We start from the raw sequence: 206414 nt of genomic DNA, 5'->3' as shown, positions 1-206414 counted from the left end.
CGGCGCGTGCCGCGGATACCCGCGCCGCCGGCTTCGAGACGGCGGCGCAGGAGGCCGACGCCCGTGCCGATGAGGCGCGGAGGCGCGCCGCCGGCACCGGCGCCGACGCCCGCGCCGCCGACGCCCTGCGCGACTTCGACGCCGACATCGAGCGCTGGCGCAACGACGGCCGGCTGGCGCGGGCGCTGGACCTCGCCGGCATGGCCGGGTTGCGCGTGCCGTCCTCGGCCGTGATCGACGCGCTGCCCGGCGCCGCGCGCGACCGGCTCGGTGCGGTGCTGGCCGCCTCCGGCGACCCCGCCGACGTCGCCGACGCGCTCGCGGTGTTCGCCGCGGGCCGGGACGATGCCGCCGGGCGCGGTCCGCTGGCCGATGTGCCGGCCGCGCAGGGGCGCCCCGCTATCGCCGCCGACGACGTCCGGGACCGGCTGGACCGGTGGCGCGACAACGGCGACCTCGTCACCGCGCTGCGCGTGCTCCACGACAACGGTCTTCCGGCGGCGGGCCGTGATTGGGTCCGTGTCCTGCCCGACGCGGGCCGCGAACAGCTCCTGGACCGGCTGCTGCCGCCGGACGGCTCGGATCCGGTGGACATCTTCACCGGCCTGGCCGATCTCGACGGCCTCAACGACCTGCCGTGGCCGGTGCTGGAACAGGCCGCCCTGGACCTTGTCAGTGCGAGGTATGACCAGCTCGTCCACAAACAGCCGCTGCGCAACCTCACGGTGGCCGTCCTCGGGCACCCCGAGCTCCGGCTGACCCAGGGCCAGGTGATGACCCAGTTGGCCGACTGGGCCTCCCAGGGTGTCCTGGACGACGCGCTGGGCCTGCTGCGCCGGTTGCACGTGCCCCTGCTCAGTCCCACCCTCACCCAGGCCGCGCCGACGACCACGCCGCCCCAGCCGCAGGCGCCAACGGGCGGGCCCGCGAGTTCGACGGCGGGGCAGGGCGGCCCGGCGGGGTTCACGCCCGTCCAGGGCGCGGTCGACGGGGGCGACGGGCGGCGGAACCCGGCGACGGCTTCCGCCGGTCTTGCTGCGGACGGTGACGGATCCGCACGCCAGGGCGCCGTCCTGCCGGCCGCAGAGTCCACCCCGCCGCGGGCTCCGGACTCCACCGATGCCACCCCTGTGTTCGGGCCGCCCGTCAACCACCGGCCGGGCGATCCCGCGCCGCGTGTCACGGGTCTGCCGGATTCGGGCAGGTGGGGGGACCAGTCGCCGGTGGAGTTCCGCGACGTCTCCACCCACTTCGCGAGCGCCCTCAAGCCGCCGGCGGACGCGCCGCCGCTGAGTGTCGAGGTGGACACCGACAACGGTCCGATGCGTGCCGAGGTGGTGATCGGCAACCTGTTCTTCGAGTCCGCCACGATCGAGATCGACCCTGCGGGCGATGACGGCCCATCCGAGGTCCGTACCGTCACGGTGCGGCTGGCCGTGACCGCCGGGGACGGCGCGGATCAGCAGGCCGTCGACGCGGCGACCCGTGCGCTCAGAGGGCATGTCGAAGGGCTGTTCAACGACGCCTACGTGCTGCCGCGCAGCGGGCAGCAGTTGCACGTGGAGGTCGCCGAGGCGACGCCGGATGAGGACGATCCCGACCGCGTGCACGCCACCGTGACCTGGCATCCGGTGGCTGCCGCGGCCGATGGCTCGCCGGCCCCCGCCCCTGCACCCGGGGCTGATGGCCGGGGTGTGGGTGAGGTGCTGCGGCGGCTGGGGATGCTGGACGGGGATCCGGAGCGGGGTGTGGCCGAGCCGTATGTGGCGCGGCGGACGCTGGACCGGATCGAGACCATGGTGGAGCCGCGTCCGGGCCGGCGGTTCTCCGATCCCGAGGGCGACGCGCCCGCGCAGGTGCGCACGGGCCTGGCCGACCCCTCGGCGATGGACCCGCAGGTGTGGGCGGACGCCCGCGATGCCGCGCAGGTCCACCGGGTCGGCGGGCCGCACGTGAACGCCGCCTACTCCGAGATCGCCCGGCACGCCCGTGCGGCACGCCCGCTGGACCTCGCCCCCGACGGCGCCCCCCGCGGCCTCGACGACCAAGGCAACCCTGTCGATGTCGACGCCGGCGGCACCCCGGTCGACCCGGCGCAGGTGGCGCAGAACCCCGACCCCCGGCCCGGCGACCCGGAGCGGTTCGTCAAGGCCGACATGGGACCCCGATGGGGGGTCGAGCGCAGGTTCGAGTGGCGGCGCATCGAGATCCCGGCCGAGCACCGCACGGACGGGGGACCCACCCACATCCGGGAGATCACCTACCGTCCGCGCGTCCACCGCGACCCCAACGTGACACAGGCGGACTACGACGCCTATCTCCGGCGGTTCGCCAACGACCTGGACGCTTTGTGGAACAACAAGTTCCGGATCCGCGGCGACGGCAGCGTCGTGCGGCCCGAGGACGGCGCGGTGGTGCACCGGATGGGCACGGGCCTGCGCGAGACGCTGTTCGGTGCGGGCAGCCGCCCCGATGCCGGGGACTTGGAGGGCAACGCGATCACGGTGCCCGGCGCCGACCTCCTGCCCGGGGCCGGCGACCAGTTCCACGTCCGCCTCGAATTCGCCGATGACGCCACGCCCGCCGTCGACGTGCACGGACAGCCCACCCTGCACGCCTTCGATCCCGCCAAGCCGGCGTGGAACCAGACACCGAGCACGATGAACTGGTACACGTGGTTCCCGCCGAAGGTGGCCGCGCATGAGGCCGGGCACGTGTGGGGACTGCTCGACGAGTACGCGGCGCCGGGGGCGGTCTTCCGGTGGGGCCCCGACGCCGATGCCGTGCGCACGGGCGACGGCCTCATGGGCAACGCCTGGACCGACCTGACCACGTTCCCGGTATCCCAGATCCGCGAGCCGGTGATCCGGTCGCTCTACCTCGACACCATCTCCGCTCTCGGCGACCACGGTTCGTCCCTCCACACGCCGCCGCCCCGGGCCGGCGAGCTGCCCGATGCGGCCAAGACCGCGGTCGCCCAGGTCGTGGAGCCCGGCCTGGCCGCCGACGACCCGGCCCGGTTCCGGGTGTTCGACCGCTTCGCCCTGGCCACGGACCGGCTGCTGGGGGGCTGGGACGGTGCGCGGGCCGCCGACCAGCTCGTCTCGCCCGGCGACGCCGCGGTGCTGGGCGCCGTGCGTGAACACCTCTCCGTGGCCGCTGATGCGCGTGGCGCCGCCCGCCGTGAGCACGAGCGCGCGGACGCGGCCCGCGCGCAGGGCGACGACGCCACGGCGCGTGCGGCCGAGGCCCGCGCCGCCGGTTTCGAGACGGCGGCGACGGCGGCCGACGCCCGTGCCGATGAGGCGCGTGGGCGTGCCGCCGACACCGGAGCCGAGGCGCGCGCCGCCGACGCCCTCCGCGACTTCGACGCCGACATCGCGCGCTGGCGCGACGACGGCCGGCTGGCGCGGGCGCTGGACCTCGCCGACCGCAGCGGGTTCCGCGTTCCCTCCTCGGCCGTCGTCGACGCGCTGCCCGGCGCCGCGCGCGACCGGCTCGGTGCGGTGCTGGCCGCCTCCGGCGATCCCGCCGACGTCGCCGACGCGCTCGCGGTGTTCGCCGCGGGCCGGGACCTGTTCACCGGGCGCGGCCCGCTGGCCGATGTGCCGGCCGCGCAGGGGCGCCCCGCCATCGGCGCCGACGACGTCCGCACCCGGCTCGACCAGTGGCGCAACAACGGCGACCTCGTCACCGCACTGCGCGTGCTCCACGACAACGGTGTGCCGGTCGCGGGCCGGGAATGGGCCAGTGCCCTGCCCGACGCGCGCTGGGAACAGCTCGTCGACCGGCTGCTGCCGCCGGACGGCTCGGATCCGGAGGACATCTTCACCGGCCTCGCCGACCTCGACGGCCTCAACGACCTGCCGTGGCCGGTGCTGGAACAGGCCGGTCTGGACATCCTCGGCGCGAGGTACGACGAGATCGTCCACAACGAGCCGCCGCGGGACATCACGGTGACCGCCCCCGGACACGCGGAGCTCCGGCTGACCCAGGCCCAGGTGACGGCCCAGCTGGCCGACTGGGCTTCCCAGGGCGTGCTGGACGACGCGCTGCGGCTCATGCGCCAGTCGCACGTCCCCCTGCTCAGGCCCTCCCTCACCCAGGCCGTGCCGCCTCAGCCGCAGGCGGCGACGGGCGGGCCCGCGACCCCGACCGCGGGGCAGGGCGGCCCGGCGGGGTTCATGCCCGCCCAGGGCCCGGCCGACGGCGGTGACCAGCAGCAGCACCCGGCCACGGCGCCCGCCGATCCCGCCGAGCGGGACGCCGGCGGCGGCGCGCAGCGCCCGTTCGCCCCGATGCCCCCCGCGCCGCGTGTGGCGGATCTGCCGGGCGATGACGCGTGGGGGGTGGAGTCGGAGCCGGAGGTCCGTAAGTTCTCGAGCCTGTTCGCGGACACCCTGAAGCTTCCGGAGGGTGCGCCGCCGCTGGCGGTCGAGGTCGATACGCCCGGTGGCCGGATGCGCGCCGAGGTGGAGATCGACAACCGGTTCTTCGAGTCGGTCACGATGGAGATCGACCGCGATGGCGCCGGGGACGGGGGGCCGTCCTCGGTGCGCAATGTGAAGCTGCGGTTCGCGTTCGAGGCCGGGCCCGGTGTCGACACGCGCAGCGTGGTCGCGGCGTCGGCGGCGTTGCGGGACCACGTCCAGGAGGTGTTCAACGACGCCTATGTGCTGCCGCGCAGCGGACAGCAGTTGAACGTGGAGGTCGTGCGGGCGCTGCCGTCCGATCCGCCTGAGCGGGTGCACGCCACGGTGACCTGGCACCCGGTCGCGCCCTCCACCGACGGTTCACCCTCGACCGACCCCGACGGTCAGGGGACGGGCGAGGTGCTGCGCCGGCTGGGGATGCTGGACGGCGACCCCGCGCGGGGTGTGGCCGAGCCCTATGTGGCGCGGCAAACGCTGGAGCGGATCGAGACCATGTCCGAGCCGCGGCCGTCGCGCCGCTGGTCGGACCCCGAGGCGGACAGGCCCGCGGCGGAGTTCGAGCACAAGGGGTTGGTCGACCCGAACAGGATGTACCCCCCCGCGTGGGAGGCCGCGCGTGCGCGTGCGCAGGTCCACCAGGTGGGCGGGCCGCATGTGGACGCCGACGTTTTCGATGTCAGGACGGATGCCCGTGCGGCGCGGCCGCTGGACCTCGACGGCGACGGAAACCCGGTCGGCCGCGATACCGATGGCAACGCCGTCGACCTGGATGCCAACGGTCAGCCGGTCGATCCCTCGGCGGTCGTGGACAACCCCGATCCCCGGCCCGGCGATCCGAAGCGGTTCATCAAGGCGGATATGGCCCCCAAGAGCACCGCCGATCGGAGGTTCGAGCACCGGCGGATCGAGATCCCCGAGGAGTACCGCAAGAAGGACGGCCCGACCCATATCCGGGAGGTCACCTTCCGCCCGCGGCTCCGCCGCGACACGAGCATGACGGTGGGCCAGTACAACGAGTATCGCCGGGAGTACGCGGAGAGCCTCGCCAAGACATGGAACACGGGGTTCCGGCTCCGGGGTGAGGGCGAGTGGGTCCAGGGCGAGGACGGCAGGTGGGTGTCGAGGCCCGGTCGACCGGGGACCGGCGACCAGTTCCACGTCCGTCTCGAGTTCGCCGACGCCACCACGCCCGCCGACCAGGTGCACGCGGACATCACCCTGTTCTCTCGGCCCGCCTCCGGCCCGGAGAAGGAATGGGGGATGTCCCAGCACCGCTGGAACGCGGTGTTCCCGGTGGAAGCGGCGGTCCATGAGACCGGGCACTACTTCGGGCTGCTCGATACGTACTTCCAGCCGGGGACGGTCTTCCGAGGCCGCAGAGACGCCGACGCCGTGCGCCCCGGCGACGGCTACATGGGGAACAACTGGCTGAAACAGGTCGGAAGCGAGATCGAGAGAATCCGCACCCCAGAGGTGCTGATCGGCTATCTCGACTCCATCTCCTCGGTCATGGACCACGGGTCGTCGGCGCACCCGCCGTCGGCGCGCGCGGTCGATCTGCCCTCTGCCGTCAAGGCGAGGATCGTCAAGACGCTCGAACCCGCGGCCGGCGAGCGGGAACACGAGGTCTTCGAGCACTTCGCCCTTGCGTCCGACCAGTTCTTGCGGGGCTGGGATGTCGATCGGGTCGTGAGGCAGCTCGTCGCCTTCGATGACCTCAAGGCGGATCAGGACGCCTCCCGTGCTGTCGCACATGACGCGATCGCCGGTGCCGCGTCGTCGCGTGCTGACGAGGCGCGTGAGGCGTTCCGTGACGATGTCGGGCGGTGGCAGGAGGACGGCCGGCTGGCGCGGGCGCTGGACGTCGCCGGCCGAAACGGGCTGGGCGTGCCCTCCTCGGCCGTGATCGCCGCGCTTCCCGATTCCGTGCGGACCAGGCTCGGCGCTGTGCTGGCCGGTTCCACCGACCCGGTGGCGGTCGCCGATACGCTCGCTGTCCTGGCCGCGGGCCGGGATCACACCGCCGGGCGTGGGCCGGTCGCCGATATCCCCGCTGCACAGGGGCGCTCCGCCATCTCCGCCGACGACGTCGGGGTCCGCCTGGAACAGTGGCGCGGCAACGGCGAGCTGGTCGCAGGGCTTCGTGTACTCCATGACAATGGGCTGGCGGTGACGGGCGGCGAGTGGTTCGGTGCTCTGTCCGACGCGAGTCGCGCACGGCTTCTCGACGGCCTTCTGCCTTCGGGGCGGCCGCGGCCGGGCTCGGTACTCGAGAATCTGGGCCCTCTGCCGCGGCCGGTGCTGGAACGTGTCGCGCTCGACGTCCTCGGTGCCAAGTACGACACGCTCGTCCACCGCAAGATGCCATGGGACAGCACGGTGAGCGTCGCGGGGCCTCCAGAGGTCCGGCTGGCCTGGGGCCAGGTGATCGCCCAGTTGCAGGGATGGCAGCGCCAGGGCGTCCTGGACGGTGCGCTGAACCTCCTGAGCGAGTCGGGCATACCGCTGTCCAAGCCCGTCGTCAGTGGCAGCACACCTGTCCCGGCCGGGTCGTCCGGGCAGCAGCCCGCGGCCCAGGGCCGGGACGGGGCTGTCACTCCGGTCACGGCGGGTCAGGACGGTTCCGCGGGCCTGCTGCTGGACCAGGGGACGCAGGGCGATGGGCGGCAGGATCCCGCCACGGCGCTCGCGGAGATCGCACCGCCTCCCGCCCCCGGGACGGGGCTCTCGGCGACCGCCGGCCCTTCCACAGGGGCGGGGGGTGCCGGCGGCGGGGCGCGCCGGCCGCGGTTCCTTCTGCGGGATCCGGCGCCGGTCCGCAACGACCTGCCGGATCTCGACCTGGAGAAGGGGACGGACCGGTCGGGGTGGGTGCTATCGCAGCCCTTCGTCGAGCAGCCCGGCGGGGCGCATTCTCCCCTGAGCATCGAGATGAACTCCCCCCGCGGCCGGATGCGCGCGCAGGTGGAGATCACCACCCCATTCTTCGCGTCCTCCGTGGTCGAGATCCCCGGTGAGAACGGCGCGGACAGCCGCTATGTCCGCCAGGTCGTGGTGCGGTTGCGCGTGCGCACCGCGGACGAGATCCCCGCCGCCGACGCCGACTCCAGAAGCGCCGTGGCGGCGGCCACCGCGGCGTTGCAGCGGCGCATGGAGGCGGAGTTCAACGCCCGTTACGTCCTGCCGCACAGCGGTGACCAGCTGCATGTGTCCGTGGTCCCGGCGACACCCGGCCAGCCGTTCCACGCCACCGTCACCTGGTCCCCGGTGCCGCCCGCGGCCGATGGGTCGCCGGCCCCCGCGCTGGGGCCGGACGCGGACGGCCGGGGGGCCGGCGACCTCTTGCAGCGATTGGGGCTGCTCGACAGTGACCCGGCGCAGGGCCGGGACGAGCCGTTCGTGGCGCGCCAGACGCTGGAGCGCATCGAGAACGCCGCACCGGTCCGGGAGGGCCTGCCCGACTTCAACGAGACCAGGGAGAGGAAGAGGAAGAGGGGTGACGCCGAGCCGGAGGTGGTGTACCGCGCGTTCTCCCGCGACCTCGCCGACACCCTCAAGCTTCCGGCTGATGCTCCGCCGCTGAGCATCGAGATGGACACCGCCCGCGGTCCGATGCGCGCACAGGTGGACTTCGACGCCAGGTTCTTCGTGTCCTCCTCGGTCGAGGTCGTCCGCGACGGCGGGCACGACGGGGACGGCCCGGCGTCCTTCCGCCACGTCCGGCTGCGGGTGCGCGCCCGCGCGGGCGACGGCATGGACGAGCGGACCGCGCTCCAGGCCAACGTGGGGGTGAAGCGCTACGTCGAGGCGCTGTTCAACCGCAAATACGTGCTTCCGCACAGCGGTGAGCAGCTGCACGTGTCGGTGGTGGTGCTGAATGACGACCGGCCGCACGACAACGTCCACGCCACCCTCACCTGGACCCCGGTGCCGTCGGCGGGGGCCGGGTCGCAGGCCCCCGCCCCCGCCGGGCGCCCCGGCGATATCCAGGGGATCGGCGAGGTGCTGCGCCGGCTGGGGGTGCTGGACGGCGACCCGGCGCGGGGTGAGGACCACGCGTATGTGGCGCGGCGGACGCTGGAGCGGATCGAGACCATGGCGCGGCCGCGGCCGCCGCGGCGGTGGGCCGACCCCCAGGGCGAGGTCCCGCTCTCGGACTATGAGCACAAGGTGGCGGGCAACCCGTCGAAGTGGCGGGGCAAGGGCAAGGACGAGTGGGAGGCCGCGCGGGCGGCCGCGCAGGTCCACCAGGTGGGCGCGCATACGGACGCCAGCAGGGCCGAGATCAAGAAGGACGCGCGTGCGGCCCGGCCACTGGGCCAGGACGACTTCGACGCCCAGGGCGACCTCAAGGACCCGGCGTCGGTGGTGCTAGCGCAGGGTGCGACCTCGGGCATGCCGCAGTTCATCCGAGCGGACATGGACTCCAAGTGGGTCGGTCCGCGCAGGTTCGAGCACCGGCGGATCCCGATCCCCGACACCTATCGCAAGAAGGCCGGGAAGGACGGCCCGACCCATATCCGGGAGATCACCTTCCGCGTGCGGCCCATCCGCCACCAGGGCATGACGGAACAGCGGTTCGACGCCTATCTGAAGGACGTCGGCAAGAAGCTGGACGCCATGTGGAACGGCCGGTTCCGGCTGCGCGGGGACGGGACCGTCGTGAACGACAACGGTGCGGTGGTGCACCGGCTCGACACGAAGCTGTCCGAGACGCTGTTCGGCCAGGACAGCATTTCCGACCCGAAGGACCTGCACGGCAACCCGGTCACGGTGCCCGGCGCCGATCCGCGGCCCGGGGCCGGCGACCAGCTGCACATCCGCCTCGAATTCGCCGACGACTCCACGCCCGACGCCGACGTGCACGCCGCCCCCACCGTGCGCCACTACCACCCCTCGACCCGGCGCCAGGACATCCCGGGCATGAACATGCTGTCCTGGCACGACGCGTACCCGGTGGAAGCGGCGGTCCATGAGATCGACCACTGGCTCGGTCTGGCCGACGAGTACTGGGACGCGACGTCCGTCTTCCGCGGACGCCAGGACGGCGATGCCGTGCGCCTCGACGGCGGCCACATGACCAACTCCTGGTCGGAGTACTCCAAGGGGCGGTTCCGCACGACCCAGGAACCCTTCGTGCGGACCGCCTACGCCGACACCATCGCCTCGGTCATGGAGTACGGCACGTCGGACCACCCGGCACCGCCACGGGCCGGCGGCCTGAACGACCAGGCCAAGACCATCATCGCCCGGGTACTCGATCCCGGCATCGCCGCGACCGACGCGCGGCGGTTCGAGGTGTTCGACCGCTTCGCCCTGGCCACCGACCGGTTCGTCCGCGACTGGGACGGTGACAGGGTCGCGGACGCCCTCCTCTCTCCCGCGGATGCCACCGCGCGTGCCGCCGTCCGCGAACACCTCGGCGTCGCCGCCGACGCGCGTGCCGCCGCGCGGCGCGAGCAGGCGCGTGCCGCGCAGACCCGTGCCGCCGGTGATGAGGCCGCGGCCCGCGCCGCGGAGGCGGCTGCCGCGGAGTTGGAGAAGGCGGCGCGTGCCGCCGATGCGCGTGTGGCCGATGCCCGCAAGCACGCCGCCGACTCCGGCGCCGATACCCGCGCGGCCGATGCCCTGCGCGCCTTCGACGCCGATGTCGACGGCTGGCGGGGCGACGGCCGGCTGGCGCGGGCGATGGACCTGGCCGGCCGGCTCGGGGCGACCGTGCCCGCCGGGGTCGTGATCAAGACGCTTCCCCCGCACGCGTTGGGGGGACTCGCCCACGGGCTGTCCGGTACGAACGATCCCGTGGACGGCTCCGTCGCGCTCACCGTCTTCGCCGCGGGCCTCGACCGTGCGGCCGGGCGCGGCCCGATCGCCGACACCCCCGCCGGCAATGGGCGTCCCGCGATCACCGCGCGCGACGCCGAGACCAGGCTGGAGCAATGGCGCACCAGGAATCTCCTGGTCGAAGGGCTCCGCGTCCTCCACGACTCCGGTGTGCGCGTGGAGGGCTCCGAATGGATCGGCGCCCTGCCCGATGCCGGCCGCGCAGCGGTCGTGGCCGCTCTGATGCCCTCGGGCGGCCCGCAGCCGAATTCGGTGCTGGGCCGACTGGGAGCCCTGCAGTGGCCCGTGCTGCAACAGGCCGCCCTGGACATCCTCGGTGCGAGATACGACCAGCTCGTCCACAACCAGCCCCAGCGGGGGCTCACGGTGTCCGTGCCGGGGCATCCGGAGGTGCGGCTGACCGAGAACCAGGTGACGACCCAGTGGAACGAATGGCTCGCCGAGGGTGTCCTGCGCCCCGCGATGCAGCGGTTGGTCCAGCTGCGTGTGCCCGTGCGCAGGCCCGGCCCCCCCGGTGGCGCCGCCCCCGCGCCGGCGGGGCCGTCCCAGCAGCAACCGGCTCCCCAGGGAACGGGGGCGCCCGCTCCCCTCTCAGCTGACCCCCAGAGCCGTTTCGCGGAGTTCGACCCCGTACGGGACGCGGCCGGCAGGGCGGACGCCCCGCGGAACCCGGCGACGGGCACGGCCGCGCCGTATGTGAGCCACCGGCCGGGCGATCCCGCGCCCCGTGCGGAGGGGCTCCCCGATCGTGACAGGTGGGGGGCGGAGTCGGCTCCGCAGCGGCGGCTGTTCTCGCGCAACTACATAGAGACCCTCGACCCGCCGGAGGACGACGGGGACTTCGACTCGTCGGCGGATGAGATGAGCGTCGACTCGTCGGAGGCCGATGACACGCCGCCGCTGACGGTCGAGGTCGACACGCCGAACGGGCGGATGCGCGCCGAGGTGTCGATCGACAACCGGTTCTTCGAGTCCTCCACGATCGAGGTCGGCCCCGACGGCGCCGAGGACGGCGGGCCCTCCGGTGTCCGCAATGTGACGCTGCGGTTCCGCCACTTCGCCGGGAACGGTGTGGACCCCGAGGTCAGGAGCGCGGCCACCGAGGGGCTCAAGCGGCGCATCGAGTCGGTGTTCAACGACGCCTACGTGCTGCCGCGCAGTGGGCGGCAGTTGAACGTGAACGTCGTCGAAGCGGGGTACATGGCCCCGCAGGACACCGTCCACGCCACCATCACCTGGCATCCGGTGGAGCAGGGGGCCGATGGGCCGCCCGGAACCGGCGGCGACGGCCGGGGCGCGGGCGAGGTGCTGCGGCGGCTCGGCATGCTGGACGGCGATCCGGCGCGGGGTGTCGCCGAGCCGTATGTGGCGCGGCGCACCCTGGACCGGATCGAGACCATGGTGGAGCCGCGCCCGGTGCGGCGGCGGCCGGACCCGGTCGGCGACGCACCGGCGCAGGTGCACGGGGGGCTGGCGCATCCGTCAGTGTGGGCGGCGGCGCGGGAGGACGCCCAGGTCCACCAGGTGGGCGGGCCGCATTTCGAGGCGGATTTCTACGACGTCGTGACGGGCGCCCCCGTGACCTACCACCTGGCACGGGGCCTCCACGTCGACGTCGACGACCACCTCCGCAACGAGCGCAGGTTCGAGTGGCGGCGGATCCCGATCCCCGAAGAGCACCGCACCCCGGGCGGCCCCACCCACGTCATGGAGATCACCTTCCGTCCGCGGCTGACTCCATATCCGGGCATGACGGACGCGCGATTCGCCCGGTACCGCCAGGAGTACGCCGACGCGCTGGATTCGATGCTCAACCGCGGCTTCCGGCTGCGCGGCGACGGCAGTCTCGTGCGTCCGCAGGACGGTGCGGTGGTGCACCGGATGGGTACGCGGCTGTTCGAGACGCTGTTCGGTGAAGGGAGCATCCCGGAGCAGCGCGATCCGGACCTCAGGGGCAACGGGGCGGCGGTGCCCGGCTTCGACCCGCTGCCGGGGACCGGCGACCAGTTCCACGTCCGCCTGGAGTTCGCCGACGACGACACGCCCGCTGACCAGGTGCACGCCGAGGTCCAGGTGCTCGCCGCCGACCCGTCCCTGCCCTACACCGACGAGCGGATGAGCACCGGGGTCTGGTACGACGGGGTCTACCCGGTGAAGTCGCGCGTGCACGAGACCCTGCACTTCCTCGGCATGGTCGACGAGTACACCGAGGGCGACTCGTTCTTCCGCTGGGGGGACGACGCCGACGCCATCCGCCCCGGGCCCGGCCTCATGGGGCACAACTGGACGGCCGAGGACGCCAACGGGTGGCTGGTCGAGGCCGCCGACCCGTGGATCCGGCAGAGCTACCTCGACACCGCCGCCTCGGTCGCCCGCGACGGCTCCTCGGCCCAGACGCCGCCGGTGCGGTTGGCCGACCTCTCCGACGACGACAGGTCGCATATCGTCGCGTTCCTGGAGCCCGGCATGATGGCCACCGACGCGCGGAGTCAGGAGGTGTTCGACCACTTCGCGCTCGCCGTCGACGAGCATGTGCGCGGCTGGAGCCCCGAGCAGGCCGAGCGGCACGCCGCCGATCCCGTCGCCTACAGCGAGGACCGCGCCAAGTGGCAGGACGAAGGCCGGCTCGCGCCGATGATGGTCTACGCCACCGAAGCGGATGTCGACATCCCCTTCCGGGCCGTCGTCGACGCGTTGCCGGACGCCGAGCGCGTCCGGCTCGGCCGCGGCCTGGCCGGATCCGACCACCCGGTGGCGCGCGCCGAAGCCCTGGCCGTGTTCGCCGCGGGGCACGACCACGCCGCCGGCCGCGGCCCGTTCACCGACATCCCCGCCACGGGCGACCACCCGGCCATCAGCGCCCGCGACGCCTGGGCGCGGCTGGAGGGGTGGCGCCGCGACGGGCGGCTGCTCGGCGCGTATCAGCTGCTCCAGGGCGATTCGATCGAGGTCAGGGGCGAGGACTGGACGCGGTCGCTGCCCGACCTGGCGCGGCACCAGGTCCTCGCCCTCCTGCCCCGTGGAGCCGGCCTGGGCGCGCTGCCGCCGCCGGTGGCCGAACGCGCCGTGCCGGCCATCCTCGGTTCGGCCTACGACCAGGTCGCCCTCGGCGCGTCCGCGGACGACATCACGGTCACCACCCCCGGCCACCCCCCGGCCCACTTCACCGCCCAGCAGGTCTACGACCAGCTCATGGCCTGGAACCACCAGGGCGGCCTCGCCGACGCGCTGCGTGCCCTCCAGTGGTCGGGTGTGCCCATCACCGACGCCCAGATCGGCGCCATCGCGCCGCCGGCCGCCGCGCAGCCCGGCGGACCGGCCGCCTTCACCCCCTACCAGCCCGGGCCGCCCGGTCCGGGAAGGCCCTTCGGCCCGGGGATGACGGGGCGGGGCGGCCCCGCGGAGCCGACGCCCGCCCGTGACGCGGGTACCGGGGATGCCGGACGCCGGGCTCCCGGCATGCGTCCGGCCGACCCTGCCGCGCCTCCCGCCGCCGGGCCGACGAGCGACACCGCGGCAGAGCCGACCGACGCCGTGCGGACGCCGGAAGCGGAGGCGCCGGAGCGCGCCGCCGAGGACCCGCGGGCTCCTGTTCAGCCGGCACACGACGCCCGGCGGCAGACGGCACCCCAGCCCCCGTCCGCCCCGAGCGCGCAGACGCCCCCGGCCGAGCCCGCGCCCGCCCTGTCGGATCGGGCCGACGCCCGGGTCGATCCGCAGGGGAGGAGCGGGACCGCGCCGACGCCCTCCAGCGCGTCGGAGCGGACGGCACCGCCCGCCACCGAACCGCCGCCGTCCCTGGCGCAGTCGTGGGGGGACGTGCTCAACCCTTCGCCCCGCGCGGACGACGGTACGCGGGGAGACGGTGACACCCTTCGTCCGGCGACCCCGTCCGAGGACGGTGCGGACACCGGTGTGACGGGGCCCGACCCGGCGCAGGCCGGCACCACGACCACTGATGACGCGCGGTCGCCCGTCGTCGACCCCGACGAGGGCCGGACGACCGTCGATCCCGAGCGCGAACGCGAACTCGCCCGCGCCCGCAAGGGCAAGCAGCCCGACCGGGCGGGGGCCGAGCGCGCCGAGGCCGAGGCTTTGGCGGCGGAGGCGGAGGAGACCCGGCTGCGGGCCGAGACGGAGCGCGAGCTCGCCACTGAGGCCGAGATCCTGGCCGCGGAGGCCGCCGTGGGCGATGTGCCGACGACCTCCTCGCGCGTGGAGGCCATGGCGACCGAGGCCGCGATCCGCCAGGTCGACGCGGCGGAGGCCGACCGGCTGGCCGACCTCATGAGCGACCGGGCCGCCGATGCCCGGCGGCGCGCCGAGGCCGCGGAGCACGACGCCGTCCGCGAGCAGGACGCCCGCGAGCAGGACGCACCGGCCGCCGAGCACGGCGCCGATACGGAGTCCGGCGCCCCCCTGCGCTCCCCGGTGGCGCCCGAGCCGCCCGCGGGCGCCGAACCGCCGGTGGACTCCGCTGCGCCGCCGGTGGTGCGGCCGCGGTCCGAGGCGCCCGAGCGGGACACCGAACGGACCGCGCCGTCGAAGGATCCCGCCGTCACCCCGCGGAAGGGCGACAAGGCGGGCGTGCGCCGAAATGACACGTCCGTGCGCACCGACGCCCCCGAGGCCGCCGTCCCCGTGCCCGGGGACCGGCCGCCGGAGCGGCGGGACGGTGCCTCCGAGCGGAGCAGTGTCGACGTCGCCGCGCGGGTGCGGGACCTGGAGGGCCGGAAGGCCACCCCACCGCCCCCCGCCCGCGATGACGCGACGGCCCCGCCTCAGGGCGGGGACACCACGTCTCCCCGGCGCCCGGGAGACGGAGACGGCCGTGTCGCCGCGCGGGTGCGGTGGATCGAGGGGCTGAGCGACGCCTCGCGCTCCGGGAACGGCGGCGGTGACCGGCGGCCCGCGGGAACGGGGCGGGGTACGGGCGGCCGCTCCGTGCCCGACCCGCAGACCACCCGGGGCGGCGGCCGGAGGCTGAACTACCTGCTGAGGAGCGGGCAGATCGACGCCCCGCTCATCGGCCCCGCCGCGGACCGGCTCATCTCCCGGATCCGGTCCGAGATCAGCGGGACGCGCGGCGACCTCAGCGGCCGGCTCACCGCGGGCGAGCTCAACGCGATCGAGCGGCAGGTGCGCGCCGACACCGCGCGCGATGCCCGGCCCTACTTCGCCCCCGGCGGCCACACCTTCACCATCAAGGGCCGGGGCGGAGAACGGACGGTCACCCTCAAGCTGTCGCCCGAGGGCGATTCCTGGCACCCCGCCTCGACGTCCGGCTCCGCACCCGCGACGACCGGTCCCGACAGCGCCCCCAGCGTCAAGACCAAGAGCACGGCGGAGCACAAGACCAAGGATTCGCGAAAGGGGCAGGCGACCTCGACGGCCGCCGTCGGCGGGGCGTTCAATGTCACCGCCTACGGGCTGGTCCCGGCCGATGCGCCCGTCGCCGGTCCCGTCTTCACCTTCTCCTTCAGCGGGACCCACAACCAGCGCTCCACCAGCTATTCCGTCAGTGACACCGTCTCCAGCAAGAGCGAAGTGACGCTGAAGGGAACGCCCGAGGAGTTCATGAGCGCCCTGCGGGTGGAGCTGACCGTCGATCCGCCGCCCGCAGGACGCCAGGGGCCGGCGGACCGCGTCCGGGACGGTGACCGCACGTCCGATGTCGAGCTGACCGAGAACGCGGTGGTCGTGTCCGTGGTCGAGCCGAACGGGCTGAGCATGTCGGTCCCCGGCGGCCTCAAGAACCGCGGCACCGCCGCCGACCCGGCCAAGGACGCCCCCGCGCGCATCGTCCTGCCCGACCCCTTCGACAGCGGGCCGCGCACGCCGGGCACCCAGGACACGCAGGGGACCCGGGTGGGCAGCGGGCACCCGCTGGCGGTCGACCCCATCGACGGCCTGACGCGGCAGATCCGCCAGCAGCTCGGCATCGACCGCGACCACGCCACCAGCGCCGACCTGGACGACGTCACGACCCCCGATGCCCTCCGGGAGATCCTGCCGTCGCTGGACCGCGGGCCGGCTCCGGTGGCCGTGGTCACCGATGCGGAGGGCAAGACCCGCGTCCTCACGATGTGGTCGGCCCCCCGGGAGCTGACCCGGATCGAGGACGCACCGGACAAGGCGTCCTTCAGCCGCAGTGGAAAGGGCGACAAGGAAGCGGGCCTGGCGGCGAAGCGCTCGACCAACCTGAAGATCGGCGTCGGACTGGGCGCGATGGTGACCCTGCTCAAGGGCGTCCTCCGCTTCAACATGCCCCACGCCGAGGTATCGGACAAGCTCGACGCCGCGTCGAGCCGGGCGATCAATACGGGGGGCGGCCGGACGGCCAAGGCGCACTCGGACAAGGTCGAGACCTACGAGGTCGACCGGGTGTTCTACGCGACGCTCTCGGGCGACCGCACGCTGATGCGGTCGTCGGGGAGGTCCATCGAGCAGATCGCGGTGTCCGACGCCCGGCGCATGGCCGGCCTCGACGAGCCCACCCCTCAGGCCGCCGCACGGCGCACGCCCCGCTTCGACCACCTGACCGTGGACCGCCCCGCCCACTGGGGCGCCACCACCCCCCGCGAGGTGCTCCACCGGGACGGCAGCCGCTACCGGACCGCGCCCGCTCCGGCGCCGGTCACCGGTGGCCCCGCGCAGCGGCCCCGCACCGTGTACGAGGAGTACGCGCGGGCGGTGCTGACCGGGATCGCCGACCAGCACCCGGGCCTGGTGGTGCCCGACCTCGACACCATGGCCAAGGCGACCTATGCCCGCCGCCCCAGCGCCGGGCCCGACGACCGCCGCACCCCGCGCGAGCGCTGGCTCCTGCGCCGCGACTACGAGCAGGCCGTCGCCAACACCATCGAGATCCTGAAAGCGATCACCGGCCTGGAACAGCACCTGGAGAAGCGCCTGGACGAGTGGACGGGGCCGGGCGTCGACGTGCATCTGATCGAGACCACGAGCATCGACCCCACTCTCGCCAGCCGGGGCGGCTTCTTCCGCCCGCCGTTCGTGACGGTGCGGCTGCACGCCGATGCCACCGGGCGCACCTTCGGGGGCACCTCGACGGTGGGCACCGGGTCCGGGGTGTCGGGGTCGGCCGGGCACACCGATGGGCGCGACCGCACGAAGACCTGGACCGAGCAGTTCGTCATCGGAACGCAGGGCCGGGACCCCGCGGCCGATGCGACGGGCCTGCGCAAGAACATCGGGATGTTCAACGCGGTGGCCGAGGCGTCCCAGCCGCGCGGGCGCTCCCAGGAGCACGGGGTCAAGGGGTCGACCGAGACCTCGGTCACCACCGAGGGTGACACCGACGTGTGGCGCTGGGACCTGAACCTCACCGCCAAGATCGCCAAGTTCCGCAAGGCCGACGACCTGACGGTGATCGACGACGGCGGTACCACCGCCGCTGCCGGGCCGGACGGGAGCACCTACGACGGGTACGCCGTCACCATCCAGGGCCCCCACGCGCGGCTCGAGGTGGAGTCCGCGGCCGGGAAGGACGTGGATCCCGCGGACGCCCGTGACACCCCCATCACGGGCACCGACCGGGCCACTACAGCGGGCGGGACCACCGGCCGGACCGCGGAGGGGACACGGGCCCCCGCAACGGAGAACACGCCGGCCCCCGCAACCCGGACGCGCCGGGCCTCGGCGCCCGCCGCCTCCACCGGGGAGACCACCGATCCCGCTCCGGAGACCGCCTCCGGTGGGGACACCGCCGCCGCGCCCGCGGGGCCGCGCCGGCTGTCGGCCGCCGACGCCCGCGCGCTCGTGCTGGGGACCGGGCGGGCTCCGGCGCCCCATCCGCTGGACGGGGTGCCCACCGCGCCCGAAAGGGTGACCGCACCGGACCTGTACCGGCTGGGCAACCGGCTGCTCACCGACACCACCCCGGGGTTCCAGGACTTCCTGCGGCGGTCCCGGGGGGCGCACGACTACCTGCGCCAGCTGCTGCTGTCGCCCACGCTCAGCGGCAACGTGCCCCAGCTGCTGTCGCGGTTCGGGCTGCGCAGCGGCCGGATGCAGGTGGACACCTCGTGGCGCTGGCGCGGGCTGCCGACCCTGGTCACCCGCGCCGTCCGGGGCGCCTTCCGGCTGCACGACCCGATGCCCACCACCACGGTGGAGATCTCCAGCAGCGGCGAGCTGAGCATCGGCGCCACCAGCACCCACGGCGGACACACCCGCTCACTGGCCTTCTCCGCCCGGTTCCGGCACAACCCCAACGACGAGGCACCCCCGGGGGCCGAGCAGCCCCCGGTGGGCACCGCGAAGCGCGCCAACCCCATGCCCGGCGTATCGTGGACGCCGTATTCGCGCTCGACCACCAAGAGCACATCCGACTCGGTCACCGTGTCGCGGACGACCACCGTGGGCCCGCAGGGCGGCTCCTTCCCCTACACCGCCGACCTGTCCTTCGACCAGGCGGCCGAGGCCAAGAAGGACTGGAAGCTGGGCGTGACCGTGCCGCGGCGCTCCTCCACGGCCACCCACCACGGCGTGCACACCGAGGCCCCCGGCGGCGAGTTCGGCTACATCGCCGAAGCCGAGGCCTATGCGGCCGGCCTGGTCGACGACGCGGTCGGGACCGACACCGACGGCAACCCCGTCCCCACCCGGCTGCTGGGCCACGACGCGCTCCAGCCCGACTGGCAGCCGCGCTCCGGGTTCTCCGGGCTGGGCCACCGCCGTGAGGGCCCCGACCCCGGGCCCGTCGTCGACGCACTCATGCGGCGGTTGGCCGATGAGGGGCTGGAGCTGACGGGGACGAGCCGTGAAGGGCTGTTCCAGCGCGTCGGAGAGCACCTCTCCCGAGGGCTGGACGATGCCACCGCCCGGGCGGTGCCCATCGACGTCAAGGTCCGCTCCGCGCACACCGTCCACGCGTCGAGGTCCGGGAAGATCACGGTCGACGTCATCCGGCAGCGCAGCGAGGTGGACCGGGTCGGGGCCAAGGCCGACTTCACCGATTCGCGCTCCCGCACCACCGATGTCACCGAATCGGCGGGCAGGAAGAAGGAGACCACCGTCGGCGGCGAGTTCACGGTGATCGGCGCGCTGCCGCACGACGGCGACGCGCGCCCGGCGTCGGAAGCTCCCAACAGCCGGCCGGTGTCCCTCCCCGCCGGAGGCGACGTCTCGCGCACGGGCGGGGTCTCGACCACCCAGAACACGGGGGACTCGATCACCGAGTCGGCCGACACCACGATCACCGGCCCCTACGCCGTCATGGGCACCGACGCGGCGCTGCGCCTGTATCTGGAGGTCGAGGGGCGCGATGACGCCATCATCGCCGAGGCCCCCGCGGGGCGGATGAGTGAGCTCTACCCCGCCCCCTACCTCGTGAGGGAGAACGGCTCCGGTGCGCGGGCGCCCAAGGCGGGCGAGCCGCGGGTGCTGCCCTCGCCGAACCAGCGGCTCGACCCGGCGGCCCAGGACTGGACGGCCAAGACGCGCCGACGCGCCACCGAATCGGCGCCGATGCCGTGGCTGGAGGCGCTCGCGGTCGCGGGCGACGGGGCCGCGGTCACCGCGGCGGGCTACATCGCGGCGGCCCGGGCGTCGGGGTGGCAGCCCCCGCAGGGCGCGTCAGTCCCCGAACTGGTCCGGGGGGCGCGCGAGTACCTGGTGGACACGATGGGGCCCCGGGCGGAGAACATCCCGGCCGCCCTGACCGGTCTGGCGCTGACGGCGAACTTCACGCCCGCGTCCAAGAGCGGGACGGGCCTGCCGAACCTGTACCGGGACCGGGTGATCACCTTCGCCGACCTCAAGTGGCGCCTGCACGCGGTCCCCCGTACCCGGGGGGCGCGGCTGATCGACGTGTCGGTCGACTCCGGCCACGGCGGCTCCCGGCAGGGCGGCCACAAGGACGAGACGGCGGTGGAGCACTCCGCCAGCACCTCCGGCGGCGTGACCGGGCGTGTGATCGGGTCCGCCCCCAACCAGAACTGGCCGGTTGGCTCGGCGAACGACGGGCAGTCCACGTCCGTCTCGTCCACCGCCGCGACCGCGAAGAGCACCCGCACGGACCACCCCAACCGCCCGCCCACGTCGAGCAGGCGCGCCTACCTGGTCGCGATCCCCACGACGTGGCTGGTCGCCGCGGAATCTCCCGTGGCCCAGATCCGCTACATGGGGTTCTCGGCCGACCAGCTCGGCATGGCCGAGGTCGACGCCGAGGTCGTCACCTGGCTCGACCACGACCAGGCGCGTCAGCTGGGGCTCGTGGACGGCGTCGAGACGAACAAGGAGCTGTGGGACGCCCTGTACACGGCCCAGGAGAAGTTCGGCGAGACGGAGAAGACCTACTTCGACGCCCGCCAGAAGCTCCCGGAGCTCGTGCGAAGCGTCGAGGAAGCGCACCAGAGCGGCGACCCGAAGCGCCTGAGCGACGCGCGGACGGCCTACAGCACCCAGCGCAAGAAGGCGGACGGCCTGCACGCCGAGTTCCGCCAGGGCTTCGAGGTCTGGAACGCGGCCCGCAACACCGCCCGGGAATCGCTGGAGCTGTCGGCGCGGGAACGGGCGCTGCGCGATGCCCGCCTGAGCCGGGACGTGGGGCGGACCCAGGACGCGCGGGCGGCCTACGATGCCCAGCGCGCGGTGGTGGACCGCCTGCGCACCGAGTCCAAGCGGGCCTACGACGACTGGGACAAGGTCCGGACCAAGCCCGAACCGGCCAAGGAGTCCACCGAGTCCACGACCCGGGCCACCGATTCCCCGGAGTCCGCTCCTCCCGCTCCCGTGCACCCGCACCCGGCGCCTCCGGCCGCCGACTCCATGATGTCGGGGGCGCTGCCGGACGCCTCCGCGCTCGGGAACGACGGCGGTCCGACATCCGAACAGGCCGAAGCGGAGGCACGGCTGCGGTCTCCCGAACCGCCGTCGCTCGACGCGCGCGGGCGGGTGCGCATGGGATTCGCCGACTGGGACACCGACTCCGGGGACGAGGACTCCGGGGTCTTCCGCCGCCCTGACGAGTCGGGTCCGCGGGACGGCATGGCGTCGTTCCCCCGGCCGTGGGCGCGCGATCCCTGGCAGACCGAGACGCGAAGGGAGTACCCGTCCTTCGATTCACCGCCGACGAGCCCGGGCGGCCGGATCCACGCCGAGGCCTTCGGGGAGGACGTCGATTCCGCGGACGACCTCTACCTCCCTCCGGTGGAACTCCGCCGGGCCGGCCCGTACACCGCGCCGACGGGGAACGAGGCCGCGTCCCCGAACGGGGGCGGTGACGACGGGCCGCCGCCGGCGTCCGCGGAGCGGCCTTCCGCCGAAACGAAGCAGCGCCCCGCACCGGTGCCCGGCGAGGACGACGCGAAAAACGGGATCGAGCGCGAGCCGGAGCTCCCGCTGCCGTCCGCGCAGCCGTCACGACGGCCACCGTCCGTCCCGGAGCCGGAGCCGGAGCCGGAGCCGGCGTCGGAGCGGTCAGCGGAGCCGTCCGCCCGGCAGGATCCCTCGGCGCCCGTCGCTCAGGAGCCCGCGCAGCGGCCCTCGACCACGGTCCCGCTGCGGACGGAGCCGACGACGGGGCAGGCCGAGTCCTCGGCGCGATCGCCTCTGGCACCGCAGCCGGAACGCGGATCCAGCTACACCGAAGTGTTCGGCAGCGTGCTGAACCCCGCGGGCGCCACGCCGCGCGGCCCGGTCGCCGAGCCGGAGGCCCCGGCCGAGACGACCCGTGCCGCCACCGCGCCCGCGGAGGGCGCCGCCCCCGCCGTGCCCCCGGCGCACCAGGCCGCGCCGCCCGCCGACGACCCGCAGGAGGGCCGCGACCCCGACGACACCGAGGACTCCGACGACAGCGATAGCGACAACGACCCCGACGACGGCGACGACGTCCACGGCCGCTTCGGCCGCCGCGGCGACGACGATGACGACGATGACGACGCCCCGGCACCCGGGACGGGCGGCCAGGCGCCCGCGTCCTCCGGTTCCACGGAGACCTCGCGCTTCGGTGGCGGGCGGACCGATGGCGGGGGCGGTGGCCGGTCCGCCGGCCCGGCGGGTACCACCCGCGGCCCGGACGGGGTGAACGATCGGGAGCGCACCGCACCGGACGACGATGCGGACGGCGGCGACCTGTACGCCTCCTCCCCGGAGCCGTCGCCGGGACCGGCCACGCCCGTCGACCCGAGCGATCCGTGGGGCGGCAACCCCCCGGTCACACCCAACTTCAGCGCTCTGGCCGACCCGAAGTCGGCCAAGGAGCAGCCCCGCACCATCGAGGACGTCGTCGCCGACCTCACCTACCGCTACGGGATCGAGGACATCGGGCACCACACCGCCCAAGACGCGGAGACCCAGGTCTTCATGGCCGGCCACCGCCGGCGCCACCGGTCGTCCCGCCACGGCCAGGACCACGACCCCGGCCCCTCCGACCCGTACGCGTACCAGTACGACGATGCCGGCGACCCCGTCGACGACGCGTACTCCCAGGCCCAGTACCCCGAAACCCAGGACACGCAGTCCCCGTGGGCCCAGACCCAGTATTCCCAGGTCCAGTACAGCCGTTATCCCGCCCAGGACTCCGGCCCCGTGTACCCCGACACCACCGCCCACGGTTCCGCGGAAACGTCGCCGCAGGGGCAGCAGACCCCGCAGGACCCCGACCAGGCTCAGGGCGGGAGCCAGGACGATCAGATCGAGGTGCTGAGGGGGTGGAACAGGACCTTCGCCGGCATTGAGGACCTCGTCGCCGCCACCGGATCCGAGGTGGTGGGTCGGCAGGCGTTCACCGCGGGCGGCTCCGACGGCAGTACCGAGCTCATGCGCTTCGATAACGGCACGCAAGCGGTCTACAAGGACACCGAAGAGGCGACACGCGCCCGCGACCGCGCCGATGCCGAGCAGCTCGCCTCCCTGGTGGGCCGGGCCATCGGTGCCAACGTCCCCGGCGTCCTGCGCGTCGGTGAGTTCGAGATGTTCATACACTTCATGAACGGGGTGTCCGGGACCACCCATATCGACAACCCGCGGCCGCCCCTGACCAATACGCACGACGGGCACGTCCTGGGCCTGCTCGACCTGCTCATCGCCAACGGCGACCGCAACCCGGGCAACTGGCTGGACCAGGGCAACGGACACGTCGCGGGAATCGACCACGGCAAGGCCTGGTTCAAATACGAGTACACGCCGGAGGACCCCACCGACCTGGACGGGCTGGCCTACACCCACGGCATGCGGCCCTTCTACGACTTCGACGCCAACGAATGGATCGCCAACCCGCTGACCCGTGCCGACATCCGGCTGCTGCGGACCCGGCTCGCCGCGCTTCACAACGAGTTCGTCCGCCTCGACCGCGCCGAGTGGTTCGACGAGATGATGGCGCGCTTCGACATGCTGGCCCGCAACGCGCGGGGGACCACCAACCTGCTGGCCGGAGGCCGACGATGACCCGTGTGCTCTACGTCCAGGACCGCCGCACACAGCGGACACGGCCGTTCCTGACGCTGCACGACGACGGCACGCTCACCGGCCACGACCCCCAGACGGCCGACGCGATCCCCCGCCTCGGCGCCAAGCGAGGCTGGTCCAATGAGGAGATCTTCGACGACTGCGCGGCGCAGTCCAACGCCTACGTCCGCTACTTCGAGGAGCCGGAATGACCACCGCCGGCCGGCGGAGGCACGGTCGCCGTCCCGTCACCGACGGGCCGATCAAGGGGGATCCCGAGTACGGCCCGACGGCCGCTGCACCGTCCGCTCCAGCCCCGATCCCCTGTGCCGTCCGGTCCGTGTCCGAGGGGCGGATCGCGATGCCCGAGCCGAGTCCCGGCCGGTTCCGCGGCACCGCCGCGTGCCACACGCGGCCGGGCCGCCCCTCCTCCTCGCTTCCCTCCGTGCCCGTGTCCGGGCGCGGAGGGTCCCCCGGGCACTCGCCCCTGCTTTCCGTAACCCCCCTAGGGAAGACCGAAAGGACCACTGACCTATGACCGAGCAAGCTGCAGGGAGGGACGGGTCGCCGCCGGTGCGTGCGCACGGCGACGACGCCGATCCCTCCACCGCGCAGGGTGCTGCGGGAATCGCTGATACCGCTGGGCAGGCGCCCGGCGGCTCCGGTCCCGCGGCCGGTCAGGCCGCGGCGGCGGACAACGGAACGCCCAAGCCCGACGCCGTCGTCCCCGCCGACGGCCCGGCCCCCGGTGCCCCCGCAAGCGGAACCGACCTCGGGGCGGCCCCTCCCGCCCCCGATGCCGCCGGTGAACGCTCCCCTTCCCCCCTTGTCGACGGTGCGCTGGGCCGTTCGGATGCCGCGCTCGGATCGCCGGCCGCCGCACCGGCACGGGAACCGTCCCCGGAACCGTCCGCTGCCTACAGCGACCCGATCTCCCAGCCGATCCCCGTCGTCCCGGCGAGCCTCCGCCCGGAGCCGCAGCAGGACCCGGCCGCCGAGCGGCCCGGCGCCGCCTCCTCCCCGGAGGGCGCGGCCGCCCCGGCCGCGGCGCAGGCCGACACTCCGGCGGTGCCGGGGGCGGCCACCGAGGCCGCCCCGGCCGAATCCGGGGCGGAGACGACCGCCGCCGCGCGTGAGGCGGCGGCGGAGAGCACGGTGGCGGCGGCCGGCGCCGCCGCGGTCGAGCCCGCTGCGCAGGACCGCCTGGGCCGGCCCGGGCGCCCCGCCCTCGCGTTCGCGGCGATCGCGGGCGTGGTGCTGATGGCCACCCCCTTCGCCGTCAGCGAGACCTCCCAGCGGCTGGCCTCCACGCCGATCGACCCGGTCGACCAGGAGGGACTGCTGGGCTTCCTGACACAGCCGGGTGCCGACGCCAGCGGCGCGGCCACCGTGAGCGGGGAGCGCCCGCCCTCGGGTGCGGCGGCCTCGGGGCCGAGCGTCATGGAGAACGAGCCCGCGCCCGAGAGCGGCTATGTGCCCGAGGTGCTGCCCGAGGACCCGCCCGCGCAGGGCGGCGCGGGCGATCCGGGAGACCCGGGGCCGGGCGGTCCGTCCGGATCCGGATCGGGCGGTTCCTCCGGTGAGGGATCGGACGGTTCGCGCGGCGGTGAGGACTCCGGCTCGTCCGCGGCGTCGGATTCGTCCGGGGACGGACTCTTCTCGGGGTTCGGCCTCTTCGGCGGTGGGGGAGAGGACGAGGAGGAGGACGAACCGGCCGGCGGCAACGGCCGGGGCGACGGCACCCGCGACTCTGATTCCGGTAGCGGCTCCGGCTCCGGTGCGCGGTCCGACGACTCCGGGGAATCCCAGGAGTCCGCGGACGGTGAGGATTCCGCGGCGGGCGGTCTGTTCGACCGCAACACCAACGGGGCCGTGCCGATGGTCGACTCCGACTCGGAGGAGACGGCCGAGGAAGGCGGAGGGAGCGGGGACGACACCCCTGCTTCCCAGGGCGGCGCCCCCGAACGAGAGGAGCCTGCCGAGGAGGACGCCGCCGAGCCGCTGGTCGAGCAGCAGCGGGCGGACGTGGGTGAGCCCCTGAACGCGGATCGGGGAGTCCCGATGGCCGAAGCGGTCCCCCCGTCCGCCCCTGAAGAGCAGCGGCCCCAGGAGGACCGGCCGGTCCAGGAGCCGAATGCTCCGCGGATCACGGAGGGGATCGACGGCGACCCGAGAGACTCCGAGCAGGAGCAGCGGCCCCAGGAGCCTGCCGAGGACCGGCAGCCCCAGCGGGAGACCCCCCAGGAACCGCAGCAGCCGCCTGAGCCCCAGCAGCCGCCGGCGGAGGAGCCCCCGCCCCCGCCTCCGCCGGAGTTCCGTTATGCGGCGGTCGCGGGTGTGGGGTGCGGCCCGGACGAGCGCATCGCCTACGGCACCGCCGGGGAGTTCTGGTCCGGGGACGGCACCGACAGCTGGGCCTTCGGGTTCGACGGCGGGTACACCGATGAGAACTGCGACGGCCGGTGGCACGCCATCCCCGTCTCGGGCGATCCGAACGTGCGGACCAACCAGTACGCGTTCTGGACGTTCAACATCGGTTTCACCGGTGCGAAGTGCGACATCTACGTGCACATCCCCGACGCGGAGAGCCCGCGGTGGGTGGGCGGCGCCCCGGCGCAGTACCGGGTCCACCCCTCCGCCGACCCGGCGACCAGCGAGCCGTTCGCCTCGTTCACCGTCGACCAGGTCGGGAACAAGGGCGGGTGGGTGCACGTTGGCTCCTACACCCCGCCGGGTGACACCATCAGTGTGAAGCTCCAGAACAATGGAGCCGATCAGGTGGAGGGCCGGGACACCAACGCCCATGTGGTGTCGTCGGCGGTCCGCACCCGCTGCAATTGACGCATTATGGGGGCGGAGCTCCGGCGACCGGCCGGGGCTCTGCCCCTCCCCCCATCGAAAACGGTGCCGCGCCTCCCGGCCGCAGCCGTTGAAAGGACCCGGCGATGTCCCGACAGCTCCTCAAGGTCGATCCGGACGGCAGGGACGCGCACCCGACCATCCGCGCGGCGCTGGCCGCGGCCCGCAGCGGCGCGCTCATCTCCATCGCGCCCGGGCGCTATGAGGAGAGCCTGATGGTCACCAAGGTCGTCACCCTCGCCGCGCAGAACGGGCGCGGCAGCGTGGAGGTCATCGCCGACTCCGGCACCGCCGTGGCCTGCGTCGCCGAGGCGGTCAAGATCACCGGCCTCGTCATCCGGGGCCGCGACGGCGACCGGCCCGCCGTCGACATCCCCATGGGACAGCTGGAACTCGCCGACTGCGAGGTGGACGGCTCCGCCTGGGCCGCTGTGGTGGTGCGCGACGACGGCGCCTTGGCCATGCGCGACTGCCGGGTCACCAGTAGCGGGGGCGCCGGCGTGGTCATCACCACCGAGCAGCCCACCATCATCGAAGACACCATCATCGAGAACGTCGAGAGCACCGGCGTGGTCATCGGCGGCAAGGGCCGCCCCACCGTGCGGGCCTGCACGATCCGCGACGCGCGCGGCAACGGCGTCTACGCCAACGACCGCGCGGCCGGCTCCATCGCCGACTGCGAGATCACCGGCGTCACCAAGCCCGCCATCGCCCTGGACGACGACGCCGCCACGACGATCAGCCGGGTGCACGTGCACGACGTCGCCCAGGACGCGCTGCTGGTGTCCAGCAGCGGCCGCGCCCGCGTCGAGGACTGCACGTTCGAGGACATCGGCGGACGCGGCATCGCCGTGCACAGCGACGCCGACCCGCAGATCACGGGGGTCACCATCGTCCGCCCCGCCACCTCGGGCGTGCACGCCTGGGGCAAGGCGCGCGGCATGCTGACCGGCTGCACGGTGCGCGACGCGGGCGAGGACGCGGTGCGCATCGAGGACCGCTCCTCGACGGCGTTCGTGGAGCTGACCGTGCAGGGCGGCGGCGGCGTCCGGGTGAGCGGCGGCAGCACCGCCGAGTTCGACCGCGGCCTCGTAGCCGAGACCACCGGTTCGGCCTTCACCATCGAGGCGGCGGCCCCGTTCCTGCGCGGCGTGGCGATCAGCGAGGTCCGCGGGCACGGCGTGCACTTCGCCGACCAGGGCCAGGGCCGGGTTGAGGACGTCAGCGTCGAGCGCGTCGGCCGCAGCGGAATCCAGGCCGGTGCCGGCTCGCGCCCGCTGCTGAGCAACGTGCGGGTACGCGCGGCCCGCGACAACGGCGTCACGATCGCCGGGGACGCGGTGGTCGACATGCGCGACTGCGACGTGTCCGAGTGCGGCGGCGACGGGATCTCGGTGCAGCCCGGCGGGGAGGTCAGCATGCTGCGCTCACGCATGCACGGGGGCCGCCGCAACGGAGCGATGGTGGCCGCCGGCGCCCGCGCCGACCTGCGTCATTGCGAGGTCTTCGGCAACATCGGCGACGGCGTGCTCGTGCACAGCGCCGAGGACGTCACGCTGGACACCTGCTCGGTGCACGACAACCAGCGGGCGGGACTGCGCCAGACGGTGCGCAGCGACCGCGTGCGCGCCGAAGGGCTGGTCAGCCTCGACAACGGCAGCCCCGACGCCTACGGCGAGTCCGCCGGCGCCCTCGCCCCGCCGCCCCTGACGGCAGAGAACACCGAACCGCCCGCTCCCGGCGACGACGGCGACCTGCTGGAGGTGGACGGGCCGCTCGCCGAACTGGAGGCGCTGGTCGGCCTGGAGAACGTCAAGCACGAGGTCACCACCCTCATCAACCGCAACCAGATGGCGCAGCGGCGGGCGGAGATGGGCCTGCCCACCCCGACCATGAGCCGCCATCTCGTCTTCGGCGGCCCGCCGGGCACCGGCAAGACCACCGTGGCGCGCCTCTACGGCCGCATCCTCGCCGACCTCGACGTGCTGCGCTACGGCCACGTCGTGGAGGTCGCCCGTGCCGACCTGGTGTCGCAGTACGTGGGCGGCACCGCGATCAAGACCACCGAGGTGTTCGACAAGGCGCGCGGCGGTGTGCTGTTCATCGACGAGGCCTACACGCTCGCCGCCCAGCAGGAGGGCGGCGGCGGTGGGGGCGGCGCGGACTTCGGCCGGGAGGCGATCGACACCCTGGTCAAGCTGATGGAGGACCACCGCGACGACGTCGTGGTGATCGCGGCCGGCTATACCGACGACATGGCGCGGTTCCTGGCCGCCAACCCCGGTATGGCGTCGCGGTTCAGCCGCACCGTCGAGTTCCCCAACTACACGACCGACAACCTGGTCAGCATCGTTCAGCGGATGTGCGCGGACTCCCACTACGAGCTCCCGGCCGACACCGAGGCGGCGCTGCGCGGGTACTTCGACCGGATGCCCAAGGGCGCCACGTTCGGCAACGGGCGCACGGCGCGCAAGACCTTCGAGGAGATGATCGACCGGCAGGCGTTCCGGCTCGGCTCGACGGTTCCCGCCGACCCCGGGGAGCTGTCGCGGCTGCTGCCCGAGGACCTCGGCGTGCAGGCGGGCGGGGAGGGCGCCGCCGACGGCGGCGACCGGCTCGAGCGCCTCCGCCGGGAGCTGACCGAGATGGTGGGGCTGTCGCAGGTCAAGTCCACGGTCACCGACCTGGTCAACCTGATCGCGACCGGCCGCCAGCGCCGCCAGATGGGCCTGCCGGTGCCCAGCATGAGCCACCACCTGGTCTTCGCCGGCCCGCCCGGAACGGGCAAGACCACGGTCGCCCGGGTCTACGGCGAGCTGCTGAACGCCCTCGGCGTGCTGCCCAGCCCGCAGATCGTGGAGGCCGCCCGCGCCGACCTGGTGGGCCGCTACATCGGCCACACCGCCCAGCTCACCACGGAGGTCTTCGAACGGGCGCGGGGCGGCGTGCTGTTCATCGACGAGGCCTACACCCTGACCCCCCAGGGCGGTACCGGCGGGGACTTCGGCCAGGAAGCGGTGGACACCCTGGTCAAGCTGATGGAGGACCACCGCGACGAGGTGGTGGTGATCGTCGCCGGCTACACCGCGGAGATGAACCGCTTCCTGGCGTCCAACCCCGGTCTGGCCTCGCGCTTCAGCCACCGGGTGGAGTTCGCGGACTACTCCGACGAGGAACTCGTCACCATCATCCGGCGCATGGCCGAGTCCAACGGCTACACCTGCGCGCCGGAGACCGTGGAGCGGCTGCACGAGCACTTCGCCGCGGTACCGCGGACGGCGTCGTTCGGCAACGCGCGCTACGCCCGCCAGACCCTGGAGCGGATGATGACCCGCCAGGCGGGCCGGCTCGTGCACGTGGCCAACGCCACCCGCGAGGACCTCACCGCCCTGGGCCCCGAGGACGTGCCGGCGCCGCAGGGGGCGTGACACGGGCCGCGGTACGGCGGGCGGCGGCCGCCGCGGAACAGGGCGGCGGCCGCCCGCCGGTCTGTGCGCGGACGGACCCCGCCGCCCGGCGGCCGGGGCGGCGGTTCACGCGGGGTTGGGCAGCGGGAGCAGGTCCTCGCGCGCGATCGGGGTGCCGTTGTGGCGGACGGTCACCTCGCTCTCGGTGATCTCGTAGACGTACTCGTCGTTGGACGCCTCGTAGCCGTCGGCGGTCTGCTCGGCCGGGACCATCACACCGGGGTCCTCGCGGTCGGTGAACTCGCCGAAGTAGTACAGCACCCCCGATTCCGTCTCGCAGATGGTGATCTGCTTGTCGGCGGTCTGGAACGCCTCGACCAGGGACGCGTCGGTTTCCGGGAGGCGCTCCGCCAGCCGCTGCGGGCAGGATCCGTCGGGCAGGCCGGGCAGGCCCCCGGCGCTTCCGGGCGGGAGCACGCTGTTGGCGGGCGGCGGGGTGTCGTCCTGCACCGCCGCCACGCAGCTGTAGAGCAGGAACGAGCCGAGCAGGAACAGCGCCGCCGCCAGGACGGCGGGCTTCGCGCGCTTGAGGGCCTCCTGCGGGTCGCCGCGCGACCCCGCCCGGGGCGCCGCCGGGCGCACGACGGTGGCGGGATCGGAGCCCCGCGCCCGGGTGAAGCTCGGCGGGCGCCATGGCGGCGGGGTGAGGATCGGTGCCGTGACGGGTCCGGTGTCCGCCGACGCACCGGGGCCACGAGGGGGCCGCGGGGTGCGGCGCGCGCCCGGCCCGCCCTCAGCGGCAGTTCCGGCGGCGGGACGGCGGGTGCCGACGGGCGCGCCGGCCCGGCGGCGGTCGGTGCCGGGCCGGTCGTCCTCGGGCGCCCACGGAGCACCGGCCTTCGCGTCCTCCTGGTCGCCCCAGGGGTCGGAGTCGGACCAGAAGTCGCCCGCGGTGTCCCCGCCGTCCGCGGGGGCACGGTCCCGGGACGCGCGGTCGGCCGCCGCGGCCCGGCCGGCGAAGGGCTCCGCCGGGGGGCGGTCGTCCATCGCGGAGGCCCAGGCTCCGGCGGGCATCCAGGGCTCGGCCGGTGTCAGCGGCTCCCGGGCCGAGCGGGGGCCGGGAGGGATCCAGCCGCCGGTGGCGGAGGGATCGTCCGCTGCCCGGTCCCAGGAGAACGCGCGGTCGTCCTCCGCCGCCCGGCCGCCTGATGCCGCGGGCCGGGGCCGGGAGGGGGTCCGGGATCCGGCTGCGGCGGGGGGCTCCGGTACGTCCCAGCCCGGCGGGTCCGGCGGATCCGGGGGGTCCAGCAGCAGGTCGCCCGTTGTGGTGCGGGGGTCGGCGGCGGGGGCGTCGGGCCGCCTGCGCGGCGGGGGCTCCCCGCCCGCGGCGTCGCATGTGGGGCAGATGAGGACGTCCCCCGAGCCGCTGTCGGAGTCGCACAGCAGGCAGCGCCAGATCGTCGGCATCCCGCCGCTGGACGTGAGGGGGTCGCCCGCCGGCGCCGGGGGCTCCTCGGGCGGGCGCGCCGCTGCGCCGGGGGCGCTCGCGAAGGGCCCCGGCGGCTCAGGGGCCGGCGGGGCGGGCTCGCCGTCGGTGTCGGCGGCCCGAGTGCTCCGCTCGGGCATCCCGCAGACCATGCAGTTCGCCATGCCGACGTTGTTGTAGGTGTCGCAGGAGGAGCACCACCATGTGCGGTCCGGCACGCGCTTCCTCTTCTCAGCGGTCATCGCGGAGACCGTTCGTGAAACCGGTTCCGTGCCACATCATCCCGTAACGCTGCCATATCCGGACTCCGAGTGGTAATCCAATCGATGAACCATTCATTGGTGCAATCCATAATGGATCGACCGAACGGGAGATTTCGCAGGTAGCGCGTGTTCCTCGGGTCATGGGATTTTTCCGGCGTCCCGCCCCGTGGGAAAGACCATACCGGCGGCTCCGGGGCGCCGCGGCTCCCGCAACGGGAGCGCGACGGCCGCCTGGGGCGCGGGATCGTGCGCGGCACACCGCCTCGCGGTGCGCGTCCGGACGCATGGCCGGATCCCGTTCGGCCCAGGTCCAGGGCCGGAGGGCCCCTTCGCCCCGGAAGAGGTCCCGGCCTTTCGCCCGTTTTCCGGTCGGAATTCGCGTGCCGCGGCGGATGGGCGTGTTCGCTCCGTTCCGCCTTTCCGGCACCGTTCCTCAAGATCAATTACGGCATTCCCCCCGCGTACCGCGTGTGCGCGCCGCCGGGGGGCGGTGGCTTCGGAGCGCGCGGTGAACCGATCGCGGCGCGCGCACGTGTCAGGGGTGACCGCGCATCCGCCGGACCGCACCCTCGGGCCGGCCGGAACCGCGCGCGGACAGGCGATGGCCGCCCGGGGGGAGCCCGGAGACGGCCGCGGAAGGGGAGCGGGATGCCCGAGATCGAGACCGCGGACGCACCGTCCGCACCGCCGGGACGCGGAGCCGCGGCGACCCGCAGGGCCGTCGTCGCCGGGACCTGCGCAGCGGGGCTGACGGCGCTGGCCGGCTGCGCGGGCGGCGTCCGCGGCCCCCGGGAGGGCGGCGCGGACCTGATCGCCGCGGCCGAGGTCCCGCTCGGCGGCGGCACCGTCTTCGACGAGCAGGGCGTGGTCGTGTGCCAGCCGACCGAGGGCGACTTCCGGGGGTACTCGGCGACCTGCACCCACGAGGGGTGCCCGGTGGACGCGGTCATCGACGGCTACATCTTCTGCCCCTGCCACGGCAGCCGGTTCCGGATCGAGGACGGCGAGGTCATCGGAGGCCCCGCTCAGCGGGCGCTGCCGGCGGTCGGCCTCGTCGTCGAGAACGGCCGGGTCCGGCTGGCCTGAACCGCGTCCGCCGCGCACGCGTGCCCGCCCCGCCACGGGGGACGGTGCGGCGCTCGGGGACGGCGGCCGGGGGGCGCGGTCCCCAGCCGCGCCACCGGTCCGCGCCGCGCCGGCCGCCCGGCGCGGCGCGGACCGCTCGGGTCACTGCTTGGTGGTGTGCTCGGGCCGCACGTGGACCACGATGCGCCGCTCGCCGGGCGCCGCCCACGGGTAGGTGTCCTGGCCGAGGTACTTCCGGGCCATCGCGTCGATGAAGGAGTTGTCGGCGTCATCGGCGAACCGCTCCACCCTGCCGCGGACCTCGACGTAGCGGTAGGGGTCGTCGGGGTCCTGCACCGATACCGCCACCCGGTCGTCCCGCTGGAGGTTGCGGTACTTCTGCCGCGTCGTGGTCTGGCTGAACTTCAAGGTCTCGCCGTCCCAGTCGATCCAGACGGGGTTCACCTGGGGCTCGCCGCGGGGGCCGAGCGTGGCCACGCTGGCGAAGGCGCGTTTGGCGAGGATGTCCTCGCGGTCCTCCGGGATGATCGGCATGCTGCTCCTTCGAACGATCGGCCGGGTGGGAGCCGCTACCGATCGGCGCGCCGTTCAAACGCCGGGGCGCCCGGGAGCACGGACCGCACGCCCTCTTCGCGGACGCGGGGCCGGCCCCGGCGCCGCCGGGGGGAGGGGCGGCGGGGAAGACCGCCCCTCCCCCCGGGCGCGGGGCGGTCCGGGGCACGGGGTCAGGAGACCGCGTCGGGCCCGGTGCCGGGGTCGCCGTCGAGCAGGGCCGCCAGCCGCGGCGGCAGCTCCTCCAGCGCGTAGGGCAGGCTGAGCACGGAGCCGAACGACAGCGCGCCGTTGAGGTCGCTCATCTCGGGCATGGCCAGGACCCGGCCCTCGCGCGCGACGTCGAGCCGGGTGAACACGGTCTCGTCGAGGACGCTGTCGTCCTCGGCGCCGTACAGTCCCACCAGGAGCGCGTCGGCCTCCAGCACCTCGATCCGTTCGAGGCTCACCTGCTGGGGCGCCCGGTTCTCGTCGGTGAACAGGCCGGCCGCCGCCTCGGGCAGGGTCAGGCCGAGCTGGACGAGGAAGTCCGGGGCCGGTCCCTCGGCGTAGGCGAACGCGTCGCCGTCGATGGAGGTGGCCAGCAGGCCGGTGGCCTCGGCGAACTCCGGGTGGTCGGCGCGGACCCGCTCGAACCGCTCCTCGATGTCGGCCACCAGCGCCTCGGCGTCGTCCTCGCGGTCCAGCGCGGTGCCGACGATCCGGGTGATCTCCTGCCATGTGGCGCCGTAGTCGGCGACGCCGGCCGGCTGGGCGACGGTCGGGGCGATCTCGGAGAGCAGTGTGTACTCCTGCTCGGTCAGGCCGGAGTTCACGCCGAGGATGAGGTCGGCTCCCAGGGTGCCGATCTGCTCGAAGTTGAGTTCGTCGACCGGCAGCACCTCGGGCAGCGCGCCGTCGCCGAGGGCGTCACGCGCCCAGGGCCACAGTGCGCCGTCGTGGCCTCCGAACCATTCGCGGACGCCGACCGGGGCCACGCCCAGGGCGAGGACGTAGTCCTGCTCGGTCAGGCCGACCGTGACCACGCGTGAGGGGCGGCCGGAGATCTCCGTGGTGCCGTACTTGTGCTCGATCGAGCGGGACGGGCCGTCTCCGGTGCTCTCCCCGGCCTGCGGGCCGCAGCCGGACGCGGCGAGCGCCGCGAGCCCGCCCGCGCCGAGCAGCACGCTGCGGCGGGAGACGCGGTGGGCCCCGAGGGGGCGGTCGGCGCGGTGGGGGCGCCGCGCTCCGATACGGCGCGGACGCGCTGTGGTGCTGCTCAACGGGTGTTCTCCTGTCATCTGCCTGAGCCGGGCCGCCGGAGGTTCCGCGTGCGGGGGGCGGACGCGCCTTCGGGCCGTCGCGCGGGGGCGGCCGGCCGCCGGACCGGGGGCGGTAGCGCCCGGCCGCGGCGATCGGGCTTAGGTTAGCCTAGGCTCATATCGCCTGACCAGGCGGGGGCCGGTCCGCGTGCGCGCCGTCCTCCCGCATCCGGGTCGGGAACGCTCGCGGTCCGGCCCGCCGCGGGGTCCGGTACCTCCCGTTTCGCCCAATGTCGCCTGGGTAGCCGTCGTCTCCGACGGCCCGGCGTCACGGGCACACCCACCGGCCCTCCGGTACGGCCGCGGCGGTGCTCCGCTCCTTTCGCCGGGTCCGCACCCGAAAGGAGCCACCGATGACGCACGACCCCGGGGCCGGCGGGTACGACCCGCGGTCCTTCGACGAGTTCCTGGCACGCTTCTTCGGGCCGGGGGGAGCGCGCCGCAACGCCCAGCGCGTCGACCTGTCGCGGCTCATGGACGGGGAGGCGCGCGAAGTCGTCTCCGAGGCGCTGTCACGGGCCACCGAGGCCGACCACACCGACCTCGACGCCGCCCACCTGCTGTGGGCCGTCCTGCGCTACGCGCCCGCCCGGGAACTGGTGGTCCGCGCCGGCGCCGACCCCGGCGACCTCGAACGCGAGGCGTCCAGCGAGGCCGAGCACGCGCCCGGCGCGGGCCCCGGCGTGCCGATGCTGACCCCCGCCGCCAAGCGCGCCCTGCTCGACGCCCACCAGATCGCCCGCGCCCTGGGCCGCCCCTACATCGCGCCCGAGCACCTGCTCTTCGCCCTCGCGCTCAACGCGGAATCGCCCACCGGCCGGATGCTCGGCGACTCCGGCGTCACCCCCGACTCCCTCCAGGGGGCCGCCCGCTCCGCCCGCCGCGGCAACGGCGGGGCGCCCGCCGCGCCGGGCGCCGAAGCCCCCAGCCAGACCCCCAACCTCGACGAGCACGGCACCGACATGACCGCCCTGGCGGCCGAGGGGCGGCTCGACCCGGTGGTCGGCCGCGACGAGGAGGTCGAGCAGACCATCGAGGTCCTGGCACGCCGCCGGAAGAACAACCCCGTCCTCATCGGCGACCCCGGGGTCGGCAAGACCGCGATCGTCGAGGGGATCGCCCAGCGGATCGCCGACGACGAGGTCCCCGAGACGCTGAGCGGCCGCCGGCTGATCCAGCTCGACCTCGCCGGGGTGGTGGCCGGCACCCGCTACCGCGGCGACTTCGAGGAGCGGGTGAAGAAGCTGATCGAGGAGATCCGCGCCAACGCCGACCGGATGCTGATCTTCATCGACGAACTCCACCTGGTGGTCGGCGCCGGCGGCGCCGAGGGCGCCATGAGCGCGGGCAACATCCTCAAGCCCGCCCTGGCGCGGGGCGAGCTGCACGTCATCGGCGCCACCACCCTCGACGAGTACCGGCAGAACATCGAGAAGGACGCCGCACTCGAACGGCGCTTCCAGCCGGTCATCATCTCCGAGCCCGGCATCGACGACACCATCGAGATCCTGCGCGGGCTGAGCGACCGCTACGAGGCCCACCACCAGGTCCGCTTCAGCGACGAAGGGCTCGTGGCCGCCGCCGAGCTGTCGGACCGCTACATCACCGACCGGTTCCTGCCCGACAAGGCCATCGACCTCGTCGACCAGGCCGGGGCGCGGGTGCGGCTGCGCACCAAGACGCCCAGCGTCGACCTGCGCGAACTGGAGCAGCGCCTGCGCGACCTGGAGGCCGGCAAGGACGAGGCCGTCCGCAATGAGGACTTCGAGCGCGCCACCGAGGCGCGCGACGAGATCCAGCGGGTCAAGGAGGCCATCGCCAAGGCCCGCAGCTCCGAGCCCGCCCAGGTGCCCGAGGTCGGGGTGCAGGACGTCGCCGAGGTCGTCTCCCGCGCGACCGGCATCCCCGTCGCCCGGCTCACCGAGGAGGAGCGGGAACGCCTCACCGAGCTGGAGGAGCGGCTGCACACCCGCGTCATCGGCCAGCACGAGGCGGTGACGGCGGTCGCCGAGGCGATCCGCCGCTCGCGCGCCGGGCTGGCCCCGCCGGACCGCCCCATCGGCAGCTTCCTGTTCCTCGGCCCCACCGGTGTCGGCAAGACCGAACTGGCCCGCGCGCTGGCCGAGGCGCTGTTCGGCTCCCAGGACAGCATGCTCCGGTTCGACATGAGCGAGTTCCAGGAGCGCCACACCGTCAGCCGCCTGGTGGGCGCCCCGCCCGGCTACGTCGGCTACGAGGAGGCGGGCCGGCTGACCGAGGCCGTGCGCCGCCAGCCCTACTGCGTCATCCTGCTCGACGAGATCGAGAAGGCGCACCCCGACATCTTCAACCTGCTGCTGCAACTGCTCGACGACGGGCGGCTCACCGACGGCCAGGGCCGCACCGTCGACTTCCGCAACGTCGTGGTCATCATGACGAGCAACCTCGGCTCGGAGTTCATCACCGGCAGCGGGCCCATCGGCTTCACCGGGGGCCGCGGCGGCGGGGGCGAGCCCCAGCGGGACCGCATCATGGGGCGGCTGCGCGACGAGTTCCGGCCCGAATTCCTCAACCGGATCGACGAGATCATCGTCTTCTCCCAGCTCGGCGAGGACGAGCTGAACCGGATCACCCGCCTCATGCTCGACGCCACCCGGCGGCGGCTGCGCGCACAGGACGTCATGATCTCCTTCACCGACGACGCCGTGCGCTGGATCGCCGAGAAGGGGCACCAGCCCGAGTTCGGGGCCCGGCCGCTCGCCCGCACCATCCAGCGCCACGTCGGCAACCGGCTCTCGTCGATGCTGCTCAACGGCGAAGTCAGCCCCGGCGACCGGGTACGCGCGGGCACGGGCGACGACGGCCTGAAGTTCACCGTGACCCGCGCGGAGGGCAACGGACCGGAGGCGACCGGGGAGCCCGGCACGGACCGCCCGCCGGAATCATCCGGCGCCGGCCCCGCCCCGGGCGCAGAGGACCAGGCCGCCGGATGACCGGCGCGAGAGCGCGGTGACGGGTTCCGACCGCGGGGACACGCAACGGCCGCCCGCACACCGCCGGTCCGGACGAGCTCGGGACGCGCTGGAATTCCGGCGAGACGTGGGCGCGCGCCGTGGGGCGTCTCGGAGGAGGACCCGTCACAGGCTCGTTGGGTCGACTCCGATGAGGAGGAGGGCGATGTCATCGTTGAGGGTGGGGGCGCGCTCGATCAGCTGATCGGCGACGGCGTCCAGGTCGGAGGGGTCGGATCCGGCCAGGTGCCCGGCGATCTCCGCGGTCGACTCATCGATGTCGATCCCCGGGGCCTCGACGAGCCCGTCGGTGTAGAGGGCGAGCAGGGCGCCGGGCTTCAGGTCGATCTCGGTCGTCGAGTACTCGGCGTCGGGGTAGATGCCGAGCAGCAGACCGGGCGGTACGCGCAGGATCTCGGCGCGGCCGTCGGGGTGGCGCAGCAGTGGCGGGGGATGCCCGGCACTGGCCAGCCGCACCCGGCGGCGCGACAGGTCGAGTGAGGCGTAGACGCAGCTGGTGAACAGGCCCGGGTCGAGATCGGCGAGCAACCGGTTGGTTCGGGCGAGGACCTCGCTGGGCGACGCGCCCGCGGTCGCGTGGGCGTGTACGGCCGTGCGCACCTGGCCCATCAGAGCGGCGGCCGCGACATCGTGGCCTTGGACATCGCCGATGGCCGCGGAGGCGGTCGCGTCGTCGATGCGGATGAGGTCGTAGAAGTCGCCGCCGACGCCCATGCCCCGCCCCACGGGCCGGTAGCGCGCGACGACGTGCATGCCCGGCAGGCGGGGCAGGGTCCGGGGGAGGAGGCCGGCCTGGAGGCTCTGGGCGAGGTCGCGCTTGGCGTCGTAGAGGCGGGCGCGGTCCAGGGCCTGGGCGATCAGCCCGGCGAGGGAGGTGAGGATGGCGCGCTCTCCCGGGGCGAAGTTGCGGGGGCGGTCGTAGGCCAGGACCAGGGAACCGATGGGGTGCCCGGACGCGATGAGCGGAAGGAAGGCCCAGGAACTCATCTCGTCCAGTTGGACAACGGAGGGGTAGGCGCGCTTGAGGTCGGCGAAGGTCGTGAAGAAGTTCGGGACGCCGGTGTTCATGACCCGCACGGCCGGAGTGTCGGCGGACAGGGGGAGGGCGTCGAACAAGGCCATCAGCTCCGCTGTGTAGCCGCGGTAGCCGATGATGTTCAGCCGGCCTTCCTCGGCCGTGTTCAGCGCCATGGCTTCGGCGTCGAGAGCGGGCAGGAGCTGGTCGGCGACCTGGTCGACGACGTCCTGCACACCGGTCGTCTCGGTGAGGGTGGCGGCCAGGTGCATCAAGTGGTAGAGGACGGCTGCCCGGCTCGGCATCGCGGGCTGCGCGGGATGGCGCGGGGCGGGCGTCTCCCGGGTGTCGGCGGCGGGAGTGACGCGGACGCTGATGCCGGAGTCGTCGGGATAGAGCTCGAAGCACAGCCAGGTATCGGGTGGCCTGACAGCGGTGAACCGCGTGGGCCAGCGGCTGATGAGCGCCGACCGGTAGCAGTCCTCGGCCTCGGCGATGTCCATCCAGGGCAGGGCCTCCCACGGAAGCGCGCCGAGCAGTTGCTCCTCGTCGGCTCCGAGCATGTCGGCGGCGCCGGGCGTGACGAACGTGAACCGCCCGTCGAGGTCGAGCGCGCAGGATCCCCCGGGCAGCCGGGAGATGAACTCGATCGCGGCCGCCCCGTCGGTCGGCTCGGGGGCACGGCCGTGATCCGAGGGCAGGACGCGCGGCCGTTTCCCGGGCAGCACCGGTCGCCCTTTCGCCGAGGCCTGTTCCAGGAGCCGGCCCAGCGACCGGCAGGTGGCTTCGGCCAGCTCGCGCTCGTCCCGGCGCAACCGCGGCGGATGCGAGCCGGGCCATAGCAGGACCAGTCCGCCCCAGACGATGGCGCCGGTCACGACGGGGGCCGCCAGGAGCGAGAAGTCGTAGGGGAGGACGAGCGCCGGCCGGGGATATGTGCGCGCCATCTCCTCGGGGCCGCTGATCCAGATCAGGCGGCGCTCCCGAACAGCGTCGGCCACCGGAATCGGCTCGGTCAGCGCCACCTGCAGCCACGACGCCGCGATCTGCTCCGGAACACCGGTCAGCACGGATAGTCGCAGCACGTCTTCGCCCGGCGGCAGCAGGTACAGCAGGGCCACGGAGGCCCCGCTCTCGCGCACCGCGTGGCCCACAGCGGCCTCCACCTGGTGCATGCCGGACCCCGCGGTGGACGCCGCATCGACAGGGTCCATGGGATCCTCACCTTCACTCGAGGCGCCCGGAAGGCGCGCGTACGCCCGGCGGTCACCGCTGGAGCGGACGGCCGCCGGTCCGGCCGCCGCGGCGGGTCCGCGCGAGGGCCCCGGCGGCCTCCGGCTCCGGGTGGGAACGGCCGGGAGACCGCGACGCACGAGTGGTTCGGGCGCGGAGGCCGAGGCCCCTGAACGGGGGCGGCCCGGCGGGGCACCGCGATCGGGCGTCAGGACCTGCCGGTCGGCAGGCCGGTCTCGGCGGCGCGCGGGCGCGGAATCGCGCTGTCGTGGTGCGGCTCGGAGCCGTGGTCGGGACGGCGCACGCTCACGACGCCGTTGACCACCAGCGTCTCCAGGACCGTCTGGGGCGCGGTCGCTGGACCGTGCACGACCGACCCGTCCGACATCCGGAACGTGCTGCCGTGCCAGGGACAGGTGATGCACCCCTCGGCCACGGTTCCGTCGGACAGCGGGCCGCCGAGGTGGCTGCACGCCTCGGTGAGCACGCGGACGTCCTGGTCCGAGCGCACGACCACGACCGGCACGCCGCCCACCACCCGGCGCACGGGCGTGTCCTCGGCGAAGTCGCCCATCGGGCCGAGGTCGTGCCACCCGTCGGGCAGCAGGTCGCGGTCCTGTTCGGTGTGGCTGACGCCGCCGTTGAGGCTGTAGGCGATATGGGCGCCCAGCATCCCGGCCACGCCCACCATGCCCAGCCCCGCGAACCCCAGGGCCCTGCCCCAGCCCTGGTGGCCGCGGTGCCGCGCCACCGCCGAGGCCGTGTAGAGCAGGACACCGCACTTGGCGCTCACGGCGTGCACGATGCCGACGCGCTGCTGGCGCGGATGCTGCTCGGCCCAGTCGAGCGCGCCCGCCGCCATCGCCGGAAGCGCGGCGGCCACCCCGAGGTCGATCAGCCCCAGCGCGGGCCTGCGGGTACCGGGGAACATGTCCAGCACGGTCGCCGACATCCACGCGCCGATGGGCACCTGCACCAGCAGCGGGTGCATCGGGTGGCCCAGCGCGACACCGTGCAGGGTGTCGGCCGCGCGCCCGCGGGGCACACGGCGGACCAGGGAACGTGCGTACCCCACTACGGGGTCGAGCCGGGCGGACCGTTCGATCCTGCGGATGGCGTCTCCGATTTTCATGCGCGAGCGGCTACCCCGAAGCGGGGAGCCGAACCGCGCGCCCTCGCGTACCGGACACGACCCGCGGAACACCCTCGGGCATACCGGCATCATCACCCTGGGTAACTATAGTCGGATCTAGTGGGGTCGCTCTGCGTCGCTGAACTGCGGTTTCCTCGCTGAAGGACGCTGCGGGCGGGCAGCGGGGAGATGGGCGCGGAGCACCGGCGCCCGGATCCGCGCCCGCGGCGCACCCGCCGGGCACGGGCCCGGCACCGCCGTCCGGCGGGACAGGTGACGGTCCCGGCCCGGGACCGCACAGCGGTGCCGCCGCGCGGCCCGACCGCAGAGGTATCCGCTCGCCCGGTTCCACGGCCGATGGGACCGCCAACGCCAGGAGGTGGCGCGGTTGAAGATCGCGATGGTTTCCGGACACGCCGACCCGCACGCCGTCCTCAAGGACAAGGACACCGGCGGGCAGAGCCTGCACGTCGCCGAACTGGCGCGCGCCTTGGGCGAGCGCGGCCACGACGTCATCGTCTACACCCGGCGCGCCCGCGCCAAGGACGCGGCCGAAGCCGGGTTCGCCCCAGGGGTGAGCGTCCGCCGCGTGCCGGCCGGCCCGGCGCGCGCCGTCCCCGCCGACGGGATGGTGGAGCACATGCCCGCGTTCGGCGCGTGGCTCGCCGACGACCTCGCCCGCGAGCGGCCCGACATCGTCCACGCGCACTCCTGGACCAGCGGTATGGCCGCGCTCCGCGGCACGGCCGAGACCGGCATCCCGTTCGTGCAGACCTTCCACACCCTGGACGCCCCCGGCCGCCACCCCGGGGGCGACGCCGAGACGCCCGCGGCGGAGCGCGCGGAGGCCGAGCGCACCATCGCGCTCGCCTGCGCGCGCGTCATCGCCACCTCGGTCGAGGAGCGCCGCGAGCTGAGATCGTGGGGTGTGCCCGGCGACCGGATCGAGGTCGTGCCCCGCGGCATCGACACCACCCTCTTCCGCCCCGACGGTCCGGTCGCGCCCCGCGGCGACCTGGCCCGGGTCCTCTGCCTCGGCGGACTCGGACCGCGTGAGGGGGTCGACACCGTCATACGCACGCTGCCCATCGTCTACGACACCGAGCTGATCATCGCGGGTGGCCCGGCGGCCGCCGACCTCGACCGCGACCCCGACGTGGCGCGGCTGCGCGGCGTCGCCGACCGCGCGGGCGTGGCCGAACGCGTGCGCTTCCTCGGCCGGATCGCCCGTACCGAGGTCCCGCCGCTGCTGCGCTCGGCGGACATCGTCGTGAATGTCCCCTGGAACACGCCGTTCGGCATGGTCACCGTCGAGGCCATGGCCTGCGGAGTCCCGGTGATCGCCTCCAACGTCGGCGGCCACCGCGACACCATGATCCAAGACGTCACCGGCCGCCTCGTACCGCCCGACGATCCGCGCGCGCTCGCGTTCTGGCTGCGGACCCTGCTGGCCGACCCCGTGCTCAAGGAGAGCTACGGCATCGCGGCCGCTGATCGGGCGATGGCCCGCTACACCTGGACGCTGATCGCCCGCCAGACCGAGGAGCGCTACGAGCGCGTCCTCCTGGAGCGCCGCCCCCCGGCGCCCCGCCGCGGCTCCGAGACCCGCGCGGCGGCGAACCGGAAGGAGAAGGAACAGGAACAGGAGCAGGTGCAGGCGACGGCGGAGGAGCCCACCGCGGCCAAGGGGGCGTGACCCCGAAACCGTGCCGGACCGCGGACCGCGGGGCCCGCCGGTGCGGGCGCCCGCCGGCGACGGCGACGCGCGCGGTCGACCGGCCCGGGCACCGTCCCGACGGCGCGGCGCCGACGACGCGACCGGAGCACCCCCTCCTGCCCGAGCCGGACGTATGCGGCACGCCCTGGAGGCCCGGGACGCTGCCGCGCCCTCCGCACCGACCGACGGCCGGCCCTCCTCGCCGGCCGAACGCCGTATCGCGGTGCCGTCCCGTCTCCCGAGCCCACGCCGCCACGTTCTCCGGAACGTCCGACCGTTCCAGGAAGCGCTTGCGCACTTCGGCGCGATCACCGTCGAACGCCTCGGTCCCCGCGACTCCCACACGTCGCAGGTGGTGCGAGGACCGCTGGAACCCGGGCCCGACCGCACGGGCCCCGTCGGCCCCGCGCTCGTTATGCCAGGCGCAGAATGGGCCGCCTGCGCATGGTCGCCGTGGCCGACCCGGATTACGGTGAGGGTGGATACGACCATCGGCACCGCCGACCGGCAGCGGAGGAACCCATGCACGAGCCCGTCCTGAGAGCCGTCCCCGACGCGCCCGTCCTGCGCCCGGTGCCCCGCGAGCGGCCGTCCGACGGGCCCGCCGCCGGCGGCGACCCGCTCATGCGCGACCTCGTCGGCGCCGCACTGCGCCGCATCCGGCTGGAGCAGGGCCGCACCCTGCGCGACGTCGCCGACGCCGCCCAGGTGTCGCTTCCCTACCTGTCGGAGATCGAGCGCGGCCGGAAGGAGCCCTCCTCCGAGGTGCTCGCGGCGATCCACCGCGCCCTCGGCCTGCGGCTGATCGACCTCCTCGACTACCTCCACCTGGAGATGGCCCCCGTGCCGGCGGCTCCGGTCGCGGCCCCCGGCCGCACCGCGTCGCACGCGCCCGGCGGCACGCGGGCCCTCATGCTCGCCGCCTGAGACGGCCGGTTTTCCGCGTTCGGGGCCGCCCGCACCGGGCGGCCCCGCACACGGTGCGGCCCCTGACGGCCGTCAGGACGCCCGGGCGGCCGGGAGGCGGGACGTGATGAAGCCGTCGACCAGCCCGTACTCCTTGGCCTGCTGGGCGGTGAAGATCTTGTCGCGGTCGGTGTCCTCGCGCAGCCGCCGGGTGCTCTGGCCGGTGTGCAGGGACAGGATCTCCTCGATCTGGGTCCGGACCCGCAGGATCTCGGCCGCCTCGATCTCCAGGTCGGCGGTCTCCCCGCGGGCCTCCGTGTAGGGCTGGTGCAGCAGCACCCGCGCGTGCGGGAGCATCGCGCGCTTGCCCGGGGCGCCCGCTGCCAGCAGGACCGCCGCCGCCGACGCCGCCTGTCCCATGCACACCGTGGCCACATCCGCGCGCACGAACTGCATGGTGTCGTAGATGGCGGTCAGCGCCGTGGTCGATCCGCCCGGCGAGTTGATGTAGAGCTGGATGTCGGTGTCGGAGCTCTCATGGTCCAGGTGCAGCAGCTGCGCCATGACCACGTTGGCGACGCCGTCGTCGATGCCGGTGCCGATGAAGATGATCCGCTCCGACAGTAGGCGGCTGAACACGTCGAAGGCGCGCTCCCCGTCCGGCCGGCGCTCCACCACGGTCGGCACCGTGTAGGTCCCGCTCATCGCGCCGTCCCCTTCCCCGCCGTGTGCAGCCCCAGGCCCGCGCCGTCGGTCCGGCCGAACCCGAACCGGCGGGCGGTCTCCCCGCCGATGTCGGCGACGCTCTCCACCACCCGGTCGACGAACCCGTACTCCTTGGCCTGCTCGGCCGTGAACCACCGGTCGCGGCGCTGGTCGTCGGCGATGGTCTGCTCGCTCTGCCCCGTGTGCTCGGCGATCAGGCGCTGCATCGTCTTCTTGGTGTATTCAAGGTTCTCCGCCTGGATCGCGATGTCGGCGGCCCTGCCCTGGAGCCCGCCCGAGGGCTGGTGCATCATGATCCGGGCGTGGGGCAGGCTGTAGCGCTTGCCGGGTGTCCCCACGCACAGCAGGAACTGGCCCATGCTGTACGCCGACCCCATGACCAGGGTGGCCACGTCGTTGGGGATGAACCGCATGGTGTCGTAGATCGCCATGCCGGCGGTGATGGATCCGCCCGGGCTGTTGATGAGCAGCGTGATGTCGCGCTTGTGGTCCTCTTCGGCGAGCAGCATCAGCTGGCCGCAGATCCTGTTGGCCACTGCGTCGTCGACCTGCGTGCCCAAGACGACGGTGCGGCCGTGCAGCAGCCGCGACGCGATCTGGTCGTCGAGGTTCGCCGCGGGGATGGTCTCCGCGGCCATCCCCCGAACTTCCGAGAGCATCTCTTCCTCCTCGCCCCGGCCCCTTGGCGGCGGGCGGGTGCCCGCCGCGGCCGGTCCCTCCACCCTGCGCCCGCCGGCGGGGCGGGGGCCACGCTTTCTGCCGTGCGGAGATCTGCTCCGAGCAGAGGCGGCGGGGGCGCCGGGCTGCGGAGCCGCGGGGGCGGGGGAGCGGGCCGGTCCGCGGCGGGGCGCCGCCGCCTGAGCTGTCCTTGGTTTTGTAGAGTCCCTCTGACCTGGGGTTGTCCTCAGGTGATTGGAGATTCACCCGACCATGGCAGCACCACGCGAGTACCCCAATGCCGCGTAGTCAGCGCGGAGGGGTCCGCTGTCAAGCGGATCGAGATAATCGGAGTAACCGCCCCGAAGAAGGCGCGACCCCTGGTAGAGCGAGGAAACCGGCCACAATCGCCACGCTCACCGAGAGGGCCCGTTGTCCGACCAGCGCCCCACCACCATGCTCACCCGTACTGTCACCGTCGCCGAGGGGATCTACGCTCCCGGCATCTGGGCGAGCTGACCCAGCAGATTCCCTTCGAACTCGTCGACAACGTGCTGGAGGAGACGAGAACCGTGCAGGTGAGGCAGCGCATGCTGCCGTCGCGGGTGGGCGTCTACTTCGTACTCGCCCTCGCGCTCTTCCCGCGGCTGGGGTACCTGCGGGTCTGGGACAAGCTCACCTACGGACTGCGACAGTTACTCCCCGCCCGCCCCTCCGAGAAGGCTCTTCGGGACCTACGCCGGCGTCTGGGGCCAGCCCCCCTGAAGCTGCTGTTCACGATCCTGGCGGGCCCTGCAGCCCGGCCGCAGACACCGGGCGTGCGCTATCGGCGCTGGCGGACCGTCGCGCTCGACGGCTGTAGCTCCACCAAGGCGCCCGACCGGCCTCGTGTCTGCGGCTGGCTCGGCAAGATCATGCATCGCTACGGGCAGGAGGGGTATCCCATGCTGAGGCTCGTGGCCCTGTGCGAGACCGGGACGCGTGCCCTGCTCGGCGCGGTCTTCGGCCCGGTGGCGCCAGCCGAGACCGTCTACGCCGAACAACTGCTCCCCCTGGTGGACGACACCATGCTGCTGCTGGCCGACCGGGGCTTCGATACCGACGACTTCCTGGCCGCGAGCACAGCCACCGGTGCTCAGCTCTACGAAACCCGGTTCAGCTCATGTCAGCCCGCCCAGGGGACGGTGGACTCGCACTGCGGACCGGTGTCATGGCTACCCCCTTCCACGCTCACCCCTGCGTGCCCCTCTGCGAGCCGTTGCCGAGGCAGCTTGCCCCCGTCGCGTCTCATGGAGAAGAAGAGACCAGGGGTGGGGATCGTGGCACCCGTTGATCGGCTTCGAGCTGTCCCAGGCAGGGGCGCCGCAAGCACGTCGCCGCGGCGCCCCCGCGGGATGCGGTCAGCGAGCCCAGCGCCGATCGAGCCCCGTGCTGTCGGCCGCCAGTGCCTCGGCCAGCAGGGCAGCTGGGCAACCGCGGCATCGGCGCCGGTCCACCAGCACGACGGTGTCCCCGGCGCGGGTGAGTTCCATCAGCAGCTCCCCGTGGTCCTCGGAGTAGAGGTGCGGTCGGCGCGGCCAGGCGTCGGGGTCCAACCCGAGGCCGGGAAAGCGCGACATCGGCACCGTCGCTGCGATGGGAACGCCGTCGACGGCCAGCAGCATCACATACCCCGCGCGGCGCGCCACGGACGCGGCCACGGGCAGATTGCCAGGGAATTCGTGGAGTTCAAGCATCCCGGCCAGGCAGGCGGCGGGGCAGCCGTCGCCGTGGACGTCGACCAGCGCGGCCAACTCCGGGGGAAGGCCGACCACCGAACCGTTGCCGTCGTCGGGTGGGGGAACAGGGTCCGGCGCGTCGCGGAGGCCGACGAGTGTTGCGAGCGTTACGGATTCTGCTGCCACCTCTGAACTGATCGACTCGTGCAGGACCTCTGGTTTCGTCTCTTCCCCGCGCGCACAGAGCGCGGGCGCACTCTCCGGCCGGATGCCCCGGATGCCGGCGGGCTTCACCGTCTCCCCAGCGCTCCATGCGGTGTCCGAGTCCGATCTCGTCACCCCCCTGCTCGCCGGACCGTGCCGCCATGACCTCGGGCATGCAAGGCGACATGACTGAGTTCGACACCCTTGTCAGTAGGGCGGGCCTGCGAAGAGTGAAGCGGACACCGACCTCGCCGCCCTCTCGGTGATCGAAGCCGTGACCGTGGACTGGGAGCCCATCTCAATACGAACGGGGTATCGCTTTCACGCCCGCGTTCATCGCCGAGACCGCGTTGATCTTCATCGCGCTCTCGCACCGGTTCTTCCAGCCGCCAAGAGCACCCACACCTGATCGTGCCCGACGAGGGCGGTCGGGTTCCGACGATTCCTTCCCTTACCGAGTGCACTAGAAGGGTGCTCGAACATGCCGCGTCCCCTCCTGTACGCCTTGTCGGCGTCGACTCTCGTTCCCTTGGTCCTTGCCGGATGCGCACCGACGCATGTGGCGGACATCGGTACCCCCGTCGCGGTCTCTCACCCGATCGGTGCCTACTCACACGAGTTCCGTTGGGGCAACAACGCCGACGTGGTCTATCTGGTCGACAACGCCGCTGGCACCGATCCCGGCCGAGTGGACTTCGACCTCAACGTCACCGTGCCCGATCTGGGACGCATGTTCGGGTTCGTCAATCTGGAGGTCACTTGCGTCGTTGGTGGGGAGGCTTCGGCGGCCGACACCCATGAACGTCTCAGTGAGGACTACTCCGGGGAGTTCGAGTTTCCCATGTGGTGTGCCGTCCCCGAGGGCACCGACCACGTGACCATCGAGATCGATCACCACGACGAACACCTGCGGTTCGAAGGTGTGGTGGGATGACCTGATCTTCGGCCGTGCCCCAGGTCGGGCCGGGGACCTCGGGGTATCGCTCGGCCCTCACGGTCAGGTGCCCCTGAGTGCCCCGGACGACACCGCGAAGGGCAACTGATCCACGTTCCACGTGATCGCGGGGGTCTGGAGGCGCAGGGTGACGAACCCGCGGCTCAGACTCCTGAATCCGGAGTCGTGCCGCTCCCCGGAACAGGATCGGACTCAGCCGTGCGCCCCGGCGTCAGCCCGTTTTGGAGCAGGGACACGTACGCCTCGGTCGCGGCGGGGCGCTGGTCGGCCGGATGCTCGCTGACAGCGTGGATCAGCCCGCACAGCAGTTTGAGCATGTTCTCTCCGGTGAGTGCCGGCCCATCGCGTCGATGACGAGGTCCGCATCGATCGTTTCTCCCGTATCGGTCACCACACCCGTCACACGTGGTGTCTCGCCGGACCGCGAGCGCAGAGCGCGTACGGTGAGGCCGCGCCGCATCGTGGTTCCTCGGGTCCGTTCGGTCACGTTGGCCAGCGCGCCCTCCATCACCGGTCGACGCGCGAAGACCCTGCGCAGCTCCTCGTCCCCGGCACGCGCGCCCGTGATCGCCTCTTCCGGCAGCAGGTCGAGCGGGCTCGATCGCACCGCGCCCAGATGCTCCAACTCGGTGAGGACCTCTGGCAGCTCACGTGCCATCAGATGGCTCCACCGACCGCTCGCCACGTGTGGCATCCGGAACCGGCTGACCCCCGGACGTTCCCACTCTTCGTACATCGCTTCCGCGCCATCGGGCGGTACGGCCGGGTCCCGTTCCACCACCGTCACCGCGTGCCCGTCCGCCGCGAGCACAAGCGCGGCCTGCAGTCCGGCAAGTCCTGCTCCAAAAATCAGGATCCGGGTCATACTTCCCTCTCATCCATCGTCGTTCGGTCATTACCGCGGCCCGTCGATCGGTGAGCCGGTACTCGCAAGGCGCGTTTCGCCGGGGGTGATCCGTGGGGGAACCAATCGGCTCGAAACAGTGGAAGCCTCGGCGGGACCGTGGGCGCGGGCTCGACCGGCGCGTTGAGGGGGCGGCGGACCGCATGCGCCAGGAGTTCGCGGGCCACGACCGGGCCCGTAGTCGTGCTGGAACCCCGTTGTCACGAAGCGGTCGGAGGAAGGGACGGCACGCCCCCGATACCTGAGCGGGCGCGGACATCCTGAACTCGCGCGGTGCCGATGTGTCCTTCCCCGGTGCGGAATCGCGATGACCTCGACGACTTGGTCGTCGAGACCGCCCAAGAAGCGCTTCGTCTGCTACTTCGCGCGTTCCACCGGCGGTAGTGGGCGCCCTCGTTCGCGCGGGTATCGAATCTCCGGGCCTCTCGAACCACACGTCCGTGCCACAGGCATCGACGACACGCGAACAAGGGCGGGCGAACGTCCAGGTCACGTCCTGGTCGGCTCAAACCTTCTGAGCAAGGGCCTGCAACCGCTCCACAGTGCCGTCACGGCGTGCTCGCCGTACCCCAATCTTGGACCCGAGACCGTTCATGAGCATCATGATCGAGTAATTGGGAGGGATGCTCAGACTCTTGGCCGTGTGCGGCGCGTACATCACCCCTTCGTCGCCGACGGTCAGCCAACCGGTGAAGGTTCGGGTACTGAGACCGACACACCGCGCCTCGAACCTGTGGGCCAGCAGGCCCGCCCGTCTTCCGCCCGGGGGCAGGATGCCCGGAGTCACGTCGAGGTGTAGCCCGCCCTCGTCGAAGCTTGAGATTTCGACGGGAACGACCACCGGAAGTCCGTCCGCGCCTTCGTACGCCAGGAGTCGGTGACCGAGGCGGGCGATGCGGCGTTGGAGGGACGGGACGTCCACTCTCGGGGCGGTGCCGTTCTTCGGGGGACTCTGCGCGGGCGCCGTTCCTGGATCGGGCGCCCCCGTGACCTGTGCGGTGCCTCGGGCTGCGAGATCGGGCCAGACGGTGAGGCGTTCGATGTCGACATCGACGAAGACCCTGCGTTGGTGGTACTCGCGCAGCACCCTGTCCCAGATCGGTCCGCTGGGCGGTGCGCCGAGGAAGAGCTCAATGGACTGGCGAATTCCAGCCAGTCGTTGGGAGTCGGGTTCCAGGTCCACGGTGGCCCGTCCCTGCGCCAGCACGAAGGCGTCGCTCTCGGCGAATCCGTGATCTCTGGTGTGATAGGCGAGCGAGACGCGGGGGCGGGCCAGGATGTGCTCCAGCTTCCTGGGAAAACCCAGGGATGTGGTGAACGACAGACGAGTCGACTCTCGATCGGCCAGTCCGATCGGGGAGAGGCTGCTCAGGATCGCTCCGCCCGCCGGTGTCGGATAGGCGGCGGCGACAGTGAGATCTCCCCTGACCACGGAGTCGACCTCGTCGGACCAGCGCAGTACCTCACGACTCATCGACGGCTCCTCGTGGTGAACACGGGTCTGTGGCCGTACGAGGGACGTCATGGGTGGCGCGGGTTTGGATAGGCGCATCCGGGTTCGGACGCTGGATTGTGGGCATGGCCGAATCATATTGACTTTATGTGCCCATGGTCAATATAGCATCCTACTTGGAAGGTGGTCAGGGCCACTGTGGTGGCCGTTGTCGACACGGTCCGGTTCGATGAGACCGACTTGCTCGTGGTACCGGATGGAGCCTGGGCTGACCCCGAGCACTCGGCCCTCCGCTGATCATGACCGCTCCCGTCGCCTCTTCGGTTTCGACACGATGTCGACGGCACGTTCAAGGCCGAACTGATCGAGCACCAGGGCCCCTGGGCCACCCGCGAGCAGGTCGAACGCGCGCTCGTGCGGTGGGTGGGCTGGTACAACACCGAGCGCCTGCATTCGGCGCCGGGGTAGGTGCCTCCCGCCGAGTTTGAGCAGATCCACGCACAGCAGGCCACGGCATCCGAAGCCGTCTGAAACAAGGAAAACCGACTCTACGAAACCCGGTTCAGCTCAATTCTCCGGCCGCTGGGATACCTGGCGGGCCGGCGGGTCGGGGCGTTCTGCTGCGACCTGGGGCACAACTACGCCGCCCCCGCGGCCTTGGTGACGGTCTGGGCAGGGCTGCGGCTCGGCGATATCGACGCCGATTGGCTGGTGCTGCTCGCCGCCTGAAGGCGAGAGTGCCCAGGCCGGGCTCGCCCGCCTGGAGGTCGTGGTCGGTCGTCGTCACTACTGCCGGTTCTCGCCTCGCTTGTGGAAGTTGGTGAAATTTATACTCTTGCGTCCCATTTGAGTCCCGCGCGGATGGCTCCGGGTCCGTCACGGGTCCGCTCCGATCACTTCCGCTTGAGCAGCGACCGGCAGGCGCCGCGCGCGATCCAACGCTGGGCGTCGTCGAAGGACCAGCCGCGTTCCCCGACCAGGGTCAGCCAGGCGTGTGGGCCCAGATAGAACCAGAGCACGTCGAGTGCCCGCGTGCGATCGACATCCTCGTCGAGTGCGTGGAGTCGTACGAGCCGGTCGGCCACGCGGCCCAGGGCCTGCACGTAGTCCTGATCGCCCCGGTCCAGGACGGCCTTGACGGAAGGCTCTCCCGGAGGATGACGGTAGAAGAGCTCGAAGATCACGTGCCAGTGCTTCTCGTGGGTCAGCCGGGTGCCGCGGGCGGTCAGCTCGACTACCCCGACGGCGTCGTCGCACGCTTCCACGGCGGCGAGCGCTTCCTTCACGTGAGAGTCGCCGATCGCGGGCTCCAGCAGCGTGGCGAGGATCTTCGCCTTGCCTCCCACGCTGTTGTACACGGTAGGCGTCGCGACCGTGGCGGCCTTGGCGATGTCACCGATGGTCACCTCCGCGTACCCGCGCTCCCTGAACAGTTCGTAGGCGCTGGTGAGGATCGCTTCCCTGGTGGCGAGGGCCAGGTCGGTTCGTCGCGGGGACTCGTACTTTCGAGCGGCCACGGTGTTGTGGGCTCCTTTCTTCCTGAGGGGTCAATATTGACTATTGAGCATTAAAGTCAATATGGTTCGACCACGGCCGACGAGCGGCGACAGCACCCCTGGTCGACGCCGCTCAGAACCTCCACTCTGCCACGTGCTCCGCTGCGTCCTGCGCGACTTCCAGATGGAGAACCGCGCCACCACCACGAGGCGAAGAACCACGACTCGTGATCGGCACCGCTGGTAGCGGTGCCGGGGACGGCGGACGCATTCGATTGGTCGATCCACCGACATGAACGCCTAGGAGAACCGAATGACCGAAACCGACCACACCGCGCCTTCTCCGAACGCATCGCGAACCCTCCAGGTCGCCGTTGTCGGCGCCGGCCCCGTCGGATTGAGCATGGCGCTCCAGCTCGCGCGCTCGGGCGTGTCGGTGCGGATCCTGGATCGCAGGGAGGGCCCGTCGGACCAGCCGCGGGCACACGTCGTCAACGCCAGGACCATGGAACTGTTCCGCGAGTGGGGCATCGCGGACGGGGTTCGCGCGGACGGCCTCTCACCTGAACTGGCCGCGTCGTTCGGCTGGGTGACGACGGTCGGGGCCGACGAGTTCGGGACCGTTCCCTACGTCGACGAACAGACCGCGGAACGTTGCTCGCCGGAACGCTGGTGCAACTGTGCTCAGGACCTGGTGGAGGCCCGTCTGTTGGAGGCGGCCACGGCTGCTGGAGCCGTCGTCGACTACGGCCATGAGGTCGTGGGTTATCGCGCTTCCGTTCTCGATGGCCACGAAGCGGGTGAGTTGGACGTCCGCGGCCCATCGGGCGTCGAGACGGTTCGGGGACGCTTCGTCGTCGCGGCGGACGGGGCGTCCAGCCCGATGCGGCGGATGGCGGGGGTGGGCCGGGGACATGCCGGCTCGCTGGGCCGCAAGCTCAACATCTACTTCACCGCGGACCTGACCCTGGACACACGGCTGCGACCGAACATCCTGTGGTTCGTGCACAACCCGCGGACCCAAGGGATTCTCATCACGCTGGACGGGAAGCAACGCTGGGTGTACGGCGTCAATTTGGCCGAGGGCGAGTCGGCGCAGGACTACGACACGGCGAAGTGCGAAGCCCTCGTACGGGCCGCGGTCGGGCGGGAGGACCTGGACGTGGACGTCCTCAACAGGTCCTCGTGGACCCTGGACATGGGGGTCGCCGAGCGGTTCCGGGTCGGGCCCCTCCTCTTCGCGGGCGACGCGGCCCACCGGTTTCCCCCGACCGGCGGATTCGGGATGAACAGCGGCATCCAGGACGTGCACAACCTGGCCTGGAAGCTCGTGCACGTCCTGCGCGGGTCGGCCGACGTGTCGCTGGTGGACACCTACGAGGCCGAGCGCAGACCGGTCGCGGTGGTGAACGTGGAGCAGTCGATGGCCAACGCCGAGGGCATGTATCAGGCGGACGCGCTCCTGAACGCGCCGGAGACCCTCGCCGCGCTCGGCGCACCGGAGGGTGCCGAATTGCGTGCGGGGATCCAGCAGAGTCTGGACTTGATGCGACCCCACATGCACTCTCTCGGACAGCAGTTCGGACACGTGTACAAGGGTGCCGCGGTCGTCGACGACGGGTCGGAGGAGCGGGAGTCGACGATCGAGGAGTATCGAATGACCGCCCGCCCCGGGGCCCGGGCACCACACGCACGTGTGGACGTGGCGGACGGGAGCGACCAGGGGGTGAGCGTCGTGGACATCGTGAACGGCCAGTGGACGCTGCTCACCGCGAAGACCGGAGACGTATGGCGCGTCGCTGCGGCGCCGGCCTCGCGGTCCTTGGGCCTGAAGGTCATCGAAGTCCTGCCGAAGCCCGACCGGACGCACACCGGGCCGGAGGTCGTCGTCGACTCGGCCGAGCCGGGATACTGGCAGCGGTTGTACGAACTGGAAGACGGTGGTGCCGTGCTCGTCCGTCCGGATGGTCACGTCCTGGCCCGCTGGCAGCGAGAGCCCGTCGATCCCCCGAAGGCGGTGGAGGACGCGCTTCGGTCGGTGCTGGGGGTCGATGTCCAGATGACCGCACGGCATTGATGACGCCGTCGGGGTTTCTCCTGGCCGGGAGAAACCCCGACGGTAGGTCACGACGCGGTGCTCCCAGCCCAGGGCGGGTCTTGGCGAAGCGGCTCCGGTGGCGGGTGGATGGAAGTTCGAACACCACCTGAGCCCTAGGTGTACTGATCACAGAGGTCAGGTACAGCCCGGCGGCGATTTGACAGCAAGAGAGGGCCTCCGACATAGGTGTGGATCGTCGAAGATCAACACCCGTAGAAGGTCAGGAGGCCCTCCGTGGCCCACACTACCCAGGACACCTCGTGGTAGCGGACCGGGCCGTTCGCCTCCCCGGCCGGCGTTTCCTGGGGGCGTCGCACGACATAGGAGCCGGAGCCGAACGACCCGCCGTTGCTGAGGTCCCCGATCAGATCGTCGCTGCGGCCATCCCCCCACAGGGGTTCGCCTTCATGCAGGACTTCCCCGCTCGCGGCGTCGATCACCAGGGAGTTGTTGAGCGCGACGGCGCTCCCGCCGCTCGCGACCTCCGACCACAACGCCTCCTACTCGTCGTCGATCGCGATGGCGGGCTCCGCGTGGTCGTCGACACGCCAGAGCTCCTCACCGCTGGCGATGTCGTTGCCGATGAGGACTCCCGTGTGCTCGTCCGGATCCTGCTGTGCGGGTGGGCCATCGATGTCGCCGCCGCACAGCAGGGACACGACGGCGGTGTCACCGGCGACCTCGAACTGGTCCGGTCCACGGATTTGACGATTGCCGGTAGCGCAGCCCTCCACACGCGGATACTCCCACCGGGCGTCGCCGCCGATGCCGGGGTCGGAGACCGTCGCCACAATGTCGTCGTCGGGGAATCGGTGCAGAACCCCGCCGTCCACCGTCATCTCGTCCCACCCGGCGTAGCCGAAATTGTGGATGTCAGCGGGGAGGGGAAGACCTGTGGTGCCGGTCGTGTCATCGACGGGCTCTCCGGTGGCGGTGTCCAACAGGACGCCTTCGGTGACGCCCGTCGGCTCGGCTTCGTAGGCGATGAGCACCACCGCGCCTTGATCGGCGACATGGGAGGCGACGGAGCCTCCGGGACGGCGGTAGTGCCACAGCTCGCGCCCGGAGCGGGTGTCCAGGGCGACCATGCCGTCGGAAAGGATGACTGGCATCGTCGGCACCGTCACCGTTGCGATGACCACTGGAATCCACGCATGAAGCTGAGATGCCGTACCGGGTCGGGGAGATCCTGGTACCGCCGGCCGCCGACGGTGATGTCGCCGTGGGTCGGCCTGTCGAGGCCGACGAGCATGCGCATGGTCGTGGACGTGCCTGCGCCGTCCGGCCCGAGGAATCCGGTGACGACGCCCGGGCGGACGGTGAAGGAGGCCGTCGGCGACGGGCTTGTCACCGTACCGTTTCGTGCTTGTCGCCGTACCGCTTCGTGAGGTTGTGACCGACGATCATGTCTTCCATCCTGGAATTCGCCGCTGCCCGCGACGTCGGCCTGTGGTAGCGCGCACTACCGACCGTGGTACCGCTTGCCGTCGCCGGCGGCATCCCCCTCGACGAGCACCCGCCCCGCACGCAGATGCGCCACGGCATCGGCGGCGGTGAGCGCCATCGCGAGCGCCCCGTCGACGGCCGCGCCCTCGGCGGCGGGGCCGATCGCATCGCCGGTGAACTCGGGCGTGTGCGGAGCCGACGAGCACCCCTCGATGGCGATGAGCGGATGGATCGAGGGAACGACGCGAGAGACATTGCCCATGTCCGTCGAGCCGCCCGGCGAACCCGTATACGGTTGCGGCGAACGCCCGAGGGCGGCGAGGTTGCGGTCCCAAGAGTGGGCGAGCACGGGGTTCTGCACGACATCGGCGTACGTGGGTTCGGCGTCTTCCCAGCTCCACGAGCATCCGGTCGCGACCGCGCCGCCCTCGAAGCAGGCGAGGATGCGGCGCCGAGCGATCTCCACGTCCTCCAGCGTGTCGGCACGCACTTCGGCACGTACACGGGTCGACGACGGGATGATGTTCGTCGCCTCTCCGCCCTCGGCGACAAAGGCGTTGGCCCGCACGCCGTTGGGGAGGTGCTGGCGGAGGAGCCCCATCGCGACGAGCCCGACCGTCGCGGCGTTCGCCGCGTTGACTCCCTCCGGGCTGGGGGCGCCCGCATGACCGGGGAGCCCTTGGAACGACACGTCGAATCGCGCCACGGCCTGCGTGGACACATCGGCGCAACGCAGGTCCGGGCCGGGGCCACCGTGCACCATGAGGGAGAAGTCGACGGCGTCCCACGCCCCTGCCTGGAGCATGAGGATCTTGCCACCGCCGTGCTCCTCCGCCGGGGTCCCCAGCAGTTTCACCCGGATGCCGAGGGTGTCGGCGACGCTCGCCAGCGCGATCGCCGCACCGACGCCTGCCGCGGAGATGATGTTGTGTCCGCATGCGTGGCCGATGCCGGGAAGAGCGTCGTACTCGGCGCAGATCGCGACCGTGATGTCCCCCTCGCCGAAGGCGGCGTCGACCGCGGTGTCGAGCCCGAAGGCCCCCACACGCACCGCGAATCCCGCGGTGCGCAGCGCATCGGCCACGCGGGCGGCCGCACGGTGTTCGGCGAACGCGAGTTCGGGATCCCGGTGGATCTCGGCGTTCAGAGCGACGATCTGCTCGCTCCAGCCCGCGCGCGAGGCACGCAGGGCATTACGGACCTCGTCGGTCGCGGAGTGGGACGGTTGCGGTGGGGCGATGGTCATCGTTCCTCGATCGGATCGGCGGCAGGTGGGTCGGAGCCGTCGTGCGACGGTTCAGCGGAGGCGGCCACCCGGATGCGCGGCCCATGCTCACGCGACACGGTGACCTCGCGCCCTACAATGCAGTTTCATGAGCACAGATGGCGCCTCGACGCAGATTGCGGGTCTCGACGAGACCGATAGACGACTGATCCAGGCGCTCCAAATCAATCCGCGAGCCCGATGGGCCGCCATCGCGCCGATCATCGGCGTCGACTCGGTCACGCTCGCCCGCCGCTGGGAGCGGCTGTCGGGACACGGTCTGGCGTGGGTGGCGGGCCACCCCGGCGCCGAGGCGCGCGGACCATCGGCCATCGTCGAGGTCGAGGCCGAGCCCGGCGCCACTCTGGAGATCGCGAGCGTGCTCGCCGCGGACGCCGAGGCGTTCACGATCGATCACACCGCCGGAGGGCGCGACCTGCTGGTGATCGTCGGCGCAGCCGACCCGGACGCACTGAGCGAGTACATCATGGGCAGGATGCGCCGGCTCACCGGTGTACGGGCGACGCGCACGCTCCTACTCTCCTCGCCGTTCACCGACGCCGGCCAGTGGCGCCTGCGCTCCCTGTCGGCGGAAGAGGTCGCATCGGTCGAGCGCACGATCGTCGCACCGGTGTCCGCGCGCGGACACGTCGAGCCGCGGCTGGAGCACGATCTCCTCCAGGTCCTCGGGCACGACGGACGCGCCACCGTGACGACCATCGCCAGAGAACTGGGCACGGGACAACGCCGGATCAGTGAGGCGTTCGCGACGCTCAGCGCCCAGGGACGCCTGGTCGTGCGCACCGAGGTCGCACGCGCCCACTCGGGGTGGCCGGTGCACGCCTGGTACTTCCTACGGGTGCCGGCGAACAAGGCCGAGCGGGTGGGGTCCGCCATCGCGCGACCCAGCGAGGTCCGGATGGCCGTGTCGACGATCGGCCCCTACAACCTCGTGCTGTCGGTGTGGATGAGGGCCCTCGCCGATGTGCAGCGGCTTGAGGCCGCCATCGAGGAGAGCATTCCCGGCGTGTCCATCGCCGATCGATCGGTGGTATTGCGCAGCCTGAAGAAGGAGGGGCGCTACTTGCGGGCGGGAGGCATGGCAACCGGCGTCGTCGTGCCACTCCAGACTTCATTACTGCATCGCTAGCGGTTTCCTGGCACTGAACCGGCACATCGCCGACTCCTGCGATCTCGACGCCTAACGTAACGCCACATGACGAATGCGCAGCCGACCGCCGGGGTCTTCGACCTGTTCACGGTCGGGATCGGCCCATCGAGCTCTCACACCGTCGGACCGATGAAGGCCGCCGCCGAGTTCGCCGCCTCGCTCGACGAACATGGCGTCATCAAGTGCGTGGCGAAGGTGCGCGTCGAGATCTTCGGCTCCCTCGCCGCGACGGGCGCGGGGCACGGCACGTTCACAGCCGTGCTGCTCGGATTGACGGGAGCGCGCTCGGACGAGATCACCCCCGAGGAGTTCACCGCGCGGCTCGACGAGATCACCCGCACCGGGACTATCGAGCTCGGCGGACGGCACCCCGTCCCGTGCCGGATCGAGGACTTCGTCCTACGCCCGCTGACCGTGCACCCCCGCCACCCCAATGCCCTGTCGTTCACCGCCGTCGATTCCGCCGGCGATGACCTCTCGGCGCGGACGTACTTCTCGGTCGGCGGCGGATTCATCGTGCACGAGGGTGATGACTCGTCCCCCGCCTCAGCGGAACCGCGGACCTCACCTCTTGCGTTCCGCTCAGGAGCAGAGCTTCTCGCCGTGTGCGACGAGACCGGGCTCACGGTGAGCGAGGTGATGCGCGAGAACGAGCGCGCCCGGCGCCCGGACGACGAGATCCGGACGGGTCTTCGGCACATCTGGGACGTGATGGAGTCAAGCGTGCGCTCCTCGCTCGGGCGGGCGGGCGTGCTTCCCGGCGGCCTGGGAGTACGACGTCGCGCGAGTGCGTGGGCGACGCGTCTGGAGGCGGAGGACCCCCACCACGGCAGCGAGCACTGGCAGCAGCGGGTGAATCTCATCGCCCTCGCCGTCAACGAGGAGAACGCGAGCGGCGGGCGCGTGGTGACGGCCCCGACGAACGGCGCGGCCGGCATCGTTCCGGCAGTGCTGTACTACGCGCTGCATTACACTCCCGTGGCCCGATCGGGCGGCGATGGCGCGCGCGACGACATCATCGAGAGGTTCCTCCTTGCCGCGGCGGCGATCGGCACGCTCTATAAGACCAACGCCTCGATCTCGGGCGCCGAGGTGGGATGCCAGGGCGAAGTCGGATCGGCGTCGTCGATGGCCGCAGCGGGGTTGGCCGAGATCCTCGGCGGCAGCCCGCGTCAGGTCGAGAACGCCGCCGAGATCGCGATGGAGCACAACCTGGGTCTCACCTGCGACCCGATCGGCGGGCTTGTGCAGGTCCCCTGCATCGAACGCAATGCGATCGCGGCGTCGAAGGCCATCAACGCCGCACGGATGGCGCTATGGGGCGACGGAGATCACCGAGTCTCGCTCGATCAGGTGATCGATACGATGCGCGATACCGGCGCGGACATGAGCGACAAGTACAAGGAGACGGCGCTGGGGGGCCTCGCTGTCAACGTGGTCGAGTGCTGACTCGATGGGAGACGGCAGCCGATGCGATCAAGGTCGCGACCGCGGGCGGAGTCATGTCGCCCGGCGACGAGGCACGCGCGTTTCCGTGATGCCGGGCGCGCGGTGATCGCCGCCGAGGTGGCCGCGGCGGGGACCTACTCCTGCTCGCACGCACAGGGCACGGAGGGGACCAAGGCGGCGCCGCCCCACGGGGCACGCTCGATCGAGCACGGGTATCACCTCGACGACGAGGCCATCGACCTCCTGCTGAGCAGAGACACCTGGCTCGTGCCGACTCTCTCGGCGACCCGGGCGACGTGTGGACGCAGCCGATCGCGGCGTGCCGATCCCGGCCGAGAGCCTCGCGCTCGCCCGGGAGGCGCTCGACGCGCACCGGGCTGGCTCCGCTCGAACGGTCGACGCGGGCGTGAAGGTCGCGATGGGCACCGACTCCCCACCGTACGGGACTCCCCCTGCGAACGAGCTCGACGAGCTGCCGCCGATGACGCGGGCATCGTCGATGCCCCCGGAAGGCGCCTGGCGAGCCGCCACCGCAAATGCCGCAGCGCTGCTCCGGCGGGACGGCCTCGGCACCATCGCGCCGGGGAGGATCGCCGTCCTCGTCGTCGTGGACGGACGACGCGATGATCTGAGAGGACTGCGTGACCGCATCCGCCGCGTCACCATCGGTGGGCGGCGCGTGCGGTGAAAGGCGGGGCGACGCCTACGCGGCGCCGCCCCGCCTTCAACGCGCGTCGGTGAGGAACGTGACGATCGCCGCCGCCGCACGAGCGGGCCGCTCGTTCTCCCACGTATGACCGCTCTCAGCGAGCACCAGCGCACCGGCACAGGGGACCTCGCCCGCCATCGACAACGCGTCCGCCACGGGCACCGAGTGCCACGATCAGCGCGGCGAGGTCGTCCGCCAGATCGTCGGTCGTGTACGCCGACGGCTCGAACACGGTGTCCCCACGATCACGCTGGTCGTAGGTGACACGGTGAAAGAGTCCTCCAGGTGCGCACGGAGCTCGTCGAAGAGCTCCTGCCCGACCTGCGGGCCGTGGAGGAGGACGAGGGGAGGCCCGGCGCCTTCGGCGCGGAACGAGGTGACGCCCGCGCCGGTGCGGACGGGCGACGCCGTGCCTCCCGTCATCCGCGTCACCAGACCTTGCGCTCGCGAGCGTCGGCGACCAGCTCGGGGACGGGAATGAGCGCCTTCGAGGCCACGGTCGCCAGCGACTGCTGCGAGAAGTGGAAGCCGAAGTCCTCCGTCACGAGCTTGCGCCACGGCCGATTGAGGATGTTGTGCGTCGACCAACGCGCGAACCGCGGTCGCTTCATGATGTCGCGTGCGAGCTGCCATGCCTTGGGCACGAGCTCCTCGCGAGTCAGCACATCACTGACGAGACCGTACTCGAGCGCCTTCCGGGCGGGGATCCCGGCTCCGCCATAGATGGCGTAGGCGGCACGTTTCGTGCCCATCAGGTGCTGCAGCGCGAGCGCGAGGCCGTCGCCGGGCGCCGTCCCGACCATGAAGTGCGGGTCCATGAAGTCGGCGTCCTCGGCGGCGAGCGTCACGTCGCACATCAGCGCGAACTCCGTGTGGATCCCGGGACCGTTCACCGCCGCGATGGTGGGGACGTCGATGTTGTTCACGAAGTTCTCGATCAGCTTCCAGGCATCGATCGTCTGCTGGAATATGTAGTCCGGCGTCTCTTCGACGAGCGGCTTCGGCCAGGTCTGACGCGGATCTCCCCGGAACCAGGTATCGCCCGTTCCCGTGATGATCAGCACGTGGTTCTCGGGGTCGTTGCCGACGTCTTGCCACACGCGATTCCAGGCGTTGTGCGCGGCCCAGTTGTGCACGTAGGGGCCGCCGTCCGTGTGCAGGCGCAATTCGAGGATGCCGTCCTCCCGGCGCATCTCGAAGAAGTCGGCGTAGCGCTTCGAGTACTCGTCCAGCGGTGTGGGCGCAACGTGGCCCTCCCATCCGAAGCTCGACGTGTCCACCATGGTGAGTCCCTCCGTCGGAGCGAGCCGCCCTCGCCCGTTAATGAGACACATTATCTCTCTAAGGGTGAAGAGTGATCTTCTGTCCGAAAGATCGCAGGGAATGCGCACGCACCAGTCGGTCGACGAAGGTTCGGGGATCTATTCGGCGTGATCACGCCATAATCCGGCCACCACGAGTTCAACGATCTCGCGCGCATCGCTCAGCGTGAAAGGGCGCGCTCGTCGCAGGACGAACCACTGCACGGGGCCCGAGAGCATCATGTTGACGAAGGGCGCTTCCGTCGGCGGCAACTGCCCGGCCGCGGTCGCCCGGTCGAGGCGTCGCTGCAGATCGTCGGTACGACGATCCAGGAGCTCCAGCCCCATACGGTGCAGCCCATCGGCTTCATCGACACGGCGCAGGAGGATCTGCAGCACAGCACGGCCGGTCGGGGTCGCGGATGCCTCGGCGAACGAGTGCAGGAAGGCCGTGAGATCGCGGACGACATCGCCGGTGTCGTCGATCGGCACCGATGTCTCGGCGAACCGCGCGAGCACGTCGCGAAAGAGGTCATCGCGATTCGGCCACCGTCGATAGACCGTGGCGCGACCGACGCGCGCGCGTGAAGCGAGCTCCTCGTACTGCAGGCCATCGACCCCCTTCTCGGCGAGGATGTCGAGCGCCGCCGCCCACAGCCGCTCCGTGACCTGACGCGTGCGCCCACCGGGGCGATGCGCCCGTGAGGGGTTCACCGTCATGCGCCCTGGCCTCCCATCCGATGTCCCTCGACTTCCACCGCTGTACGACCGCGGCGAGCCGAGCTCAGCCGAGGATCGCCGTTTCGCTCACTCACGCCGCCGCCGGTCAGGATTACTGCACCGAGAGAGTTCTCTGCGCACATTCCCCGCGTCTTCGAGGGGTCCCGACATCATCCTCCAAGAACCGGCTCGGGCGGACTCATCGGCCGTCCGGCCTCACGCTCGCGGCTGCACCGACACGGCCGTGGCCTCGGCCGCCGCGAGGCTCGCACGGCCTCTCTACCAGGTCGACAACAAACCGGTGAGCCTGGACGCCACTTGGCGCACGGCGTGGGTGATCACGTCGGCGCGGCTGTGGTCCATGCGGTGGCGGGGGACGGTCACGGTCACGGCGCCGCTGATCCGGCCGTCGATGAAGAACGGGGCGGCGATCCCGGATGCCTCGGGGATACGCTCCCCCTCGCCCCGGGCCCATCCCCGTTCCGCGATCCTCTTCAGCTCGACGCGCAGCGCGTCCTTGTCCACCGGTGTGCGCTCGGTGTAGGGGACCAGCTCGATCGACTCCAGCAGGTCCGGGGTGTAGGCCAGAATGGACTTGCCGATCGCCCCCGCGTAGAGCGGAATGTCCACATCGGTCTGGAGGACGTACCGGATGGCCTCGCGCCCCGGAACCGTGGCCACCAGCCGGGCGCGATCGCCGTCGAAGTACGCCAGGCCCACGGTCTCGCCGGTGTCGTCGGCCAGCCGGGACAGCTCCTCCCTCGCCAGTTCGGCGAGGTCGAGCCGGTCATCACCCCCGGCGCCCAATGCCGCCGCCCATCCCAGCAGGGCGGGGCCGACTCTGAGAACGGAGTCGCCACCCCATGAGAGAAGGCCGAAGTCGCCGGCCGCGCGCACGAGCCTCTCGGCGGCGACCGAGCGCGCCCCGACGGCCGCGGCCGGCTCGACTGCGGTCATCGCTGTCTCCGCGGCCGTGCACAGGCGGGTGATCAGCCGCGCCACCCTGCCCACCAGCGTGGGCTCGAGTCCCGGGGGGCGCCGCGCCGGGGCGCTGGATGGTCGGCCGCCCGTGTGTGTCAGGCGCGCGGTGAGTTCCTCCACCGCCTGCGAGATCAGGCCCAATGTGGCATCCACGCGGGATTCATCGAATTCCGCCCGGGGCCGCGAGACGGTGATCGAGCCGGCCATCGCGTGGTCGATCCTGAATCCCCGGGCGATTCCAGCGGCGTCGGGGATGTGCTTGCCGATGCTCACCACGCCGCCGCGCCGTTCGGCTTCCGCCAGCATCGCATCGACGTCGTCCGGGGTTCGGGCAGCCGACCGCGTGGGCGGGTCCAGCTCCGGCGGGAGGTCCGCCGTTCCGGTCTGCGTGAGGATCGCCAGGCCCGCCGCCCCGGCGTAGGTGGGCAGCCGAGCGCCGGGAGTCAGCGTGTACCGCACCGGCAGGGCGGGTTCCCGGCACAAGAGCACGGTGCACCGGCAGGGATCGGGCGTGGAGACCGAGAGGACGGCCGTAGCCAGTGTGGCGTCCCTCAGCGCGTCGAGCAGCGGCCCGGCCACGGCGAAGAGAGGGTGTCGGCGGCGCAGTGTCGCGGCGAGCACCCGCAACCGGGGGCCGACCGTGTAGAGGCCGTGCGAGCTCTGGCCGGCCAGGCGGTACTCGGCGAGGGTCGCCAGAACACGGTTGACCGTGCTCCGGCTGGCACCCAGGTGCTCGGCCAGCTCCCGCACTCCCCAGCCCTCTGGAGAGCGGCCGACCAAGGCGTCGATGATCCCCAGCACCTCGATCGCGCCCCGATGGGCCTGCGGGTCGGCGGCTTTCACGCGCCAAGTATGGCATGGCGTCCGTGCGGACCCCGGACGGCGCAGATGCGCCTTGACAAGGCGAGCCCGGCTACGCGCAGATCGGCATCCTGGCCCCGATCCTCCTGGTGCTGCTGCGGCTGTTGCAGGGCTTCTCCACCGGCGGGGAGATCGGCGGCGCGTCGGCCCCTACTGCCGGTGATCGAGGGCGCCCTGGTGTTCTTGGAGGTCGAGGCCCTGCCCAGCCGTCGTTCTCCGCAGCCGCTGTGGCTGTGGACCTCCGCCGTGGGGCTGGGCCCGGGCGAGGTGGACCGGCTCTGGCAGGCCTATCTGCGGCGGTTCGACATCGAGCACACCTTCCGGTTCCTCAAGCAGCAGCTGGGGTGGAACGCACCGCGGCTGCGCGACCCTGCGGCGGCGGACCGGTGGGGCTGGATCGTGATCGCGGCCTACACGCGGTTGCGGTTGGCGCGGTGCGTGGTGGGTGATGTGCGCCTGCCCTGGCAGCGTCCTGCTGAGCCGGGGCGCTTGAGTCCGTCGCGAGTGCGCAGGGGGTTTCGGCGCATCCGCGCGTTATTGCCCGTGCCGGCGGGTGTTCCGCGGGGATCGCGGCCGGGTCCGGGGCGCCCGCGGGGGAGCAGGAACAAGCGCCCTGCTCCCCGGCACGGGGTTCCGAAGAAGAACAAAACGGGCACTATGAGCTGCGCTGGAGACAAGCAAGCAAGTTAAACAACAAGCTAGGCCCTGCCCCGGTAGGTCAGCCGCCGCAGCAGGGCCTCCGCCGGTCCGCGCCGCCCCGTGCGCCCCAGCACGTCCGCGATCAGGACGGTGACGACCCACGTGGCCACGGCCACCCCGGCTGCCGCCGCCGCACTCATCTGGCCGCCCAGTCCGAGCAGCGAAGGTTCGGTGACCACCAGCCACACCGGAGACTGGGCCAGGTAGAAGGTCATCGACCGGCGGCCGCACGCCACCAGCGCGTTGGTCACGGGGCCGCGCCGATCTCCGATCCGGAGCGCGACCAGCGCGATGGCCGCCGCGAAGGCCGGCCCCCCGGCGATGCCGGTCGCGGAGAACAGGGCCAAGGCGGCGATCCCGCCCGCGACCGTGTCCGGTGCCCACACCCCCGCTGCCTGGAGGGCGACCGGCTGTGCCCCCAGCACCGCCACCGGGAACCCGATGAGGGCGGCCCGGCGCAGCACCGGCCGGTAGCGCTCGGGCTGCTCCAGTACGCGCAGCCGACCGGCCCAGATCCCGATCAGGACCGACGGGAGCACGGACAGCGCGGCGAACGGTACCACCGGGAGCGTCGCGGCCCGCAGCAGGGCGCTGTCGAGCAGCGTGGCCCCCACGTGTGGCGCCCCACCGGTCCCGGCGACCAGTTGGAGCACGGTGTAGCACGCCACCCCGAACGCCAGGGCGACGGCCGCGACCGACCACAGTCGGCGGCCCGACCAGGCCACCGCCCCCGCGAACATCAGGGCGAACACCCCATAGGCCCCGATCACGTCCCCGCTGTACAGCAGCACCACGTGCGCTGCGCCGAACACGACTAGCCAGGCACCGCGGCGGCGGATCAGCCGCCGCGCCCGCGCCGGGTCCCCGCCGGGGCCGGAGTGGCGGCGGGTCATCTGCACGAGGCCATACCCGAAGAGCAGCCCGAACAGCGGGGCGGCCCGTCCGTCCACCGCCGACGTCAGCAGCCACTGGACGACGATGTCGACCGGGCCGCCCCCGGCGGGCTCGGTGAGCGCGAGGCCGCCCGCGTGCAGCATGCGGGAGTGGGCCAGGGCGATGAGCAGCAGCATCACCCCCCGCGCGAGGTCGGGGGCGAGCAAGCGTTCGGAGCCGGGGGTGGACGCGGCCGGACCGGACGGGGCGTACGGACGCGTCCGCGCCGCTCCCGGGTCGGGGGGCGTAGAAAACGCCTCGGCCGGTCGGGCGGGCGGTGGCGGAGCGGAACGGTCGTGGTCGGCGTTCATACTCCGAACCTAAATCGGGGCAGCACCGTGACAGAGTGTCACGGATCATGGGTTTTCTCCGCGCCCCGCACAGGTCGGCCATGACAGATGTCACGGGGCGTGCACCGGGCGGTGCACATGCCGGACGGCAACGGATCCGGCGCGCGGACCGGATCGCACGTCATCAGGACGAACGCCTCCGGGTCCCGGGCGGTCGCGACCCCGCCGAGGTCGATGATCCACGCAGGCTTCCCGCCCAGGCCGGTGAGGCGGCCACCGGCGATCGTCTCCGCTCCGGGGGCGTCTCCGGATACGAAGGCGCCGGGTGGCGCGGACAGGCGGTCCGGACGGGCCACCACGGCTACGACTGGAGCGGACTCACCCCCGTGGAGTTCACCGACATGGCGGCTGGCGAGAGCACCACGGCCGGACTCGACGGACAAGACAGGCGGACAGCCGAGGCCACCCAGGGACTGGAACGGACGATCCTGGCCACATGGCTGCTGATGGGGCGAACACTCGTCTGGTCCGAAGACCTCCGGGGACACCCGCCACCACCGCTCTCTCATAGGCCTTGTCGGGCCGGGAGACATCAGGTGTTCGTTCGCCCGGTGCCCACGCGGCCGCCGCGAAACCGGCCAGTCCAGCGGCATTCCCGCAGGGCTCGGTGGAACGCTTGCACGAATCAGGACCCGCAGAGCCGGTTCCGCCCCCGGGGTGGATCTCGGCGCTCGAACCGCCGGCGGATCGCGCTGACGGTTTCCTCGTCCTCGGTCGGTGCGGCATCGGCTTGTCGCCGCGCCACCTCAGCTCCGTCCCCGCCGACCACAGCACACGTGTTCACTCGGACGGTACGAGGATCGGGGACGGAGCCGGATGACCGGTGAGCACGGCTTCCACGTTCTCGACGGCCAGGGCGGCCATCCGCGTGCGTGTCTCGGTGGTGGCGGATCCCAGGTGGGGCGCGAGTACCACGTTGTCCATCTCGGCCAGGCCGGGCTGTACGGCGGGCTCGTCTTCGTAGACGTCGAGGCCCGCTCCGGCGATGCCACCGGATTGCAGTACGGCCACCAGCGCCTTCTCGTCGACCACCGGGCCGCGGGCGGTGTTGATCAGATAGGCGGAGCTCTTCATGCGCTTCAGGGCATCGGCGTCCACCATGTGCCGGGTCTCGGAAGTGAGGGGGCAGTGCAGGGAGACCACGTCGGAGGAGGCGAGGAGTTCGTCCAGCGGTAGCCATCGGCTCGGGCCGTCGGTGCCGGGGCCGCGTCGCGAGAAGTGCACGATCTCCATGCCGAACGCGGCCGCTCGCTGCGCGACGGCCCGCCCGATGCGCCCCATGCCGACGATGCCGAGTCTCTTGTCTCGCAGGCCGGTCCCCAGCATGAACGACATGTCCCACGCCCACGGGGTTCCGGATCGGATCAGCCGGTCGCCTTCCGACACCCGCCGGGTGACGTCCAGCAGAAGCGCCATGGTGAGGTCCGCGGTGGCGTCGACCAGCACCCCCGGCGTGTTGGTGGCGATCACCCTGTGCGCGTTCGTTGCGCGCAGATCGAGGTTGTCATAGCCGGTGGCGACGTTGGCCACGACCCGCAGCTGCGGGCCGGCGGCCCTGAGCACGTGTTCGTCGATGCGGTCGTTGACCGTCGCGATCACCGCGTCGGCACCCCGGACGGCCTCCCGCAGCTCGCCAGGGGACAGCGACCGCTCGTGCGGTGAGACCCAGACCTCTCCCAACCGCTCGAGTGGGACGAGGACCTGGCCGGGCAGGGCCCGAGTGACGACGATACGTGGATTCGGGCTCATCGGTTGTCCTTAGGGTTGTAGGTGTCTGGAACTGAGGTTCCGGCGCCGATTGGTCTCACTGGGAACGCGACGAGTATCTGCATCCCTCTTCCCGTGGTTGCGGGACCTGTGATTCCGTCACGCGATCAGAGCCGCGAGTGGAAGGGTGATCAGTGACAGAGCGCTGGTGGTGACGATGGAGGCCGCGGCCTGCTGGGCGCCGGACTCCTTCTGCTGGGCCAGCACATAAGCGGTCGCCGCGTTGGGCAGCCCGCACATCACCACCGTGGTGAAGGCCCACACCGCAGGCATCGGAAAGACCCATGTGACCAGGGCGACCGCGATGAGCGGCATGACGGCGAGCTTCACCAGGACCGTGCAGCCCAGCTCCGGTACGCCCACGCTGCCCTCGCGTAGTGCCGACACGGCCTGTCGCAGGGTCAGCCCCACAGAGAACAGGGCGCCGGGCGCCGCGGCCCCCGCGAGCATCTCGATGGTGGCTGTGGCCGGGCTGGGAAGACCGAGCCCGAACAGCGCGAAGAGCAGGCCGGCGACCACGGAGAGGCTTACGGGGTTGAGAACGACGCCGCGAACGATGGCGCGTCCGGTGCTTTTGACGGGAGCGGGGGGAGGCTCCGTCGCCTCCCCCCGCGCGAGGGAAGCGGTCTGTGCTGTGTGCGTGGGCTGAGCCGCGAGGGCCGCGCACAGGGGATAGAGCACCATGAAGAACAGGTTGTGCAACAACTGGCCGAGGGCCACTGGCAGTGCCGCCTGTGGTCCCACAGCGGTGACCAGGAGCGGTACCCCCAGGTAGGCGACATTCCCGTATCCCGCGAGCATCGCCGTGGTGAGCGCGCGCGGCGCCGGTTGCCGGAGCAGGTACGTGCCGGCGGCCAGGCCGATCCCTGATCCCAGGACCAGTACGGCGAGGTTCGCCGCGATGAAGGTCCAGGATATTCCTTCGGACAGGCCGGATCCGGCGACCGCGGAGAACAGCAGGGCCGGGAGCGCTATGTAGAAGACGAAGTCGTTGACCGCCTTCTGCGCGTTCCCATCAAAGGGTCGCGTGTGGCTGGCGAGGTATCCGATCAGGACGATGGCCAAGAGCGGGATCATCGTCGAGAGCAGTGGGGCGGATCCCATTGCGGTCGGACCTCTCGGATGGTCGGGGGACGGAGCGTTCCGGTGCCCGCCGTCGCGCGGGCACCGGAAGTGGCGCGCACGGGGACCGCACGCACACCAAGGGGCGTCAGGCTACCGGTGCCGGGACAGGGGCGCGTTCCTGGAGAACGTCCAGAGCGGCGTCGTGGACGGCGTCGAGCCGGACGATGTCGGTGTAGAACTCGTGTACCTGGTGGAGGAGTTCCTGGAACCGTTCCCGCTTGACCGGGTAGAGCGTGTTCTCCATGTGGTCGGTGAGGCGGGTGGCGACCGCCTCGAGGAACTCCTCGTTCGCCGTGAGGTGTTCGGGGAATCCGGCGTTCTCCAGCGCCTGGGCGACGGTGGTGGGGAAGGTGCCGATGGGGTTCAGGAAGTAGTCGACCGGACGGCTGACTCCGAGATAGTCGGGGACGTTGACGATCCCGGCGTTCTCGTTGCGCACCAGCATGCCGCTGACCGGGCGGTAGACGTTCGGCAGCACCATGAAGACTTCTTCCGCCAGGGTGGCTGCGCGGGACAGTTTCTCGGTGTTCAGTTCGGTCCCGGCGACGGTGATGCCGCGTTCGGTGAAGATCTGGCTCATCACCTCGAGGTTGGCGAGGCCGGCTCTGTTGCCGAATCCGGCCACGCCGCCTTCGATCATCTGGAAGCCGTGGAAGATCGAGGCGAGGGAATTGGCGAGGCCGAGCCCGCGGTCGTCGTGGGAGTGGAGGTAGAAGGTGGTGTCGGGGTTGTCGCGGACCAGGTTCGCGGCGAGGATCGCGGTGGCCTCGGGGAACAGGGTTCCGATGGAGTCGTTCACCCGGACCAGGTTGATACCCAGCGCGCGTACACGGCCGATCTGCTCGTTGATGAACGAGTACCGCTTCTCGTCGATTTCGTGTGAGAAGGCGTTGAGGATGCTGGAGCGGAAGGAACCGACGCCGAGCGCGGAGAGGCGCTCGTGTGCGCGTTCGAGCAGTTTCTCTTCCTGGCGGTACTCCACCATTCCCAAGCTGACCTGGATGTTCGCCAGGTAGTCGCGTGGGATGACCTTCAATGCCTCGCTGAGGGGCTCCCACGTCTTCAGCGTCAGGTTGAAGACGAACCGGGTGTCCTCTGGGATCCGGCCGAGCATGTGCTGCGCATGGAGGCAGCGGAGGAGGAAACGCGGTTCGGTGAGCCCGGAACCGAGGTCGATGTCGCGCAGCCCGCCTTCGGTGAGGGCTTCGATGAGCTGGAGTTTGCGGCTGTCATCGGCCCCGTAGAGGGCCCGCTCGCCGCCCTCGCGCATGGTCTCATCCGAGATTCCGGAGATTTCGAAGTCGGTGTATCGGGGCGTGTGCTCGCTTGGCAGAGAAAGATGCATTTCCACTCCCTTGAATCGTGAGCAGTATTCAGGGTATGCATTGTTCGGTATTCATGGTCGATGAATACCCCCCGGGGGCGGGGTTCACTTTCCTGGCGGCTGGTTGTGAATTCCCTCTTTGGGTTGTCTCAAATAGGCTAACCGGTCTTGGTGTCCCTTTCAAAGGTGACGACGGTCACATGTATATTTTCACTGGTTGCACAAGGGGGAAGTGTTTTCGCTCAATTCGTGACGAGGGTCACATTTATGTTTTTGCTGGTCACGCTAAGAGGGGAAAGTGTTTCCAATCAATGCTTGACTGTTGTGGAAATTGGAATCAGATCCGGGGTGGATCGGTCCTGCATCGAGAAGCGAATGGTCAGATGCCCGTGTGGGGGTACTATCCGGTTTTGCTCGAGGTCGACATCGCTCGAAACGGGGATCCGGCACGGGTCCGGTTGGTGCAGTGAGGCGTGTTCGTTCGAGTGGAGGTGAAAGACCGCGCCCCACGAGGCGGTGTGATCCGCGTGCGGATGTGCGACCCGCACCGTCGTTCCGTCGCAGCGGGACGACGGAATCGCTGTCAGACCATGCCGCCGTTCGCGCGCAGGATCTGGCCGTTGATCCAGTGGCCCTCCGGGCCGACCAGGAAGGCGACCACACGCGCGATGTCCTCCGGAGTACCCAGGCGTTCCAACGGCGGCGCCTTCGCCAGCGTCTCGACCTGCTCGTCGGTTTTTCCGTCGAGGAACAGATCGGTGGCAGTGGGGCCTGGGGCGACCGTGTTGACGGTGATATCGCGGCCGCGCAGCTCGCGGGCCAGGATCAGGGTCATCGCCTCCACCGCGCCCTTGCTGGCGGCGTATGCGCCGTAGGAGGGCAATTGCGTGCCCACCACGGACGTGGACAAGCCCACGAAGGAACCCCCGGCGCGCAGCCGCCGAGCCGCCTCACGGGCGACGACGAAGGTGCCCCGGATATTGGTGCGGTGCATGGCGTCGAGGACATTGAGGTCGAGGTCGGCGATCGGGGACAGGGCGAGCCGGCCGGCGGAGTTCACGACGACGTCCACGCCGCCGTACTCCTCCTGCGCCCGGCCGAAGAGCGCGGCCACGGCGTCGTCGTCGGCGACATCGGCCTGGACGGCGATCGCCGTCCCGCCGGCGGCGGTGATCGCGGTCACGGTCTCCTCTGCGGCGGAGGCGTCGCGGGCGTAGTCGACCACGACGGCCAGGCCGTCGGCGGCGAGTCTCTCGGCCACCGCGCGGCCGATGCCCCGCGAGGCCCCGGTGACGATCGCGACCCGCCCGGTCCCCGCGGCAGTGCTGTCGATAAGTGGCATGCCGACCACCCTGCCGGGACCCGGGGGGCGGCGACAGGGGATGACATCCCCTGTGACGGCGGCCCCATCTGCCGCAGACTGGTGCCATGAAATCCACGAAGTACGCCGAGCTGGGTGCGTTCCTCCGATCGCGGCGCGAGCGGATCAAACCCGACGAAGTCGGCTTCGTCACCGGGCCGCGGCGCCGCGTGCCCGGACTGCGCCGCGATGAGGTGGCCCAGCTCGCCGGGGCGTCGGTGGACTACTACAACGAGCTTGAGCGCGGGGCCGGGTCACAGCCCTCAGAGCAGATGCTGGCCGCGCTGGCGCGGGCGCTGAGGCTGGCCGCCGACGAGCGGGACCACCTCTACCACCTCGCCGACCGCCCGGTGCCGCGCAGCGGCGGACCCGCCTCACACGTCCACCCCGGCATGCTCGACCTGCTCACCCGGCTGACGTCGACGCCCGCCCAGGTGATCACCGACCTGCACGTCACGCTCGTGCAGAACCCGCTCGCCGTCGCGCTGCTCGGTGACCAGTCCGGCTTCAACGGCCCCGAGGCGAGCTTCGTGTACCGCTGGTTCACCGATCCGCGGGCACGACGGCTCTACCCCGGCGAGGACCACCCGGCTCACTCCCGGGGGTTCGTCGCCGACCTGCGGGCGGCCTGCGCGCGGCGCGACGCCGACGACACCGAGGCCGGCCCGCTCGTCTCCGAACTGATCCGCCGCTCGCCGGAGTTCGCCGGGATCTGGGCAGAGCACGAGGTGGCGGTCCGCCGCGACGACCGCAAGCGCATCATCCATCCCACCCTCGGCCGGGTCGAGGTCAACTGCCTCAACCTGTTCAGCGAAGACGGCCGCCAGCGCCTGCTCTGGTTCACCCCGGCCGTCGGGACCGAAAGCGCCGGCAAACTGGACCTGCTCGGCGCCGTCGGCGCACAGGAACTCGCGGGCTCCGCTCAACTCGTACCTGGCCGGTAGGGCTGATGGAGATCTCGGGTTCCGGCCCCGCCGCGAGCGCGCGGCGAGACTCAAGGGCACACACGGGGCATCAGAGGTGACGAACCCACGACCGGTCGCAAGCCGTTGAACAGCAGGACCGCACGCGGGCGCAGGGGGATGCCCGGACCAGAGCACCGGCGCCGTCGCCGGGGCAGCAGGCACGGCCATGGTGCCGGTCCGTAGCGGGCGACCATCCCGTCAGGACGCCAGCTGCGAATGCGCAGGCTGGCGCAGTTTCAGCAGAGTGTGCCGGGCCCCTGTTGGGGGGCGGGGCGTCGAGCACGGTCGGGCGCTGACCGAAACATCACCTCGCCTCACCCTGGACATCCTGGGACTCGGCACGAGCGACTGGGAGCAGATCGCTGTCTGGCACGGGGCCGTGGCCGAATTCGTCACCACGATCACGCTCACCCGTGTCCGTCGTGTCCTTCGACAATGACGAGGTCGCGGCCTACCTGCGTCCGGGGCTCACGACGATTGCCCTTCCCCACGAGGCGATGGGCCGCCGCGCGGTCGAACTCCTGCTCGGCCGCGAACCGGGGACCGAGGTGCTCGTTCCCATGCCGGTGATCGAGCGGGCGTCGATCGGTCCGCCCGGGCGGCTCCGGTAGGCCGACCGCGACCGCGGCCTCACGTCGGCGGTGTCGATGAAGTCGACGCCCTCATCGACGGCGGTCCGAAGCAGTCGGATGGCGGCGGGCCGATCGGCGGGCTCGCCCCACACGCCGGCTCCGGTGAGCCACATGGTGCCGTAACCGAGGAGGTTGACGGGCAGGTCTCCGCCGAGGTCGAAGGTGAGCGGAACGGCCATGATGTTTCCTCCGGTTGGTCGGATGTCGTGGGACCCGGTTGCGGTCGGGTGGCTATCGGTCCGGCCGGTCCCGGTCGGAACGGTGGCCCGACCGCGGCGCTCCGGGGGCGGCACAGAGGGGGCAGAGCCCACCTAACATGAACCATAGTTCACGATATATCATGAACGCTAGTTCATGATGAATGCAAGCGCAGGCCATCCGAGTGTTGGGGAGTCCTCGTCGTGGCACAGGGACGACCGCCGCGAGTCGACGCGGTCCGCAATCGCGGGAAGATCCTCACCGCGGCCCACGAGCAGATCACGAAGCACGGACCTGGAGCCGGCATGGACGAGATCGCCGCCGAGGCGGGGGTGGCCGTGGGTACGCTGTACCGGCACTTCCCGAATAAGGCCGACCTGGTCGCCGCCGTCGTCGCCGACCACATAGCGCGCGTCGCCGACGACGCCGTGGCCGCCGGCGAGCGCGCCACCTCGTAATCCCGCGCGCTGGACGAGCTCACCGGTTTCCTCCATCGCGTCGTCGAAGCGTCCGCCTCCGACCGCGCCGTCAAGACCGCCGCCCGTGCGCTCGGCGCCTACCCGAGCGACACGGCGGCCGAAAGCCCGCGCCGGCGCGGCCCTGGCTCGACTCATCCAGGCCGGACAGGCCGACGGAGACATTCGCCCGGACGTCACGGTCGACGACATCTACCTCCTCTTCTCCACTGCGCCGACCGCCCGGCCACCCGCCGCGCGTGCTCGCTGGCTGACGCTGACCCTGACCGGGCTGGCCACGGGTGCTCGACCCACGTGGCCAGTGAAGCCGGCGACCGGCACGTGGTCATCGGCTCCCTCCCCGCCGACGCACGGGTGCGGGGGAAAGGGGAGTGTTCACCAGTGGAGCGGCGAGCAGAAGCCGGGCGCCTTCGGCTCTGGAAGGTGCCAGCGCGCGTAAAGCGTTTCGGTGGTGCCCCCGGGCACTGCTGGACCGCCCCGCTCGGGGGGTTCTCGCCCTCGGGGCGGTTCGCCCTGATGCCTGATGCCAGGAGTGCCACGTGACGATCGCGCCCGTTCCCCTCGCGACCGCCGCCCATCCCGACGACGGTCTCGTCGGATGGGTGGTCGGGCTGATGGAGGCTCTCGGCGGCCCCGGTGCGGGCCTGGCCATCGCGCTGGAGAACCTGTTCCCGCCGATCCCCAGCGAGGCGATCCTGCCCCTGGCCGGGTTCGCCGCGAGCAGGGGCGACCTGGGCCTCGCCGAGGCGATCGCGTGGACCACGGCGGGGTGATGCCGCTGTCGCGGCTCGACTTCCTGCTCGTCGATGAGTGGAACCGGATGGTCGACGCGAACATCCGCGGCCTGCCGCACCATCGCGGTGGCCTCCTCGCTGGGCTCCGAGGCCACCGCCCGCCGCAGTTCCCCGCCCACGGTGATCGCCGACGCGATCGGCAAGGCCGCCACCGCGCGCCGGCCCAGGCCCCGCTACGCCGTCGGCTTCGGCGCCAAGCCGCTGATCACGCTGCGCGGTATCCTGCCCGACCGCGCGTTCGACGCGGTGATCAAGCGGGCCACCGGCATCCGTGGCTGACAGCCCGGTCCTTGGGCCGATGCCACATCCGGCGGGGACGCCCACCGCGGCCCGGCAGGGATGCGCGACAGCCGAGGGAACCCCGGGGGGCGTCTCGCGATCAGACGGCGGCGGCCTGTCCGCTGCGGGCCTTGGCCCGCGCCGGCAGGGGGAGTCGGTGCCGGTCTCGGTGATGGTGCCGCCGAGGGGTGAGCCGGTCCACGATCGCCGCGCACGGCCGCGGGCCGGTGAAGGTCGTGGTCCGCCTGACGGGGCTCGTCGGAGGCGATGGCCGGGCTGTTCCTGTCCTCTCCTCCCGCTCGGTGAGCGCCTGGAACGGCGGTTCGGCCCCGCGCCGGTCCGGCTCCATATATCCGGGTTCGTCGATGCGGAGCAGGTCCACCCGCCCACAGCGGGCGATGGCCTTGCAGAGCCGCTTGACGCCGGCGGCCTCGATCAGCGCGTCGACGGGTTGGGTCGCCGGCGTGTACGTCACCCGGAACCCGGCCACCGCGGCCTCGGCGCCCGACGCGATCCACCGGTGCGACGTTCCAATCCCCGCGTCGCCGATTCCCGACTCGATCATCCATGGGGTCGACGGACCCGTGGGCTATCGCCTCGCCCCCGGGCCAAGCACCATGCAGGGGTACGGAAAGCCTTGCTGGGTTCCCACCCGGCGGCGGATCAGCTCTTGCTCGGTAGTGCGGCAGGGCCGCCGTCCGTGCTTCGGCGTCCGCGTTCGATGATGCGCCTGGCATGCCGCAGGATGGCTTCGTCGACCATCTGCCCGCGCACGGTGCCGGTGCCCGTGGTGGTGAGCGCCTCTTGAGCGGTGGCGACCTCTTCGGGGGTGGGTGTGAACGCCCTCTCGATGGGAGGAATGTGCGCGGGGTGGATCGCGGCTTTCGCGACGTAGCCGTTGCGCCGCGCGGCGAGAGCATCGCGCGCGACCCCGTCGAGATCGCCGACCGAGAACGACGGCGACGCGATGACAGGCACCCGGTAGGCCGCTGCCCATAAGAGCACGGTGTCGATCGCGGTGCGCAGGACGCCTGCGGCGAGGTCGCAGTCGAGGTCGGCGCTGAGGTCGGCTTCGCCGATCATGATCGCGTCGGGGGCCTCGTCGAGTATCTCCTCGATCCGGAGAATTCCGGCCGCGGATTCGACCATCGCGACGACGAAGAGCGCGCGACTCTTCGCCGCGTGCACGTCCTGCGCGCGCTCGACCTTCGGAATGAAGATCGCAATGGGCATCGCTGTCGCGTCGAGGGCGGCAAGGTCGGCGCGTTGGTCGGTTGTGCCGGGCGCGTTCACTCGGACGCCGATGGGATTCGGGGCGCGACCGGAGCGGAGATAGTCGATGATGTTCGCCCTTGCCACGGCTTTGTCGCCGCGCGCCACGGCATCTTCGAGGTCGAGGATGACGCCGTCGGCGCCGCTGGAGACGGCCTTATCGAAGCGCTCGGGACGGTCCCCGGGGACGAACAGCCAGCTCGCGAACTCACCGATGGATCCGCTCACGCGCCGGTCCCTTCGGACAGTCCCGCTGCCCGGCGGGAGCGCTCGTCCCAGACCGGTTCGACGCCCGCCGTCTCGGGGGCCATGGCGCGCCGGTAGACCATGATGGTCCGTTCGAAGACGATGACGACGACACCGTCCTGGTTGTAGCCGATGGTGCGGACGGTGACGATCCCGATGTCCGGATGGTTTCTCGAGTCGCGCGTGCTGAGGACTTCGGACTGGGAGTAGATCGTGTCGCCCTCGAATACGGGGTTGGGCAGGCGCACCCGGTCCCAGCCCAGGTTCGCCATGACGTGCTGGCTGATGTCGGTGACGCTCTGCCCGGTGACCAGGGCGAGGGTGAAGGTGGAGTCGACCAGGGGCTTGCCCCATTGCGTCTGCGCTGCGTAGTGGGCGTCGAAGTGGACAGGTGCGGTGTTCTGCGTGAGGAGGGTCATCCAGCTGTTGTCGACGGGCAGGACGGTGCGCCCGAGGGGGTGGCGGTAGATGTCGCCGACGGTGAAGTCCTCGAAGTAGCGCCCGTCCCAGCCGGCCACCAGGCGGTGGGCGTTCACCGGTTCAGTCATGGGAATTTCCTTTCTCGATCACAGCCAGGGAGGGGTCACGAACAGGAGCCAGGACAGGGGGGGGTACGACGAGCGTCATCGCGCCGCCCCAGACGAGGAGCGTCCGGTAGACGCGGGCGCGTTGGTCTTCGGGGGAGTTGGCGACCACGAGCGCGCCGTTGGTCGACAGCGGGCTGGCGTCGACGACTGAGGAGGAGACGGCCAGGGCGACCAGCAGGCCGGTCGTGCTCACGCTGCCCGTGGCCAGGAATGGGATGGATAGCGGCACCAGCGCACTGAGGATCCCCGTTGTCGAGGCGAACGCGGAGACGACCGCGCCGACCAGGCAGATCACGAGTGCGGCGACGAGAGGCGCAGACATGGTGCTGACCGCCGCGCCGACAGAGTCGACGATCCCGAGGGCCTGTAGGAGGGAGACATAGGTGACGATCCCGCAGACCAGCAGGACGATAGTCCAGGCGATCGCGCCGGGCGCGGTCCTCCCGGTTCGAGGGAAGACCAGTGAGAGCAGCGTGGCGATGGCGATGCAGGTCAGGGCAGCGTCGAGCTTGAAACCGGCGACGAGGACGACCATGAGGCCGATGGCTCCCAGCGTTACCGCGCGTTCTAAGGTGAGCCGTTCACGGGGCGCGTCTTCGACGCCGCCTTCCGCGTCGGTGACGATGCCGTGTCGACGGAAGATGAGCACGGTGACGATGGCGATGAGCACGTTGAAGGCGAACGTGCCGGCGAAGAGCACCCCCGCGTCGAGAGCGATGTCATTGTGCGATGCGGCCGACAACATGATGCCGCCGAGTATGCCGACGGGAGAGAAACTCCCCGCCGCGGCGCCGTTCACGGCCATGAGCCCCATCATCACCGGTGACATGCGGTTCTGGACGGCCAGGGTCATCCCGATCGGGGCGATGATGGCGACGGCTGCGGGTGACGCCGCCCCGAACGCGGCAAGAAGCGTTGAGATGGCGAAAACGATCCACGGGATCAACAGCGTCTTGCCGTGCACGAGGGAGACAGCGGCGTGCACGATCCACTGCACCGTGCCGTTCTGCTTGGCGAAGCCGAACAGGAAGGTCACGCCCACGAGGATCATCATGAGGGAGACCGGGAACCCGCCGAAGAGATCCTCGACGGGCAGCCGGGCGACGAAGGCGCCGACGATGAATGTCGCCGTCAGGGCGAGGGCGCCCATGTTGACGGGGCGGATCGTCCCCAAGAGGAAGACGACGACGAGGCCGACGATCCCGATGGTCTCCAAGGACATTGCGTTCACTCCGTTGTGAAGGGGTGCGGGGATCGGGACACGTCGAGTCGGGCGGGCTCGGAACGGCGGGCGAGCCAGTCGCGGACCACGTCGTTGTGCTCGCCGAGAGCGGGGATGCTGCCGGTCTCCTGTTCGAAGCCCGCGACCGTGACCGGCGGGCGGAGGGCACACACGTCGCCCACGGGGCTCGTAGCGGTCCGCCACCGGTCCCGGGCGCGCAGCTGCGGGTGTCGGGCGAACTCAGCGATCGTGCGCTGCTGGGCCCAGGCGATCGGGGCGGCATCCAGCCGTGCTGCCGCCTCTGCGCCGGTGATCGAGTCGAACACCGATTGGATGATCGCGTCGAGCTCTGCGCGGTGCGCCACGCGGTCGGTGTTGCCGGCGAAGCGGGGTGCGTCGGCGAGCTCTGGTTGCTGGAGCACCGTCGTGCAGAACGCCTTCCACTCGCGTTCGTTCTGTAGACCGAGGTTGAGGGTGATGCCATCGGCTGCGGTGAACGGTCCGTAAGGCGCGATGGTGGCGTGGCTGGCGCCGGCCCGGGGCGGCTGGTCCCCGCCGTACTCGGTGTAATAGAGGGGGTAGCCCATCCACTCGCCGAGTGCTTCGAGCATCGACACCTCAAGGCCGGCTCCGATGCCGGTCCGGTCTCGGTCGTAGAGGGCGGTCAAGACACCCGAATAGGCATACATCCCGGTGCAGATGTCGGCGATGGACAAGCCCACCTTCGAGGGCTGCTCCGAGGTCCCGGTGATCGAGACCAGGCCCGCTTCACATTGGATGAGCAGGTCATACGCCTTCTTGTCCCCGTAGGGGCCGCCGCGACCGTATCCGGAGATGTCGCAGGTGATCAGGGCCGGTCGCTGCGCACGAAGCCGCTCCGAGCCGAACCCGAGCCGCTCCATCGCGCCGGGTGCAAGGTTCTGGATCACGACGTCAGCGGTATCGACCAGCTCGCCCAGCAGCTCACGGCCCGCCAGGGTCTTCGCGTCCAGTTCCACGGAGTACTTGCCCCGGTTCAGCCACATGAAATGGCTCGCCATGCCGCGCACGGTGCGGTCGTAGCCGCGTGCGAGGTCCCCCGCACCGGGCCGCTCGATCTTGAACACCGTCGCGCCCAGATCGGCAAGCTGCCGCGAGGCGAACGGGCCTGCCACGGCCTGTTCGAGTGAGACGACCACCACGCCCGCCAACGGTTTGTACGGACGAACACCACTCGATTCTTTATCCTTGACGTGCATGAAGACATCATCAATGCCTGCATCACCGCAGGGAAATGAAAAGATCATGCGTAGTTCATGCGAAATATGCATAATGGAAGGATGAGGCTCGACGAACTCGCCCACTTTCTGGAGCTGGCGCGGCAGCACAACGTGACCCGCGCCGCCGAGGCGCTGCGGATGACTCAGCCCGCACTGTCCCGATCGCTCGCGAGGATCGAAGGCGAACTCGGTGTCAACCTGTTCGACAGGGAGGGACGTCGTCTGCGGCTCAACCGTTACGGAGAGATCCTCATCCCCCACGCCGCCCGTATGCTTTCGGAGTTCGACGACGCCCGTGCACGCATAGACGCCCTGAAAGATCCGGCGGCCGGGGTGGTCTCCCTCGCCTTCGTCACATCTTTCGGGTCCTGGCTGGTCCCCGCGCTCATCGAGAGCTACCAGCAACTCTTCCCCAACGTGCGGTTCCTGCTCACCGGAGGTCCGGCCGACGACGTCGTCGATGCGGTCCGCAACGGGGGCGCGGACGTCGGCTTCATCAGTCCCCGTCCCACGGCGGAGGACATCGGCTGGGAAGAGCTCACCCAGGAAACCCTGGTTCTGGCCGTGCCCGCCGGGCACCGTGACGCCGACCGGGACACCATCGGAACAGCCGAGTTGGAAAGGGTCGGCTTCGTCGCCCTCCGCCCGGAGTTCGGTCTCCGGCAGATCACCGACCGCTACCTCATGGGGCTCGGCCTCACCCCGCGGATCCTGATGGAGGCGACCGAGCTGTCCACACTGCACGCTTTGGTCGCTGCCGGCATCGGAGCCGCGATCATCCCCGCCGATCCCCGGCCCGCGCGGCACACCGTGCAGATTCCGTTGACGGTCCCGCTTACGCGCCCGGCCGGGATGGTCGTGTCGACGATCCGCAGCATCGCCCCCGCCGCCGAGCAGTTCGCGCGGTTCGTCCGCGAGGAGCATGCCACCAGCGAGATGACGGGCCTCCACGAGGCTCCCGCGAGACGTCGGTGATGACCCGTCGTGCCCCGGCCCTGTAGCGATCGCCGCGGCTGATCACCGGACCCCTGACGATCACGGACGGCGGCGCCGCAAGACGCTCAGTGGCTGAGCGGAGAAGCTGCCGCTGACGAGGACCTTGATCGATGCCATTCCGCTCGGCTCAGTACCCATCATCGGAGGAGAAGGAGCAGCGCGCCGCGCCCCCGGTCCCGCCGTCGTTCACCCCGCCCCATGGCTACGACCGGAGCGGACTCACCCCCTGGAATCCACCGATGCGGGCGGCCGCCCGGCGCGACCCCCATGACCGGACCGACGGCGGGTCGTTGAATCCGGAGTCCGGACCGGCCGGCTCGCGTGGGAACGTGCCGCCGAGCGTCATCGCCCGGCCGGGCCAGTCGGGCACGCCCGGCGCGCGGTCGCTTCCTTGCGCGGCCGGGTGCCCGGCGGCTTGCGTCGTGTCCTCCGCGTGCCTTCCGTGTTCGTCCGTTCCCGCTGAAGGCTAGCCAGCTCCGCGGGCCTCCGGTACTGCGGAGTTCCGCACCTTCGGGGGTTGGGGACCCCCGCGCGACCTGGGCGGTCGACCCCGTGGGACGCGGGCCGCCGCGCTCCTAGCGTTTCGGTGGTGCCCCCGGGCACTGCTGGACCGCCCCGTTCGGGGGGCCTCGCCCCGTTCGGGGGTTCTCGCCCTCGGGGCGGTTCGCCCCGATGCCTGATGCCAGGAGTGCCACGTGACGATCGCGCCCGTTCCCCTCGCGACCGCCGCCCATCCCGACGACGGGCTCGTCGGATGGGTGGTCGGGCTGATGGAGGCTCTCGGCGGCCCCGGTGCGGGCCTGGCCATCGCGCTGGAGAACCTGTTCCCGCCGATCCCCAGCGAGGCGATCCTGCCCCTGGCCGGGTTCGCCGCGAGCAGGGGCGACCTGGGCCTCGCCGAGGCGATCGCGTGGACCACGGCGGGCTCGACCGCGGGCGCCCTCGCCCTCTACTGGGTCGGGGCGCTGCTGGGCCGCGACCGGTTCCGGGCGATGGCGGCGCGGGTGCCGCTGGTCAAGGTCTCCGACCTCGACAGGACCGAGGCGTGGTGGTTCCGGCGCTACGGGCCCATGGCGGTCTTCTTCGGCCGGATGATCCCGATCTTCCGCAGCCTGATCTCGGTGCCCGCCGGGATCGAGCGCATGCCCGTTGCGGGGTTCCTGGGGCTGACGGCCCTGGGCAGCCTCATCTGGAACACCGCGTTCATCCTCGCCGGCTACCTGCTGGGCGAGAGCTGGTACCTGGTCGAAGGCTACGTGGGCATCGCCTCCAAGGCGGTCGCCGCCGCGGTCGCCGTCGCCGCGCTCTGCTTCATCGCGGTGCGCCTGCGCGCGGTCTCAGCCGCCCGCCGCGCGTCCCGTCACGCCCGCCGGTGAGCGGCACGCCGCCCCCGCTCCCTCTTCCCGCGCCTCCCGGACCCCGACGACGAGAACGGCCGCCCATGACACCGAACGCCCCCGTCCACGACACCGTCCCGGCGGACGGCCCGGCCGCCGCCGCCCGGACGGGCCCGCCGCGACCGGTCCGCTACGCCTGGCTCCTGGCCGGGACCGCGCTCTCCCTGTTCGCCATGCAGGCCGCATGGGACATCCCCCCATCATGCTGGTCAGCGCCAACACCTGGGAGGGCATCAAGGAGATGCACGCGCGCAACGCGGTGTTCCGGGCGGTGGAGAACGGCTTCTCCCTGTTCCGCCAGGCGAGCCGCGGACGCGCCAACGCGGTCGACCACCAGGGGCGGACGCTGGCGGCCACCGACTACTTCGCCACTGGGCAGCAGACCATGGTCGCCTACGTGCCCACCCGGGGGGTCACCACGGTCTACTCGGTGATCGGCGACGCTTTCGCGTGGCTGTGTGTCGCGGCACTCGCGGCGATGGCGGCCGGATGCCTCGGCCCGTTCCGCCGCCCGGGGCGCTGACCCGTCGGCCGGCCGGCAGGTCAACGCCGCGGGCCGGCCGGCGGCCCCTCCGTGAGGGCGGGTGACCCGGATCCGGGGTGCGTGCGGGGCGGGATAGGCTCTCGGATCGTGAGACGGCCGACCGGGATCCGCGGACCGCGCAGCTCGCCGCGCGCGGTGCTGCTGTGCCTGGCGGTCATGGCCTACGCCCTCTGCGCGATCTGCCACTCCGTGGTCCCGGCCGCACCGGCGGCCGTCGCCGCCGCGCCCGCCCCCGCCACGGCCGCTGTCACGCCCGGCGAAGCGGGGACGGCGCCCGCCGCGCACGACGACCCCGAAACGGGCCCCGTGTGTGACGTCGGTGCGGGATCCGCCATCGCGCCCCGATCCGGTGACGGATCGGGGCCCATGCTGCTGTCGCACGCCGCGGTCCTGGCCGCCGCCGCGTGGTCGGCCCCGCCGTCCCGCCCATGGCGGCTGGTCCCCGACGCCGGTCCCCGGCCCAGCGGCGCGCGGCTGCTCACCTCCCTCTGCATCCGGAGGGTCTAGGCCGACCGCCAGTGGGCGCGCTCCACCCGCGTGCCCCGGTCCGGTCCCCCCGTCCCGCGCGCCCCCGGCGCCGCGGGCCCCTCCCGCCGCGCCCGCCGCGCCCGGCCCACCAGATCTGGATGCACCACCACATGAGCAAGAACCTGGTCATCACGCTGGCGCTCATCGCCGCGTCCGCACTCGCCCTCGGCGCGTTCGTCGTCGTCGCCGGGGGATCCGCCCCCTCCGAGGGCGCGGCCGAATCCGCCGCGTCCCCCTCCGCCCCGGCACCGGAGGACCTGCTGGTGCGCGAGGACAGCCACTACCTCGCCGAGGCGCCCGGCGCCGAGGTGACCGTGGTGGAGTTCCTGGACTTCGAATGCGAGGCGTGCCGCGCCCAGTTCCCCATCATGGAACGGCTCCGCGAGGACTACGACGGCCGCATCAACCTGGTCATCCGCTACTTCCCCATGCCCGGCCACACCAACTCCGAGACCGCCGCCACAGCGGTGGAGGCCGCCGCGCGGCAGGGGGAGCTGGAGGAGATGTACATCAAGATGTACGAGACCCAGGAGGAGTGGGGCGAGTCCGGCGAGTCCAAGGCCGGGGAGTTCGAGGGCTTCGCCGAAGAGCTCGGCCTCGACACCGAGCGGTTCGCCGAGGACGCCGCCGACCCGGCCACCCTCGACCGGGTGCGCGCCGACTTCGACGACGGCCTGGCGCTGGGCGTGCAGGGCACCCCGACCATCTTCGTCAACGGCCGCCAGACCGACCCGATGCCCTCCTACGGGACCCTGTCGGCGATGATCGACCGGGAGCTGTCGTGACAGCGCCCGCCGCCGCCCCGCCCCGGCCGGCCCCCGGCGCCGCGGTGCCGGTCATCAGCCGCGCGCTGCCCTGGCTGCTCACCGCCGGGGGCGCGATCGGCCTGGCCGCCGCCGGCGCCCTGCTGGTCGAGAAGGTCCGGGTCCTGCAGAACCCGGACCACGTCCCCGCGTGCAGCATCAACCCGGTGCTGTCCTGCGGCACCGTGATGGACACCCCCCAGGCGACCGCGTTCGGCGACATCCCCAACCCGGTGATCGGGGTGGCCTGCTTCGCGATCGTGGCCGCCGTGGGCGCGGCGCTGCTGGCGGAGGGCGTGTTCCGCCGCTGGTTCTGGCTCGGACTGCAGGCGGGCACCGTCTTCGGCGCCGGGTTCGTGCACTGGCTGATCTTCCAGAGCCTGTACCGGATCGGGGCGCTGTGCCCCTACTGCATGGCGGTGTGGGCGGTGACGGTCCCGGTCTTCTGGTACGTCACCCTGCACAACCTGCGCGCCGGCCACCTCCGCGTACCCCCTGGGCTGCACCGGCCGCTGGACGCGCTGGCGCGCAACCACACGGTGGTGCTCACCGTGTGGGCGATCGCCGTCGCCGGCGCGATCCTGCACGCCTTCCGGGACAGCTGGAGCAGCCTGCTCTAGCGCCCCGGACGCCGGTGGCGGACGCGCACCTCTCCCGGCGGCGGCACGAATGGGCCGGGCCCCGGAACCGCTCGCGGCGGTCCGGGGCCCGGCCCATGGTGCGCCGCCGGGATCCGGCTACATATCGGGCACGAGCTGCGCCCGGAGCTTGGCCAGCGAAGCCGCCAGGGTGCGCGACACGTGCATCTGCGACAGCCCGACGATCTCGGCGATCTGCGCCTGCGTCTTGTTCCCGGCGAACCGCAGCAGGACGATCTTGCGGTCGCGCGCCGAGAGCGTGGCCAGCGCCGGCCGGAGCGACGCGCGGTCCGCGACGCTCTCCAGGGCGTGGTCCTCCTCCCCGAGCGTGTCGCCGAGCGTCTTCTCCTCCTCGTCGGCCCCGAAGGGCACGTCGAGGGAGAGCGCGCTGTAGGCGGCCGAGGCGTCGATGAGCTCCAGCGTCTCGTCGACGGTCATCTCCAGCAGCTCCGCGATCTCGGCGACCGTCGGAGACCGGCCGTGCTCCTGGGCGAACGTCGAGGTCACCCGGTTGAGCTCCGGTCGCTTCTCCTGGTGCTTGCGCGGGACCCTGATGGCCCACGTGCGGTCGCGGAAGTGCCGCTTGACCTCGCCGGTCATCATCGGCAGCGCGTAGGAGATGAACTCCTTGCCGTAGTCGGGATCGAAGTCCCGGATGGCCTGGACCAGGCCGACGGTCACCACTTGGCGGAGGTCCTCCTCGGGCTCCCCGCGGTTGCGGTAGCGGCGCGCGATGCGCCGGATCACCGGAGAGTGCAGGTCGACCAGGGCACGGTAGATCTCCTCGTGCCGGGGGTCGCCTTTCTCGGTGCGGGCGAGCTCGTCGAAGAGCTCGCGGGTCGAGGCGTAGTACGCCTCGTCTGATCTGCCGCTTCGCGCTGGACGCCGCGGAAGCGGGGGTGCGGTCTCTTTCCGGTTGCGGAGCGTGCTCGATGAGCGCATCGTGACGTTCCCTGCTTCTACGGAGTGGGACCGCCGATCACATGCCCTGGTGCGGATCGGCCCCCGCGGTCGTGCCGGGCGGCCGGGTTCGAGATCTCCCGGCGGATGGCTCCGGCGGTGATCGCAGGGACGCATGTGATGGCGTTTGAGGCCACGCTGTCGGACCTGCTGCACAACGATTTCGACACTACGGGACGTGTTCGCGTGCGCCAACCCTGCTACCAAGCGATGGGGGAGGTTTTGCCCCTCCTTCGCATAACAGCCCCGGGCACGGGTATACGTCACGGAACGTGATGAATCCCTACGGTGGGTCGCCGCCGCGGGGAGGGCGGCACGGGGGTGCCGCCCTCCGTCAGCGTCGCTGGTCGGGCCGTTCGGGCCCGGAGCGGAGGGCGTCCGGGTGCGGCGATCCGGTGACGGGAGGCGTGTCCGGGGCCGGGGTGTCGGAGCGCGGGTCCTGGAAGCCGCCGCTGGACAGGTCGCCGAGCCGGATGATCTCCCGCGAGAACGCGTCGCTGGCGGCCTGCATCTGGATCTGCACCGCGCGGGAGAACGACTGGAGCCACGCCACGCGCCGCTCGATCTCCTCCAGGTCGGCGCTGTGCCGCGCCCCGGACCCCGCGCGGTACTCCGCCACCGCGGCCTCGGCCGCCTCCTCGGCGTGGGCGCGCGCCTCGTTCATGATCTCCTCGCCCTGCCGCCGCGCGTGCTCGGTGAGCTGGCGGCAGTACTCCTGGGCCTGGGCGACGTAGGCGTCGGCCTGCTGCTGGGCCGCCGACAGCAGGTTGACGGCGTCGGCGGGCGGGCCGCTCGGCCGCGGCTCGGGGGGCGCGGACTGCTGGTCCCGGAACCGCTGGCGCAGCCGTTCGATCTCCGACCGCAGGCTCGACCGCTCGGCGTCGCCGGCCGCGATGTCCTCGGCGACGCGGCCGATGAACATCCGCACTTCCTGCTCGTCGTAGCCGCGCCTGCCCAGCGACGCACGCGGGAAATCCTGGTTGCGCACGCGTTCGGGACTGAGCCGCGGCTGGGAGCGCCGCAGCGCCCCCGTGTCCTCGCGTGCAGTCACGAGATGCCTCCGATTGGTTCGGTGCCGGTGGTGAACTCCTCGACGTGCACGCGCTCGCGCGGCAGGCCGTACTCGGCGAGACGGTGCACGGATCCGGCCACCATGTCGGGGGAGCCGCAGACGTAGACGGACTCGCTGCGCCAGGGGCCGTGGCGCAGCGCCACATCGACCGCGTCCCCGCCCTCGACCCCGTCCGAGGCGGCCTCGCGCGAGACGCACGGGACCACGCGCAGCCAGGGCTGCGCCTCGGCCAGCGCGCGCAGGGCGCGCAGGTCGTAGAGGGAGCGCCGCGTCGGGCCGCCCGCGAACAGGTACACGCGGCGGTCGCCGCCCTCGGACCTGACCTGGTCGATGAGCGCCTTGAACGGTGCGATCCCGGTGCCCCCGGCGATCAGCACGACGTCCTCCCGGCCGCTGAGGGTGAGGCGTTCGCCCACCGGCGGGCCCAGCCGCAGGGCGTCGCCGACGCGCACCCCTTGGACCAGGGTGGTGCTCACCGGGCCGCCGCCCACCACCCGCACGTGCAGGTCGATGGTGTCGTTGACGCGCGGCGCGTTGGCCGGCGTGTAGTAGCGCCACAGGTTCGGGCGCAGCGGGGTCTCGACCGCCAGGCTCTGGCCGGGGCGGAAGCTCAGGCGCTGATGCGGTTCGATGGTCATGACCGCCAGGTCGGGCGCCCGCCGGTCGTGCGACACGATGGTCGCGTCCCACCAGGGCGGGGTCTCCTTCGCCGAGGCGTCGGCGGCCTCGGTCATCACCTGGGCGACCAGGCCGTAGGCCGCGGTCCAGTCGGCGGCCAGATCGGATGTCCAGCGCGTGCCGAGGAAGTGGGACAGGGTGTGCAGCAGGGCCTCGCCTACGGCCGGGTAGTGCTCGGCGAGGACCGCGAACTTGCGGTGGTCGCGCCCGAGGTGCTGGAGGAAGGGGACCAGCTCGTCGACCCGGTCGACGTCGGAGACGATCCGGCCGAGGGCGCCGACCAGGCGGTCGCGCTGGAGGGCCATGCTCACCGGGAACAGTGAGCGCACCTCGGGGTGGGTCAGGAACAGCGACGAGTAGAAGAACAGAGGGACTTCGTCCCCGTACTCGGCGACCTGCTGCCAGCTGGATTTGAGGCGTGTCACGTCCACGGTCGGGATCCCTCCCGGCGGCGGCGCGGCACGGTTGGCAAGCGCATGCTCGTGTCCTCATGGCCCCGCCGGGGCCGTGGGCGACCGCGATCGCCCGCGGCGTCCCGGAACGGTGGCGCGTGTGCGTTGGAATCGGACGTGTCACAACGGGTGCGGAGCGCCCCCGGAGGCCGCGGCCGGCGATGGCGGCCATGGCGGAAATGGCGGCCGGGGAGCCCGCCCGGGCGGTGGCGCGGGACCGGCGGCGCCGGCCTCCGGGACGGACGCGGGGCGGTCCTGTCAGCTCGCGGAGCCGCCGGCGCGGGTGACGATGTCCCCGGACAGGGGCGCGACGGCGGCGATGATCTCGTCCGCGGTCCCCTCGGGGACCCCGGCCTTCAGCAGGGCCTCGCCGAGGTGAAGGGCGACGCGTTCGAAGTGCTCGTCGCCGATGTCCATCCCCTCGTGGACCTCCTTCATGCCGCGGCCGGTGTAGGTGACCGGCCCGCCCAGGGCGGCGGCGAAGAACTCGGCCTGGCGGCCCTTGAGGCGCGACATGTTCGTGCCGGTGAAGAAGCCCGCCAGCCGCTCGTCCGTCAGGACGCGGACGTAGAAGTCGTCGACCACGGCCTCGATGGCCTCGTAGCCGCCGATGCGGTCGTAAACGGTCGGCGCAGGGTTCGTCATGGACGGACTCCTCGTGTGGGGAGTGGGGGGCGCGGAGCGAACACGGTGGATGACCGCCGGTTCGAGCGATGACCATACGACGCCGGTTCCGCCGGGTCAAAGGTCCGCGAAACGCCCTCGCGGGCCGCCGCCGGCACGCCCCGGCGTGCCCCGCGGAGGCGGTGCGCGGCGCCGGACCGGCCGGGCCGCCGCCGCGGTGCGGGGCGTCCGACCCGCGGCCGGGCGTCGCGCGGTCCGTTGCGTCTTCGCACGTCATACGGGACGTTCGGCGATCGGGGGCGGGCGGCGGCGCTCCGCCACCGGTCGTCACCGCCGGTCGTCGGATCCGATCCGCACTCGTGAGCCGGACCCGTGGCGGGATACCGGGCCGCGCGGTTCGGGGCCGGGAATCGACCGTGTGCCGCGCGATCGGCCGTTTGGGTCTTTGGTCCTTGTTTCCGGTGATCTGTGATGCCCGGGGTCCGTGGGGACGCCCGCGCGGCCCCCTGACTCCGGGGCCGCCGGACGGGCCGCGCCGGCCCGGGAGGGGAGGAGCCGCAGGAAGACCCGCACCCGTGCGCTGCGCCACCTCCCCGCGACTCCGGGTGTCCGCATCGGAATCGGGACATTGGTCCCGGGCGCGTCGAGACGGCCGCCGATCCTCCTCCGTCCCGTCCCGTGCCGCGGAGCGCCCGGCGCCCCGACGGGGCGGTGCCGTCCGTCCGGCGGCCGCGGAGCCCGCCCCGCCCGCCGGCGCGGCGTCGGCGGCATCGGGGCCCCCGCCGCCACCGGCTCCCCGGGGGGCGGTGGCGTTCTCCCCCGCCCGGGGGAGAACGGGGCCACCGGGCCCCTCGTGTGCGGGAGGCGACGGGCGGAGCGCCCTATGAGGATCGGATGTGAACCTCCGGGCGACGCCGCCCGCGATGATGCGGGCCGCGCGGGGGCGGGGAGGACGACATGCTAAACGGAGCCGGACGGACGGCCGTGGCGCCATGGGCGCGGAGCGGTGCCGCATGGCGCGACCACGCCCCCGCTGCGGCGGCGCTGTGGTCGCTCGGCTACGCGGCCCTGGGCGCCTACTGGGCTCTGACCGGCGACGGGTTCCCCTTCGCCGAAGGGCGGGTCCACCCCACCGTGGGCGCGCTCCTCGGACGCGCCGGGCCGGAGGCGGCCTGGGCGGTCGTCGTTCTGGCCGGGATCCCGGCCGCCCTCCTCGGCGCCGCGATGGCCCGCGGGGTCCGTGCGGGGCGGCCGCTGATCATCGGTGCCGCCGCCGCGCTGGCCGGTGTGCTGCTGCTGGCGATGGCGGACGTGGGGCTGCTGATCCTGCTGGGCTACACCCCCTATGCGATCGTCGGCCTGCTGACCGGCGCCGACGTGGGCGGGATCTGGCTGGACTCCTTCGACGGGGCGATCGCGAACCAGGTCTTCTGCCTGGTCGGCGGCTTCATCTGGCTCGGTGCGGCCGTCACCTACGCGCGCCGCAGCGGCGACGCCTGCCTTCGGTGCGGGCGCGGGGAAGGGGTGCCGGGCTGGGCCGCGCCCGCCGCCGCCGCGCGCTGGGGGCGGGTCGCGGTCGCCGTGGCCGTCGCCGTCCCGGTGCTCTACGCCGCGACGCGCTACGCCTGGGCGCTGGGGATCCCGTTGGGGATCAGCGAGCGGTTCCTGAGGGAGGGACGGGAGACGGGGGCGTGGACATCGGGGCTGTTCCTCGCCACGTTCGGGCTGGTGGGTGCGGTTCTCACCCTTGGTCTCGTGCAGCGGTGGGGCGAGGTGTTCCCCCGCTGGATGATCGGCCTCGCCGGCCGGCGGGTCCCCATCGCGCTGGCGGTCGTCCCCGCGTCCCTCGTATCGGTCCTGATCCTGCTCGGCGGCATCGCGATGGTGTCGGGCCACGCCCAGCTGGTCGCGAGCGGGGCGGACGGCACCGCGGACATCACGCTCCTGGGCACCCTGCCCACCACGCTGTTCCCGGCCTGGGGCGCGGCACTGGCCCTCGCCGCGCTCGCCTACCGGCTGCGCCGCCGCGGTACCTGTGCGGAGTGCGGCCGCGGAGCCGGGCAGGCCGCGGATCCGGCGGCCCCGGAGGACCCGCAGGCCGCCGCGGGTACCTGAGACGACCGCCTATGACCCGATATGCGGCCGACCGAGTACCGTGTCCCGGTGACCACCGAGGAACGCATCGCCGACGACTTCGCCCGCGTCGGAATGGACGCATGGCTCCACGTGGCCGACCTGGACCGCGCGGACGCCGGCGACGGCGAGATCGCCTGGCGGGCCGACGAGCTTGTGGTCATCGCGTCGATCGCGCAGATCCTGACCGTCCTGGAGTTCTGCCGCCAGGCCGAGGCCGGCCGGATCGACCCCACCGAGCGCGTCGTGGTGGGCGCCGCCGACCGCCTCGACGGGTGGGAGGCGGCGGGCTTCGCCGACGATGTGGAGATGTCGCTGCGCGACCTCGCGCACTCCGCCATGTCGGTCAGCGACAACACGGCCGCCGACCTGCTGCTGCGCCGGGTGGGCGCACACGCCGTGCGGTCGCTCGCCGCCGGGCTCGGGCTGGAGCGCACACGCGTGATCGGCGGGCCGCGGGAGCAGCTGGAGTCGATGCTCGCCGACGTCGGCGCCCGGGACGACGCCGACTTCGCCCGGATCTACCCGACCCTGGAGGAGGGCCGGGTCCGCTCCCTGCGCGTGCTCGACCCCGGGGCCGCCACCTCCTCGACCCCCCGCGACATCACCCGCCTGCTCACCATGGTCTGGCGCGACCAGGCCGGCCCGCCCGCGGCCTGCGCCGTCGTGCGCGCCCACATGGCCCGGCAGATCCTGTGGACCCGGCTGTCCTCCGGGTTCCCGCCCGGCGTGCGCATCGCGGCCAAGACCGGCACCCTGCCGGGGCTGCACATGGAGGCGGGCGTCGCCGAGTACCCCGACGGGGGCCGGTACGCCATCGCGGTCTTCGCCGCCACCCGGTCGCTCGACACCCGGCGCATCGACGTCGACCTCGCGATGGGCAGGGCCGCGCAGACCGCGGTCGAGGCGCTGCGCACGCGCTGACCCCCGCCCCGTCCCCGCTCGCGACGGCGGTCGCGGCGCGGCGACACCGGACCGAGGGGGCGCGCCGCCGGCCGGCCCCGCGGCGGCGGCCGTCACGTCACGTCACGTAGACGGTGCCGCCCTCCTCACGTGCGCGCAGCGCCGCCGCCAGCCGCGGCGACAGCGCCGGATCGAGCATCCCCACCGCGGCGCGGGGCTCGACGAACGCGTAGCCGTCCAGCTCCTCCTCCTGCAACGTGATCGCGACGCCGGAGTGGACCCTCCCGCAGTCGAACACGAACGAGCAGAACGGCTTCGGGCGCCGCCCCCGCGGCGCGCTCCACTGCAGCGCCAGCAGCGCGCCCGCGGTCCTCTCCAGCCCCACCTCCTCGGCCACCTCCCGCTGGCACGCCAGGTGGGGGGCCTCCCCGTCCTCCACGACCCCTCCGGGCAGCGTCCAGTGCTCCCGGTAGTTGGGATCGACCAGCAGGACCCGGCCGGACTCGTCGGTGATCAGCCCGAAGGCGGCCAGATAGGCGGTGGGCAGGGACGCGAACCACTGCTCGGGCGGGAGGAACTGTTGCGGCATACCGGCAGGGTATGAGGTGGCGGCGGCGACGGCGACGCCGGGCGGCCACCGGCGCGCCGCCCGCCCGTTGCCCGCGTGCCGGCCCCGCCGCCCCGGCCGCCGACCGGCCGCCCGGGACCGGCGGCGACGAAACCGTGGCGCCGGGGACAAGGGGCCCGACCGACGCGCGTGCGCCCTGTGACATCCCAGCACCTAGACTGGGCGTCTCCCTGGCAGACGATCCCGGAGACGCACGGCTGCGCCCGGTACGCCCGGATGTGGCTACGATCTCAGGGATTCCACGACACGGCGGCGAATGCGGAGGTTCAGACGTGGGCCCATTGGAGCACGGCGACCCGGAGAGGATCGGCCGCTACCGGCTGATCGGGCGGCTGGGCGCCGGAGGCATGGGTCAGGTGTACTTCGGCCGCTCCGCCGGCGGGCGCGCCGTCGCCGTCAAGCGGATCCACCCGCACCTGGCCACCGACGCCTCCTTCCGGGAACGGTTCGCCCGTGAGGTCACAGCGGCCAGGCAGGTGAGCGGGGCCTTCACCGCTCCGGTCATCGACGCCGACCCCGACGGCGAGGTCCCCTGGCTGGTCACCTCCTACGTACCGTCGCTGCCCCTCGACGACGCCGTGCGCGACCACGGCGGCCTGCCCGAGCCCACCCTGCGCGTCCTGGCCGCGGGCCTGGCCGAAGCCCTCACCGAGATCCACCGGGTCGGGCTCATCCACCGCGACCTCAAGCCCGGCAACGTCCTGCTGGCCGAGGACGGCCCCCGCGTCATCGACTTCGGTATCGCCCGCGCCACCGACGGCACCGCGGCCACCCAGTCGATCATCGGCACCCCGGGGTTCATGTCGCCCGAGCAGATCCAGGGCGAGTCGCTGACCCCGGTCAGTGACATGTTCGCCTTCGGCGCCGTGCTCGTGTTCGCCGCCGGGGGCGTGGGCCCCTTCGGCCAGGGCGCCATGCCCACCATGGTCATGCGCATCATCCAGCACGAGCCCGACCTCTCCGCCGTGCCGCCGTCGCTCCAGCGGATCGTCGCGGCCTGCCTGGCCAAGGACGCCCGGCGGCGGCCCGGTCCCGGCGACGTCCTCGACGCGCTGGGCGACGTCCCGATCAGCGACTCCTGGCTGCCCCCGCACGTCATGGACGGCGTGCGCGCCCAGGTCGGCAAGGTCAACGCCGCCCTGAGCGGTGCCCCCACCACCACCGGTGCCGCCGGCGCCGGGGGCGCCACCTCGGTCCTGGGCGCGGCGGCGGCCGGTGCCGCCGGCGGTGCCGCGGCCGCCCACCTGCTCGGCAACGACCAGGCCACCCGCGCCGCCACCCAGGCGGGCGCCGACCCCACCGCCGCCATGGGCGCCCAGGGCGACCGTACCGCCCAGTACCCCCACCAGCCCACCGGCGGCTACGGCGACCACCCCAAGACCGCCGTCTACGGCCAGGACCCCGGGGCCGGCGCACCGCCCACCGCCGCCATGCCGCCCGCCGGGGGGCAGGGCGGCGACGACTACGCCGACCTGTACGGCGGATCGCGGCGCGGTGCCGACCAGACCCGCCGCGCCGCCGAGGAGCAGCGCCGCCAAGAGGCCGATGAGCTCCGCCGCCGCCGCGAGGAGCAGCGCCGCCGGGAGGAGCGCGACGAGCAACGGCGCCGCCAGGAGGCCGAGCGGGCCCACCGCGAGCGCATGCGCGCCGAGGAGCAGGCCACCCGGCGCGCACAGGCGCAGTCGCGCCAGGCCGACCAGCCGGGGCTGTGGAGTTTCGTGAAGCTCATCCCGCTGCTGATCATCCCGATCATCCAGATCCCGCTGGGGTGGGGCGCCTCCTACGCCTGGCAGTGGTTCACGACCGAGTCGGGGGTGTGGACCGGCCAGCCGTTCTACTACGAGACGATCCTGTCGGCGGACGGCTTCTTCCAGGCGCTGTTCCTCGGCTACTTCCTGCTGAACAACGTGGTCGCGCTGGAGTACCTGATCCGTTCGCTGCGCACCGGGTTCGTCACCGGTGTGCTCCTGGCCGCGGCGGTCGTCGCCGCCACCAACGGGGCGCTGTACTACAACGGCTTCTTCGGCTGAGGCCCGCCCGCCCCCGGCGGGCGGCGGCGCGACGCCACACGTGCCCGGCCGGGCGGTCCCCGGCCGGGCACCGCTGTTCACGGGGCCGAGCGGTCGCGCGCCTCTGCGGCGAACCCCGGGCGCCCCCGCGGCGTCCCACCGTGATGCACATCGTTTCCGGACGGCGGATCAGGGGGCGCGCCGCGCGCGCCATGGCGCTGCTCCTGCGGTTCGCGTGGCTCCAGGCGTGGTCGTGCGCCTTCGCAGCGGGCATCTTCGCGGGGCTGGCCGCGTCGGCCGTCGTCCCGCTGCCCCTTCCCCGCTACGACGCCCTCCTGATCTACGGCATCGCCCTCACCGCCCTCTTCTGGGCCCTGCGGCTGGAGACCGGGCGCGAGGTGGCGGCGATCCTCGGGTTCCACGTGGTGGGCCTCGCGTTCGAGCTGTTCAAGGTGCGTATGGGGTCGTGGAGCTATCCGGGCGACGCCTGGACCAAGATCGGCGGCGTGCCCCTCTACAGCGGCTTCATGTACGCGGCGGTGGGCAGCTACGTGGTGCGCGCCTGGAAGCTGCTGGACCTGCGGCTGACCGGGTACCGGCCGCTGGCCACCGGGGTGGTGGCGGCCCTGATCTACGCCAACTTCCTCACCCACCACTGGTGGCCCGACGCGCGCGTCCTCCTGGCCGCGGGCATGGTCGCGGCGACCTGGGGCGCGTGGGTCCACTACACCGTGGGCGTCGAACGCCTGCGGATGCCGCTGGCCCTGTCGTTCGTGCTCATCGGGTTCTTCCTGTGGGTCGCGGAGAACATCTCCACCCTGCTGGGCGCCTGGACCTACCCCGACCAGTCGGTCGCCTGGGCGATGGTGCACCCGGCGAAGTTCGGCGCGTGGGCGCTGCTGGTGACCGTGTCGTTCGTCCTGGTGGCGGCCTGGAAGCGGCCGGGCGAACGCCTGGAGCCCGTGCCCCCGGTGGGCGGAGCCGTGCCGGGGGCGGACGGGCGGTGAGCGCGGCCGCGGCGCCCCCGGCGGCCGGCTCCGGCGCACCCCGCGCCGTCGCGGACGCCTACTCGGGCAGGTCGGCGCGCTCCAAGAGCTCGGCCAGCCCTTCGGTCCGGTAGTTGTCGACGATCAGGATCTCCGACTCCGGGAGCAGCCAGTAGCGCTGCTCGTAGTAGCGGGTGGGGCCGTCGGTGCTGACGCCGTCGCCGTCCGCCTCCGTGCACGGCACGTTCCACACCCGGTAGAAGGCGCTGCGCTCGCCGATGGGGGCCAGGGTCCGTACCTCCTCCGCCGGCTCCGATTCGGCCGCCTCGACAGAGGGGTCGCAGGTATAGGGCTCCGTCTGGGGCATGAAGGGGTCGTTCTCGGTGAGTGTGGCGGCCGCGAAGCCGGTGCCGATGCCGCCGGGGCCGAGGATCTTGAGGTGCGGGCACGCGTAGTGCCCGCCCCACCAGTCGGGGGAGCCGCACCCGGTACCGGGGTCGGTGCCGACGAACAGCCACTCGTCCTCCACGGCGGGCGCCGCTCCCGTGGACGCGAACGAGGTGGTCTCGCGGCGTACCTCCCACGACCCGGGCAGCTCCAGGGTCAGGGCGCGGAAGTCGACGGTCTGCGGGCCGTTGTCCTCGGCCTCGCCCCATTCGGCACCTGCGAGGATGTCGTCCATCGCGTCGATGCCGTAGTTGTCGACGACGAGGATCTCCTGCTCGGGCAGCAGCCAGGTGCGCTGGTCGTGATAGAGCTCCTCGTTGACGTTGTAGTCGTCGGGGTCGGGGAAACTGATGCACACAAGGGAGCCGGCGGCGTAGGAGGCGTCGGCGTCGCCCACGGGGCGGGTCGCGTACTCCCAGTCGCCTTCGCCGCGGTAGCGGTCGTCCTCCCGGGTGTAGGTGGGGACGCCCTCGGAGCAGCCGGGCACCTCGCTGGCCGGGAGGTACATGCCCTGCGTGCCGTCGTCGTTGGCCTCGTCGATCGGCCCGTAGCCGGTCCCGCCGTACTCGATGCCGGCCGGTCCGAGGATCTTCACGTGGTCGCACCCCTCGGGCGTGGGAGAGGCGCCGAAGCTCCAGTCGACGCTGTCGCAGCCCTCTTGGCCGCCGGGGTAGAGGACGATCCATTCCTCGACCGGGCCGTTCCCCTGCTCGCTCGGCCCGCCGAAGGTGTCCAGGACGGTCTCGGCCGTCCAGTCGTCGGGGATCCAGATGGACATGCCGCGGAAGGCCACCTCCTGGCCCTCGCGCTCGGGAGAGGCGCTCGCGGAGGGCTCGGCGGCGCCGAAGGGCAGGACCGGCTCGCCCGCGTACACCCGGCCGCCGATCCAGCCGCCGGTGACGACGGTCGTCGCGGTGACCCCCGCGACGATCAGCGCGGTGGCCTTGCTCATCCCGGCGACGGTGCCCGCCCCGGCCGCGGCGGAGCCGGCCATGCCCGCACCGGCTCCGCCCGCGGCGGCCCCGGCCGCCCCCACCGCTCCCGCACCGCCCGCGGCGGCTCCCGCCGCGCCCGAGGCCCCGGCCGCCCCCGCGGCCGCCGCACCCGTCGCCATGCCGCTGACCACGGCGGCCGACCCCGACAGCAGCGCCACCGACCCGGCCGCGGCCATCCACGGCCCGAAGCCGCGGCCGACGTCGAAGCCGGTCCACGCCTGCGACAGCATCGCGCGCAGCCGCACGCGCGCGGCGCCGGCGTCCTCCGGCGTGTCCTCGCCGGTGAGGGCCAGGACCTCGCGGAACGCCTCTCCGGCGTCGGGCCGTTGCTCGGGCGCGGCCGCCAGGGCACGGGTCACCAGCGGCAGCAGGTCGTCGGGGACGCCGTCGAGGTCCACGGCCGCCGCGCGGGTCCGGGCGATCAGTGTCGCGGTGTCACCGGAGCCGAAAGGACCGTGCCCCGTCGCGGCGTAGACGACCAGGCCGCCCCAGGCGAACACATCGGCGCGCGGCGTGGCGGGCGCCCCGGAGAGCCGCTCGGGCGCGATCCACCCGGGCGTGCCGAAGACGCCGGCCTCGGCGTCGCGGTCGCCGGTACCCCGGGCGATACCGAAGTCGAGCACGCGGGGGCCCGCCGGGGACAGCATGATGTTCGCCGGCTTGACGTCGCGGTGCACGACCCCGGCCGCGTGGACCGCGGCCAGTGCCTCGGCGGTACCGGCGGCGAAGGACCGCAGCGCGTCCCCGGTGAGGACGCCGCTGTCGCGGACGTGTTCCTTGAGGGTGCGGCCGGTCACGAACTCCGTGGCCAGCCAGGGCCGTTCGGCGCCGGGCGCCGCGCCGAGGAAGGCCGGCGCGCACTCGGCGTCGACGCGGCTGATCAGGTCGACCTCGCGCGCGAACTGGGCGCGGTAGGCCGGGTCGGCGGCGTGGCGCGGATGGATGACCTTGACCGCGATCTGCCGGCCGGCCGGGTCGAGGGCGCCGTAGACGGCGCCCATGCCGCCCTCGCCGACCCGTCCGACCAGCCGAAACGGCCCAATGGCGAGCGGATCCCCGGCGACGAGCGGGGCGAATCCAGTGGGAAGGGGCTGGCCGCCGGGACCGGGGGTGCCTGTATCAGGGGGTGTCATCGTCGTTCCGTCGTCCAAGCCGGGGAGGGGTTCCCGCGCGCGGAAGTACTATGCCATCTGCGCATTCGTCGCGACAACGCTGGTCAGCGCGGTGGCGGCGCCGGTCGTCCCCGCACCGGCCGCACCGGGGCGCCCTTGCGTTGCGGAACGGGCGCTCATCCCGCCGTCGCCGACGATATCCCGGGTGGACGCGGCCCTCGGTCGAGGAATCGGTCGCGGTCGCTTCGGTGCCAGGTTTCCGGTGATCGCGGATAAGCGCCCGGCCATGGTGCGGGACGCGGTCGGTCGCGCGTCCATTCGCCGGACCGTCGGCCGGAGAAGCGCGTCCGGTGCCCGTGAGGGCCGGAGGCGAAGGCGGATCCGCAGACGGTGCGGAACGTGCCGGAAGTGCGCCGAGCGGCGGGCAAGGCCGTGGCGGCACACTTTGCGGAGCGGTCCGCGCGGCGGCCCGCGCCGTGCCGCTGCGGGCTACGGAATGAAGTGTGGCATAAATCATTCGAATTCGCGTCGAATTCATGCCGTCGCCGCCGCGCCGTGGATCTCCTCAATTTATTGGCAGATGTGCAGCTCGCAGTGTTATTCGAAAAGTTTCGCCACCGGCGATCGCTGGTCGGAAAGGCTGCGGATGCATTCCCTTGGCTCGGGTAGGCTCAGGGGGAATTTCCCGGTGTGCGGTCGTCAGGCATGTGTGATATTGATCCTCGGAGGATTTGTTATTTCACATGTCCACCCCCCGTTTTGAGAATCCCGTGTCCGTCTGATAGGGGGATCCTTGGTAGAAACCGATGTGCGCGGCGCGCGCTCCACTGGGGCCGAGCGCTCTGTCCCGACACGCTTCCGCGAACTCCACAAGCGCGTCCCCCACCGCGAGCTGTTCGTCTTCACCGACGACGACGGCAACGACACCGAAATCATGACGGTGCGCCGCCTGGCCGGCGAGGCGGAGCGAATCCGGGCCGGCCTGGTGCGGCGCGGGCTCACACCAGGTGACCGGGTGATCCTGCTCTACCTGCCCTCGCTCGACTTCATCAGCGCGTTCCTGGGCTGCCAGGCCGCCGGGCTGGTCCCGGTCCCCGTCGCCCCGCCGAACCCGTTCAAGCCGGCGTACGACATCGGGGTGTTCGCCGCCATCGCCGAAAGCTCCGGAGCCCGGCTGGTGCTCACTCACAGCGCCTACCGGGAGTTGGCCGAAGCGGGCGCCCGCGCCAAGCCGCCCGCGCCCGGTGCCCCGACCTGGCCCGACCTGGCCTGGGAGTACACCGACCGCCCCCCGTCCTCGCCCGATGCGCCCGCCGACCTGCGCGACTGGCATGATCCCGCGGACATCGACACCCCCGCGTTCCTCCAGTACACCTCCGGCTCGACCGGCGACCCCAAGGGTGTGGTCGTCAGCCACCGCAACATCCACCACGAGCTGGACTCCATCGCCCGCGACCTGCGACTGGGCGACGACACCGTCGCGGTGACCTGGGTTCCGCACTTCCACGACCTGGGCCTGATCAGCTTCCTGCTCAACACCCTGGTGGGGCACTCCGCCCGCACCCACGTGCTGTCCCCCCTGAGCTTCCTGCGGCGCCCGGCCGTGTGGTTCGACGTCGCCTCGCGGGTGCGTGCGACGCACACCGCCGCGCCGGACTTCGCGTTCGACCTGGTCGTGCGCAAGACCACCCCCGCCCAGCGCGCGGCGTGGGACCTCTCCTCGATGCGCGTCGCCGGCTCCTCCGGGGAGCTGATCCGGCCGGCCACCGTCGAGCGGTTCCTCGACGCCTTCGCCGAGGCGGGGTTCGCCCGCAGCGCGTTCTACCCCACCTACGGCCTGGCGGAGCACACGCTGAGCCTCACCATGGGCGGCAGTGGGCCGCTGCGGGTGGACGCCGATGCCATCCGGCGGGGCCGGGCCGTGCCCGTCGACGATCCGGAGCGGCCCGCTGCGGTCTACTACGGCTGCGGCACCAGCACCAAGCCGGGCGCGAGCCTTCGCGTGGTCGACCCCGACACCCGCCGTCCGTGTGCGTCGGGCCGTGTAGGCGAGATCTGGGCCGACTCCGTGACCAAGGCACGCGGCTACTGGGGCCTGCCCGACCGGACCCGCGAGGTCTTCGCGGCGCGGGTGGCCGACGGCGACCCCCGCGACTACCTGCGCACCGGCGACCTCGGCTTCCTCCACAACGGCGAGCTGTTCGTCACCGGGCGCCTGAAGGACATGGTCATCATCCGGGGCCACAACCACTACCCGCAGGACATCGAGGACAGCATCCGCGGCAGCCACCCTTCGATCCGCGCCGGCGGCGTCGCGGCCTTCGCGGTGCCGGCCGGTGCGGGCGAGGCACCGGGCGAACGGCTGGTGGTCCTGGTGGAGACCGGCGCCGAGCCGACAGAGGACGACCGGGCGGCGGTCTCGCGTGCGGTCCGCAAGGCCGTCGCCGACGCCCACGGCATCACCTGTGGCGACGTCGTCGTGGGCGGGCGCGGCCTGGTCCTCAAGACCACCAGCGGCAAGATCCGCCGCAGCGCCTGCCGGGCCGCCTACATGGACGCCGCCTCCGGCCCCCGTCCCGAGGAGGTGCTCCGGTGAGCGGACACCGCGCGGCCCCCGGCCTGCGCTTCTCGGCCGGCCCCGACGACCCCGGCCTGGACGGGATCGATTCCGACTTCGGCGCGCTGCTGCGCCGCTTCGAGGTGATGGCCCAGGCGTCGCACCGCACCCGCCGGCGCTTCTTCCACGCCGGCGGCGCGGCGGTGCGCGGCGAGGCCGTGTTCGTCGCGCACCCGGGGCCCGCACCGCACCCCTTCTTCGCCCCGGGTCGCGCCCTGCCGGTGTTCGCCCGCTACAGCAGCGGCGAGTGGGCCGACGAGGTCCCGCCCGCGACCAGGGGCCTGTCGCTGCTGTTCCTGGACCCCGCGCATCCCGCGGACCCCGACCGCTCCCCGTTCAACCTGACCCTGAACACCGGACGCCGCCTGTTCGCGCGCGACGCCGCCATGTTCCACCGGTTCACCTTCGGCACCGACGCCGACAAGGAGGAGCTGGCACGCGAACACCCCCACCTGCGCGACGCCGTGTGGGAGCAGGTCCGCGGACCCGTCGACTACACCCGCTACCACTACCACTCGCAGGTACCGCGCCCCTACGTGGACGGCACCGGGCGGCCGTGGCTGGCCCGCTACCGGGTCGTCCCCTCCGCCGGCGCGCCGGACTGCGGGCGGCACGACCCCGGCGGCCTCCGCTTCCCCATGGCACCGCCCCACATCCCGCCGCGGGGCCCGGGCGACCAACGGCCGCCGACCCTGCTCGGCGACGCGCTTCGGGCACAGGTCGCCGCCGGCGGAACCACCGGCCTCCTCCAGGTGCAGCTACACCCCCTTGGTGCCGACGCCGACGCCAACCGCTCCGCGCTCGACCCCTCTCGACCGTGGTCCGAGCACGAGCACCCCTACCGCACCATCGCCGAATTGCGGTTCGACGCCCCGCTGGACGACACGGTCGCCGAGGGACTGCTGTTCGACCCGGCCAACGCACCCGACGGGCTCGGCATCGCCCTGGCCAGGTCGCCCCGTGAGCCCGCCTCGGTCAACCACGTTCGGGCCCTCGTCTACCGCATGGCGCACGGCGCCCGTACCGGCGCGCACCGCTCCGGGCCGGCGACCCGCCCGAGCGGCCGCCCGGATCGGCGGCCGACGGTGTGCGTCATCGGCGCGGGCGCCGCCGGGCTGACGATCGCGCACGAACTCGACCGGCTGAACCACCACACCGTGGTACTGGAGAGCGATCCGGAGGTGGGCGGCAAGTCCGGCTCCGTCCGGGTGGACGGCCGCGCCTACGATCTGGGCGCCCACATCTGCACACCCCAGTACGCGGAGCTGGTCCGGCTTGCGGCCGAGCTCGGTGTCGACACCGAGGACGCCACACCGTCGCGCGTCCACGACACCGGCGGCGCGACGGCCCGCCTGCCCGACCCGGCGTTCTTCCGGCCCGAGGCGTTCACGCGCTACACGCGCCTGCGAAGCGAGCGCTTCCCGCGCATCGACCGGCCGGGTCTGGCCCATTCCGCCCGGGAACTGGCCGCGCCCGTAGCGGACTGGCTGCGTGACAACGGCCTGGACGCCATGGCCGATTCGCTGGGCGACGGATACACCGCCTCGGGCTACGGCCACCTGCGCGGTGACCTCCCCGCCCTGTACTTCGTCAAATACGCCGAGATGACGGGCCTGTTCTCGAGCCGGCCGCAACTGGCCGGGCACGCGGGCACCTTCACCGTCCGCGACGGCTTCGCGCGGCTGTGGCGGCGGGTCGCGGAGAGACTGCCGGACGTGCGGACCGGCACCCGGATCGAGTCGGTGGACCGCAGCGGGGGCGGCGTGACGGTGCACACCAGCGGCGGACCGGTGCACGCCGACGCCCTGGTCGTCACCCCGTCCCTGGACCGGGTGGCCCACCTGCTCGACACCACCGAAGAGGAACGCGACATCGCCTCGCGGATCCGCACGGTGGACTACTACACCGTGGTGTGCCGGATATCGGGCCTGTTCCGTGAAGGCTTCTACCTCGCGAGCGAGCACACCTCCGCCGCCGCGGAGCCCGGACACTGCGTCGCCTACCACCACCGCTACGCCGACAGTGACGTCTACACCTGCTACCTGTACGGTGCCGAGGGCCTCGACAGCGCGAACGCGGACGCCCGGCTCAGCGCGGACGTCGCCCGTATGGGCGGGCGGGTCGAGGAAGTGCTGCTGGTCCGCAGGTGGCCCTTCATGCCGCACTTCTCCAGCGCCGACATGGCGGAAGGCGTCCTCGACCGCATCGAGCGCATGCAGGGCCGCAACCGGACGTACTACGCGGGCGGCCTGCTCGGCTACGAGCTGATCGAGACCACCGTCGCCTATTCCCGGGACCTCGCCGACCGCTTCTTCTCCGCCGCGTCCCCGGACCGCGCCCCGACGGAACCGGGCGGAGCCAGCGGGGCGGACGCGGCCGGGGCGATGCCGCCGGACGCGGTTCCGGGCCACGCCGAGATCCGGGACTGGCTGCTGGAGCGGATCGCCACTGAGACGGGGCAGGCCATCGACCCGCACGCTCCCCTCGACGACTACCTGGTGGACTCGCTGGCCGTCGCGGAAGTGCAGGGGCAGCTCTCCGAGCGGCTGGGCTTCCGGGTGTCGCCGACGCTGCTGCTGGAGCTGCCCACCGCCGACGCGGTGGCACTGCACCTCGCCGGACTCATGAGTGAGCTGCCCGCGACGGGATCGGATCAGGCCGTCCGCGGAACGGAAGAACGACTCGACCGCGTATGAGAAGGGATTCCTGATGGCAGATTTCATGACGGCGACCGCGGTGCGCCCCCGCGGGGGGACCGGCGCGACGCGGACCTTCGACGTCACGCTGGACGCGCAATGGACCGTCAACGGTAAGCCCCACGGCGGTTACCTGCTCGCGGTCCTCGGCCGCGCGGCGTCCCAGGTCGCCGAGACACACCCGCACCTGCTCGCGGTCAACGCGTCCTTCCTCGAGGCCGCGGAGCGCGGCGACGCCGTTGCCGAGGTGGAGCCGCTGCGCGAGGGGCGCGGTTCGGCCCAGCTGCGCGCCCGGCTGGTCCAGGACGACCGGGTGAAGGTGGAGTGCCTGATAGTCCAGGGACTGCTGGAGGACGAGGACGCGTGGTGGTCCACGGCCGTCCCAGAGGAGCTGCCCGATGAGAAGGACTGCTTCCTCGCCCCTTCGGAAGTGCCCGAACTGGGACTGAGCGCGCCGTTCCTGGCGATGATCGAGCACCGCCTGGATCCCGCGCTCCTGGGCTTCGCCGTCGGACAGCCGTCGGGCCAGGGGCTGGTCCGGGGGTGGCAGCGCATGGCCGACGAATCCGGCTGGGACCCGCTCAGCGTGCTGGTCGCCTTGGACGTGATCCCCTCGGCCTCACTGGACCTGGGCATCCCGGGCTGGGCGCCGACCATCCAGTTCAGCGCCTATGTGCGGAGTCTTCCGGCCGCGGGTGCCCTGCGGACCCGCCTGAAAGCCGGCCAGGTGGGCGCACAGACCATGGATCTGAGCGCGCACCTCTGGGACGACAAGGGGCGGCTGGTCGCCCAGGCCTCCCAGATCGCCGCCGTGCGGATCCCCGACGGCGCCGCCCCCGGGAACCCGTGACCCTGGACGCCCCGAGAGGCCGAGGGCGGCGTCATCGGTCGCCGGCCCCGCCCTCGGCGGCGCGGCGAACGGGATCCATCCGGACGCCGCGCACCGCCGGGATACGGCGGGGGCGTCAGGCCGGGCGCCGTCCGGTGGCCGAGGCGCTGAGGGTGCCGTCCGGGGCGCGGTCCACGGCCGCGCCGAACGGGCGGCTGACGCGGTCGAGGACCGCCCGGAGCCAGTCGGCGTCGGCGGCCGGGGCGGACTCCAGGCGCAGGTTGCGGGCGCGCAGGGGGAGCATGCGCAGCGACACCAGGTCCCCGTGGCCCGCCCGGACCGCCGCCACGTAGACGAGCCGGAGGTCGCCGCGGTAGCGCGCGAACCCCGGGATGCCCTCGTAGTCGTTGACCGCGTCGCCGCAGCCGTAGAGGATCGGCCGGCCGCGGTAGACCTCGATGGGGCGGGGGTGGTGTGACGAGTGCCCGTACACGATGTCGGCTCCCGCGTCGACCAGCCCGTGCGCGGTCCGGACCAGGTCCGGACCGACGTCGTAGCCCCAGTTCGACCCCCAATGGACCGAGACGACCACGATCGCGCCGGCCCGCTTCTCCGCTCGCACCCGGTCGGCCAGGTCATCGCCGTCGCTTCCCGCCCGGTCCGGCAGGACCTGCACGCCCGGCCGGTCGGCGGTCGCGGCCCAGTCCCGTGGGATGCCACTGGACGCCATCCCGCAGGAGAACACCGCCACGCGCCCCCCGGCCGTGCTGATGACCGCGGGGCGCCCCGCCTCATCGGCGTCGCGGCCGGCCCCCACACCGCGCAGGCCCGCTGCGGTGAGCGCGTCCAGCGTGTCCTGAAGCCCCTCGCGGCCGAAGTCCAGCACGTGGTTGTTGGCCAGCGCGCACGCGTCGGGCCGCAGGGCGGTCAGGACGGGCAGGTTCTCGGGGCTCATGCGGTAGTGCACGGACTTCTCCGGCGCGAACCCGCTGCCGTGGGTCACGCTCGTCTCCAGGTTGAGCAGCCGGACATCGGGGGCGAAGCGCTCCACCGCGGTCAGGACGTCGCCCCACGGCCAGGAGAAGCCGACCGGGCGGGGGACCGGGCCGTGCGCCGCCTCCGCCAGCGCGACGTAGGCGCGCGCGTCCGTGCAGCCCGGCTCCCGCAGAACAGGGTCGAGCGGGTGGGGGAGGACCTGGTCGACACCGCGGCCGGTCATCACGTCGCCGCACAGCATCACGGTCACCACGCCGTCTCCCACCCCGTCCACTCTGCCAGGGACGGGGGAGGGGACACCGGCGCCATGCCGACCGGGTCGGGCATCCCCTCCGGTCGCGCACGGCCGCCGCGCCGGGGCCGGCCGGATCGTGGACGCGGCGCGGTCGGCGGTGCAGCGGAAGGGCGGCCGGGCGATGGCGCGCGCGGCGGCCGCTGGGGCAGCGGGCCGCCGGCGACCGTTGGCCGGTGCGGCCCGTGCCGCGTTCCGTCCCCGGCGCCGCGTGCCGCCCGGCGGCCCCTCCCCCTATCCCCTTTGCCGTCAGGCGAACTGGCCGGGCCGGTAGCTTCCGGCGGGCTGCTGAACGAAGACGTTGAGGCGGTTGAAGGCGTTGATGACGGCGATGAGCGCGGCCAGGGCGGCGAGCTGGTCCTCGTCGTAGTGCTTGGCGGCGTCGGCCCACGCCTCGTCGGTGACACCGCCGGCGGCGTCGGCGATGCGGGTCCCCTGCTCCGCCAGCTCCAGGGCGGCGCGCTCGGCGTCGGTGAACACCGTGGCCTCCCGCCAGGCCGCCACCAGGTGCAGGCGGGTGGCGGTCTCGCCTTCGTGCAGCGCGTCCTTGGTGTGCATGTCGGTGCAGAACCCGCAGCCGTTGATCTGGCTGGCGCGCAGCGTCACCAGGTGCTGCGTCGCGCGCGGCAGCCCGGAGTCGCCGATCGCCTCGTTCGCGGCGACGAAGTGCTTGACGATCCGGGTCGCGACCGGGTTGACGAAGAGGTTGAGTCGGGCGTCCATGGTGGCTCCTTGAGTTCGCCGGTACTGACACCTCCTTGACGGAGCCGGCCGGCGCGATGTGACGGAACTCGGTGTGACGCGCGTCTCCTGTGCCGCGGGGCGGTGCGTCGGCGGGGACCGGGAAGGGCCGGCGGTCCGGGGTGGGGCCGCCCCCAGGGGCGGCCCCACCGTCGCGCTCCCCGCGCCCGTCCCGCGCGGGGAGCGTGCCTACCCGCGGGCGCTCGCGCGCAGGGCGGCGATGAACCACTCCCAGGCCGGCACCGCGGGCTCGAACGGCTCGCGGCCGTTGACGACGCCCACGAGCTGCCAGTACCGCTCGACCCGGGCATCGGAGCCCACGGCGAACCGGTCGGCCAGCCGCAGCCGGCCGTCCGGGGTGTCCTCCTCCCCGTAGGCCGCCACCAGGGAGTCCATGACCCCGTCGACGACGGCGCGGGCCCGCGCCGACGCCGGGTCGGTGCCCGCGGCGACCTCCGGCCCGGCCGCCGCCCCGACCTTCTCGGCGATGTCGCGCGCGGCCTCGCCCGGGCCCTGGAAGGTGCCCTCGGCGATGGACCGCGCCTGCGCTTCGGTCATCTCGCGGACGCGGGCCCGGTATGCGGGGTCGCGGACCAGTTCGGCCAGCTCCACCCAGGCGTCGACCTGAGCCGTGGTGGGGTCGTCGGGCAGGTCCACCCGGACCGATCGCATGCCCTGGACGAATCGCTCGTCCAGTTCCAGGCCGTCGAAGACGTGGTCGTGGTATTCGTCGATGATGCCCTGCCGCTCCTCGGCGGAGAGCCGGGCGAGCCTGTTCATCAGGCCGACCTCCCGTTCTGTGAGTGTTCGATGGGCCACGGTGCGCAGCACGGCCCGGCGCAGCCGCAGCACGCGGATCTGCGCGTCGAGCGCGTCGGCGTGGGCCGCGGCCACTTCCGCCAGGTCGGCGTCGCGGTCGAGGACCGCCCGGATGGTGGCCAGGTCGAGTCCGAGATCGCGGAGGGTGCGCACCAGGTCGAGCCGGGCCACCGCCGCCGCGTCGAAGAGCCGGTAGCCCGATTCGCTGCGCGCGGTCGGCGGCACGATGCCCTGGTCGGCGTAGAACCGGATGGTCTTGACCGAGAGCCCGGTGCGTCGTGCCAGCTCACCGATGGTGGAGAGGCCGTGTTGCGCGTCCATGGGCACCATCGTGGAGTCTCCCCCCACGGGAGGGTCAAGCCCGGGGCCGCGCGCCGCATCGGCGCGGCGCGGGCCTGGGGCGGAGAGCCCCGGCCCGTCCACCTCCGCCGGTGGCGGGCGCCCGCCGGCCTGGCCGAAGGGGGCCGCTCACCGGTCGTCGCCGGCGTAGAGGGCCGCTGTGGCGCGGGCGTGGGCGGCGAGGGCCGAGCGCAGTTCAGCGGGGGAGAGGACCTCGATATCGGGGCCGTAGGAGGCGAACTCCGACAGGGCGAACCCGATCGACTCCACGAGCACCTCGCACTCGCACCACCCGTCGGGACCGGGCTCGGCGCCCTCGGTGCCCGCCGCCGTCAGCGGTGCGGACAGGGTGCGCATGAGGTCCAGCCCGCGCCGGGTCAGCCGGATCCTGGCGGGCAGGGTGTGGCGGCTCTCCTCGAACTCGCGCGACCACGCGCGCCACTGGCCGGCCAGGTCGAAGCCGTCCGGGTGGGCGAACACCCCGTCCGTCACACCGAGCTCCCGGATCCGGGAGACGCGGAAGGTGCGCACGTCGGCGTGGTGCCCGGATCGGGCGTGCGGACGGGCGAGGACGTACCAGGCGCCGGCCTTGAGGACGATCCCCAGCGGGTCGAGCGTCCGCTGCACCTGAGTCCCGTCGAACCGGCGGTAGGCGACCTCCACGGTCCGCTGCTCCCAGACCGCCGCGGCCAGTTCCGCGAGGTGCGGCGTGTCGTCGGGCTCGCGCCACCAGGCGGTCGCGTCCAGGTGGAACCGCGACCGGACCCGCTCGGCGCGCTCGCGCAGCTCCTCGGGGAGGGCGGCGAGCAGTTTGAGGTGGGCGACCGCCATCTCCGCGCCCAGCCCGAGGTCGCCCGCCGCGCCGGGGACCCCCGTCAGGAACAGCGTCTCGGCCTCGCCTCCGGTCATGCCGGTCAGCCGGGTGCGGTAGCCGTCGAGCAGCCGGTAGCCCCCGCCGCTGCCCCGGTCGGCATAGACGGGGACCCCCGCCGCGCTGAGCGCTTCGACGTCGCGGTAGATGGTCCGCTCGGACACCTCCAGCTCCTCGGCCAGCCGCGCGGCGGTCATCCGCCCGCGGTTCTGCAGCAGGAGGAGGAGGGAGAGCAGTCGTCCGGCACGCATACCTCCAGTCTGCCGCGCCCGACTGACAGATGCTGTCAGGTAGGGGCGCCTGGCCGGCGGCCCCGCGTCCGCGGTGGGGGCGCGGGGGCTCAGCGGCCGGTGGAGCCGTCGATGCGCTCGCGGAGGATGTCGGCGTGGCCGGCGTGCCGGCCGGTCTCCTCGATCATGTGCACCAGCACCCACCGCATCGACGGGGCCGGGTCCCGGTGCGGAGGCCCCGGTGCGGGCAGCGCCAGGTCGGGGCAGGCCGCGACGGCCTGGTCGGCCAGCTCGACGGCCTCCCGGTAGCCGGCGAGCACGCCCTCGACGGTCTCGGTGGGGGACGGGCGCATGGTGCGGGCCCAGTCGTCGACGGGTTCGCCGAGGAAGTAGAACCGTTCGACGCAGGTCAGGTGCTTGACCAGCCCCAGGAGGTTGGTGCCCGAGGGCACCCCGCCGGTGCGGACCTGCGGTTCCGGCACGCCCGCGGCCTTGTTCGCGATCGCGTCCCGCAGATGGCCGAGGAAGCCCAGCAGGGTGGCCTTCTCGTCGGAGCCGGTGCGCGGGGGGCCGGTGTCACGGGCTCGCGGCCCGGGCGCGTGGAGGCGGTCGGACGGCATGGGCTCGCTCCTGTTCGGGGCCGGGTTCGTCGCCGGGCCGTGGGGCGGGGCGGTCATCGGGCGGCGCGCCGGATGAGCAGGACGTGGTCGGTGACGGTGGCGGTCCGGCCGCCCGGCCCGGTGGCCCGGCGCCGCGGCGTGTCGGCGCGCACGACCCGCCACCGCCCGGGATCGAGTTCGAGCTCGGCGGCGACCTCGCCGGGTGCGGGGTGGTGGACGCCGGGGTCCTGGTTCCAGGACCAGGGCGCGGTGGAGCCGTGGTCGACGATCAGGAGCAGGCCGCCGGGGCGCAGGGCCCGCGCCGCGGTGCGCAGCACCCGGCTGCGGGGCAACGGGAAGGGGGTGTGGAGGTACTGCGCGGAGACGAGGTCGAAGTCCCCGGCCGGGAAGCTCCGGGCGAGATCGTGCCGCTCGGCGGTGACACGGCCGCCGATCCCGAGGTCGCGGGCCCGCCCGCGCAGGCGTTCGACGGCGGTCGCGGAGATGTCCACGGCGGTGACGTCCCAGCCGCGCCGGGCGAGCCAGACGGTGTCGCCGCCGGCGCCGCAGCCCAGATCCAGCGCGGCGCCCGGGGGCAGCGGCTCGGCGGTCTCGACGAGCAGCGGGTTGGCGCGCTCGCCCCCGGCGCGCCGGGCGCCGTAGTGCCGCTCCCAGAACCGCTCGGCGTCGTCGCCCGCGGCGTGCCCGCCGCCCTCTGCGCCGGGGCGCGGGTGCCGGTCTCGGGTCGTGTCCATGCGTCATGTCCTTCCTTCGTCGGTCGGTGTGCCGGGGACCGCGTCCGGGCGCGGTCCCCGGCCTGCCCCGCAGGGGAACGCCTGCGCCGGAGCGGTGACGGGCACGGCGCCCTCCCGGGGCGGTCGGCGGCCCCTGACTGCGGGAGACCCGGGAAGCCCCGCGTCGCGGCCACTCCGGCCCCCGGGCGGCCCTGTGCCGGAAGTATCGGCAGAGCCGTTCCGCGCTTGCAAGAAAAGTTGCGGATCCGCATGATGGCCCCATGAACGGTGCCGAAGAAGACGTTCTCGCGGGGGTCGGCCCGCACTTGCGCGCCCTGCGCCGGGCGCGGGGTACGACGCTGGCGGACCTCGCCGCCGAGACCGGTCTCACGGCGAGCACGCTCTCGCGCCTGGAGAACGGGAAGCTGCGACCGACGCTGGAGCAGCTCCTGCCGCTGGCCCGGGCGCACGGGGTCCCGCTCGACGACCTGGTCGCGGCCCCGTCCACCGGCGACCCGCGCATCCACCTGCGGCCCGTGCGGCGGTCCGGGCTGACGGTGGTGCCGCTCACCAGGCGCGCCGGGGGCGTCCAGGCGTACAAGGTGGTCTACCCGCCCGCCGGCCGGGCGCCCACGCTGCGCCTGCAGACCCACGAGGGATACGAGTGGTTCTACGTCCTCAACGGACGGGTCCGGTTCGTCCTCGGCGAGCGGGACCTCCTGCTCGGCGCCGGCGAGGCCGCGGAATTCGACACCCGCGTGCCGCACTGGATCGGCAGCGCCGACAGCCGTCCCGCGGAGCTGCTCACCCTCTTCGGCCCCCAGGGCGAGCGCGCCCACCTGTCGCCCGCCGAGCACTGAATCGGCGTCATCGGCTCAATGCGGGCCACCCGGTTCGGGGGTTGTCGGCCCGAGGGCGTCCCGCACCCCCGGCGCGGGCCCGGCGCCGGCGGCGGCCACCCCGCCCGGCCCCCCGCCCGTGCCCCCGGCCTCCGCTCCCGGGAGCCGGGGCGGGGCCGCGGCCCGGGAACGGGGCCGGCGTTCGCGGTCGTCACGGCGGCGTAACGGGCACATCCGCGCATTGCGCATGCGCATCCGGTCCGTCACCCTGGGTGCGGAGGTCTGTATCGATGCCACGACCGCAGAAGTACGTCACCCGCTCGGATCTCGGCTGGGGCGCGTCCCCGGCCTCTTCTGCCGACCCCAAGTCCGGGCTGGTCATCCACTACGACTCAGGCGACCAGGGGCTCGCCGCGAAACCCCACTCCGACTGCATCACCTACTGGAAGAACACCCGCGAATTCCACACCGGCCCCTCCCGCGGCTGGGCCGACATCGGCTACTCTTTTATGTCCTGTCCGCACGGATATGTCCTGGAAGGTCGGGGTCTGTACAAGCAGCAGGCCGCGCAGCCCGGTGGGAACTCGACCTACTACTCGTGCACACTGGCCACCGGGCCCGGCGATCCCATCACCGATGAGCAGGTCGACGCGGTGCGGGAATTGCGCCTGTGGCTCATGGAGCCCGACACCTCGATCGCCGGGACGGTCAAGGGACATCGCGACTTCATCTCCACGTCGTGTCCCGGCGACGCGGCCTACGCGATGGTCGAGAACGGAACATTCACCAAGTCGCCGGGGAGCGGCGGAGGGAGCCTGGAGGACGACATGGTCGGACTGCGCGAAGGTGACAGCGGGGAACGCGTGAAGTTCCTCCAGGAGGTGCTGGTGAAGGGCGGCCACTCGGTCGGCGGCTCGGGTATCGACGGCGACTACGGCCCCAACACCTCCAAGGCCGTGCTCGCCGCCCGCAAGGCCGAGGGCAGCAAGCAGAACTTCGGCGACCGGATCACCGGCGCCGCAGCCAAGCAGATCATGTCCCAGTTCATCAAGGCCCACCTCTAGCCGACACGGCGCCCGCCCCCCGGTCGCCGCCCTCCCCTGTTCGCCCCGGCCCCACGGCCGGGGCGTTCTCGTGTCCGCGGACCCCGCGCCGGCGTCGGCGCGTGCGGCGGAAAACCCCGCGCGTGCGGGGGCCGGGGTTCGGTACGCTCACGTAGGTGAACCGGTTCGGCGGAGGCCGGCGCGCGGACAGCGGCGCAGGGGGCAGGGGCATGAGGCGTCCGACCATTGTCGACATCGCCAGGGCCGCGGGGGTGTCCAAGGGCGCGGTCTCCTGCGCGCTGAACGGACGCCCCGGGGTGTCCGACTCCACCCGGAGCCGGATCCTGGAGATCGCCGGCCGGCTCGGGTGGGCGCCGAGCAGTGCGGCGCGGGCGCTCTCCGACGGCCGTGCCGGGGCCATCGGCCTCATCGTCGACCGCCCCGCGCTGGTGCTGGGCACCGAGTCCTTCTTCATGCGGCTGATCGCCGGCGTCCAGGACGAGCTGCGCGACGGCACCACCGCGCTGATGCTGCAGTCGGTCGACGACCCCGAACTCGAACTCACCACGCACAAGCGCTGGTACGCCGAGCGCCGTGTCGACGGCGTGCTGCTCGTGGACCTGCGCCGCGAGGACCCCCGCATCCCGGCCCTGGCCGAGATCGGGCTTCCCGCCGTGGTGATCGGCGGCCCGATGGCCGCCGGGGGACCGCCGTGCGTGACGTCCGACGACGCCGGTGCCATGCACGAGGCCGTGGGCCATCTGGCCGCGCTGGGCCACCGGCGGATCGCGCGGGTCGCCGGACCCGAGGACTTCGTGCACACCGGGCAGCGCTCCGCCGCCTTCGCCGAGGCGGCGCGCGACCTCGGGCTGGACCGCGCCGACGTCGTCCATTCCGATTACAGCGGTGACCAGGGCGCGGCCGTCACCCGGCGGCTGCTCACCGCCGCGAACCCGCCGACCGCCCTGGTCTTCGACAACGACCTGATGGCCGTCGCCGGCCTGGGCGTGGCCCAGGAGTTGGGCATGTCCGTGCCCGGGCGCCTGTCCATCGTGGCCTGGGACGACTCCCCGCTGTGCGAGGTCGTGCGGCCGGAGCTGACCGCCGTGCGGCGCGACATCACCGAGCACGGCCGGCTGGCCGCGGCGCTGCTGCTCGACCACATCGCGACCGGGGCCGGATCCGACCTGGAGACCCCCGGGGCCGCGCTGGTGCCGCGCGCCAGTACCGGTCCCGTGCCCGCGGGCTGACCCCGGGGCGCCTGTGCGCACGGTGGTCGGCCCGCCGTGCCGCGGCACGGCGGGCCGGGTTGCGCTGCCATCGGCCTCGGCAGCGGGCCGATGGCAGCGCGGTCAGTTCCGGCAGGGGAGCGTCCCGGCCGGTGCGCCGGCGGGCGGCGCGGGTGCGGGGCGGGGGTCGGCCACGGGCCCCGGCGCCGGCTGGGAGTAGTGCTCCTCGACGACGATCCGCATCGCCTCGGCGGCGTTGGTCCGCAGCCGGACGGCGCTGAAGAACACGTCGCCGTCCACGTTGGGGTAGTCGCGGTTGAAGGTCAGGTGGTCGCTCAGCTCCCTGGGGTCCTCCCACCCGGGCTGCTCGCCGACCTTGTAGGCCGCCTGCCCGATGTAGAGGTCGACCCCGGTGCCGTCGACCACGTCGTTCCACCACGGGACGAGAACGGCGTAGTCGGCGGCCGGATGGCCGATCTCCCAGTAGACCTGCGGGTTGATGTAGTCGACCCAGCCCTCCGTGACCCAGCGGCGGCTGTCGGCGAAGATGCCGTCGTAGGACTGGAAGCCGTTGGTGTCGGAGCCCGCGGGGTCGGTCGCGGCGTTGCGCCAGATCCCGAACGGGCTGATCCCGAACTCCACGTCCGGCTTCGCGGTGTGGATCCGGGTGTCGATCTCCTCGATCAGCCGGTCGACGTTGTCGCGCCGCCAGGCGCCGACGTCGTCGAAGGCCCCGCCGTAGCGGTCGAAGGTCGCGGCATCGGGGACCTCCTGCCCGGCGGCCGGGTAGGGGTAGAAGTAGTCGTCGAAGTGGACGCCGTCGAGGTCGTAGTTCTCGACCGCGTCCATGATCGCGTCCTGCACGAAGTCGCGGACCTCGGGGACGCCGGGGTCGTAGTAGAGGCGGCCGTTGTATCTGAAGACCCAGTCGGGGTTCACCCGCGCGGGGTGGTCCGCGGTCAGCCGGCCCGGGTCGTCGTGCATGGCCACCCGGTAGGGGTTGAACCAGCCGTGGAATTCGAGGCCGCGTTCGTGCGCTTCGCGGATCGCGAAGGCGAGCGGGTCGTAGCCGGGGTCGCGGCCCTGGGTGCCGGTGAGCCATTCCGACCAGGGTTCGTAGGGCGACGGCCAGAACGCGTCGGCGGTGGGCCGGATCTGGACGAAGACGGCGTTGAGGCCGTTGGCCACCGCCTCGTCGTAGTAGTCGGTGAGCTCCTGCTGCTGGGCGGCCGGGTCGAGGCCCCGGGTGCTGGGCCAGTCGATGTTGGTGACGCTGGAGATCCACATGGCGCGCATCTGGCGGTCACCGGGGTCGTCGGGTCGGCAGTGCTGGGGCGCGGTGGTGCCGGAGGTGGGCGGCTCGGCCGCGTTCGCGGGGGCGGCGGCGACCAGTGACCCGGTGACCAGCGCCGCCACCGTACCGGAGAGGATCCGGAGCAGGGGGCGGAGCGGAGCGGCCGTCCGGGGGATCCGCCGGCGGGGCGCACCGGGGTCGGGCATTGCTGCCGGGTCGGGTCTGGACAACGTCTCTCCCTCCTGAGCCGTGGGGCTCGGGGAAAGGCGGGCGGCGGTGTGTCGCCTGCGTCTTGTAGGAAACTTTCACACAACGCGTCATCCGTTGCAATATCCCTTCGTGTCACGCCGTGTCGCCGCAGGCACGGCCCGCGCGCGGGGGAGTGCCGGCCGGCCCGGTCCGGCCGGGCGGTGGCCCCCGCATGATTTCGGAGAGTTTCGAGGGCATCTCCTATTGTTGTCGTTTGACGATCCTGTTAATTTTGTCGCACTGATATGGGAGCGCTCCCAAAGTTGCGGGGGCGTCGGTGGCCGGTACCTGTACGCATCACGACAGGAAGGGACATGGCTCGTGCATCGACAATGCCGCGTGGCCGCCCCCGGCCGCGCCCTCCGATGGGGAGCGGTCCTCGCCGCGGCCGCCTGCCTCGCCATGGGCGCGGCACCCGCCTCGGCCCAGGCCGATGACCGCACCCTCCGCGAACTCGCCGACGCCCAGGGGTTCCGGATCGGGTCCGGGGTCGAAGCCTGGCTCCTCAACGGCGAGCAGCGCTACCGCGATATCGCGGCCGCCCAGTTCAACTCGCTCACCCCCGGCAACGAGATGAAGTGGGCCTCGGTCGAACCCTCCCGCGGCCAGTTCAACTGGTCCGGAGCCGACACGATCGTCAACACGGCGCGGGCCAACGACCAGCTGGTCTACGGCCACACCCTGGTCTGGCACAGCCAGCTGCCCTCGTGGCTGAACAACGGCGGCTTCTCGCCCGCCCAGCTCCGCACCCTGATGAACGACCACATCGCCACCACCGCCGGGCGCTACGCCGGCGACATCTACGCCTGGGACGTGGTCAACGAGCCGTTCAACGAGGACGGCTCCATGCGCAACACCATCTGGTACAACAACCTCGGATCGGGCTACATCGCCGAGGCGCTGCGGGCCGCGCGCGCCGCCGACCCCCAGGCGAAGCTGTACCTGAACGACTACAACATCGAGGGGATCAACGCCAAGAGCGACGCCATGTACCGGCTGGCCCGCTCACTGCTCCAGCAGGGCGTGCCGCTCGACGGCATCGGCATCCAGAGCCACCTGATCCTCGGCCAGGTCCCCTCCAGCATGCAGCAGAACATCCAGCGCTTCGCCGACCTCGGGCTGGAGGTGACCATCACCGAGCTCGACGTCCGCATCCAGACGCCCGCCGACCAGCAGGAGCTCGCGACCCAGGCCGAGGACTACCGCAAGGTGGTCACCGCCTGCGTGAACGTCGACGGCTGCACCGGTGTCACCATCTGGGGCATCACCGACGCCCACTCCTGGATCCCCAGCACCTTCCCGGGATACGGCGCCGCCCTGCCCTACGACGAGAACTACGCCCCCAAGCCAGCGTACCAGGCGACCCACGAGGCCCTGGGCGGCGACCCCGCCGCCTCCCCCCGCTGACCCCGCGACCCCGCCTCCCCCCACCTCGCTGCACCCGCCTCCCCCCACCGGCCCTCCGCGCATCCCCGGCGCGCGAGCGGCCCCCTCACCGTCCCCGCCCGAGGGCGGCCCGCTGCCGCCCCCGCCCCCACCGTTCCCCCGCCGCGCCCGCGGCCGGCCGGTACCACCCCGCCCGCCGGCCGCGGCGCACGGGGGACCGAAGGACCCTTGGAGGTCGTCCCCCGATGAGATCCCCCGCACCCGCCCAGGCGCGATGGCGCGCGCCCGCGGCGGCCCTGACCGCGGCGGTCGCCACGGCGGCGCTGCTGGCCCCGGGCCCGGCCCGGGCCGAGGAGCCCGACCCCGCGGTCGTGTTCACACCCGCGACCCTCAGCCTGCTCCAGGGCGACACCGCGACCGCGGGCGTCCGCCTGGCCACCGCGCCCGACTCCGACGTCACCGTCACGCTGGCCGCAGACGGCGCCGCCGGCGGCATCGAGGTCGCCGAGGGCACCGAGCTGACGTTCACCCCCGACGACTGGTACACCCCCCAGGCCGTCACCTTCTCCTCGGCCGACGACAGCGGCGACCCCGCCACCGCGGCCTTCACCGCGACCGCTGACGGCCACGCCGCCGATACGGTCGAGGTCACCGAGCTGGACCCCGAGACCACAGCGGCCGGCGAGGCCGAGTTCCTCCAGCTCTACGAGAAGATCAAGGACCCCGGCAGCGGCTACTTCCGCGAGTTCGACGGCCTCCTGGTGCCCTACCACTCGGTCGAGACCCTGATGGTCGAGGCGCCCGACCACGGGCACGCCACCACCTCCGAGGCGTTCAGCTACTACCTGTGGCTGGAGGCGAGCTACGGCCGGATCACCGGTGAGTGGCAGCCGTTCAACGACGCCTGGGAGTCCATGGAGCGGTTCATCATCCCGGGCACCGCCGACCAGCCCACCAACGCGTCCTACAACCCGCAGTCGCCGGCCACCTACATCGCCGAGCACCCCAGCCCCGCCGACTACCCCTCGCCGCTGGAGAGCGCCGCCCGGGCCGGCCAGGACCCCCTCGCCGACGAGCTGAGCGGGACCTACGGAACCGACGAGGTCTACGGCATGCACTGGCTGCTGGACGTCGACAACACCTACGGCTACGGGTTCTGCGGCGACGGCACCGACGACGCGCCCGCCTACATCAACACCTTCCAGCGCGGCTCCCAGGAGTCGGTGTGGGAGACCGTCCCGCACCCCTCGTGCGAGACGTTCGACCACGGCGGCACCAACGGGTTCCTCGACCTGTTCACCGACGACCAGGCGTACTCCGAGCAGTGGCGCTACACCAACGCGCCCGACGCCGACGCGCGCGCCGTGCAGGTCGCGTTCTGGGCCCAGCAGTGGGCCGAGGAGCAGGGCAACGGCGCCGCCATCGCCGGCAACGTGGCCAACGCCGCGAAGATGGGCGACTACCTCCGCTACGCCATGTACGACAAGTACTTCAAGGAGATCGGCGACTGCGTCGGCGCCACCTCGTGCGCACCGGGCAGCGGCAAGAACAGCTCGCACTACCTGATGTCCTGGTACTACTCCTGGGGCGGGGCACTGGAGGGCGCGCAGTACCCCTGGGCCTGGCGCATCGGCGGCACCGCCGTCCACCAGGGCTACCAGAACGTCCTGGCCGCCTACGCGCTCTCCGAGGTCGACGGCCTCCAGCCCGAGTCGCCCACGGGCGCGGACGACTGGGGCACCAGCCTCGACCGCCAGCTCGAATTCCTCCAGTGGCTCCAGTCCGCCGACGGCGGCATCGCCGGCGGCGCCACCAACAACTGGGGCGGCTCCTACGCCCAGCCGCCGGCGAACGCCGCGCAGTTCTACGGCATGTACTACGACCAGCAGCCGGTCTGGCACGACCCGCCGTCCAACCGGTGGTTCGGCTTCCAGGTCTGGAACCTGGAGCGCGTCGCCCAGTACTACCAGGTGACCGGAGACGAACGCGCCGAGGACATCCTCGACAAGTGGGTGCCCTGGGCCATGGCCAACACCACGGTCGGCACCGGCGGCGACTTCCAGGTGCCCGCCGACATGGAGTGGAGCGGACAGCCCGACGACTGGACGGGGCAGCCCACCGGCAACGCGGGCCTGAGCGTCGACGTCGTCTCCCACGGCCGGGACGTCGGCGTGGCCGGGGCGCTCGCCAAGACCCTGCTGTACTACGCCGCCGGGTCGGGCGACACAGAGGCCCGCGCCATGGGCGAGGACCTGCTCGCGGCACTGTCGGCCAACGCCGACGGCATCGGCATCGCCACCACCGAGACCCGCGCCGACTACGCGCGCTTCGACGACCCCTACGACCCCTCCGCCGGCCAGGGCCTCTACGTCCCCCAGGGCTGGAACGGGACCATGGCCAACGGCGACCCCGTGAACTCCGACTCCACCTTCCTGTCCATCCGGTCCTTCTACGAGGACGACCCCGAGTGGAGCAAGGTGCAGACCTACCTGGACAACCCCCAGGGTCCCGCTCCGGAGTTCACCTACCACCGCTTCTGGGCCCAGGTCGAGATCGCCACGGCGTTCGCCGCCCAGGACGAGCTGTTCGGCTGACCGCAGCGCCGCCGCGGGCCGCCCACCCGGGCCCGCGGCGCCCCGGCCGTCCGGCCGCCCCGGTACCGCCGGCGGCCGGACGGCCCCACCACCGAGGCACGGCACCACCCGCGAGGGGCTGGAGACCATGAGATCGAGACATCGCCGCACCGCCGCCTGGGTCGGCGCCCTGGCACTGGCCGGGTCGGCGCTGGCGGCCGCGCCCGCCCACGCCGACACCGGGTTCCGGGTCGACGACGGGCGCCTCTACGACGCCAACGGCAACGAGTTCATCATGCGGGGCGTCAGCCACGCGCACACCTGGTTCCCCAACGAGACCGGGTCCTTCGCCGACATCAAGGAGAAGGGCGCCAACACCGTCCGCGTCGTCCTCAGCAGCGGGCAGCGCTGGACGGAGAATTCCGCGGCCGACGTCGCCGCGGTCGTGGACGAGTGCAAGGCCAACCGGCTCGTCTGCGTCCTGGAGGTGCACGACACCACCGGGCGCGGCGACGAGGGCGCCGCCGCGACGCTCGACCAGGCGGTCGACTACTGGCTGCGGGTGCGTGGCGCCCTGGAGGGCCAGGAGGACTACGTCATCGTCAACATCGGCAACGAGCCCTACGGCAACAACGCCGAGCTCAACCGGGAGTGGGCGAGCGCGACCTCCGCCGCGATCGGCCGGCTGCGCGGCGCCGGGTTCGACCACACGCTGGTGGCCGACGCGCCCAACTGGGGCCAGGACTGGTCCTTCACCATGCGCGACAACGCGGCCTCGGTGTTCGCCGCCGACCCCGACGCCAACACCGTCTTCTCCATCCACATGTACGGCGTCTTCGACACCGCGGCCGAGGTGCGCGCCTACCTCCAGGCGTTCGACGACGCCGGGCTGCCGCTGATCGTCGGCGAGTTCGGCTCGATGCACAGCGACGGCGACCCCGACGAGGACGCCATCATGTCCACCACCCGCGAGCTGGGGATCGGCTACATCGGCTGGTCCTGGAGCGGCAACAGCGGCGGCGTGGAGTACCTGGACATGGTGACCGGCTTCGACCCCGCCCGGCTGAGTCCCTGGGGCGAGCGGATCTTCAACGGCCCCGACGGCATCGTCGAGACCGCCGAGGAGGCGTCCGTCTACCGCTGACCGGACCTGCCCCACGACCACCGTCCCCGTGCGCGGTGCCCGGCGTTCCCATATCCACCACGCCCCGCCCCCGCGCACCCGGCACCGGAAGAGAGGTGGTGCCCAGGAGCCTCCAATGCCCCGAATCCCCTGGGGCCGGCCGCATCCCTATCACCGCGGCCTCGTGCGGCCGGCCCCAGGCCGCCCATCCCCCACACCACGGCACGACTCCTGTCGAGGAGGACCACCCCCATGCGATCCCGACGCAGACTGACCGCCCTCGGCGCCCTGGCCGGCCTGGCCGGCGCCCTCGCGGTCGTCGTCCCCGCCAGCCCCGCCCTGGCCCACGGCGGGTTCACCTACCCGGCCACCCGCACCTACGCCTGCTACGTCGACGCCCGCGAGGGCAGCGGCGGCGGCGACCTCCAGCCGACCAACCCCGCCTGCGCCGACGCGCTGGAGCAGGGCGGCAGCTACCCGTTCTGGAACTGGTTCGGCAACCTCATCAGCAACGCCAACGGCCAGCACCGCGACGTCGTGCCCGACGGCAAGCTGTGCGGGCCCACGCAGCAGTTCGACGGCTTCACCCAGGCGCGCTCGGACTGGCCGACGACCACGCTGCGGTCCGGCGCCGACATCACCTTCCTGCACAACGCCTGGGCGCAGCACCCCGGCCGGTTCGACCAGTACATCACCAAGGACGGCTGGGACCCATCGCAGCCGCTGACCTGGGACGACCTGGAGCCGGAGCCGTTCGACACGGTGACCGACCCGCCGCTGCGCGGCGGCGGCGAGCAGGGCGCGGAGTACTACTGGGACACGACGCTGCCCGAGAAGAGCGGCTACCACGTCATCTACTCCATCTGGACGCGCTCGGACAGCCCCGAGGCGTTCTACAACTGCTCCGACGTCATCTTCACCGGCGGCGCCCAGACCGCCGAGGACGGCGGCGGCACCACCGCGGCCACGGGGGCGCAGTACGCGCTGCGCTAGGCGGCACCCCGGCGCCGACCCGACGACGGCGTCCGGAGGGGCGGGACGCGCACCCGGCGCCCCGCCCTTCCGGCACGCCCGCGCGATCCGCAGTGCCGGTCGTCGGATTCACGAGGATCAAGACCAACATCTTGGACGTCACATCCTCGCCGGATCTGACTCAGGACAGAAAGATCAGGCGAGGACCGGCAGGAACTCAGGAACCTGCCCCCAGGGCCGACCGTTCGTTGTCGAGCGGGTGCGCGTGGCAGCCAGCAGCGTCGCGATCGCTGGCGAGTTCGAACCACCGCGACCTGCTCAGATCGACGTCGAAGACCAGGTCTTCGTCATCGATCAAAGCCAGACGAATCGAACCGGCCATCGGCGCGGCCTTGGGGTAATTTATGTTCATGAATCCTTTTTGTGCATGAGTGTCGCTTCCAGTGGGAGTGAAGAAAAACAGGGGTGGCCTAAGATAAACATGCAGGTCGTTCAGTCTGCTCCCCGCGCACGCGGGGATGGTCCCTGGATCTGGGCGCTGCTGGTCGACTGCGTGTAGCTGCTCCCCGCGCACGCGGGGATGGTCCCCGCACCGTCTTCCTGCGCGGTGTGCTCGGGCTCTGCTCCCCGCGCACGCGGGGATGGTCCCGTTCCAGGATCATCCGGCTGATGAGAGCTTTCCTGCTCCCCGCGCACGCGGGGATGGTCCCCCACATACCGGGTCAGGCTGTCCAGACCTCGCCTGCTCCCCGCGCACGCGGGGATGGTCCCGAGCGGTTCACGGACTTCCCTTCGCTGAAAAACTGCTCCCCGCGCACGCGGGGATGGTCCCGTTCTCGACGATGACCGCCCGGTAGCGGTGGTCTGCTCCCCGCGCACGCGGGGATGGTCCCATGCAGGAACGCGGCGCCCAGCAGCCCGACGACTGCTCCCCGCGCACGCGGGGATGGTCCCGGCCAGTGGCGGTAGCGGTCCGCAACGCGCGGAGGTAGCGCCACTCACTGCTCCCCGCGCACGCGGGGATGGTCCCGAACTGTACGGGCCGCCGCCCCCTGACCCCGACTGCTCCCCGCGCACGCGGGGATGGTCCCCCGCCCGCGCCGCAGCTCCCAGGACTCCAGCGCTGCTCCCCGCGCACGCGGGGATGGTCCCGGCACGGCGATCGCGGTGATCCACCACCGGCGTTGCTCCCCGCGCATGCCGGGATGGTTGCTGCCCGAGGCCGCCGCACTTGCTCTGGGCACCGTCTATGCCACCGGCCCCGACAGCGTCCCCGAGCCCGACGACGTAGCGACCGAGACCCTCGCCCGCACCATGACGCTGGAGGAAGCGCGCCAGCTCGAAGCCCCTCCCGGGATCGTCGCCTTGGTCCAGGAGGAGACCGCCTACCGCGACGGCCGCCCTGTGTCCTTCACTCAGACTGTGTACCGGTTCGATGCTGTCCGACTCACTGACCGCTACACACCCCGAACGGACCCCGCGCCGGAGGCGTAAACCGCCTGTTCACAGGTCCACGGGAGCCGGTCGCGCCCCGCCGGCGGCCGAAAGGTTCCTACCGCACGGCCGATGGCAGGCCGCTTACGTCGCCCGGACACGACGAAGGCCCCCGCACCCACGGAGGGCGAGGAGGCCGGGGAACGTCGGGGGTTACAGCGAGTCGATGTCAGCCAGCAGCGCGCGCCATTCCGACACGGGGAACGCGAGGCACCCCGAGTCACGATGCTTCGTGTCGCGCACCTGCGTGTACTCACCTTCTCTGACCTCGACGCACTCACCGCCGTTGGCCGAATAGCTCGACGTGTGCCAGTCCTTCATGCCGCCTCTTCTTCCTGTTGCAGCTCACTCAGAAGCTTCACGGTGTCTCGGGGAGACAGGGCGTGTGCCATGAGGGCACCGAACCTCCGCCGGGCGAAGGTGACCGTCTGGGTGCCGGTGATCACCTCACCACCGGCCATGGTTTCAACGTAGACCGCCCACTTCAGCGCCTCGATCTCCAGGATCGTATACGCGCCCTGCATCGACGCATGGGCCCCCACCGATCGAGGTAGGACCTGAAGCGTGACGTAGGGGTTCGCCGACCACTCGATGAGCTTTGCCCACTGTCGGCGCATGACATCCCGCCCGCCGACGAGCTGAGTGGCAGCAGCTTCCCCGATGATGAAATGGGCCTCGATCGGATGCTTGCGCCACAGAACGTCCTGACGCGCCATCTGGGATGCGACGAACTTGTCCACCTCATCCGGCATGCGGGGTGGGATGGAAACCGTCAGCACCTCGCGCGCGTACTCCTCAGTTTGCAGTAGCGCCGGAACGACCTGAGCTTGCCATTGCTGGAGTGAGGTGGCTTTGCTCTGTTCGATGTGTACATAGCGCTTGAGGAGCTTGCGGTGTTCTCCCTCAGGGGATGGCAGGAAGCCCGCGAAGAGTCCTTCTGTTCCCAGGGCCTCATCCGCGAGTACGGCGAAATCCCTGGTTGGGACGTGTAGGCCGGATTCGTACTTGCCGATGGTCTGACGCGCGACACGCATGCGCTCGGCCAATTCCGTCTGACTCAGATGCGCGATCTTGCGCAGTTCGCGCAGTTTTCGGGCGAAGTTGCGCGCTGCGTCCCGCTCTTCGGGAGTGCATTCCTTGGTCATGGTGTGATCGTGTCACATGTGCCGCCGGAATGTTTGTTTTTGTCATTTCTGTGGCTGTGGTTGCTACGTGTCTGTCGAAGAAATTGCAGGTCCATGGCGCTGAAGAAGGGCGTGGGGAAAGCTGTCGCTGAAGCGACACGACGGACACGACAGACCCCCGCGACGAACTGTCGGAGACCGTCCGGGGGCGTGGCCACCAGCTATGAGGAGCTGATGACATGGAGCACCTTACCGCCCTGCTCAGGGCGTTCATCCGGGCCGTATGGCCCCCGCACACCGGGACCAGGGTCCGCAACCGCCAGACGCACCGGACCACCTCATCCGGGCGGCACACGACGACCGGGAGTCGATGCGCCCCCGAGCCGACGACCGCCCGGCCACACCGGGACGACGAGCTGTCGCACGTGGGACGGCACCGGATACCTCACCGCTTCGCCGACCGGACGCAGCCGCTGCCCCGCACGCCGATCGTGGACGCCCCCGGGATCGACCCGCTCGCCGGGATCGTGGGTGGCCACTACCGGGCCCACGAGCGCCGCATCCTCGAAGGGGTAGGGCGGTGACCCCGCGCGCAGGAGCACCCCGCAGCCCCGGCCCCGACACAACTGGCGACGTCGGCAACGCACCCGCACCCGCCGACCGCGACGGGACCGAACATAGAACCGTCCTGCGCCCCGTGACCGCGTGGACGTGTGACCTGTGTGAACGGGGCGGCCAACCCGACCACGCCAACGCGTGCACGTGGTGCGGCAACCCGAAGAAGCCCTAACCCCCGACGCGGTGCGGGAAGCGCAACCCTCCGGGGTCAGGCCACCCGACCGCTCCCGAGAACCCGCGTGTCCCTGCCCGTTCTGGAGGGGAGGGCAGGGCTACGTGGACCCATGACCGTTTGGCCCAGAGCCTGCCGGACGGCCCCCGACCCGACGCCCCGACCCCGAGCGCGAGAGACCCGCCGTTAGCGACCGACCCCCGCTGCCCAAGCGCACACCCGACACCACCCAAGGGAAGGAGGCAGAGGGCAGGCAGAGGGAGGCCCCGGTTCCGGTTGCGCGACTTGTGCGGGTGCCCGACGCCGACCGGCGGTATGCCGCCCCGCCCGGGATCGAGGACACCCGGTTGTGGACCACAGCTGAAGTCGCCGACGTGTTCCGGGTGCACCCTGAGACGGTCATGCGCTGGACACGTGAGGGCAGGCTCACCGCGGTCCGCACACCGGGCCGCAAGCTGCGCTACCGCGACGCCGACGTCCAGGCGTTCATCGCGGCCAGGCCGCACGTGGACCCGGAGGAGCCCGCCGGGTAGGGGAGGGGATTCATCTTTTCCCTTCGGGATCAAGGGAAGCCGTCCGCGCGTCGCGCGGGCGGCTTCCGCACGTTCGCGCCAGGGACGGCCATCGGTCGGGACGGTCTTGCGCGCATCCGTCTGCGCGCGGCTCCCACGTCGCCGTGCTCGGCGGCGCCCGCAGCCCGGCCCTCCTTGCCGCTGCGATCCGATCCGCCCTGCGTGGCTAGGGACTGCTCCCTCCCGCGCGAGCCGCGGTGCCGGTCGTCGGATTCGAGAGGATCAAGACCAACATCTTGGACGTCACATCCTCGCCGGATCTGACTTAGGACAGAAAGATCAGGCGATGGGCGGACAGGAACTCAGGAACCTCCCCCAGGGCCGGCCGTTCGTTGTCGAGCGGGTGCGAGTGGCAGACAACTGCGTCTTGATCGATGGCGAGTTCGAGTCACCGAAACCGGCTCAGATGGACGTCGAAGACCAGGTCTTCGTCATGGATCAAGGCCAGGCGTACCGGTTGTTGGCGCCACCTTGGGGTATTTGTGTTCATGAATCCGTTTTGTATATGAGTGTCGTTTTCAGTGGGAGTGAAGAAAAACAGGGGTGGTCTAAGATAAACATGCAGGTCGTTGAGCCTGCTCCCCGCGCACGCGGGGATGGTCCCCGGGGCCGTTTTGCTTGGTCAGAGCAGTGGGACTGCTCCCCGCGCACGCGGGGATGGTCCCGTTTGGTACGCCGAGACCGGGTGTGGAACGGCCTGCTCCCCGCGCACGCGGGGATGGTCCCCACAAGCCCAAATTCCGGGGTCAGGACGACGGCTGCTCCCCGCGCACGCGGGGATGGTCCCGTGACCTACCGGCGGTCGAACGGCCGGTGGCGCTGCTCCCCGCGCACGCGGGGATGGTCCCGGCCGGTAGCACTGGTCGCAGTGGCCGAGGTCCTGCTCCCCGCGCACGCGGGGATGGTCCCGGTTGCGGCACCAGCGTCGCTTCGTCGACGTACTGCTCCCCGCGCACGCGGGGATGGTCCCGCCTGGATGTCCTCAGCGTCGATGCGCTTGACCTGCTCCCCGCGCACGCGGGGATGGTCCCTGGTCCTCGGTGGTCTCCTGCGGGGTGACGCCCTGCTCCCCGCGCACGCGGGGATGGTCCCCCGTTCCGCTCCCACGAGTGCGAATTGCCGCTCTGCTCCCCGCGCACGCGGGGATGGTCCCAACGAGTGGTCGCGTCCGAACCCGAAGGATGTCTGCTCCCCGCGCACGCGGGGATGGTCCCCCGCCCCGCTGCTGCGCGGGGGCCTGCTGCCCCTGCTCCCCGCGCACGCGGGGATGGTCCCTGGCTCGTGAGGTGGCCTTGGGGGTCGAAGTCCTGCTCCCCGCGCACGCGGGGATGGTCCCCGGCACCCGCGCCGGCGGCCGCCGGAGCGGAGCTGCTCCCCGCGCACGCGGGGATGGTCCCGCGACGGCAAGGCTAAGAAGTCCAAGCCGGGCCTGCTCCTCGCGCACGCGGGGATGGTCCCCTGCGCTGACGGCGGGCGAAGGCGGCCTGTCGGCTGCTCCCCGCGCACGCGGGGATGGTCCCAGGATGGACGCCGACGACGCCGACTACACCAGCTGCTCCCCGCGCACGCGGGGATTGACCTGGGTGGGCCGGAGGTGTGGGCCGTGACCCGGCCTCCGGCCCTGCAAGTTCGGGTATGCCGATTTTCCTGATCTGCCTGCCTTAGGGGGTCCCGTGCGGTTGACTGGCGCCATGGATTTCGCGGGATCCCTCCCATCCTGGCCCAGTGGACTTTCCGCAGCCGCGCGGACGGTGTGGGCCAAGCACGACTTCGACTCCGAGGGCTGGCTGCCGCTGTGGCGGCATATGGCCGACAGTGCCGCCGTGGCCGAGCGGTTGTGGGACGAATGGGTCCCCGACCGAGTGCGTCAGCTGGTGGCCGCCGCTGTGCCGGGGGGCGCCGGTGATGCTCGGCGGATGGCCGTCTGGTTGGCGGCCGTCCACGACATCGGGAAGGCCACGCCCTCCTTCGCGTGCCAAGTGGAGGGGCTTGCCGATGCGATGCGCCGAGCAGGTCTGGAGATGCGGTTGCAGAAGCAGATGCCCGACCGCAGGCTCGCCCCGCACGGGCTGGCCGGTCAGATGCTGCTCCAGGAATGGCTCGTCGAGCGCCACGATTGGGGCAAACAGGCCACGCTTCAACTGTCCGTCATCGTCGGCGGCCACCACGGCATCGCTCCGACGCACGCCGACATCGCCGAGCTGGCACGGCACCGGTCGCTCTTGCGCACCCGCGGCAGCGAGGAGGCGTGGCGCGGCGTCCAGCACGAACTACTCGACACGGCCGCCGCGGTCTGCGGCGTGCGGGACCGTATCGCCGACTGGCGAACGATGGCGCTGCCGCAGTCGACGCAGGTACTGCTGACCGGCCTCGTGATCGTCGCCGACTGGATCGCCAGCAACCCGGAGCTCTTCCCCTACTTCCCCGGCGAGCGCGGCAGCGACCCCGAGCGCATCGAGACGGCGTGGCGCGGACTCGATCTGCCGCGTCCATGGGTCGCGGTCGAGCCTGAAGCCGGTCCCGATGGCATCTTCGCCACCCGTTTCGACCTGCCCGCCGGCGCCAGCCCCCGCCCCGTGCAGGAAGCAGCGGTGACCATGGCCCGTGAGATGGCCGCGCCTGGCCTGATGGTGATCGAGGCGCCCATGGGCGAGGGCAAGACCGAGGCCGCGCTCGCCGTCGCCGAGATCTTCGCCTCCCGCTCCGGCGCCGGCGGCTGCTTCGTCGCCCTGCCCACCATGGCCACCGGCAACGCCATGTTCCCCCGCTTGCTCGACTGGCTGAACCATCTACCCGACGCCCGCGTGGAAACCGGCGCGCATTCGGTGTTCCTCGCCCACTCCAAGGCGGCCCTCAACGAGCGTTTCACCGAGTTGATGGGGGCCGGGCGCCGTGCGCTGGCCGGTATCGCCTCCGACGGCGGCGGGGACCATTGGGCCCACCGCGGCGACGCCCATGCGGCTTCGGCCGAGTTGGTCGCCCACCATTGGCTGCGCGGACGCAAGAAGGGGATGCTGTCGAGCTTCACCGTGGGCACCATCGATCAGCTGCTGTTCGCCGGGCTGAAGAGCCGGCACCTGGCGCTGCGCCACCTCGCTCTGGCGGGCAAGGTCGTGGTGATCGACGAGGCCCACGCCTACGACACCTACATGAACGCCTACCTCGACCGGGTCCTGGAATGGCTGGGTGCCTACGGGGTGCCGGTGGTGGTGCTTTCGGCGACGCTGCCGGCCGCGCGGCGCCGCGAACTCGTCAGGGTCTACGCCGCAGGAGACTCCTCTTCCGCTTCCGCGGAGTCCGATGCCGTCTTCGACTCGGTGCGGGAGGCGCAGGGCTATCCGCTCATCACCACGGTCGCGCCGGGCGCCGCGCCGCGGATCGCGGTCCCCGGCGCCTCGGGCCGCGCTACGTCGGTGCGCCTGGAGCGCCTCGATGACGATGTCGAGCGGTTGGCCGACCGGCTTGAGCTGGAGCTCGACGGGGGCGGGTGCGCGCTGGTGGTGCGCAACACGGTCCGCCGCGTCCTGGAAACCGCCGCCGTCCTGCGCAAGCGGTTCGGCGACGCTCAGGTCACCGTCGCCCACGCCCGCTTTCTGGACCTGGATCGCTCCGACAACGATGCGCGACTGCTCGCCGAGTTCGGCCCTCCGGGGAAGGCCGCCGATCGGGGCGGGATGCGGCCCGACAAACGCATCGTGGTCGCCAGCCAGGTCGTCGAGCAGTCTCTTGACGTCGACTTCGACCTGCTGGTCAGCGACCTGGCGCCGGTCGACCTGCTGTTGCAGCGCATGGGCCGCCTGCACCGCCATCAGCGTGGCCTCGGCCAATGCGAGCGCCCGCCCCGGCTGCGTGCCGCCCGCTGCTTGATCACCGGCGTCGACTGGGACGCCCCCGTGCCCCAACCGGTCCGGGGATCGCGCGCCGTCTACCGGACCTACCCGCTGCTGTGCTCGCTGGCGGTACTGGAGCCGTATCTGTCGCACACCTCCGCGACGGGAAGCACGGTGCGCCTGCCCGACGACATCAGCCCGCTGGTGCAGCACGCCTACGGCGACCAGGTGGTCGCTCCCCCGAAGTGGGCCGAGGCCATGGCCGAGGCGCGCACCGCCCACGAAACGCACCAGGCAGAACAGCGGTACAAGGCCGACGCGTTTCTGCTCAACCGGCAGGCGCGCCCCGGCCGGGCTCTGGTGGGCTGGGTGGAGGCCGGGGTCGGCGACGTGGAGGACAGCCGTGGCGGCAAGGCCCAGGTGCGCGACAGCCGAGAGAGCGTGGAGGTCCTGGTCGCGCAGCGGCGCGCCGACGGCACGCTGGCCACGGTTCCCTGGCTGTCCCCCGACCGGGACGGGCACGCGCGCGGCGGGCTGGCGCTGCCGACCGACGCAGCCCCTGGTGCCCGCCTGGCCCGGATCGTGGCCGCCTGCGGCCTGCGTCTGCCGCCCGAGTTCTCCGACCCCCGCACCCTGGACGCGGCGATCGCCGAACTCGAAGCCGACTGCTTTCCCGCCTGGCAGACCAAGGAGGCGCACTGGCTCGCCGGCGAGCTGATCCTCGTCCTCGACGAGAACCGTCGTCGCCGCCTGGCAGGCTACGAACTCCACTACAGCCGATCCGACGGTCTTGAGGTCCACCGTGTCCGATGAGATCCCTCCGCTCTCCTACGACCTGATCGCTCGTCCGTGGATCCCGGTCCAGCGTCTGGACGGCAGTGAGGAGGAGCTGTCGTTGCGGGATGTCGTGGAGCAGGCCGTCTCATTGCGCCGCATCGTCGGCGATGTGCCCACCCAGGAGTTCGCGCTGGTGCGGCTGCTGCTGGCGATCGTGCACGACGCCATCGAGGGTCCGCGCGACTCCGAGCACTGTGCGGAGCTGTGGCGGGACGGATTGCCCTCCGAGCGCATCGCCGCCTACCTGGACCGGTACCGCGACCGCTTCGACCTGCTGCACCCCCGGACACCGTTCTTCCAGGTCGCCGGTCTGCGCACGGCCAAGGACGAGTACTTCTCCCTCGACCGCATCGTCGCCGACGTGCCCAACGGCGCACCGTTCTTCACCATGCGGGCCCGCGGTGCCGGCCGCCTCGGCTTCGCCGAGGCCGCCCGGTGGGTCGTGCACGCCCACGCCTACGACCCCTCCGGCATCAAGTCCGGGGCGGTGGGCGACCCCCGCGTCAAAGGGGGCAAGGGCTACCCGCAAGGGGTGGGGTGGACGGGCAACATCGGCGGCGTGCTCGCCGAAGGCGACACCCTGCATGAGACCCTGCTGCTCAACTTGATCGCGGCCGATGCCGACAACCTTCACATCGACGCCGACGACCGCCCCGCTTGGCGCCGCGACCCTGCCGGGGCGGCCCCTGCCGATGCCCGTGAGCTGGCGGCACGCCCCAGCGGAGTCCGCGACCTCTACACCTGGCAGAGCCGCCGCCTGCGGCTGCGCTACGACGCCGAGGGGGTGTACGGCGCGCTGCTGGCCTACGGAGACCCGCTGACACCGCACAACATGCACAACCGCGAGCCGATGACCGCCTGGCGGCGCAGCCCCGCCCAAGAGAAGAAGCTGGGCCGGTCGCAGGTCTACCTGCCGCGCGAGCACGATCCCACGCGCACCGCCTGGCGCGGACTGGCCGCCCTGGTCACCGGACGGGCGACCGGCGCCGAGCAGCGCAAGGAGGCCGCCGCGGTGGTGCGCCCTCGCGTGCTCGACTGGGTCAACCGGCTGGCCAACGAAGGGCTCCTGGCACACGACCACCTGATCCGCGTACGGCTGTGCGGCGTCGTCTACGGCACCCAGCAGTCGGTCATCGACGAGATCGTCGACGACAGCGTCGCCATGGCCGTGGCCGTGCTCCACCAGCGCGACGCCGAACTCGGCCAGACCGCCGTCGACGCGGTCGCCGACGCCGAACGCGCGGTCACCGCCCTGGGCGATCTCGCCCAGCGACTCGCGCAGGCAGCCGGCGCCGAGACCGAAGGCCCGAAGGCCACGGCCCGCGACCTTGGCTTCGCCGCACTCGACGGGCCCTTCCGGCACTGGCTGCACGGACTCCACGCCGACGACGATCCCGAAGCCGAACGCGGCGAATGGCAGCGCCTCGCCCGCCGAACAGTCCTCGACCTCGGCAAGCGGCTGGTCGACCAGGCGGGCGACGCGGCCTGGACGGGCCGGCTCATCGACACCGCAACCGGGTCGTTCTGGCTCACGGCCGGCGGCGCCGACCTGCGATTCCGCGCGGAGCTGAACAAGGGGCTTCCGATGTCCACCACAGACGAGCAGACGGACGAGGCACGAGCGTGACCACCACCGGCCCCAAGCGCACGCCCCCCTTGCGGTGGGTCGGCGCCTTCGTCGACGAACGCGTCCGCGAGATCCAGAACGGTTACATCCACGACCGCTCCGGCGCCGTGGCCACCCTGGCCCAACTGCGGCGCGGCGCGGGCAAGACCATCGAGGCGGTCCCCGAACTGTGGGGCCTGACGCTGGACGATCGCTTCTACGAGGCCATGCCGCCCTTCCTCCGACGAGAAGAGAAGGCGAATGAGCAGGAGGAGGCGGAGGACGCCGCCCACATCGCGCTGACACTCTTCGCGGTGCACCAGCAGTCCCGCCGTGAGGAGCGCATGCACCAGCGCGGACGCGACCTGGGCGCGGCCGTGCGCCGGCTCATGCCGCCCGGCGACATCGACGAGCCGCTGCGGCGACGCTTCGTCCAGGTCGGCACCGCCCACGACCTGGCCACCCTTGCCTTCCGGCTGCGCGAGATCGTCGTGCTGCTACGGCGCGACGCCGTGGCCCTCGACTACGGCCTGCTGGCCGACCAGATCCACCGCTTCCAGCAACCCGGCGGCCGCAGCGACGTCCGCGCCGCCTGGGGGCGCGGCTTTCACGCCTCCTCCACCACCGCGGCCGCCGGCAAAGCCGCCGGCACCGACACATCGCCATCCGCGATCGAGCCCTCCACCGAGACCGACGAGGACCGCCCATGAGCCGCACCATCGTGGACCTGCACATCTTGCAGACCGTCCCGCCCAGCAACATCAACCGCGATGACACGGGCGCGCCCAAGACCGCCCTCTACGGCGGCGTCCGCCGCGCCCGGGTCTCCAGCCAAGCCTGGAAACGCGCCACCCGTATGGCCTTCGACGACATGCTCGACGCCGGCGAACTGGGCATCCGCACCAAACGCGTCGCCGAGCTGTTGGCCGAGCGCATCCGCCGCATCGACGGCTCGATCGAGGAGCGCGACGCCTGGACGCTGGCCGCCGAGACCGTGCGGACCGCCACCGGCTCCAAGATCGAGGTCCCCAAGCGCAAAGCCGACGCCGCAAAGAAACGCGGCGAGGACGCCCCGGCGCCCGAGTCGGCCTACCTGATGTTCCTCAGCGCCCGCCAGCTCGACGCCCTGGCCGGGCTCGCTGTCGAAGGCCGCGCCGACATCACGACCTTCCTCAAGGACAACAAAAAGCGCGCCAAGGAACTCGCCGACACCCGGCACTCGGTGGACATCGCCCTGTTCGGGCGGATGGTGGCTGATGGCGCCGACGTCAACGTCGACGCCGCCGCCCAAGTCGCCCACGCCATCAGCGTGCACCCGGTGGAGAACGAGTCCGACTACTACACCGCGGTCGACGATGAGAACCCCGACGATGAAACCGGTGCGGGCATGATCGGCGTCGTCGAATTCAACTCCGCCACGCTGTACCGCTACGCGGCCCTCGACGTCGACCTGCTGCGCAGGAACCTGGGGGAGGGGCTGCGTGAGGACGAGCCGGTCACCGAGCCGCTGCGCCGCGCCGTCGAGGCGTTCGTGCGCGGGTTCGTCGAGTCGCTGCCCACCGGAAAGCGCAACACCTTCGGCCACAACACCCTGCCCGAGGCGGTGATAGTGAAGCTGCGCAGCACACGGCCCGTCAGCTTCGTCAGCGCCTTCGAGGAGCCCGTCGAGATGGGACGCGGCCACGTGCGCGAAGCCAGCGAGCGCCTGGCCCAGTACATCGGTGAGATCGAGACGGCCTACGGGATCGCCGGCGACACCAAGACCTGGGTGCTGCGGATCGGGCCCAACACCGCCAAGCTCGGCGCACTGGGCACCGAACTGCCCTTGGCCCAACTCGTCTCCGCCGTCGGCGCCGCGGCGATCGAGCAGGCGGCAGCCCCGGCATGAGCGTCCTGCTGCTCCAGCTGGCCGGCCCCCTACAGGCGTGGGGGTCGGCAGCCCGATTCGCCCGCCGCACCACCGAGAACGCGCCCACCAAGAGCGGTGTCCTCGGGCTGCTGGCCGCCGCCCAGGGGCGTGAACGCACCTCCGACCTGTCCGACCTGGCCGCTCTGCGATTCGGTGTGCGCCTGGACCAGCCCGGCACCCGCGTGCGCGACTACCAGACCGCCCGGCACCTCGACACGGGCGCGGCCATGCCCGTCTCCGAGCGCTTCTATCTGGCCGACGCGGTCTTCGTCGCGGCCGTGAAAGGCGAGGACGCGCTGATCGGCGAGCTGCACCGGGCGGTGCGCGCGCCGGAGTTCCTGCCCTACCTGGGGCGGCGCTCGTGTCCACCGGCCCGGCCGATCGACATCGGCGTCCGCACCCGGATGGGCCTGGAGGAGGCGCTGGCGGTCGAGGAATGGCGCGCCTCGGCCTGGTATCAGCGCAGCCGGGCGCGGCAGGCCACCGTCACCCTCACCACCCTGATCGACGCCGCTCCCGGCGCGACCGGCGCTGACAGCCTGCGTGACCTGCCTTTGAGCTTCAACCCCCTGCACCGCCGCTACGCCCTGCGCGGCCTGCGCACCGACACGGTCGAGGTGGCCAACCCCCGGGCCCGCCGACCGGCGGTACCGGCCCACGATCCGACGAGTCTGCTGGGAGGCGACTGATGCACCTCACCCGCTTCCGCCTCAACACGGCGCGCGGCGGCGCGCGGCGGCTCCTCGCCTCCCCGCGCGCCATGCACGCTGCGGTGATGAACGCGTTTCCCGAGGTGCTGCCCACCGACACCGACACCCCGCGGGTGCTGTGGCGGGTGGACCGCAACGCAAAGGCCGAAGTGTTCCTCTACATCGTCAGCCCCACGCCGCCCGACCTCACCCACGTCGTGGAGCAGGCCGGCTGGAAGCAGCGGCCGAATTGGCAGACCTACGACTACGGCCCGTTCCTATCCCGGCTGGCCAAGGGCGACACCTGGGCGTTTCGCCTTACCGCCAACCCTGTGCACAGCATCCGCCGCGGTGACGGCGAACCCACCAAGGTCACCGCACACGTCACTCCGCGCCACCAGATGCAGTGGCTGCTGCAACGGCAGGAAGCCGCGGGATTCCGGATTCTGGAGAAACCCCGAGAGCAGCGCCTGCTGCCTGAGGGCGACGAATACGAACTGCTCGTCCATGAGCGCCGCGACCGCTCCTTCGACAAACCCGCCGAGGATCGCGAGGCGAAGACGAAGGAACGCGAGCGCCAGAAGAGGCGCGTCACGCTGGTCACCGCGACCTTCGATGGACGGCTGGAAGTCGTGGACCCCGAGTCCCTGCGTCACACCTTGACCCACGGGCTCGGACGCGCCAAAGCCTACGGCTGCGGGCTGATGACCCTGGCCCCGGTGGGCTGAGCGGTGGCCACAGTGGGCAGGCACAGCGCCGCCACCCCGCGCGAGCTGGCCCGCATCGCCGACCGGGTCTCCTTCGTCTACCTGGAGCGGTGCACCGTCCACCGCGACGCCAATGCCATCACCGCTGAGGACGGCGACGGCATCACCCACATCCCCTCGGCCACCATCGGCACCCTGCTGCTGGGGCCCGGAACCCGCGTCACCCACCAGGCCATGAGCGTGCTCGGCGAGTGCGGCGCCGGCGTCGTGTGGGTGGGCGAACAGGGAGTCCGCTTCTACGCGGGCGGCCGCTCACTTTCCCGCTCGGCAGCACTGGTCGAGGCCCAGGCGCGCGCCTGGGCCAACCGGACCACCCGGCTGGATGTCGCCCGCGCCATGTACCGGATGCGCTTTCCCGACGAGGACCCGGCCGGGCTGACCCGCCAGCAGCTCCTGGGCAAGGAAGGCAGGAGGGTCAAGGACTTCTACCGGAAAGAGGCCGCACGCGTCGGTATTCCGTGGAGGGGGCGGCGCTATGTCCACGGCGATTTCGATGGCGGCGACCCGCCCAACCAGGGTGTCACCGCCGCGGCCCAGTGCCTCTACGGCGTCTGCCACGCAGTGGTGGCCGCCCTGGGGTGCGCACCCGGATTGGGGTTCGTCCATTCCGGGCACGAGCTGTCCTTCGTTCTGGATGTGGCCGACCTCTACAAGACCGAAATAGGCATTCCGGTCGCTTTCGACACCGCGGCCGAAAGCCCCGAAGAGGTCGGTCCGCGTACCCGCCGGGCGCTGCGCGACCGGATCAACGCGACCGGGTTCCTGGACCGCTGCGTCCACGACGTCCAGAGCCTCCTGCTGCCCGAGGGGATCGACCGCGATGTCGCCGATGCCGCCGTCGACCGTGTGGCGCTCCAGAGCGACCGCGGAGCCGAGGTGGAATCCGGGCGAAACTACGCTGACGGAGTGATCTGGTGACGGTCATCGTGCTCACCAACTGCCCGGCCGGGCTGCGCGGTTTCCTCACCCGTTGGCTGCTGGAGATTTCCCCGGGTGTGTTCATCGGGGGCCCTTCCGCGCGGATCCGCGAGGTCCTGTGGGCAGAGGTGCAGGAGTACGCAGGCAACGGCCGTGCGCTGCTCGCCTACGGCACCGACAACGAGCAGGGCTTCACGTTCCGGACCTTCGACCACAAGTGGCAGCCGGTCGACCATGAGGGCCTGACGCTCATCCGGCGTCCCCACGAGGGGCAGGCGGCACTTCCCGTAACGCCTCCCAAACGCGGATGGAGCAAGGCATCCAAGCGCCGCCGCTTCGGATACCGATGATGGGCCACAGGTGCCGCCGGTGATTTGCCCGATTCCCAGGAAGTGAAGGAAACTGGCGTCTGCACTCGGGAAAAGCGCAGGTCATCAAGAGTGCTCCCCGCGCACGCGGGGATGGTCCCCCGAGCGGGCTGCGGAACATCCACCACCGCTTGTGCTCCCCGCGCACGCGGGGATGGTCCCGCCACGGCCGCGGAGCTGAAGGCGTTCCTGGCGTGCTCCCCGCGCACGCGGGGATGGTCCCCACCCGGGCAAGGATCACCTGGTGCAGATGGGGTGCTCCCCGCGCACGGGGATGGTCCGTCCGGCGGCGCCGCCAAGCGGATCAACGGCCAGTGCTCCCCGCGCACGCGGGGATGGTCCCGGTGCCGGAGCTTCGGCAGGGGAATGCGGGCAGTGCTCCCCGCGCATGTGGGGGTGGTTCCGTGTCCTTGCCGACGGCCCGTACCCTCCACGGCAACCGAGGGAGGACCTCGCCACCGGCATCGACTTGATCACGGAAATGTGGCGGGCCTGGTGATACACCGGGCCTGACCGGGCCATCCCGGACGTGCGTCGTGCCGTTCCTTGTTAAGGGGAGCGGGGGGATGAGCCCGGCGGTATGGCGGATCGTCCGGGTGTTCTCACGGGTGCGGTGCCGGGGCGGCGGTGCTCTGGCGCACGACCAGGTCGGTGGCGAGGTCCAGCCGGAGGTTGGCGGGGGGCTCGCCGCGGGCCAGCAGGAGCGCCATCCGGGTCGCCTCCTCGGCCATCTCGGTGAGCGGCTGGCGCACGGTGGTCAGGGGCGGGCCGACCCAGCGCGCCACCGGCAGGTCGTCGTAGCCCACCACGCTGAGGTCCTCGGGGATGCGCACGCCCAGCTCGCGTGCCGCCTCGTAGAGGCCCATGGCCTGGAGGTCGCTGCCCGCGAAGACCGCGGTGGGCGGGTCCGCCAGCTGGAGCAGCGTGCGGCCGCCGTCGCGCCCGCTCTCGACGTGGAAGTCGCCGAAGAGGATGAGGCCGGGGTCGACGGGCAGCCCGGCGGCGTCGAGGGCGGAGCGGTAGCCGTCGATGCGCGCGCGGCTGCACAGCACGTGGCGCGGGCCGCCGATCACCGCGATGCGGCGGTGGCCCAGCTCGATGAGGTGGCGGGTGGCGGCCAGCCCGCCGTTCCAGTTGGCCGACCCGACCGAGGGGATGTCGGTGCCGGGGTCGCCGGTGGGGTCGACCACCACGAAGGGGATGCCCCGCGCGGCCAGCCGGTCGCGCTGGCGGGGCGCGAGGTCGGAGAAGACCAGGATCGCCGCCGTCGACTGCCGGGCCAGGACGGAGTCGACCCAGCCGTCCTGCGGCGTCTGCTCCCCGCCCGTCTCGGCGAGCACCACGCTCAGCCCCTCGGCGCGCGCCACCCGCTCGACCCCGCGGATCACCTCGATGGCCCAGGCGCTGTCCAGCTCGTGGAAGACCAGGTCGATGGTCGCGGAGCGGCCGCCGCCGGGCCCTCGGCGCCGCCGGTAGCCGTGGCGGCGGATGAGCTCCTCGATCCGCGACCGGGTTTCGGCGGCGACGTCGGCGCGGCCGTTGAGGACCTTGGAGACGGTCGGTACCGAGACGCCGGCGGCCTTCGCAATTTTCGAGATCGTGATGGGCTCGCCGGCGGCCGGGTCCTGCGGTGTGGGCGTGGGATCTGCGGTCACGACCCCTGATGTTACGCGGGCCGCCGATACCGGCGGGTCGAGGGGTGACGAAGGTCGCATCCGGCTATTGACGGCCCGCGCCGTCTCGACGTAGGTTCCCCATGACTTGCGGCAGATACTCCGATAGTTTCGAAAACAGGGAGTGGCCATGACGACCCCCAGAGTCGGCGCCGCCGGAGCGGCGCTCGCCCTCCTCGCCACCACCGCGTGCGCGGGCGGCGGCGCCTCCGACGGCCGGATGCACGTCTGGATGTACCAGGACAGCCTGGCCGTGGTGCAGCACGCCGCCGTCGAGCGGTTCAACGCGTCCTCCGACGATGTCGAGGCCGTCGTCGACGAGGTGCCCGGCGAGACCTACCAGGACCGCGTGCGCACCGTCATGGGATCGGGGGAGCAGCCCGACGTCTTCTTCAACTGGGGCGCCGGCAGCATCCGGCCCTATGTCGAGCAGGACATGCTGCTCCCCCTCGACGACCTCCTGGAGCAGGACCCGGAGTTCGCGGAGTCCTTCATCCCCTCGATCCTCGAAGGCGGGGAGATCGACGGGGTCCAGTACGGAATCCCCCTGCGCGGCACCCAGCCGGTCATGCTCTTCCACAACCGGGCCGTCCTCGACGAACTCGGCCTGGAGCCCCCCGAGACCTGGCAGGACGTCCTCGACACCATCGACGCCTGCACCGCCGAGGGCATCATCCCCTTCGCGCTGGGCGGCGCCGACCCCTGGACCGAGCAGATGTGGCTGCAGTACCTGGTCGACCGCATCGGCGGCCCCGAGGTGTTCCGCCGCATCCAGGACGGTGACCCCGAGGGCTGGCGCGACCCCGCGGTGCTCGAAGCCGCCGAGATGGTCCGCGACCTGGTCGACCGCGGCGCCTTCGGCGACGCCTACGCCTCGGTCAGCTACACCGAGGGCGCCGCCTCGACCCTGCTGTCGGAGGGCCGGGCCGCGATGCACCTCATGGGCTCCTGGGAGTACTCCACCCACCTCGACCAGGCGCCGGAGTTCGCCGAGGAGGACCTCGGCTACGGCGTGTTCCCGCCCCTGCCCGGCGGAGAGGGCGACCCCGCCAACGTCGTGGGCAACCCCACCAACTACTTCTCGGTCACCGCCGACACCGAGTACCCCGACGCCGCCCAGGAGTTCCTGAGGGAGACCGTGGACCCCGACTACGTGCGCGAGATGGTCGACAACGGCGAAGTGCCCACCACCACCGACGCCGAGGACCTCCTCCAGGACAGCCCCGACCCCGAGTTCGCCGTGTACCAGTACGAGATGGTCCGCGACGCCCCCGCCTTCCAGCTCTCCTGGAACCAGGCGCTGCCGCCCTCCATCGCCACGCCGATGGTCACCGAGATCGAGGAGCTCTTCAACGGCCAGAGCACCCCGGAGGAGTTCGTCGACGCACTGGCGGCGCTGCGGTGAGCGCCGCCCCCGCGCGGGGCGCGCCCGGGGCCGGGCCCCGCGCGGGCCGCCCGGGAGCGGTGTGGGCGCTGCCCGGCCTGCTCTTCTTCGCCGCCTTCGCGGTCCTGCCCATGGCCCTGGTCGCCTACCTGTCCCTCACCTCGTGGGGCGGCCTGGGCACCCCGCGCTACACCGGCGGGCAGAACTGGACGCGGCTGGCCGCCGACCCCCTGATGCACAAGGCCGTCCTGCTCAGCCTGCTGCTGACCGCCGCCAACTGGGCGGTGCAGACCCCGATCAGCCTGCTGCTGGGCGTGTGGGCCGCGGGCCGCCAGCGCAACCGCGCGGTGCTCTCGGCGGTCTTCTTCGTGCCGCTGCTGCTGTCGTCGGCCGCGATCGCCATCATCTGGCGGGCGCTGCTGGACCCCAACTTCGGCCCGCTGTCGTGGGTGGCCGGCCTGATCGGCGTGCCCAGCATCGACGTGTTCGGCGGCGGCGGGAGCGCGTTCCTGGTCATCGTGTTCGTCAGCGCCTGGCAGTTCATCCCGCTGCACACCCTGCTCTACCAGGCCGGCACCAGGCAGATCCCGGCCTCGCTCTACCAGGCCGCCGAGATCGACGGCGCGAGCCGCGCCCAGGCGTTCCGCCACATCACGCTGCCCCAGCTGCGGCACACCGCCACGACATCGTCGGTGCTGATGGTCGTGGGCTCGCTGACCTACTTCGAGACGGTCCTCATCCTCACCGGCGGCGGCCCCGGGACCGACACCACCATCGTCCCCTACCTGATGTACGAGACGGGCTTCGTGAGCTGGGAGACCGGCTACGCGAGCGCGATCGCGCTCACCCTGGTCGCGGTGGCCACCGCGGTCTCCCTCGTCCTGGTCCGCGCCACCGGGTTCGGAGCCATGCGCAGCAGCCGGGAGGGGATGTGACCCCGACGCCCCCCTCCCCGCGGCCCCGCCGCCGGCGCCGGCGGCCCAACCTCCTGGCCGGGGCCGGCGCCGCCGCCTGGCTGATCATCACCGGCGTCCCCCTCTACGCGCTGCTGATCGCCACCTTCCAGCGCAGCGAGGACTACCTGAGCGCCGGCCCGCTCACGCCGCCCGAGAATCCCACCCTGGACAACTACGCCGGCGCGATCGCCAACGGCCTCGTCGGGTTCGTGCTCAACACCGCCCTGGTCACCGCGGGCGTGGTCGCGATCGTCGTCGCGCTGGCCGCGACCACCGCGTTCGCCGTCGTCCGGTCCCGCAGCCGCTGGGCCGCCGGCGCCTTCCGCGCCTTCCTGCTCGGCCTGGCCATCCCGTCGCAGGCGGTCATCATCCCCGTCTACCTCATCATCGTGGAGCTGGGCCTCTACGACTCCCTGATCGCCGTGGTCCTGCCCACGGCGGCCTTCGCGCTGCCCGTGTGCGTCCTCATCCTGACCGGCTCGATGCGCGACATCTCCGCCGACCTCTACGAGGCCATGGCCCTCGACGGCGCGGGCGCGGTGCGCACCTTCCTGCGCCTGGTGCTGCCGCTGTCGCGGCCGGGCCTGAGCACCGTCGCCGTCTACGCCGCCCTCCAGGCGTGGAACGGATTCCTGTTCCCCCTGATCCTCACCCAGTCGCGCGAGCAGCGCGTGATCACCCTGGGGCTCTTCGAGTTCCAGGGCGAGTACCGCGTGGACGTCCCGGGCCTGCTCGCCGCAGTGGTGCTCTCGGCCGTCCCGATCCTGCTCGTCTACCTCATCGCGCGCCGCTCACTGGTCAACGGCCTGATGGGCGTGGGCGGCAGGTAGCCGTCCGCGACCCGGCGGCGCGCACCCCCGCTGCTCCGCAGCGCCCGGAGCACCCACCCCACCGACGAAGGGCGACCCGTGACGCGTCTTCCCGACCCCGCCGACGCTCCCTGGCGCGATCCGTCGCTGCCCGCCGCCGAACGCGTCGACCGGCTGCTCGGCCGCATGACCCTGGAGGAGAAGACCGCCCAGCTCGCCGGGCTGTGGGTCGGCGCCGACGCATCGGGCGAAGGGGTCGCCCCCCACCAGCACGACATGGCCGATGGGCCGCCCGACTGGGACCGGGCCATCGCCGGCGGCCTCGGCCAGCTCACCCGCCCCTTCGGCACCGCGCCCGTGGACCCGGCGATGGGCGCGCGGGCGCTCGCCCGCTCCCAGCGGCAGATCATGGCGGCCAACCGGTTCGCCATCCCCGCCCAGGCCCATGAGGAGTGCCTCGCGGGGTTCACCGCCTGGACCGCCACCGTCTACCCCGTCCCGCTGGCGTGGGGTGCGGCGTTCGACCCCGCGCTGGTGGAGCGCATGGCCGCGCAGATCGGGGCGAGCATGCGCCACGTCGGTATCCACCAGGGGCTCGCACCGGTGCTCGACGTCACCCGCGACCCCCGCTGGGGGCGCACCGAGGAGACCATCGGCGAGGACCCCTACCTCGTCGGGACGGTCGGCACCGCCTACGTGCGCGGCCTGCAGTCGGCCGGTGTCGTGGCCACGCTCAAGCACTTCATCGGCTACTCCGCCTCGCGTGCCGCCCGCAACCTGGCCCCGGTCTCCGCGGGCACCCGCGAGATCGCCGATGTCCTGCTGCCCCCCTTCGAAATGGCGGTGCACGCCGGCGGCGCCACGTCCGTCATGCACTCCTATACCGACATCGACGGCGTGCCCGCCGCCGCCGACCGCGGGCTGCTCACCGCCGTGCTCCGCGACACCTGGGGGTTCACCGGCACCGTGGTGGCCGACTACTTCGGCATCTCCTTCCTGGAGACCCTGCACCGCGTCGCCGGATCCCCCGGGCAGGCCGCCGCGCTCGCGCTGGAGGCCGGCGTGGACGTGGAGCTGCCCTCGGTGCGCTGCTACGGAGTACCGCTGGCCGACGCCGTGCGCTCGGGCGCCGTCGCCGAAGCGCTCGTCGACCGGGCCGCGCGGCGGGTCCTGCTCCAGAAGTGCGAACTCGGCCTCCTCGACCCCGGCTGGGAGCCCGTCCCCGCGGTCGCGGGGGAGGGCCTCGGGGACGCCCCCGCCAGCGGGCCGCCCGGCGACGCCGCCGCGCCCGGCCCCGGCGGCGTCGACCTGGACCCGGCCGCCCACCGCGACCTCGCCCGCACCCTGGCCGAGAGGTCGGCCGTGCTGCTCGCCAACGACGGAACGCTCCCGCTGTCGGGCCCGCGGACGGTGGCCGTGGTCGGGCCGAACGCCGACACCCCCGGCGCCATGCTCGGCTGCTACTCCTTCCCCGGCCACGTCGGCGCCCACCACCCGGGCGTGCCCATGGGCGTGGAGATCCCCACCGTCCTGTCGTCGCTGCGCGCCGAACTGCCCGGCTCCCGCGTCACCCACGCCCCCGGGTGCCCGGTGGCCGGGGACGACACCTCCGGCTTCGCCGATGCGGTCGCCGCCGCCCGCGACGCCGAGGTGTGCGTCGCCGTCCTCGGCGACACCGCCGGGCTCTTCGGCCGCGGGACCTCGGGAGAGGGGTGCGACGTCGCCGACCTTCGGCTGCCCGGCGTGCAGCACGACCTGCTCGACGCCCTCGTCGCGACCGGCACCCCGGTGGTGCTCGTCCTGCTCGCCGGGCGCCCCTACGCGCTCGGGGCCTTCGAGGGGCGGACGGCCGCCGTTCTCCAGGCGTTCTTCCCGGGGGAGGAGGGCGGCCCCGCGGTGGCCGGCGTGCTGTCCGGCCGGATCTCCCCGAGCGGCCGGCTGCCGGTGAGCGTGCCCCGCGTGCCCGGCGGGCAGCCCTCGACCTACCTCGGCGCCCCGCTGGCCCGCCGCAGCGACGTCAGCTCGGTCGACCCCACGCCCCTGTTCCCGTTCGGACACGGGCTCTCCTACACCCGCTTCACCTGGTCGGACCCGCGGGTGGACGGGGCTCCCGTGCCTGCCGGGCACCCCGGCCCCCGCCGGGAGGTGCCCACCGACGGCCGGGTCACGGTGGGCTGCACCGTGCGCAACGACGGCCCCCGGCCCGGCTCCGAGACCGTCCAGCTCTACCTGGAGGACCCGGTGGCCCGGGTGGTGCGCCCTGTCCGCCGGCTCATCGGCTACGCGCGCGTGGAGCTGGACCCCGGCGCGGAGCGCAGGGTCGACTTCGCCGTCCACGCCGACCTCGCCGCCTACACGGGGCCCGACGGCCGGCGCATCGTGGAGCCCGGCGACCTGGACCTGCACCTGGCCGCCTCCAGCGCCGACCCCGGGCTCACCGCCGGCGTCCGGCTGGTCGGCGCGGTGCGCACGGTCGACCACACCCGCCGCCTGACCACCGAGGCGGCCGTGGCCCCGTGACCGCGGCGCCGTCGCGGTCCGCGGCACGCGAAGCCCCCGCGGCCCGTGAGGACCGCGGGGGCGCCGCCGGTTCGCCGGTCCGGCCGCCCTCCTGCTCACCGGGGTGGGCGGCCGGCCCGGATCACACCGGCGGGTGGGCGTTCTCCAGCAGTTCCTGGAACTGCGCGGAGAACCAGTGGCCCGAGATCGGGGCGTCGGGCAGGGCACCCGAGGGGTTGTTGTTGTTGCGCGGGTTGCCCTGGTAGGTCGGGTCGCACATCCGGTCGAAGCCCTTCCCCTCGTCGTTGGGGATCTCCTCGCTGGAGCCGTCGGACTCGCCCGGGGGCTTCATCCAGACGTAGGCGTCGATCCCGGACGCGGGAGCGGCCGTGGGACGCTCGCCGAGCCCGGCGCCGGCCTGGTTGCACCAGTTGCCGATGTGGATGCGCTGGTCGTAGCGCCCTCCGTCGACGTAGGCGTCGCCGCTGGTCGTCGGGCCGGGGCCCGTCGGCCGGTCGGCGCCGCCCCACCCGTTGCGGGAGGTGTCGATCAGCATGCCGATGTCGGAGGCGAAGCCCTCGCCGATCAGCTCCTGGCGGAACGCCTGGGCGAAGGACTGCTCGTCGACGTAGTTGTTCCAGTCGATCCACTGGGACTGGCCGCGGATGGGCTGGCCGTTGATCGTGTCGGTGATGGAGAAGTTCTCCTCCACCGTGGCCGAGTAGTTCGCGGTGTTGGCGATGAACCCGGCCACGTCGGCCGGGGTGGCGCCGTTGGCGTTGGCGGCGTCGTAGAACAGCTGCGCCGAGGCGTTGAAGTTGTTGTCCCAGCCGATCCAGCCGTGGTGGCCGGCGTCGATGTAGTTGTAGACGTTGGGGATCGCGCCGAGCTGGTCCAGCGCGTAGCCCACGCCGTTGACGTAGTTGCCGTTGGCCAGCATCGTGTCGCACTCGGGCGTCGCGGTGGGGCGGCTGCCGACGTTGGTGACCAGGTTGGGCAGCGAGTCGATCTCGATCGTCGCCACGATCCGCAGGTCCGCGTAGGCCGGGTCGGCGAGGATCTCGGCGATCGGGTCGATGAACTCGCTCTCGTAGCGGCCCAGCTCCGTGGGGCCGAGTTCGCCGTTGGAGGCGAGCGCGGCGCAGTCGCGGCCGGGCAGGTTGTAGATGACGACCTGGAAGACCAGTTCCTGGCCGCCCGCCTGCTCGACGGCCTCGTCCAGGTGCTCGCGCAGGCCCATGCGGCCGTTGGCGCCCTCGATCGCGGCGATGCGGTCCATCCACACGCCGGTGGGCTGGTCGGCGACTGCGGAGCCGCCGGGTTCGGCGGCGGCGTTGGCGGACCACTCGGGGTTCACGTAGACGTCGGCGCCCACATAGGGGTTGTCGACGCGGGCCGCGGAGACGTCGTCGGCCGCGGCGGCGGAAATGGAGAAGCAGGACGCGGCCATCGCGACGGCGGCCGCTGCCGCGCCCACGGCGCGGCGCCGCCGGCGCCGGGCCGGGCTTCGCTGGTCGGTGGTCATTGCGGGGGAACTCCTCACGGCTGGTGCCGGCCGGATGCGGGGAGCGCCTCGGCCGATCGTGTCTTGGGGGAGTCGTCGGGGGATGGTCGGTCCGCCGCCGGAGGAGGCCGGAACCCGGTGGGGCGGGGCCGGCCGCGCCGGGCAGGTGTGGGGATCACTCAGCGGCGGTGGCGTGGGTGGTCGCGCGTGGTGCCTCCCGGGCGGGACGGGGACGGGGTGCCGCCGGTCCGTGCGGTGGTGGACACCTCGGGGCCGACGTATGGGAGCGCTCCCATGAACGGAACATAACAGCGCTGAAACGTTCTTGAAAAGAGGGGGAAAGTTATTTGTTCGAAGTCGCGATGAATTGCTGGTTAAATGAGTAGTTCATTCTATTTTGATGCACAATGTCAGTTTTGTCGGTTATGAAGATCGTTCTTGGGGTGGCCGGAGTGCGGGGTTCAAGATCATTTCCAGGTGAGAGCTAAACCGGTTTAGTTTCCGTAACGCGTCTTGACCGTGAACCGGTTTAGTGATGTTCTGGCGGCGTTCCATGTGTGTCCCGCGTCACGTCCGCGGCCGGGGCTCGGACCGGCCCCAGCTGGGAGGCGACGACGAATGCGCAAGCGGCTGAAATGGCTCAGCGCGCTGCTCGCGGTGGGTATGGCGGCCTCCGCCTGCTCCGGAGACGGCGGCGGATCCGGCGGGTACCCGCGCGAGGAGACCCTCTACACCACCGGCACCCAGTGGGGCCCGCCCAATAACTGGAACCCCATCATGAACTGGGCCTATACAACGGGAACCACCGGCTACGTCTATGAGCCGCTGTTCCTCTACGACCCCCAGCAGGACGAATACATCCCCTGGCTGGCCGAGAACGGCGAATGGACCGGCGAGGACACCTACGAGGTCACCGTCCGCGACGGCGTCCAATGGAGCGACGGCACCCCCCTCACCGCCGCCGACGTCGTCTTCACCGCCGAACTCGGCCGGATGGAGTCCGTCCCCTACCACAATCTGTGGGAATGGCTGGAAAGCGCCGAGGCCGTCGATGACCGCACCGCCCGCTTCACCTTCTCCGACCCCCGCCACCAGGAATGGGCCAACTGGATCTACGCCAACCCGATCGTCCCCCGCCACCTGTGGGAGGACCGCTCGGAGCAGGAGGTCACCGCGGCCGCCAACGAAGAGCCCGTCGGCACCGGCCCCTACCTGTACGAGACCCACAGCGAGGACCGCATGGTGTGGGCGGAGAACGACGGCTGGTGGGCCCGCGACCAGCTCGACCTGGACGTCGCCCCCTCCTACATCGTCGACATCGTCAGCAGCAGCAACGAGGTCGCCCAGGGCCTGCTGCTCCAGAACGACATCGACATCAGCAACAACTTCCTGCCCGGCATCGACCAGGTGCTCAACGGCGGCTCCGGGATCACCAGCTACTACGCCGAACCGCCCTACATGGTCCCCGCGAACACCGCGTGGCTGGTGCCCAACACCGAGCGCGAGCCCTTGGACGACCCCGCGTTCCGCCGCGCACTCGCCAACTCCGTCGACGTCGCGCAGATCGTCGCGGGCCCCTACGGCGACCTCGTCGAGCCCGCCGACCCCACCGGGCTGCTGCCCATCTGGGACGACTACGTCGACGGCGCGACCGTCGAGGAGCAGGGATTCGGCCACGACCCCGCCGAGGCCGAATCCCTCCTCGCCGACGCCGGCTACCGGGACACCGACGGCGACGGCATGGTCGAGACCCCCGACGGCGACCCCGTCGAGCTGACCCTCATCGTCCCCTCGGGCTGGACCGACTGGATGGAGGCCGCCCGCATCATCGCCGAGGGCGCCCAGGCCGTCGGCATCGACCTCACCGCCGACTTCCCCGACGATCCCGCCCTGCGCGACGCCCGCGAGACCGGCGACTTCGACCTGCTCATCAACAACGAGCGGCAGATGTCCAACACCCCCTGGACCTACTACGACTACATCTTCCGCACCCCGGTCCTGGAGCGGCAGACCACCGTGAACTTCGCCCGCTACGAGAACGAGGACGCCTGGGAGCTCGTGCAGGAACTCTCCCGGACGCCGGTCGAGGACACCGACGCCATGCGGGCGACCATCGCCGAACTCCAGGAGATCCAGCTCACCGACATGCCCGTGATCCCCCTTTGGTACAACGGCATGTGGTCCCAGGTCAGCAACGAGACCTGGACCAACTGGCCCTCCTCCGCCGACGGCGACCCGCACCACCTGCCCACCACCTGGCGCAACTACAACCAGCTCGGCGCGGTGCTCACCCTCACCGAGATCCGGCCCGCGGGATAGCCGGCTCCGCCCCGTCAGGAGGACACCCGTGCGCCGCTATCTCGCCAGGAAGATCTTCGTCTACGCCCTCACCTTCTTCGCGGCCGTCACCATCAACTGGATGATCCCGCGCTTCATGCCGGGCGACCCGGTGCGCACCATGCTGGGCCGCGCCTCGCTGTCGGACCCCGGGGCGGCCGACGCCATGCGCGACTACTACACCTCCCTGTTCGGCCTGGACCTGCCCGTGTGGCAGCAGTACCTGAACTTCTGGGGGTCGCTGCTGCGCGGCGACCTCGGCACCAGCGTGTGGCTGTTCCCGACCCCCGTCACCGAGGTCATCCTCGGCGCCGTGCCCTACACCCTCGCCCTGCTCGTCCCCGCCATCCTGCTGAGCTGGGTGGCCGGCAACCGGTTCGGCGCGTTCGCGGCCCGCAGCCGGTGGCTGGACAACACCGTCCTGCCGGTCGGCTACATCCTCACCGCCACCCCCTACATGTGGCTGGGCATCCTGCTGGCCTGGAGCCTGGGGATCGTCGCCGGCGTCTTCCCCATCGCCGGCGCCTACGGGTTCGCCCTCCAGCCCGAATGGTCCTGGGCGTTCGCCTCCAGCCTGGTCGCGCACTGGTTCCTGCCGTTCCTGTCGCTGTTCCTGGTGGCGTTCGGCGGCTGGGCGATCGGCATGCGCAACCTGATCATCTACGAGCTCGACGCCGACTACTCCGGCTACCTGGAGGCCCTGGGGGCGCCGCGCCGGCTGGTCCGGCGCTACGCGTTCCGCAACGCCGTCCTTCCCCAGCTCACCGGCCTGGCGGTGCAGCTGGGCACCATCGTCGCGGGGGCGCTGCTCACCGAGATCGTGTTCTCCTACCCGGGCCTGGGCAACCTCGTCCTCCAGGCCGTCAACAACCGCGACTTCTTCCTGCTCCAGGGGACGTTCCTGTTCATCGTCGTCGGCGTGCTCATCGCCAACTTCATCGTCGACGTCGTCTACGTCCTCGTCGATCCCCGGACCCGGACCCAGATGCAGGGGAGCCGGGCATGAGCCCGCGGCGGCGCCGCGGCGTCCGACCCACCCGAGGAGCCCGATGACCGTCACCGAACCCGCCCCGGCCGAGCGGCGGTGGGGCGAATCGCTGCACTTCGCACGGCGCAACCCGAAACTACTCGCGGGGACCGCCGTCATCGCGGCGCTGCTGCTCACCGGGGTCGCCGCGCCGTTGTTCATCGAGGAGGGCCCCAACGTCTACGTCGGCCCCCAGGGGCAGGCGCCCTCGGCGGAGTACTGGTTCGGCACCACCAACTTCGGCCAGGACGTCTTCGCCCAGTTCGCCCACGGGCTGCGCGCCACGTTCCTGGTCGGCCTCATCGGCGGCGGGATCGCCGCGGTGGTGGGCATGGCGGTCGGGTTCACCGCCGGCTACCGCGGGGGCCTGGTCGACGAGATCCTCAACATGGTCACCAACATCGTGCTGGTGCTGCCCGCCCTGGTGGTCCTCATCATCGCCGCCGCCTACCTGGAGGCCCGCGGGATCCTGGTGCAGGGGGTCTTCATCGGGCTGACCGCGTGGCCCTGGGTGGCACGGGCCGTCCGCGCCCAGACGCTCACCCTGGCCACCCGCGACTTCGTGGACCTGGCCCGGCTCAGCGGGCGGCGCGGGCGCAGCATCGTGTTCCGCGAGATCGCGCCGAACATGAGCTCCTACCTGTTCATGACGTTCATCCTGCTCTTCGGCGGCGCGATCCTGACCGCCGCCGGCCTGGACTTCATCGGCCTGGGCCCCACCCAGGGCGTCTCCCTGGGGCTGATGATGCACAACGCGGTGACCTGGGGCGCGCTCCAGCTCGGCATGTGGTGGTGGTTCGTCCCGCCCGGCCTCGGCATCACCGCCATCGTCGGGTCCCTCTACATCATGAACGTCGGCCTGGACGAGGTCTTCAACCCGCGCCTGAGGGAGCTCTGACCCATGAGCCTCGACGTCCGCGACCTGACGGTCCACTACCGGACGCTGCGCGGCGACGTCCACGCCCTGGACGGCGCGACCTTCTCCCTCGCCGACGGCGAGATCATGGGCCTGGCGGGGGAGTCCGGCAGCGGCAAGTCCACCCTCGGCAAGAGCCTCATCCGGCTCGACGCCCGGATGAAGTACGTCGGCGGGACCGTCGAGCTCGACGGCGTCCGGCTGCCGGTGGACGACCAGGACGCCATGGTGCCCTTCCGGTTCCACCGGGTCTCGCTGATCCCGCAGTACGCCATGAGCGCCCTCAACCCCACGCGCCGCATCGGCCGGCTGATCACCGATCTGCTGGAGTCGCGCGGCGTGCGCGCCGGCGGCCTGCGCGAGGAGCTGCACCGCCGCCTCGGCCTGGTCGGCCTCTCCGCCGACGTCCTGCGCCGCTACCCCATCGAGCTGTCGGGCGGGATGAAGCAGCGGGTGGTGATGGTGCTGTCGACCCTGCTCGACCCGTCGCTGCTGATCGCCGACGAGGTCACCTCCGCTCTGGACGTGTCCACCCAGCGGGCGGTCGCCGAAGCGCTCGTGGGGTTCCGCGACCGCGGCCACGTCACCAGCATGATCTTCGTGACCCACGACCTCTCGCTGGCCCACCAGATCGCCGACACGGTCATGGTCATGTACGCCGGCAAGCCCGTGGAGAAGGCGCCGACCCGCGCCGTCATCGACCGCCCGCGCCACCCCTACACCCGCATGCTGCTCTCGGCGCTGCCCGAGGTCGGCGTCACCTACGCCGAGAAGCGGCTGTCCGGGATCCCCGGCCACCCGCCCGCGCTCCTCACCCCGCCCACCGGGTGCCGGTTCAAGGACCGCTGCCCCCTGGCCGCCGACGAGTGCGACCAGGAGCCCCCATTCGCCGAGATCGCCCCCGGCCACCGGGTCGCGTGCTGGAAGGCGGGATAGCGCCATGCCTGAGACCATGCCGGCCCCCGGGCCGGACCCCCTGCTGAAGCTGCGCGGCCTCGCCAAGGTCTACCGGGTCGGCTCCTTCGGCGGCGGCCGGCTGCACGCCGTGCGCGACGTGGACCTCACCGTGCATCCCGGCCAGGTGGTCTCGCTCGTGGGCGAGAGCGGCAGCGGCAAGAGCACCATCGGCCGGATGGTCCTCGGCCTCATCCCGCCCACCGCCGGGACCGTCGCCTTCGCCGGCGCCGACGTGGCGCGGCTGCGCGGCCACCGGCGCCGCAAGGACTACTACCGCGAGGTCCAGGGCGTCTTCCAGGACCCCTTCAGCTGCTTCAACCCGGTGTTCACCGCCGACCGGGTGTTCGCGCTGATCCGCGCCGAGTACTTCCCCCGCGCCACCGACACCGAGTGGCGGCGGCGCATCGCCGGCTCCCTCGACACCGTGCGGCTCGACCCCGCGCAGGTCCTCGGCAAGTACCCCCACCAGCTCAGCGGCGGCCAGTTGCAGCGCCTGCTCATCGCGCGGGCGCTGCTGCTGGACATCCGGCTGCTGGTGGCCGACGAGATCATCAGCATGCTCGACGCCTCCACCCGGATCGACGTGCTCAACCTGCTGGGCGACCTCAAGGCGCGCGGCCTGGGCATCCTCTTCATCACCCACGACCTGTCGCTGGGCAACTACATCAGCGACACGACGGTGATCCTGCGCCGCGGGCGCATCGTGGAGTCCGGTGCGACCACCGCGGTCTTCGACCACCCCGTGCACCCCTACACGCGGCGGCTGCTGGCCTCGGTGCCGCGCCTGCACCGGACCTGGGCACAGGCCGACGCCGACCTCGCGGCCGGCGGTGTGGACGGCGGCTGCGTGGGCTGCGCGGGCCGCTCCGGCGGCGGCCACCCCCCGGTGGAGGTGGCCGTGGGCCACCTGGTGGGCTGCTTCGACGACGGCGCCTGAGGCTCCGGCGGGGTGCGGCGGCCGGCCGCGCGCCCGTCACCGGTTGCCGGTCTCGGGGCCCATGGTGCCGTGGGCGACCCCGCCCGCGCGGGTGTAGGTGCTCGCGAGCACGCCGGTGCTCGATGTCGCGGTGTCGGCCAGCGCGAGCCCGGCGGGGACGGTCCCCTCGGCGAACAGCCGCTTGCCGGAACCCAGGAGCACCGGGAACACCAGCACGTGGAACTCGTCGACGAGGTCGTGGGCGAGGAGCGTCTGGACGAGCCCGCCGCTGCCGTGGACCTGGATCTCGCCGCCCCCGCCCTGTTTGAGCTCCGCAACGGCCGCGGCCGTGTCCCCGGTGAGCAGCGTGGAGTTCCGCCATTCCACCGCGTCGAGCGTCCGCGAGGCCACGTACTTGGGCACGCTGTTGAGCTTCGATCCGATCGGGTCGTCGGGCTCCGCCAGCGGCCAGTAGGCCGCGAAGATCTCGTAGGTCCGCCGCCCCAGGAGCAGCGCTCCGGCGCGCCCGATCAGCTCCGTCATCCGCCGCATCAGCATGTCGTCGAAGTGCGGCGCCGACCAGCCGCCGTGCTCGAACCCGCCGTCGGGGTCCTCGTCGGGTCCGCCCGGTGCCTGCATCACCCCGTCGAGCGTCGTGAACGTGGTGACCATGAGTCTGCCCATGCCCGCCCCTCTCCATACCCGGTGCCGCCGGGCGCCGGCCGCGCGGCGCCCCACCGACCATGGTCGTCCACGGCACCGGCATCGGCCGGTAGGCCCGGCGACGCGTCGCCGGGCCGCGGGACGTCGAGCGGGTGGACGGGGCCGCACCCCCGTCCACCCGCCCTCCCGGGGTGCCTGGCCGATGGAGGGGATATCGGGCAGGCACGTCGTGGGCGGTCCGGTCAGGCCGCGCGGCCCGGCCGGAGCCGCGGGCTCACTCCAGGTCCTCGGCGATGAACGCCGACACCCAGGCCAGGGGCGCGTTCCAGTTGACGGTCAGCTCGTTGGTCGACCACGAGCCGATGTCGTCGATGTGGCACGCCTGCGGCGCGCACCCCGCCAGGTGTTCCAGGGCGACCCCGTCCCAGGTCGCGGTCTGGGAGTTGGGGCCGCCGGAGAGGGAGCCGTCGGGCGGGTTGGGCAGCGACGGGTCGAGCTGGTTGGCGTACCACCTGCTGTGCTGGTTGCGGGTGTCGTTCTCGCCGTACCCGGTCACATAGGAGCGGCCCAGCGCGTTGCGGCCGAGGATGTAGTCCATCCCCTGGAGGACGCCGTCGCGGTAAACGGGGTCGCCGGTCAGGTCGTAGGCCGAGGCCAGCACCACCAGGTTGTTGAGCACCTGGCTGCTGGAGCCCCAGTAGTAGGCGCCGTCCTCGGTCGCGTACGGCATGCCGAACGGGTTCTGAGCCAGGTCGGCGAGGTAGCCGTCGGCCGCCTCGACGACCGACGCCCGCACTCCCTCCACGCCGGGCAGGTCCTCGCCCAGCAGTGCCAGCTGGAGCCGGGCCGGCGGTGCGGTCCACCCCCAGTCGAACCCGGCGGGCCGGAAGACGTCCTCGGTGTGCTCCTCGGCCCCCTCGACCGCCTCCAGGTACTTCGCCGAACCGGTCGACAGCCACAGCTCGGCGGCGGCCCAGTAGAACTCGTCGGTGACGTGGTCGTCGTTGTAGGGGCCGCCGCCCACGCCGGTGGCCGGCGCGTAGACGGCGGGGTTGGCCCGCGCCGCGTCCCAGGCGGTCTCGGCGGCGGCCAGGCACTCGGCGGCGAACGCGGGGTCGAACGGCGCGAACACCCGGGCGCACTGGGCTCCGGTGGCCGCGAGGTTCAGCGTCGCGGCCGTGGAGGGTGGCTGGAGGTAGCGCGGCTGGGGATCGTCGGCCGGCATCAGCGGCAGCCCGGTCCACTCCGCGTCGTGGATCTTGTGGTGGGCCATGCCGGCCAGGGGCTCACCGGCGGGGACCTGCATGCTGACGAGGAACTCCATCTCCCAGCGCGCTTCGTCGAGCACGTCGGGGACCCCGTTCGCGGATTCGGGGATGCGCAGGCTGCCGTCGCCGACGGCGCCGGGGTCGCCGCTGCCGGCCGCGGTCGCGCGCTCGTAGAGGCTCATGAGCTGGTGGGCGGAGATGCCGCCGTTGACGACGTACTTGCCGTGGTCGCCGGCGTCGTACCAGCCGCCGGAGACGTCCAGGGTGTAGTCGCAGCCGCCCGGGGCGCACGGCACGGCGGTGTCGCCCTGGTTGGGCGCGACCCCCGTGTGGCCGGCGGCGCGGCCGTAGCCGGGGGCGATGGCGTCGTCGATCGCGATGCCGCTGCGCTGGGGGTAGTAGAAGGAGAGCGCGTCCACGAGGAGGTCGCCGTAGGCGTCGCCGGAGAGGTCGAAGGGGTGGCTGGTCTCGCCGTCGGCGGCGAGGGTGTAGCCCGTGCCCGGGGCGTCGGCGGCGGTGAAGTCGATGGTGTGCACGTTGTGCCCGGAGGCGGCGTCGTGGCCGCGCGGAACCGTCTCGCCCTCCGCGACGACCGCGCCCGCGGCGTCGGCCAGCTCCCAGCCCACCGGGGCGGTGGCGTCGGTGATGAGGGTGGCGTTCTTGGGCCCTCCGGGCAGGTAGCCCACCTGGTTGACCCGGACCCGGGGTCCGGTGTCGGCGGTGGAGGCGGGGGCGGGCGGGTCCTCGGAGGTGGGGGCGGCGTGTGCGGGGGAGGAGAGGAGGGGGAGGGCGAGCACGGCGGCGAGCGCCGCCGCGCCGTATGCGGTGGCGCGCCTTCGCGGGGGTCGGAGCACGGGGGACTGCCTTTCGCCGGGCCGGCGGCCGCCGGGGGTGGCGGCCGTCCGCGGTGGAAGGTGCTTGCTCGACGGGAACACTGGGCGATATGGGAGCGCTCCCAAAAATGTAGGGAGAGGGTTTCCCGGTGTCAATGGGTGCCCCGAAACTCCTTTCCGCCGGCCCGCGCCGGCGGTGGTCCGGCCCGTGCCGGCCGCGCGGGTCCGTCCGGTCGCATGCGGCGGGCCATGAGGGGTCCGGGGCATCCGGAAATCGGGTGGCCGCGGCGGTGCGGTGCCGCTAGGGTCGGGCCGTCACTCGGTCGTCGGCGATACGGGGGAACCCATGGCACTGGTGAAGAAGGGCGCGCGGCGCATCGTCGTCGACGGCGCCGCCTACCGGTGGCGGCTGCGCTCCCGGCCCACCTACTGCCAGGCGATGGCGTGGGGGCGCTGTACCTACGCGGTCGAGGGGGCCGACGCGCCGGGCGCCGTCCTCGTCGTCACCACGGCGGGTCCGCGCATGGACGGCATCGCCCGCCGGGATCGCGCGGCCGTCCCGGTCCTGCCCTCCGATGTCGCGCGTGCCATCCGGGCGGCGCTGGTGGGCGGATGGACGCCTTGGGAGGCGGGTCCGCCCTTCCGCCTGGACCTCGAGGCCGGGGCCGCGGCTCCGGTGGGCTAGGCGGGCTGTTCCCGGCGCTCGGCCGCCGGTGCGGGGGACGCGGCGGACGGCTCCGGTGCGGCCGTCTCGCGGCGGCGGAGGGCATCGTCGGCGATGTAGGCGACACCCGCCGCGATCACCACGCCGATGCCGCCGAGCGTGATGACCAGCATTAATGTCAGGAGTGCGGGGTCGATCACGGGACTGGCCTCATTTCGCGGGCGTCGAGCTTCAGCGTCTCCACCAACGGTAATACGCGTTCACATAAGTACTCGTTGTTTCCTCAAGTGAACCGCGTCATATCCCGGTGCGGCTTGGAGAGGGCCGGGCGGCGGGCGGTCCCCGCACGACGCGCTCGGCGCGTCGGCGCGACACCCGCGGCCCGCGGATGGACCATCGGTGGTATCAGGGCGAGGAGGCCCCCAATATGGCGACACTCGACGATGTCCGCGCTCTCATCGACTCCGGCGGCCACCAGGCGGTCGTCTCGGCAACGCGTGCCGACGGCTCGATCCAGTCCAGCGTCGTGGTGGCGGGCGTCGCCCAGCACCCCGTGACCGGGGAGCACGTCATCGCGTTCACCACCCCCGCCACCAGCGTCAAACTGCGCTTCCTGCGGGCGCGCCCGGCCGCCACCGTGGTCTTCCAGTCCGGCCGCCGATGGGCGAGTGTGGAAGGGACGGCCGACCTCATCGGCTACGCCGACCCCTTCGACGGGGTCGGGGCCGAGGACCTGCGGCTGCTGCTGCGCCACGCCTTCACCGCGGCGGGCGGCAGCCACGACGACTGGGCGGCCTACGACCAGGCGATGGCCGAACAACGGCGCAGCGCGGTCCTCGTCCGCCCCTCGCGCATCGTCGCCATGTGACCGGGCCCGGGGGCGGGGGTCACCGTGCGACGGCGACCGCCTCGACCTCCACGAGCTGGCCGGTGTAGCCCAGCGCGGCCACGCCGAGCAGGGTGCTCGGTGCGTCGTGGTCGCCGAACGCGGCGCGGACGACCTCCCACGCGGCCACGAGGTCGTCCTGCCGGGCCGAGGCCACGTAGACGGTCGTCTTGACCACGTCGGTCAGCGACGCGCCGGCACCGGCCAGGGCCGCTTCGAGGTTGCGCACGACCTGTCGTGCCTGCCCGGCGTAGTCGCCCAGGGCGACGGTGCCGCCGTCGGCGTCCAACGGGCAGGCGCCCGCCGTGAAGACGGTGCGCGGCGCGGTCACCACGGCGGCGTAGGCGTAGTCCACCGTGTCGGTGAGGTCGGGGTAGTGGTCGGCGCGGAGAAATCGGATGTCGTTCTGCACCTTCGTGAGGGTAGAGGGACCCCTGCGCCGTCGCCACGCGTTTTCCGTTCGGGGCAGGGCGGCGCCGGAGGGCGCGCGCCCCCCGATAGCAGTCCGGGCACCGGCCGTGTGCGACGCTGATGTCCGACTTGCGAGCAACCGGCGGAGGAGTGTGCATTGGGGTTTTTCGGGTTGTTCGAAGTCCCGGTCGTCGCGGCACCCATGGCGGGCGGCGCCAGCACGCCCGAACTGGCCGCCGAGGTGAACCGCGCGGGCGGGCTGGGCTTCCTCGCCTGCGGCTACGCCGCTCCCGAGGACATGACCGCCGGCATCCGGGCCACCCGGTCGGTCACCGACCGGCCCTTCGGCGTGAACCTGTTCGTCCCCGGTCAGGACACCGCCGACGCCAAGGCGGTCGCCGCCTACGCCGAGCGGATCGCCCCCGAGGCCGAACGTCTGGGCGCCGATCTCGGCGACTCCGACTGGCACGACCACGACTTCCCCGCCAAGCTCGCGGCGCTGACCGACGACCCGGTGGCGGTGGTCGGGTTCACCTTCGGCTGTCCCCGGCCCGCCGACATCCGCGCGCTGCGCCGCGCCGGCAGCACGGTCCTGATCACCGTGACCACCGCGGGCGAGGCGCGCGCCGCGGCCGAAGCCGGAGCCGACGCACTGGTCGTGCAGGGAATGGAGGCGGGCGGCCACCAGGGGTCCTTCGAGGACACCTACGAGCGCACCACCCCGCTGCTCGACCTGCTCGCGGAGGTGCGCGCGGCCGTGGACACGCCGCTGATCGCCGCGGGCGGCATCGCCGACCCCGCCGGGGCGCGCCGGATGCTCTCGGCCGGCGCCACCGCCGTCCAGCTCGGCACCACCTTCCTGCGCGCCCCGGAGAGCGGCGCCTCGCAGACCCACAAGGACGCCCTGGCCGACCCCCTCTTCACCGGGACCGCCGTGACCCGCGCCTTCAGCGGACGGCGCGCACGCGGCCTGGTCAACCGCTTCCTGCGCACCCACGACGGCATCGCACCTGGGGCCTACCCGCAGGTCCACCACCTCACCGGTCCGCTGCGCGCCGCCGCCGCCCGGGCGGGCGACGCCGACAGCCTCCACCTGTGGGCGGGAACCGGCTACCGCTCGGCGGCCGAGCGCCCGGCCGCCGAGATCGTCGCCGACCTCGCCGCGGTCGTCTGACCCCGGGCGGGCACGGGAACACCCGGCCGCCGCGCCGCACCGGCCCCACGGGGCGGAACCGAACGCGACGTCGGATTCCCGCCGGCGCGGCGCGCCCCGAACGGCGATGATCTCGGCATGACGACGACACCCACGACCGATTCGACGGCCGTCCTCACCGGGATGTACGCGGCCGAGGCCGAATACCTGGCCGCCGGCGGCCCCGGGACGGCCACATTCGACCTGCTCGCCTTCTTCTTCGCGCCTGATGTGGTCCTGCACCAGGCCGAGGGCCTGCCCTTCGGGGGAACGTGGCGCGGCCACGAGGGCATGGAACGGTTCTTCCACGCGATGACGCGGACATGGGACGCGTTCGACATGGTGGAGCAGGAGTTCCTCGCCGCCGGCGACACGGCGGTGGTCCGCACGCAGGTTCGCGCCCGTTCCCGCGCCACGGGCCGCGAAATCGCCTTCCCCGTTCTGCAGACGGTCACTTTCGCGGACGGGCGGATCGCCGAGGTCCGGCCCTTCTACTGGGACACCGCGGCGATCGCCGACGCGTGTTCGCAGCCGGCGCCGGCCGCGTAGGGGCGATGCCGGCCGTCGGCCGCCGGTGTCCAACGCGGTCGGCGCGCCGGGACACCGCGGCCCCGGCCGGCTCGGTGGATCGAGGCGGTCGCCGCCGGCCGATCAGGTGTGGGCCGTGAGGTGGGCCAGCAGCGGGGCGATGACGCGTTCGGGCTGCTCCTCGGGCAGCCAGTGCGAGGCGCCGCCGAGCGGGACATGGGTGTAGGGGCCCGACACCCATTCGGCCGTGCGCTCGGCGGCCGCCGAGCCGAAGGCGGGGTCGCCGTCGCCCCACACGTAGAGCGTGGGGACCGCGACCGCGGGGACGCCGGCCTGTCCTCCGGGATCCAGGGCCCGGTACCAGTTCAGGGCTGCCGTCAGCGCTCCCGGCTCCGACAGGCGCCGGACGTTGTCGGCCACGAGGTCCGTGGACACCTTCCCCTCGTAGACGGCCGCCAGCTGCGCCGCACCGTCGGCCAGCAGGGCCTGCTCCGCCGTGCCCTCTATCCGGAACAGCCCGATGTAGGAGAGCCTCTCGCGCTGCTCGGGCGATTCGCCGATCGCCTGGGCCAGTGCGGCGGGGTGCGGTGTGGACAGCACGCTCAGCGTCGCCACCCGCTCGGGGTGCAGCGCGGCGGCCGGCCAGGCGACCACGCCGCCCCAGTCGTGGCCGACCAGGTGGAAGCGCTCCAGCCCCAGCGCGTCGGCGAAGCCGAAGACGTCGCCCACGAGTTCGGGAACCGCATACGCGTCGACCCCCCGCGGGCGCGCACCGGGGGAGTAGCCGCGCTGGTCCACCGCGATCGCCCGGAACCCCGCCCGCGCGACCGCCGCCATGTGCGCCCGCCAGCAGGTGGCGAACTCCGGGAAGCCGTGCAGGAACAGCACCGGCGGGCCGTCCTGGGGGCCCGCCGAGAGCGCGTCGAAGGTGAGGTCCCCAAGACGCAGGACGATGGGTTCGGCACCGGGGGCGAGATCGTGGGGCATCGGTCACCTCTCGTGCAGACAGCGTGGCGCCAACGCTACAACGACCGAACCGGCGGGAAACCTAGCAGTGGCTACACTGGCCGCGTGCCCGTCCGGGGGAGCGGCACCGCCCGCTGGCCCGTATCGATCGGCGGCCTTGGGGCACCGGTCCGGCGGGGAACCACGGTGGAGGAGGCGGCGGGAGCCATGCGGCCGACGGTGGCCCTTCCCGAAAGCGTCACCTGGCGCGTGCAGCTCGACCGCGCCATGTGGGTGGCGGGAGTGCGCGCCCTGATGCTCCAGGCCCTGCACCCGGTGGCCATGCAGGGCGTCTGGCAGCGCTCGGACTTCCTGGAGAACCCCACAGGACGCCTCCTGCGCACCGCCGACTTCGTCGCCACCACCACCTACGGCAGCCCCGACGAAGCCGAAGAGCTGGGCGAACGCGTTCGTTCGGTGCACAGGCGGCTGGCCTTCACCGACCCCGCCACCGGGGAGCGCCGTCACGCAGACGACCCCGACCTGCTCGTGTGGGTGCACTGCGCGGAAGTGGTCTCCTACCTGGAGGTCGTCACGCGCGCCGGGCTGCGGCTGACCCGCGCCGACGCCGACGCCTACCTCGCCGAGCAGACGCGGACCGCCGGCTACGTCGGGCTCGACCCCGGCGACGTGCCCGGATCGCTGGCCGACATGCGCGGCTACCTGGCGCGGACGCGCCCGCTCCTGCGCGTGACACGGGAAGCGGAGCTGACCGTGCGGTTCCTGCTCTGGCCGCGGGTCCCCCGGCGCCTGCGCCGGCTGGCACCGCTCAAGCCCCTGTGGCTCCCGATCGGCGCGCTCTCCTACTACACGCTGCCCGGCTGGGCACGCGGCGCCTACGGCACCCTGCCCGAACTCCCGGGGACACAGGAGGCGGCGACCGCCGGCCTGCGCGCGGTGCGCGCCGCCCTGCACCTGACCCCCGACACCCTCTACAACCGGCTCTTCGACGAGGTCACCGTCCGCCGGGCACGGCTCGCACGGCTGCGCCTGGAGGCGGCGGGCTACGACCTGCGCAAAGGGTTCCGCGCAATCGCCCGCGACCCCGCCCGCAGCCACGCCCGGCGCGGCACCTCCGGGCTCCCGCCCCACCCGGGAAGGCCGGACGGGGCTCTGCCCGAGCCGGGCTGAATCATCGGTGCGCCGCCACGCCCGGGGCGGACGGGGCATCTGCCCAGCGGGGGCCGTCGCACCGGGCGTGGCCGGGCGGGGGCGTCCCCGCGTCGGCGGGGGTGTTCGGCTCGACGCGCCGACCGACGGCCAGTCACGCGGCTCCGCGGGACGCCTGATTACGCTGGGGATATGAAGCGGCGCAAGCGCCAATACGGCTGGCTCATGGGGAGCTGCCTCGTGCTGTTCATCGGGGCGCTGCCCGCGTACTACCTGGTCGGCGTGTGGCTGGCGCTGATCATGTGCGCGGTGGCCGCGGTGCTGCCGCCGATCGCGGTGTTCGTCGGCAACATCGGCGACCCCGACGATCCCGAGGACCACGACGTCCGCTTCGGCCCCAACAAGGACGAGCCCGACGAGCCCCGGTGAGTCGGCGCGGGCCGGGCACGGTTCACGAGACGCCCGCGGGGCGCAGGTTCCAGCGGGCGACCACCGGGCGGCCGTGCTCGGTGCCCAGGACGCTCAGCGCAGCGGTGTCGAGGCGGAACACCGCCCCCGCCGAGGCGGGAAAACCCAGGCGTCGGGCGGTGAGCACGCGCAGCACATGACCGTGGGCGACCAGGACGACGTCGCCGCCGTCGCCGCGCAGGTCGGCCGCGATGCGGTCGAGTACGCGGTCCACGCGGGTCGCCACCTGCCCGACCGTCTCTCCCGGGTGCGCGGAATCGCCCGGGACCACGCCGTCGGCCCACAGGTTCCACCCGGGCCGGGTGCGCTGGATCTCGGGGGTCGACAGCTTCTCGTAGCCGCCGTAGTCCCACTCCATCAGGCCGGGTTCGGGATCGGCGCCGGCGAGCCCGGCCAGTTCGGCGGTCCGCGCGGCCCGTTGCAGGGGACTGGTCAGTACCCGCCCGTGTGACCGCCCCGCGAGCAGATCGCGCAGCCGCCGCGCCTGCTCCTCTCCCTGCGCGTTGAGCGGGACATCGGTGCGCCCGGTATGCCACCCGGCACCGCTCCATTCGGTCTCACCGTGCCTGACCAGCACAAGATCCGCCATATCCCGCCGCGCCTTTCATCAGGGTCCGTGCCGGTCCGGTAACCGGACGGGCGTGCCCCTAACGGACTTTCGCCGAAGGGGGCCGGAGCGGCGCCGCCCCGACGGCGGGCGCGGCACGCTCAGATCGACCCGCCCCGGGACCTGTCGAGGACACGGCCCAAGGCGGCCAGCAGGAGTTCGGCGCGGTCGAGGCGGGCGTTGGCGCCCATGAGGCCGATGCGCCACACCGACGACGCGTAGGGGCCGGCCCCGGCGCCGATCTCGATGCCGTAGTCGGTCAGCAGCTGCTCGCGGACCTTGGCGGAGTCGACGCCCTCGGGCACCCGCACCGATGTGAGCTGGGGGAGCCGGTGTCCCTCGGCGGCGAAGAGTTCCAGGCCCAGCTCCTGCAGCCCCTCCTGCAACCGGGCGCCGGCCGCGCGGTGCCGCTCGGCCACGGCCTCGATCCCTTCGTCGAGGATGCGGCGCAGGGCGGCGTCGAGCGACGCGATCAGTGCCACCGGAGCCGTGTGGTGGTAGGCGCGGCCCCCGGTGCCGCCGCGCACGTAGGCGCCCAGCAGGTCGAGGTCGAGATACCACACCGGCGGCGCGGCCACCCGGTGCTCCCAGGCGCGCTCGGAGAACGTGAACGGGGCCAGCCCCGGCGCCACGCCCAGGCACTTCTGCGTGCCGGCGTACGCGATGTCGACGCCCCAGGAGTCGGCGTGCATCTCCATGCCGCCCAGCGAGGTGACGCAGTCGGCCAGCAGCAGCGTGCGGTCGGACCGGGAGCGCACCGCCGCACCGAGGGCGCCGATGTCGCTGCGCACGCCGGTGGAGGTCTCGGCGTGCACCGCCGCCACGATCGCGGGGGAGGGGTGCGCCGCCAGCACGCGGTCGATGTCGACCGGCCGTCCCCATTCGTGGTCGACGCGGACGACGTCGGCGCCGTAGCGGGCGGCGACGTCGCACATCCGGACGCCGAACAGCCCGTTCACCGCGACCACCACCGCATCGCCCGGACGCACCGTGTTGGCGAAGGCGGCCTCCATGCCGATCGACCCGGTGCCCGAAAGGGGGAGTGTCAGCGGGTTCGCCGTGCCCCACACGGAGCGCAGGCCGTCGCAGGTGCGTTCGAGAACGCCGATGAACTCGGGGTCGAGATGGCCCAGCAGCGGGGCGGCCAGACCGGCGGTGGCCTCGGGGTAGGGGTTGCTCGGCCCGGGGCCGAGAAGGGTGCGCTCGTTCAAAGGCATGGTGATCACCTTACGGCGGCACACCCCGAGCCGCGCCCTCCGTCCACAGGCCGCGTTCGCCCCGCCCCCCGCCCCCCGCCCCGCCTTGCCGCTCGGCCGCGCCGCTCCGCCCCGCTGCGCCGGCTCCGCCACTCCGTATCGCCAACGCCGCTCCGCCGCCCCACTGCTCCGCCGGCCGAGGGCGGTCACCATCGCCTGGCGCCGGGTCCGCCCGTCCTCCCGCGGGGCCGCGCCGGGCCCGCGGCTGCGGGGCCGGGTCCTCGAAAGGTGTCCTGAGCCGTGGTGGCGGCCCCTTCGCCCGCAGGCCGACCCGCCCCCGGCCGGCCACCGTCCTCCCGCCTCCTCCCTCCCGGCGCCCTCGCTCTGATCTCTACCGCCCGATGGGTTTGGAATGCCCGGGAATGTCGGCGTCCCACTTGGCGTTCGCCCCTGTCGGCGACCGCCCCGTTCGAGGGGCGGTGCGACGATGAGGAGGCGACGGTGGGGGCAGTGGAGCAGGCGCGGGCCGGGACCGAGCGGCTGCGCACGCGGGTCGTCACGATGGCCGACCCCGGGGTGCGGCCGATGGTGGATGAGCTGACCGCCGAGTACGCCGACCGCTACGGCCCCGATACCGCCGCCCGCGAGATGGACGCCCACCCCGATGCGGAGTTCGCCCCGCCCCACGGCGGCGTCGTGCTGGTGGAGGAGGACGGCGTCCCCGTGGCGGGCGGCGCGTTCCGCCGCCACGACGCCGGCACCGCCGAACTCAAGCGGGTCTGGTCCTCACGGGCCCACCGGCGCCGGGGCCTGGCACGCCGGGCGGTCGAGGCGCTGGAGGCCGAGGCCGCCCGGCGCGGCTACACCTGCGTCCACCTCTCGACCGGCCCGAACCAGCCCGAGGCCGTCGCGCTCTACCGCGCACTGGGCTACGCGCTCAGCGACGTCGAGGGCGTCGACCCCTCCGGACAGCGGCTCTACTACGCCTTCGCGAAGGCGCTCCCCGACGGCCGCGCCGAGGCGGTTCTCCGGGGTTGACCCCCGCGCTGCGACTCGTTCCCCCTGCGGACCCCTCCTCCTAACATGAGGGATACCGCCGCGCGCGGCGGTGCAGGGCCCGCGCACCAGTCGAGCACCAGCAGGAGGAGCGACCGTGACCGAGCACCAGGCCGAGACGGACCACGACGGCACCGGCGAGGCCCCCGTGTTCCGCCCCCGCAAGAACGGCCAGGCGCAAGCCGTCTCCGACGAGCTGGCCGCCTGGATGCGCACGGGCTGGGCCGACACCGAGATGCGCGACCTCGGCCCCATCGAGCAGGCGCCCTACACCGCCAAGCGCCGCGCCGCCCTCAGCGGGCGCTTCCCCGGGGAGCGCCTGGTCATCCCCGCCGGAACGCTCAAGACCCGCTCCAACGACACCGAGTACCCCTTCCGCCCGGCCAGCGACTACGTCTACCTGTCCGGCGACGCCGCCGACGGCGGCTGCCTGGTGTTCGACCCCCGCCCCGGCGGGGGCCACCTGGTCACCGCGTACCTGCGGCCCCGATCCAACCGCGGGAACGGCGAATTCTGGCTTGACGGCCACGGCGAGCTGTGGACCGGGCGACGCGACAGCCTCACGGAGGCCGGCGCGCTCCTCGGCCTGGCCACCGACGACGTCCGCCGTCTCCCCGAGGTCCTCGGCGAGGCGCCCGATGTCCCCACCCGGATCGTCCGCGGCCACGACCCCGTCCTGGAGGAGGTCGTCGCCGGACTGAGGGCGCGCGGCGGCGCCGCGGGACCGGAGGCCGGTACCGAAACCGACACCGCCGACGCCGCCGACGACGCCCACGCGGCGGCGCGGCGCGACGAGGACCTCGCCATCGCCCTGCACGACCAGCGCCTGGTCAAGGACGAGTGGGAGGTCGCCCAGCTCCAGCAGGCGGTCGACTCCACCGTCCGCGGCTTCGGCGACGTCGTCGCGGCGCTCCCGCAGGCGCGGGCCACCTCCGAGCGCTACATCGAGGGCACGTTCTTCCTGCGCGCGCGGGTCGAGGGCAACGACGTCGGCTACGGAACGATCGCCGCGTCGGGCCCCAACGCCACCACGCTGCACTGGATGCGCAACGACGGCCCGGTGCGCGAGGGGGAGCTGCTGCTGCTCGACGCCGGTGTCGAGACCCGCACCTTCTACACCGCCGACGTCACCCGCACGCTCCCGATCTCCGGTACGTTCACCGGTGTCCAGCGGCGCGTCTACGACCTCGTGTACGCCGCGCAGGAGGCCGGGATCGCCGCGGTGGCGCCGGGGCGCCCCTTCACCGCCTACCATGAGGCCGCCCAGCGCGTGCTGGCCGAGGGGCTGATCGAATGGGGGCTGCTCGACGGCCCGGTCGACCGCGTCGTCGAACTCGGCCTCCAGCGGCGCTACACCCTGCACGGCACCGGGCACATGCTCGGCCTCGACGTGCACGACTGCGCCGTCTCCCGCACCGAGCTGCACCTGTACGGCGACCTGCTGCCGGGCATGGTCCTGACCGTCGAACCGGGCCTGTACTTCCAGCCCGACGACCTCACCGTGCCCGAGGAGCTGCGCGGGATCGGGGTACGCATCGAGGACGACGTCCTGGTCACCGCTGAGGGCAACCGCGTACTGTCGGCGGCGCTGCCGCGTACGGCCGACGCCATCGAGGCATGGCTGGCGGGAGGCTGGACCCCGCCCGCCGCCTGAGCACACCCGCCGGTGCACGGCCGGCCGACCGCGCGGGACGGTGGGTGACCCGCCGCCTGAACACACCCGGCGGCGCACTGTCGGCGTCGGACGGGTCGGCCGCGCGGGCCGGGCAGAACCGGTCGGCCCCGCGGGCGCGGTGTGGAACCGGCAGGCCGCGCGAGCCGGCGTCGGACCGCTCGACCCGCGCATGACGCTGACAGCGTTCCGGTCCGGCCGGGGCCGAGCGGTGCGGCCCTCGGGGACCGTCGCCGGTCAGGCCGCGCGGGCGCGGTCGTTGTAGGCTCCCGCGTCCTGCTGGCCCGACAGCGACCTGATGGCGGCCATGATCTCGTCGGTGACCGCGCGGCGGGCCGGCCCGGTCTTGAGGTGGCCGTAGCCGGTGGAGAAGTCCAGGGGCGCGCCGAAGCGGATGCCGATCGGGCTGACCCTCGGCAGCCGGGCGCCGATGGGCTGGATCCGCTCGGTCCCCGTCAGCGCCACCGGGACCACCGGCGCCCCCGATGTCAGCGCGAGGTGGCCCACGCCGGTGCGGCCGCGGTAGAGGCGGCCGTCGGGGGAGCGGGTCCCCTCGGGGTAGATGGTGAAGATCTCGCCGTCCTTGAGGACGCGCAGGCCGAGCTCCAGGGCGTCGACCGCGTCGCGTCCGGAGCCGCGCCGCACGGGGACGGCGCCCAGCGCGGTGAACGCGGCCTTGGAGAGGCGCCCTTTGACACCGGGGCCCTCGAAGTACTCGGCTTTGGCGAGGAAGCGCACCCGGCGCGGGACGGCCAGGGGGATGACGACGCTGTCGCTGAACGACAGGTGGTTGCTGGCCAGCAGGACCGGCCCGCTCCGGGGAATGTTGCCGAGTCCCTCGATGGCCGGCCGGTAGACCATCCGCCCGAGTGCCGATCCGATCACGCGCAGCGTGTCGTAGATCACCTGCTCCTCGCCCCCCATTCCCCGGTTCGCGTACCGACCAAATGTACAGACGCCGACGGCCCCGCGCGCGGGCGCGTCGGTGTGATGCGCCCGCGCCGGCACTGCCGGGATCGTCGCCGGAGAGCCCGCCGGCGCTCGTCGCGGTCAGCGGGTGTGGCGCGAGCGGGCCAGGGCCAGTCCGCCGAGAGCCGTTCCGGCCAGCCCCACCGTCGCGGCCACGACGGCGCCGCCGATCCCGGCACGACCGGTGGAGCGGGCCAGGGCCAGCCCGCCGGCGACAACGCTGCACAGCGCTATCAAGCCGGCCACGACGGCAGCGAGACGCCCGCCGCTCGCGAAACCCCCGGAGGGATCGCCGGCCGGCCCCTGAGGACGGCAGGGGCCGGCTCTCGCCGACCGGGGCGGTGCGGCGCCGCCTCCGTCAGTCCTGCGGGGTCCAGTTGCTGTTGGCGCCGCAGATCACCAGGCACGGTTCGTCGCCCGGGACGCGCCCGGCCAGCCACGCGGCGAAGGGGACGGCGGCCGCGGGTTCGGCGGCGATGCGGAACTCCTCCCACAGGCGCCCGCGGGCGGCGACGATCTCGTCGTCGGTGACCACAGCGGTGTCGACGGGGTGCCGCCGCAGCACCGCGAACGGGACGTCGCCCACCCGGGACGCCCCCAGGGCCGACGACGCCACCGACGCCACCGGGGAGTCCACCGGGTGGCCGGCCGCCAGCGCCGCGTGCAGGCTGCGGCAGCCCTCAGGCTCGACGCCGACGACCCGGCGGCCGCCGGCTCCCAGCCGCACCCCCGCCAGCAGGCCGGCGCCGCCCACGGCGACGACCACGGTGTCGCAATGGGGCGCGTCGGCCGCGATCTCGTGGCCGACCGTGCCCTGGCCCGCCACCACGTCGGGGTCGTCATAGGCGTGCAGGTAGCGGATGCCCTCGGCCGCGGCGTGCTTCAGCGCGGCCTCGGCGGCGACGGAGTAGCGCTCGCCCACCCGTACCAGTTCCGCGCCGGACGCCTCCAGCCGCCGCGCCTTGGCCTCGGGAACCGTTTCGGGGACGTAGACGATCGCCTCGATGCCGAGCATCCGCGCCGCGGTCGCCACCCCGAGGCCGTGGTTGCCGCCCGACGCCGTGACCACCCGCGCGGGGCGCTCGGCCGCGAGCAGCGCGTTCAGCGCCCCGCGCAGCTTGAACGCCCCGGTGGTCTGGAGGTGCTCTAGCTTCAGGGTGACCGGGCGGCCGTCGACGCGGGCCCGCAGCACCGGGGTGCGCCGGGCGTAGGCGGAGATGCGCTCGGCCGCCGCGCGGACGTCGGCCGCTGTGGGGACCTGCGCTGGGACTGCGGTGCGAAGGCTCATATCACTAACTGTGCCCGCGAACTCGGATAAGTTGAAGTTGCGCTTGCTAAAGATGATTAAGCGTTGCTTTCCCTGTCCACCCGCCCGCGCCGCGCGGCCGCGGGCGACGTCCCTCCAGGTCGAGAAGGGTGCGCGCTGATGCTCGATGCCAACCGTGTCCGGGTCCTGGTCGAGATCGCCCACGCCGGGTCCATCGCGGCCGCGGCCGAGCGGATGTCGTTCACCGCGCCGGCGCTGTCCCAGCAGCTCGCCAAGCTGGAGCGCGAACTCGGCTGCACCCTGGTCGAACGCCGCCGCGGCGGCATCCGGCTGACCGAGGCGGGCCGGATCCTGCTGGACCACGGCGAACGGGTGCTGGGCGAGCTGCGCGCGGCCGAGGCCGCGGTCCGCGCCGCACAGGGCGGGGCCCCGCGGCGCCTGTCGCTGGGGGCGTTCGCCAGCGCCGGAAAGACCCTCGTGCCCAGCGCGCTCGCGGAGTTCGGCCGCGCCCACCCGCACGTCAGCCTGTCCCTGTCGGACGTCGAGCCGCCCGACGGGTACGGGCTCGTGACATCCGGCGACCTCGACCTCCTCATCACCCACCGCTACCCGGGCGTCCCGCTCCCCGGCGGGACGGGCCTGCACCGCGAGCAGATCCTGACCGACCCGCTGCTGCTCGTGCTGCCCGAAGGGCACCCGTTCGCGGGCCGCCGCCCCGCACTGGCCGACCTCGTCGGAGAGGAGTGGATCTGCGGCGCGCCCGGGATCTCCAACCGCGTCACGCTGGACTCCGCGGCCGAGGCCGCGGGGGTACGGCTCACGGTCGCCTACGAGACCCGCGACTACGAGGTGACCCTCGCGCTCATCCGCGCGGGCGTGGGCATCGGGCTCATCCCCCGTACCATCCTGCGCGCCGCGCCCCCCGGCGGCTGGACGGCCGGCCCTTTGGGCGGCGCGCAGCCGGCCCGCGAGATCTACGTCGTCCACCGCCGGCGCCCCCACCCACCGGTTGCGGCCATGGTCACCACCCTCCGCGGCGCCGCCCGCCGGGCGCTGGACTGAGCCCCCAGCGCGGCAGGGCGCACGGCGACCCCGCGCGTCATTCCTCCGGGGTGGTGTAGAGGTCGTGGGCCGGGGATTCGGTCGAGCGGGGGATCTCGACGACCGGGACCGGCTTGTCCCCGGGGTCGCCGTCGCGCGTCGTGCTGAACGCCAGGGTGCCGCCGGCGGCGCGCACCACGTTCGCGCTGTTGAGGCGGAAGAGCGCCCGGCGCATCCCGTCCAGCGATTCCGCCCGGTCTCCGCCTTCGCGGTCGCGCAGGCGGATCGCCTGGACCGCGACCATCATCGCGTCGTGGTGGGCGACGGCATACCCGTTCTCCAGGCCCGCCCCGGGGTCGCCGAAGTTCTCGTCATAGGCATCGGCGAAGGCCGCGAAACCCTCCGGCGCGCCGCGCGCCCCGTTGACCCAGTCCGGATCGGAGGCCGCCGCCTGCACGACGGTGAGGTTGCCCTCCTCCAGCAGGTCCAGCGCGTCGTCGTCCCCGCGCAGTGCCAGACCGGTGGACGCGAAGAACACCGTCAGCGGCTCCCGCGCGCACGAGCGGGAGTGCAGCGAGTCGACCAGCCCGCGCAGGTCGACCCCGCGCCCCGCGTAGAACACCATGTCGACCTCCGCGTCGCAGATGTTCTGGCTGGCGGACGCGAACAGAGTGGGCGACGGCTCGTCGTCCAGGGCCGCGCCGGAGAACGGCTGGGGCGGGATGCCCTCCGTATAGTCGGACATCTCCGCGGAGTACGCCGAGGACAGCGAATTGACGAAGAGATCGGGCGCGTTCTCGTCGTAGACGAGCATCCCCGTCCGGAGCCGGTCGTGCGCCTCCACGTAGCCCCGCAGGGCCGTCGCATAGTCGGTGCTGCTCGGGCCGACGCGCAGCAGCCCGGGATGCGTCGCGTCGTTCAGTTCGTCGGCGGCCACCACCGCCGCGACCATCGCGACGTCGTTGGCGGACAGCCGCTCGGCGGCGTCGGACGTCGCCTGGATCCCCACCCCCAGGCCGATGACGGCGAGGAGGGGCACCGGTTCCGTGGACATCTCCACCAGGCGGTCGACCACGGGTTCCCAGTGTTCCTGGCGGCTGCCCTCGTTGGCGAGGACGAGCTGGATCAGCGGCGTCGGGTCGCCGATGCCGCGGGTGCGGTTGGCCCGGATCTGCGCGACGTAGGCGCCCTCCAGGCTGCGCAGCACCTGGTCCGGGGACATCGCGCCCTCTTCGGTCGGCGTGAGCTGGGTGAGGAGGGCGATCCGCGCCGCAGCGGCCCCGCCGTCGATCTGCTCGGCGACGCGCTCGTTCTCGGCGGCGATCCGGGCCTGGACGTCGGTGAAGGCGGGGTCGAAGACGTGGGATCCGTCGGTGGTGCCGACGCACTCGCCGTCGCCGCCGCGGACGCGGATGTCGGCCCAGAGGTTGCCGCACCGCACGTGCGGGACCGCGTAGAGCACCGCCGCGGCCAGCAGGAGCAGGGGCGCGGCGGCGGCGATGAGCCTGGCCCGGGAAAGGCGGGGTCTGGGGGGTGTGGGGATCATGGCGACGGTTCCTCCGGTCGCACGAGGGGTGCCGGGGCGCCGACGCGGGATCCGGCGACGCCGCCCGTCACTCTTCCGGGGTGGTGTAGAGGTCGTGGGCCGGAGCCTCGCCCGGGCGGGGGATCTCGAAGACCGGGACCGGCTTGCCCCCGGGGTCGCCGTCGCGCGTGGTGCTGAAGGCGAGGTCGCCGCCTGCGCCCCGCACCACGTTGCCGGCGTTGAGGCGGAACAGAGCCCCGCGGACCCCCTCGGCCCGCGGCGGTTCGTCCCCGCCCTCCCGCGTGTAGAGGCGGATCGCCTGGACCGCGACCATGACCGCGTCGTGGTGGGCGATGGCGTACCCGTTGTCCAGCGCCCCGCCGGGGTCGCCGACGTGCTCCGCGTAGGAGTCGACGAAGGGCGCGAAGCCCTCCGGCTCCCCCCGTGCCCCACTGCCCCAGTCCGGGTCGGAGGCGGCGGCGTGCACGATGGTGATGTTGCCGTCCTCCAGATCGCCGCGGATCTCCTCGTCCTCGCGCAGGGAGAGGCCGGTCTCGGCGAAGAACACCGTCAGCGGCTCCCGGACACACGGACGCGAGTGGAGCGCGTCGATCAGCCCGCTCAGGTCGACGCCGCGGCCCGCGTAGAACACCATGTCGGCCTCTGTCTGGCAGATGTTCTGGGCGGCCGAGGCGAACAGGGTCGGCGGCGATCCGTCGGCCAGGGCGGTGCCCGAGAAGGGCTGCGGCGGCACGCCCTCGGTGTATTCGGCCATCTCCGCCTCGAACGCGGCCGTCAGCGTGCTCACGAACAGGTCCGGGGCGTTCTGGTCGAAGACCAGGATCCCCGTTCGGAGCTCGTCGTGCGCTTCCACATAGCCGCGCAGCGCGGTGACGAAGTCGGTGTTGCTCGGGCCCGCGCGGAGCAGCCCGGGGTAGGAGCCGTCGTTGAGCCCGTCGGCCGACGCCACGGCCGAGACCATCGGAACGCCGCTGGCCGAGAGCCGGTCGGCGGCCTCCGCGGTCGACCGGATACTCACCCCCAGGCCGATGACCGCGAGGAGGGGGACCGGTTCCGTGGACATCTCCACCAGGCGGTCGACCACGGGTTCCCAGTGCTCCTGGCGGCTGCCCTCGTTGGCGAGGACCAGCTGGACCAGGGGGGTGGGGTCGCCGATGTCGCGCGAGTGGTTGGCCCGCATCTGCGCGACATAGGCGCCCTCCAGGCTGCGCAGCACCTGGTCCGGGGACATCGCGCTCACCGCGGTCGGCGTCAGCTGGGTCATCACGGCGATCCGCGCCGCAGCGGCCCCGCCGTCGATCTGCTCGGCGACGCGCTCGTTCTCGGCGGCGATCCGGGCCTGGACGTCGGCGAAGCCGGGGTCGAAGACGTGGGATCCGTCGGTGGTGCCGACGCACTCGCCGTCGCCGCCGCGGACGCGGATGTCGGCCCAGATGTTGCCGCACCGCACGTGCGGGACCGCGTAGATCACGGCGGAGGCCGCCAGGAGCAGCGCCGCTGCGACCGCGATGAGCCTGCCCCAGCGAATGGGGGGCTTGGGTGGCCCCGGGATCATGCCCACAGCTCCTCCAGGCGCGAGTTCCGGTGGGTCTCCTCGTACAGCCGGTGGGGGGTGAAGGCCATGTGGTCCTGGGCCACCCGCTGGAGGTCCGCGGCGATTCGCCCGTACAGGTACCTGCGGTCCAGCCCGCAGAGGGGATCGGAGGCCACCCACAGGCCGGCGATCAGTCCGGTGATCGTTCCGGGCGGGGGGTCCTGGCCCTGGCTGATCTTGAAGACGAGGGCGTCGCGGCGGGTGGTGGGCGACTCGTGGGACTGCGTACGCCGGGTGGGCGCGGTGACGACCGCCAAGAGCAGATCCAGCCACGTGCCGGGGTCGTCGAGGTCGATGCGCCGTGTCAGTTCCTCCGCAACGGAGCGCAGGTCTCCTTCGGCCAGCGCGTAGTACAGCTCGGCATCGGAGTCCCCTCGCGACTGGGACTGCTTGCGCAGGCGGGCGACGACGTCGGGCCAGCGGGGCAGAGGCGCCGGCCGCGACCGCGCGGTGCGCTTGGCGCCGCCGCCACCGGCGGACCCACCGTTGTGGCCGCGCTCGGCCAGCTCGCGCAGGAGCAGGCGGCGCAGCAGGACCTGGCCGGCGCCGCGATCGGGGTTCCAGAGGTCGAGGGCGACCAGGACTTCGATCTGCTCATGGAGATGGCGGACCAGGGTCCGGTCGGTCACCAGTTGCCGCGCGTCGTCCTGTGTGCGCGCTGCGGCGCAGGTGACCAGCTCGTCGATCCGTTCCGGCGGGATCCGGGGCTCGATCAGGTCGTCGCGCAGGCGCCGTGCGAGGGTGGGCGGCGTCGGGGCGAGGGGGGCGACGCCGGGGCGGGTGGACAGGAGGAGGTCGAGGTCGCCCGCCGACGAGCGGTGGCGGTCGACGGCGCCGATGATGGTCGCGGTCGAACCGGGGTGGCCGCCCGTGAACTGGTGGATCGCGCGGAACAACCGCCGGTCGACGTGGGCGGCCAGGCCCGCCGCCCTGATCATGCCCGCGACGTCGTCCTCGTACAGGTCCGGTAGGCGGTAGCGGCGCCACGGGCGGTGGTCGGCCGCGGGAATGGGTTCGCTCGGGCCCGCATACGGATCGGACGGGCGAACCTCGTGGATGTGCTCCGGCGGCTCACCGAGCAGGAGGTCGCCGCGGGTGGCGGCCACCACGGTCAGGGGCGTCTCGGGCGCGTGGGCCCCGGCACGGTCGAGGGCGTCGAGGAACCGCCGGCCGAGGCGGGTGCCGGCGTTGTCGAGCAGGAGCACGATGTCGTAGGCCCAGGTTGCGGCGGCCCGTCCGGTGGGGAAGAAATCGACGAGATCGGCCAGGAACGCGGCGCACATCAGGTCGTCGATCAGGTGCTGGGTGCCCCGGCCGTCGGCGGGGGCGGCGTTGGCCCACGCGTTGAGCTCGACCAGCGTGTGAACGGGGTCCGGGCTGCCCGCCGCGGGTTTCGGGTCCGCGAACCACTTGAGGTACCGGCCCAGGAAGTGGGCGCTACCGAAGAGCGGATCGGTCGCGAATTTCACCGCGCGCTCCGAGAGCGTCTTGGTGGGCTCGGCGGGGATGGGGTACAGCGAGCCCAGGACCGCCGCCGCGGCGGTCGCGAGCACGCCTTGGAGATCGTCGAACCCGCGCAGACTGCGCAGCGAGGCGCGCATGCGCGCATGCCGCCGTTCGGCGTCGGGCAGGGTCGCCGGTCCCACCGTCGCCGTCGAGACCGTGGAACCGGCGTCGGCGGCCCCGGCGGGCGCGGGAGGGCCGGCCGCGGCGCTGCCGGTCGCGTCGAGGTTCACGGTGATGGCGTGCTGCCCCAGCGCCAGCCGGGGGAAGCGGAGCCTCCCGTATCGGGGGTAGGTGTTGTAGAGGCCCTGACTCAGGAGTGACAGCACCAGCGGGATGTCGGCGCCGCTGACAGCGTCGAAGTCGATGTAGGCGGAGGGGATCTGCCCGCGCAGTTCGTCGGCGACACCGCGCAGAAGCACGGTCTTCCCCGTGCCCCGCATCCCCTCATAGACAAGGAACGGAGAGCGTCCGCGCTGCCGCCCCGCACCAGGGGGAGCCATGGCGGTGGTGAGGAGTTCGATCGCCTCATCACGCCGGAACAACCGTGGCACCATTTCACCCCGTTTCGTCAGGGCACCGCGTTCATATCGGGGGATCATCGTAAGGACACGGTCTTGATTTTTCCGGAAAACCGCCCTGAGGGTAAGGCCATGTAACGGGAATCAAGATCGATTGCGTGAAATGGCTTCCGCGAAACGATCATGGATGCGCGTTCTGACCTGCTGTCCTATGGCGTTCCGGTAGATCCTCGCTCTGGCCCGCGTCCGAATGCGGACAGTTTTCCAACGGGCCGAGGCGCACGGCCACGGCACGACGACGGCCCCCACCCTGGAAGGGCGGGGGCCGCGGACGCCGGGGGCCGGGGGAGGGGTTACAGAGCGTCGATGTCGGCGAGGAGGGCGCGCCACTCCGAGGCAGGGAAGGCCAGGGCGCCGAGATCCCTGTTTCGGGTGTCGCGGATGTGTACACGCTCACTGGTCTCGGCGACCTCGACGCAGTTCGGATGGTTGCCGCCGCTGTAGGTCGACTTGTGCCAGTTCATTCCAGGCCCTCTCGAATCTGCTCTATAAGGCGTCGCGAATCACTCGGAGTCATTGACTCCATCTGTACATCTCCGAAGAGAGTGACAAGCCGTCCGAGGTCGTATGCGTTGCTGACGACGGCCAACCCCAAGATGTGCTCGACCTGTCCAACGTAGCGGCCGTCAGGGAGGCGCATCAACCGGAACGATCCCGAAGCCAGTCCGGGTCTCTGTGGAGCATACTCCGGAACCACGGTCAGGTGGATGTGGGGGAGGGCCATCAGGCCGAGCAAGTGGGAGAGAGCTTCACGGTGGATCTCCCGCGAGCCTACGACCTTCCGCAGCGCCGTCTCTTCGACTACGGCCCACAGCCGTGTGTCCCGCCGCAGTTCGCCGAGCCTCGCCATCCGCAGGGCCACTTGCTCTTCGGGGGTGCTTTCGTCCGGATGGTATCCGTCGCGGGCCATGAGTGCCCCTGCATACCCCGGGGATTGGAAAAGTCCAGGTATCAGCAACGGCTGATACTCGCGGATCTCGACCGCTTCTCTCTCCAGTTTGAGGAACGATTTCCATGAGTCCGGTATCGGCCGCGTGTCACTCAGTTCGTCCCAGAGGGCCAGCAGCGCTCCCCCTGTGGCCAAGCCGACATCCAGAACTTCGATATGACGCCTTTTAGGGCGCCTTGTCCCCCTTTCCCATCCGCTGATGAGCGGTGTCGAGTAGTTCACCATATTCGCGAGGTCGCCTTGCGTAAGTCCGGCGAGGTCGCGCAAGCGTCGAAGCTCGCTGCCCCATTGGGCGGCGGTCGGGTCGATTCGGTCGCTCATGGAGTCCATGGTGCACACCATCTGACGGGACTGCAATTAACAGATTTTTACCCCTCGAAAAGTTCTTCTCCATAAGTGTAATCATCCTTGCTGGTCAAGGCGTTATCGGTGCAGTATCGGCGGCAGTTGGAGGTTGAGAATCGGGTCCTGGGTCATGTGCAAACACGGCGCATTTCGCCGCCCTCATTCGTCGTGGTCAAGGAGGAGTCGAAATGGAGATCGACGGGACGCGACCGCTAGGGAGGATTCCCATCAATAATCGTGCATGCCGTATTTGCCCGTATCTGATCCGAGTTGGGGGGCGGTGATGGCGGTGGTGTACTTCCAGCAATTCCCCGGGTGGGCGGACCAGGTCAAGCGGGCGCGGTCCTGGTGTGAGGGTCTGCTGACCGTCCACTGCGCGTTCGACATCCCCGGCGACACCGTCGCCTCCGCCGTCCTGCTGCTCAGCGAGGCGGCGACCAACGCCGTCCGCTACACCGCCAGCGGGCGCGGCGGGAAGTTCGACGTGACCCTCATGGTCGAGCGGCGCCGGATAACGATCGAGGTCGAGGACGAGGGGTGTCCCGCCGGCGGGACGGTTCCCTTCATCCGGCCCATCACCCCCTTGGCCCAGCACGGGCGCGGCATGACCCTCATCGACTACCTGGCCGACACCTGGGGTCCGCTGCCCACACCCCGCTACGGCGTCGGCTTCACCCTCACCTGGGGTGACCTGCCCGGTACGGCCGCGGCCACAGCCTGATCACCTGCGGCCCTGTCCCGGTTCACGAGGGGGCGGGACAGGGCAGCGCCTTCTCGCCGACTCTCGGTGGTTCCGTGGCGGTCACGTGCGGGCGGCTACGGCGTCCCGGGTGGAGCGGATGACCAGGCGCAGTTCCTCCGGTGTGGCCCCCGCGCGGTGCATCACCGTGAGGCCCTGGTTCACCGCACTGACGAACGGGGCGAGTTCGGCGGCCAGGGCGGGTGGCGCGCCGGCGTCGGACAGCACGGTCTCGATGTATGCGCGCTGCCCGGCGAGGAGTGCGCGCACCAGGTCGCGGCTCGACGGTTCCAGATCGGGGAGCTGTGCCGCGGATTGGCTGATCAGGCAGCCGCCGGGTACGGAGGGATCGATCATGCGCTGGAGGGTGGTGGTGAGAAAACCCTCGGTCGCCGTCGCAGGGTCCACCGACCCCGCCTCACGCCCCGCGTCTTTCGCCGCGGTGCCGAAGGTGGCGACGTACAACCGCAGTGACCGCTCGAACAGCTCCTTCTTCCCGCCGAAGGTCGCGTACAGCGAGCCGCGGCCGAGGCCGGTCGCCTCCAGCAGCCTGGACATGCTGGCCTCGGCGTAGCCGTGCTCCCAGAACACGCGCATGGCCTGGTCCACGGCGGTGTCGACGTCGAACTGCTTGCGTCCTGCCACTTCTCCGCCGCCCCCTGTCCTGCGCCCCTGGTCGCGGTCCGTATACGACCGCTCCCAGCATAATCCTTGACTGATCGTTCCAAAAATCATTGACCGAACGTTCCAAGATGGCTAGTGTCCGATCCGACCCACCCATCCCGGCGGGTGCGGGAGGCCCGTCGGCCGTCCGCGTGTCCGCCGACGACTGCCTAGGAACGATGACCATGTCGCTCAGCACGTCCCCGGCACCCACCGCCTCAGGCGGATACGGCGCCGTGACGGAGGTCCCCGGCCTCCCCGACGGGTTCACCGGAACCTTCACCGACACCTTCGCCACGGTCGACGGCGTCCGCCTGCACGCCGTGGTCGGCGGCGACGGCCCGCCGCTCCTGCTCATCGGCGGCTGGCCGCAGTTCTGGTACCAGTGGCGGCTGATGATGCCCGCGCTGGCCGAGGACTTCACCGTGATCGCCGTCGACCCCCGCGGCAGCGGACTGTCCGACAAGCCCGCCACCGGCTACGACTCCGCCACGCTCGCCCGGGAACTCCACGGCTTCATGGCCGAGCTGGGATACGGACGGTTCGCCGTGCTGGGCCACGACATCGGCATGTGGACGGGCTACGCCATGGCCGCCGACACCCCGGGGCCGATCGAACGGCTGGCCGTGGTCGACGCCCGCATCCCGGGAGTCTTCCCGTCGCCTCCGCTGATCGGTGACCGGTGGACCACCGACTTCCTCTGGCACTTCAATTTCAACCGGGTCCATGACGTGAACGAACGACTCGTCGAGGGGCGCGAGGACATCTACTTCGGCCACCAGTTCGCATCGAAGGCGCTCACGCCCGACGCCATCCCGGCCGAAGCCGTCGATGTCTACCTGCGCGCCCTGCGCGAGCCCGGCGCCCTGCGGGCGACCTTCGAGAACTACCGGGCCATCGACGCCACCATGGAGCAGAGCGCGCGGCGCATGGCCGAGAAGATCACGATTCCGGTGCTGGCCGTGGGCGGGGCGGCATCGGTCGGCGCGGGGGCGGAAGGGGAAATGCGCCTGGTCGCCGAGGACGTGACCGGCGTCGTCATCCCGGACAGCGCACACTTCGTCCCCGAGGAGGCCCCAGAGGCCCTGCTGGACGTGCTGGCGCCCTTCCTCGCGCCCTACCGCGCGGCATCCTCGGCCTGACCCGAGCATGACGGGCCCTGGGCGCGGCTTCCCGCCTCCCCGCCCCGGGCCCGTCTGCGGGTGCGCCACCCGGGCGGGACGGGGAGGGACAGGGAGGGACGGCCGGGGAAGGCGATCGGGATGGGCGGTCGGCGTCCGGCCGAACTCCGCCCGGCCGCCCCGGCCGCCCGGAGGCGACCGGAGGCGACCGGAGGCGACCGGAACGCCTCGGAACGCCCCCGGACCGGCGCGGATCAGGCCGGGTCGGCCGGACGGGACCGGCGGCGCCTGGAGGTGATCTCGGCTCCCGGCGGGACGTCGACCGCGATCTCTCCGCCCAGCTGCGCCCCGTCGATGAGGCCGAGGTCGTCCCCGCTCCAGAAGCGCCCCGGGTCGTACCAGTTGGGCCGGCGTCCGCCCGGGAGAAGGCCCATCGCCTCGTACGTGAGGGCGACGACCTCGGCGCAGTAGGCCGACTCCAGGGTGCCGCCCGGTGTGGCGCGGCTGGGCAGCGGTACCCGGCCGCGCACCCAGCGCCCGAACAGCTGGGCGGTGGAGGGGAACGGGGTGCCGTCGAGCCGCGCGATCGTGCGCAGCACGGCGTCCTCGGCCTCGCGGCCCACCGGCGGGTCGAGCTGGCGCAGCCATGCCCGCTGGCCGTACTTGCTCTCCCACACGATGACCGAGTCGCGGAGGTCGTGCAGCTGCACCCCGCGCTGGTGGTTGCCCGACCACATGTCCGGCAGTGATTTGCCCAGCTCGGCGTGCCACATCAACGGGGGAAGGTCCTCGATGACGACCGACATCCCCACGTGGTTCACGGGACTGTTCGTCGTCATCTGGATGGCCCGGTCGGGCATGGAACGCCCGCGGAACACCCAAATGTCGCCGGTTCGGGTGAGATCGAGTGCCTCGTCGAGGCCGATGCGGATTCCGGTCACACGAGTAGCCTAGGCAACATGCGTTGGTGGAAGGTAGTGGGACTTGCAGGCTTCGCGGGTGTCGTCGCAACGGGGGTCGTCATCGCCCGCGCCGAGCGGCGCCGCCGCGCTTACACCCCCGAACAGATCCGCGACCGCCTCCGCGAGCGAGCGGCCGAGGCCGGCCCGCCCGCCCAGACGCCGGCCGCCACACCCCCACCCCTCCTGCCCGAATCGCCCTGACGCGAGGTCGCGCCCGCGCCGCCTACCGGGGTGAATCCGTGCTGCGCGCCGTCCGCACACGGGATGCACGCGTCATGCACGGATCCGCACGCGCGACGCACGCGATTCGTCCAACCCCGGACCGCACCCTGCTTCATGGCTCTCTAGAGACATGGAGGTGGGTCCATGCCCGGCACCGACTGGATCTCCGGCCCCTTCGGGCTCGGCGGCAGCGCCCGCAGTACGTGGTCCCCGCAACGGACCGCTCTCATCGTCGTCCACCACTTGACCGCCGCCAATCGCCTCGTCGGGGACGTCGTCCCCTTGCTGGAAGGGGACCCGCGCGTCCAGCTGTTCTGGACCACCCCGCCCGGCGGCGCCTTCTCCCACAGCGGTGTGGAATTCCTGCGGGGCCACGACGGCGTCGTCCTCCCGTGGCAACAGGCCGTGTCCCACCGATTCGAGCTGGCCGTCGCGGCCTCGCTGGGCGGCGGGCTGGAGAACGTCCACGCGCCCGTGCTGGTGCTCGGGCACGGTTCCGGCCCCGGCAAGCTCTTGTTCCGCAGGGAGGGCGACGGACCGGCCGCCCCGCGCGACGTCGCGGGGGCGCACAGCGGTCTGATCGCCTACGGCAGGGTCGTTCCGTCGCTGCTGGGGGTCGCGCACCACCGGATGCGCGACGTCCTCGCCCGTACCGTCCCGCCCGCCGCAGAGGTGGCGGAGGTGGTGGGCGAACCGGCATTCGACCGGCTGACGGCCGGTGCCGACCGCCGGGCCGCCTTCCGGCGGGCGCTGGGCGTCGGAGACGCGCAGAAGCTGGTCGTCGTGTCGTCCACGTGGCAGCGCAACTCCCTGCTCGGGACCCGCCCCGACCTGCCCGCGCGGCTCATCGGCGAACTGCCGCCGGCGGGCTTCCGCGTCGTCGTCATCCCGCACCCGGGCACGTGGGTGTGGCACGGACGACGCCAGGTGCGCGCCTGGCTCGGCGCGCAGGGCGGCGATCCGGAGCCGGGGGTGCTGCCGCCCGAAGACGGGTGGCAGGCGGCACTGGTCGCGGCCGACCTCGTCATCGGCGACCACGGAAGCGTGACCTACTATGCGGCCGCACTGGGCCGGCCCGTGCTGATGGGGGCCTTCCCCAAGGGCGACGTCGACCCCGCCTCCCACAACGCCCTCCTGGGCCTGACCGCCCCCCGGCTGGACCGCGGCGTGCCGCTGCGCCCGCAGGTCGAAGAGGCGATCGGCGCCCACGTCCCCGAGCGGACCGAGTGGTACCGCAGCCAGCTGACGTCCGCGCCGGGTGCATCGGCGACGCTGCTGCGCTCGGCGATGTACCGGCTGATGGGGCTCGCCGAACCCGCCACCCCGGCGCGGACGCCGCCCATTGCCCTGCCGCGGCTGCTGCCGTCGCTGTCAGGGGAGGGGGCGGCATGAGCGGAGCCGTGCGGATCCGCGGTGAGATCACCATTACCGACACGTCCACCGACCGCGGGACACGGGCCGTCGCCGACGATGTGCTGTGGGTCGGCGGCCGCACCCGCGACCCGCGGTGGGGGAACGTCGCCGACGTCATCACCGGCATCGGTGCGGGGCCGTTCCCCGGCCCCGCCGGCCCGCGAGCGCTGCTCGACGATCACCCCGGATGTCTGGTCGCGGCCGTCCGGGGCCGGGACGCCTGGCGGGCGGCCGTGCGCGACGGGCCGGCCCTGGTACTGCCCGCGCGGTTCGCCGAGTGGCGGGTGGCGCTGGGACTGTGCCTGGCGCACGGCTGGATCGGGGCGGGCGGTTCGGTCGGCGCCCTGGCCTCCCCGGCAGCGGGCGAGGCGCTGGCCGGCGCTCTGGCGGCGATCACCCCAGGTCGGCCATGCGGCGTCGCACCGTTTCGGCTTGCGGGGAGCCTAGTCGGCTATAGATGGCGTGGGCCTCTGCCAGGTGCGTGCGCGCCTCGCCGCTGCGTCCCCGGGCGAGTGCCGCATCCGCGAGGAGCGTCCGAACCCGGGCCGTCTCATGCCGGGCGGACAGGCGCGCGGTGATGTCCAGCGCCTCCGTCAACGCCTCCTCCGCATCGTCGTAGCGGCGCGCGGCCAGCAGCGTGGTGGCCATCCCGATGACCGCGCGTGCCTCGTGGTAGTCCTCGCCGCTCTCCGCGAAGAACGCCCGCACCCTCTGGAAGTGGCCGAGCGCGATGTCGTGCCTTCCGGCGTCGCGCTCGGCCTCGCCCAAGTGGCGGTCGACGATGGCGATGCTCCGCTGTCGGCCGAGTTCCGTGAAGAGCTCGCGGGCCCGGCCGAACCGGGTGACCGCTTCCTCCGGGCGGCCCCGCGCCAGTTCGGCCACCCCGAGCCCTTCATGGGCGGTCGCCTGTCCCAGCCGGTGGTCCGAGCGCCGCCACAGGCCGAGCGCGCGCCGGAACGACTCCGCGGCGTCGTCCGGCGACCCCGACATGAGGAACGCGGTGCCCAGCGCGCCCACGAGCCGCGCCTGCGCCTGGTCGTCGCCGATCGCCTCCGCCGACGCGATCCCCGACCGGTGGGTGGCGAACCACGTATCGAACGGCTTGGTCAGCGTGAAGTGGTTCCACAGGGCCTCGCACAGTTGCCAGGCCATCCGATGGCGGCCCGTCCCGGTGCAGTGGAGCACCAGCGCCCGCAGGTTCGGCTGCTCATCCGCGAACCACGCCAGGGCGGCGTCCCTCCCGGAGAAGACCGACGGCCCCTCGCGGACCTCGGCGAAGAGCGGGCTGAGCTGCCAGCGGCTCGGGTTGAGGACGAGGTCGGCGGCCATCGCCGTGCGCAGGTAGTGGTCGACCAGCCGGTCCAGCGCGGCATCGCGCTCCTGCGCGTCCTCCTCGTCGGCGGCGCGGTCGTGCGCGTGGATGCGGACCAGGTCGTGGAAGGAGTAGCCGCCGGTTCCGTCGTCCTCCAGCATGCTCGCCCGGACCAGGCGGTCGAGTCCCTCGTCCGCGTCGTCCTCGTCGGCGTCGATGAGCGCTGCGGCGGCGTCCACGCCGAGGCGCGGTCCCGGATGCAGTCCGAGGAGGCGGTAGAGCCGGGCGGCGTCGTCGGGCAGCGCCTGGTAGGAGAGGTCGAGGACGGCGCGCACGGAGTCGTCCTCGTCCTCGCCGCCGTAACGGGTGAGGGCGGCCAGGCGCCGCCGTTCGTCGCTCAGCTCGTCGACCATCTTGCCCACGGGGCGTCCCGGCCGCGTGACCAGGCGCCCGGCCGCGGCGCACACCGCAAGGGGCAGCCGCCCGCATAGCGCCACCAGCCGTCGGCGCTCGTGGTCGCCGAGATCGTCGCGGCGCCCCGCCACCAGGGCCGTGAGCAGATCGGCCGCGGCGTCCTCGCTCAAGGGACCCACGTCGATGAAGCGCGCGCCGGAGCTCACCAGCCCGGGCAGTTGCAGGCGCGTCGTCGCCAGGACGAGATGCGCTCCGGGTCCGGGGAGCAGCGCACGCACCTGCGCCGCGCTGATCGCGTTGTCGAGGAGGAAGGCCAGGCGGCGGTCGGCGGTCCGGGCGCGGAACAGCGCCGAGCGGGCGGCCAGGCCCTCGGGGATCTCGCCCGGGGCGCAGCCCAGCGCGCGCAGCAGGCCGTCGAGGACCTCGGCGGGGTCGGCGGGGCCGGACGGCGTGAAACCGGCGAGGTCGGCGTAGAGCTGGCCGTCGGGGAAGAACTCCTCGGCGGCGTCGTGCAGGAAGGACGTGGCGAGCGCGGTCTTGCCGACTCCTCCCGTCCCGACGAGCACGGTGATCCGGGTCGTCCGTCGCTGGGCCGCCGCCCGAGCGTCCTCGCGCAGTCGCCGGATCTCGTCGCGGCGATCGGTGAAGACGGGGGATTCCGGTGGGAGCCGGCCGTGCGGTCCCGCTATCTGAGGGAGCGCCTGCTGGACGTGGATACCGCCGTAGACCGTTCCGGCTTGGACGGATTGGCCGTGAACACGGCCCGAAACGAGGTTGGCGGAGGGCGCGGGCGTGCCCCTTTCGGCGTCACGGCCCGGACCGTGTTCACCGCCGTTTCCACCGCTCTGCATGGACGTGTTCCTGTTGTGTAGGGGGATTCGCCTGCTTTGTACCCGGAATGCCCGCAACGGAAGCGCCCGCGGAACACGGGCGCCGACGTTGCGTATTCGTGTCGGGACGATGTGTAATGATCACGGCGCGGCGAAGGGGACGCGAATCGGCGTGATCCGGTTGTTTCCGCCTGTTGGTGCCTTCGAGCGTGAAGTATTCCCAGGTCACAGGCGTTCATGCAGAATGAAGGCGGTGTCCGGGTGGGTCCCTGCTTCAGAAGCCGGGAAGCGGATCTTGTTTCCGGTCGGGACGTGTGTCCGGAAACGGCCAGGCGAACACGGGCCGTTACGCCGACCAGCCCGACCAGTGGTGCACCGACACGAGGACCACCGCACCCTCCGGCGGAGAGGTGCGGTACTGCCGGTAACGCTCGGCCAGACGCGCGATCGCCGCGCCGCGTTCGCGGCCGGACTCGACGATGCGGGCCGCTCCGTCGGCGCGGACCCACCACAGCCGCCGCCAGTCGTCGTCGTACTCGTCGGCGAGCAGGCACACGTTGGGGTTCGCCCGGATGTTGGCGAGGCGCTTCAGGCGCGTGGTCCGCTTCGGCTTGGCGTCCACGGCCATGGCGATGGTGTCGCCGTGGACGGCGAAGACCACCGGGACCAGGTGCGGCCTGCCGTCGGGGCCCGAGGTCGCCATCCGGGCGACGCGTCGGCCGCTGAACATCTCGCGGCAGTGCTCGACGGACCAGGCCATGGGGCGAATGTCTCACAGATGCCCCGTACGGGGCCCGCATACGGAGAATCCGAGGACACTCCGTGACCATCGTCACTACAAAACGTTACGACGCCGTCATGGTGTGTCGACGGCTCGCAACGTGGCGCCGGGATCGTCGGAGCCATGGGTGGATACACACGTGGGACCGGCCCGGACACCGCCGCCGACGGCACCCCTGCCGGGCGGCCGGGTTTCATCGGCCGGGAATTCCTTGAGATCGGGACACTACTCTTCGCCGCGGGGGCCGCGCACCTCCTGATCCTCGCACTCGGGCACAGCGACATCGGTGCGCCGGTGCTGGTCGGGGTCGGGGCGGCCCTGATCATCGTCTCCTCATGCCATCGATGGCGGCGGCACCGCACGGGAGCGACCGCGACTCCGGACGTCGGAGACGCGGCCGATCCGGCGCGCCGGATCGACGCCCGCGACGCCGCCGGGCCGGATGTGCCGGGCGATCCGTCAGCGCGTTCGGCCGCGCGGCACGGCCGCGAGCGCCTGTGGCGGATGCGGGTGGGGGTCAGCGACGTCCCGGGCGGCCTCGCCGCCCTGACCGCGCAGTTGGCCCGGCTCGGGGTCGACATACGCCTCCTGCACGTCCATCCGGGCGGTGCCGAGGCGATCGACGAGTTCTATGCCAGTGTGCCGTCCGACGTGGAGCCCGACCGCCTGCGGGCGGCGCTCGTGCGCGCCGGCGGGCGCGATGCGGTGATCGAGCCCGCCGACGCCCACGAGTTGAGCGACACCGCGAGCAGGGCGCTGTCGTTGGCGGCCGGACTCGTCGCGGGAACGGCGACACTGCCGCGCTCGCTGGCGGCCCTGTCGGGGGCCGGAGGGGTCGAGCACCAGGCGGTGGCGCCGCCGGGACTGACCGCCGACGGTTTGTCGGGGGAGCGTATGGCGTTGGCGTCACCGGAGGGCGGTGTGCTGGTGCTGAGCCGACCCGGAATGCCGTTCACGGCCGTGGAGTTCGCACGCTGCCGCGCTCTGGTGGATGTGGCCGGCTCGCTGCACTCCCTCCCGCGCCCGGATCGTTACTGATCGGCGACGACGATGCCAGCATGAGCGCGGAAAACGAAGGGGGTTGTGCCACGAGGAGGGGGTATCGCGGCACTACCCGCCGGTACCCTATCGGCCGGGCGGGCATCGGTGCCATAGGTCCACGGCATTGCTCAGGCGAATTGGGTGCTTTTGGTGCTGGGTGTCGCGATATCGCTTAGCGACCGGCGCCGGTCGGCGGACGAGGAATGCGTATCGTCCGTTCAGCTGATGGCCTCGGTCTCTATCGTGGTCCGGCCTTCAGTCGCGATTTGAGGTTGCTTCCCTCCCATGTGGGCTCATCGCCGAGTGGGATGGGTGGTTGCCATCCGCAAAGGGCCGATGTTGCCCGTGTGGGTGGCGGGGCCACGTGCGCAGCCTGGGGTTCGGTCGATCTTCAGCGAAAATCCAACCCGCTGGGAGGAGGCTGCTAGCGGAAGTCGCGAAATGCGCCCACTACCACGGGGGCAGTGGGCGCATCGGAGTCATTTACAGAAGCATGGAGCTCGCCTCTGCGGTGCGCTGAAATATTTCCCAGCCGTAGTGGGCGACGTACGTCGATGCCACTGCGATGACGCCGGGTACGCTGATGGACATCGGGCTCCTTCGTGGTGTCAGTGATTTCGTCGAGAGCTCGGTCGGCGGTGTCCAGGGGTGCGTAGATTGGAGTCTCCACCCCGGACATTCGTCGTTCCGCCGACTTTGACCAGCAGGAATTTACGACGTGTAGAGATGATAGCGCCTCTGGTCGCCAGTCTGTACGTCTACACCCCATCGGGTGTAAATGTCGCTTCCAGGGCGGCGGCGAACTGGTGGGCCTCAGGTATCTCCAGGTCGCGCGCTATTTGCACTGCCTGTTCGAATTCTTCGCGCGCCGCCCGGATGTTGTTCCTCTTGATATTGAGATATCCGCAGCGCGCGAGCGCTTCGGATTTCTCCTGGGCCAGTCCGTGGCGGTCGGCGATGTGCACCGCTTCCCGATAGCTTGCGAATGCCTCGTCGTCACGATCGATCCGGGCATGAACATCGCCGATGCCTATCAGGATCTCCGGCTTGCGTTTCGCGTCACCGAGGTCAGCGGCGATCGTCAAACTCGAGCTGAGACGCTCCATCGCGAGACCCGGCGCGTTCAGCTCCAGATACGCCCGCCCAAGGTTACACAGCGTCGTCGCCTCGTTCCACCTGTCGCGTGTTTCGCGTTGGATCCGCAGAGCAGCGAGATAGTGGGTGACCGCTCCCTCGTAGTCCCACCTGTAGGCACGGAGTTCGCCGACGTTGGCTCGGCAGACCGACTCCGCCGACCTGTTGCCCAGCTCCCGGTGGAGCGTGACGCTCTCGAACAGCAGGCGTTCCGCCTCCCGGTAGAAGCCCAGACCCTTGTATGCTCCCGCGAGGTTGTTCTTCCACTGAGCACGCCGGGATGTGTCGTCGACAGTGGGGGCGAGCGCCAACGCCTCATTGAAGCCGTCGATCGCGGCGCGGTACTTGCTCAGGCTCAGATCGCAGGTCGCGACCTCCGCCAGGCAGGTGGCCATGCCTGCCGTATGCCCCTCCGCGCGGTACAGCGCCAGCGCGTCTCGGTGGTGTGCGCGCGCCGCGCTGTACGACCCCAATCGGTGTTGAATCCTTCCCAGGTGAACGAGTGACTGGGCGGTCCCGATGGTGTCGTGTACGTCGATGAAGAGGGGGAGCACCCTTTCGATGGTCCGCTGCGCCTCCTCCCACCGCCCCGCGCGGATCTGGGCGGCACACAGGTCCGAGAGCGCATGGGCGAGCCCCGACGGGTTCTCTTCCTGGGACCTGCTCTCCACCGCCCAGCGGTGGAGGTCGATGTCGGCTCCATCCCACGGTCCGTAGGCGTCGAAGAAGCCGCCCAAGGCGTGCGCCAGAGCCGCGGCGTGGTGTTCGAAGTCCCGGCGCGCCTGGGTGGCCACGGACAGCAGGACCCGGCGCTCGGTGGCGAACCACTGGGCGGCCGCCTCGGCCGAGTCGAAGAGCCGCCCCTTTCCGGGGGAGGGGATTTCGGGACGGAGCCGGTGCCGGTGGGGGAATCTCATCCGATCCGCCTCCCCGCACGCGCTCAGGTAGTGGTCGAGCATCCGGCCCAGCACCGCTCGGTGCTCTGTGACGGGCAGTTCCTGTTCGGCCCGGGAATGGGCGAAGGCAGCGAGCAGCGCGTGCATGGTGTAGCGGTGGGCCTGTGGCTCCTCGATGAGCGAGTGGTCGGCCAGCTCCTCTAGGACCAGCGCGCCCCGGCCGGGCGGCTCACCGATCACCGCCGCCGCGGCGTCAAGGTGGAACTCCGGGGTCGGGTGCAGTCCAAGGCGGACGAACGCCGCGTGCGCCGGTGCGCTGAGACCGCGCAGGCTCACCTCGAACACCGCTTGGAGGTTGCGGCTGCTGCCGTGCCCGATCACCGCGATCCGATCGCGCGCCTGCTCCAGCTGGCCGACGATCTCACCGAGGGACCAGGCGGGATGCTGGCGCCACCGGTTCGCCATCAGGCGCAGGGCGAGAGGCAGCCGGTCGCAGAGGTCCACCAGTCGGGCGAGGTGCTCGTCGGCCCGTGCGCGCTCGCGCTCGGCGAGCTTGGCGAACATCGCGACGGCGTCGTCGCGCTCAGGGACCGCAAGCCGGGTATGCCGTGCGCCGTCGAGTTCGTGCAGGCGCTGGCGGCTCGTGATGACGACCGTGCAGCCGCTCGCGCCGGGGATCAGCGGCCGGACCTGCTCATGGCCGGCGGCGTCGTCGAGGATGACGAGGGAGCGTGTCCCGGCCGTCCGGTCGCGCCACAGCGCCGCCCGCTGCTCAAGCGAAGAGGGAATGCTCTCCGCGGCCACGTCGAGCATGACCAGGAGTTCGTGCAGGGCCTCGAATGGGTCCTTGGGCCGGTTCTTGTCGGCCCCGCGCAACTCCAGGTGCAGTCGGGCATCGGGGTAGACGTCCTTCAGGCGGTGGGCCGCATGGGTGGCGAGGGCCGTCTTCCCCACGCCGGCCATGCCGTTGATGACATGGACGGTGGTGGCGTTGGGAGAGGGGGAGCGCGCCGAGGAGAGGAGGGCGGCGAGTTCGGTGTGGCGGCCGGTGAAGTCGGGGATGTCGCGGCTGAGGTTGTCGCGCTGAGGGCGGGGCGCCCGTTGCCCTGGGGACGGCGGGGAGCCCCGGGGGCGGGAGGCCGAGCCCAGGAGCGTCTGGTGAGCTCGCTGGAGATCCGCCCCCGGGTCGGTGCCGTGGTCCTCGCGCAGCCGCCGCTTGATCGTCTGGTAGACGTCCATGGCCTCGGTGGTCCGGCCCGTTGCGTGCAGCGTCGAGATCAGGTGGCGGGCGAGGAGTTGGTCGTCGGGATAGTCGGCCAAGTGGTCGTTGAGGGGGCCGATGAGGTCGTCGGGATCGCGCAGCCGCGTCGCCAGCCGCCCCCAGGACGCGAGCGCGGTGCGGTGGGCGCGGCGCATGTGTACCCGGGCCGACTCCGCCCATGTTCCCGACAGCCCCGTTAAGGGCTCACCGCGCCACAGCCCCAGGGCATCGTCGAGGCGCGCCAGGGCGGTATCCGCGTCGCCGCTGCGCTCCGCCGCCTTCGCTCGGCTGCACAGCCCGCCGAACCTGAGCCAGTCCACCCGCTGTGCGTCGATCGAGAGCGCACAGATTCCGGATTTATTGGTGATGACGGGTTGGCTCGCTCCCGCTGCGGTCAATTTGTTCCGGGTTCGCGAAACGTAGGAATTGAACGTGTTGGCGTTCATTTCGTCGCCGTTATTGATGCGCCGGGCGACGATCTCTCGCGGAACCGGTCGGCCGCCCTCCCAGCCGAGGGCGGCCACCATCGTCTTCTGTCCGGTTTCTAGATCGACCGGGCGGCCCGCGACCAGAAGTTCTACCTGGCCCAGTACTCGTAGTTCCAATGGAGCCTCCTTACTCCGATCACCCCCCAAATCCGGATAGTGCCCCGAAAATCGGTCATACCACTGGCCGAAACGTGTCACCTGCATCGATGTGCGATCTTGTCGTGGGTGGTAGTGCCGATGACCTGCGGTCATTCCGGGGTGGACGGCGGCGTGGACTCCGGACAGGACAGCATTGTTTGGCCAATTCGGTAAGGCAGGGCTGTCCCGTCGGACGAGGTCCCCGGAGGCGATTACGGCGAATGCACCTGCAAATGGCCGCGAATATGCATCTTCCGTCGCCAGGCGGCCATTCGGAGTCCGGCTCGGACACGCCGTACGCAGGCATGCGGTACTCGGTCGGGATTCGGCAGTGTTGGGTCCGTGAAACGAGGAGAACCGCGGTCGTTCCCGGTCAGCCCCGCTCCTGCTCCGCTGGGGGAGATCCGGCCGACCGCGCGCAGACCGCTGGATCTGCTGCTCGGGGTGGCCGGGGTGCTGGCCGTCGCCGCCGTGCTGTTCGCGGTGCGGGTGGTCACCGGCGAGACCGAGCCCGCGGCCCCCGCCGAGCTGCGCGCGCTCCTGCCGCCCTCCCTGCTCGCGCTGCTCGCCGGCGCCGCCAACCTCACCATGATCGTGCTGGCCGGGGCGACGGCGGTGGAGCGGCTGCTCCGCCGTGAGTTCCGGCAGGTCGCGCGCGCCCTGTTCGGGGCCGGCCTCGCCTACGGGATCGTCGGCGCCGCCAACGCCACGGTGGCCGCGATCTACAGCCCGGGCGGACCGCCCGAAGCGCTCGCCGCGGCCGCGGCGCACAGCGTCTTCACCAGCCCCCTGCACTCCTACGTCGCCGCCGCCGTCGCCTACATCGGGGCGTTGCCGCTGGGTCGGCTGCCGCGGCTGCGCGGCGCGATGTGGCTGTGCATCGCCATCACCGCCGCCTCGGTGGTGCTGGCCGGCGTGACCACCGTGCTGGCGCTGCTGCTGACCGTGCTCGTCGGCTGGGCGTGCGCGTCGGCCTCGCGCTACGCCATCGGGCTGTCGCGTCCGGTCCCCGCCACCGAGCGGCTCGTCCGCGAACTGCGCCGCTTCGGCCTCGACCCCCTCGGGGTCGCCTCCGACGGCACCGACGACGAGGGCAACCAGCGCTTCGCCGTCGACACCGCCGGCCGCCGCCTCGACGTCGTCGTCATGCGCGCCGACGACACCAGCGGGTGGTGGAAGCGGCTCCTGGCCCTGATCCTGCTCCGCGACCCCGTCGCGCCGCCGGTCCTGCCCGGCCTGAACCGCCGCCTCGAACACGCGGCGCTGCTCGGGTTCGCCTCGCACGCCGCCGGCGCCGACGTCCCCCGCGTGCTGGCCATCGGCGAACTCGGCCTCGGCACGGTCGCCCTGGTCTACGAGCACCTGCGCCTGGTGCCCCTCGACGACATCGGCGACGACGCCATCACCGACGACCTCCTCGACGACGTCTGGGCGGAGCTGTGCCTGCTGCACCGCCACCGCATCGTGCACGGCGGCCTGAACGGCGACACCATCGGCCGGCGGCCGAGCGGCCGGGTCGCGTTCACCGGCCTGTCCGGGGGCGGCGTCGCCGCCTCACCGATCAAGGCGTCACTCGACGTCGCCGCCCTGCTGACCGTCCTGGCGCTGCGGGTGGGCGAGACCCGGTCGGTGAACGCCGCCGTCCGGGTGCTCGGCATGGAGGGCGTCGCCGCCGCCCTGCCGTTCCTCCAGACCGCCGGGATGCCGTTCGGCCTGCGCAAACGGCTGCGCTCCCGCAGGGAGGTCCTGGGCGCGATCCGAGGCCGGATCGCAGAACTCGCCCCCGGGGCGCCGGCGCGCCAGGCGCGGCTGGAGCGGATGCGTTCCCGCACCGTGGTCAGCGTGGTGGCGGCGACCGTCGTCGGCTTCGTCCTCGCCTACCAGCTCGCCGGCGTCGACTTCGGGACGATCTCCGGCGCCGATCTCAGCTGGGCGTCGGCCTCGTTCGCCGCGTCGCTGGTGTGCATGATCGCCGCCGCGCTCGCGCTCATGGGGTTCGTGCCCATCCGGCTGAACCTGTGGACGACGGTGCTGGTGCACTACGCGGGCTCCTTCATCCGCATCGCGGCGCCCGCCGGGCTCGGGTCGATCGCCCTCAACGCCCGCTACGTCACCTGCATGGGAGCCTCGCCCGGGGTCGCGCTCTCGGCGGTCGGTCTGTCCCAGGCCGTGGGGCTGGTGACGCACCTGCCGATCCTGCTGGTGTGCGCCTACCTCACCGGGACCGCCTACGTGGCCGACTTCTCGCCCTCGGGGACGCTCATCGCGGTCACCGCCGTGATCGGCCTTGCGGTCACTGCGGTCCTGGTGCTGCCGCGCCTGCGCCGCGCGGTGTTCGACCGGGCGCGCCCCTACTTCCACGGCACCCTCCCGCAGATGCTGGACCTCCTCCAGAACCCGCGCCGCCTGGCCATGGGGGTCGGCGGCACCCTGCTGCTCACCGCCGGGTTCGTGCTCTGCCTGTACTTCTCCATCGCGGCGTTCGGCGGAACCGCGAGCCTGGCGGCGGTGGCCGTGGTGTTCCTCGCCGGCAACGCCATCGGCTCGGCCGCCCCCACGCCCGGCGGGCTGGGCGCCGTCGAGGCCGCGCTGCTCGGCGGCCTGACCACCGTCGCCGCGGTGCCCGCCGCGGTGGGCCTGCCTGCGGTCCTGCTGTTCCGGCTGTTCACCTTCTGGCTCCCCGTCCTGCCGGGGTGGGGGGCCTTCCACCTGCTCCAGCGGTGGAAGGCCATCTGATCCGGCCACCGGGCGCCGCGCCGGGGCGGTGCCGGCGCGCGCGGCGGGGTTGTCATAGGGCCTGCCTAGTGTTCGCCGCGTAGCGACGGCCTGAGGAGGCAGCGTGCAGCGGTCACAGCACGGCATCGGACCCGGCGGCGAAGGCGGCGGGGCGGACGCGTTCGTCATTCCCGGCGCGTGGTGGGCCGATGGCCATCCGGGACGCGGCGGCGCGCCCTGCCCGGTGCCGGCGGTCGACCCTGACCGGCTCCGGCTGCTCGAACGGGCGATGGTGGCGGGGCGCCGATGGGCGCTCGCGGAGGCGCGGAGGCTCGTGCTGGACCACCCGCTTCTGCGCGCCACCGCGCGGGGACTGGTGTGGGTCGCCGGCGACGGGGCCGCGTTCCGTGTCGCGCCGGACGGCACCTTGGCCGGCGTCGACGGCCGGTCCCTGGATCTCGCGGATGGGGAGAGGGTCGGCATCGCGCACCCCGTCGAACTCGGCGCCGCGCTCGACGCCTGGGTGGGGGTGTTCGCGGCCCGGGAGATCCTCCAGCCGTTCCCCCAGCTCGGCCGGTCGGTCCGTGTTCTGAGCGGTGATGAGCGCGGCGCCGTGGAGCTCACCGCTTTCCACGGCCACACCGTGTCCGCCGACAGGGTGGCCGCCATGGCGGAGCGCGGCTGGGAGCTGGACGACCGTGGTGGCGCCTTTGCGGGGGGCCGGCTCTCATGGGCGCTGCGCGGCGACCGCGCCGTGGTGGTCGAGCTGGGTCCGGCCGTCCCGGCGGCCGCGCACGGCTCCGGGTCCGGGGACGGGCGGACCATCACCCGGGTGCGGCTCGGCGACGGTTCCGCCGAAGGAGCGGGCACCGCCGGTCCGCGGTGCTTCGGCTCGCTCGACCCGGGGGCCGCCTCGGAGGTGCTCTCCGACCTGATCCGCCTGGTCGCCGCGGACTGAGGGGTGCCGACAGGGGAGCGGACCGGCGCGCTTCATCGGCGCCGCACCCCCCGACCCCCTCGTCGCACCCCACCCCTGCCCCCCGTTCACCCCGCCCCATATGCCCGCTCGGTGCTCACTGCGATGATGGGGCGCCGGAGCGGTCGAGCCGAAGGGACGGGACGCGATGGCGGGCGCAGTCGTGGCGGTGAGCCGCAGCGGGGTGCACGCGTTCAGCAAGGCCGACCAGGACGCCATCCGCCTGCTGGCCGGGCTCGGGGTGGAGGGCGACGCGCATCTGGGGCGCACCGTTCAGCACCTGTCGCGGGTGCGGCGCGACCCCGCACAGCCCAACCTGCGCCAGGTGCACCTGATCCACGCCGAGCTCCACGAGGAACTGCGCGCCGCCGGGTTCAGGGTCGGCGCCGGCGACCTCGGCGAGAACATCACCACCCGCGGCCTGGACCTGCTCGGCCTGTCCACGGGGTCGCTGCTGAGGATCGGGTCGGATGCGGTGGTGGAGGTGACCGGGCTGCGCAACCCGTGCACGCAGATCGACGGGTTCCAGAAGGGGATGCTGGCGGCGGTGGTCGGCCGCGACGCCGACGGCGCGGTCATCCGCAAGGCCGGGGTGATGGGGATCGTGCGCGCCGGCGGCGTGGTGCGTCCCGGGGATGCGATCGGTGTGGACGCGCCGCGGGGCCCGCACCGCCCGCTGGAACGGGTCTGATCCGGCCGGGACGCGAACGGGGGCGGTGGGCCCGCGCGCGGGAGGGCGCCCGTGCCCGGCCGGACCGCCGAGGAAGGGAGCGGCCCGGCCGGGATGGCGTGCCGCGCCCCGAGTGCGGGCCCCCGCGCGGCCGGGCGCCGGATCAGTCGGGCAGGGGCAGCAGGCCCCGGCGGTAGGCGGGGACCAGGTGGTGCGGGACGAGCGCGCTGCGCCCGCCGATGGTCAGCCGGACGAGGTCGGGTGTCTCGGCGCGCCACTGGGAACGGCGCTTGCGCGTGTTGGAACGCGACATCCGGCGTTTGGGAACGGCCATGGGATTCCTCGGCGGTCGTCGTGGGATCGGGCGGTCGGTCGTCTGGTGTGCCCCGGGCGCGTGACCGGGGCGGGCTTCACGCCGTGCCGTAGCGCCGCTGGAAGCGCTCGACCCGGCCGGCGGTGTCGATGACGCGGCCCTTGCCCGTGTAGAACGGGTGGCTCGCGCTGGAGATCTCGACGTCGATGACGGGGTAGGTGGCGCCGTCCTCCCACTCGATGGTGGTGTCGCTCGTGGCGGTGGACCGGGTCAGGAACGCGAGGCCGCCCGCGCGGTCGCGGAAGACGACGGGGCGGTAGTCGGGATGGATGCCGGGCTTCATGGGGCCTCCTGGAATGGCGGGTCGTCAGCGTTCTTCGCGGAAGTCGACGTGGCGGCGGACGACGGGGTCGTACTTGCGCAGGGTCAGCCGGTCGGGGCTGTTGCGGCGGTTCTTCGTGGTGACGTAGGTGTAGCCGGTGCGCGCCGTGGAGCGCAGCTTGACCACCGGCCGGAGATCGTTGCGTGCCATGGGGCACCTCCGGTTTCTCGGGATCGCAGGTCGGTGTCGGGGGACCGTCCTGACGTGTACAAGCGAATGATAACCGTTTTCATTCCCAGTGTGGACCATGGGTCCACAGGGTCCAGTGCGGCCCCCGTTCCACGGGGTTTCGGGGCGGGACCGGTGGGATCATGAAGCGGCCGGGCGCGGTCGCGCCGATGTCGGGAGGAGGGCGTGGGATGTCCAGGAACGAGCTCGCCGAAGAGGCGTGGGAGGCGCTGGCCCGCGCCCAGATGGCGCTGGTCCGCCGCTTCCAGGACGACTTCCGCGGATGGGAGGTCTCCATGCGCGAATACGACGTCCTCTACACCCTGTCCCGCTGCCCCCGCGGCACCCGGCTGCGCGATCTCAGCGCGCATGTGCTGCTCACCCAGCCCAGCATCAGCCGGCTCGTGGAGCGGATGGAGGACGACGGGCTGGTGTCGCGCTGCGGAGCCCCGGGCGACCGGCGCGGCGTCGTCGTGAGCCTGACCGACCACGGGCGCGCGGTCCTGCGCCGGGTGGGCCGTGAGCACGCGGCCGCCATCGACCGCTATGTGGGGAGCGCGCTCGACCCCGGTGAGCTGCGCGTGCTGCGCGACCTCTCGGTGAAGTTGCGCGACGCCCAGGCCGCGGCCCCGGTGTCGGACGACCGGGACCCGTCCGGACGCCCGGAGGTCGTCGGGAATTAAGTTGTGGGCAATCAAGTTGTGCTAAATTGAATTTTCGAGGAGGAGGTGCGCATGTCCGAACGGCCGGAGGGCGATCCGCTCTCCCTGGACAACCAGCTCTGCTTCGCCGTCTACGCGGCGTCGCGCGCGCTGACCGGGCTCTACCGCGAACTCCTCGCCGACCTCGGGCTCACCTATCCCCAGTACCTGGTCATGCTGGTGCTGTGGGAGCGGGGCACGCTCCCCGTCAAGGAGCTGGGCGCCGCGCTCCGGCTCGACTCGGGCACGCTCTCGCCCCTGCTGCGCCGGCTGGAGGCCGGCGGGCTGGTGGCGCGCACGCGCGGCACCGACGACGAGCGCGTGGTGCGCATCGCCCTCACCGACCGCGGGGCCGCCCTGCGCGAGCGGGCCACGGGCATCCCCGACCGGGTGCTCTGCGCTACCGGGATCCCCGAGGACGGCGTCGGAGAGCTGCGCGCGCTCCTCGACCGCATCACCGAATCGGCCGGGGCGGCGGCGCAGGAGCTGCACGCCGCCCGATGACCACCCGATCCCAGAGGGAGACACCGTGAAGGTTCTGTACACAGCCGAGGCCACCGTCACCGGCGAAGGCCGCAAGGGACACGGCAGCACCAACGACGGCCGCCTGGACACCGACCTTTCGGTGCCCAAGGGCGTGGGCGGCGACGACGGCCCCGGCACCAACCCCGAGCAGCTGTTCGCGGTCGGCTACGCCGCCTGCTTCCACGGCGCCCTGAAGAAGATGGCGCGCGAGGCCAAGGTCAAGGTCGACGGCTCCACCATCGACTCCAAGGTCAGCCTCCGCAGCGGCGACGACGGCCTCGACATCGCCGTCGAACTGCACGTCACCGTTCCCGGCCTGCCCGAGGAGGAGGTCGCCAAGCTGGTCGAGGCCGCCCACCAGTTCTGCCCCTACTCCCGTGCGACACGCGGCAACATCGAGGTGACCCTCACCTCGTCCACCGCCTGACCGCTCCGCCCCGCCGCCCCCGTGCCGCCTCCTGCGGCACGGGGGCCGTCGGGGAGGCCGACGGACCACGCGCCGGGCTGGCGGCGCTCGGGGAGCCGGACGCCGCACTGCCCCGCCACACCGCGGTGGCGGCGTACCTCCACGAGCGCGACGGCGACCCGGCGACGGCGGCGCGGCTCTACGCCGAGGCGGCCCACAAGGCGGCCGACCTCGCCGAGCGCGACCACCCGACGCGTCAGGCCGCCCGGCTCAACGCCCGCCGCTGCCGCTGACGGGCCGCGCCCGGAGCCCGGTGGCGGGAAGGCTCATCGGCCCGTCGCCCCTCCGGCCGCGCGTGGACCGCCCGCGTGCGTCTCCAGCGCTCAGTGGCGGGGACCGCCGCCGTTCGGGGCCGGGTGCGCGGCCGCCAGGTCGCGTGCCGCGTGGGCGGCGGCCCGGTGCGCGCTGATCATCGACGCCGACGGGCCGTATCCCACCAGGTGCACCCGCGGGTCCACCGCCGCCCGGGTGTCCGCCATGCGGATCCCGCCGAGGGGCCCGCGCAGCCGCAGCGGCGCCAGGTGCCCCAGAACGGGCCGGAACCCCGTGGCCCACAGCAGGACATCGGCCGGCACCTCGTGCCCGTCGTCCCAGGCCACACCGGTGGGCGTGATCCGGTCGAACATCGGCCGGGCGCGCAGCACCCCCCGTTCCCGCGCCTCCTCCACATCAGGCGTGGCGACCAACCCCGTGTAGCTGACGACGCTGCGCAGCGGCAGCCCCGCGGCGACCCTTTCGGCGACCTGGTCGGTCACCGCCACGAGATCGGCCTCGGTGGGCCGTCCCTCCCGGAACTCCGGCGGGCGGCGGGTGACCCACACCGTCTCGGCCACGCGTGACAGCTCCGCCAGGATCTGCACTGCGGAGTGCCCGCCCCCGACGACCACGATCCGCTGCCCGGCGAATGCCTCGGGGGCGTGGTACCCGGCGGCGTGCAACTGGCGGCCGCGGAACAGGGCGCGTCCCGGCACCGCCGGGATGAACGGGCGGTCCCACGTCCCGGTGGCGTTGGCGACGGCCCGCGCCCGCCATGTCCCCGCGTCGGTCTCCACCAGAAGGGGCGTCGCGCGCGTCGTCTCCACACCCGGGCCGTCGTTGCGCACCCGGCGCACCAGCACCGGGCGGCGCACCGGCAGCGCGAAGTGCCGCTCGTAGGCGGCGAAGTAGGCGCTGACCTCGTCTCCGCCGGGAGGCCCGGCCGATCCCCGGTCCCAGGGCAGGCCCGGCAGCCGCGTATAGGCGGACGGGGAGATCAGCCGCACCGAGCGCCACACGTGCCGCCACGCCCCGCCGGGCGCGCTCGCCCGGTCCAGCACCACGAACCCGTCCCCGGGGGAGAACCCGCGCCTGCCGAGGAAGTACGCCGTTGCCAGCCCGGCCTGTCCACCGCCGATGACGGCGACATCGACCTCGCGCACCGGTCCGCCGACCTCCGGCGCGCTCACCGCGCCACCGCCTCCGGCGCGTCGTCCCGCGGCACGACCACCCCCGAGGCCCGGGGCCGGGACCGGGCCAGCGCCATCGCGGTGACCGACGCCAGCACCAGTGCGCCGCCCGCCCACTGGGTCCAGGTGGGCTGGGCGCCCAGGAACGCGACCCCCACGACCGCCGACACCAGCGGGAAGGCGAGTTCGGCCAGCGTCGCGCGGCTGGCGGCGGTGCGGCCCAGGCCCCAGTAGTACAGCGACAGCGCCGCCAGGCCCGGGATCAGCGCCAGTGCCGCGATCAGGGGCAGGTGGGCGGCCGAGACCGCGAGCGGCGCGCCCGTGGCGAGCGCGATCGCCAGCGCCACCGGCAGCGCGATGGTGAAGCGCAGCGCGGTCACGTGCACGAAGGACAGCCGGGTCCCGGCCAGCCGGCCCAGCACCGTACCCGCGGCCCACAGCGCCGCCGCGCCCACGGCCAGGGCCGCCGCCTTGGCGCTGCTCAGGCTGATGGACAGGGGGTCGGGGAAGGCCAGGAACCAGGCGCCCGCCAGAGCGGGGACCGCGAACAGCGCGAAGCGCGGCGTCAGGCGCTCGCCCAGGACGGCGACCGCGAGCAGGATCGCGAACAGCGGCTGGAGCTTCTGCAGCACCTGCGGGGTGATGGGGTCGCCGGTCGTGAAGGCCATGGTGAACAGGGTGGTCGCCAGCGCCGAGGAGCCGCCCCCGATGAGCACCATGGCGGTGATCACCCGCGCCCCGGCACCGGCCAGGGCGCGGAAGGCGGGGACGATCCACGGCAGCAGCAGGACCGCGATGATCGCGTGCTCGTACAGGACGATGGTGGGCGCCGGCAGGGCCGCCGCGAGGGGCTCGCGCATCAGCGCGGAGGTCCCCCAGAATCCGGCGGCGATCGCCACCGCCCACATCCGGTCCCCGCTGCGCGTCTCAGCCACGTGCCACGTCCCCACTCCTCGATGCCGCCACCGCCGAACCACCGGCCCGGACCGCCGCATGCCGCGGCGACAATGGAGAACAGCCGACGGGGCACGCCCATTCCGCCTGCGAATAGGACATCTCGGACAATCCGCGGTGAGGGTCGTGCCCGCCGCCCGCCCGGCGGGTTGCGTCGCCGCCGACCGGGCCGGCATCCCCGCGACCCCGGCCCCTCGCGGCCGATCGCCACAGACCGCTGATGCGGTCCGGCCGCGCGGCCCGGTGGCCCGACGCCGGCCGCCGTGGCATCGAGGTCCGGTCCCCGGATGCACGACGTGCGCGGACCCGGCCGACGGTCGGTGTCGAGGGGCCGGCTTCGGGGCCTTCGCCCGGGTCGGCTTCCTGGCCGCGGCTCTGCCGGGGGGACCGTCGGGGAGGTCGCGGACGGGGACGGCCATGAGGCCGCCGGTCCTCCGGCCGCTCCGTGGCGTCGAGTCGGTTTCATCGGTGCGGGGCGTCCGTGGCGTTCGCGAACCGGCCGGTCCGCCGTTGGTGCCGCGCGGGTGCTGTTTCCGGGAGAGCGATCCCGGTTCGAATGGGTCGGCCTTTCCACTCGTCGCCGTGCCGGCGCTGGTCATGGGCGTCGCGGATGGGGGGCGGCGGCGTGGCCCGGGGCTCTTCGACGGGCGCCGCGGCGGTGCGGCCGGGGTTCGCCGATGCGCGGTGTTCGCGGACGGCCGGCCGGCGCGCGACGTTGCCCGCGCCCCGTGCCGGAGGCGATCCCGGCTCGAAGGGGCGCCGCTACGATCCCCGCATGGATCTCGCCGCCGCAGCAACCCTGTTCGACGGCGCCGCCGCCCGATACGGCGACGCCTTCCACCGCCGGGTCGCCGACCGCCTCGTCGGCGGGATCGCGGACTCCGCGGCGCCGGGTACGGTCCTCGACGCCGCGACCGGTACCGGCGACGCGGCGTTCGCCGTGCTCCGGCGGTTCCGGCCGGAGCGGATCGTCGCCGTCGACCTGTCACCGCGGATGGTGGAACGCGCCGCCGGGGCCGCCGCCGAGCACGACCCCGGCGGACGCATCGACTGGCGCACGGCCCCCGCGGTCCCCGCGCCGGTCGGCGACGGGACCGCCGACCTCGTCGTGTGCGCGTCGTCGCTGCACTTCCTGGGAGCGGAGGCGCTGCGCGACTGGAGGCGCGTGCTGCGCCCGGGCGGGCGGCTCGCCTTCAGCCTGCCGGCGCGGGCCACGTTCGACCCCGCGCCCGCCTTCGCCGCGCTCGTGCGGGCCGACATCCCCCTGCCGGACGACGACGTCCAGGCGGCGGCCATCGCCACCGGCGCGGGTTTCACCGCGGCCCGCGCCGACCGCCTGGACGTCCCCGGTGAACGCGCCCGAGCGGTCTTCCTCGTCCACGCCGCGGCCCCGTGACCGCGGCCGCCGCCCGGGAACGGCACCGCCGGACGGCGGCGGCGCGCTCCGGCCGAACGCCGGATTCAGAGGTGGGTGAGGACGTTGACCACCCGGCCGTCGGGGTCGCGGACGAAGAAGCGGCGGACACCCCACGCCTCGTTCCGCAAGGGGTGGACGATCTCCGCGCCGTTCGCGCACACGGCGGCGTGGACGGCGTCGACGTCGTCGACCCCGATGCTGATATCCGGGACGACGGGAGCGGTCGCGTCGTGGGTGGCGACACCGACCTGGGCCGTGGGCACCGAGGACGACGCGAACGACACGATCCAGCCGAGGTCCATGACCTCGTCCAGGCCCGGCGCCCGGTAGAACGCGCGGCTCTCGCCGAGCGCGCGGGTGTGGATGTCGGGGACGATCCGGCGAACGGACATCGGCGGCTCCGATCCATGGCGGGCGATGCGGTGCGCCCAGCGCCGCCGGCGCCCGGGGCGACCGCCCGTGAACACCCCTGCGGGGCGCCCGCGCCCACCTTATCCGCGCCATCCGAACAAGCATACGAACCCTGGACGGCACCGATGGCCGGGACCCCGCAGGGTCCCGGCCATCGGGCGGCGGGCGGCGGCTAGGCCGCCGTGTCCAGCAGCAGGAGCCGGTCGAGCATGTCCTGCAGGGTCACCAGCCCCGTCAGGCGGCCGTCGATCTCGACCAGCGCCAAGTGGCTGCGGCTCTCCCGCATGATGCTCAGCGCCGCATAGATCGGCGTGGTGGCCTCCAGGGTCAGCACCGGCCGCATGAGGTCGGCCGCCGTGGTCTCCGCGGGGCTCGTCAGCGCGTCGCGGACGTGCAGCACCCCGATCGGGTGCTCGCCGTCCATCACGACCAGCCGCAGGTGGCCCGACTCCCGGGAGAGCCGCTTGATCTCCTCAAGGGACGCCTCGGGGGAGACCGCCGCCAGATCCTCCCGGGCCGTCACGATCTCGCGCAGCGGCCGGGAGTTCACCTCCAGCGCCGTCGCCAGCTGCTCGCGGCGGTCCTCGTCCAGCGCACCGGCCTTCGCCGAGTGGTCGACGAGTTCCCGCAGGTCGTCCGGCCCGTGGCCGGCGGCCACCTCATCGACCGCCTCGACGCCCACGCGGTGCAGGCACCAGTTGGCGATGCCGTTCAGCGCGACCAGCAGCGGCCGCGTGAACCACATGAACGCCCGCATCGGGATGGCCAGCAGCGTCGCCGACCGCTCCGGGTGGGAGATGGCCCACGACTTCGGCGCCATCTCGCCCACGACCAGGTGCAGGAACGTCACCACGATCAGCGAGACGACGAACGACACCACGTAGGCGGCGGTCTCGGGCAGCCACTCGAAGAGGGGCTCCATGAGGTGGTGCACCGCGGGCTTGGTGATCGCACCGAGCGCCAGGGTGCACAGGGTGATCCCCAGCTGGGAGCCCGCGAGCAGCAGCGACAGGTCGCGGGCGCTCTTCAGCGCCGCGCGCGCCGAAGCGCTGGTCTCGGCGGCCTCCTCCAGCCGGTACCGGCGCGCGGCCACCAGCGCGAACTCGATGGCCACGAAGAACGCGCTGAGCGCGATGATGGCCGCCGAGATGAGCAGGGCGACGACCGGGTTCATGTCGCTCATGCGTTCACCCCGTTGTCCCGCGCGGCGAGGTCGGCCTCGCGCTCGCGTAGTTCGAGCCGTACCGTCTCGGGCACGTGCCGGTCGACGTTCTCCACACTCAGCTCCACCGAGCGGTGCGGGTCGTCGTCATGGGCGCCCGGGTGCCGCGGCAGGTCGATGACCACGCGGTCACCGGGCTCGGGCAGGCGGCGCAGCTCGTTGATGACGAGCCCGCCGATGGTCTCGTAGTCGCCCTCGGGCAGGTCGTGCCCGAGCAGCCGCTCGACCTCGTCGACGTGCAGCGCGCCGGGGAGCAGCCAGCTCCCGTCCTCGCTCACGCGCGCCTCACCGGCGTCCTCGGGGTCGTGCTCGTCGGCGATCTCCCCGACCAGCTCCTCGGCGATGTCCTCAGTGGTGATGACACCCGCCAGGCCGCCGTATTCGTCGACCACGCAGGCGAACTCCTCGTCGGCGTCGCGCAGCTGGTCGAGCACGCCCGGAAGCGGGAGCGAACCCGGAACGAGCACCGCGGGGCGGGCGACCGAGGAGACCTTGACGGAGTCGAGGTCGGCGTCACCCAGCGCCAGGACGTCGCGCAGGCAGATGATGCCCACGATGTCGTCCAGCCCCTCGCCCATGACCGGGAAGCGGGAGTGGCCCGAGGCCATCTCCTCCACCACCCGGCTGACCGGGTCGCCGGCCTCGACCGTGGCGACCTGGGGCCGCGGGATCATGGCGTGCTCGGCGGTGCGGTCGTGGAAGTCCAGCGTGCGGTCCAGCAGAGTGGACAGCTCCGCGGGAAGGTCGCCGCTCTCGCGCGACTCCTCCACGATCCGCTCCAGGTCGCGCGGCGTGGCCGCGTGCTGGACGTCCTCGACCGGCTCGATGCGCACCGACCGGAGCAGCAGGATCGAGGCCTGGTCGAACAGCCAGATCAGCCAGCCGAAGATGCGCAGGTAGATCGCCGTGGAAAGGGCCAGCCAGCGTGCCACCGGCTCGGGCCGGGCGATCGCCAGGTTCTTCGGGAACAGCTCGCCGAAGACCATCTGCACCACGGTGGAGAACAGCAGGGCCAGGACGGTTCCGGCGGCGATGCCCGCACCCACGGGGACTCCCGCGACGCCCAGCAGTTCACCGATCCCGGCGCCGATCATGGGCTCGGCGACGTAACCGACCAGCAGGCCGGTGACGGTGATGCCGAGCTGGGCGCCGGACAGCATGAACGATGTGCGTCCGGTGATGTCGAGGGCGCGTCGCGCGCCGGCGTCGCCTTGGGCGGCGCGGGCCTTCAGGCGGGAGCGGTCCACCGCCATGTAGCCGAACTCCTGGGCGACGAAATACCCCGTCGCCGCGGTGATCAGGATGACCACCAGCGCTCCGAGGAGGATGCTGAGGATGGTGCTTATCACCACGTCGCGCACACCGCCTCGGAGCTGTCAGTTCCGGTGCGCGCGCCGCCTGGTGAAGGGGGCTCGTCTGAGTCAGGGCCGCAGCGTCCGTCAAGGACGCTGCCGGTACTTCGGGACGGGTCCACGTTTCCTCTCTCTTCTCTCTTACACCGAGGATACGAATACGGAACCGGAGAAATTCCCCGGAGCCGCAGGTTGAATCATGGATTTTGCGCACGATTGCCCTTGTCACAGGGGGTGCGTGCCGATCATGGGCATTCTCCGCGGACACCGGAGGCCGACCGCGCGGTGCGCGGTCCGCGCCGCGGGTGTGCGGCGGAGCGCGGGCTCAGTCGGTCTGGGCGCCGTCCTCTGCCGGCGCGGGGGCCGACTGCCACTCGCGGCGGCGGGTCTCGGCGACGGCGATCGCCGTGGCGACGGCCACGTTGAGCGAGCCGACCCGGCCGATCTGCGGGATGAAGGCGACCGTGTCGGCGGCGGCCAGCAGAGCCGGGGAGCACCCGTGGTCCTCGGCGCCCACGGCCAGGCAGACGTCGCCCTCCAAGGGTGCGTCGTGCAGCGGGGAGGCGCCGGCCGCCAGTTCGATCGCCACGACTCTGAATCCGGCCTCGCGGGCCGCGGTGGCGGCCTCGGCCGAGGTGCGCAGCTTCTCCCAGCGCAGCTTCTTCTCCGACCCCAGCGCGGTCTTGCCGACCTGGGGGTGGGTGGGCTCGATGGCGTTGCCGGTGAGCCACAGGGTCTCGACCCCGAACGCGGCGCACGTCCGCAGGATGGACCCCAGGTTGAACGGCTGGGTGACGGACTCGACGATCAGGCCGATCCGGCCCTGGGTGCGCTGGCGCCATTGGCGGTTCAGACGCTTGACGTCAGTGGGGCGAAGCTGCGTGCTCACCTGGGGTGGTTTCCTCGTGCTTCCTGGCGCGGGGGTGCCGGATGTGTCGCCGCCCAGGATACAGACTCGGCGGCCGCACTCAGCAGGGCCCTCACCCGTTGATGCCGCGGGTCACACGCAGGATGCGGAAGCCGGCCCGGGACGCCGCCCGCTCGGCGGGGAAGCCCTCGGCCGCCAGCCAGCGCTGGAGGGAGTCGGCGCCGAGGTTGCGCTGCACCACCAGATGCGCGGCGCCCTCGTCGGAGAGCCGGCCCAGCCAGGTGCGCAGCAGGCCGTGCAGGACCGGCTTGCCCACGCGGATCGGCGGGTTCGACCAGATCGCGTCGAAGGGGCCGTCGAGGCCGGGGCCCGGCTCCGCGGGTGCGCCGTCGGCGGCGATCAGCCGGAATTCGGCGTTGGACACGCCGTTGGCCTCGGCGTTGGCGCGGGCCAGGCGCACCGCGCGCGCGTTGACGTCGACCCCGGTGACCGACGCCCCGGGGGCGCGCCGGGCCAGCGCCAGCGCGATCGGGCCGTACCCGCAGCCCACGTCGAGCAGGCGGCCGGTCCGGGGCGGCGCGGGCACGCTCTCCAGGAGCACGCGGGTGCCGAGGTCGACCCGGTCGGGGGAGAACATCCCGCGGTCGGTGCCCAGCCGCAGGTGCAGGTCGGGCAGGACGAGGGCCACGGTCGCCGGCCTGCTGGGCGCCCCGGGGTCGGAGTCGAAGTAGTGCTGGGCCACCCGGTGACGCTACCAGCTGCGCCGCCGAGGGGTGCGGGAGCGAGGGGTGGAGCGACCGACCGGTCGGTCGGTACTGTGATCGGCGCACCGACGAACCGACGAAAGGACCGGGCCGTGGGACGTTTCGACGGCAAGACCGCGATCATCACCGGGGCCAGCAGGGGCATCGGGCTCGCCGCCGCACAGCGCATCGTCGGCGAGGGCGGCAGGGTCGTCGTCACCGCCCGCGATCCCGGCCCGCTGCGCGACGCCGTCGACCGGCTCGGCGGCGCCGGAACGGCGGTGGGCGTCGCGGGCAAGGCCCACGACGACGCCCACCGCGCCGAGGCCGTCGACCGGGCGCTGACGGCCTTCGGCCGCATCGACGTCCTCGTCAACAACGCGGGCATCAACCCGGTGTTCGGCCCGCTCATCGACGTCGAACCCGCGGCCATGGCGAAGGTCTTCGAGGTGAACGTTATAGCCGCCGTCTCCTGGACCGCCGCGGTGCACCGCGCCTGGATGAAGGAGCACGGCGGCGCCGTGGTCAACGTCGCCTCGCTCGCCGGACTGCACCCGTCGCCCGGTATCGCGGCCTACGGCGCCAGCAAGGCCGCGATGATCAACGTCACCGCGCAGCTCGCCTACGAGCTGGCGCCCCGGGTGCGCGTCAACGCGGTGGCCCCCGCCGTGGTCAAGACGCGGTTCGCCGCCGCCCTGTACGAGGCCGACGAAGCGGGGGTCGCCGCCGGTTATCCCGCGGGCCGCCTCGGCACCCCCGACGACGTCGCCGCGGCCATCGCCTACCTCGCCTCCGACGAGGCCGCCTGGGTCACCGGCCAGACCCACGCCCTGGACGGCGGCCGCTCCCTGGGCTCGGGGATCGGCTAGGGCCCCGCTGCGGTGCCGAAGATCTGCCCCGCGTCCCTCCGGGGCGCCCGGTGCGTCGCCCACGACGGGTTCCGGATTCACGTGGCCGGGGCGAAGACGGGCCGGCCGGCCGCGCCCTCGCCGAGCTCGTCGTCGGGGGCGCCGGTGTTCTGGCAGGCGGTGAGCAGCCAGCGCCCGTCCTCCTTCGCCATGACCCACAACGGAGTGCCCACATCCGGCCCGTCCGGTGTCCGGTAGAACTGGCGCACCTTGACGGCGGCGACGTCGGGGCGGATGAACAGCACGTGTTCCAGCTCGAAGGCCACCGACATGTCCTGCATGCCGCCCGGAAGCGCCTGGCGGGTGAAGGCCGCTATCGCGTCGAGGCCGAAGAGGCGCGTGCCGCCGCCCGTCGTCCAGACCGCGTCGGCGCGGAACAGGCGAAGGAATTCGTCGGGGAGTTCGTTGTTCTGCGCGTGCTCGACCGCGGCGACCACCCGCCTGATCGCGTCGATGTCCGCCTCGCGTGCGCCCGTGCCGGTGCTCGATTCGCTCGTGTCGCTCATGGGGAGAACTCTGGAACATCAAGCTCACTTGAGGTCAAGGCCGCGGTCCGGCGCCCCGACAGAGGAACGGACATATCCGCATTTCACCGGCCGCGCGTTGCATGCATCGTGCCCGCCGGGGAAGATGGGGGAGAAGCGGCGAACACGGACGCCACCAGGCCGCGCACCCGCGACGCGGGTGCCCCCGCCCGCCGCGGACGCGGTTGCGGGGCGCTTTCGCCGCCCGGGCCCTGCGGCTCGGCCACGGCCCCGTGCACCAGGGCGTGGCGACACCGCCGCGGGACTCCCATCCGGAAGACACCGGCCGGGGGCTGCCATCCGGTGCCCGTCCGGGACGACACCATCGCTGGAGGTGGGCGCGATGCACACCACGAAACGCTGGAACGTCGACATCCTCCTCTCGGAGGAGACCGAGGGCGACCGCTCGCGGACGATGGCCGAGGTCGGGCTCGACGCCGAGGACGGCACCAGCCTTCGCGGCCACGGGATGGCGCAGAAGAACCCGATCGACAGCGATGTCCCCGAGATCGGCGACGAGCTCGCCGTCTCGCGGGCGCTGTCGGACCTCGCCCGCCAGCTGCGGCTCGCGGCGTCGGAGGACATCTCGGACAACACCTCGACCCCGTGGTTGCCGTGAGGACGCACCCCGGAACAGGAGCCGGATGACCGCCCTGCCCCAGCGTCCGGCCGCCCGCCGGGCCGCGGAGCCCGATTCGCGGCCCGCGGGCGCGCCCTGTGCGCCCCGGCGGCCACGGCCGGTTGTGGACGCATTGCAGCGGGCTGATGTTCACTGTGGCGTGATCATGCTGGGGCAGACTCGGCGACTATGACGACCTCTTCTGGTTCGCAGGCGAAACCGCGCCGCGTCCTGGGCACCGCGGACGCCATCGCGATCGGCGCCGGCGCCATGGTCGGCGCCGGTGTCTTCGTCGTGTTCGGCCCGGCCGCGGCCGAGGCCGGAGCCTGGATGCCGGTCGCCGTGCTGATCGCCGCCGTGGTGGCCTATTGCAATGCCACCTCGTCGGCCCGGCTGGCGGCCCGCCACCCCCAGTCCGGGGGTACCTACGTCTACGGCCGCGAGCGGCTGGGCGACCTCTGGGGCTACATCGCCGGGTGGGCGTTCGTGGTCGGCAAGACCGCGTCGTGCGCCGCCATGGCGCTGACCTTCGCCGCCTATGCGCTCCCCGGCTGGGAGCGGCCCGTCGCCGTGGCCGCCGTGGTGGCGCTCACGGCGATGAACCACCGCGGGGTGCGCATGGCGGCCTGGCTGTCGCGGGTGCTGCTCGCGTGCGTCCTCGCCGTCCTGGCGGCGGTGGTCGCGGTGGCACTGGGCGGCGGCGAGGCCGACCCCGCCGAGGTCGCGGTCTCGTCGCACTGGCCCGGGTTCTTCGGCCTGCTCGGGGCCGCCGGGATGCTCTTCTTCGCCTTCGCCGGATACGCCCGCATCGCCACGCTCGGAGGCGAGGTGCGCGACCCGCGCACCACCATCCCGCGCGCCATCACCATCACCGTCGCCGGGGTCTTCGTCGTGTACTTCCTGGTCGGGGTGTCGGTGCTGACGGTCCTGGGCCGCCGCACCCTGGCCGCGAGCAGCACGCCGCTGATCGACACGGTGGTCGCCACCGGGTGGCCGCAGCTCGCCCCGGCCGTCGCGGCGGGGGCGGCCCTGGCCAGCCTCGGCGCGCTGCTCTCGCTGATCCTGGGGGTCTCCCGGACGGTCTCGGCCATGTCCGCCGACGGGCACCTGCCGCGCTATCTGGCAGGCGTCCACCAGCGCACCGGGGTCCCGCAGCGCGCCGAGACCGCCGTCGCCGTCGTGGTGTGCGCGCTGGTCCTCTTCGCCGACCTGCGCGGCGCCATCGGGTTCTCCGCGTTCGGGGTGCTGGCGTACTACGCCATCACCAACGCTTCCGCCCTGCGCCTGGGCCCGGAGGAGAACCGCCCCCTGCTGCTGGTGCCCGTGACCGGGCTGGCGGGCTGCGTCGTGCTGGCACTGAGCCTGCCGCTGCCCTCGGTGGTCTCGGGGGCCGCGGTCATCGCCATCGGCGCCGGTATCTGGCTGGCGCGCCGCGCCGCGGAGGCGCGCCGCGGCTGACCCCGCGCCCGGCCGTCCCGGGGCCGGGGCTCACGCCCGGGTGTCCGACCCCAGGGCGTCCAGCGCCCGCCGGGAGGTCGCCGACAGGCGGATGCCGGGCAGCTCCTCGGGGGTGAACCACGCGCAGTCGGCCGTCGACCCCGCGGTCTCGGTCACCCGCAGAGGGCGCGGGTCGGCGATGTGGGCGTGGAAGAACACCCAGACCGCGTAGATGTCGACCGGTGCGCCCTCCGGCCCCATCTGGGCGTTCCGGGCGTGGTGGGCGATGCCGACCACCCCGCCCACGCCCGCGTCCTGGCCGGTCTCCTCGAAGATCTCCCGTCTCAGGGCCGCGCGGGCGTGCTCGCCGTGGTCCACGCCGCCCCCGGGCAGGTGCCAGGTGCCGGCACCGGGGAACCCCTCGGCGATCCTGGTGAGCAGGAGCCGGCCCTCCGGGTCGGTGACCAGCCCGTAGGAGGCGAACCGCCGCAGCGACGGCGTCTCCCGCTCCGGCTCCTCGGCCAGGAGTTCGGCGGCCCCGGGGCGGCACGGCAGGCCGGTGGCCCCGTGCGCGCGGGGCGCGGAGGGCGCGGGGCCGCCCTCGGTGTAGAACAGCCGATCGACGTGCAGCTCCACCGGGCCCGCCGCGCCGGCCACGGTGGTGATCTCGGTGCGCACGTCCCAGGCGCTGACCCGCGCGTCGGCGGGCAGCCCCGCCGCGGCGCGGGCGGCCTCGGCCGGATCGCCGCCGTACAGCACCCGGCGACCGGCCAGCGCGCCGTCGGGCCCGTCCCCGGCGGGCACCAGGGGGGTGCGGCCGTCGGGGCCGAGCCGCACCACGTGGGCCGTCACCCGGCGGCCGGTGCGGGGGGCGTCGCCCGCGCCACCGTCCCGTTGTGTCTGCTGGGAGCCCTGTGCCGTGTGATCGGTGTCCTGGTCCATGGCCCCAGTGTCCCGCCGCTCGGGGCGCACCCGATCACCGGGTCGGCGCCCGGGGCCGTGCGGGAACGGGGCGGGGTGAGGGCCGGAGGGCGTCGACCGGCCCTCCGGGGGTCGGGGGATCGAGCACCGTCATGGTCTCCGACAACCGATGCTCGGCTGCCGCTCCGGCCGGGTTCCCGGAGTTCTTCGCGGAGACGAGCGCCGTTGTGACCGCTACGCTCCACCGGTGTCCGGGCGGGGGAACGCGGTGGTCCGGCTCGCCGCGGCGGTGAAAGGCGCGGTCGAACGGCACCGGGAGTCTCGGCGTGGACATAGGTGCTCACGGTGCGCTCCGCCGGGCCGGGCCCGCTGACCTCCGGGGTCTCGTTTCGTC

161 protein-coding genes, 6 pseudogenes and 2 CRISPR repeat arrays are annotated in these 206414 nt (G+C 72.6%); of the genes and pseudogenes, 87 read left to right on the top strand and 80 right to left on the bottom strand.

All coding sequences use genetic code 11. From position 1 onward, the window contains the following. The first annotated feature begins 200 nt into the window (after positions 1–200). From ACFO4E_RS08635 to ACFO4E_RS08620, 4 genes are all read left to right on the top strand, one after another. Complete coding sequence (locus ACFO4E_RS08635) at positions 201–23687, top strand: hypothetical protein (RefSeq protein ID WP_378572638.1); 23487 nt, start codon at positions 201–203, stop codon at positions 23685–23687. Then, positions 23684–23899: a hypothetical protein gene (locus ACFO4E_RS08630; protein ID WP_378572636.1), complete on the top strand. Its 216-nt coding sequence runs from the start codon at positions 23684–23686 to the stop codon at positions 23897–23899. The genes ACFO4E_RS08635 and ACFO4E_RS08630 overlap by 4 nt, the downstream gene beginning before the upstream one ends. 322 nt (positions 23900–24221) lie before the next feature. Further along, a complete protein-coding gene (locus ACFO4E_RS08625) occupies positions 24222–26528 on the top strand; it encodes a hypothetical protein (RefSeq protein ID WP_378572634.1) in 2307 nt (768 codons plus the stop codon). Positions 26529–26632: 104 nt separating this feature from the next. Further along, positions 26633–29974 carry a right-handed parallel beta-helix repeat-containing protein gene (locus tag ACFO4E_RS08620; protein WP_378572632.1) on the top strand — a complete coding sequence of 1114 codons (3342 nt, stop codon included), beginning with the start codon at positions 26633–26635 and terminating at the stop codon, positions 29972–29974. 105 nt (positions 29975–30079) lie between these two features. Here ACFO4E_RS08620 and ACFO4E_RS08615 read toward each other — a convergent pair whose 3' ends face one another. Beyond that, positions 30080–31681 carry a hypothetical protein gene (locus tag ACFO4E_RS08615; RefSeq protein WP_378572630.1) on the bottom strand — a complete coding sequence of 534 codons (1602 nt, stop codon included), beginning with the start codon at positions 31679–31681 and terminating at the stop codon, positions 30080–30082. Positions 31682–32350: 669 nt separating this feature from the next. On the opposite strand from ACFO4E_RS08615, the gene ACFO4E_RS08610 reads away from it, so the two are divergent. After that, on the top strand, positions 32351–32788 hold the full coding sequence (locus ACFO4E_RS08610) for a Rieske (2Fe-2S) protein (RefSeq protein ID WP_378572628.1): 438 nt from the start codon (positions 32351–32353) through the stop codon (positions 32786–32788). 141 nt (positions 32789–32929) lie between these two features. On the opposite strand, the gene ACFO4E_RS08605 is transcribed toward ACFO4E_RS08610, so the two are convergent. Both ACFO4E_RS08605 and ACFO4E_RS08600 read right to left on the bottom strand, forming a co-directional pair. Beyond that, positions 32930–33322, bottom strand: coding sequence for a PPOX class F420-dependent oxidoreductase (locus tag ACFO4E_RS08605; protein WP_378572626.1), 393 nt, complete (start codon positions 33320–33322; stop codon positions 32930–32932). Positions 33323–33513: 191 nt separating this feature from the next. Beyond that, the gene (locus ACFO4E_RS08600; RefSeq protein ID WP_378572624.1) at positions 33514–34602 is read right to left on the bottom strand and encodes an ABC transporter substrate-binding protein; all 1089 of its coding nucleotides are present in this window, start codon (positions 34600–34602) and stop codon (positions 33514–33516) included. Positions 34603–34994: 392 nt separating this feature from the next. Here ACFO4E_RS08600 and ACFO4E_RS08595 point away from each other — a divergent pair, with 392 nt between their 5' ends. Further along, a complete protein-coding gene (locus tag ACFO4E_RS08595) occupies positions 34995–37613 on the top strand; it encodes an ATP-dependent Clp protease ATP-binding subunit (RefSeq protein WP_378572622.1) in 2619 nt (872 codons plus the stop codon). Positions 37614–37757: 144 nt separating this feature from the next. Here the strand turns inward: ACFO4E_RS08595 and ACFO4E_RS08590 are convergent, their stop codons facing one another. Both ACFO4E_RS08590 and ACFO4E_RS08585 read right to left on the bottom strand, forming a co-directional pair. Continuing rightward, positions 37758–39881 carry a SpoIIE family protein phosphatase gene (locus ACFO4E_RS08590; protein WP_378572620.1) on the bottom strand — a complete coding sequence of 708 codons (2124 nt, stop codon included), beginning with the start codon at positions 39879–39881 and terminating at the stop codon, positions 37758–37760. Between the two features lie 227 nt (positions 39882–40108). Continuing rightward, complete coding sequence (locus tag ACFO4E_RS08585; protein ID WP_378572618.1) at positions 40109–41032, bottom strand: Rieske (2Fe-2S) protein; 924 nt, start codon at positions 41030–41032, stop codon at positions 40109–40111. 388 nt (positions 41033–41420) lie between these two features. Here ACFO4E_RS08585 and ACFO4E_RS08580 point away from each other — a divergent pair, with 388 nt between their 5' ends. Further along, positions 41421–42728 carry a glycosyltransferase gene (locus ACFO4E_RS08580; RefSeq protein WP_378572616.1) on the top strand — a complete coding sequence of 436 codons (1308 nt, stop codon included), beginning with the start codon at positions 41421–41423 and terminating at the stop codon, positions 42726–42728. 543 nt (positions 42729–43271) lie between these two features. Further along, positions 43272–43676, top strand: a complete 405-nt coding sequence (locus ACFO4E_RS08575; protein ID WP_378572614.1) for a helix-turn-helix domain-containing protein — start codon at positions 43272–43274, stop codon at positions 43674–43676. A 72-nt stretch (positions 43677–43748) separates the two neighbouring features. Here ACFO4E_RS08575 and ACFO4E_RS08570 read toward each other — a convergent pair whose 3' ends face one another. Together ACFO4E_RS08570 and ACFO4E_RS08565 are read right to left on the bottom strand one after the other, a co-directional pair. Then, positions 43749–44360, bottom strand: a complete 612-nt coding sequence (locus ACFO4E_RS08570; protein ID WP_378572612.1) for an ATP-dependent Clp protease proteolytic subunit — start codon at positions 44358–44360, stop codon at positions 43749–43751. Continuing rightward, the gene (locus tag ACFO4E_RS08565; protein WP_378572610.1) at positions 44357–45040 is read right to left on the bottom strand and encodes a ClpP family protease; all 684 of its coding nucleotides are present in this window, start codon (positions 45038–45040) and stop codon (positions 44357–44359) included. The genes ACFO4E_RS08570 and ACFO4E_RS08565 overlap by 4 nt, the downstream gene beginning before the upstream one ends. A gap of 454 nt (positions 45041–45494) precedes the next feature. On the opposite strand from ACFO4E_RS08565, the pseudogene ACFO4E_RS08560 reads away from it, so the two are divergent. Next, a pseudogene (locus ACFO4E_RS08560) lies at positions 45495–46180 on the top strand (transposase domain-containing protein); the annotation flags it as partial. 258 nt (positions 46181–46438) lie between these two features. Here the strand turns inward: ACFO4E_RS08560 and ACFO4E_RS08555 are convergent. Beyond that, the gene (locus ACFO4E_RS08555) at positions 46439–46942 is read right to left on the bottom strand and encodes a hypothetical protein (protein WP_378572660.1); all 504 of its coding nucleotides are present in this window, start codon (positions 46940–46942) and stop codon (positions 46439–46441) included. A 499-nt stretch (positions 46943–47441) separates the two neighbouring features. On the opposite strand from ACFO4E_RS08555, the gene ACFO4E_RS08550 reads away from it, so the two are divergent. Next, positions 47442–47894: a hypothetical protein gene (locus ACFO4E_RS08550; protein WP_378572608.1), complete on the top strand. Its 453-nt coding sequence runs from the start codon at positions 47442–47444 to the stop codon at positions 47892–47894. Positions 47895–48207: 313 nt separating this feature from the next. On the opposite strand, the gene ACFO4E_RS08545 is transcribed toward ACFO4E_RS08550, so the two are convergent. Both ACFO4E_RS08545 and ACFO4E_RS08540 read right to left on the bottom strand, forming a co-directional pair. Further along, positions 48208–48780 carry an FAD-dependent oxidoreductase gene (locus tag ACFO4E_RS08545; RefSeq protein ID WP_378572606.1) on the bottom strand — a complete coding sequence of 191 codons (573 nt, stop codon included), beginning with the start codon at positions 48778–48780 and terminating at the stop codon, positions 48208–48210. A gap of 544 nt (positions 48781–49324) precedes the next feature. Beyond that, complete coding sequence (locus ACFO4E_RS08540; RefSeq protein ID WP_378572604.1) at positions 49325–50293, bottom strand: hypothetical protein; 969 nt, start codon at positions 50291–50293, stop codon at positions 49325–49327. 333 nt (positions 50294–50626) lie between these two features. On the opposite strand from ACFO4E_RS08540, the pseudogene ACFO4E_RS08535 reads away from it, so the two are divergent. Then, positions 50627–50740, top strand: a pseudogene (locus ACFO4E_RS08535) (integrase core domain-containing protein); the annotation flags it as partial. Positions 50741–51165: 425 nt separating this feature from the next. Here the strand turns inward: ACFO4E_RS08535 and ACFO4E_RS08530 are convergent. Beyond that, a complete protein-coding gene (locus ACFO4E_RS08530; RefSeq protein WP_378572602.1) occupies positions 51166–51789 on the bottom strand; it encodes a TetR/AcrR family transcriptional regulator in 624 nt (207 codons plus the stop codon). A gap of 292 nt (positions 51790–52081) precedes the next feature. Between ACFO4E_RS08530 and ACFO4E_RS08525 the strand changes: the two genes are divergently transcribed. After that, a complete protein-coding gene (locus ACFO4E_RS08525; protein WP_378572600.1) occupies positions 52082–53845 on the top strand; it encodes an FAD-dependent monooxygenase in 1764 nt (587 codons plus the stop codon). A gap of 224 nt (positions 53846–54069) precedes the next feature. On the opposite strand, the gene ACFO4E_RS08520 is transcribed toward ACFO4E_RS08525, so the two are convergent. The 4 genes and pseudogenes from ACFO4E_RS08520 to ACFO4E_RS08505 form a co-directional block, all read right to left on the bottom strand. After that, positions 54070–54360, bottom strand: a complete 291-nt coding sequence (locus ACFO4E_RS08520) for a hypothetical protein (protein ID WP_378572599.1) — start codon at positions 54358–54360, stop codon at positions 54070–54072. 6 nt (positions 54361–54366) lie between these two features. After that, positions 54367–54978: a hypothetical protein gene (locus ACFO4E_RS08515; RefSeq protein ID WP_378572597.1), complete on the bottom strand. Its 612-nt coding sequence runs from the start codon at positions 54976–54978 to the stop codon at positions 54367–54369. A 50-nt stretch (positions 54979–55028) separates the two neighbouring features. Then, positions 55029–55230: pseudogene (locus ACFO4E_RS08510) on the bottom strand (ATP-binding cassette domain-containing protein); the annotation flags it as partial. A gap of 98 nt (positions 55231–55328) precedes the next feature. Next, positions 55329–56558, bottom strand: a complete 1230-nt coding sequence (locus tag ACFO4E_RS08505) for an amidohydrolase (RefSeq protein ID WP_378572595.1) — start codon at positions 56556–56558, stop codon at positions 55329–55331. A gap of 127 nt (positions 56559–56685) precedes the next feature. Here ACFO4E_RS08505 and ACFO4E_RS08500 point away from each other — a divergent pair, with 127 nt between their 5' ends. The 3 genes from ACFO4E_RS08500 (at position 56686) to ACFO4E_RS08490 (ending at position 59884) form a co-directional block, all read left to right on the top strand. Then, the gene (locus ACFO4E_RS08500) at positions 56686–57726 is read left to right on the top strand and encodes an Lrp/AsnC family transcriptional regulator (RefSeq protein ID WP_378572593.1); all 1041 of its coding nucleotides are present in this window, start codon (positions 56686–56688) and stop codon (positions 57724–57726) included. Positions 57727–57792: 66 nt separating this feature from the next. After that, entirely contained in the window at positions 57793–59196 is a 1404-nt protein-coding gene (locus ACFO4E_RS08495) for an L-serine ammonia-lyase (protein WP_378572591.1), read from the top strand. Positions 59197–59494: 298 nt separating this feature from the next. Beyond that, positions 59495–59884, top strand: coding sequence for an amidohydrolase family protein (locus ACFO4E_RS08490; RefSeq protein ID WP_378572589.1), 390 nt, complete (start codon positions 59495–59497; stop codon positions 59882–59884). 36 nt (positions 59885–59920) lie between these two features. On the opposite strand, the gene ACFO4E_RS08485 is transcribed toward ACFO4E_RS08490, so the two are convergent. The 4 genes from ACFO4E_RS08485 to ACFO4E_RS08470 form a co-directional block, all read right to left on the bottom strand. Beyond that, positions 59921–60067, bottom strand: a complete 147-nt coding sequence (locus ACFO4E_RS08485; RefSeq protein ID WP_378572587.1) for a hypothetical protein — start codon at positions 60065–60067, stop codon at positions 59921–59923. A 266-nt stretch (positions 60068–60333) separates the two neighbouring features. Next, entirely contained in the window at positions 60334–61188 is an 855-nt protein-coding gene (locus ACFO4E_RS08480) for an enoyl-CoA hydratase/isomerase family protein (RefSeq protein WP_378572585.1), read from the bottom strand. 138 nt (positions 61189–61326) lie between these two features. Further along, on the bottom strand, positions 61327–61926 hold the full coding sequence (locus ACFO4E_RS08475; protein ID WP_378572583.1) for a TetR/AcrR family transcriptional regulator: 600 nt from the start codon (positions 61924–61926) through the stop codon (positions 61327–61329). 279 nt (positions 61927–62205) lie between these two features. After that, positions 62206–63750, bottom strand: coding sequence for an IclR family transcriptional regulator (locus ACFO4E_RS08470; RefSeq protein WP_378572581.1), 1545 nt, complete (start codon positions 63748–63750; stop codon positions 62206–62208). Positions 63751–63927: 177 nt separating this feature from the next. Here ACFO4E_RS08470 and ACFO4E_RS08465 point away from each other — a divergent pair, with 177 nt between their 5' ends. Continuing rightward, positions 63928–64458, top strand: coding sequence for a transposase (locus tag ACFO4E_RS08465; RefSeq protein WP_378572579.1), 531 nt, complete (start codon positions 63928–63930; stop codon positions 64456–64458). An 8-nt stretch (positions 64459–64466) separates the two neighbouring features. Here ACFO4E_RS08465 and ACFO4E_RS08460 read toward each other — a convergent pair whose 3' ends face one another. The 5 genes from ACFO4E_RS08460 to ACFO4E_RS08440 all read right to left on the bottom strand — a co-directional run bounded on the left by ACFO4E_RS08460 (position 64467) and on the right by ACFO4E_RS08440 (position 71308). Further along, on the bottom strand, positions 64467–65567 hold the full coding sequence (locus ACFO4E_RS08460) for a DUF418 domain-containing protein (protein ID WP_378572577.1): 1101 nt from the start codon (positions 65565–65567) through the stop codon (positions 64467–64469). A gap of 963 nt (positions 65568–66530) precedes the next feature. Further along, on the bottom strand, positions 66531–67499 hold the full coding sequence (locus ACFO4E_RS08455) for a 2-hydroxyacid dehydrogenase (RefSeq protein ID WP_378572575.1): 969 nt from the start codon (positions 67497–67499) through the stop codon (positions 66531–66533). A gap of 117 nt (positions 67500–67616) precedes the next feature. Next, complete coding sequence (locus ACFO4E_RS08450) at positions 67617–68621, bottom strand: AEC family transporter (RefSeq protein ID WP_378572573.1); 1005 nt, start codon at positions 68619–68621, stop codon at positions 67617–67619. Between the two features lie 106 nt (positions 68622–68727). After that, entirely contained in the window at positions 68728–69987 is a 1260-nt protein-coding gene (locus ACFO4E_RS08445; RefSeq protein WP_378572571.1) for a beta/alpha barrel domain-containing protein, read from the bottom strand. Positions 69988–70549: 562 nt separating this feature from the next. Further along, the gene (locus ACFO4E_RS08440; protein WP_378572569.1) at positions 70550–71308 is read right to left on the bottom strand and encodes an SDR family oxidoreductase; all 759 of its coding nucleotides are present in this window, start codon (positions 71306–71308) and stop codon (positions 70550–70552) included. 86 nt (positions 71309–71394) lie between these two features. On the opposite strand from ACFO4E_RS08440, the gene ACFO4E_RS08435 reads away from it, so the two are divergent. Both ACFO4E_RS08435 and ACFO4E_RS08430 read left to right on the top strand, forming a co-directional pair. Then, complete coding sequence (locus ACFO4E_RS08435) at positions 71395–72270, top strand: helix-turn-helix transcriptional regulator (protein ID WP_378572567.1); 876 nt, start codon at positions 71395–71397, stop codon at positions 72268–72270. A 434-nt stretch (positions 72271–72704) separates the two neighbouring features. Then, a complete protein-coding gene (locus ACFO4E_RS08430) occupies positions 72705–72902 on the top strand; it encodes a substrate-binding domain-containing protein (protein WP_378572565.1) in 198 nt (65 codons plus the stop codon). A 23-nt stretch (positions 72903–72925) separates the two neighbouring features. Here the strand turns inward: ACFO4E_RS08430 and ACFO4E_RS08425 are convergent. Beyond that, positions 72926–73102 (bottom strand): annotated as a pseudogene (locus ACFO4E_RS08425) (aldo/keto reductase); the annotation flags it as partial. Between the two features lie 222 nt (positions 73103–73324). Here ACFO4E_RS08425 and ACFO4E_RS08420 point away from each other — a divergent pair. The 4 genes and pseudogenes from ACFO4E_RS08420 to ACFO4E_RS08405 all read left to right on the top strand — a co-directional run bounded on the left by ACFO4E_RS08420 (position 73325) and on the right by ACFO4E_RS08405 (position 74670). Continuing rightward, positions 73325–73579, top strand: a complete 255-nt coding sequence (locus ACFO4E_RS08420) for a helix-turn-helix domain-containing protein (protein ID WP_378572563.1) — start codon at positions 73325–73327, stop codon at positions 73577–73579. 85 nt (positions 73580–73664) lie between these two features. Continuing rightward, the gene (locus ACFO4E_RS08415; protein WP_378572561.1) at positions 73665–74036 is read left to right on the top strand and encodes an SbtR family transcriptional regulator; all 372 of its coding nucleotides are present in this window, start codon (positions 73665–73667) and stop codon (positions 74034–74036) included. A gap of 175 nt (positions 74037–74211) precedes the next feature. After that, positions 74212–74367, top strand: a pseudogene (locus ACFO4E_RS08410) (DedA family protein); the annotation flags it as partial. A gap of 36 nt (positions 74368–74403) precedes the next feature. Next, entirely contained in the window at positions 74404–74670 is a 267-nt protein-coding gene (locus tag ACFO4E_RS08405) for a hypothetical protein (RefSeq protein WP_378572559.1), read from the top strand. Between the two features lie 100 nt (positions 74671–74770). Here the strand turns inward: ACFO4E_RS08405 and ACFO4E_RS08400 are convergent, their stop codons facing one another. From ACFO4E_RS08400 to ACFO4E_RS08380, 5 genes are all read right to left on the bottom strand, one after another. Further along, the gene (locus ACFO4E_RS08400; protein WP_378572557.1) at positions 74771–75235 is read right to left on the bottom strand and encodes an ATP-binding protein; all 465 of its coding nucleotides are present in this window, start codon (positions 75233–75235) and stop codon (positions 74771–74773) included. A gap of 98 nt (positions 75236–75333) precedes the next feature. Further along, positions 75334–76170, bottom strand: a complete 837-nt coding sequence (locus ACFO4E_RS08395; RefSeq protein WP_378572555.1) for an HpcH/HpaI aldolase/citrate lyase family protein — start codon at positions 76168–76170, stop codon at positions 75334–75336. Beyond that, positions 76167–76736: a MaoC family dehydratase gene (locus ACFO4E_RS08390; RefSeq protein WP_378572553.1), complete on the bottom strand. Its 570-nt coding sequence runs from the start codon at positions 76734–76736 to the stop codon at positions 76167–76169. Before ACFO4E_RS08390 ends, ACFO4E_RS08395 begins: the two co-directional genes overlap by 4 nt. After that, positions 76729–77997 carry an SLC13 family permease gene (locus ACFO4E_RS08385; RefSeq protein ID WP_378572551.1) on the bottom strand — a complete coding sequence of 423 codons (1269 nt, stop codon included), beginning with the start codon at positions 77995–77997 and terminating at the stop codon, positions 76729–76731. The genes ACFO4E_RS08390 and ACFO4E_RS08385 overlap by 8 nt, the downstream gene beginning before the upstream one ends. A gap of 5 nt (positions 77998–78002) precedes the next feature. Continuing rightward, a complete protein-coding gene (locus ACFO4E_RS08380) occupies positions 78003–79340 on the bottom strand; it encodes a CaiB/BaiF CoA transferase family protein (protein ID WP_378572549.1) in 1338 nt (445 codons plus the stop codon). Here ACFO4E_RS08380 and ACFO4E_RS08375 point away from each other — a divergent pair. The 6 genes from ACFO4E_RS08375 to ACFO4E_RS08350 all read left to right on the top strand — a co-directional run bounded on the left by ACFO4E_RS08375 (position 79317) and on the right by ACFO4E_RS08350 (position 84144). Then, the gene (locus ACFO4E_RS08375; RefSeq protein ID WP_378572547.1) at positions 79317–80231 is read left to right on the top strand and encodes a LysR family transcriptional regulator; all 915 of its coding nucleotides are present in this window, start codon (positions 79317–79319) and stop codon (positions 80229–80231) included. The genes ACFO4E_RS08380 and ACFO4E_RS08375 overlap by 24 nt on opposite strands. 791 nt (positions 80232–81022) lie before the next feature. Continuing rightward, on the top strand, positions 81023–81628 hold the full coding sequence (locus tag ACFO4E_RS08370; RefSeq protein WP_378572658.1) for a DedA family protein: 606 nt from the start codon (positions 81023–81025) through the stop codon (positions 81626–81628). Between the two features lie 205 nt (positions 81629–81833). Continuing rightward, complete coding sequence (locus tag ACFO4E_RS08365) at positions 81834–82172, top strand: carbon-nitrogen hydrolase family protein (protein ID WP_378572545.1); 339 nt, start codon at positions 81834–81836, stop codon at positions 82170–82172. A gap of 108 nt (positions 82173–82280) precedes the next feature. After that, the gene (locus tag ACFO4E_RS08360; protein ID WP_378572544.1) at positions 82281–82700 is read left to right on the top strand and encodes a hypothetical protein; all 420 of its coding nucleotides are present in this window, start codon (positions 82281–82283) and stop codon (positions 82698–82700) included. A gap of 131 nt (positions 82701–82831) precedes the next feature. Further along, positions 82832–83506 carry a DsbA family protein gene (locus ACFO4E_RS08355; protein ID WP_378572542.1) on the top strand — a complete coding sequence of 225 codons (675 nt, stop codon included), beginning with the start codon at positions 82832–82834 and terminating at the stop codon, positions 83504–83506. Continuing rightward, positions 83503–84144: a vitamin K epoxide reductase family protein gene (locus tag ACFO4E_RS08350; protein ID WP_378572540.1), complete on the top strand. Its 642-nt coding sequence runs from the start codon at positions 83503–83505 to the stop codon at positions 84142–84144. Before ACFO4E_RS08355 ends, ACFO4E_RS08350 begins: the two co-directional genes overlap by 4 nt. 117 nt (positions 84145–84261) lie before the next feature. Here the strand turns inward: ACFO4E_RS08350 and ACFO4E_RS08345 are convergent, their stop codons facing one another. From ACFO4E_RS08345 to ACFO4E_RS08330, 4 genes are all read right to left on the bottom strand, one after another. Continuing rightward, complete coding sequence (locus ACFO4E_RS08345) at positions 84262–85104, bottom strand: SigB/SigF/SigG family RNA polymerase sigma factor (protein ID WP_378572538.1); 843 nt, start codon at positions 85102–85104, stop codon at positions 84262–84264. A 352-nt stretch (positions 85105–85456) separates the two neighbouring features. Continuing rightward, entirely contained in the window at positions 85457–86173 is a 717-nt protein-coding gene (locus tag ACFO4E_RS08340) for a DivIVA domain-containing protein (protein WP_378572536.1), read from the bottom strand. Then, positions 86170–87303: a globin domain-containing protein gene (locus ACFO4E_RS08335; protein WP_378572534.1), complete on the bottom strand. Its 1134-nt coding sequence runs from the start codon at positions 87301–87303 to the stop codon at positions 86170–86172. Before ACFO4E_RS08335 ends, ACFO4E_RS08340 begins: the two co-directional genes overlap by 4 nt. Before the next feature lie 279 nt (positions 87304–87582). Next, positions 87583–87969, bottom strand: coding sequence for a group I truncated hemoglobin (locus tag ACFO4E_RS08330; protein ID WP_378572532.1), 387 nt, complete (start codon positions 87967–87969; stop codon positions 87583–87585). A gap of 936 nt (positions 87970–88905) precedes the next feature. On the opposite strand from ACFO4E_RS08330, the gene ACFO4E_RS08325 reads away from it, so the two are divergent. Next, positions 88906–90063 (top strand): hypothetical protein, encoded by a 1158-nt coding sequence (locus tag ACFO4E_RS08325; protein ID WP_378572530.1) that lies wholly within the window; start codon positions 88906–88908, stop codon positions 90061–90063. Positions 90064–90111: 48 nt separating this feature from the next. Beyond that, on the top strand, positions 90112–91005 hold the full coding sequence (locus ACFO4E_RS08320) for a serine hydrolase (protein WP_378572528.1): 894 nt from the start codon (positions 90112–90114) through the stop codon (positions 91003–91005). 97 nt (positions 91006–91102) lie between these two features. On the opposite strand, the gene ACFO4E_RS08315 is transcribed toward ACFO4E_RS08320, so the two are convergent. Next, complete coding sequence (locus ACFO4E_RS08315) at positions 91103–91573, bottom strand: NUDIX domain-containing protein (protein WP_378572526.1); 471 nt, start codon at positions 91571–91573, stop codon at positions 91103–91105. A gap of 311 nt (positions 91574–91884) precedes the next feature. On the opposite strand from ACFO4E_RS08315, the gene ACFO4E_RS08310 reads away from it, so the two are divergent. Together ACFO4E_RS08310 and ACFO4E_RS08305 are read left to right on the top strand one after the other, a co-directional pair. After that, entirely contained in the window at positions 91885–93642 is a 1758-nt protein-coding gene (locus ACFO4E_RS08310) for a serine/threonine-protein kinase (protein WP_378572524.1), read from the top strand. Between the two features lie 143 nt (positions 93643–93785). Continuing rightward, complete coding sequence (locus tag ACFO4E_RS08305; protein ID WP_378572656.1) at positions 93786–94628, top strand: DUF817 domain-containing protein; 843 nt, start codon at positions 93786–93788, stop codon at positions 94626–94628. 58 nt (positions 94629–94686) lie between these two features. Here ACFO4E_RS08305 and ACFO4E_RS08300 read toward each other — a convergent pair whose 3' ends face one another. Continuing rightward, the gene (locus tag ACFO4E_RS08300; protein ID WP_378572522.1) at positions 94687–97182 is read right to left on the bottom strand and encodes a serine/threonine protein kinase; all 2496 of its coding nucleotides are present in this window, start codon (positions 97180–97182) and stop codon (positions 94687–94689) included. 772 nt (positions 97183–97954) lie between these two features. On the opposite strand from ACFO4E_RS08300, the gene ACFO4E_RS08295 reads away from it, so the two are divergent. From ACFO4E_RS08295 to ACFO4E_RS08285, 3 genes are read left to right on the top strand one after another with little or no spacing between them, the layout of a single operon-like run. Next, complete coding sequence (locus ACFO4E_RS08295; protein ID WP_378572520.1) at positions 97955–99757, top strand: fatty acyl-AMP ligase; 1803 nt, start codon at positions 97955–97957, stop codon at positions 99755–99757. Then, the gene (locus tag ACFO4E_RS08290; RefSeq protein WP_378572518.1) at positions 99754–102474 is read left to right on the top strand and encodes an FAD-dependent oxidoreductase; all 2721 of its coding nucleotides are present in this window, start codon (positions 99754–99756) and stop codon (positions 102472–102474) included. The genes ACFO4E_RS08295 and ACFO4E_RS08290 overlap by 4 nt, the downstream gene beginning before the upstream one ends. A 13-nt stretch (positions 102475–102487) precedes the next feature. Beyond that, entirely contained in the window at positions 102488–103324 is an 837-nt protein-coding gene (locus tag ACFO4E_RS08285; protein WP_378572516.1) for a thioesterase family protein, read from the top strand. Positions 103325–103439: 115 nt separating this feature from the next. On the opposite strand, the gene ACFO4E_RS08280 is transcribed toward ACFO4E_RS08285, so the two are convergent. The 6 genes from ACFO4E_RS08280 to ACFO4E_RS08255 form a co-directional block, all read right to left on the bottom strand. Beyond that, on the bottom strand, positions 103440–104564 hold the full coding sequence (locus ACFO4E_RS08280) for a CapA family protein (RefSeq protein WP_378572514.1): 1125 nt from the start codon (positions 104562–104564) through the stop codon (positions 103440–103442). A gap of 276 nt (positions 104565–104840) precedes the next feature. Then, the gene (locus ACFO4E_RS08275; protein WP_378572512.1) at positions 104841–105314 is read right to left on the bottom strand and encodes a carboxymuconolactone decarboxylase family protein; all 474 of its coding nucleotides are present in this window, start codon (positions 105312–105314) and stop codon (positions 104841–104843) included. Positions 105315–105521: 207 nt separating this feature from the next. Next, the gene (locus ACFO4E_RS08270; protein ID WP_378572510.1) at positions 105522–106472 is read right to left on the bottom strand and encodes a MerR family transcriptional regulator; all 951 of its coding nucleotides are present in this window, start codon (positions 106470–106472) and stop codon (positions 105522–105524) included. A gap of 147 nt (positions 106473–106619) precedes the next feature. Next, on the bottom strand, positions 106620–107612 hold the full coding sequence (locus ACFO4E_RS08265; protein WP_378572508.1) for a helix-turn-helix transcriptional regulator: 993 nt from the start codon (positions 107610–107612) through the stop codon (positions 106620–106622). A gap of 89 nt (positions 107613–107701) precedes the next feature. Continuing rightward, the gene (locus tag ACFO4E_RS08260) at positions 107702–108211 is read right to left on the bottom strand and encodes a DinB family protein (protein WP_378572506.1); all 510 of its coding nucleotides are present in this window, start codon (positions 108209–108211) and stop codon (positions 107702–107704) included. Positions 108212–108264: 53 nt separating this feature from the next. Beyond that, on the bottom strand, positions 108265–108945 hold the full coding sequence (locus tag ACFO4E_RS08255) for a class I SAM-dependent methyltransferase (RefSeq protein WP_378572503.1): 681 nt from the start codon (positions 108943–108945) through the stop codon (positions 108265–108267). A 260-nt stretch (positions 108946–109205) separates the two neighbouring features. Here ACFO4E_RS08255 and ACFO4E_RS08250 point away from each other — a divergent pair, with 260 nt between their 5' ends. The 3 genes from ACFO4E_RS08250 (at position 109206) to ACFO4E_RS08240 (ending at position 112056) form a co-directional block, all read left to right on the top strand. After that, complete coding sequence (locus tag ACFO4E_RS08250) at positions 109206–109784, top strand: helix-turn-helix domain-containing protein (protein ID WP_378572501.1); 579 nt, start codon at positions 109206–109208, stop codon at positions 109782–109784. A gap of 269 nt (positions 109785–110053) precedes the next feature. Further along, complete coding sequence (locus tag ACFO4E_RS08245; RefSeq protein ID WP_378572499.1) at positions 110054–110827, top strand: peptidoglycan recognition protein family protein; 774 nt, start codon at positions 110054–110056, stop codon at positions 110825–110827. 209 nt (positions 110828–111036) lie between these two features. Then, the gene (locus tag ACFO4E_RS08240) at positions 111037–112056 is read left to right on the top strand and encodes a LacI family DNA-binding transcriptional regulator (RefSeq protein ID WP_378572497.1); all 1020 of its coding nucleotides are present in this window, start codon (positions 111037–111039) and stop codon (positions 112054–112056) included. A 102-nt stretch (positions 112057–112158) separates the two neighbouring features. Here the strand turns inward: ACFO4E_RS08240 and ACFO4E_RS08235 are convergent, their stop codons facing one another. Then, positions 112159–113535 (bottom strand): glycoside hydrolase family 10-like protein, encoded by a 1377-nt coding sequence (locus ACFO4E_RS08235; RefSeq protein ID WP_378572654.1) that lies wholly within the window; start codon positions 113533–113535, stop codon positions 112159–112161. 364 nt (positions 113536–113899) lie between these two features. On the opposite strand from ACFO4E_RS08235, the gene ACFO4E_RS08230 reads away from it, so the two are divergent. The 4 genes from ACFO4E_RS08230 to ACFO4E_RS08215 all read left to right on the top strand — a co-directional run bounded on the left by ACFO4E_RS08230 (position 113900) and on the right by ACFO4E_RS08215 (position 119653). After that, entirely contained in the window at positions 113900–114985 is a 1086-nt protein-coding gene (locus ACFO4E_RS08230; protein WP_378572495.1) for an endo-1,4-beta-xylanase, read from the top strand. A gap of 224 nt (positions 114986–115209) precedes the next feature. Next, complete coding sequence (locus tag ACFO4E_RS08225) at positions 115210–117558, top strand: glycoside hydrolase family 48 protein (RefSeq protein WP_378572493.1); 2349 nt, start codon at positions 115210–115212, stop codon at positions 117556–117558. A 127-nt stretch (positions 117559–117685) separates the two neighbouring features. Beyond that, entirely contained in the window at positions 117686–118681 is a 996-nt protein-coding gene (locus ACFO4E_RS08220) for a glycoside hydrolase family 5 protein (protein ID WP_378572490.1), read from the top strand. A 231-nt stretch (positions 118682–118912) separates the two neighbouring features. Further along, positions 118913–119653, top strand: coding sequence for a lytic polysaccharide monooxygenase auxiliary activity family 9 protein (locus ACFO4E_RS08215; protein WP_378572488.1), 741 nt, complete (start codon positions 118913–118915; stop codon positions 119651–119653). Positions 119654–119849: 196 nt separating this feature from the next. Here the strand turns inward: ACFO4E_RS08215 and ACFO4E_RS08210 are convergent, their stop codons facing one another. Further along, positions 119850–120044, bottom strand: a complete 195-nt coding sequence (locus ACFO4E_RS08210) for a hypothetical protein (RefSeq protein WP_378572486.1) — start codon at positions 120042–120044, stop codon at positions 119850–119852. Between the two features lie 85 nt (positions 120045–120129). After that, positions 120130–120845: direct repeats of the CRISPR family, unit length 29 nt; unit sequence CTGCTCCCCGCGCACGCGGGGATGGTCCC. Positions 120846–120946: 101 nt separating this feature from the next. Here ACFO4E_RS08210 and ACFO4E_RS08205 point away from each other — a divergent pair. Next, the gene (locus tag ACFO4E_RS08205; RefSeq protein WP_378572484.1) at positions 120947–121126 is read left to right on the top strand and encodes a UTRA domain-containing protein; all 180 of its coding nucleotides are present in this window, start codon (positions 120947–120949) and stop codon (positions 121124–121126) included. A gap of 153 nt (positions 121127–121279) precedes the next feature. On the opposite strand, the gene ACFO4E_RS08200 is transcribed toward ACFO4E_RS08205, so the two are convergent. Beyond that, on the bottom strand, positions 121280–121447 hold the full coding sequence (locus ACFO4E_RS08200; RefSeq protein ID WP_378572482.1) for a DUF397 domain-containing protein: 168 nt from the start codon (positions 121445–121447) through the stop codon (positions 121280–121282). Further along, positions 121444–122271, bottom strand: coding sequence for a helix-turn-helix domain-containing protein (locus tag ACFO4E_RS08195; protein ID WP_378572480.1), 828 nt, complete (start codon positions 122269–122271; stop codon positions 121444–121446). The genes ACFO4E_RS08200 and ACFO4E_RS08195 overlap by 4 nt, the downstream gene beginning before the upstream one ends. 218 nt (positions 122272–122489) lie before the next feature. Here ACFO4E_RS08195 and ACFO4E_RS08190 point away from each other — a divergent pair, with 218 nt between their 5' ends. The 10 genes from ACFO4E_RS08190 (at position 122490) to cas2e (ending at position 134518) form a co-directional block, all read left to right on the top strand. Beyond that, positions 122490–122834 (top strand): hypothetical protein, encoded by a 345-nt coding sequence (locus ACFO4E_RS08190; RefSeq protein ID WP_378572478.1) that lies wholly within the window; start codon positions 122490–122492, stop codon positions 122832–122834. A 499-nt stretch (positions 122835–123333) separates the two neighbouring features. Beyond that, positions 123334–123573 carry a helix-turn-helix domain-containing protein gene (locus ACFO4E_RS08185; protein WP_378572476.1) on the top strand — a complete coding sequence of 80 codons (240 nt, stop codon included), beginning with the start codon at positions 123334–123336 and terminating at the stop codon, positions 123571–123573. A gap of 614 nt (positions 123574–124187) precedes the next feature. After that, positions 124188–125193: a CRISPR direct-repeat array (repeat unit 29 nt; unit sequence CTGCTCCCCGCGCACGCGGGGATGGTCCC). Positions 125194–125303: 110 nt separating this feature from the next. Further along, a complete protein-coding gene (gene cas3, locus ACFO4E_RS08180) occupies positions 125304–128255 on the top strand; it encodes a CRISPR-associated helicase Cas3' (RefSeq protein ID WP_378572474.1) in 2952 nt (983 codons plus the stop codon). After that, positions 128245–129906: a type I-E CRISPR-associated protein Cse1/CasA gene (gene casA, locus ACFO4E_RS08175; protein ID WP_378572472.1), complete on the top strand. Its 1662-nt coding sequence runs from the start codon at positions 128245–128247 to the stop codon at positions 129904–129906. Before cas3 ends, casA begins: the two co-directional genes overlap by 11 nt. Next, positions 129903–130595: a type I-E CRISPR-associated protein Cse2/CasB gene (casB, locus tag ACFO4E_RS08170; RefSeq protein WP_378572470.1), complete on the top strand. Its 693-nt coding sequence runs from the start codon at positions 129903–129905 to the stop codon at positions 130593–130595. Before casA ends, casB begins: the two co-directional genes overlap by 4 nt. Next, a complete protein-coding gene (cas7e, locus tag ACFO4E_RS08165) occupies positions 130592–131773 on the top strand; it encodes a type I-E CRISPR-associated protein Cas7/Cse4/CasC (RefSeq protein WP_378572468.1) in 1182 nt (393 codons plus the stop codon). Before casB ends, cas7e begins: the two co-directional genes overlap by 4 nt. Further along, positions 131770–132483: a type I-E CRISPR-associated protein Cas5/CasD gene (cas5e, locus tag ACFO4E_RS08160; protein WP_378572466.1), complete on the top strand. Its 714-nt coding sequence runs from the start codon at positions 131770–131772 to the stop codon at positions 132481–132483. Before cas7e ends, cas5e begins: the two co-directional genes overlap by 4 nt. Beyond that, the gene (gene cas6e, locus ACFO4E_RS08155; RefSeq protein ID WP_378572464.1) at positions 132483–133211 is read left to right on the top strand and encodes a type I-E CRISPR-associated protein Cas6/Cse3/CasE; all 729 of its coding nucleotides are present in this window, start codon (positions 132483–132485) and stop codon (positions 133209–133211) included. The genes cas5e and cas6e overlap by 1 nt, the downstream gene beginning before the upstream one ends. 3 nt (positions 133212–133214) lie before the next feature. Next, a complete protein-coding gene (cas1e, locus tag ACFO4E_RS08150; protein ID WP_378572462.1) occupies positions 133215–134168 on the top strand; it encodes a type I-E CRISPR-associated endonuclease Cas1e in 954 nt (317 codons plus the stop codon). Next, positions 134165–134518 (top strand): type I-E CRISPR-associated endoribonuclease Cas2e, encoded by a 354-nt coding sequence (cas2e, locus tag ACFO4E_RS08145; protein ID WP_378572460.1) that lies wholly within the window; start codon positions 134165–134167, stop codon positions 134516–134518. Before cas1e ends, cas2e begins: the two co-directional genes overlap by 4 nt. Before the next feature lie 620 nt (positions 134519–135138). On the opposite strand, the gene ACFO4E_RS08140 is transcribed toward cas2e, so the two are convergent. After that, positions 135139–136140, bottom strand: coding sequence for a LacI family DNA-binding transcriptional regulator (locus tag ACFO4E_RS08140; protein WP_378572652.1), 1002 nt, complete (start codon positions 136138–136140; stop codon positions 135139–135141). Positions 136141–136339: 199 nt separating this feature from the next. Here ACFO4E_RS08140 and ACFO4E_RS08135 point away from each other — a divergent pair, with 199 nt between their 5' ends. The 4 genes from ACFO4E_RS08135 to ACFO4E_RS08120 all read left to right on the top strand — a co-directional run bounded on the left by ACFO4E_RS08135 (position 136340) and on the right by ACFO4E_RS08120 (position 141878). Next, complete coding sequence (locus ACFO4E_RS08135; RefSeq protein WP_378572458.1) at positions 136340–137614, top strand: ABC transporter substrate-binding protein; 1275 nt, start codon at positions 136340–136342, stop codon at positions 137612–137614. Continuing rightward, the gene (locus ACFO4E_RS08130; protein WP_378572456.1) at positions 137611–138528 is read left to right on the top strand and encodes a carbohydrate ABC transporter permease; all 918 of its coding nucleotides are present in this window, start codon (positions 137611–137613) and stop codon (positions 138526–138528) included. The genes ACFO4E_RS08135 and ACFO4E_RS08130 overlap by 4 nt, the downstream gene beginning before the upstream one ends. After that, positions 138525–139379 (top strand): carbohydrate ABC transporter permease, encoded by an 855-nt coding sequence (locus ACFO4E_RS08125; RefSeq protein ID WP_378572454.1) that lies wholly within the window; start codon positions 138525–138527, stop codon positions 139377–139379. Before ACFO4E_RS08130 ends, ACFO4E_RS08125 begins: the two co-directional genes overlap by 4 nt. Before the next feature lie 165 nt (positions 139380–139544). Beyond that, positions 139545–141878, top strand: a complete 2334-nt coding sequence (locus tag ACFO4E_RS08120; protein WP_417617419.1) for a beta-xylosidase/alpha-l-arabinosidase — start codon at positions 139545–139547, stop codon at positions 141876–141878. 121 nt (positions 141879–141999) lie between these two features. On the opposite strand, the gene ACFO4E_RS08115 is transcribed toward ACFO4E_RS08120, so the two are convergent. Further along, positions 142000–143382, bottom strand: coding sequence for a glycoside hydrolase family 6 protein (locus tag ACFO4E_RS08115; RefSeq protein WP_378572450.1), 1383 nt, complete (start codon positions 143380–143382; stop codon positions 142000–142002). A 597-nt stretch (positions 143383–143979) separates the two neighbouring features. On the opposite strand from ACFO4E_RS08115, the gene ACFO4E_RS08110 reads away from it, so the two are divergent. From ACFO4E_RS08110 to ACFO4E_RS08090, 5 genes are read left to right on the top strand one after another with little or no spacing between them, the layout of a single operon-like run. Beyond that, positions 143980–145680, top strand: coding sequence for an ABC transporter substrate-binding protein (locus ACFO4E_RS08110; protein ID WP_378572449.1), 1701 nt, complete (start codon positions 143980–143982; stop codon positions 145678–145680). 28 nt (positions 145681–145708) lie between these two features. Beyond that, a complete protein-coding gene (locus tag ACFO4E_RS08105; protein ID WP_378572447.1) occupies positions 145709–146704 on the top strand; it encodes an ABC transporter permease in 996 nt (331 codons plus the stop codon). 43 nt (positions 146705–146747) lie between these two features. After that, positions 146748–147623 (top strand): ABC transporter permease, encoded by an 876-nt coding sequence (locus tag ACFO4E_RS08100; RefSeq protein WP_378572445.1) that lies wholly within the window; start codon positions 146748–146750, stop codon positions 147621–147623. 3 nt (positions 147624–147626) lie between these two features. Continuing rightward, positions 147627–148577 (top strand): ABC transporter ATP-binding protein, encoded by a 951-nt coding sequence (locus ACFO4E_RS08095; RefSeq protein WP_378572444.1) that lies wholly within the window; start codon positions 147627–147629, stop codon positions 148575–148577. A gap of 40 nt (positions 148578–148617) precedes the next feature. After that, positions 148618–149535, top strand: coding sequence for an ABC transporter ATP-binding protein (locus ACFO4E_RS08090; protein WP_378572650.1), 918 nt, complete (start codon positions 148618–148620; stop codon positions 149533–149535). Positions 149536–149571: 36 nt separating this feature from the next. Here ACFO4E_RS08090 and ACFO4E_RS08085 read toward each other — a convergent pair whose 3' ends face one another. Together ACFO4E_RS08085 and ACFO4E_RS08080 are read right to left on the bottom strand one after the other, a co-directional pair. Further along, the gene (locus ACFO4E_RS08085) at positions 149572–150198 is read right to left on the bottom strand and encodes a dihydrofolate reductase family protein (RefSeq protein WP_378572443.1); all 627 of its coding nucleotides are present in this window, start codon (positions 150196–150198) and stop codon (positions 149572–149574) included. Between the two features lie 253 nt (positions 150199–150451). Beyond that, the gene (locus tag ACFO4E_RS08080) at positions 150452–152299 is read right to left on the bottom strand and encodes a glycoside hydrolase family 9 protein (protein ID WP_378572441.1); all 1848 of its coding nucleotides are present in this window, start codon (positions 152297–152299) and stop codon (positions 150452–150454) included. A 325-nt stretch (positions 152300–152624) separates the two neighbouring features. On the opposite strand from ACFO4E_RS08080, the gene ACFO4E_RS08075 reads away from it, so the two are divergent. Further along, positions 152625–152963: a hypothetical protein gene (locus ACFO4E_RS08075; protein ID WP_378572439.1), complete on the top strand. Its 339-nt coding sequence runs from the start codon at positions 152625–152627 to the stop codon at positions 152961–152963. Here the strand turns inward: ACFO4E_RS08075 and ACFO4E_RS08070 are convergent. Next, a complete protein-coding gene (locus tag ACFO4E_RS08070) occupies positions 152960–153142 on the bottom strand; it encodes a hypothetical protein (RefSeq protein WP_378572438.1) in 183 nt (60 codons plus the stop codon). The two genes, ACFO4E_RS08075 and ACFO4E_RS08070, sit on opposite strands and share 4 nt — an antisense overlap. Positions 153143–153369: 227 nt before the next feature. Here ACFO4E_RS08070 and ACFO4E_RS08065 point away from each other — a divergent pair, with 227 nt between their 5' ends. After that, positions 153370–153810 (top strand): pyridoxamine 5'-phosphate oxidase family protein, encoded by a 441-nt coding sequence (locus ACFO4E_RS08065; protein ID WP_378572436.1) that lies wholly within the window; start codon positions 153370–153372, stop codon positions 153808–153810. A gap of 19 nt (positions 153811–153829) precedes the next feature. On the opposite strand, the gene ACFO4E_RS08060 is transcribed toward ACFO4E_RS08065, so the two are convergent. After that, positions 153830–154240 carry a RidA family protein gene (locus ACFO4E_RS08060; RefSeq protein WP_378572434.1) on the bottom strand — a complete coding sequence of 137 codons (411 nt, stop codon included), beginning with the start codon at positions 154238–154240 and terminating at the stop codon, positions 153830–153832. Positions 154241–154396: 156 nt separating this feature from the next. On the opposite strand from ACFO4E_RS08060, the gene ACFO4E_RS08055 reads away from it, so the two are divergent. Then, the gene (locus ACFO4E_RS08055; RefSeq protein WP_378572432.1) at positions 154397–155413 is read left to right on the top strand and encodes a nitronate monooxygenase; all 1017 of its coding nucleotides are present in this window, start codon (positions 154397–154399) and stop codon (positions 155411–155413) included. 117 nt (positions 155414–155530) lie between these two features. Next, positions 155531–155980: a nuclear transport factor 2 family protein gene (locus ACFO4E_RS08050; protein ID WP_378572430.1), complete on the top strand. Its 450-nt coding sequence runs from the start codon at positions 155531–155533 to the stop codon at positions 155978–155980. Positions 155981–156082: 102 nt separating this feature from the next. Here ACFO4E_RS08050 and ACFO4E_RS08045 read toward each other — a convergent pair whose 3' ends face one another. After that, on the bottom strand, positions 156083–156946 hold the full coding sequence (locus ACFO4E_RS08045; protein ID WP_378572428.1) for an alpha/beta fold hydrolase: 864 nt from the start codon (positions 156944–156946) through the stop codon (positions 156083–156085). Positions 156947–157132: 186 nt separating this feature from the next. On the opposite strand from ACFO4E_RS08045, the gene ACFO4E_RS08040 reads away from it, so the two are divergent. Together ACFO4E_RS08040 and ACFO4E_RS08035 are read left to right on the top strand one after the other, a co-directional pair. Continuing rightward, positions 157133–158095, top strand: a complete 963-nt coding sequence (locus ACFO4E_RS08040; RefSeq protein ID WP_378572426.1) for an oxygenase MpaB family protein — start codon at positions 157133–157135, stop codon at positions 158093–158095. 171 nt (positions 158096–158266) lie between these two features. Continuing rightward, a complete protein-coding gene (locus tag ACFO4E_RS08035; protein WP_378572424.1) occupies positions 158267–158503 on the top strand; it encodes a DUF3099 domain-containing protein in 237 nt (78 codons plus the stop codon). 22 nt (positions 158504–158525) lie between these two features. Here the strand turns inward: ACFO4E_RS08035 and ACFO4E_RS08030 are convergent, their stop codons facing one another. Then, positions 158526–159131: a histidine phosphatase family protein gene (locus tag ACFO4E_RS08030; RefSeq protein WP_378572423.1), complete on the bottom strand. Its 606-nt coding sequence runs from the start codon at positions 159129–159131 to the stop codon at positions 158526–158528. A gap of 119 nt (positions 159132–159250) precedes the next feature. After that, positions 159251–160366: a pyridoxal-phosphate-dependent aminotransferase family protein gene (locus tag ACFO4E_RS08025; RefSeq protein ID WP_378572421.1), complete on the bottom strand. Its 1116-nt coding sequence runs from the start codon at positions 160364–160366 to the stop codon at positions 159251–159253. A gap of 480 nt (positions 160367–160846) precedes the next feature. Between ACFO4E_RS08025 and ACFO4E_RS08020 the strand changes: the two genes are divergently transcribed. Both ACFO4E_RS08020 and ACFO4E_RS08015 read left to right on the top strand, forming a co-directional pair. After that, a complete protein-coding gene (locus tag ACFO4E_RS08020) occupies positions 160847–161383 on the top strand; it encodes a GNAT family N-acetyltransferase (RefSeq protein ID WP_378572419.1) in 537 nt (178 codons plus the stop codon). A 115-nt stretch (positions 161384–161498) separates the two neighbouring features. Further along, on the top strand, positions 161499–163055 hold the full coding sequence (locus tag ACFO4E_RS08015) for an aminopeptidase P family protein (RefSeq protein ID WP_378572417.1): 1557 nt from the start codon (positions 161499–161501) through the stop codon (positions 163053–163055). 255 nt (positions 163056–163310) lie between these two features. Here ACFO4E_RS08015 and ACFO4E_RS08010 read toward each other — a convergent pair whose 3' ends face one another. From ACFO4E_RS08010 to ACFO4E_RS08000, 3 genes are all read right to left on the bottom strand, one after another. Continuing rightward, on the bottom strand, positions 163311–163979 hold the full coding sequence (locus ACFO4E_RS08010; protein ID WP_378572415.1) for a lysophospholipid acyltransferase family protein: 669 nt from the start codon (positions 163977–163979) through the stop codon (positions 163311–163313). A gap of 144 nt (positions 163980–164123) precedes the next feature. Then, complete coding sequence (locus ACFO4E_RS08005; RefSeq protein ID WP_378572413.1) at positions 164124–164288, bottom strand: DUF6223 family protein; 165 nt, start codon at positions 164286–164288, stop codon at positions 164124–164126. 112 nt (positions 164289–164400) lie between these two features. Then, complete coding sequence (locus tag ACFO4E_RS08000; protein ID WP_378572411.1) at positions 164401–165330, bottom strand: threonine/serine dehydratase; 930 nt, start codon at positions 165328–165330, stop codon at positions 164401–164403. A gap of 138 nt (positions 165331–165468) precedes the next feature. On the opposite strand from ACFO4E_RS08000, the gene ACFO4E_RS07995 reads away from it, so the two are divergent. Beyond that, positions 165469–166371, top strand: a complete 903-nt coding sequence (locus ACFO4E_RS07995; RefSeq protein ID WP_378572410.1) for a LysR family transcriptional regulator — start codon at positions 165469–165471, stop codon at positions 166369–166371. A 37-nt stretch (positions 166372–166408) separates the two neighbouring features. Here ACFO4E_RS07995 and ACFO4E_RS07990 read toward each other — a convergent pair whose 3' ends face one another. From ACFO4E_RS07990 to ACFO4E_RS07970, 5 genes are all read right to left on the bottom strand, one after another. Beyond that, positions 166409–167896 (bottom strand): type 1 periplasmic-binding domain-containing protein, encoded by a 1488-nt coding sequence (locus tag ACFO4E_RS07990; RefSeq protein ID WP_378572409.1) that lies wholly within the window; start codon positions 167894–167896, stop codon positions 166409–166411. 67 nt (positions 167897–167963) lie between these two features. Then, positions 167964–169451 carry an ABC transporter substrate-binding protein gene (locus ACFO4E_RS07985; protein WP_378572408.1) on the bottom strand — a complete coding sequence of 496 codons (1488 nt, stop codon included), beginning with the start codon at positions 169449–169451 and terminating at the stop codon, positions 167964–167966. Beyond that, positions 169448–171538, bottom strand: coding sequence for a hypothetical protein (locus ACFO4E_RS07980; RefSeq protein WP_378572407.1), 2091 nt, complete (start codon positions 171536–171538; stop codon positions 169448–169450). The genes ACFO4E_RS07985 and ACFO4E_RS07980 overlap by 4 nt, the downstream gene beginning before the upstream one ends. Before the next feature lie 329 nt (positions 171539–171867). After that, entirely contained in the window at positions 171868–172038 is a 171-nt protein-coding gene (locus ACFO4E_RS07975; protein WP_378572406.1) for a DUF397 domain-containing protein, read from the bottom strand. Continuing rightward, positions 172035–172844 carry a helix-turn-helix domain-containing protein gene (locus ACFO4E_RS07970; protein ID WP_378572405.1) on the bottom strand — a complete coding sequence of 270 codons (810 nt, stop codon included), beginning with the start codon at positions 172842–172844 and terminating at the stop codon, positions 172035–172037. The genes ACFO4E_RS07975 and ACFO4E_RS07970 overlap by 4 nt, the downstream gene beginning before the upstream one ends. Positions 172845–173151: 307 nt before the next feature. Between ACFO4E_RS07970 and ACFO4E_RS07965 the strand changes: the two genes are divergently transcribed. After that, positions 173152–173589: an ATP-binding protein gene (locus tag ACFO4E_RS07965; protein WP_378572404.1), complete on the top strand. Its 438-nt coding sequence runs from the start codon at positions 173152–173154 to the stop codon at positions 173587–173589. A gap of 81 nt (positions 173590–173670) precedes the next feature. On the opposite strand, the gene ACFO4E_RS07960 is transcribed toward ACFO4E_RS07965, so the two are convergent. Then, positions 173671–174252, bottom strand: a complete 582-nt coding sequence (locus tag ACFO4E_RS07960; RefSeq protein ID WP_378572403.1) for a TetR/AcrR family transcriptional regulator — start codon at positions 174250–174252, stop codon at positions 173671–173673. 203 nt (positions 174253–174455) lie between these two features. Here ACFO4E_RS07960 and ACFO4E_RS07955 point away from each other — a divergent pair, with 203 nt between their 5' ends. Beyond that, positions 174456–175412, top strand: a complete 957-nt coding sequence (locus ACFO4E_RS07955) for an alpha/beta fold hydrolase (RefSeq protein ID WP_378572402.1) — start codon at positions 174456–174458, stop codon at positions 175410–175412. Between the two features lie 233 nt (positions 175413–175645). Here the strand turns inward: ACFO4E_RS07955 and ACFO4E_RS07950 are convergent, their stop codons facing one another. Continuing rightward, positions 175646–176323 carry a C40 family peptidase gene (locus tag ACFO4E_RS07950; protein WP_378572648.1) on the bottom strand — a complete coding sequence of 226 codons (678 nt, stop codon included), beginning with the start codon at positions 176321–176323 and terminating at the stop codon, positions 175646–175648. 27 nt (positions 176324–176350) lie between these two features. Here ACFO4E_RS07950 and ACFO4E_RS07945 point away from each other — a divergent pair, with 27 nt between their 5' ends. Further along, on the top strand, positions 176351–176554 hold the full coding sequence (locus ACFO4E_RS07945) for a hypothetical protein (protein ID WP_378572401.1): 204 nt from the start codon (positions 176351–176353) through the stop codon (positions 176552–176554). 165 nt (positions 176555–176719) lie between these two features. Then, complete coding sequence (locus tag ACFO4E_RS07940) at positions 176720–177967, top strand: hypothetical protein (protein ID WP_378572400.1); 1248 nt, start codon at positions 176720–176722, stop codon at positions 177965–177967. A 414-nt stretch (positions 177968–178381) separates the two neighbouring features. On the opposite strand, the gene ACFO4E_RS07935 is transcribed toward ACFO4E_RS07940, so the two are convergent. Both ACFO4E_RS07935 and ACFO4E_RS07930 read right to left on the bottom strand, forming a co-directional pair. Continuing rightward, positions 178382–180565 (bottom strand): ATP-binding protein, encoded by a 2184-nt coding sequence (locus ACFO4E_RS07935; RefSeq protein WP_378572399.1) that lies wholly within the window; start codon positions 180563–180565, stop codon positions 178382–178384. A gap of 325 nt (positions 180566–180890) precedes the next feature. Further along, positions 180891–181304 carry a TIGR03668 family PPOX class F420-dependent oxidoreductase gene (locus tag ACFO4E_RS07930; RefSeq protein WP_378572398.1) on the bottom strand — a complete coding sequence of 138 codons (414 nt, stop codon included), beginning with the start codon at positions 181302–181304 and terminating at the stop codon, positions 180891–180893. 144 nt (positions 181305–181448) lie between these two features. Between ACFO4E_RS07930 and ACFO4E_RS07925 the strand changes: the two genes are divergently transcribed. Beyond that, positions 181449–182363, top strand: coding sequence for an ACT domain-containing protein (locus ACFO4E_RS07925; protein WP_378572397.1), 915 nt, complete (start codon positions 181449–181451; stop codon positions 182361–182363). 761 nt (positions 182364–183124) lie between these two features. On the opposite strand, the gene ACFO4E_RS07920 is transcribed toward ACFO4E_RS07925, so the two are convergent. Beyond that, on the bottom strand, positions 183125–185977 hold the full coding sequence (locus ACFO4E_RS07920) for an ATP-binding protein (protein WP_378572396.1): 2853 nt from the start codon (positions 185975–185977) through the stop codon (positions 183125–183127). 648 nt (positions 185978–186625) lie between these two features. On the opposite strand from ACFO4E_RS07920, the gene ACFO4E_RS07915 reads away from it, so the two are divergent. From ACFO4E_RS07915 to ACFO4E_RS07905, 3 genes are all read left to right on the top strand, one after another. After that, the gene (locus tag ACFO4E_RS07915; protein WP_378572395.1) at positions 186626–189019 is read left to right on the top strand and encodes a lysylphosphatidylglycerol synthase domain-containing protein; all 2394 of its coding nucleotides are present in this window, start codon (positions 186626–186628) and stop codon (positions 189017–189019) included. Between the two features lie 103 nt (positions 189020–189122). Next, positions 189123–189956: a DUF4132 domain-containing protein gene (locus ACFO4E_RS07910; protein WP_378572394.1), complete on the top strand. Its 834-nt coding sequence runs from the start codon at positions 189123–189125 to the stop codon at positions 189954–189956. A gap of 166 nt (positions 189957–190122) precedes the next feature. Beyond that, positions 190123–190665 (top strand): MOSC domain-containing protein, encoded by a 543-nt coding sequence (locus tag ACFO4E_RS07905; protein ID WP_378572393.1) that lies wholly within the window; start codon positions 190123–190125, stop codon positions 190663–190665. A 142-nt stretch (positions 190666–190807) separates the two neighbouring features. On the opposite strand, the gene rpmF is transcribed toward ACFO4E_RS07905, so the two are convergent. The 3 genes from rpmF to rpmG all read right to left on the bottom strand — a co-directional run bounded on the left by rpmF (position 190808) and on the right by rpmG (position 191489). After that, complete coding sequence (gene rpmF, locus ACFO4E_RS07900) at positions 190808–190978, bottom strand: 50S ribosomal protein L32 (RefSeq protein WP_378572392.1); 171 nt, start codon at positions 190976–190978, stop codon at positions 190808–190810. Positions 190979–191054: 76 nt separating this feature from the next. Beyond that, positions 191055–191300, bottom strand: coding sequence for a type B 50S ribosomal protein L31 (locus ACFO4E_RS07895; RefSeq protein WP_378572391.1), 246 nt, complete (start codon positions 191298–191300; stop codon positions 191055–191057). Positions 191301–191324: 24 nt separating this feature from the next. Continuing rightward, positions 191325–191489: a 50S ribosomal protein L33 gene (rpmG, locus tag ACFO4E_RS07890; protein WP_378572390.1), complete on the bottom strand. Its 165-nt coding sequence runs from the start codon at positions 191487–191489 to the stop codon at positions 191325–191327. A gap of 209 nt (positions 191490–191698) precedes the next feature. Here rpmG and ACFO4E_RS07885 point away from each other — a divergent pair, with 209 nt between their 5' ends. The 4 genes and pseudogenes from ACFO4E_RS07885 to ACFO4E_RS07870 all read left to right on the top strand — a co-directional run. Next, on the top strand, positions 191699–192190 hold the full coding sequence (locus tag ACFO4E_RS07885; RefSeq protein ID WP_378572389.1) for a MarR family winged helix-turn-helix transcriptional regulator: 492 nt from the start codon (positions 191699–191701) through the stop codon (positions 192188–192190). A gap of 51 nt (positions 192191–192241) precedes the next feature. Further along, positions 192242–192712, top strand: a complete 471-nt coding sequence (locus tag ACFO4E_RS07880; protein WP_378572388.1) for a MarR family winged helix-turn-helix transcriptional regulator — start codon at positions 192242–192244, stop codon at positions 192710–192712. Between the two features lie 25 nt (positions 192713–192737). After that, positions 192738–193160 (top strand): organic hydroperoxide resistance protein, encoded by a 423-nt coding sequence (locus ACFO4E_RS07875; RefSeq protein ID WP_378572387.1) that lies wholly within the window; start codon positions 192738–192740, stop codon positions 193158–193160. Positions 193161–193204: 44 nt separating this feature from the next. Beyond that, a pseudogene (locus tag ACFO4E_RS07870) lies at positions 193205–193432 on the top strand (RNA polymerase subunit sigma-24); the annotation flags it as partial. A gap of 90 nt (positions 193433–193522) precedes the next feature. On the opposite strand, the gene ACFO4E_RS07865 reads toward ACFO4E_RS07870, so the two are convergent. Continuing rightward, positions 193523–194644, bottom strand: coding sequence for an NAD(P)-binding domain-containing protein (locus tag ACFO4E_RS07865; protein WP_378572386.1), 1122 nt, complete (start codon positions 194642–194644; stop codon positions 193523–193525). Then, positions 194641–195579 carry a DMT family transporter gene (locus ACFO4E_RS07860; RefSeq protein WP_378572385.1) on the bottom strand — a complete coding sequence of 313 codons (939 nt, stop codon included), beginning with the start codon at positions 195577–195579 and terminating at the stop codon, positions 194641–194643. The genes ACFO4E_RS07865 and ACFO4E_RS07860 overlap by 4 nt, the downstream gene beginning before the upstream one ends. 794 nt (positions 195580–196373) lie before the next feature. Between ACFO4E_RS07860 and ACFO4E_RS07855 the strand changes: the two genes are divergently transcribed. Beyond that, complete coding sequence (locus ACFO4E_RS07855; RefSeq protein WP_378572384.1) at positions 196374–196994, top strand: class I SAM-dependent methyltransferase; 621 nt, start codon at positions 196374–196376, stop codon at positions 196992–196994. Between the two features lie 65 nt (positions 196995–197059). Here ACFO4E_RS07855 and ACFO4E_RS07850 read toward each other — a convergent pair whose 3' ends face one another. From ACFO4E_RS07850 to ACFO4E_RS07830, 5 genes are all read right to left on the bottom strand, one after another. After that, the gene (locus ACFO4E_RS07850; RefSeq protein WP_378572383.1) at positions 197060–197407 is read right to left on the bottom strand and encodes a VOC family protein; all 348 of its coding nucleotides are present in this window, start codon (positions 197405–197407) and stop codon (positions 197060–197062) included. A 191-nt stretch (positions 197408–197598) separates the two neighbouring features. Then, on the bottom strand, positions 197599–198609 hold the full coding sequence (locus tag ACFO4E_RS07845; RefSeq protein ID WP_378572382.1) for a hemolysin family protein: 1011 nt from the start codon (positions 198607–198609) through the stop codon (positions 197599–197601). Further along, the gene (locus tag ACFO4E_RS07840; RefSeq protein WP_378572646.1) at positions 198606–199994 is read right to left on the bottom strand and encodes a hemolysin family protein; all 1389 of its coding nucleotides are present in this window, start codon (positions 199992–199994) and stop codon (positions 198606–198608) included. Before ACFO4E_RS07840 ends, ACFO4E_RS07845 begins: the two co-directional genes overlap by 4 nt. Before the next feature lie 331 nt (positions 199995–200325). Next, positions 200326–200889 (bottom strand): TrmH family RNA methyltransferase, encoded by a 564-nt coding sequence (locus ACFO4E_RS07835; protein ID WP_378572381.1) that lies wholly within the window; start codon positions 200887–200889, stop codon positions 200326–200328. Between the two features lie 91 nt (positions 200890–200980). Further along, positions 200981–201610 (bottom strand): class I SAM-dependent methyltransferase, encoded by a 630-nt coding sequence (locus ACFO4E_RS07830; RefSeq protein WP_378572380.1) that lies wholly within the window; start codon positions 201608–201610, stop codon positions 200981–200983. Positions 201611–201724: 114 nt separating this feature from the next. Between ACFO4E_RS07830 and ACFO4E_RS07825 the strand changes: the two genes are divergently transcribed. Beyond that, positions 201725–202480, top strand: coding sequence for an SDR family oxidoreductase (locus ACFO4E_RS07825; protein ID WP_378572379.1), 756 nt, complete (start codon positions 201725–201727; stop codon positions 202478–202480). 77 nt (positions 202481–202557) lie between these two features. Here the strand turns inward: ACFO4E_RS07825 and ACFO4E_RS07820 are convergent, their stop codons facing one another. Beyond that, a complete protein-coding gene (locus tag ACFO4E_RS07820) occupies positions 202558–203025 on the bottom strand; it encodes an SgcJ/EcaC family oxidoreductase (RefSeq protein WP_378572378.1) in 468 nt (155 codons plus the stop codon). Positions 203026–203386: 361 nt separating this feature from the next. Here ACFO4E_RS07820 and ACFO4E_RS07815 point away from each other — a divergent pair, with 361 nt between their 5' ends. Both ACFO4E_RS07815 and ACFO4E_RS07810 read left to right on the top strand, forming a co-directional pair. Continuing rightward, entirely contained in the window at positions 203387–203662 is a 276-nt protein-coding gene (locus ACFO4E_RS07815) for a DUF1876 domain-containing protein (RefSeq protein ID WP_378572377.1), read from the top strand. Positions 203663–203851: 189 nt separating this feature from the next. Next, a complete protein-coding gene (locus tag ACFO4E_RS07810) occupies positions 203852–205120 on the top strand; it encodes an APC family permease (protein WP_378572376.1) in 1269 nt (422 codons plus the stop codon). 30 nt (positions 205121–205150) lie between these two features. Here ACFO4E_RS07810 and ACFO4E_RS07805 read toward each other — a convergent pair whose 3' ends face one another. Further along, a complete protein-coding gene (locus ACFO4E_RS07805) occupies positions 205151–206041 on the bottom strand; it encodes an NUDIX hydrolase (RefSeq protein ID WP_378572375.1) in 891 nt (296 codons plus the stop codon). Positions 206042–206414: the final 373 nt, after the last annotated feature.

This window comes from Nocardiopsis mangrovi, from assembly GCF_042653925.1.
GTDB classification, from domain to species: Bacteria; Actinomycetota; Actinomycetes; order Streptosporangiales; family Streptosporangiaceae; genus Nocardiopsis_B; species Nocardiopsis_B mangrovi.
Note: the sequence above shows the minus strand (reverse complement) of the source record. Positions and strands in the feature narration are given on the sequence as shown.

Coding starts and splice junctions, on each gene's coding strand:
- ACFO4E_RS08235 (WP_378572654.1), bottom strand. CDS start 113,535: ATGCCCGACCCCGGTGCGCCCCGCCGGCGGATCCCCCGGACGGCCGCT.
- ACFO4E_RS07985 (WP_378572408.1), bottom strand. CDS start 169,451: ATGATCCCGGGGCCACCCAAGCCCCCCATTCGCTGGGGCAGGCTCATC.
- ACFO4E_RS08435 (WP_378572567.1), top strand. CDS start 71,395: ATGAAATCCACGAAGTACGCCGAGCTGGGTGCGTTCCTCCGATCGCGG.
- ACFO4E_RS08270 (WP_378572510.1), bottom strand. CDS start 106,472: ATGGACGCGCAACACGGCCTCTCCACCATCGGTGAGCTGGCACGACGC.
- ACFO4E_RS08385 (WP_378572551.1), bottom strand. CDS start 77,997: ATGTCCTTGGAGACCATCGGGATCGTCGGCCTCGTCGTCGTCTTCCTC.
- cas6e (WP_378572464.1), top strand. CDS start 132,483: ATGCACCTCACCCGCTTCCGCCTCAACACGGCGCGCGGCGGCGCGCGG.
- ACFO4E_RS08540 (WP_378572604.1), bottom strand. CDS start 50,293: ATGAGTCGTGAGGTACTGCGCTGGTCCGACGAGGTCGACTCCGTGGTC.
- ACFO4E_RS07905 (WP_378572393.1), top strand. CDS start 190,123: ATGGCGGGCGCAGTCGTGGCGGTGAGCCGCAGCGGGGTGCACGCGTTC.
- ACFO4E_RS08135 (WP_378572458.1), top strand. CDS start 136,340: ATGACGACCCCCAGAGTCGGCGCCGCCGGAGCGGCGCTCGCCCTCCTC.
- ACFO4E_RS08200 (WP_378572482.1), bottom strand. CDS start 121,447: ATGAAGGACTGGCACACGTCGAGCTATTCGGCCAACGGCGGTGAGTGC.
- ACFO4E_RS07855 (WP_378572384.1), top strand. CDS start 196,374: ATGGATCTCGCCGCCGCAGCAACCCTGTTCGACGGCGCCGCCGCCCGA.
- ACFO4E_RS07935 (WP_378572399.1), bottom strand. CDS start 180,565: ATGCAGAGCGGTGGAAACGGCGGTGAACACGGTCCGGGCCGTGACGCC.
- ACFO4E_RS08250 (WP_378572501.1), top strand. CDS start 109,206: ATGAACGGTGCCGAAGAAGACGTTCTCGCGGGGGTCGGCCCGCACTTG.
- ACFO4E_RS08085 (WP_378572443.1), bottom strand. CDS start 150,198: ATGGGCAGACTCATGGTCACCACGTTCACGACGCTCGACGGGGTGATG.
- ACFO4E_RS08440 (WP_378572569.1), bottom strand. CDS start 71,308: ATGCCACTTATCGACAGCACTGCCGCGGGGACCGGGCGGGTCGCGATC.
- ACFO4E_RS08220 (WP_378572490.1), top strand. CDS start 117,686: ATGAGATCGAGACATCGCCGCACCGCCGCCTGGGTCGGCGCCCTGGCA.
- ACFO4E_RS08305 (WP_378572656.1), top strand. CDS start 93,786: ATGCACATCGTTTCCGGACGGCGGATCAGGGGGCGCGCCGCGCGCGCC.
- ACFO4E_RS08605 (WP_378572626.1), bottom strand. CDS start 33,322: ATGCCGATCATCCCGGAGGACCGCGAGGACATCCTCGCCAAACGCGCC.
- ACFO4E_RS07810 (WP_378572376.1), top strand. CDS start 203,852: ATGACGACCTCTTCTGGTTCGCAGGCGAAACCGCGCCGCGTCCTGGGC.
- ACFO4E_RS08455 (WP_378572575.1), bottom strand. CDS start 67,499: ATGAGCCCGAATCCACGTATCGTCGTCACTCGGGCCCTGCCCGGCCAG.
- ACFO4E_RS08480 (WP_378572585.1), bottom strand. CDS start 61,188: ATGGTGGACACGTCGAGCTTCGGATGGGAGGGCCACGTTGCGCCCACA.
- ACFO4E_RS08565 (WP_378572610.1), bottom strand. CDS start 45,040: ATGCTCTCGGAAGTTCGGGGGATGGCCGCGGAGACCATCCCCGCGGCG.
- ACFO4E_RS08030 (WP_378572423.1), bottom strand. CDS start 159,131: ATGGCGGATCTTGTGCTGGTCAGGCACGGTGAGACCGAATGGAGCGGT.
- cas5e (WP_378572466.1), top strand. CDS start 131,770: ATGAGCGTCCTGCTGCTCCAGCTGGCCGGCCCCCTACAGGCGTGGGGG.
- ACFO4E_RS08275 (WP_378572512.1), bottom strand. CDS start 105,314: ATGGACGCCCGACTCAACCTCTTCGTCAACCCGGTCGCGACCCGGATC.
- ACFO4E_RS08215 (WP_378572488.1), top strand. CDS start 118,913: ATGCGATCCCGACGCAGACTGACCGCCCTCGGCGCCCTGGCCGGCCTG.
- ACFO4E_RS08475 (WP_378572583.1), bottom strand. CDS start 61,926: ATGACGGTGAACCCCTCACGGGCGCATCGCCCCGGTGGGCGCACGCGT.
- ACFO4E_RS08265 (WP_378572508.1), bottom strand. CDS start 107,612: ATGCGTGCCGGACGACTGCTCTCCCTCCTCCTCCTGCTGCAGAACCGC.
- ACFO4E_RS07885 (WP_378572389.1), top strand. CDS start 191,699: ATGTCCAGGAACGAGCTCGCCGAAGAGGCGTGGGAGGCGCTGGCCCGC.
- ACFO4E_RS08045 (WP_378572428.1), bottom strand. CDS start 156,946: ATGCCCCACGATCTCGCCCCCGGTGCCGAACCCATCGTCCTGCGTCTT.
- ACFO4E_RS08570 (WP_378572612.1), bottom strand. CDS start 44,360: ATGAGCGGGACCTACACGGTGCCGACCGTGGTGGAGCGCCGGCCGGAC.
- ACFO4E_RS08040 (WP_378572426.1), top strand. CDS start 157,133: ATGCGGCCGACGGTGGCCCTTCCCGAAAGCGTCACCTGGCGCGTGCAG.
- ACFO4E_RS08225 (WP_378572493.1), top strand. CDS start 115,210: ATGAGATCCCCCGCACCCGCCCAGGCGCGATGGCGCGCGCCCGCGGCG.
- ACFO4E_RS08315 (WP_378572526.1), bottom strand. CDS start 91,573: ATGCCGCAACAGTTCCTCCCGCCCGAGCAGTGGTTCGCGTCCCTGCCC.
- ACFO4E_RS08190 (WP_378572478.1), top strand. CDS start 122,490: ATGGAGCACCTTACCGCCCTGCTCAGGGCGTTCATCCGGGCCGTATGG.
- ACFO4E_RS08500 (WP_378572593.1), top strand. CDS start 56,686: ATGAGCACAGATGGCGCCTCGACGCAGATTGCGGGTCTCGACGAGACC.
- ACFO4E_RS08345 (WP_378572538.1), bottom strand. CDS start 85,104: ATGCGCTCATCGAGCACGCTCCGCAACCGGAAAGAGACCGCACCCCCG.
- ACFO4E_RS08285 (WP_378572516.1), top strand. CDS start 102,488: ATGGCAGATTTCATGACGGCGACCGCGGTGCGCCCCCGCGGGGGGACC.
- ACFO4E_RS08325 (WP_378572530.1), top strand. CDS start 88,906: ATGCTAAACGGAGCCGGACGGACGGCCGTGGCGCCATGGGCGCGGAGC.
- ACFO4E_RS08330 (WP_378572532.1), bottom strand. CDS start 87,969: ATGACGAACCCTGCGCCGACCGTTTACGACCGCATCGGCGGCTACGAG.
- ACFO4E_RS08100 (WP_378572445.1), top strand. CDS start 146,748: ATGACCGTCACCGAACCCGCCCCGGCCGAGCGGCGGTGGGGCGAATCG.
- ACFO4E_RS08255 (WP_378572503.1), bottom strand. CDS start 108,945: ATGGACACGACCCGAGACCGGCACCCGCGCCCCGGCGCAGAGGGCGGC.
- ACFO4E_RS08210 (WP_378572486.1), bottom strand. CDS start 120,044: ATGAACATAAATTACCCCAAGGCCGCGCCGATGGCCGGTTCGATTCGT.
- ACFO4E_RS08000 (WP_378572411.1), bottom strand. CDS start 165,330: ATGAGCCTTCGCACCGCAGTCCCAGCGCAGGTCCCCACAGCGGCCGAC.
- ACFO4E_RS08635 (WP_378572638.1), top strand. CDS start 201: ATGGCCGGGTTGCGCGTGCCGTCCTCGGCCGTGATCGACGCGCTGCCC.
- ACFO4E_RS07945 (WP_378572401.1), top strand. CDS start 176,351: ATGCGTTGGTGGAAGGTAGTGGGACTTGCAGGCTTCGCGGGTGTCGTC.
- ACFO4E_RS07975 (WP_378572406.1), bottom strand. CDS start 172,038: ATGAACTGGCACAAGTCGACCTACAGCGGCGGCAACCATCCGAACTGC.
- ACFO4E_RS08590 (WP_378572620.1), bottom strand. CDS start 39,881: ATGGACCCTGTCGATGCGGCGTCCACCGCGGGGTCCGGCATGCACCAG.
- ACFO4E_RS08075 (WP_378572439.1), top strand. CDS start 152,625: ATGGCACTGGTGAAGAAGGGCGCGCGGCGCATCGTCGTCGACGGCGCC.
- ACFO4E_RS08495 (WP_378572591.1), top strand. CDS start 57,793: ATGACGAATGCGCAGCCGACCGCCGGGGTCTTCGACCTGTTCACGGTC.
- ACFO4E_RS08620 (WP_378572632.1), top strand. CDS start 26,633: ATGTCCCGACAGCTCCTCAAGGTCGATCCGGACGGCAGGGACGCGCAC.
- ACFO4E_RS07845 (WP_378572382.1), bottom strand. CDS start 198,609: ATGAGCGACATGAACCCGGTCGTCGCCCTGCTCATCTCGGCGGCCATC.
- ACFO4E_RS08625 (WP_378572634.1), top strand. CDS start 24,222: ATGACCGAGCAAGCTGCAGGGAGGGACGGGTCGCCGCCGGTGCGTGCG.
- ACFO4E_RS08595 (WP_378572622.1), top strand. CDS start 34,995: ATGACGCACGACCCCGGGGCCGGCGGGTACGACCCGCGGTCCTTCGAC.
- ACFO4E_RS07965 (WP_378572404.1), top strand. CDS start 173,152: ATGGCGGTGGTGTACTTCCAGCAATTCCCCGGGTGGGCGGACCAGGTC.
- ACFO4E_RS08575 (WP_378572614.1), top strand. CDS start 43,272: ATGCACGAGCCCGTCCTGAGAGCCGTCCCCGACGCGCCCGTCCTGCGC.
- ACFO4E_RS08585 (WP_378572618.1), bottom strand. CDS start 41,032: ATGAAAATCGGAGACGCCATCCGCAGGATCGAACGGTCCGCCCGGCTC.
- ACFO4E_RS08390 (WP_378572553.1), bottom strand. CDS start 76,736: ATGACTGAACCGGTGAACGCCCACCGCCTGGTGGCCGGCTGGGACGGG.
- ACFO4E_RS08245 (WP_378572499.1), top strand. CDS start 110,054: ATGCCACGACCGCAGAAGTACGTCACCCGCTCGGATCTCGGCTGGGGC.
- ACFO4E_RS07820 (WP_378572378.1), bottom strand. CDS start 203,025: ATGAGCGACACGAGCGAATCGAGCACCGGCACGGGCGCACGCGAGGCG.
- ACFO4E_RS07815 (WP_378572377.1), top strand. CDS start 203,387: ATGCACACCACGAAACGCTGGAACGTCGACATCCTCCTCTCGGAGGAG.
- ACFO4E_RS07990 (WP_378572409.1), bottom strand. CDS start 167,896: ATGATCCCCACACCCCCCAGACCCCGCCTTTCCCGGGCCAGGCTCATC.
- ACFO4E_RS08450 (WP_378572573.1), bottom strand. CDS start 68,621: ATGGGATCCGCCCCACTGCTCTCGACGATGATCCCGCTCTTGGCCATC.
- ACFO4E_RS08205 (WP_378572484.1), top strand. CDS start 120,947: ATGACGCTGGAGGAAGCGCGCCAGCTCGAAGCCCCTCCCGGGATCGTC.
- ACFO4E_RS07930 (WP_378572398.1), bottom strand. CDS start 181,304: ATGGCCTGGTCCGTCGAGCACTGCCGCGAGATGTTCAGCGGCCGACGC.
- ACFO4E_RS08545 (WP_378572606.1), bottom strand. CDS start 48,780: ATGACCCGGATCCTGATTTTTGGAGCAGGACTTGCCGGACTGCAGGCC.
- ACFO4E_RS08370 (WP_378572658.1), top strand. CDS start 81,023: ATGGAGGCTCTCGGCGGCCCCGGTGCGGGCCTGGCCATCGCGCTGGAG.
- ACFO4E_RS08095 (WP_378572444.1), top strand. CDS start 147,627: ATGAGCCTCGACGTCCGCGACCTGACGGTCCACTACCGGACGCTGCGC.
- ACFO4E_RS08050 (WP_378572430.1), top strand. CDS start 155,531: ATGACGACGACACCCACGACCGATTCGACGGCCGTCCTCACCGGGATG.
- ACFO4E_RS08110 (WP_378572449.1), top strand. CDS start 143,980: ATGCGCAAGCGGCTGAAATGGCTCAGCGCGCTGCTCGCGGTGGGTATG.
- ACFO4E_RS07895 (WP_378572391.1), bottom strand. CDS start 191,300: ATGAAGCCCGGCATCCATCCCGACTACCGCCCCGTCGTCTTCCGCGAC.
- ACFO4E_RS08405 (WP_378572559.1), top strand. CDS start 74,404: ATGAGTGGAACCGGATGGTCGACGCGAACATCCGCGGCCTGCCGCACC.
- ACFO4E_RS08400 (WP_378572557.1), bottom strand. CDS start 75,235: ATGATCGAGTCGGGAATCGGCGACGCGGGGATTGGAACGTCGCACCGG.
- ACFO4E_RS08300 (WP_378572522.1), bottom strand. CDS start 97,182: ATGACACCCCCTGATACAGGCACCCCCGGTCCCGGCGGCCAGCCCCTT.
- ACFO4E_RS07880 (WP_378572388.1), top strand. CDS start 192,242: ATGTCCGAACGGCCGGAGGGCGATCCGCTCTCCCTGGACAACCAGCTC.
- ACFO4E_RS07940 (WP_378572400.1), top strand. CDS start 176,720: ATGCCCGGCACCGACTGGATCTCCGGCCCCTTCGGGCTCGGCGGCAGC.
- ACFO4E_RS08375 (WP_378572547.1), top strand. CDS start 79,317: ATGAGGCTCGACGAACTCGCCCACTTTCTGGAGCTGGCGCGGCAGCAC.
- cas3 (WP_378572474.1), top strand. CDS start 125,304: ATGGATTTCGCGGGATCCCTCCCATCCTGGCCCAGTGGACTTTCCGCA.
- ACFO4E_RS07970 (WP_378572405.1), bottom strand. CDS start 172,844: ATGAGCGACCGAATCGACCCGACCGCCGCCCAATGGGGCAGCGAGCTT.
- ACFO4E_RS08610 (WP_378572628.1), top strand. CDS start 32,351: ATGCCCGAGATCGAGACCGCGGACGCACCGTCCGCACCGCCGGGACGC.
- ACFO4E_RS08240 (WP_378572497.1), top strand. CDS start 111,037: ATGAGGCGTCCGACCATTGTCGACATCGCCAGGGCCGCGGGGGTGTCC.
- ACFO4E_RS08630 (WP_378572636.1), top strand. CDS start 23,684: ATGACCCGTGTGCTCTACGTCCAGGACCGCCGCACACAGCGGACACGG.
- ACFO4E_RS08525 (WP_378572600.1), top strand. CDS start 52,082: ATGACCGAAACCGACCACACCGCGCCTTCTCCGAACGCATCGCGAACC.
- ACFO4E_RS08035 (WP_378572424.1), top strand. CDS start 158,267: ATGAAGCGGCGCAAGCGCCAATACGGCTGGCTCATGGGGAGCTGCCTC.
- ACFO4E_RS07850 (WP_378572383.1), bottom strand. CDS start 197,407: ATGTCCGTTCGCCGGATCGTCCCCGACATCCACACCCGCGCGCTCGGC.
- ACFO4E_RS08195 (WP_378572480.1), bottom strand. CDS start 122,271: ATGACCAAGGAATGCACTCCCGAAGAGCGGGACGCAGCGCGCAACTTC.
- ACFO4E_RS07805 (WP_378572375.1), bottom strand. CDS start 206,041: ATGGACCAGGACACCGATCACACGGCACAGGGCTCCCAGCAGACACAA.
- ACFO4E_RS08355 (WP_378572542.1), top strand. CDS start 82,832: ATGAGCAAGAACCTGGTCATCACGCTGGCGCTCATCGCCGCGTCCGCA.
- ACFO4E_RS08120 (WP_417617419.1), top strand. CDS start 139,545: ATGACCCTGGAGGAGAAGACCGCCCAGCTCGCCGGGCTGTGGGTCGGC.
- ACFO4E_RS08260 (WP_378572506.1), bottom strand. CDS start 108,211: ATGCCGTCCGACCGCCTCCACGCGCCCGGGCCGCGAGCCCGTGACACC.
- ACFO4E_RS08615 (WP_378572630.1), bottom strand. CDS start 31,681: ATGACCGCTGAGAAGAGGAAGCGCGTGCCGGACCGCACATGGTGGTGC.
- ACFO4E_RS07955 (WP_378572402.1), top strand. CDS start 174,456: ATGTCGCTCAGCACGTCCCCGGCACCCACCGCCTCAGGCGGATACGGC.
- ACFO4E_RS08505 (WP_378572595.1), bottom strand. CDS start 56,558: ATGACCATCGCCCCACCGCAACCGTCCCACTCCGCGACCGACGAGGTC.
- rpmF (WP_378572392.1), bottom strand. CDS start 190,978: ATGGCCGTTCCCAAACGCCGGATGTCGCGTTCCAACACGCGCAAGCGC.
- ACFO4E_RS08025 (WP_378572421.1), bottom strand. CDS start 160,366: ATGCCTTTGAACGAGCGCACCCTTCTCGGCCCCGGGCCGAGCAACCCC.
- ACFO4E_RS07925 (WP_378572397.1), top strand. CDS start 181,449: ATGGGTGGATACACACGTGGGACCGGCCCGGACACCGCCGCCGACGGC.
- ACFO4E_RS07995 (WP_378572410.1), top strand. CDS start 165,469: ATGCTCGATGCCAACCGTGTCCGGGTCCTGGTCGAGATCGCCCACGCC.
- ACFO4E_RS08515 (WP_378572597.1), bottom strand. CDS start 54,978: ATGCCAGTCATCCTTTCCGACGGCATGGTCGCCCTGGACACCCGCTCC.
- rpmG (WP_378572390.1), bottom strand. CDS start 191,489: ATGGCACGCAACGATCTCCGGCCGGTGGTCAAGCTGCGCTCCACGGCG.
- ACFO4E_RS08365 (WP_378572545.1), top strand. CDS start 81,834: ATGGGACATCCCCCCATCATGCTGGTCAGCGCCAACACCTGGGAGGGC.
- cas7e (WP_378572468.1), top strand. CDS start 130,592: ATGAGCCGCACCATCGTGGACCTGCACATCTTGCAGACCGTCCCGCCC.
- ACFO4E_RS08445 (WP_378572571.1), bottom strand. CDS start 69,987: ATGCATCTTTCTCTGCCAAGCGAGCACACGCCCCGATACACCGACTTC.
- ACFO4E_RS08550 (WP_378572608.1), top strand. CDS start 47,442: ATGCCGCGTCCCCTCCTGTACGCCTTGTCGGCGTCGACTCTCGTTCCC.
- ACFO4E_RS08115 (WP_378572450.1), bottom strand. CDS start 143,382: ATGACCACCGACCAGCGAAGCCCGGCCCGGCGCCGGCGGCGCCGCGCC.
- ACFO4E_RS08065 (WP_378572436.1), top strand. CDS start 153,370: ATGGCGACACTCGACGATGTCCGCGCTCTCATCGACTCCGGCGGCCAC.